The sequence below is a fragment of the Aliiroseovarius sp. S1123 genome (assembly GCF_023015885.1).
Taxonomy (GTDB): Bacteria; Pseudomonadota; Alphaproteobacteria; order Rhodobacterales; family Rhodobacteraceae; genus Aliiroseovarius.
Genome location: NZ_JALKBE010000007.1, coordinates 1 through 181,793, shown reverse-complemented (window position 1 = coordinate 181,793; position 181,793 = coordinate 1). Strand labels below are relative to the sequence as shown.

Annotated in this window: 185 protein-coding genes, 1 tRNA gene, 1 other RNA gene and 3 pseudogenes; 75 read left to right on the top strand and 115 right to left on the bottom strand. The window is 59.1% G+C overall.

What is annotated here, in order from left to right; genetic code table 11:
* A partial coding sequence (locus tag MWU53_RS13570; RefSeq protein WP_247094194.1) for an integrase core domain-containing protein occupies window positions 1-100 on the top strand: 100 nt, incomplete at its 5' end.
* A gap of 269 nt (window positions 101-369) precedes the next feature.
* A complete protein-coding gene (locus MWU53_RS13565) occupies window positions 370-621 on the top strand; it encodes a hypothetical protein (protein ID WP_247094185.1) in 252 nt (83 codons plus the stop codon).
* A gap of 201 nt (window positions 622-822) precedes the next feature.
* Here the strand turns inward: MWU53_RS13565 and MWU53_RS13560 are convergent, their stop codons facing one another.
* The gene (locus tag MWU53_RS13560; RefSeq protein WP_247094184.1) at window positions 823-1,380 is read right to left on the bottom strand and encodes a CIA30 family protein; all 558 of its coding nucleotides are present in this window, start codon (window positions 1,378-1,380) and stop codon (window positions 823-825) included.
* Window positions 1,381-1,677: 297 nt separating this feature from the next.
* Between MWU53_RS13560 and MWU53_RS13555 the strand changes: the two genes are divergently transcribed.
* From MWU53_RS13555 to MWU53_RS13540, 4 genes are read left to right on the top strand one after another with little or no spacing between them, the layout of a single operon-like run.
* Entirely contained in the window at window positions 1,678-2,085 is a 408-nt protein-coding gene (locus tag MWU53_RS13555) for a DUF393 domain-containing protein (RefSeq protein ID WP_247094183.1), read from the top strand.
* Complete coding sequence (locus MWU53_RS13550) at window positions 2,082-2,534, top strand: TspO/MBR family protein (RefSeq protein ID WP_247094182.1); 453 nt, start codon at window positions 2,082-2,084, stop codon at window positions 2,532-2,534. The genes MWU53_RS13555 and MWU53_RS13550 overlap by 4 nt, the downstream gene beginning before the upstream one ends.
* A gap of 14 nt (window positions 2,535-2,548) precedes the next feature.
* Window positions 2,549-3,211 (top strand): SDR family NAD(P)-dependent oxidoreductase, encoded by a 663-nt coding sequence (locus MWU53_RS13545; protein ID WP_247094181.1) that lies wholly within the window; start codon window positions 2,549-2,551, stop codon window positions 3,209-3,211.
* The gene (locus MWU53_RS13540; RefSeq protein ID WP_348647043.1) at window positions 3,208-4,764 is read left to right on the top strand and encodes a cryptochrome/photolyase family protein; all 1,557 of its coding nucleotides are present in this window, start codon (window positions 3,208-3,210) and stop codon (window positions 4,762-4,764) included. Before MWU53_RS13545 ends, MWU53_RS13540 begins: the two co-directional genes overlap by 4 nt.
* Window positions 4,765-5,634: 870 nt before the next feature.
* Here the strand turns inward: MWU53_RS13540 and MWU53_RS13535 are convergent.
* Window positions 5,635-7,056 (bottom strand): class I adenylate-forming enzyme family protein, encoded by a 1,422-nt coding sequence (locus tag MWU53_RS13535; protein WP_247094180.1) that lies wholly within the window; start codon window positions 7,054-7,056, stop codon window positions 5,635-5,637.
* A gap of 122 nt (window positions 7,057-7,178) precedes the next feature.
* Here MWU53_RS13535 and MWU53_RS13530 point away from each other — a divergent pair, with 122 nt between their 5' ends.
* Complete coding sequence (locus MWU53_RS13530) at window positions 7,179-8,618, top strand: class I adenylate-forming enzyme family protein (RefSeq protein ID WP_247094179.1); 1,440 nt, start codon at window positions 7,179-7,181, stop codon at window positions 8,616-8,618.
* Between the two features lie 66 nt (window positions 8,619-8,684).
* Here MWU53_RS13530 and MWU53_RS13525 read toward each other — a convergent pair whose 3' ends face one another.
* Together MWU53_RS13525 and MWU53_RS13520 are read right to left on the bottom strand one after the other, a co-directional pair.
* Window positions 8,685-9,290: an outer membrane beta-barrel protein gene (locus MWU53_RS13525; protein ID WP_247094178.1), complete on the bottom strand. Its 606-nt coding sequence runs from the start codon at window positions 9,288-9,290 to the stop codon at window positions 8,685-8,687.
* A gap of 223 nt (window positions 9,291-9,513) precedes the next feature.
* Window positions 9,514-10,977, bottom strand: coding sequence for a class I adenylate-forming enzyme family protein (locus MWU53_RS13520; protein ID WP_247094177.1), 1,464 nt, complete (start codon window positions 10,975-10,977; stop codon window positions 9,514-9,516).
* Between the two features lie 257 nt (window positions 10,978-11,234).
* Here MWU53_RS13520 and MWU53_RS13515 point away from each other — a divergent pair, with 257 nt between their 5' ends.
* Window positions 11,235-12,680 (top strand): aldehyde dehydrogenase family protein, encoded by a 1,446-nt coding sequence (locus MWU53_RS13515; RefSeq protein ID WP_247094176.1) that lies wholly within the window; start codon window positions 11,235-11,237, stop codon window positions 12,678-12,680.
* 15 nt (window positions 12,681-12,695) lie between these two features.
* Here the strand turns inward: MWU53_RS13515 and MWU53_RS13510 are convergent, their stop codons facing one another.
* The 4 genes and pseudogenes from MWU53_RS13510 to MWU53_RS13495 form a co-directional block, all read right to left on the bottom strand.
* The gene (locus tag MWU53_RS13510; RefSeq protein ID WP_247094175.1) at window positions 12,696-14,000 is read right to left on the bottom strand and encodes a TRAP transporter large permease; all 1,305 of its coding nucleotides are present in this window, start codon (window positions 13,998-14,000) and stop codon (window positions 12,696-12,698) included.
* Window positions 14,000-14,518, bottom strand: coding sequence for a TRAP transporter small permease subunit (locus MWU53_RS13505; protein ID WP_247094174.1), 519 nt, complete (start codon window positions 14,516-14,518; stop codon window positions 14,000-14,002). Before MWU53_RS13505 ends, MWU53_RS13510 begins: the two co-directional genes overlap by 1 nt.
* A 3-nt stretch (window positions 14,519-14,521) precedes the next feature.
* Window positions 14,522-15,415: a TRAP transporter substrate-binding protein gene (locus tag MWU53_RS13500; protein ID WP_281501424.1), complete on the bottom strand. Its 894-nt coding sequence runs from the start codon at window positions 15,413-15,415 to the stop codon at window positions 14,522-14,524.
* A gap of 802 nt (window positions 15,416-16,217) precedes the next feature.
* A pseudogene (locus MWU53_RS13495) lies at window positions 16,218-16,298 on the bottom strand (IS6 family transposase); the annotation flags it as partial.
* A 135-nt stretch (window positions 16,299-16,433) separates the two neighbouring features.
* Between MWU53_RS13495 and MWU53_RS13490 the strand changes: the two are divergent.
* Window positions 16,434-17,456, top strand: coding sequence for an IS110 family transposase (locus tag MWU53_RS13490; protein WP_247094172.1), 1,023 nt, complete (start codon window positions 16,434-16,436; stop codon window positions 17,454-17,456).
* 339 nt (window positions 17,457-17,795) lie between these two features.
* On the opposite strand, the gene dapE is transcribed toward MWU53_RS13490, so the two are convergent.
* The 10 genes and pseudogenes from dapE to MWU53_RS13440 form a co-directional block, all read right to left on the bottom strand.
* Window positions 17,796-18,938, bottom strand: coding sequence for a succinyl-diaminopimelate desuccinylase (dapE, locus tag MWU53_RS13485; protein WP_166636187.1), 1,143 nt, complete (start codon window positions 18,936-18,938; stop codon window positions 17,796-17,798).
* Between the two features lie 107 nt (window positions 18,939-19,045).
* Window positions 19,046-19,213 (bottom strand): annotated as a pseudogene (locus tag MWU53_RS13480) (IS5/IS1182 family transposase); the annotation flags it as partial.
* A gap of 215 nt (window positions 19,214-19,428) precedes the next feature.
* The gene (locus MWU53_RS13475; RefSeq protein ID WP_133484771.1) at window positions 19,429-20,160 is read right to left on the bottom strand and encodes a GNAT family N-acetyltransferase; all 732 of its coding nucleotides are present in this window, start codon (window positions 20,158-20,160) and stop codon (window positions 19,429-19,431) included.
* Window positions 20,157-21,290, bottom strand: coding sequence for an o-succinylbenzoate synthase (gene menC, locus MWU53_RS13470; RefSeq protein WP_133484772.1), 1,134 nt, complete (start codon window positions 21,288-21,290; stop codon window positions 20,157-20,159). The genes MWU53_RS13475 and menC overlap by 4 nt, the downstream gene beginning before the upstream one ends.
* 45 nt (window positions 21,291-21,335) lie before the next feature.
* Window positions 21,336-22,094, bottom strand: a complete 759-nt coding sequence (locus tag MWU53_RS13465) for an amino acid ABC transporter ATP-binding protein (protein WP_247094171.1) — start codon at window positions 22,092-22,094, stop codon at window positions 21,336-21,338.
* Window positions 22,091-22,825 (bottom strand): ABC transporter permease, encoded by a 735-nt coding sequence (locus MWU53_RS13460; protein WP_133485515.1) that lies wholly within the window; start codon window positions 22,823-22,825, stop codon window positions 22,091-22,093. Before MWU53_RS13460 ends, MWU53_RS13465 begins: the two co-directional genes overlap by 4 nt.
* Window positions 22,826-22,827: 2 nt before the next feature.
* Window positions 22,828-23,535, bottom strand: a complete 708-nt coding sequence (locus tag MWU53_RS13455; protein WP_133484774.1) for an ABC transporter permease subunit — start codon at window positions 23,533-23,535, stop codon at window positions 22,828-22,830.
* Between the two features lie 33 nt (window positions 23,536-23,568).
* Complete coding sequence (locus MWU53_RS13450; RefSeq protein ID WP_133484775.1) at window positions 23,569-24,345, bottom strand: ABC transporter substrate-binding protein; 777 nt, start codon at window positions 24,343-24,345, stop codon at window positions 23,569-23,571.
* A 31-nt stretch (window positions 24,346-24,376) separates the two neighbouring features.
* Complete coding sequence (locus tag MWU53_RS13445) at window positions 24,377-25,333, bottom strand: MurR/RpiR family transcriptional regulator (protein WP_133484776.1); 957 nt, start codon at window positions 25,331-25,333, stop codon at window positions 24,377-24,379.
* A gap of 78 nt (window positions 25,334-25,411) precedes the next feature.
* Window positions 25,412-25,651: pseudogene (locus tag MWU53_RS13440) on the bottom strand (IS6 family transposase); the annotation flags it as partial.
* Window positions 25,652-26,004: 353 nt separating this feature from the next.
* Here MWU53_RS13440 and MWU53_RS13435 point away from each other — a divergent pair.
* The 5 genes from MWU53_RS13435 to MWU53_RS13415 all read left to right on the top strand — a co-directional run bounded on the left by MWU53_RS13435 (window position 26,005) and on the right by MWU53_RS13415 (window position 33,917).
* On the top strand, window positions 26,005-26,760 hold the full coding sequence (locus tag MWU53_RS13435; protein ID WP_247094170.1) for a hypothetical protein: 756 nt from the start codon (window positions 26,005-26,007) through the stop codon (window positions 26,758-26,760).
* Window positions 26,761-27,036: 276 nt separating this feature from the next.
* Window positions 27,037-29,223 carry a VapE domain-containing protein gene (locus tag MWU53_RS13430; RefSeq protein WP_247094169.1) on the top strand — a complete coding sequence of 729 codons (2,187 nt, stop codon included), beginning with the start codon at window positions 27,037-27,039 and terminating at the stop codon, window positions 29,221-29,223.
* Between the two features lie 67 nt (window positions 29,224-29,290).
* Entirely contained in the window at window positions 29,291-29,623 is a 333-nt protein-coding gene (locus MWU53_RS13425; protein WP_247094168.1) for a hypothetical protein, read from the top strand.
* 438 nt (window positions 29,624-30,061) lie between these two features.
* The gene (locus tag MWU53_RS13420; protein WP_247094167.1) at window positions 30,062-31,312 is read left to right on the top strand and encodes a site-specific integrase; all 1,251 of its coding nucleotides are present in this window, start codon (window positions 30,062-30,064) and stop codon (window positions 31,310-31,312) included.
* 793 nt (window positions 31,313-32,105) lie between these two features.
* Window positions 32,106-33,917, top strand: coding sequence for an AAA family ATPase (locus tag MWU53_RS13415; RefSeq protein ID WP_247094166.1), 1,812 nt, complete (start codon window positions 32,106-32,108; stop codon window positions 33,915-33,917).
* 379 nt (window positions 33,918-34,296) lie between these two features.
* Here MWU53_RS13415 and MWU53_RS13410 read toward each other — a convergent pair.
* Window positions 34,297-34,372: transfer RNA gene (locus MWU53_RS13410), tRNA-Ala, on the bottom strand.
* A 98-nt stretch (window positions 34,373-34,470) separates the two neighbouring features.
* Window positions 34,471-34,791: a TIGR02300 family protein gene (locus tag MWU53_RS13405; protein WP_247094165.1), complete on the bottom strand. Its 321-nt coding sequence runs from the start codon at window positions 34,789-34,791 to the stop codon at window positions 34,471-34,473.
* Window positions 34,792-34,917: 126 nt separating this feature from the next.
* On the opposite strand from MWU53_RS13405, the gene MWU53_RS13400 reads away from it, so the two are divergent.
* Window positions 34,918-35,649, top strand: coding sequence for a SprT family zinc-dependent metalloprotease (locus tag MWU53_RS13400; RefSeq protein ID WP_247094164.1), 732 nt, complete (start codon window positions 34,918-34,920; stop codon window positions 35,647-35,649).
* A gap of 32 nt (window positions 35,650-35,681) precedes the next feature.
* Window positions 35,682-36,332 carry a GntR family transcriptional regulator gene (locus MWU53_RS13395; protein ID WP_247094163.1) on the top strand — a complete coding sequence of 217 codons (651 nt, stop codon included), beginning with the start codon at window positions 35,682-35,684 and terminating at the stop codon, window positions 36,330-36,332.
* Here MWU53_RS13395 and nhaA read toward each other — a convergent pair.
* From nhaA to MWU53_RS13355, 8 genes are all read right to left on the bottom strand, one after another.
* Window positions 36,313-37,488: a Na+/H+ antiporter NhaA gene (gene nhaA / locus MWU53_RS13390; protein WP_247094162.1), complete on the bottom strand. Its 1,176-nt coding sequence runs from the start codon at window positions 37,486-37,488 to the stop codon at window positions 36,313-36,315. The genes MWU53_RS13395 and nhaA overlap by 20 nt on opposite strands.
* 143 nt (window positions 37,489-37,631) lie before the next feature.
* Window positions 37,632-39,017 carry a dihydrolipoyl dehydrogenase gene (gene lpdA, locus MWU53_RS13385; RefSeq protein ID WP_247094161.1) on the bottom strand — a complete coding sequence of 462 codons (1,386 nt, stop codon included), beginning with the start codon at window positions 39,015-39,017 and terminating at the stop codon, window positions 37,632-37,634.
* Between the two features lie 100 nt (window positions 39,018-39,117).
* On the bottom strand, window positions 39,118-39,387 hold the full coding sequence (locus MWU53_RS13380) for a hypothetical protein (protein WP_247094159.1): 270 nt from the start codon (window positions 39,385-39,387) through the stop codon (window positions 39,118-39,120).
* Between the two features lie 127 nt (window positions 39,388-39,514).
* Entirely contained in the window at window positions 39,515-41,005 is a 1,491-nt protein-coding gene (gene odhB, locus MWU53_RS13375; protein ID WP_247094157.1) for a 2-oxoglutarate dehydrogenase complex dihydrolipoyllysine-residue succinyltransferase, read from the bottom strand.
* A gap of 3 nt (window positions 41,006-41,008) precedes the next feature.
* Entirely contained in the window at window positions 41,009-43,987 is a 2,979-nt protein-coding gene (locus MWU53_RS13370; RefSeq protein ID WP_247094155.1) for a 2-oxoglutarate dehydrogenase E1 component, read from the bottom strand.
* A gap of 60 nt (window positions 43,988-44,047) precedes the next feature.
* Complete coding sequence (gene sucD / locus MWU53_RS13365) at window positions 44,048-44,932, bottom strand: succinate--CoA ligase subunit alpha (protein WP_108857213.1); 885 nt, start codon at window positions 44,930-44,932, stop codon at window positions 44,048-44,050.
* A 4-nt stretch (window positions 44,933-44,936) separates the two neighbouring features.
* Entirely contained in the window at window positions 44,937-46,130 is a 1,194-nt protein-coding gene (sucC, locus tag MWU53_RS13360; protein WP_247094153.1) for an ADP-forming succinate--CoA ligase subunit beta, read from the bottom strand.
* A 186-nt stretch (window positions 46,131-46,316) separates the two neighbouring features.
* On the bottom strand, window positions 46,317-47,174 hold the full coding sequence (locus MWU53_RS13355) for a putative nucleotide-diphospho-sugar transferase (RefSeq protein ID WP_247094151.1): 858 nt from the start codon (window positions 47,172-47,174) through the stop codon (window positions 46,317-46,319).
* Window positions 47,175-47,324: 150 nt separating this feature from the next.
* Between MWU53_RS13355 and MWU53_RS13350 the strand changes: the two genes are divergently transcribed.
* Window positions 47,325-48,314 (top strand): glycosyltransferase family 2 protein, encoded by a 990-nt coding sequence (locus MWU53_RS13350; protein WP_247094149.1) that lies wholly within the window; start codon window positions 47,325-47,327, stop codon window positions 48,312-48,314.
* Window positions 48,315-48,388: 74 nt separating this feature from the next.
* Here MWU53_RS13350 and mdh read toward each other — a convergent pair whose 3' ends face one another.
* A complete protein-coding gene (mdh, locus tag MWU53_RS13345; RefSeq protein WP_247094147.1) occupies window positions 48,389-49,351 on the bottom strand; it encodes a malate dehydrogenase in 963 nt (320 codons plus the stop codon).
* Between the two features lie 158 nt (window positions 49,352-49,509).
* Here mdh and MWU53_RS13340 point away from each other — a divergent pair, with 158 nt between their 5' ends.
* Window positions 49,510-50,268, top strand: coding sequence for a sulfite exporter TauE/SafE family protein (locus MWU53_RS13340; protein WP_247094144.1), 759 nt, complete (start codon window positions 49,510-49,512; stop codon window positions 50,266-50,268).
* Here the strand turns inward: MWU53_RS13340 and MWU53_RS13335 are convergent.
* On the bottom strand, window positions 50,265-50,588 hold the full coding sequence (locus MWU53_RS13335) for a hypothetical protein (RefSeq protein ID WP_247094142.1): 324 nt from the start codon (window positions 50,586-50,588) through the stop codon (window positions 50,265-50,267). The genes MWU53_RS13340 and MWU53_RS13335 overlap by 4 nt on opposite strands.
* A gap of 304 nt (window positions 50,589-50,892) precedes the next feature.
* Between MWU53_RS13335 and MWU53_RS13330 the strand changes: the two genes are divergently transcribed.
* From MWU53_RS13330 to MWU53_RS13295, 8 genes are all read left to right on the top strand, one after another.
* Window positions 50,893-51,741, top strand: a complete 849-nt coding sequence (locus MWU53_RS13330; protein WP_247094140.1) for a CoA ester lyase — start codon at window positions 50,893-50,895, stop codon at window positions 51,739-51,741.
* Window positions 51,742-51,764: 23 nt separating this feature from the next.
* Window positions 51,765-52,313, top strand: coding sequence for an NnrU family protein (locus MWU53_RS13325; protein WP_247094138.1), 549 nt, complete (start codon window positions 51,765-51,767; stop codon window positions 52,311-52,313).
* Window positions 52,314-52,383: 70 nt separating this feature from the next.
* Complete coding sequence (locus MWU53_RS13320; RefSeq protein ID WP_247094136.1) at window positions 52,384-53,418, top strand: MaoC family dehydratase; 1,035 nt, start codon at window positions 52,384-52,386, stop codon at window positions 53,416-53,418.
* 291 nt (window positions 53,419-53,709) lie between these two features.
* On the top strand, window positions 53,710-54,093 hold the full coding sequence (gene sdhC / locus MWU53_RS13315; RefSeq protein ID WP_247094134.1) for a succinate dehydrogenase, cytochrome b556 subunit: 384 nt from the start codon (window positions 53,710-53,712) through the stop codon (window positions 54,091-54,093).
* A 10-nt stretch (window positions 54,094-54,103) separates the two neighbouring features.
* The gene (gene sdhD / locus MWU53_RS13310; protein WP_247094132.1) at window positions 54,104-54,475 is read left to right on the top strand and encodes a succinate dehydrogenase, hydrophobic membrane anchor protein; all 372 of its coding nucleotides are present in this window, start codon (window positions 54,104-54,106) and stop codon (window positions 54,473-54,475) included.
* Window positions 54,476-54,493: 18 nt separating this feature from the next.
* Complete coding sequence (gene sdhA, locus MWU53_RS13305) at window positions 54,494-56,299, top strand: succinate dehydrogenase flavoprotein subunit (RefSeq protein WP_247094131.1); 1,806 nt, start codon at window positions 54,494-54,496, stop codon at window positions 56,297-56,299.
* Window positions 56,300-56,311: 12 nt separating this feature from the next.
* On the top strand, window positions 56,312-57,091 hold the full coding sequence (locus tag MWU53_RS13300; RefSeq protein WP_247094129.1) for a succinate dehydrogenase iron-sulfur subunit: 780 nt from the start codon (window positions 56,312-56,314) through the stop codon (window positions 57,089-57,091).
* 61 nt (window positions 57,092-57,152) lie between these two features.
* Window positions 57,153-57,590: a hypothetical protein gene (locus MWU53_RS13295; protein ID WP_247094127.1), complete on the top strand. Its 438-nt coding sequence runs from the start codon at window positions 57,153-57,155 to the stop codon at window positions 57,588-57,590.
* Here MWU53_RS13295 and panC read toward each other — a convergent pair.
* Complete coding sequence (gene panC / locus MWU53_RS13290) at window positions 57,587-58,423, bottom strand: pantoate--beta-alanine ligase (protein WP_247094125.1); 837 nt, start codon at window positions 58,421-58,423, stop codon at window positions 57,587-57,589. The two genes, MWU53_RS13295 and panC, sit on opposite strands and share 4 nt — an antisense overlap.
* Window positions 58,420-59,247 (bottom strand): 3-methyl-2-oxobutanoate hydroxymethyltransferase, encoded by an 828-nt coding sequence (gene panB / locus MWU53_RS13285; protein WP_247094123.1) that lies wholly within the window; start codon window positions 59,245-59,247, stop codon window positions 58,420-58,422. The genes panC and panB overlap by 4 nt, the downstream gene beginning before the upstream one ends.
* 151 nt (window positions 59,248-59,398) lie before the next feature.
* Between panB and MWU53_RS13280 the strand changes: the two genes are divergently transcribed.
* Complete coding sequence (locus MWU53_RS13280) at window positions 59,399-60,868, top strand: ABC transporter substrate-binding protein (protein ID WP_247094121.1); 1,470 nt, start codon at window positions 59,399-59,401, stop codon at window positions 60,866-60,868.
* Window positions 60,869-60,913: 45 nt separating this feature from the next.
* On the opposite strand, the gene MWU53_RS13275 is transcribed toward MWU53_RS13280, so the two are convergent.
* From MWU53_RS13275 to MWU53_RS13260, 4 genes are all read right to left on the bottom strand, one after another.
* Window positions 60,914-61,819: a DMT family transporter gene (locus tag MWU53_RS13275; RefSeq protein WP_247094119.1), complete on the bottom strand. Its 906-nt coding sequence runs from the start codon at window positions 61,817-61,819 to the stop codon at window positions 60,914-60,916.
* A 90-nt stretch (window positions 61,820-61,909) separates the two neighbouring features.
* Window positions 61,910-62,650 carry a YebC/PmpR family DNA-binding transcriptional regulator gene (locus tag MWU53_RS13270; protein WP_247094117.1) on the bottom strand — a complete coding sequence of 247 codons (741 nt, stop codon included), beginning with the start codon at window positions 62,648-62,650 and terminating at the stop codon, window positions 61,910-61,912.
* 69 nt (window positions 62,651-62,719) lie between these two features.
* Window positions 62,720-63,136 (bottom strand): rhodanese-like domain-containing protein, encoded by a 417-nt coding sequence (locus MWU53_RS13265; RefSeq protein WP_247094115.1) that lies wholly within the window; start codon window positions 63,134-63,136, stop codon window positions 62,720-62,722.
* Window positions 63,137-63,212: 76 nt separating this feature from the next.
* The gene (locus MWU53_RS13260; RefSeq protein ID WP_247094113.1) at window positions 63,213-63,665 is read right to left on the bottom strand and encodes an Lrp/AsnC family transcriptional regulator; all 453 of its coding nucleotides are present in this window, start codon (window positions 63,663-63,665) and stop codon (window positions 63,213-63,215) included.
* Window positions 63,666-63,738: 73 nt separating this feature from the next.
* On the opposite strand from MWU53_RS13260, the gene MWU53_RS13255 reads away from it, so the two are divergent.
* On the top strand, window positions 63,739-64,332 hold the full coding sequence (locus MWU53_RS13255) for a LysE family translocator (RefSeq protein WP_247094111.1): 594 nt from the start codon (window positions 63,739-63,741) through the stop codon (window positions 64,330-64,332).
* Window positions 64,333-64,363: 31 nt separating this feature from the next.
* On the top strand, window positions 64,364-66,145 hold the full coding sequence (locus tag MWU53_RS13250; RefSeq protein ID WP_247094192.1) for an SLC13 family permease: 1,782 nt from the start codon (window positions 64,364-64,366) through the stop codon (window positions 66,143-66,145).
* Here the strand turns inward: MWU53_RS13250 and MWU53_RS13245 are convergent.
* The 5 genes from MWU53_RS13245 to mgtE form a co-directional block, all read right to left on the bottom strand.
* Window positions 66,140-66,703, bottom strand: coding sequence for a hypothetical protein (locus MWU53_RS13245; protein WP_247094109.1), 564 nt, complete (start codon window positions 66,701-66,703; stop codon window positions 66,140-66,142). The two genes, MWU53_RS13250 and MWU53_RS13245, sit on opposite strands and share 6 nt — an antisense overlap.
* Window positions 66,704-68,482, bottom strand: coding sequence for an SLC13 family permease (locus tag MWU53_RS13240; protein ID WP_247094107.1), 1,779 nt, complete (start codon window positions 68,480-68,482; stop codon window positions 66,704-66,706). It abuts the gene before it with no gap.
* A 95-nt stretch (window positions 68,483-68,577) separates the two neighbouring features.
* Window positions 68,578-69,402: a TIGR00282 family metallophosphoesterase gene (locus MWU53_RS13235; protein WP_247094105.1), complete on the bottom strand. Its 825-nt coding sequence runs from the start codon at window positions 69,400-69,402 to the stop codon at window positions 68,578-68,580.
* 72 nt (window positions 69,403-69,474) lie between these two features.
* Window positions 69,475-70,035, bottom strand: coding sequence for a 5-formyltetrahydrofolate cyclo-ligase (locus MWU53_RS13230; protein WP_247094103.1), 561 nt, complete (start codon window positions 70,033-70,035; stop codon window positions 69,475-69,477).
* A 21-nt stretch (window positions 70,036-70,056) separates the two neighbouring features.
* Complete coding sequence (gene mgtE, locus MWU53_RS13225) at window positions 70,057-71,442, bottom strand: magnesium transporter (RefSeq protein WP_247094101.1); 1,386 nt, start codon at window positions 71,440-71,442, stop codon at window positions 70,057-70,059.
* A gap of 127 nt (window positions 71,443-71,569) precedes the next feature.
* Here mgtE and guaD point away from each other — a divergent pair, with 127 nt between their 5' ends.
* Entirely contained in the window at window positions 71,570-72,853 is a 1,284-nt protein-coding gene (gene guaD, locus MWU53_RS13220) for a guanine deaminase (protein WP_247094099.1), read from the top strand.
* 3 nt (window positions 72,854-72,856) lie between these two features.
* Here the strand turns inward: guaD and hisN are convergent, their stop codons facing one another.
* Entirely contained in the window at window positions 72,857-73,660 is an 804-nt protein-coding gene (gene hisN / locus MWU53_RS13215) for a histidinol-phosphatase (RefSeq protein WP_247094097.1), read from the bottom strand.
* A 60-nt stretch (window positions 73,661-73,720) separates the two neighbouring features.
* Window positions 73,721-74,089: a helix-turn-helix transcriptional regulator gene (locus MWU53_RS13210; protein WP_247094095.1), complete on the bottom strand. Its 369-nt coding sequence runs from the start codon at window positions 74,087-74,089 to the stop codon at window positions 73,721-73,723.
* A 298-nt stretch (window positions 74,090-74,387) separates the two neighbouring features.
* On the opposite strand from MWU53_RS13210, the gene MWU53_RS13205 reads away from it, so the two are divergent.
* Window positions 74,388-75,359: an NADPH:quinone oxidoreductase family protein gene (locus tag MWU53_RS13205; RefSeq protein WP_247094093.1), complete on the top strand. Its 972-nt coding sequence runs from the start codon at window positions 74,388-74,390 to the stop codon at window positions 75,357-75,359.
* Between the two features lie 15 nt (window positions 75,360-75,374).
* Here the strand turns inward: MWU53_RS13205 and MWU53_RS13200 are convergent, their stop codons facing one another.
* A complete protein-coding gene (locus tag MWU53_RS13200) occupies window positions 75,375-76,226 on the bottom strand; it encodes a LysR family transcriptional regulator (RefSeq protein WP_247094092.1) in 852 nt (283 codons plus the stop codon).
* 123 nt (window positions 76,227-76,349) lie between these two features.
* Between MWU53_RS13200 and MWU53_RS13195 the strand changes: the two genes are divergently transcribed.
* The 3 genes from MWU53_RS13195 (at window position 76,350) to MWU53_RS13185 (ending at window position 78,171) form a co-directional block, all read left to right on the top strand.
* Window positions 76,350-76,562 (top strand): DUF1127 domain-containing protein, encoded by a 213-nt coding sequence (locus tag MWU53_RS13195; RefSeq protein ID WP_247094090.1) that lies wholly within the window; start codon window positions 76,350-76,352, stop codon window positions 76,560-76,562.
* 109 nt (window positions 76,563-76,671) lie between these two features.
* A complete protein-coding gene (locus MWU53_RS13190; RefSeq protein ID WP_247094088.1) occupies window positions 76,672-77,388 on the top strand; it encodes a Bax inhibitor-1/YccA family protein in 717 nt (238 codons plus the stop codon).
* A 72-nt stretch (window positions 77,389-77,460) separates the two neighbouring features.
* Window positions 77,461-78,171 carry an SGNH/GDSL hydrolase family protein gene (locus MWU53_RS13185; RefSeq protein WP_247094086.1) on the top strand — a complete coding sequence of 237 codons (711 nt, stop codon included), beginning with the start codon at window positions 77,461-77,463 and terminating at the stop codon, window positions 78,169-78,171.
* A gap of 51 nt (window positions 78,172-78,222) precedes the next feature.
* Here MWU53_RS13185 and rpmG read toward each other — a convergent pair whose 3' ends face one another.
* The 6 genes from rpmG to gatC form a co-directional block, all read right to left on the bottom strand.
* Window positions 78,223-78,390 carry a 50S ribosomal protein L33 gene (rpmG, locus tag MWU53_RS13180; protein ID WP_008034579.1) on the bottom strand — a complete coding sequence of 56 codons (168 nt, stop codon included), beginning with the start codon at window positions 78,388-78,390 and terminating at the stop codon, window positions 78,223-78,225.
* A gap of 177 nt (window positions 78,391-78,567) precedes the next feature.
* An RNA gene (rnpB, locus tag MWU53_RS13175) (RNase P RNA component class A) lies at window positions 78,568-78,958 on the bottom strand.
* A gap of 81 nt (window positions 78,959-79,039) precedes the next feature.
* Window positions 79,040-79,723 (bottom strand): N-acetylmuramoyl-L-alanine amidase, encoded by a 684-nt coding sequence (locus tag MWU53_RS13170; RefSeq protein WP_247094085.1) that lies wholly within the window; start codon window positions 79,721-79,723, stop codon window positions 79,040-79,042.
* Entirely contained in the window at window positions 79,723-80,409 is a 687-nt protein-coding gene (locus tag MWU53_RS13165) for a hypothetical protein (protein WP_247094083.1), read from the bottom strand. The genes MWU53_RS13170 and MWU53_RS13165 overlap by 1 nt, the downstream gene beginning before the upstream one ends.
* Before the next feature lie 41 nt (window positions 80,410-80,450).
* On the bottom strand, window positions 80,451-81,932 hold the full coding sequence (gatA, locus tag MWU53_RS13160; RefSeq protein WP_247094081.1) for an Asp-tRNA(Asn)/Glu-tRNA(Gln) amidotransferase subunit GatA: 1,482 nt from the start codon (window positions 81,930-81,932) through the stop codon (window positions 80,451-80,453).
* A gap of 12 nt (window positions 81,933-81,944) precedes the next feature.
* The gene (gatC, locus tag MWU53_RS13155; RefSeq protein ID WP_108857251.1) at window positions 81,945-82,232 is read right to left on the bottom strand and encodes an Asp-tRNA(Asn)/Glu-tRNA(Gln) amidotransferase subunit GatC; all 288 of its coding nucleotides are present in this window, start codon (window positions 82,230-82,232) and stop codon (window positions 81,945-81,947) included.
* 163 nt (window positions 82,233-82,395) lie between these two features.
* Here gatC and MWU53_RS13150 point away from each other — a divergent pair, with 163 nt between their 5' ends.
* A complete protein-coding gene (locus MWU53_RS13150; protein WP_247094079.1) occupies window positions 82,396-83,094 on the top strand; it encodes a metal-dependent hydrolase in 699 nt (232 codons plus the stop codon).
* Window positions 83,095-83,097: 3 nt separating this feature from the next.
* Here MWU53_RS13150 and MWU53_RS13145 read toward each other — a convergent pair whose 3' ends face one another.
* Window positions 83,098-83,550 (bottom strand): nucleoside deaminase, encoded by a 453-nt coding sequence (locus MWU53_RS13145; protein ID WP_247094077.1) that lies wholly within the window; start codon window positions 83,548-83,550, stop codon window positions 83,098-83,100.
* 71 nt (window positions 83,551-83,621) lie between these two features.
* Here MWU53_RS13145 and MWU53_RS13140 point away from each other — a divergent pair, with 71 nt between their 5' ends.
* On the top strand, window positions 83,622-84,578 hold the full coding sequence (locus MWU53_RS13140; protein WP_247094075.1) for a pseudouridine synthase: 957 nt from the start codon (window positions 83,622-83,624) through the stop codon (window positions 84,576-84,578).
* Between the two features lie 10 nt (window positions 84,579-84,588).
* Here the strand turns inward: MWU53_RS13140 and xseA are convergent, their stop codons facing one another.
* Window positions 84,589-86,169, bottom strand: coding sequence for an exodeoxyribonuclease VII large subunit (gene xseA, locus MWU53_RS13135; protein ID WP_247094073.1), 1,581 nt, complete (start codon window positions 86,167-86,169; stop codon window positions 84,589-84,591).
* A 1-nt stretch (window position 86,170) separates the two neighbouring features.
* The gene (locus tag MWU53_RS13130; RefSeq protein ID WP_247094071.1) at window positions 86,171-86,803 is read right to left on the bottom strand and encodes a hypothetical protein; all 633 of its coding nucleotides are present in this window, start codon (window positions 86,801-86,803) and stop codon (window positions 86,171-86,173) included.
* A 59-nt stretch (window positions 86,804-86,862) separates the two neighbouring features.
* Between MWU53_RS13130 and purD the strand changes: the two genes are divergently transcribed.
* Entirely contained in the window at window positions 86,863-88,125 is a 1,263-nt protein-coding gene (purD, locus tag MWU53_RS13125) for a phosphoribosylamine--glycine ligase (protein WP_247094069.1), read from the top strand.
* A 107-nt stretch (window positions 88,126-88,232) separates the two neighbouring features.
* Here purD and MWU53_RS13120 read toward each other — a convergent pair whose 3' ends face one another.
* From MWU53_RS13120 to MWU53_RS13095, 6 genes are all read right to left on the bottom strand, one after another.
* Complete coding sequence (locus MWU53_RS13120) at window positions 88,233-88,949, bottom strand: VCBS repeat-containing protein (protein WP_247094068.1); 717 nt, start codon at window positions 88,947-88,949, stop codon at window positions 88,233-88,235.
* Complete coding sequence (locus tag MWU53_RS13115; RefSeq protein WP_247094065.1) at window positions 88,949-89,272, bottom strand: 2Fe-2S iron-sulfur cluster-binding protein; 324 nt, start codon at window positions 89,270-89,272, stop codon at window positions 88,949-88,951. Before MWU53_RS13115 ends, MWU53_RS13120 begins: the two co-directional genes overlap by 1 nt.
* A 240-nt stretch (window positions 89,273-89,512) precedes the next feature.
* Window positions 89,513-89,866 (bottom strand): hypothetical protein, encoded by a 354-nt coding sequence (locus tag MWU53_RS13110; protein WP_247094063.1) that lies wholly within the window; start codon window positions 89,864-89,866, stop codon window positions 89,513-89,515.
* 103 nt (window positions 89,867-89,969) lie between these two features.
* Window positions 89,970-90,839, bottom strand: coding sequence for a 50S ribosomal protein L11 methyltransferase (locus tag MWU53_RS13105; RefSeq protein ID WP_247094061.1), 870 nt, complete (start codon window positions 90,837-90,839; stop codon window positions 89,970-89,972).
* A 52-nt stretch (window positions 90,840-90,891) separates the two neighbouring features.
* Entirely contained in the window at window positions 90,892-91,437 is a 546-nt protein-coding gene (locus MWU53_RS13100; protein WP_247094059.1) for a hypothetical protein, read from the bottom strand.
* Between the two features lie 132 nt (window positions 91,438-91,569).
* Entirely contained in the window at window positions 91,570-92,805 is a 1,236-nt protein-coding gene (locus MWU53_RS13095) for an MFS transporter (RefSeq protein ID WP_247094057.1), read from the bottom strand.
* A gap of 133 nt (window positions 92,806-92,938) precedes the next feature.
* On the opposite strand from MWU53_RS13095, the gene MWU53_RS13090 reads away from it, so the two are divergent.
* Entirely contained in the window at window positions 92,939-94,006 is a 1,068-nt protein-coding gene (locus MWU53_RS13090; protein WP_247094055.1) for a YeeE/YedE family protein, read from the top strand.
* 67 nt (window positions 94,007-94,073) lie between these two features.
* Here MWU53_RS13090 and MWU53_RS13085 read toward each other — a convergent pair whose 3' ends face one another.
* Together MWU53_RS13085 and MWU53_RS13080 are read right to left on the bottom strand one after the other, a co-directional pair.
* Window positions 94,074-94,589 (bottom strand): GNAT family N-acetyltransferase, encoded by a 516-nt coding sequence (locus MWU53_RS13085; RefSeq protein WP_247094053.1) that lies wholly within the window; start codon window positions 94,587-94,589, stop codon window positions 94,074-94,076.
* Between the two features lie 129 nt (window positions 94,590-94,718).
* Window positions 94,719-96,914, bottom strand: a complete 2,196-nt coding sequence (locus MWU53_RS13080; protein ID WP_247094051.1) for a primosomal protein N' — start codon at window positions 96,912-96,914, stop codon at window positions 94,719-94,721.
* 101 nt (window positions 96,915-97,015) lie between these two features.
* Between MWU53_RS13080 and fsa the strand changes: the two genes are divergently transcribed.
* The 4 genes from fsa (at window position 97,016) to MWU53_RS13060 (ending at window position 100,214) form a co-directional block, all read left to right on the top strand.
* Window positions 97,016-97,669: a fructose-6-phosphate aldolase gene (gene fsa / locus MWU53_RS13075; RefSeq protein ID WP_247094049.1), complete on the top strand. Its 654-nt coding sequence runs from the start codon at window positions 97,016-97,018 to the stop codon at window positions 97,667-97,669.
* A gap of 134 nt (window positions 97,670-97,803) precedes the next feature.
* Complete coding sequence (locus MWU53_RS13070) at window positions 97,804-98,511, top strand: DUF484 family protein (RefSeq protein ID WP_247094047.1); 708 nt, start codon at window positions 97,804-97,806, stop codon at window positions 98,509-98,511.
* A complete protein-coding gene (locus tag MWU53_RS13065) occupies window positions 98,508-99,443 on the top strand; it encodes a tyrosine recombinase XerC (RefSeq protein WP_247094045.1) in 936 nt (311 codons plus the stop codon). Before MWU53_RS13070 ends, MWU53_RS13065 begins: the two co-directional genes overlap by 4 nt.
* 78 nt (window positions 99,444-99,521) lie before the next feature.
* On the top strand, window positions 99,522-100,214 hold the full coding sequence (locus MWU53_RS13060; protein WP_247094043.1) for a CDP-alcohol phosphatidyltransferase family protein: 693 nt from the start codon (window positions 99,522-99,524) through the stop codon (window positions 100,212-100,214).
* A 37-nt stretch (window positions 100,215-100,251) separates the two neighbouring features.
* Here MWU53_RS13060 and MWU53_RS13055 read toward each other — a convergent pair whose 3' ends face one another.
* From MWU53_RS13055 to ileS, 11 genes are all read right to left on the bottom strand, one after another.
* Window positions 100,252-100,701 (bottom strand): molybdenum cofactor biosynthesis protein MoaE, encoded by a 450-nt coding sequence (locus MWU53_RS13055; protein WP_247094041.1) that lies wholly within the window; start codon window positions 100,699-100,701, stop codon window positions 100,252-100,254.
* Window position 100,702: 1 nt separating this feature from the next.
* Window positions 100,703-100,951, bottom strand: a complete 249-nt coding sequence (moaD, locus tag MWU53_RS13050) for a molybdopterin converting factor subunit 1 (protein WP_247094040.1) — start codon at window positions 100,949-100,951, stop codon at window positions 100,703-100,705.
* Window positions 100,948-101,622: a CDP-diacylglycerol--glycerol-3-phosphate 3-phosphatidyltransferase gene (gene pgsA, locus MWU53_RS13045; RefSeq protein WP_247094038.1), complete on the bottom strand. Its 675-nt coding sequence runs from the start codon at window positions 101,620-101,622 to the stop codon at window positions 100,948-100,950. The genes moaD and pgsA overlap by 4 nt, the downstream gene beginning before the upstream one ends.
* Before the next feature lie 18 nt (window positions 101,623-101,640).
* A complete protein-coding gene (gene uvrC / locus MWU53_RS13040; protein WP_247094036.1) occupies window positions 101,641-103,524 on the bottom strand; it encodes an excinuclease ABC subunit UvrC in 1,884 nt (627 codons plus the stop codon).
* A gap of 317 nt (window positions 103,525-103,841) precedes the next feature.
* Window positions 103,842-104,633 (bottom strand): SDR family oxidoreductase, encoded by a 792-nt coding sequence (locus tag MWU53_RS13035; protein WP_247094034.1) that lies wholly within the window; start codon window positions 104,631-104,633, stop codon window positions 103,842-103,844.
* Window positions 104,630-105,598: a calcium/sodium antiporter gene (locus MWU53_RS13030; RefSeq protein WP_247094032.1), complete on the bottom strand. Its 969-nt coding sequence runs from the start codon at window positions 105,596-105,598 to the stop codon at window positions 104,630-104,632. The genes MWU53_RS13035 and MWU53_RS13030 overlap by 4 nt, the downstream gene beginning before the upstream one ends.
* Before the next feature lie 168 nt (window positions 105,599-105,766).
* Window positions 105,767-106,564, bottom strand: a complete 798-nt coding sequence (locus MWU53_RS13025) for a S49 family peptidase (RefSeq protein WP_247094191.1) — start codon at window positions 106,562-106,564, stop codon at window positions 105,767-105,769.
* An 80-nt stretch (window positions 106,565-106,644) separates the two neighbouring features.
* Window positions 106,645-107,406 carry an ABC transporter permease gene (locus tag MWU53_RS13020; RefSeq protein WP_247094029.1) on the bottom strand — a complete coding sequence of 254 codons (762 nt, stop codon included), beginning with the start codon at window positions 107,404-107,406 and terminating at the stop codon, window positions 106,645-106,647.
* Window positions 107,403-108,329 carry an ABC transporter ATP-binding protein gene (locus tag MWU53_RS13015; RefSeq protein ID WP_247094027.1) on the bottom strand — a complete coding sequence of 309 codons (927 nt, stop codon included), beginning with the start codon at window positions 108,327-108,329 and terminating at the stop codon, window positions 107,403-107,405. Before MWU53_RS13015 ends, MWU53_RS13020 begins: the two co-directional genes overlap by 4 nt.
* A 65-nt stretch (window positions 108,330-108,394) precedes the next feature.
* Complete coding sequence (locus MWU53_RS13010; RefSeq protein ID WP_247094190.1) at window positions 108,395-108,853, bottom strand: methylated-DNA--[protein]-cysteine S-methyltransferase; 459 nt, start codon at window positions 108,851-108,853, stop codon at window positions 108,395-108,397.
* 151 nt (window positions 108,854-109,004) lie between these two features.
* A complete protein-coding gene (gene ileS, locus MWU53_RS13005) occupies window positions 109,005-111,908 on the bottom strand; it encodes an isoleucine--tRNA ligase (RefSeq protein ID WP_247094025.1) in 2,904 nt (967 codons plus the stop codon).
* Between the two features lie 269 nt (window positions 111,909-112,177).
* On the opposite strand from ileS, the gene MWU53_RS13000 reads away from it, so the two are divergent.
* Window positions 112,178-112,606 carry a group III truncated hemoglobin gene (locus MWU53_RS13000; RefSeq protein ID WP_247094023.1) on the top strand — a complete coding sequence of 143 codons (429 nt, stop codon included), beginning with the start codon at window positions 112,178-112,180 and terminating at the stop codon, window positions 112,604-112,606.
* A 3-nt stretch (window positions 112,607-112,609) separates the two neighbouring features.
* Here MWU53_RS13000 and MWU53_RS12995 read toward each other — a convergent pair whose 3' ends face one another.
* Window positions 112,610-113,623 carry a TIGR01620 family protein gene (locus MWU53_RS12995; RefSeq protein ID WP_247094021.1) on the bottom strand — a complete coding sequence of 338 codons (1,014 nt, stop codon included), beginning with the start codon at window positions 113,621-113,623 and terminating at the stop codon, window positions 112,610-112,612.
* 27 nt (window positions 113,624-113,650) lie between these two features.
* Window positions 113,651-115,066 (bottom strand): YcjX family protein, encoded by a 1,416-nt coding sequence (locus MWU53_RS12990; protein WP_247094019.1) that lies wholly within the window; start codon window positions 115,064-115,066, stop codon window positions 113,651-113,653.
* A gap of 193 nt (window positions 115,067-115,259) precedes the next feature.
* Here MWU53_RS12990 and truA point away from each other — a divergent pair, with 193 nt between their 5' ends.
* Window positions 115,260-116,030, top strand: coding sequence for a tRNA pseudouridine(38-40) synthase TruA (truA, locus tag MWU53_RS12985; protein WP_247094017.1), 771 nt, complete (start codon window positions 115,260-115,262; stop codon window positions 116,028-116,030).
* On the opposite strand, the gene MWU53_RS12980 is transcribed toward truA, so the two are convergent.
* The gene (locus tag MWU53_RS12980) at window positions 116,003-117,418 is read right to left on the bottom strand and encodes a pyridoxal-dependent decarboxylase (protein WP_247094015.1); all 1,416 of its coding nucleotides are present in this window, start codon (window positions 117,416-117,418) and stop codon (window positions 116,003-116,005) included. The genes truA and MWU53_RS12980 overlap by 28 nt on opposite strands.
* Before the next feature lie 137 nt (window positions 117,419-117,555).
* Between MWU53_RS12980 and parE the strand changes: the two genes are divergently transcribed.
* Entirely contained in the window at window positions 117,556-119,526 is a 1,971-nt protein-coding gene (gene parE / locus MWU53_RS12975) for a DNA topoisomerase IV subunit B (RefSeq protein WP_247094013.1), read from the top strand.
* Window positions 119,519-119,956 (top strand): hypothetical protein, encoded by a 438-nt coding sequence (locus MWU53_RS12970; protein WP_247094011.1) that lies wholly within the window; start codon window positions 119,519-119,521, stop codon window positions 119,954-119,956. The genes parE and MWU53_RS12970 overlap by 8 nt, the downstream gene beginning before the upstream one ends.
* A 226-nt stretch (window positions 119,957-120,182) precedes the next feature.
* Here the strand turns inward: MWU53_RS12970 and MWU53_RS12965 are convergent, their stop codons facing one another.
* The 4 genes from MWU53_RS12965 to MWU53_RS12950 form a co-directional block, all read right to left on the bottom strand.
* Window positions 120,183-120,593: a cytochrome c gene (locus MWU53_RS12965; RefSeq protein WP_247094009.1), complete on the bottom strand. Its 411-nt coding sequence runs from the start codon at window positions 120,591-120,593 to the stop codon at window positions 120,183-120,185.
* Between the two features lie 76 nt (window positions 120,594-120,669).
* Window positions 120,670-121,311, bottom strand: a complete 642-nt coding sequence (locus MWU53_RS12960) for a DUF3047 domain-containing protein (protein ID WP_247094007.1) — start codon at window positions 121,309-121,311, stop codon at window positions 120,670-120,672.
* A gap of 156 nt (window positions 121,312-121,467) precedes the next feature.
* Window positions 121,468-122,145, bottom strand: coding sequence for an ABC transporter ATP-binding protein (locus tag MWU53_RS12955; RefSeq protein WP_247094005.1), 678 nt, complete (start codon window positions 122,143-122,145; stop codon window positions 121,468-121,470).
* Complete coding sequence (locus MWU53_RS12950; protein WP_247094003.1) at window positions 122,138-123,424, bottom strand: lipoprotein-releasing ABC transporter permease subunit; 1,287 nt, start codon at window positions 123,422-123,424, stop codon at window positions 122,138-122,140. Before MWU53_RS12950 ends, MWU53_RS12955 begins: the two co-directional genes overlap by 8 nt.
* A gap of 315 nt (window positions 123,425-123,739) precedes the next feature.
* Here MWU53_RS12950 and MWU53_RS12945 point away from each other — a divergent pair, with 315 nt between their 5' ends.
* From MWU53_RS12945 to MWU53_RS12930, 4 genes are all read left to right on the top strand, one after another.
* Window positions 123,740-124,243: a YbjN domain-containing protein gene (locus MWU53_RS12945; protein WP_247094001.1), complete on the top strand. Its 504-nt coding sequence runs from the start codon at window positions 123,740-123,742 to the stop codon at window positions 124,241-124,243.
* A 119-nt stretch (window positions 124,244-124,362) separates the two neighbouring features.
* Entirely contained in the window at window positions 124,363-125,178 is an 816-nt protein-coding gene (gene proC / locus MWU53_RS12940; RefSeq protein ID WP_247093999.1) for a pyrroline-5-carboxylate reductase, read from the top strand.
* Window positions 125,171-125,509, top strand: coding sequence for a tRNA-binding protein (locus MWU53_RS12935; protein WP_247093997.1), 339 nt, complete (start codon window positions 125,171-125,173; stop codon window positions 125,507-125,509). Before proC ends, MWU53_RS12935 begins: the two co-directional genes overlap by 8 nt.
* Window positions 125,506-126,456: a D-glycerate dehydrogenase gene (locus MWU53_RS12930; protein ID WP_247094189.1), complete on the top strand. Its 951-nt coding sequence runs from the start codon at window positions 125,506-125,508 to the stop codon at window positions 126,454-126,456. The genes MWU53_RS12935 and MWU53_RS12930 overlap by 4 nt, the downstream gene beginning before the upstream one ends.
* A gap of 92 nt (window positions 126,457-126,548) precedes the next feature.
* Here MWU53_RS12930 and MWU53_RS12925 read toward each other — a convergent pair whose 3' ends face one another.
* Complete coding sequence (locus MWU53_RS12925) at window positions 126,549-127,127, bottom strand: thymidine kinase (protein ID WP_247093995.1); 579 nt, start codon at window positions 127,125-127,127, stop codon at window positions 126,549-126,551.
* A gap of 374 nt (window positions 127,128-127,501) precedes the next feature.
* Here MWU53_RS12925 and MWU53_RS12920 point away from each other — a divergent pair, with 374 nt between their 5' ends.
* Entirely contained in the window at window positions 127,502-127,969 is a 468-nt protein-coding gene (locus MWU53_RS12920; RefSeq protein ID WP_247093993.1) for a hypothetical protein, read from the top strand.
* Between the two features lie 28 nt (window positions 127,970-127,997).
* Here the strand turns inward: MWU53_RS12920 and MWU53_RS12915 are convergent, their stop codons facing one another.
* The gene (locus tag MWU53_RS12915; RefSeq protein ID WP_247093991.1) at window positions 127,998-128,351 is read right to left on the bottom strand and encodes a diacylglycerol kinase; all 354 of its coding nucleotides are present in this window, start codon (window positions 128,349-128,351) and stop codon (window positions 127,998-128,000) included.
* On the bottom strand, window positions 128,345-128,716 hold the full coding sequence (locus MWU53_RS12910) for a YigZ family protein (protein ID WP_247093990.1): 372 nt from the start codon (window positions 128,714-128,716) through the stop codon (window positions 128,345-128,347). The genes MWU53_RS12915 and MWU53_RS12910 overlap by 7 nt, the downstream gene beginning before the upstream one ends.
* Window positions 128,717-128,808: 92 nt before the next feature.
* Between MWU53_RS12910 and MWU53_RS12905 the strand changes: the two genes are divergently transcribed.
* The gene (locus tag MWU53_RS12905) at window positions 128,809-129,060 is read left to right on the top strand and encodes a hypothetical protein (RefSeq protein ID WP_247093987.1); all 252 of its coding nucleotides are present in this window, start codon (window positions 128,809-128,811) and stop codon (window positions 129,058-129,060) included.
* Here MWU53_RS12905 and glpK read toward each other — a convergent pair.
* Window positions 129,047-130,513: a glycerol kinase GlpK gene (gene glpK / locus MWU53_RS12900; RefSeq protein WP_247093985.1), complete on the bottom strand. Its 1,467-nt coding sequence runs from the start codon at window positions 130,511-130,513 to the stop codon at window positions 129,047-129,049. The two genes, MWU53_RS12905 and glpK, sit on opposite strands and share 14 nt — an antisense overlap.
* Before the next feature lie 95 nt (window positions 130,514-130,608).
* Between glpK and MWU53_RS12895 the strand changes: the two genes are divergently transcribed.
* Window positions 130,609-132,015, top strand: a complete 1,407-nt coding sequence (locus MWU53_RS12895) for an FAD-binding oxidoreductase (RefSeq protein WP_247093983.1) — start codon at window positions 130,609-130,611, stop codon at window positions 132,013-132,015.
* 84 nt (window positions 132,016-132,099) lie between these two features.
* On the opposite strand, the gene MWU53_RS12890 is transcribed toward MWU53_RS12895, so the two are convergent.
* On the bottom strand, window positions 132,100-132,624 hold the full coding sequence (locus MWU53_RS12890) for a hypothetical protein (protein ID WP_247093981.1): 525 nt from the start codon (window positions 132,622-132,624) through the stop codon (window positions 132,100-132,102).
* Between the two features lie 15 nt (window positions 132,625-132,639).
* Between MWU53_RS12890 and MWU53_RS12885 the strand changes: the two genes are divergently transcribed.
* Window positions 132,640-133,260, top strand: a complete 621-nt coding sequence (locus tag MWU53_RS12885) for a TetR/AcrR family transcriptional regulator (RefSeq protein WP_281501412.1) — start codon at window positions 132,640-132,642, stop codon at window positions 133,258-133,260.
* Window positions 133,261-133,310: 50 nt separating this feature from the next.
* Here the strand turns inward: MWU53_RS12885 and MWU53_RS12880 are convergent, their stop codons facing one another.
* The 3 genes from MWU53_RS12880 to MWU53_RS12870 all read right to left on the bottom strand — a co-directional run bounded on the left by MWU53_RS12880 (window position 133,311) and on the right by MWU53_RS12870 (window position 135,972).
* Window positions 133,311-134,681 carry a glutamate--cysteine ligase gene (locus MWU53_RS12880; protein WP_247093979.1) on the bottom strand — a complete coding sequence of 457 codons (1,371 nt, stop codon included), beginning with the start codon at window positions 134,679-134,681 and terminating at the stop codon, window positions 133,311-133,313.
* 62 nt (window positions 134,682-134,743) lie between these two features.
* Window positions 134,744-135,250 carry a hypothetical protein gene (locus MWU53_RS12875; RefSeq protein ID WP_247093977.1) on the bottom strand — a complete coding sequence of 169 codons (507 nt, stop codon included), beginning with the start codon at window positions 135,248-135,250 and terminating at the stop codon, window positions 134,744-134,746.
* The gene (locus tag MWU53_RS12870; protein ID WP_163039428.1) at window positions 135,247-135,972 is read right to left on the bottom strand and encodes a 16S rRNA (uracil(1498)-N(3))-methyltransferase; all 726 of its coding nucleotides are present in this window, start codon (window positions 135,970-135,972) and stop codon (window positions 135,247-135,249) included. Before MWU53_RS12870 ends, MWU53_RS12875 begins: the two co-directional genes overlap by 4 nt.
* 11 nt (window positions 135,973-135,983) lie before the next feature.
* Here MWU53_RS12870 and ubiA point away from each other — a divergent pair, with 11 nt between their 5' ends.
* The 3 genes from ubiA (at window position 135,984) to MWU53_RS12855 (ending at window position 139,408) form a co-directional block, all read left to right on the top strand.
* Entirely contained in the window at window positions 135,984-136,952 is a 969-nt protein-coding gene (gene ubiA / locus MWU53_RS12865; protein ID WP_247093975.1) for a 4-hydroxybenzoate octaprenyltransferase, read from the top strand.
* Between the two features lie 64 nt (window positions 136,953-137,016).
* Window positions 137,017-139,059, top strand: a complete 2,043-nt coding sequence (locus tag MWU53_RS12860; RefSeq protein WP_247093973.1) for an OmpA family protein — start codon at window positions 137,017-137,019, stop codon at window positions 139,057-139,059.
* A 22-nt stretch (window positions 139,060-139,081) separates the two neighbouring features.
* Entirely contained in the window at window positions 139,082-139,408 is a 327-nt protein-coding gene (locus tag MWU53_RS12855; RefSeq protein ID WP_247093970.1) for a hypothetical protein, read from the top strand.
* A 2-nt stretch (window positions 139,409-139,410) separates the two neighbouring features.
* On the opposite strand, the gene MWU53_RS12850 is transcribed toward MWU53_RS12855, so the two are convergent.
* On the bottom strand, window positions 139,411-141,453 hold the full coding sequence (locus MWU53_RS12850; RefSeq protein ID WP_247093968.1) for an NADH:flavin oxidoreductase: 2,043 nt from the start codon (window positions 141,451-141,453) through the stop codon (window positions 139,411-139,413).
* Between the two features lie 100 nt (window positions 141,454-141,553).
* A complete protein-coding gene (locus tag MWU53_RS12845; protein WP_247093966.1) occupies window positions 141,554-143,113 on the bottom strand; it encodes a trimethylamine methyltransferase family protein in 1,560 nt (519 codons plus the stop codon).
* 86 nt (window positions 143,114-143,199) lie between these two features.
* On the opposite strand from MWU53_RS12845, the gene MWU53_RS12840 reads away from it, so the two are divergent.
* The 3 genes from MWU53_RS12840 to MWU53_RS12830 all read left to right on the top strand — a co-directional run bounded on the left by MWU53_RS12840 (window position 143,200) and on the right by MWU53_RS12830 (window position 147,700).
* Window positions 143,200-143,817, top strand: a complete 618-nt coding sequence (locus MWU53_RS12840) for a TetR/AcrR family transcriptional regulator (protein ID WP_247093965.1) — start codon at window positions 143,200-143,202, stop codon at window positions 143,815-143,817.
* Between the two features lie 106 nt (window positions 143,818-143,923).
* Window positions 143,924-147,121 carry a reductive dehalogenase gene (locus MWU53_RS12835; protein ID WP_247093962.1) on the top strand — a complete coding sequence of 1,066 codons (3,198 nt, stop codon included), beginning with the start codon at window positions 143,924-143,926 and terminating at the stop codon, window positions 147,119-147,121.
* Window positions 147,122-147,214: 93 nt separating this feature from the next.
* Window positions 147,215-147,700: a fasciclin domain-containing protein gene (locus MWU53_RS12830; protein ID WP_247093960.1), complete on the top strand. Its 486-nt coding sequence runs from the start codon at window positions 147,215-147,217 to the stop codon at window positions 147,698-147,700.
* 62 nt (window positions 147,701-147,762) lie between these two features.
* Here MWU53_RS12830 and MWU53_RS12825 read toward each other — a convergent pair whose 3' ends face one another.
* Genes MWU53_RS12825 through MWU53_RS12815 form a run of 3 tightly spaced genes read right to left on the bottom strand, consistent with a single transcriptional unit; the run spans window position 147,763 to window position 151,278 of the window.
* The gene (locus MWU53_RS12825; protein WP_247093958.1) at window positions 147,763-149,145 is read right to left on the bottom strand and encodes a HAMP domain-containing sensor histidine kinase; all 1,383 of its coding nucleotides are present in this window, start codon (window positions 149,143-149,145) and stop codon (window positions 147,763-147,765) included.
* 23 nt (window positions 149,146-149,168) lie between these two features.
* Window positions 149,169-150,539: an FAD-dependent oxidoreductase gene (locus MWU53_RS12820; protein WP_247093956.1), complete on the bottom strand. Its 1,371-nt coding sequence runs from the start codon at window positions 150,537-150,539 to the stop codon at window positions 149,169-149,171.
* A gap of 1 nt (window position 150,540) precedes the next feature.
* A complete protein-coding gene (locus MWU53_RS12815; RefSeq protein WP_247094187.1) occupies window positions 150,541-151,278 on the bottom strand; it encodes a TVP38/TMEM64 family protein in 738 nt (245 codons plus the stop codon).
* 262 nt (window positions 151,279-151,540) lie between these two features.
* Here MWU53_RS12815 and rpmH point away from each other — a divergent pair, with 262 nt between their 5' ends.
* The 10 genes from rpmH (at window position 151,541) to yihA (ending at window position 159,173) form a co-directional block, all read left to right on the top strand.
* Window positions 151,541-151,675 (top strand): 50S ribosomal protein L34, encoded by a 135-nt coding sequence (gene rpmH, locus MWU53_RS12810; protein ID WP_133484898.1) that lies wholly within the window; start codon window positions 151,541-151,543, stop codon window positions 151,673-151,675.
* Window positions 151,676-151,692: 17 nt separating this feature from the next.
* Window positions 151,693-152,133: a ribonuclease P protein component gene (gene rnpA / locus MWU53_RS12805; protein ID WP_247093954.1), complete on the top strand. Its 441-nt coding sequence runs from the start codon at window positions 151,693-151,695 to the stop codon at window positions 152,131-152,133.
* Window positions 152,130-152,378 carry a membrane protein insertion efficiency factor YidD gene (gene yidD / locus MWU53_RS12800; protein ID WP_247093952.1) on the top strand — a complete coding sequence of 83 codons (249 nt, stop codon included), beginning with the start codon at window positions 152,130-152,132 and terminating at the stop codon, window positions 152,376-152,378. The genes rnpA and yidD overlap by 4 nt, the downstream gene beginning before the upstream one ends.
* A 355-nt stretch (window positions 152,379-152,733) precedes the next feature.
* Window positions 152,734-152,958, top strand: coding sequence for a hypothetical protein (locus MWU53_RS12795; RefSeq protein ID WP_247093950.1), 225 nt, complete (start codon window positions 152,734-152,736; stop codon window positions 152,956-152,958).
* A 112-nt stretch (window positions 152,959-153,070) separates the two neighbouring features.
* Window positions 153,071-153,301: a hypothetical protein gene (locus MWU53_RS12790; protein WP_247093948.1), complete on the top strand. Its 231-nt coding sequence runs from the start codon at window positions 153,071-153,073 to the stop codon at window positions 153,299-153,301.
* 64 nt (window positions 153,302-153,365) lie between these two features.
* Window positions 153,366-154,196 (top strand): tRNA 2-thiocytidine(32) synthetase TtcA, encoded by an 831-nt coding sequence (ttcA, locus tag MWU53_RS12785; RefSeq protein WP_247093946.1) that lies wholly within the window; start codon window positions 153,366-153,368, stop codon window positions 154,194-154,196.
* 136 nt (window positions 154,197-154,332) lie between these two features.
* Entirely contained in the window at window positions 154,333-155,865 is a 1,533-nt protein-coding gene (locus MWU53_RS12780; RefSeq protein ID WP_247093945.1) for a bifunctional diguanylate cyclase/phosphodiesterase, read from the top strand.
* Window positions 155,866-155,971: 106 nt separating this feature from the next.
* Complete coding sequence (gene yidC, locus MWU53_RS12775) at window positions 155,972-157,771, top strand: membrane protein insertase YidC (RefSeq protein WP_247093942.1); 1,800 nt, start codon at window positions 155,972-155,974, stop codon at window positions 157,769-157,771.
* Window positions 157,768-158,523, top strand: a complete 756-nt coding sequence (locus MWU53_RS12770) for an MOSC domain-containing protein (protein ID WP_247093940.1) — start codon at window positions 157,768-157,770, stop codon at window positions 158,521-158,523. Before yidC ends, MWU53_RS12770 begins: the two co-directional genes overlap by 4 nt.
* Window positions 158,520-159,173: a ribosome biogenesis GTP-binding protein YihA/YsxC gene (gene yihA, locus MWU53_RS12765; protein ID WP_247093938.1), complete on the top strand. Its 654-nt coding sequence runs from the start codon at window positions 158,520-158,522 to the stop codon at window positions 159,171-159,173. Before MWU53_RS12770 ends, yihA begins: the two co-directional genes overlap by 4 nt.
* A 72-nt stretch (window positions 159,174-159,245) precedes the next feature.
* Here yihA and MWU53_RS12760 read toward each other — a convergent pair whose 3' ends face one another.
* Window positions 159,246-159,980, bottom strand: a complete 735-nt coding sequence (locus MWU53_RS12760; RefSeq protein ID WP_247093936.1) for an SDR family oxidoreductase — start codon at window positions 159,978-159,980, stop codon at window positions 159,246-159,248.
* 106 nt (window positions 159,981-160,086) lie between these two features.
* Here MWU53_RS12760 and argB point away from each other — a divergent pair, with 106 nt between their 5' ends.
* From argB to MWU53_RS12740, 4 genes are read left to right on the top strand one after another with little or no spacing between them, the layout of a single operon-like run.
* On the top strand, window positions 160,087-160,947 hold the full coding sequence (gene argB / locus MWU53_RS12755) for an acetylglutamate kinase (RefSeq protein WP_247093934.1): 861 nt from the start codon (window positions 160,087-160,089) through the stop codon (window positions 160,945-160,947).
* A gap of 52 nt (window positions 160,948-160,999) precedes the next feature.
* On the top strand, window positions 161,000-161,794 hold the full coding sequence (locus MWU53_RS12750; RefSeq protein WP_247093932.1) for a sterol desaturase family protein: 795 nt from the start codon (window positions 161,000-161,002) through the stop codon (window positions 161,792-161,794).
* On the top strand, window positions 161,731-162,408 hold the full coding sequence (locus MWU53_RS12745) for a ferredoxin (RefSeq protein ID WP_247093930.1): 678 nt from the start codon (window positions 161,731-161,733) through the stop codon (window positions 162,406-162,408). The genes MWU53_RS12750 and MWU53_RS12745 overlap by 64 nt, the downstream gene beginning before the upstream one ends.
* Entirely contained in the window at window positions 162,405-162,908 is a 504-nt protein-coding gene (locus tag MWU53_RS12740) for a histidine phosphatase family protein (RefSeq protein ID WP_247093928.1), read from the top strand. Before MWU53_RS12745 ends, MWU53_RS12740 begins: the two co-directional genes overlap by 4 nt.
* Window positions 162,909-162,923: 15 nt before the next feature.
* On the opposite strand, the gene MWU53_RS12735 is transcribed toward MWU53_RS12740, so the two are convergent.
* The 13 genes from MWU53_RS12735 to MWU53_RS12675 form a co-directional block, all read right to left on the bottom strand.
* The gene (locus MWU53_RS12735; RefSeq protein ID WP_247093926.1) at window positions 162,924-163,469 is read right to left on the bottom strand and encodes a hypothetical protein; all 546 of its coding nucleotides are present in this window, start codon (window positions 163,467-163,469) and stop codon (window positions 162,924-162,926) included.
* Between the two features lie 21 nt (window positions 163,470-163,490).
* Window positions 163,491-163,940 (bottom strand): ribose 5-phosphate isomerase B, encoded by a 450-nt coding sequence (rpiB, locus tag MWU53_RS12730; RefSeq protein WP_247093924.1) that lies wholly within the window; start codon window positions 163,938-163,940, stop codon window positions 163,491-163,493.
* A 112-nt stretch (window positions 163,941-164,052) separates the two neighbouring features.
* Complete coding sequence (locus MWU53_RS12725) at window positions 164,053-164,838, bottom strand: amino acid ABC transporter ATP-binding protein (RefSeq protein WP_281501411.1); 786 nt, start codon at window positions 164,836-164,838, stop codon at window positions 164,053-164,055.
* Between the two features lie 12 nt (window positions 164,839-164,850).
* Window positions 164,851-166,341 (bottom strand): amino acid ABC transporter permease, encoded by a 1,491-nt coding sequence (locus MWU53_RS12720; RefSeq protein ID WP_247093923.1) that lies wholly within the window; start codon window positions 166,339-166,341, stop codon window positions 164,851-164,853.
* A 1-nt stretch (window position 166,342) separates the two neighbouring features.
* Window positions 166,343-167,605: an ABC transporter permease subunit gene (locus tag MWU53_RS12715; RefSeq protein WP_247093921.1), complete on the bottom strand. Its 1,263-nt coding sequence runs from the start codon at window positions 167,603-167,605 to the stop codon at window positions 166,343-166,345.
* Between the two features lie 121 nt (window positions 167,606-167,726).
* Window positions 167,727-168,755 (bottom strand): amino acid ABC transporter substrate-binding protein, encoded by a 1,029-nt coding sequence (locus tag MWU53_RS12710; RefSeq protein ID WP_247093919.1) that lies wholly within the window; start codon window positions 168,753-168,755, stop codon window positions 167,727-167,729.
* A 207-nt stretch (window positions 168,756-168,962) separates the two neighbouring features.
* Window positions 168,963-169,679 (bottom strand): ATP12 family protein, encoded by a 717-nt coding sequence (locus MWU53_RS12705; protein WP_247093917.1) that lies wholly within the window; start codon window positions 169,677-169,679, stop codon window positions 168,963-168,965.
* Window positions 169,676-170,359 (bottom strand): HAD-IA family hydrolase, encoded by a 684-nt coding sequence (locus MWU53_RS12700; protein ID WP_247093915.1) that lies wholly within the window; start codon window positions 170,357-170,359, stop codon window positions 169,676-169,678. Before MWU53_RS12700 ends, MWU53_RS12705 begins: the two co-directional genes overlap by 4 nt.
* Window positions 170,360-171,400, bottom strand: coding sequence for an RluA family pseudouridine synthase (locus MWU53_RS12695; protein WP_247093913.1), 1,041 nt, complete (start codon window positions 171,398-171,400; stop codon window positions 170,360-170,362).
* Entirely contained in the window at window positions 171,397-171,774 is a 378-nt protein-coding gene (gene crcB / locus MWU53_RS12690) for a fluoride efflux transporter CrcB (protein WP_247093911.1), read from the bottom strand. Before crcB ends, MWU53_RS12695 begins: the two co-directional genes overlap by 4 nt.
* A gap of 43 nt (window positions 171,775-171,817) precedes the next feature.
* Window positions 171,818-172,423: a cytochrome b/b6 domain-containing protein gene (locus tag MWU53_RS12685; protein WP_247093909.1), complete on the bottom strand. Its 606-nt coding sequence runs from the start codon at window positions 172,421-172,423 to the stop codon at window positions 171,818-171,820.
* A gap of 123 nt (window positions 172,424-172,546) precedes the next feature.
* Window positions 172,547-173,863, bottom strand: a complete 1,317-nt coding sequence (locus MWU53_RS12680; protein ID WP_247093906.1) for a replication-associated recombination protein A — start codon at window positions 173,861-173,863, stop codon at window positions 172,547-172,549.
* Between the two features lie 52 nt (window positions 173,864-173,915).
* Window positions 173,916-174,497 carry an autoinducer binding domain-containing protein gene (locus MWU53_RS12675; protein WP_247093904.1) on the bottom strand — a complete coding sequence of 194 codons (582 nt, stop codon included), beginning with the start codon at window positions 174,495-174,497 and terminating at the stop codon, window positions 173,916-173,918.
* A gap of 73 nt (window positions 174,498-174,570) precedes the next feature.
* Between MWU53_RS12675 and MWU53_RS12670 the strand changes: the two genes are divergently transcribed.
* Window positions 174,571-174,729 (top strand): hypothetical protein, encoded by a 159-nt coding sequence (locus MWU53_RS12670; protein WP_247093902.1) that lies wholly within the window; start codon window positions 174,571-174,573, stop codon window positions 174,727-174,729.
* 6 nt (window positions 174,730-174,735) lie between these two features.
* Here the strand turns inward: MWU53_RS12670 and rplQ are convergent, their stop codons facing one another.
* The 9 genes from rplQ to MWU53_RS12625 form a co-directional block, all read right to left on the bottom strand.
* Entirely contained in the window at window positions 174,736-175,158 is a 423-nt protein-coding gene (gene rplQ, locus MWU53_RS12665; RefSeq protein ID WP_247093900.1) for a 50S ribosomal protein L17, read from the bottom strand.
* 156 nt (window positions 175,159-175,314) lie between these two features.
* Complete coding sequence (locus tag MWU53_RS12660) at window positions 175,315-176,331, bottom strand: DNA-directed RNA polymerase subunit alpha (protein ID WP_247093898.1); 1,017 nt, start codon at window positions 176,329-176,331, stop codon at window positions 175,315-175,317.
* Window positions 176,332-176,439: 108 nt separating this feature from the next.
* A complete protein-coding gene (gene rpsK / locus MWU53_RS12655; protein ID WP_133484925.1) occupies window positions 176,440-176,829 on the bottom strand; it encodes a 30S ribosomal protein S11 in 390 nt (129 codons plus the stop codon).
* Between the two features lie 15 nt (window positions 176,830-176,844).
* A complete protein-coding gene (gene rpsM, locus MWU53_RS12650; protein ID WP_247093896.1) occupies window positions 176,845-177,213 on the bottom strand; it encodes a 30S ribosomal protein S13 in 369 nt (122 codons plus the stop codon).
* 290 nt (window positions 177,214-177,503) lie between these two features.
* On the bottom strand, window positions 177,504-178,082 hold the full coding sequence (locus MWU53_RS12645; RefSeq protein ID WP_133484926.1) for an adenylate kinase: 579 nt from the start codon (window positions 178,080-178,082) through the stop codon (window positions 177,504-177,506).
* Complete coding sequence (secY, locus tag MWU53_RS12640; RefSeq protein ID WP_247093893.1) at window positions 178,079-179,434, bottom strand: preprotein translocase subunit SecY; 1,356 nt, start codon at window positions 179,432-179,434, stop codon at window positions 178,079-178,081. Before secY ends, MWU53_RS12645 begins: the two co-directional genes overlap by 4 nt.
* Before the next feature lie 106 nt (window positions 179,435-179,540).
* A complete protein-coding gene (gene rplO, locus MWU53_RS12635) occupies window positions 179,541-180,011 on the bottom strand; it encodes a 50S ribosomal protein L15 (RefSeq protein ID WP_133484928.1) in 471 nt (156 codons plus the stop codon).
* A gap of 136 nt (window positions 180,012-180,147) precedes the next feature.
* Window positions 180,148-180,984, bottom strand: coding sequence for a DMT family transporter (locus tag MWU53_RS12630; protein ID WP_247093891.1), 837 nt, complete (start codon window positions 180,982-180,984; stop codon window positions 180,148-180,150).
* A 181-nt stretch (window positions 180,985-181,165) separates the two neighbouring features.
* Entirely contained in the window at window positions 181,166-181,468 is a 303-nt protein-coding gene (locus MWU53_RS12625) for a hypothetical protein (protein WP_247093889.1), read from the bottom strand.
* Between the last annotated feature and the right edge of the window lie 325 nt (window positions 181,469-181,793).

Genomic DNA, 181,793 nt, shown 5'->3' with positions numbered 1-181,793 from the left:
AAAACACTACAACACCAAACGACCGCATAGTGCTCTGGGCTACCGCCCACCGGCCCCTGAAACCATCGTCCCGATGGAACAAACGCCAATCATGCACTAACATTCAAACTGGACCATTTAGGTGGGGCTGATCAACCAAACGTTTCTGGAATGCAGCACGTAGTTGAAGCGGTGACGCTCGAGTTGTCTGTGTCGGCCCAGACACACACCTTAGACCATGTAATAATTTCTGGATCGGTATGCGTTACTCAAACCGTAGTGCACCAACTCAAACGAGTTAAAACCTTTAAGTTCACAATGTGGAAAGGGTTGTCCAAATGATCCAAAGCACTGAGTCTCGCGTATTTTACTTATAGGAGGAGAAAAACAATGACTATAAGTGCTTTCATCAAAGGTTCTTGGGACGCTGTAATGGACGAGTCACAGAACCCCTTAAGAAACTACTCGTTGCCTACTGCTCACATGCTAATGCAAGTGCTGGCTTGGATGTGGAGTGCAGTGTTTTCTATTTCGGTTGGCAGCTATTTTGTGTTTGGCGTTACAGCCATAGGGCATGTACTTTTGATCGCGGGTGTTTTCATCACGCTCATGGTTTTCCGAAAGGCTAATACAAAAAACTGATCTGATTAGGATGCTTATCCCAATCTCTTTTGCTCAAAAATTGCGCCACTTCTTCGGGGTAAGTAGAAAGCGAGGTTTGGATATGAATCGAACCTCAAGCAAGGAAACTCATAGCGGGCGCATCGAGGCCGGGTATGCAAAACTACGGCCAGAATACAATTTGTGTGTGATCAGGCGAAACTGGAAAAGCGGCATTGACGATCAATAGAAGCCAATTTCCTGAACATCGACTTGGGCTTGGTGGTCTCGACCATAAGCCACGACTCCTAGTAACTTTATCGAACCTGCGCGTGGTTCCGATCTGAGCATCCGGCCAGATGCCTTGAAGGCAGAAAATGGGATGCGCACTTCCGTCCACTGTGACGTGACTTCGAAGCTTGCTTGGTAATACTGCCACGGCAGCACCGTTCCGCCAGTGCGAAGATGTATGAAATACGTTTGATCGTTCCCGCGGGTGATGAGCCTTACACCCTTTGTATCGTTTGAAAGCTTCGTGCTGAGTTCTGTTCGGAACTGAATGAAGCCACCACGATTTTCAGTACTGACATTACCTGTCATTCGCGCATACCCAGCCCCATTCTCCTTCTGAAAGCGGACTTGACCTGTTGAGACGCCGCCCATAACAGTGTCGGCAAAAAACTCCCAACGGCTTTGGGGGGCATTGTCAAAAGTTTCCAGCATCACTTGTTCTCCGAAAGCGGATGTCGCGAAACAACCGAATGAAAGGCAAAAGCCCAGAGCCGCCGCAAGTGTTTTCATTGACCTTCATCCCAATTCAATAGCGCTACAATGAAATTGTGTTTGGTCGCTCAATGTTTCAAGGACTTGCCAGCGAAAGCGTTCGACTGCCCCTCGACCACTCTGGAAAAGACTCTGGGAAATCCCGTCATGCTTCGAACCTCGAGTGGTCCAAAGGCCCCTTTGAGCCGTAATAGAAGAAATAGGAGACGCTGAAATGATCCGATTAGCAATGTTGCACGCGCTCGCTTTGGCAGCCTTTGGCGCGAAAACACTGAAATTGACCGCGTCCTGCGGGTCTATCGGGGATGTTCTGATTTGAAACTTGCGCGCAACGTTACCCCCTCTAAACTGACCCTTTTCTACGACGGCTCATGCCCGCTGTGTGTGTCGGAAATCGGATACTACAAACGGTCTGATCGTGAAAAGGCATTGGAGTTCATCGACGTTTCATCCGAGCGATTTTCAGGGGATGGAAGGATCAACAGAACCGAAGCGATGGCACGGTTCCATGTTCGATTGGCTGACGGTCGGCAAGTTTCTGGCGCGCAGGCGTTCGTCGAGGTTTGGCGTCTCGTCCCAGGCTGGCGCTGGCTGGCAAGGCTGGCAGGCCTTCCAGGCGCAGTGCGCGTTTTGGAAGTGTTTTACAGTCTGTTCTTAAGAGCTCGTCCCGTAATCGTGAGCGGTTTTACGAAAATGCAGAAGGTAACCGGCAGGTCCTCATGAAAAACGTCGGTTCGTTTCTTCTTTTCCTAGTTTTGGTCATGGGAGGTGGAATCGTTATTGGAACGCTCACCGCGCCGGGCGAATGGTATCAGAACCTGCAAAAACCCTTCTTCAATCCACCGAACTGGTTATTTGGACCAGTGTGGTCGGTGTTGTACTTGGCAATCGCCTTCGTTGGCTGGCGCGTATGGCGGCACAAATATCTCGCTAATTTGCAGCGCCTCTGGATAATTCAGATGGCCTTGAACTTCTCTTGGTCGCCGGTGTTTTTTGCCGCTCAGAAGCCCGCGTTGGCGCTTGTCATCATCCTCTGCCTGCTACTGACCATAGCGGTCTTTATTCGGGCAGCGTGGCAATCAGATCGACCGTCCGCTTTGCTTTTCGCTCCATACATCGCTTGGGTGGGTTTTGCCTCAGCCCTGAATGCCGCGATCGTTTCTCTCAACTAATCAGGAGATCGGCTTTGGAAGAACATGCACTCGTCATTGGTGCCTCAGGTGGCATCGGTCAGGCCTTGGCAAATGAACTGAAGGCGAGGGGAACGCATGTGACATGCCTTTCTCGCTCGCGGGACGGTCTGGACATTACCAGCGAAGATGCTGTGTCTACGACCCTTGGACGCCTTCAGCCCCAGTTTGACAGGATCATCGTGGCGACCGGCATCTTGTCGGGCGAAAAAGGACCGGAAAAGTCGCTGTTTGCCTTGTCCGCAGATGAGATGGAAAATCTGTTCGCGGTGAACACGATTGGGCCTGCTTTGGTTCTGAAACATGCCAAGCGCTTGTTGCCAAAAGATAAGAGAACCGTTTTTGCGGCACTCTCCGCGCGTGTTGGATCGATCGGGGACAATGGCCTTGGCGGCTGGTATTCTTACCGCGCCTCAAAAGCTGCCCTCAACCAGGTGATCAGAACGGCGTCGATCGAATTGAAACGCACGCATAAGCATCTGGTTTGCTCTGCCTTACACCCCGGTACAGTAGAGACGGAGTTCACACGGAACTACCCGCAACATAAGACGGTTCCCCCACAAGACGCGGCGAGCAACCTGCTGAATGTCATCGACAACCTTACGCCTGACGACAGCGGACAGTTTTTCGACTGGGCCGGGAAAAGGGTTCCATGGTGAGCGCGCCCTCTGAACCGAGTACCACCAGCGACCGCCCACGTATCGTTCTGATCCTAGGGGATCAGCTTTCACCCGACATGGATGCATTGAGGAACGCGAACCCGGATAAAGACATTGTTCTGATGGCAGAGGTTCTCGATGAAGCCACCTATGTCCCGCATCACAAAAAGAAAATTGCGTTCATATTCTCGGCCATGCGCCATTTTGCCCAGGAGCTTAGGGCAGCCGGGTGGCAAGTCAGTTATACGCGCCTGACCGATCCTGAAAACACTGGATCGCTACGCGGCGAGGTTCAGCGTGCCGTCACCCAGCACCGCGCCGGCGGTGTAATCGTGACCGAACCGGGCAAGTATCGGTTGAAAGCCGACATGCAGGCCTGGCCTGATGAACTGCACGTGGACGTTCACTACTTGGAAGACACTCGGTTCCTGGCCAGCCATGCAGAGTTTCAACGCTGGACCAAGGGACGCAAACAGCTTCGAATGGAATTTTTCTATCGCGAGATGCGCCGGAAGACCGGCTTGCTGATGCAGGACGATCAGCCCGAGGGCGGCAGGTGGAACTACGATGCAGAGAACCGCAAACCCGCCAAACGCGACTTGTTCATGCCCCAGCCGTTTCAGATCAGTCCGGACGCCATTACAAACGAGGTCCTTGATTTGGTCGAGGCCGAGTTTGCCGACAATTTCGGCACGCTTCGCCCGTTCTGGTACGCCGTCACACGGGACGGCGCGCATGATGCTCTCAGCCATTTCATCGAACACTCACTACCCCATTTCGGGGACTATCAGGATGCGATGCTGGACGGAGAACCATTTCTGTATCACGCGGTTCTGTCGCTCTACATTAATGTCGGCCTGCTAGACCCACTAGAAGTATGCCGCCACGTCGAAAAGGCGTATCTTGATGGCGACGCACCACTCAACGCCGCCGAAGGATTCATTCGGCAAATTATCGGCTGGCGCGAATTCGTTCGCGGTGTCTATTGGTTGAAGATGCCCGGTTATACTGATGAGAATTTCTTCTCTGCAGAGCGTGATTTGCCCGCGTTCTTTTGGACCGGCGAAACCGATATGGCCTGCTTGTCGGCAGCAATCGGCCAGACCCGTGAATACGCCTACGCACATCATATCCAACGGTTAATGGTGACCGGAAACTTTGCCTTGCTGGCCGGCGTGGATCCCAAGCAAGTTCATGAATGGTACCTGGCCGTTTATTTGGACGCCTACGAATGGGTCGAGGCGCCAAACGTCATCGGGATGAGCCAGTTTGCCGATGGTGGCCTGCTCGGATCCAAGCCGTATGCGGCGAGCGGTAATTATATAGACAAAATGTCTGATTACTGCGGCCAATGCAGATTTGACGTGAAGAAGAAAACCGGCGAGTCCGCCTGCCCGTTCAATGCACTCTATTGGGATTTCCTTATCCGAAACCAAGCCAAGTTGCGGTCCAATCCACGTCTGGGACATGTCTTTCGGAATTGGGACAGGATGGACGAGGACAAAAAATCCGCCTACCTTGCCCATGCAAACACAATGAAAGAAGCTCTTTAACCAACAAGCAAAGCCTGTGCTGGACATAGGGCTCGTCAGCCCAAGCGTTTCACGATGTTAGCGGCACTATTTCATCATCTTCTGTCTCGCAGTTCTTAGCGATGCAGTACTAAACAACGATTCCGTGATACCCGATTAAACTGAAGATCGAATAATTCAGATTGACCTCTTCCAACTTGGTTCAGTCCTCGTTTTTCCATTGCCTGCGTCGAAACTACCGCAACATTCGTCACTTGTGCTCCGAAGCCGCAGTACGCTGCGATAGTTCCACAGGTTGCTTCGGCGTGTTCACCACATCTCTCACCCAAATCGAGTGACACAGAGGTGACACAGGACTGCATGCAAACTGGTGACACGATGTGCGAACGGTAGACGGATACCGCCTAACCTGTTCAAACTATTATCTAATCTGGGAAAGAGATTTGGTGGAGCCTAGCGGGGTCGAACCGCTGACCTCTTGCATGCCATGAGAGAGATCAGTCAGTCAGGTCAGTCGAGGTGATTGAACGGAAATGGGTGGAAGTGAACCTAACTGACGGCTCGCTGGAACTGCGGCAATCCAAGTTAAAAGTGCACTTTCGTGCAAACTGGTAGAAATTCGTTAAGTTTGGTTTTGGTGACCAGAGGGTGACAAGGAACGAGGTCCCGCAGATCGCAAGTATCTTCAAAGGGCAGCCTAGAAACTGGGCCGCTCAATGCAGGACTTATGCCCTATGAGATTGGACGAAATCACGAGTTAGCGCTGTTTCAGGATCGCGCGATTTCAGGGGGCCTAATTGGTTCCCTCAGCGTGCGCGGCCTAAGGTCAGTTACCTTGAGTTCGGTCAATCAGCCTTCCTGCGCCCTCTCCACGTCATATGGGGATTTGTATCATCCCGCCGAATACTCTGCGGTGAGTGCATCCCGTTTCACTTTACCTGTTTCCCCATAGGGCAGCCTGTCTCTCAGGAAGACTCTATACTCGTACAAGGCGTTGAAGCCGCTTTTCAAACACCGCTCAAGCGCTTCAACGTCAAATTCCGCCCCCCCGGAGACAGCGACCCCAACAGCGTCAATTCCAGTCTCAGTGGGCAGGCGGAACACCGCGACCTCCGACACCATACCCATCTTCAGGATGGCTTGTTCGACCACCATTGGGGACACCTTGTTCCCGCCTGTGTTGATCAGGTCTGACTTTCGGCCAACCAGAACAAGCTCCCCACTTTTTTGCAAATGCCCTATGTCCCCGGTCGAGACCCAGCCGTCTTGATCCGCCAGCGCTTCGTCGCCAGGATAGTTCTGGGTCTGCAAATTCCGAGGGGGCTTCATAAACAGCTCCCCTCCTGTTTCTGTGGGGGAAAGCGCGCCATCTTCAGTGACGAATTTGAAGTCGAACCCCGGCCAGATACGTCCGACCAATCCCGGGGTCGCCTCGGTGTTACGCGCCCGCGCACAGGCGATAGTGTCAGTCTCGGTACTGCCGTAGTCGGTAAAAACCTCGGCACCGAAGATGCGTTCGCAATCCTGCGCAAAGCTGGCCGACAGCGCACCGCCTCCAACATTGATGCGCTCAAGCAACGGCGTTTGGATGTCGGCATCCGCAGCGAACTCTGCCAAGCGTTTCAGGTGGATAGGTGGCACAAACGCATGGGTAACCTTGCAATCCACCAACGTTGTCAGCGTTTGCTCGACAGACCACAGCATCGGCATCTGCATCTGCATCTGCAACAGCGCCGTGGCCACGGATTTAATACCGATCAAAGTTCCATAATTATGCGCAACCAGAACCGGCCCGTTCAGTTCGCCCCGTGCGACGAGGCCGTTGTTGATACGTGCCATGAACACCTCTTCGGTATCACGACGCAACTTGGGAAGCCCGGTGGTGCCCGATGTCGCGTGAATGATCCCGCCGCCCGGCGTAATCGGAGTGTAGGTTTCTGCAGGCCCCGCCCACGTAGCATCGAAAACGAGCGAATTGGGATGGTCAGTAAGCTTGCCATCCGAGGAAACGATAGACCAATCAACCCGGATTGGACCATTTTGCAGCATGGTCTCGGGCGTGACGGCGATCGGATAGGCACCAAGGCGCATGATCGCAAACTTCAGGGCGGCAAAGGCAACCGGTTCGCGATGGTCGACGACAACATGATGCCCCGGCTGCACCCCCGCTTGGGACATCCGTTCAGCAAACCGCAAGATCGCATCAAAGAAATCCTGAAAAGTGACCACGCCGCCGCTTGGCTCGATGAAGGCCGGTTGGCGACCGAACGCGGTGCAAACTCTCTCGATCCGCTCTGAAAATGTACTGCCCATCTGTGTCACCTTGCTGTTCGAACGTCCAAGGAACTATCTGAAGCCTCGCACCTTTTCTACTGTTGTGCTATCCGAAATACGCAATGGAAATGACCCCTTGCTTCAGACAGTGGAAGATATGAATGACCGCAAGTTTGTTTGATCTGTTTTCGCGTACAGCGAACACTTTCCCCGACCGAATTGCGCTGATTACGGAAAGCAGCCAGATGTCTTTTCAAGACATTCTCGATCTGGTTGGCGTTTTGGATATGCAGCTTCAGACCCGTGGCGTGCGCGAAGGTGACGTGGTGGTTCTTTCCACCGCGCGGGCCGAGATGGTGATCGCTTTTGCACTGCTTCTGTCAAAACGTTCCCTGAGTGTCATTTTCGCGCCGGTTGAACGTGCGATGGCCGCCGGAATCGACTTCGACAGGGTCATATCAACAAAAGCCCATCCGGACCTTCCTGAGGACAAACAGATCATCATCAGCCCAGAATGGTTTACCCTGATGGGGGCGGTTCCAGAGCTGGGCGCGCCAAGCAGCCGCGGCAACGGTACCTTCGTTTTCTCGACTTCAGGTACCACGGGCCAACCCCGGTTTGTAAACTTCCCCGAAGCCAGCCGACTGCATGATGTGTTGGCCATGCGTACGATCCCGGAAGACGACCTGCAGCGGATACGCTTTATGACCACTGCCGGGGCCAACACAGGCCTTGCCATGAACAACAACCTGTCAGTGATCTTGGCAGGTGGGTCAGTGGTTGCGCTGGACAAAGACAGCTCCAAAGCGCTCCAGTTTGCCAACCTTTGGCGGGTCTCGCATCTGATGACCATGCCTGCGGTCATTCAGCAGGCGCTGCAAATGCCAAACGCCACGCAGTATCTATCGACACTCGAAGAAATCGAGATCGGGGGGGCGCAGGCACCTGATCCATTGCTGGCAGAGCTTTCAACAGTTACACGCGCGTCGATCGTCACCTCGTTCGGCGCGACGGAAACCGGTGCCCTCTTTCGCAGACCTGTCGCCGAAGGCACTGCGCGCCAACCGGGCGAGATCGGATATCTGTTCCGCGATGATGTTGACATCATTTTTCTCGACGAGACCCTAAAGGTGCAACCAGACGCGGAAGAGGGGATCATTGGCATTCGGCTTCCCGTCGAGGCACCCCGCGCGTATTTGGGAGAGGATCAGTTGCAGGGCGGAACGGGCTTCAATGACGGCGTGTTTGTGTCCGGGGACTGGGGTAAACGAGACGGCGATGCGTATTTCGTCACCGGACGCATGAAACGCATTCTGAACCTTAACGGGTCAAAGTTCTCATTGGACGAAATTCACTTCTGGCTTGGCACACATCTTCCCGAAGGAGCGGAACTTGCTGTGGCTGCGACGAAGGATCCACACGGGATGGAGCAGTTGGAAATCTTCGTCGCGAACGCCAACAATGTCTCGCGTGCGGATCTGGATCGCGCCTTGTCGAAACGCTGGAAATACCTGAGCATCGGCCAATACCACGAAATCGAGAAGATGCCGTTGACCGACAGCGGCAAGATCGACTTCCGCGCCCTTACACAAATGGCGTAAGCGAACTGACCAAAGAAAAGGCCGCCCGAAGGCGGCCTTTCTTTTTATCGTGATCTCGTTCTTAGATCAGAACTGGAAACCAATCCGAACACCGGCAGTTACCAGAGGCGAACGGATCTTATCATCCGACCCACCGCCTTCTTCGTTGTAGTTCATGACCTGACGACCAGTCAGATCTGCACCAATGAACATGCCGTTATCAAGGTTGGTCTGGAAACCAACGCCCAGCGAAATACCGTTGGGGTTGCCATCAAGATCATCCTCGATGATCGACTGCGCGGTCCAGTAGCCAAGGCTTGCATAAAGCATGCTGCTTTCGCCGATGACCGTACCAACGCGAGCGCGCAGGTCGAACATGTTTGTCAGGCCGTAGGAGTAGCCGGGATCATTGTCGTAGCCGTTATAGGTGTGGCCTGGCGAATAGGCCAGTTCGACACCATAAACCAAGCTTTCGCCTGCCCAGTTGTGACCTGCGAAGATCGAAAAGTCCGGCTTGGCGCTCACACCGTAGTCATAGTCCAGATCTTGGAACTGACCAGCTGTCGTGCTGATCCCAAGACCGCCATAGAACCCGGCGAATTCCTGCGGATCGGCCTGTGCGGCCGTCGCCATTGCCATCGTGCTGACTGCGCCGCCAGCTACGACTGCAACGATTTCTCTATTTGCATTCATTGCATACTCCCCTCAAATGCTTGCTTTCCGAAACCTAATTCTGAAACTACTTAGTCCATTGCGTTTTTTCTACACAAAAGAGTATGGCTCGTTCAATTAAGCCATATTGTAATATTTTGTGTCACCGTCGCCACGATCCGCGTGTAATTCCACCCACTTCAATCTACTTTTGATTGCATCCTGTGTGCGCTATTCATGTTTACATGACCTACCAATGCGCACCTTACGTTGCTTTCTGCGAATCCCGAGCTGCTTTTGCCTGTTCGATACAGGCTTTGCGATCTGGCTTTCCGCTGGCAATCCGGGGAATAGCCTGCGTGAAAATGAACCGGTCAGGGACGACTTCCGAGGAGAACGCCGAGGCCAGCATAATTTTGGCTTCGAAGATGATGTCGGGCCTTACAGCCCCTTCATCCGCCTGAACAAGAGCCACCAGAAAGCCCTGCTTTCCTTCTTCCTCGAGCAAGAAAACGATCGCGTCATTTACGCCCGGAACCGCCTGCAGTGTGAACTCCAGCAGATTGATATTCACCTTGATTCCACCAAGGTTAAGTATGTCACTTTGTCGGCCGATCGTGGCAAAATCGCCTTCACGGCTAATGACCCCCTTGTCCCCGGGATAGAACCACCCATCGCGAAAAGCTTGACCTTCTGCCGAGGCATTCTTCAGATAGCCGGGCGCAAGATAGGCGTTACGGATTCGGACAAACCCCTCGGCCCCTGGCGCAACCCGCTGCCCCGCGTCATCCACAATCTCGACGTCTGAATCACGCCATAGCGTTTCGGTCCGCACGGTCCCATCGTCAACAAGGGTTTTTCGGTTTTGCAACACTATGCTGGTCTCGGTCGCCCCGTATGTGTTCACAACAACTTCGAAGTTCTGCAACAATGATGCCGCCAATGCCTCGGACATACCATCGCCTCCAATCAGCGCCTTGCGGAGCTTGCACGGAAGGGGCTCTTCAGGAAGCAATTCCTGAATTTGTCGCGGCGAGGCGAATACGTGCGACACCCCAAGCGTCAGCCAAACTGACGGGTCCAATCCATAGACCAAACTCCCCCCACTGATCAAAAGGCTAAGGGCGCGAAACAGCGTCGGAGGCGAATGCTGCGCAAACAGGAAAACGCATTTCTCATCCCCAGTCGGAAACTCGTCAAAACAAGCTTGAATACGCTTTACCATATTGGCATGGCCGAACTCCATGTACTTGGGCGTTCCCGTTGTACCTGAAGACGGCAAATACACCCAAACATCTTCGTCGCTTTGAAAACCTGGAAAGCGCGGAGGCTTGTCCGGCGCATACCCGGAAGGAGGACGCTGCCAGGTTTCGTCAATGCGGTTCCACCGATCACCTCTGGGCTTCTCGTCCTCATCCCACATAGCAAACTTATGGGTCACCTGGACGTCGCTCAACCGCTCAAAATCAGCATTCTCATAGACCCAGCCACAGCCATTCAGCGCAGATGCGAACAGCGATGCGATGATTATCTGCGGGTCATCTGTCTTGATCGAGATGACTGAACCGGGCTTGACGCCGTTGTATTCGAAATGTGCGGCAAAGACAGAAATCATACCCGCCAGCTCGACATAAGTGGTTCTTCCACTGTCGCTAAGAAGCGCGGGCTTCTCGGGGTGCCGCCTGACGGTTTCGAAGAACTGAATCGCTATGTTCTTTAGGTTTTCCATCGTCTTGCCAAACACCCTTGCAAATATCTTATGCGCTTTTCCTAGACCCATTTTGCCCCGAACGCGAGAGGATAGCTCTCCAGCGCGCGCTCCTGAAAAAACTGCTGAGTGTACCCTGAACGGTCTTCGCGACCCTTGCTTGCAGAAACGCCGTCGCAATGCCTGCCCAACGGAACTGTATTTTCCTTGGCCCCCAGCAACTCTGTGGGCATAAATACGCACATAGAGTAGGGCGGTTAGCGAAAGGTAATGTCGTGTTGAAAACAGGGGACCATTTCATCGGCGGAGAGTTCGTTTCACTAGCTCCACATGGTACTGAAGAGAGTCTGAACCCGGCGACCGGAGAGGTATTGGGGCACGCCCCCAAAGGCTCGCGTGCACTCGCCGTTCAGGCCGCCGAGGTCGCCCGAGACGTGTTCGAGACGACCGACTGGGCGTCGTCCCCGCGCATCCGCGCAGCCGCACTACTGGAATTCGCCGACCGACTGGAAGCACGCAAAGAGGAACTGGCCAAACTGCTGTGCATGGAAAGCGGGAAGCTCTTGCCGCAAGCGACGCATGAAATCGGCGCCGGGATCGGCGAGGCGCGCTATTACGCTGGCATCGCCCGCAACATCTTTGGCCGCACATTCGAAAGCGGGCCGGGCAACCTATCCCTGATGACTCGCGAGGCTGCCGGAGTGGTTTCGGTCATTGTGCCCTGGAATGCCCCGGTGACGCTGCTGGTGCGGTCTGTTGCCCCGGCCTTGGCCGCAGGGTGCACGGTCGTGGTGAAACCCGCGGTGCAAACACCACTGACAAATGCGCTCGTCATGCAGTGCTTTGCCGAAACGGAATTGCTGCCAAGGGGCGCGGTGAACTCAGTCAACGAAAATGGGACTGAAGTGGGCGAGGTTCTGTCCTCGCATGACGAGATCGACGTGATCTCGTTCACAGGATCGACACGTACCGGCGCTGTGATCATGGGCAACGCGTCACGCACGATCAAACAAGTGTCTCTGGAACTTGGTGGCAAGGCCCCTGCCCTTGTTTTCGACGACGCGGACATCGACGCATCAGTCGCCGAAATCGCCCGTGGGGCGATGGCCCTAAACGGGCAGATGTGCACCGCGATCAGTCGCGTCCTCGTTGACGCCCGCGTCTATGACAAAGTGAAATCCGCTTTGAAGCAAACCCTTGCATCCCTCAAGATTGGCAACCCGATGCAGCCCGGCATACAGCTTGGCCCCTTGATCGACCGGGCCAATCAGGAACGGGTGCTCGACGTAATTTCGAAGGCACAGGCCGAGGCGGCAGGCACGGTATTGCGCGGTGAAGCCCCAGGCGGCAACCTTTCTATGGGCGCGTTCGTCACCCCATCGATCTTCGAGGTTGAAGACCTAAACAGCTGGATTATTCAGGACGAGCTGTTCGCACCAATTGTCACCCTTGAACAGTTCGAAAGCGAAGATGACGCCATCGCCCGCGCGAATGCAACGCGGTTTGGACTGGCCTCAAGCGTCTATACCAAGGACCTGAACCGCTCGATGCGGGTCAGCCGGAAGTTGAAATTCGGGACTGTCTGGCTGAACTGCCACAACCGGCTGATGGCCGAAGTTGAAACGGGTGGCTACCGCACAAGCGGCGTCGGTCGGCTGCATGGCGTCGAAGCCATGAATGAGTTTCTGGAAACCAAACACATCTATCTGGAAGTTGGCGGATAACTCCACCAACGCGCGTCATCCAAACATGGAGTCGGGAAGCACCAAGGCGATGGCTGGGAACAGCAGGATCAGAATGACGGCTGCCAGCATCGCAAACCAGAACGGCCAAATGCCGCGGAAGATTTCCTCCAGCCCGACCCCTTTGGAAATGCTTTTCACCACGAAGACATTCACCCCCACCGGGGGCGAGATCAGACCCATTTCCAACACGATCACCATCAGCACGCCGAACCAGATCATGTCGATGCCCAAGGGCTCGATCACCGGCTGAATCAGCGGGACGGTCAAGACAAGGATCGCAAACCCGTCCATGAACATGCCAAGGATGATGAACAGGATAAGAAAGCCCACAACGACCTGCATTCCGGTAAAACCCTTAGCCTCGACCCAAAGTGTCAGGTCATGCGTCACGGCGGTGAAGCCGATAAACGTCTTGAAGACAAACGCGCCGAACAGGATCATGAAAACGGTACCGCTGGAACTGAGCGTGTTTTCGGCCGCTTCCCGCAGATTTTCCCAACTTGCCTTCTTGCGCAGTATCGTCACCCCCAGCGCCAGCACCGCACCGATGCCCGAGGCTTCGATCGCAGAAAAGACACCCGTGTAAATCCCGCCGATGGTCAAAACAATGATCCCGATGATCCAACCGGCCTTTCCAAGTGCCCGGAACCGATGCCCCATCGGGGTCGGTGCGGTGGATTTCGGGGCTTTGGAAGGATCGCGCCACACCACGATCCAGATCGCCAACAGAAACAGAACCGTCAAAAGAAGTCCGGGCAAAACTCCGGCCAAGAAAAGTCGGCCAATGCTTTCCTCGGTCAGGATGGCGTAGATGACGAACCCTGCAGATGGCGGGATGAGAATGCCAAGCGTGCCACCCGCGGCAATCGCCCCGGTCGCCAGACTGTTGTCATAGTTGTACCGCTGCATTTGAGGCAGCCCTACGCGGCCCATTGTCAATGCGGCGGCAAGTGACGAACCGGACAGGGCCGAGAACCCGGCGCACCCGACGATGGTCGCGCTTGCCAGCCCGCCTTTCTTATGGCCAAGCCACGCATGGGTCGCATCATAGAGGTCACGGCTCATCCCGGATATGCCCGCCAGATTTCCCATGAACACGAACAAAGGGATGATAATCAGCGGATAGTTGGACGCCTCGGCAAAAATCTCGCCCGCCAATTTCGGCATCGCAGCCTTTTCTCGGATCACCCATATCCCGCCGGTGCCCACCAAAAGCATGGCAACGCCAACGGGCATCCGCAGGAACAATAATGCAAACAGCGCAACAAACCCCGCCAGCGCGAGGACGGATCCGTCCATCAGTCGTCCCCCTCGTTCAGGTCGCGTCCGACCAACAGGGACACGCCGCGCAGGCTGAGGTGAAGGGCGTAGAAGACAAACGCGGCGGACAGAACCCAGAAGAACGGCCGATGTTCGATGGACAGGTTCGAGGTGATGCAGGCTTTCTCGATACCACAGGCTTTGGTGACAAGCGCGCCGGCGGCAACAAAGCATGTGGCGGCAGCTAGAAGATGAATGCCCGTGTCTGTCCAGCGCGTTACCCTTTTGTCCGCCACCTTGTCGATAAGGTTGATCGATACATGCGATCCACGGCGCGCCCCAAAACTGACGGCCCCAGCGGCCACAAGCGTTAACGAGACCACCGAGAGATCCTCGATCCCAAAAATTGGTGCGTTCAGAACATACCGCGAGACTACGGCCACAACGGTGATGCCCAACAAAGCCACCAAGCCAATCGATCCCACAATGGCAAAAAGCCCGGCACACTGGCCGAGCTTTCTGTCAATCCAATCGAGAAGTCCGATCAGCTTCGCCAAGTCTTATTCACCCTGCATCACGCTAAACACACCGCCAACTGTGCTGGCTCCTGCAGGCTGTTCCAGCACACCCGGAAGCGCCTCTTCGATGACAGCATTCCAGCGGGCTTTCTCAGCCGCGTCAATGTCGATCACTTCCAGACCAGCTTTGCGAACCAGATCAAGACCGCGCTTCGATGCGGCCGCAAATCCTTGCGCGCCGCTTTCGGCAAGAGACGCATCAGCGGCGGCATCGATCCAGGCACGCTGCTGGTCGCTCATACCCTCGTACACATCCTTGTTCATCAGCAGTACAAAGGCCGAGCCCGATCCTGGAAACCATGTCGTCACATAGTTTGCAACTTCGTGCAGCTTGAACGACCCGATGCCCGAAGGCGCGATTGCGATTGCGTCGATGACACCGTTTGCCAAATTCTGGTTCACAACGCTGACGGGCTGACCCACGGGGCTTGCGCCAAGCGCTTTCACAAACGGAACTTGACCTGCCGATGTCACGCGCACTTTAAGCCCCTGAAGATCTTCCAACGAGCGTACAGGCGCGTCTTTGGTCAGCAGAACTGGGGGTGAGTTCGCCCAAATCGACAGGACTTTTGCGTTATACTCTTCCTCGAGCAAACCACGCGCGCGTTGAAGTGCTGCCGTGCAGCTGGGCGCGTCCGAGCAGAGCCCCGGAAGGTTAATGACGTTGGTCATCGGGAATACATCGCTGGTATAACCCGGCAACGTGAAAACAATATCAGCAACTCCATCCAACAGGATCGAATACTGTTTGGGCGGAACCGAGTTCAGCGCACCCCCGGGGAACTGCTTCACGGTCAGTTCGCCGTTAGATTCCTCTGCAAGGCGTTCAGCGAACGGAATGAATACCGCTTTGTTCATAGGGTGTTTGGGGCCCATGAAATAGGCAAGGGACAGTTCATCTGCCTTCGCACCCCCCCCCACGCTCATCATAAAAGCACAGACTAAACCCAAGATTTTCCGCATTTCCATTCCCATCTTTGCAATTACTTTCAGAAAGCCATCAGCGTGAATTGCCGATGCTGATCGCAGCCAGCCCCAACCGTTCCGAGGAACAAAATTAACGTGTGCATCGAACCCAACTAGAACCAACTCACTCCTTTAACAACGGGTACGCTTAAATTTCAACAGAAGGCTGAATACTGGCTCGCCTCCACACTGCTAGAGATTGCGAATTCGGTGACTCTTGATCAGCCTCAGCGTAGCGTAACTAGGGCGATGGCGCCTTTGTCGGACGCCCTCTTTGGGCCGAATTCTGCAATATCACTAATTCGACCTAGACAACAATCTGGCCATGCTTGGGGCTTTCCTCACATCTCTCACCCCAATCGAGTGACACAGAGGTGACACAGAGGTGACACAGGACTGCATGCAAACTGGTGACAAGATATCCAACAGGTAGGCGGATACCATGCAACCGGTTCAAACCATTATCAAATCTGGGAAAGAAATTTGGTGGAGCCTAGCGGGGTCGAACCGCTGACCTCTTGCATGCCATGGGCGAGATTGGTTTGTTGGGCCAGTTGAGGTGAATGGAGGATAGTGAAGGGGAATGAGCCTAATTCGATATTTTGAGAATGTGCGCTGATCTGGGTGAAAGGTTCGATTTGGTCCAGTTTCGTGGGAACTCGTTGTGTTTGGCAGTGGTGACCGGACAGTCACAAAGGACCATTTGAGGGCGGAATCTGACGTACAACATCACCGCTAGGCGGATGATCTCAGGACTGGTTTTGAAATAGCGAAATGGGGAGCATTTGGACATGGCCGGACGCTAGTTCAGCGCCCTGCCCGCCTCAAGTTGGTTTCTTCTGATGGTGTGGACGGCTCCACCCGCACGGCATCTCAATGTGCCATGTTGGTGCTGTTAGAAAACCAACAAAAGATAGGAGCCATCCACATGGAGATTACAACACTGGGGATCGATTTAGCCAAGTCCGTCTTGCAACTTCACGGCGTTGATGAACGAGGCAGGATTGTCCTGCAAAAGAAATTGCGCAGAGGGGCGGTTCTGACCTTCCTGTCGAAACTGGATCCCTGCCTGATTGGCATGGAGGCCTGCGCAACATCACACTTCTGGGCACGCCAGATCGCAGCATTGGGCCATGACGTTCGCCTAATCCCGCCTTCTTACGTGAAGCCATATGTGAAGCGGCAGAAAAACGATGCAGCTGATGCAGAGGCAATCTGTGAGGCGGTCACTCGACCGAGCATGCGATTTGTTCCTATCAAGACTGAGGAACAGCAAAGCGTGCTGGTGCTTCATCGGTCACGCGACTTGCTGATGCGGCAACGCACGATGATCCTGAATGCGATCCGAGCCCACATGGCTGAATTTGGGATCGTTGCCCCACAGGGACCACGCAAAGTGATCGACCTTGTCATGCGCCTGCATAATGGAGACCATACCGAGTTGCCAGACTTTGCCCGATTTGCACTCTTGGCCCTAGGGAAGCAACTCGAGAACCTGGCAGATGAGATCCGCAAAATCGAACGCAAGCTGTTGGTCTGGCACCGGCAAACCCACGCCAGTCAGTGTCTCGAGACAATTCCGGGCGTGGGTTTCATCACCGCCACAGCGCTCGCGGCCAGCGTGCCGGACCCGTCGGTCTTCAAGTCCGGGCGGCAGTTCGCGGCCTGGTTAGGGTTGGTACCTCGGCAGAACTCCTCAGGTGGCAAGGATCGGCTGGGACGGATATCAAAGATGGGCAACGGGTATTTGAGGCGACTGCTTGTCGTCGGCGCCACCTCAGTGACCCGGCGCGCTGCCACCATCGACACCCGAACGGGCGTCTGGGTCAGATCTCTCTTAGAGCGTAAGCCAACCCGGCTCGTCACAGTAGCCATCGCCAATAAAACCGCCCGCACTGCATGGGCGCTGCTTGCAAAGAAAGAAAGCTACAACGCCCCATCGGTCAACTGAAAGAAGGAAAGAACACGTCTACGCGGTCTCACCGCGATGAGATGCAAGGGCAGATATGAATGATGATGATCGAATGGAACCGCTGCCGGGACACCCCGAGGCATTGTCTGGGCGTCAAAGCCCGTTCTTCTGATCAGGACCCGGCAAGCGGACTTCATCAGGGCCAGCGGTCAATTGCACCGCACACAAAGGCCGGACACATGACCGCAACCCAAAATAATCAAAGTCAGCTCAAATCAATCCTTGCAAAACAGGAGCCGTCCACACATGACACTGCCCAATTCCGCTCTGGTATAGTAGACGCGCATTTAAATCTGACAGGACCCGCGCGGGTGCCCGTTAACTGGCAAAATAATCCCGCATCACCCGCGTATAAATCGCCTTGAGCTGGCAAATCTGATCGACATTTATGCGCTCATCAACCTGATGCATCGTTTTGCCGACAAGCCCAAATTCCACCACCGGGCAATGGCTTTTAACAAACCGAGCATCCGACGTCCCACCAGATGTTGACAGTTCAGGGGTGCGGCCGGTTTCAGCTGCGACCGATGTCGCCACCAGATCGGATAGCGCGCCGGGAGGGGTGACAAAGCTCTCGCCTGATGCCTCCACTCGTATATCAACTTCGATCCCCGTTGCCGCCGCCACTCGATCCACCTCCGAGCGCAGCCAGCGGGTCAGGTCTTCTGATGTATGTGCATCATTGAAGCGGATGTTCACTGTCGCACGCGCTTCCGCCGGAATGACATTGGTCGCCGGATTGCCCACATCCATTGTGGTCACTGCCAGTGTCGATGCATCAAAATGATCGGTACCCTCATCCAGCACATACGCATCCAGATCCGCCACCAGCCGCGCCAGCGCGGGCACCGGGTTTTTGGCGCGATGCGGATAGGCCGAATGGCCCTGAATACCACTGGCGGTGAAATAGGCAGTCATCGAACCACGCCGCCCAATTTTTATCATCTCGCCCATCTCGTTTGGGCAGGTGGGTTCACCGACGATGCAATCCGTCATGGTTTCCCCCTGCGCATCCATCCAGTCGAGGATTGCCACGGTGCCGTCAGTGGCGTCCCCTTCTTCGTCGCCTGTAATCGTGATCACCAGTGACGCATCTTCGGGGGCCTCAGCTACGTAATCAATCGCTGCTGCGACCCAGGCGGCCACGCCAGATTTCATGTCCGTTGCGCCCCGCCCCCAGAGTAACCCATCCTTGATCTCGCCGCCAAAGGGATCCACCGTCCACGCTTTTTCATCGCCAACCGGCACCACATCGGTGTGCCCGTTGAAGCCTAGCGTGCGGGCACTTTTTGATCCCCAGCGGGCAAACAGGTTTGACGTGTCACCGCGATTGATGCGCGTGCAGGCAAACCCGGCTTCCGATAACATCTTTTCCAGCAGCACCAGCGCCCCCCCTTCTTCCGGCGTCACGGACGGGCATTGGATCAGGCGTTGGGTCAGAAGGACGGGATCGGTCCCGATTATGCTGACTTTGGACATGGTGCTCTCCTTTTTCTCATCCCTTACAGGGTTAAGCAGAAAATAAAAACCGAGCGAGGGAGGCTGTGGGGAATATGTGTCACCTTTGAGGATTGCGGCATTTCATTCAACGCCGCCCGTGCGCCGATATAGTCACTGTGCTGACTTGCCGTCAGGACCATCCGCAAAGGGCGATCCAGGGCATCCGTGACGGCATGCAACTTCGAGTTCATGCCGCCCTTCGTTCGGCCAATCAGGCGATCACGCCCCCCTTTTTCAACCTACCACTCAGCCCAGATCGCCTCAGGCCACTTGTGTCGCGCTCAAAGGCCGGAAACATGACCGCTCCCCGAAACGATCGCCATCAGCTTGAATTAACCCTTGCGCACACGGAGCCGTCCACACATGACACTACCGTTTCAAGAGGTAGGCAGAATGTGTAGCATCGAATGTAGCACCTGAATTCTTATCTTGGGGCGAAATGCGCTGCTCCTCAGGATTTGGACAAGAGGTAACAGCAGGTCTCGGCATCGAAGCCGGAAATCCGGTAGCCCTCGGCAAATGCCGAGGTCAGTTCTTCCCGCACACGGAGCCGTTCGGAGATGGCCAAGTCCAGATTAGAGGCAAGAAGCTCATCCAGATCCCGAGGAATTTCAACTGTAAGGGACTCGTCCCTCAGAAGGGATTGAGGCAAATCCATTCTCGTTGCCAGAGCTTCCACATGCGGAGAGTTTAGATCCCAGTCAATGACCAGACGATCTGATGGGACTCCGGCATTGATACCCACCATCTGACCATAATAATCCATGTGATAGGTGTTTGCGGTTCCGCCAAGACGGGAGACGTTCAGCCCCGCATTGATTCGGCGCAATGGGTCGTAAGTCCAGCGTACATGGGTAATACCGCGATCCAGACACCAGTTTCTCTGATACCATTTCAGTTTCACTCCCAAGCCCATGCCACGGCTGTCTGGATGGACGGCCAGCCGGTGCGAATGCTGGACATGGCATTGGCTGGTGGGGAAACCGAACAGGAAACCAAGCATCCGGTCATCAATGAACGCTCCCGCCACAAGGCCGCCTTCATGCTGGATTGCCAACAAGATGTCAGAATTGTCGGGGGGATCATCCTTGCCCCAGATCTCTTTCTGGAACAACTCTGCATTCTTGAGTTCCGCCACACCGTTCAGTTCGCGTAGCACCAGCCCCGTGTTCCGAATGTTCATGCTCTGATTTCCTCATGATGATCGATGACAGAGGCGAGGTAATCATGATCCAGCGTTACCCCGATGCCCGGCCCGTTTGCGGGGACGGGCATTTCGCCATTTGATGCTTCGAGTGCTTCATTGATGATGTCCCTTTCGAAATAGCGGCTGGCGCTGGATGTGTCGCCGGGTTTGGTGAAGTTGGCGAGCGTTGCCAAGTGGATGTTGTGTGCTCTCCCGATGCCGCTTTCCAGCATGCCGCCACACCAGACCGGTGCATCAAAGGCGGCGCTGGTGTCGTGGATGGCGCGGGCCGCTGCAAAGCCGCCGACACGGCCGACCTTGATGTTGATGACCCGGGCCGCGCCGATCTCCAGCGCCTTGCGTGCGTCAATGGCACTGCGGATGCTCTCGTCAAGGCAGATTGCGGTTTTCAGCGCCGCCTGCACCTTGGCATGATCGTGAATGTCATCAAAGGCCAGAGGCTGCTCGATATAGTCGAGATCAAACTCATCCAGCGCCTGCAACACTGGGAGATCAGCCAATCCGTAATCTGTGTTGGCGTCCACCGTCAGCTTGATGTCGGGGAACTGAGAGCGAACAGCCTCGACGATCTTGACGTCATGGCCCTGTGCGATTTTCAGCTTGGTGCGCTTGTAGCCCTGTGCCAGCGCATCGGCGACCCGTTCCAGCGTAGTGTCGATCGGAGCGATGCCAAGGCTCACCCCCACATCCACATGGTTCCCGGCGCCACCGAGCGCGGCTTTCAGCGGAATGCCGAGGCTCTTGGACCAGAGATCCCAGAACGCCATCTCGACCACCGCTTTAGCCATGCGGTTGCCGCGCCAGGGCGACAGGAGGGGTTGGAGCTCGTAGGGTGAGTCAAAGCGCTTTCCTACGATCTGGGGCAGGAGCACGTCGCGTAAAAACGCCATGGCACCGGGAATAGTTTCCTCCAGATAGTCAGGGGTGGGATCCATCACCGCCTCGGCCACGCCTTCTATCCCTTCGCCCTTGAGCACAAGCAGCGGAAAGGTTTTTGCGGTCATGGTGCCGGTTGAAATCACGAAAGGGGTCAGCAGCGGAAGGCTGACTATGCGCAACTCGGCGCTTTCGATGCGGATGCCGGGGTGCAGAAACCCGGTGGTCATATTCAAGTCATTGGGCATTTCAGAGAACCTGATTGAGGGCAAAGCTCACATCACCTTGGCAATGAAGCGGCGGAATTCGTCTGTTTTCGGATTGGTGAACATCTCGTCCGGCGGTCCCTGTTCGGCAACACGGCCTTCATGCAGGAAAACAACTTCGGACGAGACCTCGCGGGCAAAACCCATCTCGTGGGTGACGACAATCATCGTGCGACCCTCGGCGGCAAGATCCTGCATCACCTTCAACACCTCTCCCACCAGTTCGGGGTCAAGTGCCGATGTGGGTTCGTCAAAGAGGATCGCGTCCGGCTCCATCGCCAGCGCCCGGGCAATGGCCACGCGCTGCTGCTGGCCACCGGAAAGCTGTGAGGGATACATCTGCATCCGCTCCGCAAGCCCGACGCGATTGAGCAGAGCCTCGGCGCGGTCGCGCGCCTCTGCCTTGCTTTCGCGTTTGACCTGGATCGGGCCTTCCATCACGTTTTCCAGAACGGTGCGGTGGGTCCAGAGGTTGAACTGCTGGAACACCATACCCAGCCGGGCACGGATCTCTTCGATATGCCGTACATTCTGCGGCTTGCCGTTTTTCACCAGGATCTCTTCGCCGTGAACGGTCACCTTGCCCGAGGTAGGGGTTTCGAGAAAGTTCAGGCAGCGTAGAAAGGTCGATTTACCCGAGCCGGACGATCCCAGGATCGAAATCACGTCATGGTTTTTCGCTTCGAGCGAAATGCCTTTCAACACTTCGACATGGCCGAAGGATTTGTGGATGTCTTCGGCTTTCAGAATGATGTCCGGCTGTGTCATGCACGGGTCTCCTTTAGGGATTGGGCGGTGCTTTGGGCCTTGTACGGGGCGTAGATATGGCGGCTGAGGCGGCGTTCGGCTTGCCGCCAGAGCAGGACAAAGATCGCGGTGATGCAGAGATAGATCAGCGCCGCCCAAAGATAGACGGAGAAGTCGAAAGTCTTGGAAAAGACCTGCCGCGTTCGACCCATCACGTCAAAGACGGTGACCACGCTGGCCAATGCGCTGGCCTTCATCAAAAGGATCACCTCGTTGCCGAGTGCGGGCCATGCGATGCGGTAGGCATGTGGGAACACAACCCGGTAGAGGGATTTGATCCGGCTCATGCCGATCGCCTTTGCGGCTTCGATCTCACCCCGCGGGACCCCCATGATACCCCCGCGAAGGATCTCGGTCTGATAGGCGGTGGAGTTGAGGGCGAAGGCCAGAAGGGCGCAGTTGAACGGATCGCGGAAAAAACTCCATAGCCCCCAATCCTGAAGGAAGGGCCGGAACTGCCCCGATCCGTAGAAGATCAGAAAGAGCTGGGCGAGGATCGGTGTACCCCGCATGAACGAGACATAAAGGCGGAGAGGAGCCTGCGCCATGGGTGAGGCATGCACCCGGATCAGCGCAAAACCTGGTGACACCAGCGCAGCGATCAGCGCGCCCAGAACGGTGAGCTGAAGGGTCATCAGCAGGCCGTCGAACAAGCGCGGCCAGTATTGGATGAGGATTTCTACGGGATTCATTTTCAAGCCCTCAGGATGCCGCGGTTGGCGCGGTGTTCCATCTTCGCCAGTACCAATTCCGACAGAACGCACATCGCCCAGTAGATCAGGCAGGCCAGCAGATAGAAGGTGAAGGGTTGTTTGGTAACGCCCACGGCGACCTTGGTCATGCGCATAAGGTCATCCAGCGCAATGACCGACACCAATGCCGTGTCTTTGAGCATATTGATCCAGAGATTGCCCAATCCCGGCAAGGCAAAGCGCCAGAGCTGCGGCAACTGAATACGCAGGAAGATCTGGCGATCCGTCATGCCGATGGCCCGTCCGGACTCGACCTGACCATTGTCGAGCGACTGGAACGCGCCACGCAGCACTTCGCCCGCAAATGCGCCGAACACCATGCCAAGGGCCACGACCCCCGCTGCAAAGGGGCTGAAATCGGTGGGTGGGGCGTCTGGTGCCCACCAGCGCAGCACCGCATTCATGAGAAGGCCAACGCCGTTATAGACCACAAAGAGGGTCAGGATCTCGGGTAGGCCTCGCATGATCGTGGTATAGCCAAACCCCAATGAGCGCAGCGGCAGAAATTTCGACATGGAGGCGAAAGTCGCCAGAAAGCCGAGGAGCAACCCGACGGGCAGGGTGACGATCGCCAGTTGCACCGTGATCGCCAGCCCGCGCAGGATTTCGTCCCCCCAGCCGGCATCGCCATATGAAAGCAGTTCAAACATGGATTTCCTTTTCAGGCCGGAGGGACGTTTTTGTTACTTCATCGTATAGACGTCGATCTCGAAATACTTGTCGTTGATGGCTTTATAGGTGCCGTCGGCGCGGATCTCAGCCAGCGCAGCGTTCAGCTTTTCGCGCAGTTCGTCATCCTCCTGACGCACGGCAATGCCCACACCTTCGCCAACAAAGGCCGGATCGGTGATCGGCTCACCTGCCAACTCACAGCAGCTTCCGTCGTCGGATTTGGTGGTCCAGTCGAGCATCGGCAGCATGTCGCCCACCTGCAGGTCGATACGACCCGAGGCCATGTCGAGGTTCACTTCATCTTGTGTCGGATAGAGGCGGATGTCGGCATCCGGATAGGTTGCCTCGATGAAATCGGCCTGGGTGGTGCCGGATTGTGCACCGATCACCATGCCGGACAGTGCCTCATTGGTGAACTCGGTGATGTCCGAACCTTTCGGCACGACATGGGTCATGGCGGCCAGATAGTAGGGATCGGTGAAATCCACCCGTTTCTTGCGCTCTTCGGTGATAAACATCGAAGCGATGATGAAGTCATATTTGTTGGCCAGAAGACCGGGAATGATCCCATCCCAGTCCTGAGCGACAAGGTCACATTCCTCTCCGATGCGCTTGCACAGCTCCAGGCCGATCTCAACGTCGAAACCGGCAATCTTGCCGTCTGCTTCGATATAGTTGAACGGTGGGTACGCACCTTCGGTGCCAAGGCGCAGACTGCCTGCGGTTGCGGTCGAGGCAACCAGCGCGGTTGCGGTTGCGATGAAGGCAAGCTTGCTCTTCAATGTCATGGGGTATCCTCCTGTTTCTCCCAATGTTCCATCACTTTTCGATTTGACTAATCGGATCGCCCACATGACCTGTGAAACGTCCGTATAGCTTGGCGATCCGGCTCAGGCGGTCTTCGACGGGTTGACCCAATTCCATGAACACGCCGTTGATGATCAAATTGCACAGGCTGGCCATCTGCGCTGTAGAATCCCAGAACTGGTTGAACTGGGTAGGAACGGCAAAGACCTCATCGGCAACATCGCGTCCCCAGTCACAGAAAACATCGGTGATCAAGGTCACCGGAATGCCTGCCTCCTGAGCCTCTCGGGCCAGCACCTTTGCCATTCGCGAGTATCGACGCGCTTCGAAGATCACCAGACAGGCATCCTGATCCGAAGCCAGAGCCTCGGCAAAATTCCCACCCGCAAGATCAACCAAAGTGACCCGGTCGCGCAGATACTGCATTTGGTTGGCAAAATATTGGGCGATTCCGCGTTCGGTCTGAAACCCCGCCACGCAGACATGTTGTTTCATGGCCAGACGTTTCACGACTTCTTGCCATTCAGGCGTCCGGGCATATTCATAGATCCGAACCACCGCCGCGATTTCCAACTCCATGCCGCGGGTCAGGTGTGTCTCATCATCACGTGCATTTTTTTGTAGCTCGTTCAACCGGTCACTGACCAGCCAGGGATGTCCACCAAGATCGCCTTTCAGGTTTTCCTTGAGATCCTTGAAGCTTGTAAATCCGTTGGAACGGCAAAACCGTCCGACCGTGGCTTCGCTCACACCAACCTTGTCTGCGAGACTGGCAGCGGTCTCGAACGGAACCTCCTCCAGTGCACTCAGCATATAATTCGCAATCGCCTTGTCAGCCTTGGAGCCATTCTGGAGGGCTTTAGTGAGTGTGGAGCGGACTGGTGTGGACAATTCGGCAATCTTTGCGGTGGTTGATGAAACTGTTGCGCAAAGCTGCAAGATAACTTGCAATAAGTCAACAGAATACATAAAGCTGTCATTTCATTTGCTGGAGTGCGCTATCAGACCAATTCGAGCCAGTCTCACCCAGGCCAGCATGACTGCCCTTTATATCGCGCAGAGCCCGCGCCACTTGGAAAGATCAGCGGCGCGGTCAAGCTTGATATGGTTCCGTTTCGAAAGACTGCAATCATGGTTAAAGTGGTTGAAGACGGAGGAGTGGACGGAGACAAATTTCTGCAAACTTCGCATTCGTCGAAAGCGTGACATCGCTATTTCTCGTCGCCGGAATGGAAGATGTGAGTTCTTAATTCAGTTGTTCAGAAAGCGACCAGAATTCTGTTTCTCCGACTTTTCAACCCGGATCAAGATCACACAATACTGACCTTTTGCTTGGCGTGTATGAAGCTCTGACTATCTCCCCTGAAATCAGCGACCGCCCAGAAATACTCCCGGAGATTTCCGGAGCCATCTTCGAGGTAGCCGACTACCTCTTGAGGGCATTGTCACCCCTCGAACATGAAATCCGTTGTCATTCAGATGTCATTTCCCAAAGGCACTGAAAACGGTCGGAAAAATCGAACTGGGCTACCGAAGTGGCGAAATCGCCTACACTGCCTACATCGCCTACACTGCCGTTTCGGCTATTTGGCTTGGGCGGATCGCAGCTTCGATGCAAAGATGCAGACATGGAGGTGCCGATGTCGGACGCAGAAGAAGAAATGCCAGATTGGTTGAAAGCCATTCCTCCGCAAACCGATGATGAAACTTGGTCGCAAATTGAGAGGCGCTTCCACGATCTTCTCGACACACTCAATCAAGCCAAACTTGAGACCAAGGTGCAGGCCATTTCCCCACGTCTAGGGAACTCTAGCAAAGATCTGAGGGTATATTGGGAAGATCCTGAAGTGGGAACCAAGGTTCGTTCATGGCTTCAAATCCCATATGACCCAGATCGAGACGAAGAGCACCTCTTCTTCAAATGGAAAACGGCCCTCCACTTGGCCACCAAGTTGAAACCGAAGATAAAAACACGCGAACTGAGCATTTCATTTCTCGCGGAATGGGGTGCGTTTTCCGACCACGCCGGTGTGATTGAGCATGAATTCCTGCGCAACTCACCTAAGTTTCAGTACCTCAAAGGTGCAGAGGCACAGAGCCGCGAACAACATAAACGTTGGTATGCGAAAGTATTTGTCGCTCTTAAAAATCCAGGTGATAGGCGGGCGGACACTGACAGCAAAGTTATCGACTTCATACAAGAAATCTTGAGGAATGAGTTTTTTCCTTCCAAGCATCATCAGCGTGACTGGTTTCGAGAACTCCTGTCAGAAGATGAGATCCAAATGAGGGCATCGTTTCGGCAAAACAAACTCTCAGAAGCAAAAATTCGCGATCTGGCAGACACTGATGACAACACCTTGCCGCCAACTGACCGGACCTCTTACCACCTCTAGGGGGTAAGAAGTCATACACTCTGCAAGCTGCAAGTCTCCGTTCAGAACTTTAGTCTGAATAGGAGGCCAGTATGGCACATTCACATGAACCGGTAGCAGAAGGCTACCTCACCATCCCCAAAGCAGCAGACCGCTTGGGCATTCCCACCTCTACCCTTCGGCGCGCGGTAAACAAAGGGCTGGTCCCTTTCCACCGCCCCTTTAGCCAACGCGTCCGCGTGCGCCTCTCCGAAATCATAGCCGTCATTGAGGCCCAGAAAGCGGGAGGGCGGTACGATGGTTAAGAAGACCAACGAGACTCCCAATTTCAATCACGTCGACTACCGTGCAGCGGCTGGATTTGTCTGTGACTTTCGCCAACCGAAGACCGCAACCCTGGCAGCACTCAAAGGCAAGAAAGGACTGGAAGCACGCACTTTCGGCCTCAAAGACATCGAAAGCATGGCCAGTTGGATCGAGCAAAAGAACCGTGATGGCTACAACATCTACTTTCACGTCAACAATCTTCGCGATGAATGTAAAAACAAGAAGGCGAAGCGGGCCGATGTCACGTCCGTCCATGCATTCCATGTAGACCTAGACGATCCGTCCGAAGAAGCTTTAGAGCGTATTCTCGCTTTCCCGATCAAACCGTCCTGCATCTTGTTTTCAGGTGGTGGGTATCAAGTGTTTTGGCTGCTGAATGAACCTCTGGCTGACATCGACAAGGCCGAGCAGATCAATGCGGCATTAGCCAAAGCGCTCGGAGGAGATGCCTGCCAGAATGCAGATCGCATCATGCGTGCCCCGGAAACGGTCAACTGGCCGAATGCGAAAAAACGGAAAGCTGGTCGCGTGCCGACAAAGGCCTACCTGCTGCACGAACACACGGACTTTTCGAGGACACATCGCGTTGAGAGGTTTGAAGAGGCGCTGAGCACTTCCACGAAGGCCGTAGGACATACACCTTCGACTGAAGTCCCGGACTACCGTGACATCTCGATTGCCGACCTCAACATCACGGATTCCCGCTTGGTTGAGATCGTGACCAGTGGCGATGATCCTGATCACCCTCGCGGTACTGAAGGGGCGCGGTACCCCTCGCGGAGTGAGGCACGGTTTTCGGTCGCATGTGCGCTGGCACGCCTCGGTTTTAATGCAGAAATCATTGCAGGAGTGCTCGTAAACGCCAGCCACGGCATCGCTGAGTCCATTTTGGAAAAAGCAAAGCCACGGGAATACGCATATCGTGAAGCCGAGAAAGCAATTGCGCGGGCCACACATGATTGGCCCGATGTCTACAACAACGGTCGTCCGAAAGCTTCCTTCCACAACGCCCTAACCGGCCTGTATCGGCTAGAAGTCACCTTTGAGCATGACGCCTTCAAGAACCGCAAAAAGATCGGAGGGCACTTCCACAATGCATTTCATGGAGATGTAACCGACGACGCAGCCGCTATGCTGCGCAGGCACTTCCTTGAGACTTTTGGCTTTGATCCGGGTAAAGGCCATTTGTATGACGCGATCCAGGTTGTGTGTCTGGAACACACATTCCATCCAATTCGCGACTACCTCAAAAACCTCGAATGGGATGGCGTTCCCCGCCTAGACACTTGGCTCAGCAAATACCTTGGCGCCGAGGACAGTGCTTATGTTCGCGCTGTCGGCAAAATGATGTTGGTTGCAGCCGTCCGGCGTGTCCGCCAGCCAGGATGCAAGTTTGACTTCATGATTGTGCTCGAAGCCAAGCAGGGTGTCGGCAAGTCAACGGCAATCGCAATTCTAGCTGGGGAGGATAACTTCTCCGATCAGAACCTCATGGCCCTTGATGACAAAGCTCAAATGGAGGCCCTCGAAGGAGTATGGCTCTATGAGGTCGCAGAGCTCGACGGCATGTCGCGGGCGGAAGTGTCCAAAGTTAAGGCCTTCATCAGCCGCACTGAAGACCGCGGACGGCCTGCTTATGCCCGTTTCAAGGAAAGCTGGCCGAGGCAGTGCATTCTGATCGGGACCACCAATGAAGACTTCTACTTGAAGGACACCACTGGCAACCGTCGCTTCTTGCCAGTGAAGACCTACTCTATCGATCTGGATGCGCTTCGTCGTGACCGTGATCAATTGTGGGCTGAAGCCGCCGAGCAAGAGGCTTCCGGGGCGTCGATCTCGCTTGCAGAGGAACTCTGGCAAACGGCAGCCGAAATCCAGGCTGAACGCATGCAGGCTGACCCCTGGCTCGATACGCTTGCCCATGTTGAAGGCATTGTGCGCGACGGGATGGAACGCGTATCCACCGAGTTTCTCTTCAGCGATGCGCACCTTGGCATTCCGCCTGCACACCGCCAGGCCTTTCATCCCAAACGGATTGCTGCAGTGATGCGGGAACTTGGTTGGAATGGTCCGAAGAAGGTCCGCGTAAACGCCGGGGACAAGCCCGTGCGGGGCTACGAGCGCCCCTCCAACAAAGACGATGACATCGCGTATTGAATCCACCCTTCCTGCCGTCTCGAAAACACGCGTCAGGGCATTTCCCATCAGAGAAAGGAAACGAACCATGCCTAAGAAACCCGTAACGATCGCCAACACCACCTACCCCAGCAAGACTGCTGCCAAAGCGGACCTTCGTCGCTTGCTTGCAGAAGGTGGGCCCGACGACGAAATTACCAACCCTGAAGACACCTCAAAACTCGACGAACTGTTTCACGCGCGGCAGACCAAAATCGATGAACTGAAAGGCAGGAAAATTGTCGGCTGGGGACGTGAAAACACCACGGTGCACCCCTGCTTTGCGGCACTTCTCAACACCGGCGAGAAACTGCATTTTAGCTATCCTAAAAGCTTAGATGCCCTTCAAGAGGCGCAAGCGACCCAAAGCAGGCAGGAATGACCTTGCGCTTGGTGTCACTCAAAACACCTAATGCTTGTGGCCCGTTCCACATGTACCAGGTACAGCCATACGCTGCCCGCGCGCCCGCGACGGTGTTTACCGACACCACACTCTCTGCTGAGACCTCAGGGGGGACATGGAACACATGGTACGGTGGAACGGGGGCTGAATTTGTCTGTGCCTCTTACGTCCCCACCCAGCGAGACAGGTGGTCAGGTGGTCAGCACCCCATGCGGCCTCCAGCCTCCACCCGCTCTCACCTCCGTCCCGTCGGGCTCAGCCTCACCTCGCCACACAAGACCACCTCCATGACCATCTCCACCCTCTCGACCACCTCAGAGGTGGTCAGGGGCACCGCAACACTGTGTCACCGCGCAAAATTGTGCGTGAGTTCACCCTGTGTTTTTCTTGGGCTTTTTTCTTTCAAGGAGGGAGCCCATGGCTAAGTTCAATCCGACAATAGGCAGGTGGACCCGCCGCCGTCGCAATGCCGCAGGAAGGCGGATCACCGACAAGAAATGGGTCGTCAATTATCGCTGCCCCGAGACCGGGCGCAAACGGCGCATCTCGTTCCCTACCAAAGCCAAGGCTGAAGCGTATCGGGACGCATTGGTAGCCGAGGTCTCGGGCGAACGCTACTTCAATCCCAACACCAACCCGTCCGTCGCCGAGGTGGTGGAGCATTGGATGGAGACCAAGCGCGGCACTGTAAAGCCACAGACCATCGCGGGCTACCGCCCCCTGCTCAAGATCATTGTGGGGCCGCTGCTTCAGGGCACCCCACAGGAGCGGGTGCACTATGCCCTGACCGGCGAGAAGCCAAAGCATGACACCAAGCTCTTGGAGATGCTTGGGCCCTACAAGGTCAGCGAACTCACCACAGCGCAGTTGCGCCGCTGGCATAGCCTTGTGCGCGACGAAGTCGGCGCCCACACCGCCAACCGCGTCATGTCGATGTTTAAGGGTATCTTGGCGCTGGCGGAAGAGGACTTCGGGGTACGGGTCTGCTCGATGCCCACCAATTTGGCCAAGCGGAAAGCCAAGCCCAAGAAAGAGATCCTATCGCCTGAGGAAGTGGCCAAGCTCCTGGCCCATGCACAGACCGACAAGGACCGTGGCATCTTCTATGCCTTCCCCTTCCTAACGGGCGTGCGTGTCTCCGAGCAGTTGGGGCTACTGTGGGAAGATATCGATCTTGATCGCAACATCATCACCATTCGGCGCGTGCAGGAGCGCGATGGCTCCACCACCGACCGGACCAAGACGGAAGCGGGCGAGCGCGAGATCCCGATCTCGCCGATGCTGCGCGCGATGCTCCTAGAATGGCGGCTCACATGCCCGCGTCTGGAGGGCGCGCTCTACCGCGTGTTCCCAGGGCCCGGCGTCCCCCAACAATGGCCCCTGCCCCGCCAAGGCGGCGGTGGACCGGTGCTCTACTCAAACTTCCTCAAGCGCTACTGGCGCCCGGCCTTCAAGGCGGCAGACATCCGCTATGTGACCCACCATTCGGCACGGCACAGCTTTGTTTCCACCTTGCAGGCGCAAGGGGTCGAGGTGGGGCTGGTGGCCAAGCTCGCAGGACACGCCAACCCGGCGGTCACGCTGGGCCACTACACCCAAGCGGTGCGTGGTGGGGCCCAGGCGCTCGCCGTGCTGGATCGGGCTTATCAGGTCAAGAGCGGGTCCTGACGGGGAGAGCCCGGGGAGGCCGTGGGAGCCGCCCGAGTGGGTAGGTAGCTGAGACGCATCTCAGGGTGCTCCGTGGCACCTCCCGTGGGCGGAGAGAGGGTGGTGGGGCATCATACATACATGCGCATCGGCCACACGCGGAGAGCAGCCATTCGCAGCAATCTTCACCAAGGTCTGCTATGCGGGACAGAACGGTCCTTGCGTGTTTAGATCGAAGGTCAGCTACCAATGTATCGCGACTTGAAGGAACATCGCCTCGCGCGAAGGGTCGTACTTTGAACTACACACAGATTTGCCGTCGAGAGGTATCGAACCTGACCCCTAAAAAAACCGAGTGCCGGGATCGCAAAATATTCTCGACCCGGTGGTCCGAAAGGTTACCGCTCATCGGTCGTGAACGTTTCAGGCGGAGGGGCGAAATTGACGCTGGTATCGGGCATGGTGGGCGGGCATCGGAATGCCTCTCAACGCTCAGTCGGAGATTGCAATAAGGATATTGTCGGTTCCGCGATTTGCTGATTGCCATTTAGCCGTGAGAGCAAAAACCGTCGCAGCTTCGCCTTTTCTGCCAACTACTTGTGCCACTTACTGAGAAGTGACAAACTACTGAAAACGGGGGCTATTTGGCAGAATGACATTACGGGTATTGTCGGGGGCGCCCAATAGAGAAACGCGCAATGCAGAACGGTTGAGGGACGCACTCATAGCAAGCGAACCGCGCTTGGATCATCCAGACATCACCGCGGACATCTTGTGCGGCCTTCCCTTACCTGGGCGTGAGATAGACCTTGTGTTGCTCTATCACGACGCGCGGGATGAGAGACTTCAGCTCAAAACGCCCGAAGGTACTCCGATCCACTCTTTTGTGTTGGTGATCGAGGTAAAGCAGCATTCGCCTGACTTGATCCGCTTCGAAGGCCCCAGGGTTCTTGTGCGCAATGATCAACTGTGGAGTGATGCCACATACCAATGTGACGATCAAACTTGGGCCCTGAAGCGTTATCAGAAAGCCTCTTACAAAGGTAAAAATCGCCGCCAGCCCACATTTGTGCAGCGAGCGATCTGGCTTCCGCGCGCGCAAAACTCGGCCTTCGACGGCATCCCAGCCAAGAGCAGCGTGCCCGTGCATTTCGCCGACCTCAACTGGAACGGACTGGTCGATGGTTTCGTCACTAACAGGGGCAGTGTACGCACGCTGGTCGATCATTCCGATCATCCGACACATCATAGTATCGAGACGTTGCGCGCGCATTTGACACACAAGGTAAGTCCGACACGATTGGATCTACGGCGCGTCAACGCTCTTACGCAAACCCGCTTCGACGCAGATAAGACAGCCTATATCCAAAACCTGGGAAACGGGCTTTTAATCCTGCGCGGGCGTGGTGGAACAGGCAAGACCTTTGCATTAGTCCAGGTCGCATTGCACCTTGCCCGACAAGGCAAGCGCACCATGATGTTGACGTACAACCATGGGTTAATTTCCGACATCAATCGGGCTCTTCGCTTTATCAAAGAAAAAGACCCAACGTTTAAACCATTGCCTAAGTTGAAAACTCGCTATGCTTTTACGCAGGATATTTTCAAACAGACTTTTGGCATGGCGGCCGAGGAAGCTGTCAAAACGATACCGGATATTGGCGCACGCGAGGAGCGCCGTCTTTTCGAGCTAATGAACTATAAAAAGCCGATTCAGCACGAGTATGATTTTGTTTTGGTTGATGAAGGCCAAGATTGGGAGGACAAGCAGCGCGATCTCATGTTTCGCCTTTTCGGCCCCGAGCATGTAGTGGTCGCAGACGGGGTAGATCAGTTCGTGGGGCAGGATCGCTGCAATTGGGACCGAGGAGACATTCCCATAAACCGTCGCCACGGGTTGCGTGCATCACGCCGTACCAAGGCAGCGACCTGCCAAACTGTGGCCGAGATAGCGCGTGAATTAGGTCTTTCCGATTGGGATCTTGTACCAGACCCGGACACCCATGGCGGGCGATTCACGGTCGTAGTTGAACCAGACGCGCGGCGAGCTGTCGAGCGCGGACTAAATATACTGGAAAGCGATCAGCGGCAGGAAAGCACTGTAAAAGCCGTTGACAATCTAATTTGCCTACCCTCCGCAAAGATGGCGTCGGGGATTAATTTTTCTGCTCTCTTTGACGAAGCCATCGAGGTCAACGCGCGTGATAGTTGGCGTGGGTTTGAAGAGGAGGACCGGCGGACTTACCCGTTGAGAGACGGACAGCTACGCGCCGTCCAGTATAGTTCTTGCCGCGGCATGGAAGGCTGGACCACACTCTGTCTGGGACTTGATGTCTTTTTTGAATTTCAGGTCGGACATCCCCGCATTGACGTGAGCCGGCTGGAACAGTCGCTGCGCGAAAAAGAAGGCTTTCTATTTTCAAAGGAACTCATGGAGGAAGAGTTGGCGCGCGAGGCGCGACTATTTGCGATCTACTGGCTAATGATCCCACTGACTCGGAGCATAGATCACCTTGTGGTACACCTCTCGGACGAGAGGTCGCAACTGGGTAGAATCCTGCGCAACGTTAGCGACCGGCTCCCTGGCTCCATAGAATGGATGCATCCTGAGGGAATCGCTCAATGAGCCAGTGTCGCGAAGACAAAGATTGGGCAGTTTTAACGGTTTCGTGCAAGCTTCAGGCGGGCGATCCATATTGAAAGGCTAACTCAATTTCAGACACGATGATTGTGACGTCTTCTTCCTTGGACGGGTGAGTGGAAAGAACCTTGGCAATTGGGGCCACTCTTTTCGCCTCGAATACAACATCTGTTTCAAGCTTGCCACGCCGATGGAGCAGGAGCCATCCACCCCATCTGCTTTGGGTCCTTCTTCACATTTGTCACCCAAACCGAGTGACACAGCGATGACACAAGACTGCATGCAAACTGGTGACACAATGCGCGAACGGTAGACGGATACCATCTAACCGGTTCAAACAAATACCAAATCAGGGAAAGGAAATTGGTGGAGCCTAGCGGGGTCGAACCGCTGACCTCTTGCATGCCATGCAAGCGCTCTACCAACTGAGCTAAGGCCCCATCCATGACAGCCAAGTCGCTGCCTGTGCGCGGTATTTATGCAAAGGCGCGGAGGGGTTCAACCCAAAAAATGCGCCTTTGCAAAAATTCTTTGACGCTTATTCGTCGTCGTCCGCTGGCATGTCCGCGATTTCGTCCAGCGACACATCTTCATCATCGTCGTCGTCCAGAACATCATCGCCCAGATCAACATCCGCTGCATCGTCATCATCCAGAACCGCATCTGCGTCATCGACCAGATCGTCCTTCATGACTGCTTTGTCTTCTTTGTCGGCAACCATCGTGCGCGACCCTTTACCGGTGTCCAGATTAACGACGTCACCCGTATAGGGGCTGACCACCGGATCGGCGTTCAGGTCGTAAAAGCGTTTTCCGGTCGTCGGGCATACACGTTTGACGCCCCATTCAGCTTTGGGCATTTGAAACCCTTTCCGTTCATACTGACTCGTCTGAGATTTCAGGCAACTGCCACAATGCAGCATAGGTGTCAAAGCCTTTTGCCGCAAAGGGTTGACGTTGGACTGATTCAAGCCACATTGAGGGGCATGTTGTTTCGAAATTCACGCAATCGGCTGACCGAGAACACCACCCTGACGCTTGGGTCGGCCGATCCGGTTGTGATCGAATTGCGGGCCTCAAAGCGGGCGCGAAGGCTGTCACTGCGGGTGTCCCGGCTGGATGGGCGCGTAACGCTGACCGCGCCGCATGGGGCCAATACCGACGAAGCCATCACCTTCGCGACCGAGCGTCTGGACTGGATCCGGGGCCATTTGGCCCAGACGGCGCCCAACGCGGTACCGGCCATTGGCTCTACCCTTCCCTTTCGCGGGCAGAGCGTGACGCTGGTGCGCGGTCAGGCGCGCGTGGTCGAAGTTGCGGGCGATTGCATGTTGCTGCCCCCGCAATCCCCCGACCGCGATGCGATCCGGGCCGAGATGTTCCTGAAGGAAGCAGCCCGCGCGGCGCTTGTGGCCGCCAGCGACACCTATGCCGCACAGGTCGGGCGCGCCTATGGGCGCATCACCTTACGCGATACGCGGTCGCGCTGGGGCTCGTGCAGCTCGCGCGGCAATCTCAGTTACTCTTGGCGGCTGATCATGGCCCCACCCGAGGTTCTGGACTACGTGGCCGCCCACGAAGTCGCGCATCTGGTGCACATGGACCATTCACGCGCTTTCTGGGCTCAGGTCGAGGCGGTCTGTCCAAACTACAAAGCCCCAAGAAAATGGTTAAGGGAATACGGGGCGGAATTGCATAGATATCGCTTTCGCGATTGACGCCTTCTGATTTTGTGATCACAATTCCCCGCATGCAAAGCCAAATTCGCCCAACATCGGACAACACCAGCGCGCATGAGCGGGTCTATCGCCACCTGCGCACCCGCATCATGCACGGCGAGCTGGACCCGGGCGAAAGCCTTACCATTCGCGGGATCGGCGCGGAATACGATGTGTCGATGACCCCCGCGCGCGAAGCCGTGCGCAGGCTTGCAGCGGAAGGCGCGCTGACACTGTCCAGCTCGGGTCGCGTGACGGCGCCAGATCTGTCCGCTGAGCGGATTGAAGAGCTGACGGCCCTGCGTGCCCTTCTGGAGCCAGAGCTGGCCGCACGCGCCCTGCCCCGCGCTCACATGACCCTGATCGACCGCCTGCGCGCCATCAACGCCCGCGTGTCGGAATGCGTCGCCAATCAGGACGCCATCGGCTATCTGCGCACCAATCTGGAATTCCACCGCACCATCTATCTGCGCGCGCAGGCCCCCGCGATCCTTGCGATGGCCGAGACCGTCTGGCTGCAGCTGGGCCCGACCATGCGCGCGCTCTATGCCAGCGGACAGCGCACCGACCTACAACGCCACCACCGCATGATCCTATCCGCCCTTGCTGCCGGGGACGAACCGGCCTTGCGGCTGGCCGTCCGCACGGATGTGACACAGGGCCTTAAGATGCTTGTCGGGTAGCAGAACTAGTCGTCGCGCTGAACAACACAAACGCGCCATAGAGCGCCGACATCAACGAACCGCAGAGCACGCCCAGACGCACCATATTTTGCTGTTCAAGCGAGTCGAAGGCGAGCCCGCCAATAAAGAGCGACATGGTAAAGCCGATCCCCGCAAGGCAGGCCAGCCCATACACCATCGGCCACGTCACCCCGTCCGCGCGTTTTGAGAGGCCCGTGCGCTCGGCCAAAAAGACCATGCCCACGATGCCGATCTGATTGCCAAAAAACAGCCCCAGCGCGACCGCCAGCGTCAACGGCGCCATCAGCGTGTCCAGCGTCAGCCCGGCCAGCGGCACACCTGCATTACCGAACGCAAACAACGGCAGGATCGCGAAGCTCACAATGGGATGCAGATCATGCTCCAGCCCTTTCGCAAGGGACTTGCCTTTTGCGTTCGGCGCCAACGGAATTGCAAAGCCCAATGCCACGCCCGCCAACGTCGCATGTACGCCTGATTTCAGAACGGCCAACCACAAAACGAACCCCACCAGAAGGTAAGCCGTCAGGTTGAACACGCCGCGCAGATTCATGATGGCCAAAGCGCTTAGACAGAGCGCTGCGATGGACAGCGCAAAAAGCGACAGGTTCGTCGTGTAGAACAGCGCGATGATCACGATCGCCGCAAGGTCATCGACCACGGCCAAGGTCAGAAGAAAGGTCTTCAGATGGGCGGGAACGCGATCCCCGAACAGGCTAAGAACACCCAGCGCAAAGGCGATGTCCGTGGCTGCAGGGATGGCCCAACCTTTCGCCTCGATGCTATCAATCCCCACGACCCCCAGGAAAATCAACGCGGGCACCGTGATGCCGCCAATGGCGCCGTAAACGGGCAGCGATGCCTGTTGCCAGCTCGACAGGCTTCCTTCTTTGATCTCTCGCTTGATCTCGAGCGCAACAAGCAGGAAGAACACCGCCATAAGCCCGTCATTGATCCAAAGGATCAGTGGTTTTGAGACTGCAAGCTCTCCGATTGCCCATGTGGCTTTGGTTGTCAGCATCGAGTCGTAATACGGCCGAAGCGCTGGCGTGTTTTCGAAGACAAGCCCAGCCATGGCAGCGATGGCGAGCGTAATGCCCGCTGCAAGGGTTGGATCAAGACCTAAGACTTTTTTCATGTGATTTTCCTGTGATGATTGCGTTTCCCAATATAGGTACGCACTGCACAAACTTCAGGATCACTTTTCCGATTGTTTCTGTCGGAAAGAAAAAAAGCGCCCCGAAAAGAGCGCTTTCTTTAGTCGTTATAGGGCGGCGACCATTACGCGTGGATCGCGCCGTCTCCGCAGGCCAAGGCCGCTTCACGCACCGCTTCCGAGAACGTTGGGTGGGCGTGGCAGGTGCGGGCCAGATCTTCGGCAGATCCGCCGTATTCCATCAGCACGCAGGCTTCGTGGATCAGCTCGCCAGCCGCGGGGCCCATGATGTGGACGCCCAGCACACGGTCGGTGGCTTTATCGGCCAGGATCTTCACGAACCCGTCGCCCATGAACACGGCTTTTGCACGGCCATTGCCCATGAAGCTGAACTTGCCGACTTTATAGTCAACGCCAGCCGCTTTCAGCTCTTGCTCGGTCTTACCAACCGAAGCAACCTCGGGCGAGGTGTAGATCACGCCGGGGATCACGTCATAGTTCACGTGGCCCGCCTGACCGGCAATGCTTTCCGCAGCCGCCATGCCTTCGTCTTCGGCTTTGTGGGCCAGCATCGGACCTTCGGTTACGTCGCCAATCGCCCAGATGCCGGGAACCGAGGTTTTCCAGTGGTCGGTGGCGATCTGACCGCGCTCGGTCATCTTCACGCCAGCAGCCTCCAGACCCAAACCATCCACGAAGGGACGGCGGCCGGTTGCAACCAGCACCACATCAGCGTCGATCGCATGCTCGCTGTCATCCTTGCGCAGCTTGTAGTTCACGGTCGCCTTGGTCTTCTTGGCGTCCACGTTCTGAACGGCAGCGCCCATGATGAAGTTCAGGCCCTGCTTTTTCAGCGTGCGCTGGAAGGTCTTTTGAATGTCCTGATCCATACCCGGCGTAATGTCGTCAAGGAACTCGACCACAGTCACTTCCGATCCCAGACGTGCATAGACCGAGCCCATTTCCAGACCGATCACGCCCGCGCCAATGACAACCATCTTCCTCGGGATCTTCGGCAGCTCAAGCGCACCGGTCGAGGTCACGACGACTTTCTCGTCCACTTCGACACCCGGCAGGCTCGACGGCTCGGAACCGGACGCAATCACAATGTGCTTGGCGTTGTGCACTTCGTCACCAACCTTGACCTGGCCGGCCGCGGGGATCGACCCCCAGCCCTTCAGCCAGTCCACCTTGTTCTTCTTGAACAGGAACTCGATGCCCTTGGTGTTCTGACCAATGACGTCGTCCTTGTAGGCCAGCATCTCTTTCCAATCGACCGACGGGCTTTTGCCCTTCAGGCCCATCTTGGCGAAGTTGTGCTCGGCTTCGTGCAGGCTGTGCGACGCGTGCAGCAGTGCTTTCGAGGGGATACAGCCCACATTCAGGCAGGTGCCACCCAACGTCTCGCGACCTTCGACGCATGCGGTCTTCAGGCCCAGCTGAGCACAACGGATGGCGCATACATAGCCGCCCGGGCCTCCGCCGATTACGATTACGTCATAGTCTGCCATATCTCTTTATCCTTCTCTCTTCGCCATGCGCTGGCCGACTGCCGTATCTGCGCAACTTGCGTATTCGAATTGAAGCTGAAAGCCGCTGCGGCTCGGTCCCTTAGACCGGCGTCAGCAGCTTCACACTCACATTGATGACGCCGTCACGCTCCATATGCATGGCCAGTTCTTCGGACTCGAAGAAGGCGCGTGCCCGGTCGAGGTCCAGAACCTGAAAAAGCGCCACCGCGTGGTTGTCCTGATCGGGGTCACGCCAGACATGCAGCGCCTTGATCCCAACGGCTTTGCGGTTGAACCGATCCTGTTTGAAGACAGTGTACCAAGCGTCGAAATCCGCCACATCTGCCTGCCAGAGTACATGGGTTGCCATGATGAAAAACTCCCTCTGTGTGTGTGGCGACGTTAGCATGCGATAGCATGCGGGTCTTTGACCTGAGTCTTGCGCCAGAAACTGGAAGCTGGCGCGCTCGATCCAGTGCCGAGCGCGCCAAGGTTCTTTACAGGTCCATCAGCAGACGGCGCGGATCTTCCAGGGCTTCTTTCACGCGTACCAGGAAGGTCACAGCGCCTTTGCCGTCTACGATGCGGTGGTCATAGCTCAGCGCCAGATACATCATCGGGCGGATCACCACCTGACCATTGATCGCCATCGGGCGGTCCTGGATCTTGTGCATGCCAAGGATACCCGACTGCGGCGGGTTCAGGATCGGCGAGGACATCAGCGAACCATAGACACCACCGTTCGAGATGGTGAAGGTGCCGCCCTGCATCTCTTCCATCGACAGCTTGCCGTCACGGGCGCGGCGGCCTTTCTCGGCGATGGCTTTCTCGATCTCAGCGAAGGACATGGCGTCGGCATCGTTGATGACCGGAACCACAAGACCGGTGGGCGTGCCGGCGGCGATGCCCATGTTCACGTAGTTCTTGTAAACGATGTCGGTGCCGTCGATCTCGGCGTTCACTTCCGGCACTTCTTTCAGCGCGTGGCAGCAGGCCTTGGTGAAGAAGGACATGAAGCCCAGACGGACGCCGTGTTTCTTCTCGAACAGGTCTTTGTACTCTTTGCGCAAGGCCATCGTTTCCGTCATGTCCACCTCGTTATAGGTGGTCAGCATGGCGGCGGTGTTCTGGCTGTCTTTCAGACGGCGCGCGATGGTCTGACGCAGGCGCGTCATCTTCACGCGCTCTTCACGCGATGCATCGCCAGCGGCGCGCGGTGCGGCCGGGACCGGAGCGGGTGCCGCAGCTTTCGGCGCGGCCAGAGCGGCTGCAACGTCATGCTTCATCACACGGCCATCGCGACCAGTGCCCTGCACGTCAGCAGGGTTCAGGCCAGCTTCAGCCATGGCTTTCTTGGCCGAGGGCGCGTCTTCCACGTCCTTGCCAGCCGCCGCAGGTGCAGCAGCCGCGGCAGGAGCAGCAGCCGGAGCGGCGGCGACCGCACCGCCAGCCGACAGAACAGCCAGTTTGGCGGCTGCATCAACGGTGGTGCCTTCGGGGGCCAGGATCTCGGCCAGAACGCCAGCGGCAGGGGCCGGGACTTCAACCGATACCTTGTCGGTTTCCAGCTCGCACAGCATCTCGTCTTGCTGAACGGCGTCGCCAACCTGCTTGAACCAGGTCGAAACGGTAGCTTCCGAGACGCTTTCGCCCAGCGCGGGGACCATGACGTCCACAGCTTGACCTGCGTCGCCAGCAGGCGCTGCAGCCGGGGCGGCCTCGGCAGCGGCGGGTGCAGAAGCCGCCCCCGCGCCTTCACCGATCATGGCCAGCAGCGCGTCAACGCCAACGGTTTCACCTTCGGCGGCGACGATCTCGCCCAGCGTACCAGCGACAGGCGACGGCACTTCGACGGTTACCTTGTCGGTTTCCAGCTCGCACAGCATCTCGTCTACGGCAACGGCGTCGCCGGGTTTCTTGAACCATGTTGCGACCGTAGCTTCGGTCACGCTTTCGCCCAGCGTGGGGACACGTACTTCAATGCTCATGGTTTATTTCCCTTCAATGGTCAGCGCGGCATCAACCAGCGCTTCTTGTTGTGCTTTGTGGGTCGATGCCAGACCCGTTGCGGGCGAGGCCGCCGCCGGACGTCCGGCATAGACCGGGCGCGTATGTTTCGCGCCGATGCGGGTCAGCACCCATTCGATATTCGGTTCGACGAACGTCCACGAACCTTGGTTTTTCGGTTCTTCCTGACACCAGACGATCTCCGCCTCTTTGAAGCGCTCCAGTTCCTTGACGCAGGACATGGCCGGGAACGGATAGAACTGCTCAAGACGCAGGATATAGACGTCGTTGATGCCGCGTTTGTCGCGCTCTTCCAGCAGATCATAATAGACCTTGCCCGAGCACATGACGACGCGCTTGATCTTGTCGTCCTTGACCAGCTTGGCCTCGGAACGACCGGTTCCGTTGTCACGGTCGCCATCATCCCACAACACGCGGTGGAAGCTGGAACCTTCGGTGAAGTCCTTGGCATCCGACACGCAGAGCTTGTGGCGCAGAAGCGATTTCGGCGTCATCAGGATCAGCGGCTTGCGGTATCCGCGGTGCAGCTGACGGCGCAGGATGTGGAAATAGTTGGCCGGGGTCGAGCAGTTCGCCACGATCCAGTTGTCGCCACCACACATCTGCAGGAAACGCTCCAGACGGGCCGAGCTGTGCTCCGGACCCTGCCCTTCAAAGCCGTGCGGCAGAAGGACGGTCAGACCCGACATACGCAGCCATTTCGATTCACCCGACGAGATGAACTGGTCGAACATGATCTGCGCGCCGTTGGCGAAGTCGCCAAACTGGGCTTCCCACATCACCAGCGCGTTGGGTTCGGCCAGCGAATAGCCATACTCGAAACCCAGCACCGCGTATTCCGACAGCATCGAGTCGATGACCTCGTAATGGGCCTGACCCTCGCGGATGTTGTTCAGCGGATAGTAACGCTCTTCGTTTTCCTGGTTGATCAGTCCCGAGTGACGCTGCGAGAACGTGCCACGCGTACAGTCCTGACCGGCCAGACGGACCGGGAAACCTTCGGTTAGAAGCGAGCCGAAAGCCAGTGCTTCTGCGGTTGCCCAGTCAAAACCGGTGCCGGTTTCAAACATCTTCGCTTTGGTGTCCAAAAGACGCCCAACGGTCTTGTGCATCGGGAAGTTTTCCGGTGCGGTCGACAGCGCTTTACCAACCTCGGTGAAGGTTTCAGTCGAGATATCTGTCTTGCCGCGCTGATATTCTTCTTTCTCCCGATCCAGATGCGACCAGCGTCCATCCAGCCAGTCCGCCTTGTTGGGCTTGTATTCCTTACCGGCTTCGAACTCTTCATTCATGTGGGCCTGGAAGGCCGCTTTCATGTCTTCGATTTCGCCTTCCGGGATCAGGCCATCCTTGACCAGACGCTCGGTATACAGCTGCAGCGTGGTCTTATGCTTTTTGATGTTCTTGTACATCATCGGGTTGGTGAACATCGGCTCGTCGCCTTCGTTGTGACCAAACCGGCGATAGCAGAAGATGTCCAGAACCACATCTTTGTGGAACTTCTGACGGAACTCGGTCGCAACGCGGGCCGCGTGGACCACGGCCTCGGGATCGTCGCCGTTCACGTGGAAAATCGGCGCTTCCACCATCAGGGCGATATCCGTCGGATAAGGCGACGAACGGCTGAAATGCGGCGCAGTGGTAAAGCCGATTTGGTTGTTCACCACGATATGCATCGTGCCGCCAGTCTTGTGACCGACCAGACCCGACAGACCGAAGCCTTCTGCCACGACGCCCTGACCTGCAAAGGCCGCGTCACCGTGCAAAAGGATCGGCAGAACCTGATCGCGGTTCACGTCGTTCATCTGCTCTTGCTTGGCACGGACCTTCCCCAGAACGACTGGGTTTACGGCCTCAAGGTGCGAGGGGTTCGCGGTCAGCGACAGGTGGACCTTGTTGTCGTCGAACTCGCGGTCAGACGAGGCGCCAAGGTGGTATTTCACATCGCCCGAGCCATCGACTTCATCCGGTTTGAAGCTACCGCCTTGGAATTCGTTGAAGATTGCGCGGTAGGGCTTCTGCATCACGTTGGCCAGAACCGACAGGCGGCCACGGTGGGGCATGCCGATCACGATGTCTTTCAGGCCCAGCTGACCACCACGCTTGATGATCTGCTCCATCGCAGGGATCAGCGCTTCGCCGCCATCAAGGCCGAAACGCTTGGTACCCATGTATTTCACGTGCAGGAATTTCTCGAAGCCCTCGGCCTCGACCAGCTTGTTCAGGATCGCCTTACGGCCTTCCTGCGTAAAGCGGATTTCCTTGTCGAACCCTTCGATCCGTTCTTTCAGCCAACCGGCCTCTTCCGGGTTCGAGATGTGCATGTATTGCAGCGCAAAGGTGCCGCAATAGGTGCGCTTCACGATGTCCAGGATCTGGCGGATCGAGGCAACTTCCAGCCCCAGAACATTGTCGATAAAGATCGGGCGATCCATGTCAGCTTCGGTAAAGCCATAGGACGCGGGATCAAGCTCGGGATGGGGAACGCGTTCTTGCATGCCCAGCGGGTCCAGATCCGCAACAAGGTGACCACGAATTCGATAGGCGCGGATCAACATCAGGGCGCGGATCGAGTCCAGCACCGCGCGTTTCACCTGATCATCCGACAGAGACACGCCCTTTTCAGCGGCTTTCGCTTCGATCTTCTTGGCAGCCGCCTTGCCTTCTTCGGCAGGGGCTTCGGGCCATTGACCGTCCAGCGCATGCACCAGATCACCGTCCGGCGTGGGGGGCCAATCGCCGCGCGCCCAGCTGGGGCCGGCGGCTTCGGCGGTTACGTCACGGGCGTCGTCCCCAAGCTCTGCGAAAAACGCATGCCATGCGGCGTCAACTGCGTTGGGATCCTTCACATACTGGGCGTAAAGCTGCTCCAGATACTCGGCATTGTGCCCTTGCATGAAGCTGGACGCATGGAAGATGTCGTTGGGGCTCTGGTCGTTCATTGGGTCACCTGAGAATTTGAAAACGCGCGCCCCAAGGGATCGGGGCGCGCGAGGGTCGTTTTATTTGCCGATCGCTTCCAGCACGGCCTCGCCCAGCGTCGCGGGGCTGTCTGCCACCACAATGCCAGCAGCGCGCATGGCTTCGATCTTGTCTTCGGCACCGCCTTTACCACCGGCAACAATCGCGCCAGCGTGGCCCATGCGGCGGCCCGGAGGTGCCGTACGGCCAGCGATGAAGCCAGCAACCGGCTTCCAGCGGCCTTTTTTCTTCTGTTCGGCCAGGAATTCAGCAGCTTCTTCTTCTGCCGAACCACCGATTTCACCGATCATGATGATCGACTGAGTTTCATCGTCGTCCAGGAACATATCCAACACGTCGATGTGCTCGGTGCCCTTGATGGGGTCGCCGCCGATGCCAACTGCAGTCGACTGGCCCAGACCGATATCGGTGGTCTGTTTCACAGCTTCATAGGTCAGCGTACCCGAGCGCGACACAACGCCAACGCTGCCGCGCTGGTGGATGTGGCCGGGCATGATGCCGATTTTACAAGCGCCGGGGGTGATCACGCCGGGGCAGTTCGGGCCCACAAGACGCGAGGCCGAGCCCTCCAGAGCACGCTGAACGCGCATCATGTCCAGCACCGGAATGCCTTCGGTGATGCAGACGATCAGTTCCATCTCTGCGTCGATCGCTTCCAGGATCGAATCCGCTGCGAAGGGCGGCGGCACGTAGATTACAGAAGCGTTGGCTTCGGTGACGTGCTTGGCTTCGTGAACCGAGTTAAAGATCGGCAGATCCAGATGCGTCTGGCCACCTTTGCCCGGCGTGACACCGCCGACCATTTTGGTGCCATATGCAATGGCCTGTTCCGAGTGAAAGGTACCCTGCGAGCCGGTCAGACCCTGACAGATGACCTTGGTATTTTCGTCAATAAGAACTGCCATTGTCTTAACCCTTCACCGCTTTCACGATTTTCTCTGCGCCGTCCGACAGGTTGTCGGCTGCGATCACATCAACGTCCGAGTTGTTGATGATGTCTTTACCGGCTTCCACGTTGGTGCCTTCCAGACGCACGACCAGCGGAACCTGCAGGCCCACTTCTTTCACGGCTGCAACCACGCCCTCGGCGATGACGTCACAGCGCATGATGCCGCCGAAGATGTTCACAAGGATGCCCTTTACGTTCGGGTCCGAGGTGATGATCTTGAAGGCTTCGGTCACTTTCTCTTTGGTGGCGCCGCCACCTACGTCCAGGAAGTTGGCCGGTTCAGCGCCGTACAGCTTGATGATATCCATGGTGGCCATTGCCAGACCAGCACCGTTCACCATGCAGCCAATTTCACCGTCCAGAGCGATATAGTTCAGGTCGTATTTCGACGCTTCCAGCTCTTTGGGGTCTTCTTCGGTGGTGTCGCGCAGTTCGGCGATATCCGGGTGGCGATAGATGGCGTTTCCGTCGAAGCCAACTTTGGCGTCCAGAACCTTCAGATCGCCGCCTTCGGCCACGATCAGCGGGTTGATCTCCAGCATCTCCATGTCCTTCTCGGTGAAGGCTTTATAGAGCTTGCCCATCAGAGCAACACACTGCTTGACCTGTGCGCCTTCCAGGCCCAGCGCGAATGCGATGCGGCGGCCGTGGAAACCTTGGTAGCCCGTTGCCGGATCAACCGAGAAGCTCAGGATCTTTTCGGGGGTGGCGGCTGCCACTTCCTCGATGTCCATGCCGCCTTCGGTCGAGCAAACGAACGAAATGCGCGAGGTTTGGCGATCAACCAGCAGAGCCAGGTAAAGCTCACGCTCGATGCCGGAACCGGCTTCGATGTAGATACGGTTAACCTGCTTGCCGGCCGGGCCGGTCTGGTGGGTCACAAGGGTGCGGCCCAGCATCTTCTTGGCTTCTTCAGCGGCTTCCTCGACCGATTTGGTCAGGCGTACACCGCCTTTTTCGCCAGCGTCAGCTTCCTTGAAGGAGCCTTTGCCGCGGCCACCTGCGTGAATTTGGGCTTTGACCACCCAAAGCGGTCCGTCGAGTTCACCTGCGGCGGTTTTGGCATCTTCTGCTTTCAATACTACGCGGCCGTCCGAAACGGGGGCGCCGTAGGATTTCAGAAGGGCCTTCGCCTGGTATTCATGAATGTTCATGAAATCATCCTATCCAGTTGGTCCATTGGGTCTTGGACAAAATGCACAGGTGAAGCAGAAGGCCGAAATGTTTTTTGCATTTTTGGGCGAATTTCTATCGAAGTCGCCATTTTTGTGATCACACCTTAAAATGTGTGATCACAAATCATTAAGTTTCAGCAAATCAGCTCGATTGCGAATCTTATTTCACCGCAAGCGACGCCAAATCGACCGCGCGCGCTTTTCAACTTTCGGATAGCGGCGCAACAGGGCTCCGATCTGGTCGCGGACAGATGGCGCCGCCCCTAAGGACCGGTCCCGGCCAAGCAGATCATGCAGCATTGTCAGCGCCTCTTCCCCCAGAAAAGCGTCCGGTTCAAATGGCTGGTCGGTCTTTTCCGCAGCGCCAACCGCCTCGTGCAGAGATGTGATGTGAAACAGGCGCGGCGCGGCCATGGCCTTGCTCATCGCGGGCACATAGCTGGTGTGCATCAGGTTGTATTCCGGCGGCAGGATCCAGACGCGCAGATCGCTATCCCACAACAACTCGCGCAGGACAGGTTGGTCCCAACGCTCGCCTTCGTCAGCGATGCGTTGCTCCCATCGGCGCAGAAAGGACTGCGTTTTGTCGGACTTGCGGATCCCCATGACACCGCTATTGATCTGGCGAAATCCGGCGGGCAAATCCAGTGTCGGCTGGTGCATCGGAACGGTGGCATTGCCGTATTGGTCATGCGCCCCGATGCAGTCAAACTGCCTGAGCAACGCGAACATGTCCGAGCAATCCGCCACCGCGACCACGTCGCAATCCAGATAGACAGTGTGGGCAAACCGACTTTCGCGCAGCGCCTCCATCTTGGGGCGGGTGCCGACATAGTCCAGGATATGGATCTGATTGAACACGGGGTCATCCACTGCCACATCCGCAAACAGGTCGATCTGGATATCATCGCCCATTGCCGCCCGCAACGACCGCGCCGCCCTTTGCGCCAACCCGCGATACTGCGCACCCGTCGCAGCAAAGACAAAGCCGTCATCGGCGGTCATTGGGAAAACAAGGGTCACGCAAGGCTCCTAAGAAAAGCAGTAAGTGCTGTGCCATCGCTTTAGTCCAATCCAAGACCAGCGGCAATCACCGGCGCCTGTCGCTTTACAATTGTTGGCATCTCTGCCTCAGTAATGCCGTGGAATACCCTTTGCGCCGAGTGTCGTCGAATGCCTGATCACAGCTGGTCCGTTGTCTCAACCGTGCGCGAACCGCTTCCGCTTGTTCTGGCTTTTGCCTGTCATCACCTGAGCCTTGGCGCACAGACCGTGCATCTGTTCTTCGACGACCCCGATGATCCGGCCGCCCCTATCTTGGCGACGATCCCCGGCGTGGAGGTCACGCTTTGTGACGCGGCACATTGGAGGGCTTTCGACCTTGATAAACGCCCCGCGTGGCAAACACGGCGACAGACGTTGAACGCCAATCTGGTTGCCCAAAGACGGCAGACCGACTGGCTGTTGCATGTCGATGCGGACGAGTTTCTGTGGGCACCCGATGGCATTCAGGCCGACCTTTCTCGGGCCAAGACCTGGCTGCACATCCCCAATTTGGAACGTGTTTGGATCGCGCCAGAGGATGGGATTTTCGACGGTGCGTTCCGCGCACCGGGTCTGACGCGCTTGGCGCGAAAGCAGGTCTATGGCGCTTCCTATGCCTATCTGCAAAGCGGGGTGTCGGGACATGCCTCTGGTAAAGCGATGGCGCAGCTGTCCGAACGAAAATTCATTGCCATCCACGCCGTTAAAGAAAAGTTCCGGGGCGAGGTATCGCCAGGCAAAACCACCGCACAGGCGCGGATTTTGCACTTTGACGGGATGACAGCCCGCCATTGGCTGCTCAAGTCACTGCGTTATGCGGCGCAAGGCAAGGCATTGCTTCATTCGCTTCACACTCGGCGCAGGATCGGCATTGAGCGGGTCATGAACGCGGACGATCCCCTTGCAACGGGGCTTGCGCTTCATGGCGAGATTTTTCACCTGACGGACAAACAGCAAGAACTGCTTCGGGAGCATAACGCGCTGCTGACCTGCTCGCTTCATATCGAACAATCGGTCGCCTCTGTCGCACCGGGGCTTTCGGTTGATTTCTCGGCCAAGCAGTTTGACGCTCCCTTAGCCTCCGCGCTTGAAGAGATCATGCAGAAGATCCGCAAGTAATCGTGCAGCACAAAAAAATTGCGCCGCTCGGTCTGAGCGGCGCAACGTCTTAATCAGCAGTATCGAAACTGGGCTTATGCCAGCGAGCTGTCGATGCCCTTACAGGCTTCAACCAGACCCTTCACCGCATCAACCGACTTGTCGAACATGGCTTGTTCGTCTTTGTTCAGCTCGATGTCGATGACTTTTTCGATGCCGTTGGCGCCGATGATGGTCGGAACACCAACATAGAAGCCATCCAGGCCGTAAGCGCCATCGACGTAAGCGGCACAAGGCAGCAGACGCTTCTGGTCGTTCAGGTATGCCTGAGCCATTTCGATCGCCGAAGCAGCCGGGGCATAATAAGCCGAACCGGTTTTCAGCAGACCAACGATCTCGGCGCCACCATCACGGGTGCGCTGGACGATGGCGTCCAGTTTTTCTTGGCTGGTCCAGCCCATTTTCACCAGATCCGGCAGCGGGATGCCGCCAACGGTCGAATAGCGGGTCAGCGGAACCATGGTGTCACCGTGGCCGCCCAGAACGAAGGCGGTGACGTCGCGCATGGATACGTCGAATTCGACCGACAGGAAGTGACGGAAGCGTGCCGAATCCAGAACGCCAGCCATGCCGACCACTTTGTTGTGCGGCAGGCCCGAGAACTCGCGCAGCGCCCAAACCATGGCGTCCAGCGGGTTGGTGATGCAGATCACGAATGCGTTCGGGGCGTGCTCTTTGATGCCTTCGCCGACCGACTTCATGACTTTCAGGTTGATGCCCAGCAGGTCATCGCGGCTCATGCCCGGCTTACGCGGGACACCGGCGGTGACGATGCAGACGTCGGCGCCAGCAATATCTTCGTAGGACGTGGTGCCCGACAAAGCTGCGTCGAACCCTTCAACGGGGCCGCTTTCTGCGATGTCGAGTGCTTTACCCTGGGGGATGCCGTCCGCGATATCAAAGAGGACAACGTCGCCCATTTCTTTCAGTGCAGCAAGGTGAGCAAGGGTGCCACCGATCATGCCGCTACCGATAAGCGCAATCTTGGGTCTGGCCATGAGTGTGATCTCCGATCAGTTGTTTTCGGGCGCATGCCTAGTCGGAAAGTGCCTTTCGCGCAAGGGCGCTGCGCTGCGGCGTCAGGGATGACTTGCAACCGAATGCGACACGCGATAGCGCTAAAGCGCCCATTTTCCAGACTTTTGAAGGATATCTCATGCCCGAGGTTCTGGACCTCACTTTCTTTACCTTTGCCATCCCAGCCGTGATTTTTGCAGGGATTTCCAAGGGTGGCTTCGGGTCGGGGGCCGCATTTGCGGCAACCCCTTTGCTTGCGCTGATTCTGGAACCGGGTGCCGCGATTGGCCTGATGCTGCCCCTTCTGATGCTGATGGATGTAACGGCGCTGAAACCCTATTGGCGAAAGTGGGATACACCCTCGGCCTGGGCCTTGGTGTTGGGGGCTGTGCCCGGCGTGGCACTGGGGGCGGTACTCTATTCCGTTGCCAATCCGGATCTGTTTCGACTGCTGATCGGCCTGATCGCCGTGGGGTTTGTCGCATTCCAGCTGGCACGCGCAAATGGGCTCATCGCACCGGCCCCGCGCCCTATGTCAGGCAAGCTCGGCGCGTTTTGGGGCGTGATCGCCGGCTTCACCAGCTTCATAAGCCATGCGGGCGGCCCGCCTGCCGCAGTCTATCTTCTATCGCGTAAGCTGGACAAAACCACGTTCCAGTCTACGACCGTTATCGTGTTCTGGGCCATCAACCTTATGAAGTTCGTTCCCTATTTCGCCTTGGGGATCTTCACTTGGCAAACGGCAAAGGCTGATCTTTTGCTGATCCCCTTTGCCGTGCTGGGCGTTTGGATCGGGGTGCATCTGCACCACAAAATGTCCGAGCGCCTGTTTTTCGGCTTCACCTATCTGTTCCTCATCCTGACCGGAACGAAACTGATCTGGGAAGGGCTGACCTAGACCGGGCTGCCCAACCGTGCAGGGGTCAGGTCTTCATCCAGCTGCTCGTATCCCTGCCCCGCAGCAACCAGACAGGTCATGCCATTGGGCATCGTGACCGTGATCGTCCATGTGCCGGTTTCATCCGAGGCGAAGACCTCGACCACCTGCCGGTCGCCTGCCAGCCCGATGGATTGCCGTGTTTCGCCATAGCTTTCGGCCAAGCGTTGCATCACTTGGGCACGCTCGGCGCATTTGGCGGCGCCCTGCGCCTGCAATTGTCCGGCTGACAGAAGGATCGCGCCGACACCAAGTCCAAGGGCCAGAATGTCCTGTTTCATGGATCTGTCCTTTCAGTTGGGCCGCTCTGCCGGGCCAACCGGCGCACCGGCGGCATCAGGGCCGTGTTCTCTCTGGTGCCGATCTGCATCCCATTGCATCAGTGGCCAACCGTGGGCCCTCCCGTCATTCGGCATCTCTGTGAAAAGCCTGCGCCCATGGGCCAAAGAACTGGTTAACGCGCCGCGCATAGGTCGGCGCAACCATGAACCCTACGTAAATTTTCTGCATTGCGGCAAAGTTTGCCTTGCGAATTGGTGCGCAAATGTGATCCCTTGCGCAACAATATTGCGGAGACACAGAATCATGACCACACGCCCCTATCGTTCCGTCCTCTACATCCCCGGCTCGAAAGAGCGTGCGCTGGAGAAAGCCCGCGGCCTTGCCGCCGACGCGATCATTTTCGACCTTGAAGATGCCGTCGCCCCCGACGCCAAGGTCGAGGCACGCGCGATCCTGAAAGCCGAGTTGAACAAAGGAGGCTATGGCAACCGCGCCAAGATCGTCCGCATCAACGGGTTCGACACCGAATGGGGCAAAGACGACGTAGCGGCCTTCGTAGGTGCAGACATCGACGCGATCCTGATGCCGAAGGTGGGCTCGGCTGCCCAATTGGACGAGCTGGCCGCGCTGATCCCCGATGTTGACCTCTGGGCGATGATGGAGACCCCGATTGGCATGCTGAACGCCGCCGAGATCGCCGCCCACCCGCGCCTGAAGGGCTTCGTCATGGGCACCAACGATCTGGCGAAGGAACTCAACACCCGCTTCCGCGCCGACCGTCTGCCGATGATGGGCGGGCTGCACATGTGCCTGATCGCGGCCAAGGCCCACGGTGTTGTGATCGTCGATGGCGTCTACAACGCGTTCAAGGACGAAGAGGGTCTGAAAGCCGAATGCGATCAGGGCCGCGACATGGGCATGGACGGCAAAACGCTGATCCACCCCGCCCAACTTGACATCGCCAACGCCGCCTTTGCCCCGTCCGAGGCCGAGATTGATCTGGCCAAACGCCAGATCGCAGCGTTCGAGGAAGCCGAGGCTTCGGGCCAAGGCGTCGCAGTTGTGGATGGTAAGATCGTCGAAAACCTGCATGTTGAGACGGCAAAATCCATTCTCGCCAAAGCCGACGCCATCGCCGCGATGGGGGGCTAAGGCCCCTCTAAAGGAAACTCGCCATGACGTTGCTGATCGCCGGACTTGCCCTGTGGTATGTCGGACATTTCTGGAAACGCGCCCTGCCCGGCGCCCATGAAAACATGGGGCAGCGGGCCAAGGGGATATCCGCACTTGTGATCCTGATCAGCGTGGTCTTCATGGTGATCGGGTATCGCGCGACGGAAAGCTTCGACGTGCACACCTATCCGCCCGCGTTGCGGCATGTGAACAACCTCATGGTGCTGTTCGCGCTCTACTTCATGAGCCCCGGCCCGTCGAAAGGCGCGCTATTTTACAGAATGCGCCACCCGATGCTGACCGGTTTCATCCTGTGGGCGGTGGCGCATATCATCGTCAACCCGGATCTGGCCTCGATGGTGCTATTCGGGGCGCTGACAGTTTGGGCAGTTCTAGAGATCCTCGTGATCAACCGCGCGGAACCCGACTGGCGGCCAAACCCGAAAGGCACCATCGCCAAGGATGCCATGTTCTTTGTCGCCTCGATCATCCTGCTGGCGATCATCGGATATATTCACGGGCTGATTGGCCCGACCCCGTTCGGCGCGTAGCCCCGCTTACGCGCACAAAATAACACCGGCGGGCCACCTCTGCGCCCGCCCCGACATTTGGAGAGCTTTGATGGCCAAAACCAATCCCGGACGCTTCTTTGAAGACTACAAGCTGGGCGACGTGATCGACCACGCCGTGCCGCGCACCGTGGCCGAAGGCGAACGCGCGCTGTATCACGCACTCTACCCTGCCCGTCATGCGCTTTACTCCTCGGACGAGTTTGCCGGGGCCTGCGGGCTGGAAGGCTCGCCCATCGACGACTTGATCGCCTTCCACGTGGTGTTTGGCAAAACCGTGCCTGACATCTCGCTGAACGCCGTCGCCAACCTTGGCTATGCCGAGGGTCGTTGGCTGAAGCCCGTCTATCCCGGCGACACGCTGCGCTCGCAATCCGAGGTGATCGGGCTAAAGCAGAACTCGAACGGCAAATCGGGTGTTGTTTGGGTCCGCACCCGCGGGTTCAACCAGATGGACGAGCCGGTGATGGAATATGTCCGCTGGGTCATGGTGCGCAAAGGTGATCTGGACGCCCCCGCGCCCGAAACCGTGATCCCCGAGTTGAAAGGCGTTTTGGATGCTTCTGACCTGTCGATCCCCGAAGGTCTGACATTTGAGGATTACGACTTCACGCTGGCCGGCGAACCGCATCGCTGGGGTGACTATGAGGTGGGCGAGAAAATCGACCACGTTGACGGCGTCACGGTCGAGGAAGCCGAGCACATGATGGCAACCCGTCTGTGGCAGAACACCGCGAAGGTCCATTTCGACGCCACTTTCCGCCCAGATGGTCAGCGCCTGATCTATGGCGGACACGTGATCTCGATGGCGCGCGCACTGTCGTTCAACGGCTTGGCCAACGCGCAGATGATCGTCGGCCTGAACGGTGGGGCGCACGCGAACCCCTGCTTCTCGGGCGATACGATCCGCGCATGGTCCGAAGTTCTGGACAAGGCCGACACCGGCGCCCCCGGTGTGGGCGCCGTGCGTCTGCGTCTGGTTGCCGTCAAACACGGCGCGCCGGAATTTGCGCTGAAGGGCGAAGATGGCAAATACCTGCCCGAGGTCATGCTGGACCTCGACTATTGGGCGCTGATGCCGAAGTAAGACATATGGTGGCGGTGGGGCGCTCTACGCGCGTCCCGCCCCTCTCAGTATGTGCCCTGACGTCAATTTCTAGTTGGATTCTGACTTTCGCTGCACATTTCCCGACTATTAAAGTCGGGATGCAATGGCATACATATCTGTGATCACATTTCCGAAAACTGTGATCACAAGCCTCCAAAAACACCCCCGTTAGCGCAAAATTCCCGACTTTCAGGTCGCTTCTTGCGTGACTCGGTGCCGCAAAAGGCGCTATTCCTGTCGCAAAGTCGAAACAGACAGAAGGAGGCCGCCATGGCCGACGTGAACAGAGGCAACCGTCCTCTTTCTCCGCATCTGCAAGTATACCGCCCGCAGCTGACCTCCATCACCTCGATCTTCGCCCGGATCACCGGGGTAGCCCTGCTGGGTGCTGCGATCTTGGTCGCTTGGTGGTTCTTTGCCGCGTCGCTGGGTGCAGGATATTATGATGTTGTGAACGGTCTGATGACCTCGTTCGTTGGGGACGTGATCATGTTCCTGGCACTTTGGGCGCTCTGCTATCACGCGCTGTCCGGCCTGCGCCACCTGATCTGGGACATCGGTATCGGCCTGAACGTCGAAACCGCCGAGAAAATGGGCATTGGCGTCATCGTCGGGTCCGTCGTTCTGGCGATCATCGTCGCCCTGATCGTGTAAGGAGCCCGCTATGCACTATATGACTGACCGCAAACGCGCCGTGGGCAAAGGCTCTTCTGGTTCGGGTACAGAGCACTTCTGGGGACAGGCCATTTCGGCCGTTGGTCTTCTGATCCTAATGCCGCTGTTTGCATTGACCTTCGGCTGCGCCCTTGGCCTGCCCTATGAAGAAGCAATCGCCTATTACCAGCGCCCCTTCCCCGCGATTGTCGCCGCAATGACCTTCGTTGTCTCGATGATCCACTTCCGTCACGGTATTCAGGTCGTGATCGAGGATTATTCGCGCGGCGTTACCAAGAAGGTTCTGGTAATCGGTTGCACCGCACTGGCCTACACAGTTTTGGCATTTGGCCTTTATGGCCTTGGCCGCATCGCCTTTTAAGACCGGAGAGCACCCAAAATGGCAGCTTACGAATACGAAACACACGAATATGACGTGGTCGTGGTCGGCGCCGGTGGCGCTGGTCTGCGGGCCACGCTTGGCATGGCCGAACAGGGTCTGCGCACCGCTTGTGTGACCAAAGTTTTCCCGACCCGCTCGCACACCGTTGCAGCACAGGGCGGCATCGCCGCGTCCCTGTCCAACATGGGTCCGGACAACTGGCAATGGCACATGTACGACACCGTGAAAGGGTCGGACTGGCTGGGCGACACGGATGCGATGGAATACCTGGCCCGCGAGGCGCCCAAAGCGGTGTACGAGCTGGAGCACTACGGCGTTCCGTTCTCACGGACCGAAGAAGGCAAGATCTATCAGCGCCCATTCGGCGGCCACACCACCGAATTCGGTGAAGGCCCCGCAGTACAGCGGACCTGTGCCGCCGCTGACCGTACTGGTCACGCGATCCTGCACACGCTTTACGGCCAGTCGCTGAAGAACAACGCGGAATTCTACGTTGAATACTTTGCCATCGACCTGATCATGTCGGAAGACGGTCAGTGTCAGGGTGTTGTCTGCTGGAAGCTGGATGACGGCACGTTCCACGTGTTCAACGCGAAGATGGTTGTGCTGGCCACGGGCGGCTATGGCCGCGCCTACTTCTCGGCCACCTCGGCCCACACCTGCACCGGTGACGGTGGCGGCATGGTGGCCCGTGCGGGTCTGGCTCTGCAGGACATGGAATTTGTTCAGTTCCACCCGACCGGCATCTACGGTTCGGGCTGCCTGATCACCGAAGGCGCACGTGGCGAGGGTGGCTATCTGGTCAACTCGGAAGGCGAGCGTTTCATGGAGCGTTATGCGCCCCAGTATAAAGACCTTGCCCCGCGTGACTATGTCTCGCGTTCGATGACGATGGAAATTCGCGAAGGCCGCGGTGTGGGTGCCGAAGGCGACCACATCTTCCTGCATCTGGATCACCTGCCTTCCGAAGCACTGGCTGAACGCCTGCCCGGCATCTCGGAAAGCGCCAAGATCTTTGCCGGTGTTGACGTGACCAAGGAACCGATCCCGGTTCTGCCGACAGTTCACTACAACATGGGCGGCATCCCGACCAACTACTGGGGTGAAGTGTTGAACCCAACCAAGGATGATCCGACTGGCGTTGTTCCCGGCCTGATGGCCGTAGGTGAAGCTGGTTGTGCATCGGTGCACGGTGCAAACCGTCTGGGCTCGAACTCGCTGATCGACCTTGTGGTCTTCGGCCGCGCCGCCGCGATCCGCGCTGGCAAGGTTGTAGACGCTGACAGCGCCAACCCAGTTCTAAACCAAGCGTCTGTCGATGCAGCCTTTGATCGCTTCGACGGTCTGCGCAACGCAAGCGGTGCGGTTCCGACTGCCGACCTGCGTCTGGAAATGCAGAAGACGATGCAAGCTGACGCTGCCGTGTTCCGCACCGCCAAGACCATGAAAGAAGGCGTCGAGAAGATGACCGCTGTGGCCGCCAAGATGGACGACCTGGCAGTGACGGATCGCTCGCTGATCTGGAACTCGGACCTGATGGAAACGCTGGAACTGGCCAACCTGATGCCGAACGCTCTGGCGACGATCCACGGTGCAGAAGCCCGCGAAGAAAGCCGCGGCGCCCACGCGCACGAGGACTTCCCGGAACGCGACGACAAGAAGTGGCGCGTCCACACTGTCAGCCGCGTGGATGGCAACAAGGTTGATCTGTCCTATCGTCCGGTCGTCGTTGATCCGCTGACCACCGAAGCCGAAGGCGGCATCGCTTTGAAGAAAATCGCGCCCAAAGCGCGTACGTTCTAAGGAGGACGCCAGATGGTACAATTCAAGCTCCCCAAGAACTCGACCGTTCGCGTCGGTAAGACATGGCCAAAACCCGAGGGTGCCAGCAATGTCCGCAAGTTCCAGATCTATCGCTGGAACCCGGATGATGGCGAAAACCCCCGTGTGGACACCTATTTCCTGGACATGGACAAGTGTGGTCCGATGGTTCTGGACGCGCTGATCAAAATCAAGAACGAGATTGATCCGACCCTGACCTTCCGCCGGTCCTGCCGTGAAGGCATCTGTGGATCGTGCGCGATGAACATCGACGGGATCAACACGCTGGCCTGTATTTACGGGATGGACGAGATCAAGGGCGACGTGAAGATCTATCCGCTGCCGCACATGCCGGTGGTGAAAGACCTGATCCCGGACCTGACGCATTTCTACGCGCAGCACGCCTCGATCATGCCGTGGCTGGAAACCAAGACCAACCGCCCCGCGAAAGAGTGGAAGCAGTCCATTGAGGACCGCAAGAAGCTTGATGGTCTCTATGAATGCGTCATGTGCGCCAGCTGCTCGACCTCGTGCCCGAGCTATTGGTGGAACGGTGACCGCTATCTTGGACCGGCCGCGCTGCTGCACGCTTATCGCTGGATCATCGACAGCCGCGATGAAGCCACCGGCGAGCGTCTGGACCAGCTGGAAGACCCCTTCAAGCTGTATCGCTGCCACACAATCATGAACTGCTCGAAGACTTGCCCGAAAGGCCTGAACCCGGCCAAGGCAATCGCCTCGATCAAGAAAATGATGGTCGAGCGCCACCTTTGATCTTTTCAAAATTCATGCAAAATGGGCGGCCAATTGGTCGCCCTTTTCGTTTGAGGATCAGATGTCGGGATACTCTGGAACACCGCTAGAAAAGAAGCTGGGCCTAAAAGATGGGCAGCGCGTAGTGTGGATCGGTCGCCCGGCTGCACAAGATTACCTCGCCTCAAGCCGCGCCTTCATTTTGGTCGAGGATACGTCAGCCGATCAACTCTCTGGCCCCTACGACGTGATCCAAATGTTCACCGACGACCGCGCCACCTTCGACGCCGCCCTGCCTAAGCTTCTCGCCGCGCTAGATTGCGATGGCATGATTTGGGTATCTTGGCCGAAGAAGACCTCGAAAGTTCCCACTGACATGACCGAGGATGTCATCCGCGACACTGCCCTGAAGACCACATTGGTCGACGTGAAGGTCTGCGCCGTGGACGAGATCTGGTCCGGCCTGAAGCTGGTGATCCGGAAAGAGCACCGCGCCTCACATGTGCAGACGAGCTCTTAGACCGCGATGTTGTCGATCAGCCGCACATCACCCAGCATCGCTGCTGCCAGCAGGCGCGTGGGGCGCGACAGGTCTTTCACAGGCTGCAAGGTCTCGGCGTCGCGCAGTTCCAGATATTCGACCGTGCGATAGCCCGCGCGCTCGATCTGCGCCTTGGCGCTGTCCAGCACCACGCGTGGCTCTGCACCACGGCGGATGGCCTCGGCAGCGCGGTCCATCTCGGCTTTCAACGCGGGCGCGATGGCGCGCTCTTCCGCGGTCAGGCGCACGTTGCGCGACGACATTGCCAGCCCGTCATCCTCGCGCACTGTGGGGCAGGCGATCACTTCGGTCTCGATGTCCAAATCCTCGGACAGGCGACGGACCAGAAGCATCTGCTGATAGTCCTTCTGGCCGAAACAGGCCACATCGGCGCGGGACTGCAGGAACAGCTTGGACACCACGGTTGCGACACCATCGAAATGGCCGGGGCGGTGCGCGCCCTCTAGGTCTTCGGTCAGACCCGTCACACGCACATTGGTGGCGAAACCATCAGGATAGATCTGATCCGGCGTCGGCACATAGAGCGCATCAATCCCGTAAGGTGCCAGCTTCGCGGCGTCGTCCTCTTCCGTGCGGGGATACTTGTCCAGATCATCCGGATTGTTGAACTGCTTGGGGTTCACGAAGATCGTGACGATCACGCGGTCTGCATGTTTCTTCGCCTCGTCCACCAAAGACAAGTGGCCCGCATGCAGCGCACCCATCGTGGGCACCACGGCCACACGCTCGCCCTTGAAAATCCAGCTACGACGAAGGGTGCGCAGATCGTCCTTGGAACGAATGATCTTCATTTCTTTTTGACCTCATCTGCAAAGACGTGCTCTGGCGCCGGGAAGCTGCGGTCTCGCACCTCTTGGGCATATTTGGCAATGGCTTTTTCACCATCCACGCCCAAAGTTGCATAGCGTTTGGCGAATTTCGGTTTGAAGGCCGTGAACAGGCCCAGCATGTCGTCCACCACTAGAACCTGCCCGTCACATTGTGCCGAGGCGCCGATGCCAATGGTCGGGATGGACACGGCTTCGGTGATTTCGTTGGCCAGGCTTTCCGGCACTTTTTCCAGCACGACCGAAAACGCACCCGCCGCTTCCACCGCCTTGGCGTCTGCCATCACGCGCGCGCGATCCTCGCCACGGCCTTGCACAGCATAGCCGCCCAGCGTGTTGATCGCTTGCGGGGTCAGGCCCACATGGGCCATCACAGGGATCGAGCGGCTGGTCAGGAAGCGGATGGTTTCTTCCATCGACACGCCACCTTCCAGTTTCACCGCAGCCGCGCCGGTTTCGCGCATCAGGCGGGCGGCGTTGCGGAAGGCTTGCTGCGGGCTTTCTTCGTAAGAGCCGAACGGCATGTCGACGACCATCATGGCCTGCGACAGACCGCGCTTCACAGCGGCCCCATGCAGGCACATCATCTCCATCGTGACGCCCAGCGTGTCGGGAAGCCCGTGGATCACCATACCCACGCTGTCGCCCACCAGAACGATGTCGCAATGTGCGTCCATCATCTGGGCGGTCGGGGTCGCATATGCAGTCAGCACGACTAAGGGCGTATCCCCTTTGCGGGCGCGGATGTCCGACGGGGTCGGTGCTTTAATCTTGGCCGAGGCGCTCATGGTTCTCCTCCCTGATCCTCTTCGCTGGCGGGGACTATAATGCTGCATCGCAGAATTTCAAAGGGGAATGACGGGACGTCTTTCCCTTGCCTTGGCCCAAAATCCCGCGTTTCATATGGTATATCCCGCAGAACGGGTAAGGAGGATCAAGATGACCAACCTGAAACTTACAGCAGGCGCATGGGCGCTGATGGCAACGACCGCTTTAGCCGGCAATGACGCGATCACATTGGGCATGGTGCTTGAGCCGCCAAATCTGGATCCCACCGCAGGCGCTGCCGCCGCGATTGATGAAGTCGTCTATGCCAATATCTACGAGGGCCTGACCCGCTTTGGCCCGGATGGCGCGGTGCTGCCTGGTCTGGCCAGCGCGTGGGAGGTCAGCGAGGACGGCTTGACCTATACCTTCACCCTACGCGAAGGCGTCACCTTCCATGATGGCACCACGATGGATGCCGATGACGTTGTCTTCTCGCTGGATCGCGCGCGGGCGGAAGATTCGACCAACGCGCAGAAAGCGCTGTTCAAGGATATCGAAAGCGTGACGGCGGTCAGCCCGACCTCGGTCGCGGTGAAACTGTCTGCCCCCAACGGCAATTTCGCCTTCAACATGGCTTGGGGCGATGCCGTGATCGTCGCGCCGGAAAGCATCGACACTGCAGCGACCTCCCCCGTAGGCACCGGCCCGTTTTCCTTTGTGGAATGGGCCAAGGGCGATCATGTGACCATCGCACGCAATGACGCCTATTGGGGCGACGCACCTGCACTGGCCAAAGCCACGTTCAAGTTCATCTCGGACCCGAACGCCGCCTTTGCTGCGATGATGGCTGGCGACGTCGACGCTTTCCCGAACTTCCCTGCGCCCGAAACGCTGGCCCAGTTCCAAGCGGATCCACGTTTCAACGTGATCGTGGGCTCGACCGAGGGTGAGACCATCCTATCCACCAACAACAAGTCCGGCCCGCTGGCCGATGTCCGCGTGCGTAAGGCGATTGCTCATGCGATCAACCGACAGGACATTATCGACGGCGCGATGCATGGTTTTGGGACACCCATCGGCACCCACTTTGCTCCGCACAACCCGGATTATGTGGATCTGACCGGCCAATCCGGTTTTGACCCCGAGATGTCAAAATCGCTGCTGGTCGAGGCTGGAGCCGAGAACCTAACCCTGCGGCTGATGCTGCCGCCCCCCGCCTATGCCCGCCGCGGAGGCGAGATCATCGCCGCCCAACTGCGCAATGTCGGCATCAACACCGAGATCAGCAATCTGGAATGGGCGCAGTGGATCGAGCAGGTGTTCAAAGGCAAGGATTATGACCTGACCATCGTCAGCCATACCGAACCCGCAGATATCAACATCTACGCCCGCCCGGAATACTATTTCCAGTATGACAACGCCGACTTCCAAGCGCTGATCGAGAAGCTGTCGGTGACCTCGGACCCGGCCATGCGCGCCGAGCTAAACAAACAGGCCCAGCAAATCATCGCGGATGACTATGTAAACGGCTATCTGTTCCAACTGGCGAAAACTGGCGTGGCGAATGCCAAGATCAACGGGCTGTGGGAAAACGCGCCCACGCAGGCGAATGACCTAACGGGCGTTAGCTGGTCGGATTGATCGCCCCAGAAACCATGCAAAAGGGCGTCCCAAGCGGGCGCCCTTTTACGTTTTCGGCTCGTTCGGGTTGGGGGTCACACGGCGTTTCAAAACGGTCTCGCGCCACGTGATGTATGTAACCGCGGCCATGATCACGCCTGCGCCAACGACCACCCAAAAATCGACCGGTTCGGCAAAGAAGATTGCGCCTGTCGCAGCGGCCCAAATGATTTGCAGAAAGGTAACAGGCTGGGTGACCGATACAGGGGCCTCGGCAAACGCACGGGACATGGAATAGTGGCCAGCTGTCGCAAAAAACGCGACCACGGCCAGCCATGCCATCTGCACCAAACTAGGTGGCACCCAGACCATAACAGCGGCGGGCACCAGACCGATGGTTGCCGTGATTGACATCATTGCCACCACCACACCCGCTGATGCGTCTTGCGCCAACCGTTTGGCAATCAAATACGAAATCCCCAGAAAGATCGCTGTGAACACCATCGAGATATGCCCGGCGCCCAGTTCGCGCAGACCCGGACGTAAGATGATCAGCACCCCAAGAAAGGCCGCTGCGACCGCCAGCATCCGACGAGTCGAGAAACTTTCACCCAGAAAAACCGCGGCCCCCAGCATCACATAGATCGGGGTGAGGTAGTTCATCGCCACGACCTCGGCCACCGTGATTTGGGTCATCGCATAAAACCAGCACAACACGGCCCCGGTGTGCACCACACCGCGCGCAACGAAAAGCTGCCAAACCCGTGCCGAGAACCGCGCCTTAGCAAGTTGACCAAGCGCAGGCAGAACAAAGACCAGCCCGAAAACATAACGCAAAAACGCGGCTTGCGAGGACGGCAGCTCCTGCCCGACATATTTTACCAGCGCGTTCATCATCACGAAAAACAGGCCTGCCGACAGCATCCATGCGATCCCATGCGCGGGGCGGTGTAAGGTCAGTGTGCTGCTCATCCCGCGACATGACACCGGATTGGATCCAAAAACAAGAGACCCCGACGCAGAGAAACCGCGCCGGGGCCTGAATTCTTTCTGACGTCGTGCTTACAGCTGCGCCATCACCTCGTCTGAGGCTTCGAAATTGGTGGTGACGCGCTGCACGTCGTCATCATCCTCAAGCGCATCCACCAGCTTCATCAGCTTTTGCATGTTCTCGAGGTCCAGCTCGGTCGTGATGTTCGGTTGCCAGATCAGCTTTGTCGATTCCGACTCGCCCAGTGCGGCTTCCAGCGCGGTCGACACTTCGTTCAGGTCGGTATCGGCGCAGGTGATGCGGTGGCCGTTCTCGTCGCTTTCGCAATCCTCGGCACCCGCTTCAATGGCGGCTTCCATCACGGTGTCTGCATCGCCCGCGTCGGCACCATAGATCACTTCGCCCTTCCGGTCGAACATAAAGCCCACCGAACCGGTTTCGCCCAAGTTGCCGCCGTTCTTAGTGAAGGTCGAGCGCACGGTCGACGCAGTCCGGTTCTTGTTATCGGTCATGGTTTCGACGATGACGGCGACACCATTGGGGCCATAGCCCTCATACCGGATCTCGTCATAGTTTTCCGCATCACCGCCCTGCGATTTCTTGATCGCGCGTTCGATCACGTCCTTCGGGACCGAGCTTGACTTGGCCTCTTTCACGGCCAGACGCAGACGCGGGTTCTTCTCGGGATCCGGGTCGCCCATTTTGGCGGCCACGGTGATCTCTTTTGCGAGTTTCGAAAACAGTTTCGAGCGCAGCTTGTCCTGGCGACCTTTGCGGTGCTGGATGTTTGCCCATTTTGAGTGGCCAGCCATGGCGACCTCCGACTAAATTCTTCGTTCGAGGCTCAATAGCCCATGGGGCGGACAAGGGGCAAGGGGGGCCTAGGGCTTGTAGGCCGCGTTTTCCTGCCAGCCTCGATGCCCAGTCTGCAAAACGGACACGTTTTCGCGCCCGGCCACCCGCAGGGCGAACATCGCCTGAGACGAGATGGTGCCGGTGTTGCAATAGACGATCACCTTGCGGTCGGTTGGAATCTCGTCGATCCGATCCAGCACTTCGCGCCACTCGATATTGATCGCGCTGGGGATATGGGCCTCGGCAAATTGCTCTGCGTCACGGACATCAATGAACAGGACCGCGTTGAATACACCTTCGTCGATCTGCTGGGGCAGAATGATCCCGGCTTCGTATTCCGTGAACATCATGTAATCCTGCATGCCCTCGATCGCGGCGTCATTGGCACGCGCAGGCAAGGCCATCAGGGCAAGCACGGCGGTCAGGGCTAAGAGTCGGGTCATGGGGGGGCTCCGTCAGGCATTCGCGTTTCGAAATATATACCCTATCGCACCGGACAGCGCCAGCCGCGGCACCCGATTACGCGCGTTCATCCTTGGGCGAACCCATCACCACATGGGTCACCAACTGATGCACCTGTGGCAGCGTGCCCAGCTTGTCGGTGTGAAAGCGCTTGTAGGCGATCAGGTCTTCGGCCTCGACCCGCAGCAGATATTCGACGGTGCCCGTGATGTTGTGACACTCGCGCACCTCGTCATACAGCGCCACGGCCCGTTCGAACCCTTCCTGCGCCTCTTTAGTGTGGTCGTTCAGGCCAACCGTGACATAGGCCACAAAGCCCACGCCCATCGCGACCGGGTCGAGCACTGCCCGATAGCCGGTGATCACGCCGCTGCGTTCCAGCTCTTGCACGCGCCGTAGACAGGCAGAGGGCGACAGGCCCACGCGATCCGCCAGTTCGGTATTGGGCAAGCGGCCGTCTTTCGACAAATCGCGCAATATTCGTTGATTTATGTGATCATTCTTCACCATTAGTTGTGCTTTTATCCGATATCTGTGCAACTTTGCAATCTCACGGCGCAAATGTTGCGCAACAATCCCTTCCATGACTTATGACCTCCTCTTCGCGCTTGTCGCCTTTGCTTTTGTGTCGTCCATTACGCCGGGACCAAACAACCTGATGCTTATGGCGTCGGGAGCGAATTTCGGCTTTGCCCGCACCATCCCGCATATGCTGGGTGTGGCGCTGGGATTCACACTGATGGTCGTGCTGGTTGGCGCGGGGCTGATGCAGCTTTTCGACCTTTACCCGGTCAGCTACACGGTGCTGAAGGCGGGCAGCGTGGCCTACCTTTTATGGCTCGCGTGGAAAATCGCCCGCGCCTCCGAACCCGGCACGGGCACGGCGGGCGGCACACCGATGACCTTTCTGCAAGCTTCGGCCTTTCAATGGGTGAACCCGAAGGCCTGGGCGATGGCGCTGACTGCGATCAGTGCCTATGCGCCGTCGCGCGATATGGGGGCCGTTCTTCTGGTGGCCGTGATCTTTGGTACGGTGAACTTGCCGTCGGTGTCCACTTGGACCGTTCTGGGGCAGAAAATCCGCGTGATCCTGACCAACCCCGCACGGCTGCGCGCTTTTAACATCACCATGGCCCTGCTGCTTGTTGCCACGCTTTTCCCCGTAATCTACGGGTGACGTGCACGCGCCCACGGGTTACTTCTTGGGCATGACGACAGACCAGATCATTCTCTTTTCGCTTTTCGGTGCCGTATTCGGCCTGCTGCTCTGGGGCCGCTTCCGCTATGATATCGTAGCCTTTTCCGCACTTATGCTGGGGGTCGCCCTTGGCGTCGTCCCCACGAAAGAGGCGTTTTCCGGCTTCGGCCACCCCGCCACACTGGTCGTCGCGCTGGTGTTGGTGGTGTCGGCGGGACTGGTGCGATCCGGAGCCGTGTTTCTGATCACCCGCACGCTGGTCGATGCCTCGCGATCCTTGGGCGCGCATATCGCCCTGATGGGCGCCATCGGCGGCGTGCTGTCAGCCTTCATGAACAACGTCGCGGCCCTTGCCCTTCTGATGCCCGTCGACATCCAGACCGCCCGAAAAGCCGCCCGCCCCGTGGGGCTCAGCCTCATGCCCCTGTCCTTCGCCACAATCCTTGGTGGCATGGTCACACTGATCGGCACGCCCCCCAACATCATCATTGCCTCGATCCGCGAGGACGCCTTGGGCGAACCCTTCAAGATGTTCGACTTCGCCCCCGTGGGCGGCGTCACCGCCATCGCGGGCCTGATCTTCGTGGCGCTGATTGGTTGGCGACTGATCCCTCAACCGGACGCGGATAAAAACGGATCCAACCCAATGGACGAGTTCAGCCAGTATGTGGCCGAACTGACCGTGCCCGAGGATTCAAAGCATATTGGAAAGCGCCTGAAAGAGCTGTTGAACGATGCCGAGAAGAATGATGTCGCGATCCTTGGTCTGGTACGTGACGGTTCGCGCCGCTATGGCACCCAGCGCGGCACCATGCTTCGGGCACATGACGCGTTGGTGCTGGAAGCCACGCCCGAGGCTTTGGACGAATTCCGCGCGGCCCTTGGGCTGGCCTTTGCCGAAACCCACCGCGAAGAGAAGCTGAAAGCCGAGGGCGAGGGTCTATCGAAGATCGAGGTCGTCGTCCCCGAGAACGCCCGGATTGCCGGCAGGACCGCGCAATCGATTGGTTTGAACTGGCGTCAAAGCTCGGTCCTGATGGGTATTTCGCGGGCGGGCAAGAAGATCACCAAGCAGGTCCGCAAAACCGAGGTTCATCCGGGTGACATCCTATTGCTTCTAGTCCCGCAAGGCAGAGAAGCAGATGTGACCGAATGGCTGGGCTGCCTTCCGCTGGCGGAACGCGGGCTAACGGTCACACGGGACGAAAAGGTCTGGCTGGCCATCGGCCTGTTCGCGGCTGCCGTTGCTGCCGCAAGCTTTGGCCTGATCTATCTACCGGTGGCCTTGGGGCTTGTCGTGATCGGATACGTGCTGGCCAAGATCATCCCCCTGTCCGAACTCTACACCCATATCGAATGGCCCGTCGTGGTGCTGCTCGGCTCGATGATCCCCTTGGGGGCCGCGCTTGAGGCCTCTGGCGGGACCGAGCTGATCGCCGGTACGTTGGTCGGGATAACCGAAGGCCTGCCTGCATGGGCGGTTCTGACCGTGTTGATGATCGTCACCATGACGCTGTCGGACGTTTTGAACAACACCGCGACCACCATCGTCGCCGCGCCCGTGGGAATCCAGATGGCACATGCGTTGGACAAGAACCCCGACCCGTTCCTAATGGCCGTGGCCATTGCGGCCTCCTGCGCGTTCCTGACCCCCATTGGGCACAAGAACAACACGCTGATCCTTGGCCCCGGTGGCTATAAGTTCGGGGATTACTGGCGTATGGGACTGCCACTAGAGATCCTCGTCGTCGCGGTGTCGATCCCCGCGATTCTGGTGTTCTGGCCGCTATAGCAGATCGGGCGCCGGGGTCTGCTCCATCCACTCATTGATGGCCGCGACCAAATCGCCCTGCCAACTGTCCCGCGTCAGACCGGGGATATGCGCCTGCTGCCCGTCCCGCGTCACGTCCCGGATCGCGTGTTTGAACAGATAGAACTGATGCAGATCGGGCGTCTCGTGATCAAACCAAAGGCGCGAGACCTTCTTTAGCGCGTCGAAGTCGTCACCCCTGGCGGCGAGAATATCCCCCAGATGCATCCGCGCCAGCCACCGCGTGGCGCTGTCGGGGGTGTCGGGTGTGGATAGACACAAATTTCGCACGGCATCGCGGATCAAGTCGGACAACTCGCCCCAATGCGCCGGGCTTGGCAGGTCTGCCAGTGTGTAAAGCGCGCCGCTTTCAATTGCGCGTGCGGCGACCTCTTGATGAGGATCCCCTGCCTCAACGCCCGCCGCCCATGACAAGACGTCGTCCGCCCAATCCTGCGCCGGGCCATCTACATCGAAATTCAGCGCCCAACGCCCCAGCAGCAGCAGGGACGCGCGTTCGGGAAAGATGGGCGGCGCCACTTACAGCGGCCAGATGAACGGGATCAAGGCCGAGGCCAGAATGCCCACCGACAGGTTCAGCGGGATCCCCACCTTCAGGAAGTCCGAGAACTTGTAGCCCCCCGGTCCATACACCAGCGTGTTGGTCTGATAGCCAATCGGCGTCGCAAAACTGGCCGAGGCTGCGACCATCACCGCCACCACCAGCGGGCGCGGATCCAAGCCCAGCGCCGTTGCCAGCCCGATGGCGATGGGGGTCACCACCACCGCCACAGCATTGTTCGATACAAGCTCGGTCAGGACCGAAGTCAGCAGATAAATCGCCCAGACGATCAAGAAGGGTGGCAGCTTGCCCAGAAGCGGCGCAATTCCTTCGGCAATCAGCGCCACCGCGCCTGAGTTCTCCAGCGCGGCCCCGATACCCAGCATCGAGAAGATCAGCACCAGAAGGCGGCCATCTACCGCCCCGAATGCCTCGTCCGCATCGATGCAGCGCGTCAGCAGCACCACGGCCACGGCCAGGACGGCCAACAGGAAAATCGGCGCAACGCCAAAACCGGCCAAAGCAACGAGACCAAACAGGACGGCCACGGCGATCGGCGCATGGCCTCGACGATATTCACGGTCCGACGGCGCGGTCACATCGACCAAATCCATATCTTGCGCCAGACGCTGGATGTCTTCAGGCGCCCCTTCCAGCAAAAGCGTATCGCCCACACGCACCACCAGTTCATCCAACTGGCGGCCGATATTCTGGTTCTTGCGGTGCACGGCCAGCGGATAGACACCATATCGACGACGCAGGCGCATCCGGCCCAGCTGCTTGCCGACCATCTTACAGCCCGGAGAAATCAGCACTTCAACCGTGGTCGTCTCCACCGCCGAAACCTGATCCACGCGCTTCAAGCTTTTGGTGCGCTGAAGGCTCAGAAGCTCGGTCATCGCAGTCCGCAGAACGACCCGGTCACCAAGCTGAAGCGTCACGCCTTCCAGATTGCGCCGAAGCGAGGTATCGCCGCGCACCACGTCCACCAGCCGTACGCCTTCGCGCTTGAACAGTTGAACCCCGTTCACTTCGCGTCCGATCAGGTTGGATTCCGGTGGGATCACCGCCTCTGTAAAGAATTTCTTACGGGATCTGTCGGACAGAAGCGTGGCCATGCTGTCACGATCCGGCAGGATCTTTGGGGCAATGAAACGCAGGTAAATCATGCCCCAGGCGACCAGAACGATGCCTAAAGGGGTGACTTCAAAAATCGTAAACGGCTCAAGCCCGCCCTCTCGTGCGACACCATCGACCAGAAGGTTGGTGGACGTCCCGATCAGCGTCAGCGTGCCCCCCAAAATGGCCCCATAACTCAGCGGGATCAGCAATTTCGAGGCCGATTGGCCGATCTTCTTGGCCAGCTGGATAAAGACCGGGATCATCACGACAACCACCGGCGTGTTGGACACCACCGCGGACGAGATCACGACAAAGCCCATCAAAGCGGCCAGAGCCATCATCGGACTGTGTTCAGCCTTTTTCTCGGCAATTTGCGTGAACCACTGAAGCGCGCCCGTGCGCACCAGCGATCCCATCACGATGAACATCGCTGCAATCGTCCACGGGGCCGGGTTCGACAGAACCTCGAGCGCGCTTTCATAGTCCAAAATGCCCATGACCAGCATGATCGAGACACCGCCAATGGCGACGACTTCAGTCGGGAAGCTTTCGCGCAGGAACAGGACGAACATCCCGCCCACTGTCATCAGGGCAATCACCGCCTGTGTGGTGGCGCTGAACTCGAATAAACCCATGCAATATCCCCGTTTAAACGCTTGGACCAGTTTTGCCCTGCGCATCTGTCATGGGCAAGCACGGTTTTGCGATTGGACGGATTTTGGCAGATGCCTCAGCCTGCATCCAAGGGCGAGGATTGTGCCAACCGCCCCCCATTGCGCACCATTTGCACCCGCGTGGCCTTGCCGGTGCGATCATCGGTTTCGATATACAAACCCGACAGCGTCGCCTCGCCTTCGGCCGGGGTAAAGCGGCCCTTTGCCATGCCGGTCACGAAGCGGCGCATGGGCTCTTCCTTCTGCATACCGATCACACTGTTGTAATCGCCACACATCCCGGCATCCGCCATGAACGCGGTGCCTTTGGTCAGAATTTGCGCGTCACCCGTCGGGATATGGGTATGCGTCCCGACGACCACGCTTGCACGTCCATCGCACCAATGGCCGATTGCCATCTTCTCGGATGTGGCTTCACAGTGGATGTCGACAAGCGACGCCTGCACGGCTCCACCAAGCGTATGCCGCTTCAGCACCAGATCCACGGCCGAGAACGGATCATCATAGGCGCGTTTCATAAAGACCTGACCCAGCACCTGCGTGACCAAAATCTTGCGCCCACGCGTATCCGCAAAGACACGTGCTCCCACTCCAGGGCATTCCTTGGCATAGTTCAGGGGGCGAATGATGCGCTTCTCCTGTTCGCAGAAGCTTAGCATATCGCGCTGATCGAACGCATGATCGCCAAGGGTGATCACGTCCACACCTGCCTCCAGCAGCGTCTTCGCATGACCCGCATTCAGCCCATGACCGCTGGTGGCGTTCTCGCCATTGGCTACGACGAAGTCGAGCTTCCAGTCGTTGCGTAGCGCTTTCAGCCGCTCGGTTACCGCACGCCGTCCGGCGCGCCCCATGATGTCACCAAGAAAGAGTATTTTCATGGGACTAGCCCTAGGCGGCTTTCGCACCAAGGGCAAGAGGGGCAAAGCCCCTACTGGCTCACATCGTGAGTCCTAGAACCAAGTCACCCCTTCGTCGGTCACGATCGCATCCAAAGGCTGATCGGTGGGTTCCAGCGGCAACCCCTCGGCCTCTTGTGCAGAATATGCATAACCAATGGCCAAGGTCGGTCGTTCAGCCCGCAGCCCTTCCAGCGTGCGGTCATAGAAACCGCCGCCATAGCCAAGACGCCCGCCCTTGCGGTCAAAAGCCACCAGCGGGACAACCACCACCTCGGGCGTGATGAACTCTAGCGTGGCTGGCACTTGCGCACCGAAAGGCCCATCCACCATGTCGCTGTCCGGGCGCCAGTTGGCGAATTTCAGAGGCTTCCCCGCGCCCGTAATATACGGAACGCCAATCGTTGACCACGCCGCCATCGCGGCCATCGCGGGCAGCGGATTGATCTCGGTCCGGATGGGCATATAGCCCGCCATCGCCTTACCCTTATCGTCATTCAAAACGGAAATCAGATGCGCCACGCCCAGCGACGAGCGTGCTTCGGAATGCGCCTCTTTGCGGCGGGCAAAGGCAGCTTTACGGGCGGCCGCTTTCACGGCAGTCAGGTCGGTCATGTCGGGATCCAGTCAGGGTCGTCAGATCAGCAATACGGCGGCAAGGCCAAGGAAGGCGAAGAACCCCACGACATCCGTCACCGTGGTCACGAACGCACCCGAGGCCAATGCCGGGTCAATATCCATTCGGTCCAGCACCACCGGGATGATAACGCCTGCAAGACCTGCGATCACAAGGTTCACGACCATCGCCACGCTGATCACGACACCCAGCAGCGGCGTGCCGAACCAGATGACGCCTACGATGCCCATGACCACCGCAAAGACGATCCCATTGACCAGCCCAACGGCCGCTTCACGCCAGATCACACGCCACAGGTTCGCGGATGTAAGGTCTTTTGTGGCAATGGCTCGCACGGCCACAGTCAGGGATTGGGTGCCCGCATTACCCCCCATCGAAGCAACGATGGGCATAAGCACCGCCAGCGCGACGAACTGGGTGATCACTTCGTCAAATTGCGCAATCACCAGCGACGCAAGAATCGAGGTCACAAGGTTCACCGCCAGCCACGGAAAGCGGCGCTTTGTGGTTTCCACAATCTTATCGGACAGCGAGCTTTCCTCGCCCACACCAGCCAGACGAAGGATGTCTTCTTCGTGTTCTTCATCCAGAATGACCATCGCGTCATCAATGGTGATGACACCGACCAGACGGTCATCCGCGTCCACGACGGGGGCGGAAATCAGGTGGTACTGGTTGAACGCATAGGCGACCTCGCCCTCGTCCTGCAAGACGGGGATGGTGCGGAAACTGTCTTCAGTCAGCGAGGTCATGGGCACCTCGCGTGCGCTGCCCATCAAGCGGCCCAAGGTGACATAGCCGGTCGGGCGCATACGCGGATCGACCAAAATCACGTGATAGAACTGTTCGGGCAGATCATCCTGAGCGCGTAGGAAATCAATCGTCTGCCCCACGTTCCAATGATCCGGCGCCACGACCAGCTCGCGTTGCATCAGACGACCTGCGGACTCCTCGGGGTAAGACAGAGACTGCTCGACCACCACCCGGTCATCGTCGTCCAGAGCCTCCAGAACGGCTTCTGTCTGCGGATCGTCCAGATCCTCGATCAGGTCAACGACGTCATCCGTTTCCAGATCCCGCACGGCCACGGCCAGAACCTCTGGATCCATCGCGTGGACCACTTTTTCGCGCAGGCGTTCATCCAATTCAGACAGCACTTCGCCGTCGAATTCCGTACCATATAGGCGCACGAACGTGTCGCGCTCGTCTTCCGGCAACTGTTCAACAAGGTCAGCGATGTCTGCGGCATGCAGCGGCTCAAGCAAGGCCTGAAGCGCGGGGCCATCCTCTGCATCCAGTGCATCGCGCACAGGGCCAAATGTTTCGCGATCCAGCTCGTAGTCACCTTCTTCGGGCGTATCGTCGATATAGTGATCATCCAGCATCGCGCGCCCTCCGTCCGTTGGTTGGCCTGACCATAGGCCAAGCCATCCCACAAGTGAACCGGCAGAAAGACGTTGAACAGGTGAAATTCGCGGCCTACCGTGAACGACGGCGATAACGGAGGTCCTCATGGAACTGCTTCTGGGACAGGTTCTTCAATTCAACCACACCCCGTTCGAGGGGCGCCCCAAGGACTCGGCCACGCATATTCGGCGGGGTGCGATTCTGATGCAGGGCGGATTGATCGCCAATGTAGGCGAGGCAGATGCCCTACGTGCCCAGCACCCCGAGGCCCGCGTGATCGATATGGGGGACGCGCTGTTGTCCCCCGGCTTCGTCGACACGCATGTGCACTATCCCCAAACCGCCATTATTGCGTCGTGGGGTAAGCGGCTGATCGACTGGCTGAACAGCTATACTTTCCCCGAAGAAAGCCGGTTTGGAGACGCGGGCCACGCCACCCAGATCGCCGAGACCTATTTTGACCTCGTGACCGCGGCGGGCACCACCACAACGGTCAGCTATTGCACCATTCACCCGGAAAGCGTGGATGCGTATTTCACCGCAGCACAGTCGCGCGGACTTCGGGCGCTGGGCGGCAAGACCTGCATGGACCGGAACGCGCCGGACAATCTGCGCGACACGGCGCAATCCGCTTATGACGACAGCAAAGCCTTGCTAGAGCGCTGGCACGGCCAAGACCGCTTGTCCTACGTGATCACACCGCGCTTCGCCCCGACCTCGACCCCTGAACAGCTGGAAGCCTTGGGTGCGCTCTGGTCCGAGCACCCGGACCTGTTGATGCAGACCCATATCAGCGAGCAGCACGAGGAAATTGCGTGGGTCGCGGACCTTTTCCCCGACGCGCGCGACTATCTGGATGTGTACGAGAAGTTCGGCTTGGTGGGTAAAGGCGCCCTGCTGGGCCACGCGATCCACCTGACCGAACGCGAGCGCGACCGAATCCAAGAACTGGAAGCAAGTCTGATCCACTGCCCCACCTCGAACATGTTCATCGGCTCGGGCCTTTTTGACATGCAGGGCTTGATGGCACAGGGCCACCGGATCGGGTTGGCATCCGACACGGGCGGCGGGTCCAGCTTCTCGATGCTGCGCACCATGGCGGCGGCCTATGAGGTTGGGCAGCTGTCCGGCACAGCGCTGCACCCGGCACAGCTGTGGTGGCTGGCGACCGCAGGGTCCGCCGCGTCAATCCATCTGGATGACAAGATCGGGCGTCTGGCCCCGGGATACGAGGCCGACATCATCGCGGTCGATCTGGCATCAACCCCCGCCATCGCCCAGCGCGCGGCGCGGGCCGAAACCATTTGGGAAGCCATCTTTCCAACCATCATGATGGGGGATGATCGCGCGATTTCGGCTGTTTGGGCCAGAGGCCGGAAGATCAAATAACGGTCAGACCTTCGACAACACTTCCAGCGCCTGCGCGTGAAGCTCGGCATTGGCGGCAGCCACGACGCGGCCACCCTGATGGACCGGGTTGCCCTGCCAGTCGGTGACGATACCGCCCGCGGCCTCGATCACCGCGATCGGGGCCTGAACATCATAAGATTGCAGCCCCGCTTCGATCACCATGTCGACCTGCCCGGCAGCAACCAGACCATAGGCGTAGCAGTCCATCCCATAACGTGTCAGCTTGGCCTGGCGCGCCACGGCATGAAATGCCTCGGCTTCTTCGGCGGTTCCGACTTCCGGGAAGGTAGTGAACAGGATCGCGTCCGACAGATCACGGGTCGCGCGGGTTTTCAACGCGCGTCTCCCCTGCGGTCCTTCGACCCAAGCCTCGCCAAAGCCGCCAAGGAACCGTTCCTTGATGTAGGGTTGGTCGATAATGCCCAAAGCCGGACCGGTCTCTGGACCAACGGCAATCAGCACACCCCATGTCGGCGTGCCCGACAGGAAGCCGCGTGTGCCGTCAATCGGGTCCACCACCCATGTCAGGCCACTGGTGCCCTCCTTCGCGCCGAACTCTTCTCCAAAGATAGCATCCTCGGGGCGCAGCTCTGCCAGAAGTTCACGCATGACTTTTTCGGCCGCCCGATCCCCTTCGGTGACCGGATCAAAGCCTTCTACAAGCTTGTTGTCCGCCGTCAGATCTGATGATCGAAAGTAAGGAAGAACCGCCTCACGCGCCGCATCCGCCAAAGCGTTTGCCACGCGAATAAGGTCAGTCTGAGTGTTTGCGTCCAACGTCTGCATCGCCGATCCCTCTTGCTCGTACCAAGCGCGGTATCAGCGATGCCCAAGTCACGTCAAGCGTCAGGCGACGTCCGACAACACACGCGCCAGTTCGAACAGTCGGCGGCGCTGGTTTTCTGGAATGGCATAATAGCTGCGCACCAGATCCAGCGCTTCCTTATCTGCAAGGATATCTCCCGGCATCGATGCGCCGTTCATATCGTCCGCGTGGCTTTCCAATCCTTCGAAAAAGAAGCTGACTGGAACGGACAGAGCCGCAGCAATGTCCCAAAGTCGCGACGCCGAGACACGGTTCATGCCGGTTTCGTATTTCTGAATTTGTTGGAACTTGATTCCGACTTTCTCGGCCAATTGATGCTGAGTCATACCCACCATCCAACGCCGATGGCGTACTCGTTTGCCTACATGGACATCCACAGGATGCTTCATACAACAACTCCTCGTTAACACGCTGCTAAGCAGCCCTACATACTTCCTACACATCAGTCGCCGCGTCAGCGAATGAACAAAGACTCAAAGTCAAGCACACGGACAAAAGCAAGCGGCGAGTACAAGAAGTCTCTCACCACCCTTGCGAGTAAGTCCTCGCATTACCTGCGCGCATAGGCTGCCTAACACATTCAACTAAGCATTGCAATTTAACCGGTAGATCGGCTTTGGAAGAAGATGGGCCGTGACCCCCTCGATTTTTTTTCATCACCACGTTACATCACGGGCAGGAGGCCCCATGAGAACATTTCGCGTTACAGAACTTGGCAAACGCCCTGCATTGACAGACCAGCAGCCCTTGCCCGTCGACCCCGGTCAGGCGCGCGTGGATATCCGCGCGTGCGGCTTGAACTTCGCCGACCTTCTGATGACCAAAGGCAGCTATCAGGACACGCCAGAGGTCCCGTTTTCCCTTGGGATGGAGCCCGCCGGCATCGTGACCGAACTTGGGCCAGAGACCGATGGCCCTGCCGTCGGCACGCGCGTTGTGGTGTTTTCCGGTAAGGACGGGCTGGCAGACGAAGGCGTGTTCCCGGCCGATCGCTGCCTTCCCCTGCCCGACAATATGAGCTTCGAGGACGCCGCGGCGTTCCAGATCGCCTATGGCACAAGCCACGTCGCGCTGGATTACAAAGCCCGCCTTCAACCCGGCGAGACCCTTCTGGTGCTCGGTGCGGCCGGCGGCGTTGGCCTGACGGCTGTCGAAATCGGCAAGGTGATGGGCGCGCGGGTCATCGCCTGCGCACGTGGGGCTGATAAGCTTGAGATCTGCAAACGTGCAGGCGCGGATCATGTGATCGACAGCACCACCCAAGACATCCGCGAGGTCGTGAAAGCGCTTGGTGGCGCAGACGTGGTCTATGATGCCGTCGGTGGTGAACAGGGCGAGGCCGCGTTCCGCGCCACCAACCCAGACGGGCGGTTCCTGTATATCGGCTTTGCCTCGGGCGACATGCCCAATCTGAAACCCAACCATATGCTGGTGAAGAACATCACAGCGATTGGGCTGTATTGGGGTGGCTATCTGAAGTTCAAACCCGAGGTTCTGACCGATAGCCTGCGTCAGCTTCTGGACTGGTATGCGGACGGCAAGATACAACCACATGTCAGCCACACCCTGCCGCTGGACCAAGCCGAGGACGCGCTGGAGCTTCTGCTCAGCCGCAAGTCCACGGGCAAGGTGGTGGTCACGATGGAGCCAAACAGCTAAGCCCCAGAACAGGCCTTACAGCTCGTCAAACGCGCGCCGGATCATGTCCAGAAGCTCGTCCATCGCCTGATTGCCGCTTTTGGCGGCATACATATTCACCTGCGTCACCGCGAGGTCCGGCAGCGCGCCGCCGTGATCAACCACGACCAAATCACTGCGCACCGTGCCTTCGATCACCGCATGAACGGCAAGATCCGCCGACAAGGATGCCTCGATGGTGCGCGTCGAATCGCTTTCGACGGCCATTTCCCACGGGATGCCTGCCTCGTCCAACGCCTGCTGCACCTCTTTGCGGAAGATGCAGTTATGCTCGAACGCCAAGCGCAAGGGGCGCTGCCGCCACGCCTGCCCACCCGGCGCGCCGACCCAGACCAAGGGAAGCGCGGTCAAGGTCTCGCCGCCCGCATCCATCTCTTCTTCCGTGGTCAGGATCGCATCACATTCCCCGCGCGCGAACATCGCCTTCAACCGGCTGGTATAGGACGAGATCAACTGAACCCGCATCCGCGGATAGGCCGCATGGAACTGGCGCAACACCTTGGGAATCGCCGGATAGACGACGTCAGCAGGCACACCCAAAACGACTTCGCCCTCGAAAGCTTGGTCGGTCAGGCGCGAATACACCTCGTCATTCAGACGCAGAATGCGGCGCGCATAGCCCAGCAGCTGCTCTCCGTCTGCGGTCAAGGACACGCCGCGCCCTGAACGATCCAAGAGCGGACGTCCGAGGCTCTCCTCAAGACGTTTCAACTGCATGGACACTGCGGATTGCGTCAGATGCAGAAGTCCAGCAGCGCGCGTAACTCCGCCCGCATCGGCGACGGTGGCAAAACTGCGCAGGGCAGTTAGATCAAGATTGCGCGGCATATCACTCCTCGTGATGATTCATTACAAAATCATTCATTTTACTTATCCATCGAGATCAAGCATAACAATCACGAAATTTGATGCAACACACATCATTCATCGCAAACACGAAGGAGAGACGAGATGACCGCCGTAACCTGCACCAATGCCCCCGCCGCAAAACGCAGCTTCTCGCTGCTGACATGGATTGCAACCGCTGTTGAAACCCGCCGCGAGCGCGTGGCCCTTTCTCAGTTGGACGCCCATCGCCTGAACGATCTGGGCCTATCTATTGAGCAGGCACAGCGCGAAGCCGACCGCCCGATCTGGGACGTGCCCTCGCACTGGCAATACTGACCAGTTCACGCCGTTAAGCTCTTGAAAAATGCGCCGCCCTTGCCAATATATCGGTCAAGGGCGGTTTTCTTTTGGGAAACCGCAACAATAAGTTTGCTTGGAGGTCTCAATGGCTGAGTTTGACACGATTCGCGCAGGTGCCGGCACGCGCGCCGCGATCGACGAAGGGCTGCGCGCCCACATGAACAAAGTATACGGCACCATGTCGATAGGTCTTCTTCTGACCTTCGCCGCCGCTTGGGCCGTTGGCAACAATGCCGCGATGATGGAGACGCTGTTCACCGGCTTCACCCGCTACATCGTGATGTTTGCCCCGCTGATCATGGTCTTTGCCTTTGGCGCAATGATCAACCGCCTGTCCGCCGCCGGCGCACAGCTGTTCTTCTACACCTTCTCGGCTGTGATGGGCATCTCGCTAGCCTATATCTTCGTGATCTTCACCGGTGTCTCCATCGCGCAGACCTTCTTGGTCACCGCCATCGCCTTCGCGGGTCTCAGCCTTTACGGCTATACGACCAAGCGCGACCTTGGACCGATGGGTGCTTTCCTGATCATGGGTCTGATCGGCATCATCGTCGCTTCGATCGTGAACATCTTCATCGGTTCGTCGATGATCCACTTCGCCATCTCGGTGATCGGCGTTCTGATCTTTGCTGGCCTGACCGCCTATGACACCCAGAAAATCAAGACCGACTACATCGCACACGCCCACGCTATGGACAGCGAATGGCTGGCGAAATCCGCAATCATGGGCGCGCTGAGCCTGTATCTGGACTTCATCAACCTGTTCATGTTCCTGCTGCAGTTCCTGGGCAACCGCGAGTGATCATAACACGTTGACGTGTTATAAGGGCCGGTCCTCGTGACCGGCCCTTTTTTGTTCCGCTAGAGTGATCCTATGAATCGGTTGTTCGAAAACATCGCGAAGCTCATCCTCAGCCCACTGCTGACCGCGCAGGCGTTGAAGGTGCGCAAGACGGCCACGCTGCTGCCTGAGCCCCCCGGGCATCGTTTCGGAGCGCAGGGCACCGGCCCCAACCTATCGCTCTTGATCGTGGGCGACAGCTCTGCTTCGGGGGTGGGTGCGCCGCATCAGTCCGAGGCACTGTCGGGGCAGCTCGTCAGTGCGCTTGGCACATCGTATCACGTTAGATGGCGCCTGTTGGCCCGCACTGGATCGACAACCCGCACAACCCTGCCCCTGCTGAAATCCCAGATGCCCGAGCAAACCGACATCGTGCTGGTGGTTCTGGGGGTAAATGACGTGACCAGCCAGACACCGCTCTATCGCCTGCTCGCGTGCCGGGCCGATCTCTACACGCTCTTGTTCGAGAAATGGGGCGCAAAACGCGTCATCGCCACCGGCATTCCTCCGATAGATCGTTTCCCGCTGCTGCCCAATCCCCTGCGCTGGTTTCTTGGGCTTCAAGCACGCCGTTTTGACCGCGCCCTTGCCGAGCAAGCGGCATCTATGGGGGTGGACTACTTGCCCTTCGATGTGCCGCTAACACGCGAGATGATGGCCACGGATGGATTCCATCCCGGACCCAATGCCTATTACCTGCTGGGACGTAAAGTGGCGGCACACATCCTGCACCGCGAAGCGTAAACGAAAAAAGCCGCCCCAAGGGGACGGCTCTTTACCCAAAGAATGGCGATCTTACTTGATCTTGCCTTCTTTGTATTCAACGTGCTTGCGCACAACCGGGTCGTACTTTTTGACAACCATCTTTTCGGTCATGGTGCGTGCGTTTTTCTTGGTCACATAGAAGTGGCCGGTATCCGCGGTCGAGTTCAGGCGGATTTTGATTGTGGTCGGCTTCGCCATAACAACAGCTCCTATCGGGCGGGCGCAAGCCGCCCGGCGTAAATCTCTGGAACCCGCCTTTTAGCGCCATTCCAACCCGAGTCAACCGCAAAGCAAAGGATTCCCCCGCCCTGCTGCCTTTTCTTGTCACAAATATCCCCGCCGGAGGCCTAAATCCTTGAAACCTGCAAGAATCATATGCGCGGACGGCCTGTAAGCCGGATTCTGTCCCGGTGTTGCCACCATGGATGACCATTCCTCTAGACCTGCTGTTACCAACAGGTTCAAGCTGCCAACCCGGATCTGCTCGGGGCAAGACACCCCTGGGGTTACCCCCGCGCGATCCCTATTAGGCATTGCTCCCGGTGGGGCTTGCCGTGCCGCCGCTGTTGCCAGAAGCGCGGTGGGCTCTTACTCCACCGTTTCACCATAACCCGCGCATGCGCAGGCTGTCTGTTCTCTGTGGCGCTTTCCCTCGGGTTTCCCCGGCCGGGCGTTACCCGGCACCGTTGCCTTGTGGAGTCCGGACTTTCCTCGCGTCACGAAGGGGCACGCCCCAACAGTCACCCGCGGTCATCCAGCCATCCGCGCAAGGCTGGACTTAGATATGCTTAGCCGTGGCGTCAAGGTGCGAGGGCGGAAGGGGCGCTGCCCCTCGCCTCTTCGAGGCTCACCCCGGGATATTTTTGGCAAGAAAAAGAGAAACGTCGGGAAGGGCCGCGACATCATCTTCGGACAGGGGTCCCTCGCCCCATGGGCGGTGGCGCAAGCGCACGGCGGCCAGCAGGGTGGCGTCATCAGCTTCGCTTGGGTAGCCAAGGCAGCTTGTGTAGGTTCGGAAGGCATCGACCGAAATATCTGATGAGTCACCCAGAGTTCCAGAGCGCACCGCAAGACCCTGTCGCGCCAACCGTGCCCAGTCAAAGCGCGGACCGGGGTCAGTTTTGCGCCCCGGCGCCATATCGCTATGGCCAATCACGCCTTCGGGACCGATACTCCAGCGCCGCATGACGCCTGGCAGCAGCGATTCCAGCGTGGCCATCTGCGGCTCGGAAAATGGCGAGGCCCCGTCATTGTCCATCTCGATGCCGATCGAGCGGGAGTTGATGTCATCCATCCCCCCCCAAGACCCCGCACCCGCATGCCACGCGCGCATTTCTTCTTCGACCAACTTAAACAGCCGTCCGTCGCGGTGGATCAGATAGTGTGCGGACACTTCGTATTCGGGGCTACAGAGACGCTCTAGCGCCTCGTCCGGGTCTGGCATGGCGGTGTAGTGCAGGACGATCAGCGACGGCACCAACCCATCCCGGCGCGGGCCGAAATTGGGGGATGGGTGCGAAATGGGCTGCATCACTCGGTCGAGATGTTCAGCGTCTCACCTGGCAGGGGCACAGGTTGCCCGGGGGCTGGTGCTGTTGGTTCGGTTGTGATGCCAATCTCTTCAAGCTCTTCCGAGCTTACCCCTTCAGTCGTCGCGGCTGGCACTTCGACGCCGCGCGCGGCGCGGAACGGGGCCGGATCCCAAGCGCAGGCGAAGCCGTCACCGTCCGGATCGATGCCATATTGGTCCCGCTTCGGGCCACCGCTTTCCAGGAACGCGATCTGGGCAAAATCTGCGGAAGTATAGCGCGAGCAGTTCCGACGTGCGCGGGCGTCACCCGACAGGGACGAGCGCTGATACAAGGGCTCTCCGACCGAGTTGGTTGTCGACAACGCGTACTGCACGATCGAGGTTGACGATCCAGAGGGTCGATTTGGCACGGCCTCGGGCTGCACCTGCTGGTAATTCGCACGATACCCTTCCAGACGCGCCGCATCGCTTTCGATGCTTTCGCGCGACGACACGGCGGCGAAGTCTTGTTCGTCGGAAATGGTCGCTGCCTCGGATGCGGCAGTGGGTGCCGCATCGACCGAGCTGTCTTCGCCCAGCGCCGACAAGGGCTGTCCAGACAGGTTTTCCGGAGACCGGCTGTCAGGCAGTGGCGCCACACATCCAGCCATCAGGCCAAGAAAGGCAAGTCCGAGGGTGATGCGCATCGCGGGCTCCTTACAGTACAGTCACGCCAATGGGGCGCGTTTTACCACCATTTCGAAGGCTTAGCTACAAAACCTGCACGGGCTTCGACTTCGTGGGCGATATTCAGCAGATCGCCTTCTTCCCATGGACGGCCGATTAGCTGCAGACCCAGCGGCAGACCCTGCGCATCCAAACCAGCGGGGATCGAAATTCCCGGCAGACCGGCCAAGTTCACGGTCACGGTGAAGACGTCGTTCAGGTACATCTTCACGGGATCGGCGTCCTTCATTTCACCCAGACCAAAGGCAGCCGACGGCGTGGCCGGGGTCAGGATCGCGTCCACACCGGCTGCAAAGACATCATCGAAGTCTTTCTTGATCAGCGCGCGTACGCGGCGGGCGCGGTTATAATAGGCGTCGTAGAAACCAGCGGACAGCACATAGGTGCCGACCATCACGCGGCGCTGCACTTCGGCCCCGAAGCCTTCGGCGCGGGTTTTCTCGTACATCTCGTTGATGCCGTCACCGGCTTCCAGCTTGGCACGGTGGCCGTATTTCACGCCGTCATAGCGGGCAAGGTTCGACGAGGCTTCCGCAGGCGCAATCACGTAATAGGCGGGCAGCGCGTATTTGGTGTGCGGCAGCGAGATGTCCACGATCTCGGCCCCTGCATCGCGCAGCATGTCCGTACCATCGGCCCAGAGCTTTTCGATCTCAGCCGGAATACCCTCCATGTGGTATTCTTTCGGGATCCCGATCTTCTTGCCTTTGATGTCGCCAGTCAGCATGGCCTCAAAATTCGGCACCGGAATATCAGCGCTGGTCGAGTCCTTCATGTCGTGGCCGCACATGGCTTCCAGCATGATCGCCGCGTCACGAACCGACTTGGTCATCGGACCGGCCTGATCCAGCGAGGATGCGAAGGCCACAATGCCCCAGCGCGAGCAACGCCCGTAGGTCGGCTTGATGCCGGTGATACCAGTAAAGGCAGCAGGCTGGCGGATCGAGCCACCGGTGTCGGTGCCGGTTGCGGCCAGACACAGGTCAGCCGCCACGGCAGACGCCGAACCACCCGACGAGCCACCCGGCGTCAGATCACGGTCATCCACTTTCCACGGGTTCACAGCGTTGCCATATGCAGAGGTCTCGTTCGACGAGCCCATGGCGAACTCGTCCATGTTCAGCTTGCCCAGCATGACGGTGCCCGCATCCAGCAGGTTCTGGCTGACGGTCGATTCGTATTCGGGTTTGAAGCCGTCGAGGATTTTCGATGCTGCTTGCGACGGCACACCCTTGGTGCAGAACAGGTCTTTAATGCCCAGCGGGATGCCGCACATGTCAGGGGCGTCGCCAGCCTGAATGCGCGCGTCAGCGGCTTTCGCCTGCTCGCGGGCCAGATCCGGGGTGTTGTGCACGAAAGCGCCCAGCGCACCGGCGCCTTCGATTTCGGTCAGGCAGGCCTCGGTGATCTCGGCCGAGGTCACATCGCCCTTACGCAGCGCGTCACGGGCATCGGCAATCGTCAGTTTGTTCAGCTCGGTCATATCCCTGCCCCCTTATTCGACAACTTTCGGAACCGCGAAAAAGCCTTCGCGGGCATCCGGTGCGTTGGACAGGATTTTTTCCGGCATACCGCCATCCGTCACCACATCTTCACGGCGCTTCAGACGCATCGGCGTGACCGAGGTCATCGGTTCGACACCTTCAACATCCACTTCGTTCAGCTGTTCGATGAACCCAAGGATCGCATTGAAATTCTCGGCCAGCTCCGGCAGGCGGTCGTCTTCGACCTTGATGCGGGCCAGATGCGCAACCTTGCGCGCGGTTTCGATATCAATCGACATGAAGGTGTCTCCGGATGTGTGTGCGCGTTGGCGCGTTGCCTCGTCATTTATCGCGCGGGACGGCGACCCGCAAGGCGTCTGCGCATCCTGCGACGCTGTCCCACGGGTGACATGGGCGAATTCACTGCTACTCTGGTCCCGAATGACCAATAAGGAGGCTCCCATGCAAATCATCTGGCTTGGACATGCCGGTTTCCGAATCGAGATCGAAGACGCCGTGTTGTTGATCGACCCGTGGCTGGACGGAAACCCGATGTTTCCCGAAGACCGGCGTGCTGACGCGCTGGACGGGGCGACCCATATCCTGATCACCCACGGACACGGGGATCACGCATCCTCGACCCTTGCGATTGCGAAAGAGCTGGGCATTCCGATTGCCGCCATTCACGAGCTTGCTTCGTTCTGGGGCGGAGAAGATGGTGTTGAAACGCTGGGTTTCGGCAAGGGCGGCACGGTCGATCTTGGCGGCGCGAAAGTCACCATGGTGAACGCCTCGCATTCCGCCAGCTTCGACTATCTGGGCGGGGATCGTCCGCTTTGTGCCGGGGCCGAGGTCGGCTTCATGATCGCAGGCGAGGGTCACGTGATCTATCTGTCCGGCGACACCGACATCATGGCGGATATGGAGTGGATGGGCGATCTGCACAAACCCGATATCGGCATTCTGTGCGCGGGTGGCCATTATACGATGGACATGGCGCGAGCAGCCTATGCGGCGAAGCGGTATTTTAACTTCAAGACCGTGATTCCCTGTCACTACAAGACATTCCCGATCCTGGCCCAATCCGCGCAGGAACTAATCGACGCCTTGCCGGACGTGAACGTTATCGAACCCGAGGTGCTGTCGCCGATCTCGGTCTAACGCTCACCGCCGCGCGGCAAAGAACTCTTTCAGGATCGCCTCGGCCTCGTCCGCGCCTATGCCATCATAGACCTCGGGGACATGGTGGCATTGGGGATGGGTGAAAATGCGCGGGCCATGGGCGACACCACCCGATTTGGGATCCGCAGCGCCATAGTAAATGCGCCGGATCCGCGCTGCCGACAGGGCGGTTGCGCACATCGGACAGGGCTCCAGCGTGACGTAGAGGTCATAGCCCGGCAGCCGTTCGGACCCCGCTTGGGCACAGCCCTCGCGGATCACAAGGATCTCGGCATGCGCCGTAGGATCGTTCAGCTCGCGGGTGCGATTGCCCGCCTGCGCCACCACCGAGCCGTCCGGCGCGACCAGCACGGCCCCCACCGGCACCTCGCCGCGATCTGCGGCGGCACGAGCCTCGGCCATGGCGGCCTCCATATGGCTTTTGAAACGGGTCATGCCCCTTCATGCCTGCCCTGCAAGCGATTGCCAAGGCTTCCCCTTTCGCGCGGCGCACGCTATGCGGGGGTATGACGGATAAACCCACCCCAGCTGGCGACCGGATCGCCAAAGTGCTGTCGCGCGCAGGCATTGCCAGCCGCCGCGAGGCCGAACGCATGATCGAAGCCGGGCGCGTCAGCGTCAACGGCACGGTGATCGACAGTCCAGCCCTGAACGTGACCCCCAAGGACAAGATCCTTGTGGATGACAAACCCGTGGCCGAGCCCGAGCCGCCGCGCATCTGGCTGTATCACAAGCCCACCGGGCTGGTGACCAGTGCAAAGGACGAAAAGGGCCGCGAGACCGTTTTCGACAAACTGCCCGAGGACATGCCGCGCGTGATGAGCGTGGGGCGCTTGGATTTGAACTCGGAAGGGCTGTTGCTTCTGACCAATGATGGCGGCGTAAAGCGCAAGCTGGAACTGCCTTCGACCGGGTGGACCCGCAAATACCGCGTGCGCGTGAAGGGCACCCCGACGGATGACATGCTGTCGCCCGTACGCAAGGGAATCACCGTTGATGGCGAGCGTTTCCAGCCCATGTCGATCTCGCTGGATCGGCAACAGGGCGCGAATGCGTGGCTGACCATCAGCATACGTGAAGGCAAGAACCGCGAGGTTCGCCGCGCGATGGAGGCGATCGGCCTGTCCGTGAACCGTCTGCTGCGCGTCAGCTATGGTCCGTTCCAATTGGGCGAACTGAAAGCAGGCGAGGTTGAGGAAATCCGCCAGCGCGTTGTGCGCGAGCAGTTGGGTATGGAAGCACCGCAAAAAACACCCGTTCGCAAGCGCGCTGATATCCCGCGTGGGAAACATGGCAGCAAACCGGGTGCCAAGCCCGCATTCAAGGGCACGGGGCGTCCTGGCGGAAAACCCGGCGGAAAACCGGGGCAACGTCCGACAGGCAAAAGCTTTGGCAGCAGCGGTTCGCGCGACAGGAACGCAGGCGGCAAACCGCAAGGCCGACCGGGATCACGCAAGAAATAAGGCTTGGTGCTTAGAAAAGTGACCCCTGATCCGGGGCGCCTTTCTTGGGTTTTGCTTTGCGGGCAGGTTTGGGTGTCGGAGCCGTCGTGACGGGGGCCGGCCCTGATCCATCCAGTGTCAAACGGCCATCTGCGAACTCGATCTCCAACGCCTTGGCCTTGCTGGCGGCATCCTGTGTTGTCACTACATCGCCGTCGCCACGCACCACCGCATAGCCGCGTTTCAGAGTTTCCGTATAGCCCAACGTCTGGCGCATCCGCTCAAGTGCTACCAGCCGGTCTTTCTGACGCGAGACTGCTGACAGATAGGCGTTGTCCAACCGGGCAGATGCATCCTGAAGCGCTTGATTTCGCTGCTGATTAGCTTGCGCAATGCGCCCAGCGTCCAATCGCGCGGCCAAGCGGTCGAGCTCGCGTCGGTGCTGCGCTGTGCCACGCGACAACCCCGGGCCAAGACGACTGGTCGCCATGCTCAACCGATCACGCAACGGGGCTAGACGTGCAGTCAGTGCGCGCGGGCGCAGGCCTGCCGAGGCCTCGCTCAGTTTCACCCGCCGCGCTTGCGTCATTTGGGTGAGCGCCACGGGCAGCTTTAGGCCCGCCGTGTCCAATCGCTGGCGCGGTCCATCCAGCAAACTATCCGCGCGGGGCAATGCGCGCGAGAGGTCGCGCAGGCGTTGGCTGCGCTGATTGACGCCCTGCTCTAACGCGCGAGTCAGTCGGGTACCTTGTTCTTCCGTCCACGCCATCAGCTCCAACCGCACCGGCACAGCGTGTTCAGCGGCGGCCGTCGGCGTCGGCGCGCGCAGATCGGACACGAAGTCGATCAGCGTCGTGTCGGTCTCGTGCCCCACCGCCGAGATCAGCGGAATGTCCGAAGCCGCAGTCGCGCGCGCGACGATCTCTTCGTTGAATCCCCACAGATCCTCGATCGAGCCGCCGCCGCGCGCAACGATCAGCAAATCGGGACGCGGAAGTGCGCCGCCCGGCGTCAGACGATTGAACCCTTCGATGGCCGCAGCCACTTGTGGGGCGCAGGCATCGCCCTGCACGGCAACGGGCCAGATCAGCACTTTGCGCGGGAAGCGGTCGCGCAATCGATGCAGGATATCGCGGATCACCGCGCCCGAGGGCGAGGTCACGACCCCGATCACCTCGGGCAAGAACGGGATCTTTTTCTTGCGCTCGGGCGCGAAAAGCCCCTCGGCCGCCAGCGCTTTCTTACGCTTTTCCAACATCGCCATCAGCGCGCCTTCGCCCGCAACCACGACGTCATCCACATTGATCTGGTATTTTGACTGGTTGCCAAAGGTGGTGATCTTGCCCGAAACGATGACCTCCATCCCCTCTTCCGGCATGATTGACAGACGACTGACCTGCCCTTTCCAACTGACCGCGGCGATCACCGACCGGTCATCTTTCACGTCGAAATACAGGTGACCCGAGCGCGCCAGCACCACGCGGCCAACTTCACCGCGCACACGCACGCGGCCAAAAGCGCCCTCGATGGTTTTCTTAACCGCTCCGGAAATCTCAGAAACGGTAAATTCAGGGGCATTTTGGCCGGGGGTCGGGTCGTCAATCAGGTCCATATCAGTCTCCTCCACATCCGCCGCCGCCGCAATCGGCACCGCAGCCACCAGCCGAACATCCCGCAGCATTGCTGTTGGACTTCGTTGACGCAGCAAATGGCATCCCAGAGAACAGGACCCAAATACCAATGGCTGCGAACACGCCCAGCGCCATATAATTGTGGTTACCCGTCGTCATCGTAGCGCCCACGACAAGCACGCAAACCAACAAGGTGATCGCGCGGCGCGTAGGAGTGTCTTTCTGTTCTTTGCGACCCCAATAGGCCTCGGGCGCAATTTCATCAAACACTGCAGCGTAAAGGGCACGCGTGTGGCGGAATTGTTCGCGATGCCGTTCGTCATCCGCCGGGGATGTGCCTGCGTCGTGATGCAACGGCTTGCCGAGCACCTTCGCGCAAAGCTCATCCCAGTAATTGCGCGTATCCGTCATGTGCTTGTGCCAAACCTTGTCCACCGTAACCGACGGAGTGACCGGCGTATCCGAGATTTGTGATAAAAACAGAAAGCGCCGGTATTCCTCGATTGCGCCTGCGGTAAACTCATCGCTCCACCGTTCTTCCTGCGCCAACCTGCCCGCGAATCCCTCGTCAAACTGGTGCTTCTGTATCGCGCGCCACAGCTTTTCATTCTGCATGCTTGTCGAGGCCCTGCTGCTTCTGTATTTCACCCACAACTTATACAGGGAGAGCATCCATGAACATCCTAATTCTGGGCAGCGGCGGGCGTGAACATGCGCTGGCATGGGCCGTGATGCAGAACCCGAAATGCGACCGGCTGATTGTTGCGCCGGGCAACGCGGGCATGGCGCAGATTGCGGAATGCGCGAAACTGGATATCGAGGACGGCGGCGCGGTAGCCACTTTTGTCCAAGAAAATACCATCGACTTCGTGATCGTCGGCCCCGAAGCGCCTTTGGCGAAAGGCGTAGCTGATCGCCTGCGCGAAGCGGGCATCAAGGTGTTTGGCCCCTCGGCCGAGGCAGCGAAGCTGGAAGCCTCGAAAAGCTTCACCAAAGAGATTTGCGACGCAGCGAATGCGCCGACGGCAGCCTACGGGCACTTCACCGATGCCGAGGCTGCCAAGGCTTACATCCGCAAACAGGGCGCGCCGATCGTTGTGAAGGCCGACGGTCTGGCCGCCGGTAAGGGCGTGATCGTTGCGATGGACGTTGAAACTGCGCTCGAGGCCATCGACGACATGTTCGGCGGAGCCTTTGGTGGCGCTGGGGCCGAGGTCGTCATTGAAGAGTTCATGGAAGGTGAAGAGGCCTCCTATTTCATCCTCTGCGACGGTAAGACCGCCCTGCCCATCGGCACCGCGCAAGACCACAAGCGCGTGGGCGACGGGGACACCGGCCTGAACACGGGCGGCATGGGCGCCTATTCGCCCGCCCCGGTTCTGACCGACGAGATCGCGGCCCGCGCCATGCGCGAGATTGTGCAGCCCACCGTAGACGAGATGGCCAAGCGCGGGACGCCCTATCAGGGGGTTCTCTATGCAGGCTTCATGATCAAGGACGGTCAGGCGCGACTGGTGGAATACAACGTGCGCTTTGGCGATCCGGAATGTCAGGTGCTGATGATGCGCCTTGGCGCGCAAGCACTGGATCTGATGCTGGCCTGCGCCGAGGAACGCCTGCATGAGGCCCAAGTGAACTGGGCGGATGACCACGCGATTACCGTGGTGATGGCGGCCAATGGCTATCCGGGGTCGTACGAGAAAGGTTCTGTGATCAACGGATTGGACGCGCTGCCAGAGGATTCGAAGAACATGGTGTTCCATGCGGGGACGACCGAAGTGGACGGCAAGATCACAGCAACCGGTGGGCGGGTTTTGAACGTCACCGCGCGAGGCAATAGCCTGCAAGAAGCCCGCGACCGAGCCTATGCGATGATCGAGGGGATTGATTGGCCCGAGGGCTTCAACCGCTCGGATATTGGTTGGCGCGCGCTCTAACTTCTCAGCTTCGGGAGCTCACTGCGTGAGCCTGTAGGGGGCTTTGCCCCCATGCGCCCCCTATTGGGGTCGCATTCCCCCAAGATATTTTTGGCAAGAAAATGAGGTCAGTCGCAGCGTAGCGCTGCGGTCAGGCTGCTTGGGCCGGTGTATTTGCCGATCGGGGCGATCTGGAATTCGCCATCCACAAGGCGCGCTTCCATCATGCGGGACCAGTTGGCGCTGGCGGTGACAACCACGGGCGGTTGGCCCTTGCAGATACGCACGCCTCCTTCGATGTCGGGGCTGCCATATTTGTGGTTGGTCAGCCCGCCGACCGAGACGATTTCTTTGAAGGTCAGTGACGATTGAGACGCATCCACTGTCACCAACCGCAAACGGCGGGCAAGGTGTGGGCGGTCGACATAGGCGATCTCGTCCAGCCCGTCGCCGTTGAAATCAGCAATTCCAGCCACGGCCAGCCAGCGGTGGCGGGTGCCGATGGGGGCGTTGTTACCCAGAGCTGTCAACGCACCGTCCTGCAGCCCAAAGATACGGATCATTGCGCCGGTCGTATCGCCACTGAAGACCGTGACGACCTCGGGCGCGCCGTCCCCGTCAAAATCATGCAGTCGCGGCGCAGTGTCTTCGAAGACGCCTCCTGTCACGCGCGCCAGAAGGCGGCTGCCATCGCTCAGCGTGACCTCGAGCGCACCGAATTCTCCGCCGGGTACAGCTCCGTGCCCATAACGGTCGGTCGGTTCGGCATAGCGCGCCGAGGCAATGTCGGCCGCCGCGGGGGCGGCCAGACACAGGGATAGAAATGCGGCTTTGACGCCGCGCATCAGATCTGTTTTTCGGGCATATGCACGACAAGGCCATCCAGATCTTCGGTCACTTTGATCTGGCAGGTCAGGCGCGAACGCGCTGCGTCGGGCTCGAACGCGAAGTCCAGCATGTCTTCTTCCATCGCGTCCTTTGCGGGGATCTTTTCGATCCAGGCGTTGTCTACATAGACGTGGCAGGTCGAACAGGCGCAGGCGCCACCACAATCGGCTTCGATGCCGGGGACGTTGTTGTCGCGCGCGCCTTCCATTACGGTCAGGCCCGGGGCAACGTCCACGACATGTTCGGTTCCGTTGTGCTCGATATAGGTAATCTTCGCCATGTGGCCTCTCCGTTAACTGGCGTGTCGCGTGCGGTTTGGCAGAGCATGGCTCTGACCACACGGCTACGTGTCATTTCGTTCGACAGACCAGATAGCAACGATAAGGCGCTATTTCGACCCCAAAAGCGGCGAAAATGTCGTACGGGCATCACAAGCGCGATGTTGAGGCGGGCACAAAGAAAACCCACCCAGAGCTTGCTGGATGGGTTTTGTCAAAATAGACGGTACAACAGGTGCTGTTCAGAAAAGGCCCGCGATGAACTCGGCCACGGCAAGCGTGAGCGGATCAATCTGCATCAGCCATGCGCCAGCTTGTTCGACGGCACCACCTTCAGCAAGGTTTTCAAGCCGTGACGCGTAGCTGGAAAGGCCAACCTGACTGACAATAATCGCTTTGAACAGGACAAACCCAATCAGGGCAAGCAGGATCGCACGCAGCGGAAAACCGCGACTTTTAAAGCTTGCTTCTTCTGGAACCAAAAGCCCGTCGCGTTCCACCAAGTGGACATAGCCCCGAGCCAATTTATTATGACGGCGATCAATCTGCCGTACGCGTTTTTCAAAATCTCTTATTTGTGCATCGGCCATGGTCAACTTTCCCTTAGCTGAGAGCCAGATTAATTTTTGGCAACGATCCCAGAATAAAGCAAATTTGTGGCAATTGCTAGAAAACCCTCCGCTTCTCGCCACAATTTTATCATTTTCTGCGCAAAATCAACGTTGTCCAATCTCCGATTTCATCGCGCTTGACCAATTCGAACCCGTTTTGCTGATAACTTTCAATCACATCCTCGGCCTGAGGATTGAGAATCCCCGACAGAATCGCAAAGCCATTTTCGCCAATATTCCGCCCCATTTCAGGCGCCAATCCGATCAACGGACCCTTCAAAATGTTGGCAAAAACAAGATCAAAAGGAGCCTTTGCTGCAATCCCCTCGGCTCCGAAGCCCGCCGCTTCGAGACAGACCACGCGATCCTTAAGCGCATTGGCGGCGACATTGGCGCGGGCGACGTCTACAGCGACCTCGTCGATGTCGCTGGCAATCACGGGGTTGGGCCAGATCTTGGCGGCGGCCATGGCAAGAACAGCCGTGCCGCATCCGATATCCGCCACGCTCTCGCCCACAAAACCGTCCTGTGCCAAGTGGTCCAGCGCCCGCAAACAGCCCAAGGTGGTGCCGTGATGCCCGGTGCCAAAGGCCATCGCCGCATCAATCAGCAACCCAATCTTGTCCTCTGGCAAAGACGCCGCATCGTGGCTGCCGTAGACGAAGAAGCGGCCTGCCTCGACCGGGGCCAGCTCGCGTTTCACATGCGCGACCCAGTCGACTTCGGGCAACTCGGACACGGTGAAATCCTTGGCGCCATGCATCGAGGCCAACAGCGCAAGCCCTGCCGCATCGGGCTCTTCGACGAAATAACCGCCCACTTCCCAGATGCCGCTGTCATCTTCGACCTCGAACACGCCGACGCCCGTGGGTTCCGGCACAAGGTTTTCCATCGCAGCCCCAAGGGCTTCGGCATCATCTTGTCCGTTTACGGTGGTCAGAGCGGTCCAGGTGGGCATGGTGTGTCCTTTCAAACAAGCCCCTGTGCCCTAGCGCCCCGTTCTGGGCGGGTCAAGCGTCTGGCAGAGGCGCGTCGGTGTCTGTTGCGCTGCGCCATGCCGCGATCTTGGCCGCGACCTCTTTCATGTGGGCGTCGCTGTTGAAGGTGGATTTCTCGACCGGGCAATAGTCATACGCGTCGATCAACAACAGTAGCCCCTGATCGGTTACCAGCACGCCTTCCATATGGCTCCACGAGATCAGCACCTCGTAGCCCGGATGCGTAATCCGCATCCCCAGCGGAGACAGCACAATCCGTGCCACCCCTTCGCGCATGCGCGACCGGCTGAGTGTTTTGATATGCGAAATCCGGCTCTGACGGACCACCAGCAGCCCCGCCCCCATCAGCAACATGAAGGGCAGAAAGGTCCACATGCTGGCATCACTAACAAACGCAACAATGGCCGAGACACATACGAAAGCGGCGATCAGAATGGTCGCTCGGACCTGCCGCCCCCACCCGTCTGCACGCCGCCGCCGTTCAGCGGCAAGCGCCCGCAGGGCATAGTCGACGTCGATCGCGTCAAAGCGCGAATAGAACTCTAGATTGGCACTCAAATCGGATCTCTTGAATAAATTCAGAATACACAGAAAGCGTCCACCATAGAGCGAACGCCCTCAGTGTGTCAGATTGCACATGATCCGGCGAGTATGGAAATTCCGACCCTGTCAGGTCACGCAGTTTCCCGCTTATCCCGTGGCGCGTGCGCGCATATATGTCAGGATCGTTTCATTGCCCTTTTCCGGGTGGCGTGGGATCAGCAGGGCCAAGCCCAAAGACACGCATGCCATGGCCGCCGCCAGACCGAATACAGCCCCCGGAGACACCACCCACAAATACCCAAGCAGCGCAGGCAGGAAGACAGCCGCGATGTGGTTGATGGTGAAGGCAACCGCTGCGGTGGGGGCAATATCCTGCGGATCCGCGATCTTCTGGAAATAGGTCTTCAACGCAAAGGCCAGCGCGAAGAACAGGTGATCCAGCACATAAAGCGTCGCGGCCAGAACCACGCCCCAGCCGAAATAGTAGATCCCGCCATAGGCCAGGAACACACAGATCAGGCCAGCATATTCGAAAGCAAGCGCGCGTCGTTCGCCCCACACCGACACAGCTTTACCCATCAAGGGCGCAAAGAAGATGTTTGCGACATAGTTGATCAGAAACAACGCCGTGACCTCGTGCACTTCAAAGCCAAAGCGCTCGACCATCATGAAGGCCGCAAAGACAGTGAAAATCTGACGCCGTGCGCCGGCCATGAATTGCAGCGCATAGTACAGCCAATACCGGCGACGCAGCACGAATTGCTTCAACTGAGGTTCGGGGCTTTCGAACTGCGGGTAAGCAAAATAGGCAAAGATCGCGATGGCAAGCGTCACGCCCCCTGCAATCATATAGACAAGGTTATAGCTTAGATCGAAGGTCTTCCATGTCAGCACCAAAAGGCCATAGCTGACCAGCGCGGCTGCCGACCCGATGGACATGATCCATCCCAGCATTTGTGGTGCCTTCTTCTTGTCGATCCACTGCAACTGAAGCGATTGGTTTACCGTCTCGAAATAGTGAAACCCGATCGAGCTGAGCATCGTGACGGTCAGGATCCCTCCAAAGCTGGGAAACCACGCGGTGATCGCCGTGGCCGCGCCCAGCAATGCCAGTGACACGATCCCCAACACCTGCTCGCGAAACAGCATCAGAAGGGCGATGACACCGATGGCCAAAAAGCCCGGGATCTCGCGCACGGTGTGCAGCCAGCCGATCTCGACCCCGGTGAAGTCCGCGGCCTCGATCACGAAGTTATTTAGAAGCGCCGACCACGTGAAGAACGCAATCGGCATCCCGGCTGCCATCAGCATCAACAGGAAGATGGGGCGGCGCCAGAAGGGCAGCGCGCGGGCGTCATCAAGGGTCAGGATCTGGTGTCTCATCCGCCTGCATTACGCCTGAACACCGCGCATTGCGAGCGTAAATCGCATTCACAAATGCAAATACGTTTCTGACATAGGTCAAGGTGGCGCGCAGCGATGTCGCTAAAACTGCGCCAACTTGAAGGAGCCCCCAATGGACATCGTCCCCCTGATCGACCGTATCGGAGAGAACCCGACCGCCGCCCTGTTCGGCCTGATCACCGGCATCGTCTTTGGCGTGTCGGCGCAACGCTCGCGCTTTTGCCTGCGCGCCGCTGCGGTCGAGTTCGCGCGGCGGATGATGGACGCCTCGGTCGCGGTGTGGCTTCTGACTTTCTCGACCGCTGTGGTCTGGGTGCAGGGCGCGACGTTGATGGGCCTGATGCGCCCCGAGGACGCCCGCATGATGGCCGTCACCGGCAGCTGGTCAGGCGCAATCATCGGCGGGCTGTTGTTCGGGGTCGGCATGGTGCTGGCGCGCGGCTGCTCTGGACGTCTGCTGGTGCTGGCCGCCACAGGGAACCTGCGGTCCGTAGTGTCGGGCCTGATCTTCGCGGTGGTCGCACAGATGAGCTTGCACGGATGGCTTGCCCCCACCCGCGACACCCTCGCCCGCCTGTGGATGACCGAGGGCGGCGTGAACGTAAACCTTCTGACGCTGATCGGCGTCCCGGAATGGGCGGGACTTGCACTGGGGCTGATGACCGCCGTTTTGGCTATCGTGATCGCCCGCAAGGCAGGCCTTGGTCCCCGCCGCTTGATCTTTGGCTCGGGCGTCGGCTTCGCCGTGGCGCTTGGCTGGGTGCTGACCTACCAATTGTCGCTTGCGGCGTTTGACCCTGTGTCCGTCACCTCGGCCACATTCTCGGGCCCGTCCGCCAACACGCTGATGTTCTTCCTCGTCTCGGACCCGGTGTTGGAGTTCGACGTGGGCCTTGTCCCCGGCGTCGTCATCGGGGCTTTCGTCGCCAGCTGGCTGACCGGCGAGTTCAAGTTCCAAGGGTTCGAGGGCGAGGCCAACATGCGCCGCTCGATGACCGGCGCGGTCCTGATGGGCTTCGGCGCCATGCTGGCTGGCGGCTGCGCCATCGGCGCTGGCGTCACGGGCGGCTCGATCTTCGTCGGCACCGCATGGCTTGCCCTTCTGTGCATGTGGATCGGCGCGATGGTAACGGACGCGCTGGTGGATCAGCGCGGGGCTGTTGGGGTCGCGGCGGAGTGACGATCAAAGCACAGGTCGGCTGTAAGCCCAATCTGATCAAGGCTACTGGCTAAACGAAGAGCTGTTTTCATTCCACGAGCGTACGTTCCATGAAGTAAACATAGGGACGCCATTGGTCGGGGAAATGCTCAGGATGGGGGATGTCAGTGAATCCAGCGGCCTCGTACATCGCTTTGGCATGTGTCAGGAAGTTTGCGGATGAGAAGATCACTTTTTGATAACCATCTTGGATCATTTGCTCGAACATATGCTCTAAGAGACGGCGCCCAACTCCGTACCCGCGGCCATTCTCGGACACAAACATTCGGTTGAACTCAGCGACACCGGCACTTGCTTTATTATACATAACGCATCCAACGGGTTGATCCTTGAGCGAAGCGACCAGAATACCGCCACTGGGCCTTGCGTGAAGCGAAGGGAGATCATCAAGTATTACTGCGAAACGCCCCGGGTCCATCGGGTTTCCTTCGGCTGGCCAGTCGGTCGGATAGTTCTTCCAATGCCAATCGAGCCACTGACGACATAGGTCGCGCGCTTGTTCATAATCGCTTTCGTCTGATGCTAGTCTGGTTGTAATTCTCATGGCTCCAGCTCGTTTACTGTCGATCCATTCGGATAGTGTGGGCATATCTCCACAAGGTCAAACTCGCGCGTTTGAGGTCATTTATTATATTCCGGGATGGATGGCTTTGTCCCACATACCCGCCACCTCTCAATAAAAACTCTGCGGATCAATATCCACGGACACCCGCATGTCCCCCTTAATCGGAAACTGAGCCAGCCAGCGTTTTAGGGCGGCTTGGATGGGGGCGGTTTTCTCGGCCTTCACCAGCAGGCGCACACGGTGGCGGCCGCGCACGCGGGCGATGGGTGCGGGCGCGGGGCCGAAAAGTTGCGCGCCAATTTGGGTCAGCGGCTCGGGCCGTCGGGCCATTTCCGCGCCCAGATCAAACACCGCTTGAATATCGGGCGAGGACAGGACGATGCCCGCCAGACGCCCATAGGGCGGCACGCCTGCGGCTTGGCGCTCGCCCGCTTCGGCTTTCCAGAACTGCTCTTCCTTGCCCGCCAAGATCGCGCGGATCACCGGGTGCTCTGGTTGGAAGGTTTGCAGCAAAGCCACGCCTGGCACCTCCGCCCGCCCTGCCCGTCCCGCGACTTGCCGGATCAGTTGGAACGTGCGCTCGGCGGCGCGCAGGTCAGAGCCTTGCAAGCCAAGATCCGCGTCGATCACGCCTACCAAAGTCAGTTTAGGGAAGTTGTGCCCCTTGGCGACCAGTTGCGTGCCGATGATGATGTCCGCCCCGCCCTCGGCAATCAGCTCGATCTGCGCTTTCAGGGCGCGGGCCGATCCAAACAGGTCCGAGGACAGCACCGCGATACGCGCATCGGGGAAGGCGGCTGTGACCTCCTCGGCAAGCCGTTCGACGCCGGGGCCGACGGGGGCAAGCTTGCCCTCGACCTCGCATTCCGGGCAGGCCTCGGGCATCGGTTTCGTCTCGCCGCATTGGTGGCAGACGAGGCGTTTTTGGAAGCGATGTTCAACCATCCGCGCATCGCAATGATCGCAGCCGATCTGGTGCCCGCAGGCGCGGCACGTGGTAACGGGTGCATAGCCACGGCGGTTGATGAACAGAAGCGATTGTTCGCCCCGCGCAATGCGCAACCGCACGGCGGCCTTCAGGGTGGGCGAGATCCAGCTTTGCGCGGGCAGGTCTTCCTGCCGCATATCAATCGCGCGCATCTCGGGCATGACGGCTGGGCCATAGCGGCTGGTCAGCTCAATCCGTTTGTACTTTCCTGCCTCGCAATTGGCCCATGTTTCCAGCGACGGCGTGGCCGAGGCCAGCACTACTTGCGCATCGCAAATGGAGGCCCGCATCACCGCCATGTCGCGGGCTGAATACAGCACCCCGTCTTCCTGTTTGTAGGAACTGTCGTGCTCCTCATCGACAATGATCAGCCCGAGGTCGCGGAAGGGCAAGTAAAGCGCGGATCGCGCACCGACCACCAGCTGCGCCTCGCCCTGCCCGACCATGCGCCAGCAGCGGCGACGTTCGGTCATTGTGACACCGGAATGCCATTCTGCGGGACGGGCGCCAAAGCGTTCCTCGACCCGTTTCAGGAACTCGGCGGTCAGGGCGATTTCCGGCAGCAGCACCAGCGCCTGACGCCCCTTGCGCAGACAGGCGGCGACGGCTTCCAGATAGACCTCGGTTTTGCCCGCGCCTGTGACGCCGCGCAGAAGGGTGGTGCCGTAGCGGCCAGAGCGCACGCCGTCGGTCAGTTGCTTGGCGGCAGCAGCCTGATCCTCGGTCAGTTCTTTTCCCGGCAGCGCAGGATCGAGCCTCGGGTACGGCATGTCGCGCGGCGTGTCCTCTTCGCGAATCGCGCCCAGCTTTACCAAGCCTTTCACAACGGACCCGCTGACGCCCGCCAGATCGGCCAGTTCTTTCTGCGTAAATCCGACACCCGGCTGATCCATCAGCACATCCATCACCTTGGCACGCGCATCGGTCAGGCGGTTGGGGCGATGGCCGGAAGCCTTCAGCACCTTGCGCATCGAGGGCGGATCAGACAGTCCCGGCGCGCGGGTAGCCAAGCGCAGCATCTGGGACATCGGGGTCAGGGTATAGTCGCCCACGCGGGTCAGGAACTCGGCCATCTCGGATCGCATGGGCGCCACGTCCAGCACCCGGATCACGGCGCGCAGTTTCGAGGCATCAAAGCCCCCCTCGCCCGGCCCCCAGACGACACCCAACACTTTGCGCGGACCAAGCGGCACCTCGACATAGTCGCCCTGCACGCAGCCCCCTTCGGGCGCGCGATATGTCAGGATTCGGTCCAGCGGTTGGGCGGTCAGAACGCCGACCCTTGCACCTGCTGGAAACTGCTCGATGTCACTCATAAGGTCAGATTCCCAGTCGTCGGACTTAGCATAAGGGCTTTCTGCCCGCGCGCCCATGGGGTAAGAGAGCGCAAACGCAAACTTCCGCAGGATACGCGCACATGAAATTCTTTGCAGATACCGCCGACATCGACGCCATCAAGGAACTGAACGACCTTGGCATGGTGGACGGTGTGACCACCAACCCCTCGATCATCAAAAAGTCGGGCCGCGACATCATCGACGTCACGAAAGAGATCTGTGACATCGTGGACGGCCCCGTCTCGGCCGAGGTCACCGCCGTCGACGCCGACACCATGATCGCCGAAGGCCGCAAGCTGGCCAAGATCGCCGACAACATCGCGGTAAAAGTGCCGCTGACTTGGGACGGGCTGAAAGCCTGTAAGACCCTGTCGGACGAAGGCACCATGGTCAACGTGACGCTGTGCTTCTCGGCCAACCAAGCGCTGCTGGCAGCGAAAGCTGGCGCGACCTTCATCTCGCCCTTCATCGGTCGTCTGGACGACATCAACCTGGATGGAATGGAGCTGATCGAAGACATCCGCACCATCTATGACAACTACATGTTCGACACGCAGATCCTGGCTGCCTCGATCCGCAACGTGAACCACATGAAAGACGCTGCTTTGGTTGGCGCGGACGTTGCCACGGCTCCGCCCTCGGTCATTCAGGCGATGGCGAAACACGTTCTGACCGACAACGGTCTGGATGCGTTCCTGGCGGACATCAAAGCTGCTGACATCAAGATCCTGTAAGCAGGTCTTGTATAAAAGCATGTGACGAGGGGGCCACGGCCCCCTTTTCTATTTCAGGCACATGTCCGTTTTTTGGACATCAGCCGCCTGCTTGGTGTAGCATCTCGAAAACGACAAAAAACATCGAGGCAGCCATGAGCAGTTCCCCGGCACTGGATGACGATCTACGCGCGCACCTGATCGCGCAGCCAGAGACTATATTGAACGACCAAGATATTATGAATGCCTTGGTCAACGCGCATGAACGTCAGATGGGGACGAATATCGTCGACCTGCGCGGCGCTGCGATGGACCGGCTAAGCGATCGATTGGGGCGGCTGGAAAACACGCACCGTTCTGTTGTGGCAGCGGCCTATGAAAACGTCTCGGGCGTGGCGCTGATCCACCGCGCCGTGCTGCGCATGCTGGACCCCACCGATTTTGCCGCCTTCATGAAGGATTTGGATAGCGAGGTCACCGAGACGCTGAAAATCGACTGCATCCGCCTTGTTCTGGAGACCGAGCAGGACACCAAAGAGGCAGCGCTTGATCGTTTGGGGTCCGTGATTTCGACGACGCCCGCCGGGTTTATCGACGAGTATCTCGGGCAGGCCGCCGGACCGGATCGGCGCACCGTTTTCCTACGGCAGATGCATGAAAAAGATCCCGACATCTATGGCGACTGCGGGTTCTGGATACGCTCCGAGGCTTGCATCGTCTTGGATCTGGGCGAAGGGCGGCTTCCCGGCATGCTGGTTCTGGGTGCCGAAGACTTGTCCCAATTCCGCCCCGGACAGGGCACGGACCTGCTGGAATTCTTCGGGGGCGTCTTTGAACGCGTGATGCGCCGCTGGCTGTCATGAGCCGCGGGGGATCTCTCCAAATTCCACCCGGAACGCGGGACGCACTGGTGCTGTTTCTGGACCATAAGCGCGCGCTGGATGCTGCCTCTGAAAATACAATCAAAGCCTATCAGGCCGATATTGGCGGTTATCTGGCTTTCATGGCCACCCATCTGGGCGGCGAGGCCGGACGCGGCGCGCTGGCCCGTGTGACAATCAGCGACATGCGGGCATGGATGGCGTCCGAGCGCGCGCGCGGCATTGGCACGCGCAGCTTGGCGCGGGCACTGTCAGCGGTCAAAAGCTTTTACAGCTGGCTCAGCGAACAGGACGGATTTGACGCCACCGCTGTTCTGTCAACGCGCAGCCCGAAATTCGCCAAGAAACTCCCCCGCCCGCTGTCGCCCGATGCAGCGCAGGCTGTGCGTGACACCGCCCCGCTGCAATCGCGCCATGACTGGGTCGGTGCGCGGGATCTGGCGGTTGTGACACTTCTGTACGGCTGCGGTCTGCGCATCTCGGAAGCGCTTGGCCTGACTTGCGCCGATGCCCCGCTTGGCGAAGCTCTGCGCATTCGCGGCAAAGGCAACAAGGAACGGCTGGTTCCCGTCCTGCCTGCCGCACGCGACGCGGTCGAGGCCTATCGCGCCCTTTGCCCCCACCCCGAAGCCCCGGACCTTCCGCTGTTTCGCGGCGTGCGCGGTGGGGCGCTGGGGGCACGTCAGGTGCAAAAGATGATGCAGCAGGTGCGCCTGCAACTGGGCCTGCCGGCCACGGCCACGCCCCACGCGCTGCGCCACAGCTTTGCTACGCATCTTCTGGCCTCGGGCGGGGATCTGCGCGCCATACAAGAGCTTCTGGGCCATGCCAGCCTGTCGACGACGCAAGGCTATACCGCCCTTGATACGTCAAGGCTGGTCGACGTCTATAACGCCGCGCATCCCCGCGCCTGACGCCCGCGCGGGCCTCCGCTCAGACATGCCACAGCTTTTCGCCTTTCCACCTGAGCGGTTTTCCGGCACAAAGCGCGGATGAATATTCAGACCAAAGCCCTGCTCGTCCATCTGTTGACTGCAACCGGAGCCGTTTTTGCCATGCTGGCGATGCTTGCTGCCGTAGACGAGAAATGGGGGCTGATGTTCCTGTGGTTGGTGGTTGCCTTCATCGTGGACGGGATCGACGGACCTCTGGCGCGCCGCTATCAGGTCAAGGTCAATGCGCCGCAATATGATGGCGTGTTGATGGACCTGATCATCGACTATCTGACTTATGTGTTCATCCCAGCCTATGCGCTGTTCAAATCGGGTCTGATGCCCGGCTGGACCGGCTGGTTTGCAATCATCGTGATCACCTTTGCCAGCGTTGTGTACTTTGCAGATACGCGGATGAAGACCAAGGACAACAGCTTCTCGGGCTTCCCCGGCTGCTGGAACATGGTCATCTTGGTGCTGTTCGCGACCGAGCCAAATTTCTGGGTCATGACCGCGCTGGTGACCGCCATTGCATTCGCCATGTTCCTACCCCTGAAGTTCATTCACCCCGTACGCACCGAACGCTGGCGCCCGGTCAGCCTGCCAATGGCCTTGGCGTGGACCGGATTTGCGGCATGGGCCGCGTGGGTCGATTTCCACCCGGAAAGCTGGGCGCATTGGGGCCTTGTTGTGACCTCGATCTACCTGCTGGGTGCCGGTATCGCACAGCAGATCATCCCAGAAAAAGCCTAAGCGCCAAAGCAATACCCTGCCAGGCGCGAGCCAGGTTTCACTCTTCCCAGCGTTTCAGAGCGTCCTCGTCATTCACCTTGGCATCCACCCAATCGGTGTCTCCATCCTTGGTGAACTCTTTCTTCCAGAACGGCGCGCGGGACTTCAGATAGTCCATCAGAAACTCCGCTGCTTCAAACGCCGCCACACGGTGGGCCGAGGCCGTGGCCACCATCATGATCTGGTCGCCGGGCCGCAATGGGCCATGTCGGTGGATCACCAGACAATCCGCCAAGGACCAGCGGCGCGTCGCCTCGTCCACGATGGATGCAATCGCCTTTTCCGTCATGCCGGGATAGTGCTCGATCTCCATCCGATCCAGCGTGCCAGCTTCGTCCCGGACAATGCCCGTAAAACTGACAACCGCGCCCAGATCGCTGCGCCCTTGGGCAAAGCCAGAAAGCTCGGCCCCTTGATCGAAACTTTCGGTTTGAACACGAACCGTCATTTTAGCCGCCCGTCATCGGGGGGAAGAACGCCACCTCGCGCACGCCGTCCAGCGAGGCATCGAATTCTGATAACTCTTGATCCAATGCCACACGCAGCGCCGACAGGTCTTCAAACGCCGCCGCATAGCGCGGTTCGCGAGCACGCAGTTCATCGACCAGTTCAGCCACAGTCGCGGCCGAAGTCTCGATCCGCTCGCGCGGCTCGCCGATCCGTTCGCGGACCCAAGCGAAATACATCACGTCGATCATGCGTCATCCTCTTTCAAATGGGGCAAGGCCTTGCGGAAATAGTCCCATCCGGTGATCACGGTCAGAAGGCCGGCCAGCCACAATAGGAACAGCCCAACACGTCCAGACCAGATCATCCCGTGATAATAGCCGCGCAGACCGTTCACGTCCTCGACATCGCCAAGCATGATCTGATCAAACATGGTTTGGTCCATGCCGAACGACCCCATCACAAGATGATGCTCAAAGATACCACGGGAGAACAGGATCGCGATTGCGACCATCTGGGCGGTGGTTTTCCACTTGGCCAGCTTGGTCACTTTCAGCGTGCCCGCCGTGTCGCCCAAAAACTCGCGCAGGCCCGAAACAAAGACTTCGCGGAACAGGATCACCGTGGCGGGCAGTACCAGCCACGGGGTCCAATAGACATCCGAATAGCCCACGATCACCATCAGCGCGATCACAACCATCGCCTTGTCGGCAATGGGATCAAGCATCGCGCCCAACTTGCTTTCCTGCTTCCACTTGCGCGCCAGATAGCCATCCAGCCAATCCGTCGCCGCGGCCGTCAGGAACAGGATCAGCGCCAGCCAATCCGCCAGCGGGCGGGCAAAATACAGGAACATGATCGCCACGGCCGGGGCTGCAGTCAACCGCGACAGTGTCAGGATATTAGGCAAGGTCCATTTCATAAGCTTTTCAATACCGTGTCAGGTCCTGTCATGGAAGAAGCCATAGATGGTTTCTGCAAGAGTTTCTGAAATACCATCCACTGCCTTCAGATCCTCAAGCCCGGCACGGCTGACCGCCTTGGCCGATCCGAAATGCTGCAGAAGCGCGCGCTTGCGGGTGGCGCCGACGCCTGGAACCTCGTCCAGAGGGGTCGCACCCTGCGCTTTGGCACGTTTCGCGCGGTGAGTGCCGATGGCAAAGCGATGCGCTTCATCCCGTAGGCGCTGAATGAAATAGAGCACCGGATCATTGCGTTTTAGCGCAAAGGGACGTTCGCCACGGCGGTGGAACTCTTCCTTGCCGTGATCGCGGTCCACGCCTTTGGCGACACCGATCATCGGGATGTCGGTCACGCCCAATTCCTCCATGATCTCGTGCACCGCGCTGACCTGTCCGGCCCCGCCGTCGATCAGCAAAAGCCCCGGCCACCCTTCGCCCTCGCGGTCGGGATCTTCCTTCAACAGACGTTTGAAGCGGCGGGTCAGAACCTCTTTCATCATGCCAAAGTCATCGCCCGGAGTCAGATCATCGCCCTTGATGTTGAACTTGCGGTACTGGCTTTTCATATAGCCTTCCGGCCCCGCCACGATCATCGCGCCGACCGCATGTGCGCCTTGGATATGCGAGTTATCATAGACCTCAACCCGGTGGGGCGGGCCGTCCAGACCAAACGCCTCGGCCATACCGTCCAACAGCTTGGCCTGCGTTGCGGTCTCGGCCATTTTGCGGCCCAGACTTTCGCGTGCATTGCGTTGGGCATTGGCGACCAGCTCGGACTTCTCGCCACGTTGCGGGACCGACAGTTCGACCTTCCGCCCCAGTTTCTCGGTCAGCGCCTCGGCCATCAGATCCAATTCATCCAACGGGTCCGACAAAAGGATCAAACGCGGAGGGTCCTTCTGGTCATAGAACTGTCCGACAAAGGCCTGCAGCACCTCGCCCGGCCCTGCGCCCGCGCCGGTGCGCGGATAAAAGTCGCGGTTGCCCCAGTTCTGGTTGGCCCGGATGAAGAAGACCTGCACACAAGCCTGTCCGCCCTCCATATGAAGCGCAATCACGTCAGCCTCGGCCACACCACGCGGGTTGATCCCCTGCGACTGCTGCACCTGCGTCAGCGCGCGGATCCGGTCGCGCAGCACGGCGGCCTTTTCGAACTCCATCGCTTCGGATGCCGCCTCCATATCGGCAGCCAAGCTTTCCTGCATCTTGGTCGTGCGCCCCGACAGGAAATCCACGGCGTCCCGCACCAACGTCGCATAGCCTTCGGCATCGACCTTGCCCACACACGGCCCAGCACAGCGTTTGATCTGATATTGCAAACACGGGCGCGAGCGCGCGTCGAATGTGGCATCCGTACAGTTGCGCAGCAGGAACACCTTCTGCAGCTGGTTCAAAGTCCGGTTCACCGCATCCGCGCTGGCGAAAGGACCGAAATACTGGCCCTTTTCTTTGCGCGCCCCGCGATGCTTCTTGATCTGCGGGAATTCGTGACCCGTCAGCAGAATGTTCGGAAAGCTTTTATCATCCCGCAACAGCACGTTGAAATGCGGCTTCAGCTGCTTGATCAGGTTCTGCTCCAGCAGCAGCGCCTCGGTTTCCGTTCGCGTAGTCAGAAACATCATCGAGGCCGTCTGGCTAATCATCCGCGCAATCCGCGCGCTATGCCCCGTCGGCTTGGCATAATTCGACACGCGTTTTTTCAGACTGCGCGCCTTTCCGACATACAGAACCCGCCCCTTAGCATCGAGCATGCGATACACGCCGGGCGAATTATCTAGCGTTTTCAGGTAGGACTGGATCACCTCGTGGCCGGTTTGAACCGGCACCTCAACCTCAGATGTGTCCTGCTTATCGCGCGTCATGGGGCATCTTTCTTGATTCTTTTTCCCGCTGCAATCTTATCGTCTTAGGTTCAAGAGAAAACATGCCCACAGTTTCTGTGGATAAGTCTGAGGACATGTTGTCTGCTCACTGGATTTTCCGTTGTTTTTCGCCGCTTTCGTTGGAGTGCCTAATTTTTAAGCACTCCCGTAACGCCTTGTTTTTTAAAGAAAGAAATATGTAGTTTCTGTAAACACGTGAAATCATTGCGAAAAACAAGGTTCCGGGGTGGGGAATTGCTTCACAGGTGCACAACTTCCGCTAGGGCATGTCGGGGTCCCTCGCCAAAAGGTCAGTATTAGCTGGGTTTTCCAACAACATCAGGGGTCTGCCACCCAAGGTGCTGGCCACCATCCACGGCAATCATCTGACCCGTCACAGCAGGTGCCGTCAGCAAATAGGACAGCGCCGCCGTGATGTCTTCCGGGTTCGGGCCGCGCTGCAGGATCGATCCCGACCGCTGCGCGTCAAAGTGCTCTTGCGATTGGCGTGCGCCGATCATCGTCGAACCCGGTGCAATCCCGTTGACCCGAACCTGCGGGGCCAGAGCCTGCGCCGCTGTCCGTGTAAGCGTCCACAGCCCGTGCTTGGCTAAGCTGTAGGTCATGAACTCAGGCGTCAGCTTTTGCACGCGTTGGTCCAACATGTTGATGACAAGGGCTTGCGCCAGTTGCTCGCCCTTATCATCCAAGGAGGGCTGAGGCGCTTGCACAGCGAATTCCTGCGTCAGGAATAGCGGTGCGCGTAGGTTCGACGCCATATGGCGATCCCAACTGTTCGCCGACACCGTGCCGATGCGGTCATATTCAAAAATCGAGGCGTTGTTCACCAGTACAGATAGCGGGCCACCCAAGGCCTCGGCCGCGCGCGGCACCAGCGCTTGCACCTCGTCCAGACTCAGGAAATCTGCCTGCAGGGCAACGGCGCACCGACCCAAAGCCTCAACTTCGGCCACTGTCTTCGCAGCCCCGTCAGCCGAGCTGCTATAGTGTACGGCAACGTCAAATCCATGACGCGCAAGCTCGACCGCCATCGCGCGCCCCAGTCGCGCCCCTGCCCCGGTCACCAATGCACGCTTCACCTGCATCATGCGCCCCCCAACACCATCAGCACATAGGCAATATAAAGCGCCGACAACAAGATGCCCCAAACGCGGCCCATATGCCACTTCCAGAAGACGAACGGGGCCAGCATCAGCGATGCGCCCAACATGACCCACAGATCAAACTGCAGGATACCCGGATCGACCGGGATCGGGCCAACCAGAGATGCGATGCCGATAATGGCCAAAAGGTTAAACATGTTCGAGCCGATCACGTTACCCAAGGCCACATCGGCCTGCCTGCGCAGCGCGGCCATTACGGTGGTCGCAAGCTCGGGCAGCGAGGTGCCCAGCGCGACAAGCGTCAAGCCAATCACGGTTTCAGAGATGCCATAGTGGCGGGCAATGTTGGTCGAGGAATCCACAAGAAGGTCCGCGCCCAGCGGCAGGCCAATCAGCCCCAGCAGCAGGAACATGATGACCTTCCACCACGGCATATCGGGGTCGGCACCCTCGACATCCTCGTCATCTTCGCATTCTTCTTCCAGCCCGGCCTTGACCGCACACCGATGGCGCATCGCCTCTTTGAACGCGGATCCAAGGATCAGCGCCAAGGCCGCCAACAATGCCAAGCCCTGCGGCCATGCAATTTCGCCCCCAAAGGCAAGAACCATGAACAGAAGCGTGGCCCCGATCATTTGCAGATAGCTTTTGCGGCTGTCACAGGTTTTGGTGGAAAGCCCCGCAATAAAAGCAGGAACGCCCAGCACCAACAGGATATTGGCCGTGTTCGAGCCCACCACGTTGCCCATCGCCAGACCAGGCACGCCTTCCGCGATCGACTGGACCGAGATCAGCAACTCAGGCGCGGAGGTGCCAAAAGCCACAATGGTCAGGGACACGATCATCGCGGGCACACCTAGGCGCAGCGACATGTTCACAGCCCCACGCACAAGGCTGTCGCCTGCAAGCAAAAGGATCACCAGGCCAAGCGAGGCAAAAATCAGATCCAAGGCTCAGCCCTTTCCCTTGCAGTCACACGGGGATTTCCCCAGCTTAAAGCGCCCGCAACGGGGGCATTTCATCGTTTCGATACGCTGCTGGCCGGGATAGCGCAACTTGCCGAACATGGCCAGCACAGCCATCCCAACCAGAAAGAGGACAACGATCTTGATAACCATTTACAGGCCAAAACGGGCGTATTCCGCGCGCTCCTCGATGGTAAGCAGAGTGTCCGAGACAAGGCGCATCCCGAACCGTCCAAGTAGCCCGCGCCGTGGGCCATAGACGCGAAAGCGTACCTTGTCGCCGTATTTCTCTTTCATGGTCGGCACCAGATGGCCAATCCCGTCGGCCAAGCCTTTTTCGATGGCGGCGCGGCCCAGCCAGATATCTCCGGTGAACAGGTCTTCGCCCTCGGCCAGTTTGCCTGCACGCCGGGTTTCCACCTGCGTTTTGAACGCGGTGTGGATGTCTTCCTGCAACGCCTTCAGCCGCTTCACATCAGAGGGTTTTTCGGGCTGGAACGGGTCCATCATGGATTTCGACTTGCCTGCCGTATGCACGCGACGCTCGACCCCGATCTTCTCCATCAACCCAGTCAAGCCGAACCCGGCCGAGATCACACCGATCGACCCAAGGATCGAGCTTTCGTCCGCATAGATTTCATCCGCAGCCGTCGCCAGCCAATAGCCGCCCGACGCCGCCACGTCTTCGACAAACGCATAAACGGGGATCTCTTTCTCAGCCGCCAACCTGCGAATGCGCGCGGTAATCAGGCTGGATTGCACCGGGCTGCCACCGGGCGAGTTTATCACAAGGGCCACAGCCGCAGGCTTCCCTTTGCGAAAGGCACGCTCGATCGCCGGGGCCATCGCTGCATCATTCAACTGACCACGGGTGCCCGTGGCAATCACGCCCGACAGGCGGACAACCGCAACTGTAGGGGACTTTTTCACAAAAGGAAGACGTTCGATCATGGCTGACATTTAGATGGCCCACCCGCGTCTAACAAGGGTGAGCCCATCACGCTTTTTCCCATATGTGGCATACCCGCACGTCAAGAGCGCAGCTTGTACCCGGTGCGGAAGATCCACCCGATGGTGAACAAACACGCCGCCATGAAGACAACAATTGCCGCGACCGACCAGCCCAACGCCACATCCGCCTGCCCGAAAAACGCCCAGCGGAAGCCCGAGATCAGATAAACCACCGGGTTGAACAGCGTGATCGTCTGCCACACCGGCGGCAGCATCGAGATCGAGTAGAACGAGCCACCAAGGAACACGAGCGGCGTAATCACCAGCATGGGCACCAGTTGCAGCTGCTCGAAATTACCTGCCCAGATCCCGATGATGAACCCCAGAAGGGCGAAGCTGATGCAGGTTAGGACAAGGAACAGCAGCATCCAGACCGGGTGCGCAATGGTCAGATCGACGAAGAAATGCGCTGTGATCAGGATGATTATCCCAATCATGAACGCCTTCGTTGCCGCCGCCCCGACATAACCGATCACGATCTCGAAGAACGAGATGGGGGCCGAGAGGAGTTCATACACCGTGCCGATGAATTTCGGGAAATAGATCCCGAATGACGCGTTCGAGGTGCTCTGCGTCAAGACCGTCAACATGATCAGGCCGGGCACGATAAACGCGCCATAGCTAACGCCCTCGACCTGATCGATGCGCGAGCCGATCGCCGCGCCGAAGACGATAAAGTAAAGCGATGTGGACAAAACGGGCGAGATGACAGACTGCACCAACGTGCGGAAGGTGCGTGCCATTTCAAAACGATAGATGGCCGCGATGGCGTTCCAGTTCATGCCGCGTCCTCCTTCACCAGATCGACGAAGATATCTTCAAGCGAGCTTTGGCGCGTTGACAGATCCGCCAGATGAAGCCCCGCCTCGCGCAGATCCGACAAGAGCCCGGTAATCCCGGTATGGCCTGCCTGCGCGTCATAGGAATAGATCAAGCCGCCCTCGTCCGAGAGGGTCAGCGGGTAGTGCGAAAGCGCCTCTGGCACCGCATCAATTGGCGCGTCCAGCTCGATCAGCAGTTCTTTCTGCCCAAGCCGCTTGATCAGCGCGTCCTTTTCCTCGACCAGCAGGATTTCCCCTTTCGAGATCACCCCGATCCGATCGGCCATCGCCTCGGCTTCTTCAATGTAGTGAGTGGTCAGGATCACGGTCACACCGGTCTCTTTCAACCGCGCGACGATCTCCCACATGTCTTTGCGCAGCTCGACATCGACGCCCGCTGTGGGTTCATCCAGAAACAGGATTTTCGGATCGTGGCACAGCGCCTTGGCGATCAGCACGCGCCGCTTCATGCCACCCGACAGCGTCATGATCCTGTTGTCTTTCTTATCATGCAGACTAAGCAGCTTCAGGATTTCTTCGATCCGCGCATCATCGCGCGGCTTGCCAAACAACCCGCGCGAAAAACGAACCGAGTTCATCACCGTCTCAAACGGTTCCAGATTGATTTCCTGTGGCACCAGCCCGATCAGGTTGCGCGCTTCGCGGAAGTCTTTCATGTGATCGAAACCCGCGACAGTGATCGCGCCTGAGGTGAGCGTCGAAATCCCACAAATAATTGATATTAGTGTTGTTTTCCCAGCCCCGTTTGGACCCAGAAGGGCAAGGATCTCGCCCTCGTCGATCTCAAGATCGACGCCTTTCAGCGCTTGGTGCCCGCCTTCATAGGTCTTGGTCACGCCGCTGACGTTCAGGATGGTTGCCATGTTGTCCCCCAGTGTCGCTGCCTGTTTGCCCTGTTTTTCCAGCAATGACCAGCAGGCCGAACTTCTCAGATAAGCAAACCTGCAGCACCTTCAAGGCGCAACAGCTGAACTTTCGTCTCGACCCCACCCGCACCAGAGAATCCGACCAGTTTACCGCCTGCCCCCATCACCCGATGACAGGGGATAATGATTGGTATCGGGTTGGCACCACAAGCGTTGCCCACGGCCTGTGCCGAGTTTCCGGTCAGCTTGGCAATGTCGCCGTATGTCAGCGTTTCACCGAAGGGAATGGCAGACATGGCATCACATACCGCGCGCTGAAAATCGCTGCCCTCGACATGGGTGGGGAGATCGAACTTGGTCAGTGTGCCGTTAAAATAGGCGCGCAGTTGGGCTTGAGCCTCGGCCAGCACCGGAGTCAGCGCGCCAACCGGGTCAACATTCCAGCGAAGGCGCGTGATCTTGCCATCCTCGTCCACAATGCCCAAACGCCCAACCGGGCTATCCACCACCGCAATATTCATAACCGCACTCTGCCCGCGCCCAACGCGCCCTGCAATCCGGTTCATGACAAAAGGGGCACCGCAGCGCCCCTCTTCCTCTTGCTTAAAATACCTCGGGGTGAGGCCGCAGGCCGAGGGGCAGCGCCCCTCAGGCTCACACCGTGAGCCCCCTTCAGCTCAGCGCGTCGTCACAGCGTCCGCAAACACCCGCGTGATCGTGGCTGCCTACATCCGGCAGGATCTTCCAGCAGCGCTGACATTTCTCGCCCGAGGCCTTCTCGAACACCACACCCACGCCTTCGACTTCCGGCACGCGGAAGGCCTCGGCTGGCAGCGGGTCGCCCGTCAGAACAACCTGCGATGTGATCGACACATCCGCGAAGTTCACTGATTTCAGCGATCCCAACACGTCTTCATCCCGCACATGCACGACAGGCGCAGCTTCCAAAGACGCCCCGATCACCTTATCGCGACGCTGGATCTCCAACGCTGCGGTGACCACACGGCGCACCTGACGGATGCCCGCCCATTTCGCCGCCAGCGGCTCGTCTAGCCAATCGGCAGGGGTGTCGGGGAAGTCGACCAAATGGACCGAGCTGTCGTCACCCGGGAAGCGCTCCAGCCAGACGTCTTCCATGGTGAAGACCAGAACCGGCGCCAGCCATGTGGTCAGGCGGTGGAACAGGATGTCCAGAACAGTGCGCGCCGCGCGGCGGTTCAGGCTGTCGGCCCCGTCGCAGTAAAGCGCGTCCTTGCGGATGTCGAAATAGAAGCTCGACAGGTCAACGGTCGCGAAGTTGAACACGGCCGAGAACACGCCCTGGAAGTCAAACTTGCGATAACCGTCACGGACCACGTGATCCAGTTCGGCCAGACGGTGCAGCACCCAGCGCTCCAGCTCGGGCATGTCTGCCACGTCCACACGCTCGGCCTCGTCAAACTCATGCAAGTTGCCCAGCATGAAGCGCATCGTGTTGCGCAGACGGCGATAGCTGTCGGCCACGCCTTTCAGGATTTCCGGCCCGATCCGCTGATCGACCGTGTAATCCGTCTGGGCGACCCACAGGCGCAGAATGTCGGCGCCGTATTGCTTCACGACAGCTTCGGGCACGATGGTGTTGCCCAGCGACTTGGACATTTTCATGCCCTTCTCATCCAGCGTGAAACCGTGGGTTACGACGTTCTTGTAGGGCGCACGACCCTTGGTGCCACAGGCCTGCAACAGCGACGAGTGGAACCACCCGCGGTGCTGGTCGGTGCCTTCCATATAGACATCGGCGATGCCGTCCGGCGTGCCGTCTTCGCGATCACGCAGAACGAACGAGTGGGTGGACCCGGAGTCGAACCACACGTCGAGCACGTCGAAAACCTGCTCCCATTCGTCGGCGTTGTGATCCGCGCCCAAGAAGCGCTCTTTTGCTCCGTCGGCATACCACGCATCTGCGCCTTCAGCTTCGAATGCCTCTGCGATGCGCGCATTCACGGCGGGGTCACGCAGCAGGAAGCCTTCGTCCGTCGGCAGCAGACCTTTCTTGGTAAAGCAGGTCAGCGGCACACCCCACGCGCGTTGACGCGACAGAACCCAATCCGGGCGGGCCTCGATCATCGAATAGAGGCGGTTGCGACCGGTCTGCGGCCACCACTTCACCAGTTGGTCGATCGAGTTCAGGGCGCGTTCACGGATGGTCTTGCCCATCTCGTCTTGCCCGTCACCGACCTCGCGGTCCACAGACGCAAACCACTGCGGTGTGTTGCGGAACACGATCGGCGCTTTCGAGCGCCACGAGTGTGGATACGAGTGCGTCACGCGACCACGCGCGATGATGCCGCCGGCCTCGACCAGTTTGGCGATCACGGCGTTGTTGGCTTTGCCTTCCTTGCCCTTGCGGTCAAAGACCTGAAGGCCAGCGAAGAACGGCACGTGGGGCAGGAATTCTGATTCCTCGCCCACATTGTGGGTCATGCGGTCGATCCAGTTGCGGGCAACGAAGGCTTCATAGTCGTCGGCGCCGTGGCTTGGCGCGGTGTGGACAAAACCCGTCCCCGCGTCATCGGTCACGTGATCGCCGTCGATCATCGGAACGTCGTAATCCCAGAATCCGTCCGCGCCATCGGCACCGTTGAACGGGTGCTTACAGATCAACCCAGCCAGCTCGTCCGCGGCCACGTCGCGTACGCGGGTGAACTCGGTCACGCGGGATTTGCCCAGCGCGTCCGCGGCCAGTGCGTCGGCGAAGATGTAGAGCTGACCCGCTGCGGTCCAACTTTCTTCCTCGGTCGCATCTACGCGATAAAGGCCATAGGCAATCTTGTTGTTATACGCGACGGCTTTGTTCGACGGGATCGTCCACGGGGTGGTGGTCCAGATCACAACGCGTGCCTCGGCCAGATCGCCTTCGGCATTCGCGAAGCTGAACGGCACCCAGATCGTGTGCGACTTGTGGTCGTGATACTCGATCTCGGCCTCGGCCAGCGCGGTCTTCTCGACCGGCGACCACATCACGGGTTTCGAGCCCTGATATAGCGTGCCGTTCATCAGGAACTTCATGAATTCCTCGGCGATCACGCGCTCGGCATGGAAATCCATCGTCAAATAGGGATTTTCCCACTTGCCGGTGATGCCCAGACGCTTGAACTCGTCACGCTGAATGTCGATCCAGCCCTCGGCGAACTTGCGGCATTCCTGACGGAAATCCACAACGTCCACGTCGTCCTTGTTCTTGCCCTTCTTGCGATACTGCTCTTCGATCTTCCATTCGATGGGCAGACCGTGGCAGTCCCATCCGGGAACATAGCGTGCATCATGGCCCATCATCTGGTGCGAGCGCACGATCATGTCCTTGATGGTCTTGTTCAGCGCGTGGCCGATATGCAGGTGGCCGTTCGCATAGGGGGGGCCATCGTGCAGGATGAACGGTTCGCGGTCGCCAGCGGTTTCGCGCAGGCGGTCATAGACGCCGATCTTTTCCCACCGGGCCAGCCATTCGGGCTCGCGCTTGGGCAGGCCAGCGCGCATCGGGAAATCGGTTACGGGAAGGGTCAGCGTGTCTTTATATTCGGGTGTGTCGGCACACATGTGTCCGGTCCTTTTCAGGATAAGTCGTCAATGTCGAAGAAAGGGCGGCGCGTATGTCCATGCGCCTTGTCCCGGCGGCTCGTCTGGATCAGAGCGCCGGGCATATAATTCGAATAATGATCGCTTTGGCGTGCATCATGGGCGCGTTATAGGCCCGTGGGGGCGTGGCGTAAAGCCATGAAGGCTGGGCGGGCTGCGCTGAATTGTCCATGCGTTGGGGCTTGGCGGCGTTGGCGATACCGACTATTTCACTCGGGAAAGAGGTTCTCATGTCCCATACACCCAATCCGCTGCAGCTTTTCGACATTTCGCCCGACCAGATCGACACGGTTCTGGCGCGGTTTTATGCCCGCATTCGGGTCCACCCGCAGCTTGGGCCAATCTTCAACGGGCATGTGGGAACGACAGACGCGGAATGGGACAGACATATCGCCCTAATCACCCGCTTCTGGCGCGGCGCGATCCTGCGCGAGCCGGGTTACGAGGGCAATCCGATGCGGGCCCATATGCAGGCAGGCAATGTGCGGCCCGAGCATTTCGACCCGTGGATTGCTCTGTTTGAAGAGATCGCGACCGACGCCCTGCCCGCCGACACCGCCCGTGCCTGGATCGCGCTGGTGCATCGGATCGGACGCGGGCTGCGCATGGGGGTCGAGGACATCCAGCGCCCCACAAGCGCCGTGCCCAACTTGGGATAGCGCCTATTTTCCGAACAATCCCGCCAGCGCGCGTTTGACGATCCCCGTAACGCCGGGGCGCTTGCCCGCACCGAAGGGCAGCGGGCGGCAAACTTCCAGCGCGGCGACGCCGACGCGGGCGGTGAGCGCCCCGTTCACGACGCCTTCGCCAAAGCGGCGTGACAGTTTGGACAGCATCCCACCCCCAGCCAGAGATCCCAGCATGTCATCCCCCACGGCCACCGCGCCGGTGGCAACAAGATGCGTCATCACCGCGCGGGTCAAACGCCAGCTGCCTAAGGCACCGGAGCGCCCGCCATAGATCTCGGCCACGCGGCGGATCATACGGATGTTGGCGGTCAGGGCGGTCGCGACATCGGCCAGCGCAAGAGGGACGATGGCGGTGACGGTGGCGACCTGACGGGCGGCGGCTTCGACCTCTTTCAAGGCAGCTTGGTCCAAGGGGGCCATCAGCTCGGCCTCGGCCAAGGTGAACAGCGTGTCGGTATCGAACACCTCACCCTCGCGTTCACGGAACCGTTCCAACGCCCAGCGCATGTCGTCGCGTCCGTGATACAGACGTTTAAGGCGGGCCATGACATCCCGCGCCTCGGTCAGATCATCATGGGCGAGGGCCTGATCCGCCGCATGATGCAGCGCATCCACCCGACGCATCCGCGCAAAGGCGATCCATTCGCGCAGGGCGATGATCAGAAGCACGAACAGGAAGGCCCCGGTCAGGCCCAGCGCGGCGTATCCCAGATAGGTATTGCGGGTGATCAGCCCGGTGACGAAATCATAGGCCGCGACGGACAGCACGAAGCCAAGGATCGACAGAAGCAGCGACCAGAACCAGCGCGCCAACCGCGAGGGTCTGCGGCCCGCGATGGCAATCACCCCCTGCATGGCGGCACCGGAAGTCTCGGGCCCGGCCACATCAGGTACGGGCGGCGCCTCCGCCGGAGAGGTCGCTGGACTGTCGTCAAGCTCGATCAAGACGGGGCCTTGCTTGTTGTCACGTGTCACGCGCGTCTCCATTCAGGGCTGATGGCGGGAAGGACATGATCACAGCTTGTCCCCCAACAGAAATTCGGCGGCCTTGTCCAACCGGATATGCGGCGGGCCTTCGCCGGGCTTCAGCGAAATCGCCGCTGGGGCAAAGCGCATAATTTGATAATCCGCACCCAGCCACTTCATGTCCCCACTGCGCGCGGGTTTCAAAAGCTGCGCCGGATCTTCAGGCAGATCGCCGGGATAGAACGCCGCCGTCTTGCCACTGTCCAGAAGCTGCCCGCGCACACAATCGAGGCTTTGGCCATCATGGTCCAGCCGCTCTTCGGTCGTTGTGCGCAGGGCGGCCAGCGACATGGCCGCCGTCTTGGCTCCGGCAAATTCGGCACGGTCACGGGCGTCGCGCAAGAGCGCTTCGGTGATAGCCGTCAGACGGGGATGCTGGCTGTGATGCAGATGGTCCGCCTTGGTCGCGGCGAACAGGATGCGTTCGATCCGGCGTCCCAGAAAGAGGTTGCTGAGGAACCCGTTCGTACCGGGGCGAAAGGCGGTCAGGATCTCGGCCATGGCGCGGCGCAGATCTTCCAGCGCGGCAGGGCCGGAATGGATCGCGCCCAACACGTCCACCAGCACGACCTGCCGGTCGATGCGCGAGAAGTGATCGCGGAAGAAGGGTTTCACCACGCGGGATTTATAGGCCTCGAAGCGGCGCTCCATCTCGCGCCACAGGCTGCGGCGAGGGATCGTGTCGGGCTTGGGCAGGGGCGCAAAGGTCAAGGCCGGGCTACCTTCGAGGTCGCCGGGCAGCAGAAAGCGGCCGGGGGTGCAATCGCTATACCCATCCTCGCGCGCGGCCTTCAAATAGTCGGCGAAGGACGCGGCCAGATCCTTGGCCAGCACCTCGTCCAGTTTCTCGGTCGGGTCCACGGCGCGGGCTTTCTTCAGGAAATCCTGCGCTTGATCGCGGGTATCGATGCGGTCGAGCACCTGCGCGGCCCAGTCGGAATAGCTGAGATCCATCAGCCCCAAGTCCAGAAGCCACTCGCCCGGATAGTCCACGATGTCCAGATGCACGGTCCGCGCGGATCGCAACCCACCGAGCAGGCCCGATGGCTGGATGCGGAAAGACAGGCGCAGTTCCGAAATGGCGCGGGTGCTGTCAGGCCAGTGCGGCGCGGGACCGGTCATGGCGGACAGGTGCGTTTCATAGTCGAAGCGCGGAACGGTGTCGTCGGGTTGCGGTTGCAGGAACGCGCCTTGAATGCGCCCTTCCGAGGCCGCGACCACGCCGGGCATCCGCGCGCGGTCCATCAGGTTGGCCACGAGGGACGTGATAAAGACGGTCTTGCCCGCCCGCGACAGGCCCGTCACGCCCAGCCTGATCACCGGTTCAAATAGTGCCTCGCTTGTGGCGTCGCCGATCGCTTCGATCTGGCGGGTGACGCTGTCTGCAATATCGCCAAGCCCCACGGCTGTCTCCTTCACTGCTCGATTTAAAGATATGTGCGACAGGCGCATTTCGCCAGAGGGGAGGTTTGGATGGATTATCCCCGTGGAAAGGGGCGTTGCCCCTCGGCCTGCGGCCTCACCCCAGGATATTTGGGGCAAGAAAATGAGGGGATCAGGAACTTGTCTGCGCGAGAGCGGCGCGTTATGCGGGGGCATGCCCAGATATGCATTGAAAGTCGACTATCACGGAGCTGGCTTTGCCGGATGGCAGCGTCAGAAAGAACACCCGTCCGTTCAGGGCGCGATTGAGGCTGCTTTGGCCAAGCTTGAACCGGGTGAGCATACAATTGCCGCCGCCGGGCGCACCGATGCGGGGGTGCATGGTTTGGCGCAGGTGGCACATTGCGATCTGGTGAAGGAATGGGATCCGTTTCGCCTGTCCGAGGCGTTGAACTATCACCTGAAAGAGCGGCGCGTGGCGATTGTCGATTGCGCGACGGTGGATGACAATTTTCACGCCCGGTTTTCAGCAGTCGAGCGGCGCTACTTGTTTCGGTTGATCGCTCGGCGTGCGCCGCTGACCCATGACCGGGGGCTGGCGTGGCATGTGAAGCATCAGTTGGATGTGGACGCCATGCAGGCGGGGGCGGATCGGCTGATTGGGCGGCATGATTTCACAACGTTCCGATCGTCGATCTGTCAGGCGGATAGCCCGGTGCGGACGCTGGATGAACTGCGGGTCCAGGAACATCGTCGCGAGAACGAGGTCGAATACCGGTTCCACGTCCGTGCGCGGTCGTTCCTGCACAATCAGGTGCGCAGCTTCGTGGGCACGTTGGAACGTGTTGGCGCGGGGTCATGGACGCCTGACGACGTGACTCACGCGCTTGAGGCCCGCGACCGCGCAGCTTGTGGCCCGGTTTGCCCGCCCGAGGGGCTGTATCTGGCGGGGGTCGGTTACCCTAAAGATCCTTTCAACAGCTGAGCGGTTTTGGTGACATCGGCGATGGCCTCGGCGATGTGGCGGTCGCGGGTGCGATGATTGGTGATGGCCGCGCGTAGGCAGGTGATGCCGTTCACATCGGTGGTCGAGAACACCGTGGCGTTGTGCAGCTGCAGATGCGTTGCGATTTGCGCGTTCAAGGCGGATTGCTGATCGGCGGGCAGGTCCGGGGCAGCGGTAAAGACGCAGATGTTGGACACCACGGGCGCAGACAGGGTCATGCCGTGGGATTGCACGTGATCGGCCATGAAAGCAGCTTGTGCGCAGTTGCGGGTAATCGCGGCGGCGAACGCCTCTTCCCCGAACATTTCCAGCGCGCACCAGACCTTGAGCGCGCGGTTGCCGCGGGACAGGTCGATACCATAGTCACAGAACCACGGGTCCCCACCTGCCAGACCTTCGGTGGCGCCTTTCAGATAGGCCGGGCGTGCAGCGAAGGCGGCGCGGTGGGCGGATTCGTCGGCGATCAGGGCAAGGCCGCAATCATATCCAACATACATCCACTTATGGAAATCCAAGGCGATGCTGTCAGCGCGCTCGATCCCGTCGGTCAGTTTGCGCCACGGGGCGTCCGCCAACCGGGTCCATGCGCCAAACGCACCATCCACATGCAGCCAGATCCCTTCAGCGGCGGCAAGATCGGCCAGCGCGTTCAGGTCGTCATAGGCGCCCAGATCAACCGACCCAGCCGTGCCGACAATCGCGAGCGGGTTTAGCCCCCGTGCCCGGTCAGCTGAAATCGCCTGCTTAAGCGCCTGCAAATCCATCGCGCCGTTCCGCGTTTCGACCAAACGCAATTGGTCATGCCCCAGCCCCAGCAGCTCGACCGCCTTGCGGGTCGCGTTATGGACCCCATCGGCGGCATAGACTGTCAGGACTGCGTCTCCCCCAGCGGCCCGCACGTCAGGACAGGCCCGCACCCGTGCGGCCTGCAGTGAGATCACCGTCGCCTGAGATGTGCCTGCCACCAGAACGCCGCTCGCGCCCTCTCTGAAGCCCATCTTGCGGCGGGTCCAGTCGATGACCGCCCGCTCCATTTCATTGATGCCGTGGTTCCGCCCGCCGCCATTGGTGTTCATCGCAGCCGCCGCAATCCCCGCCACGAAATCCGAAGGCAGCCCGCTACCCTGCACCCAGCCCCAGAACTTCGGATGCGTGTTGCCTCCATGATAGGGCAGCACGTCGTCCATCACGCGTGCAATCACATCGCCACCCGCCCCAATCGCATAATGATCCGCCAGATCAGCCGGCGGGGCTTGCCACGGGTGATCCTCGGCATCGCGCATTTGGTCCACGCAGCGATCCAGTAGGCGGTGCAGATCCTCTCGCAAACCTTCCCAATCAGCAGGGTTCAGCGGGGATGTCGTCATGGTGCGGTCCTTCTGTCGTCGCGCACACCCTATCCAAATCCATCCGAATGGAAAGCGTGCTCTTCCCCCTTCCCGACGGCTCTGACATAATGCCCGAACAAAAAGAAATCCGAGCAGCGTTCAAGGCGACCGAATACATGAGCAACGACCTTCTGGCCGGCCACACCCCATCACAGGGCCCCGACGACTATGACGCCTCCTCGATTGAGGTGCTGGAAGGGCTGGAGCCCGTGCGTCAGCGTCCCGGCATGTATATCGGCGGCACGGATGAACGCGCGCTGCACCATATGGTGGCCGAGATCCTGGACAACTCGATGGACGAGGCTGTCGCCGGTCACGCCAACCGGATCGAGGTCACGCTGAATGCTGATTACTCGGTCTCGATTACCGATAACGGGCGCGGCATTCCGATCGATCCGCACCCCAAATTCCCCGACAAATCCGCGCTCGAGGTCATTCTGTGTACGCTTCATGCGGGCGGCAAGTTCTCGGGCAAGGCGTATCAGACCTCGGGCGGCCTGCACGGCGTTGGCTCATCGGTGGTGAACGCGCTGTCGGATTCGATGGTGGTGCGTGTCGCCAAGAACAAGGAACTGTTCGAACAAAGCTTTTCGCGCGGCATCCCGCTGGGACCGGTCGCGAAAATCGGCGCTGCACCGAACCGCCGCGGCACTGAAGTCACTTTCCACGCGGACGAACAGATTTTCGGCAAGCACCGCTTCAAGCCCAAGCGCCTGTTTACGCTGGTGCGGTCAAAAGCTTATCTTTTCTCGGGCGTGGAAATCCGCTGGAAATCCGCCATCGAAGACGGCGAAACCCCGACCGAAGCCACGTTCCATTTCCCCGGCGGTCTGTCCGACTACCTAAAGGAAACGCTGGGCAAAGCATCTGTCTATGCCGACCAGCCCTTCGCGGGAAAAGTCACCTTCCAGGAACGCTTTGGCGAGCCGGGCTATGTCGAATGGGCGATCAACTGGACGCCCTCGCGCGATGGCTACATCCAGTCCTATTGTAACACTGTACCGACCCCCGAAGGCGGCACCCATGTCACCGGTTTCTGGGCCGCGATCCTGAAGGGCATCAAGGCCTATGGCGAGCTGGTGGGCAACAAGAAGGCCGCCAACATCACCCGAGACGACCTGCTGACGGGCGGTTGTGCGCTGGTATCCTGCTTCATCGCCGACCCTGCGTTCGTGGGCCAAACCAAGGACCGCCTGTCGACCGAAGCCGCCGCCAAAATGGTCGAGCAATCGGTGCGCGATCACTTTGACAACTGGTTGGCGGCGGATACGAAATCCGCCGGTGCGATCCTCGATTTCCTTGTCCTGCGCGCAGAAGAGCGCCTGCGCCGCCGTCAGGAAAAAGAGACACAGCGCAAGACCGCCACCAAGAAGCTGCGCCTGCCCGGCAAGCTGGTCGATTGTTCGGCCACCAACCGCGAGGGCACCGAGCTTTTCATCGTCGAGGGTGACTCGGCGGGTGGCTCGGCCAAGATGGCGCGTAACCGCAAAACGCAGGCGCTGCTGCCCCTGCGCGGCAAAATCCTGAACGTGCTGGGCGCGGCCAGTTCCAAGATCGGTACGAACGCCGAGATCAACGACCTGACCCAAGCCCTTGGCGTCGGGCTGGGCACCAAGTTCAACGTCGATGATTTGCGCTATGACAAGATCATCATCATGACCGATGCGGACGTGGACGGGGCGCACATCGCCTCGCTTCTGATGACGTTCTTCTTCACCCAGATGCGGCCGATGATCGACGCGGGCCACCTGTACCTTGCCTGCCCGCCGCTGTTTAGGCTGACCCAAGGGGCCAAACGCGTATATTGCATCGACGAAGCCGAGCGTGACGTGCATCTGGAAAAAGGTCTGGGCGGCAAAGGCAAAATCGACGTCAGCCGCTTTAAAGGTCTGGGCGAGATGGACGCGAAAGACCTGAAAGAAACCACGATGGACCCGGCATCCCGCACCTTGATCCGCGTGACGATTGACGAAGACGAGCCCGGCGAAACCGCCGCCTTGGTCGAGCAGCTGATGGGCAAAAAACCCGAACTTCGCTTCCAATATATTCAGGAGAACGCGAAGTTCGTGGAGGAGTTGGATGTTTGAGGCTGCCTCGTCGGTGAACTTCAAAGCACTTTTGTTTGCCACTATCGCACCATTTCTTCTAGCAAACTGTGAACAGCAGCCAGCCAGTGGCTCTCTGAATTCTCAGTACCCACGCTGCAAAGGCGCATTGGAACTCAGCAAGAGACTGCTCAATACGCCAGTAAACAAAACTGAGTGGGAAACGCTTCTCTCTGGAGTACGCAGTGAAATTAATCCGTGGAAAGAACCGTTTCTCGAGGATCTACGCGATGGTGACAGGATCAACTACATTAGTCACCACGATTGCTTTGCTACGGAAGATGGGCGGCAAACCATTAGCATTATAGCTGCGACAGCGCGCCTAGGAGAGATTCAGTTTAATATGAACCTCCACGATGCGGATGCCTCAATTACCCAACTCCTGATCAGGCGGTATGTCAGCACGATGTAAACAGGTTATCGCCGAAACTTGTTCATAGCCCGTGCACCGCACGGGCCACGCCCGACCCTCCCCCCGGGAGGGCGTATTGCGACGGATCGCCAAACGACACGCCGCGGATATGGTGAAGGCTTAACAAACTGAGATGCCGACGACGCCCACCCAGGGTCGGGCGTGGCCCTCTATTTCACATGACATGCGGGAGAAAGTTGTGTCGTGGGGCTAAGCCACGCGCAGATCAGTCCTGCACAGACTCCAAATACTCTGCCAGCCTTACCAGCGCAGCTGGCGTCGGGGTCATCACGCCTTTTTCGTCCACCCAGACCTCCATCTCGCTATCCAGAAGCGCGCCGAATTCGGGCATGGGGCCGCGTTGGGTGCCTTTGGCATAGCCATCGATGGTCGACATGACATAGCGGGTCGGGAAGGTGCCGCCGTGTTTGGCGGTCAATTTGGTCAGGCCCGGCGCGCTGGGATAAACGCCGCCCTTGGCGTCATCACCGTGGCAGGCGGCGCAGTTTTCGGCATAGATCTCGGCCCCAGTCAGGTCGGACACGTCCTGAACCCTGGGCTTGGCATTGGTGCGGAAGATGTCCTGTGGCTGACAGGCAGCAAGAAGGATCAGAAGAAGAGGTGCTGCGCGGCGCATTGGGGAACCCTGTTGCCTTTCTAAGGGCTTGCTTTGGCGTGATTCTACCACGCCTGCGTCTACGTGCAACCCTAGGTCATTGCAAACGCAAATTACTGACCTGCCCCTGCATGACCACATCCGTGTCGTCGCTGTCTGCCGACAGGGCCAGCGCGACCAGTGCCTCGGGGGCGTCCCCGAAAGCGCGGCGATAATCGGTGGCCAGATCGACAGTTTCCGCATGTGATCCGATGCCCGACGGGCGCAGCACGATGGTCTTGCCGCGCGGCCCCAGATAGGGCGATCCCAGCACCGCCCCGCGTTTGTGATCGCCGCCCCAAACATAGACCAGCACGCGGCCCTCGGGATGGTTCAGAAGCTTGCGCAGGCTGCGGGTGCTTTGCAGACGTTCGGCCTCGGCCTTCGGCAGGAAGGCGAAATAGAGCGCAAGGTTGCGGTCATCCCCGCCCTTCTGGCGCAGATCCGTTGCCGGGACCGAACTGTCCACCGCCCAACGCCAACTGGCCCTGCGTGCGTCCCAATCCTTGGGGGCCAGTCGGTCATAGGTGATCGACACCGATCCATCCGCCGTCACTCCAATCGCGCCCTCGGACGCTGCGAATGTGACTTTCGAAAAGAAGGCAAACCAATGCGTGCGCCACGCGTTGAAGTTCACCGGGCCCGCCGTGGCCATCGAGGCCGACAGGGTCAGGGCAAGGGTCGCGGTCAGGATACGCATCGGAAGCTCCGGCAGAGATTTATGCCTGCCAGATTGCCGATCCCGCGCGGACGCGCAATCAGGGTTCACGCGAATGTCAGAGATTGCGAGGGCGCGCGTACGCATTTTCTTGTCACAAATATCCTCGCCGAAGGCATGAAATCCGCGACAGGCGCCTCACAAGATCTCGCCGCCATCAAGACGCAAGGTGCGATCCATACGCGCGGCCAGCTCCAGATTGTGCGTGGCGATCAGTGCCGACAGGCCCGTGTCGCGCACAAGCTCCATCAGAGCCGCAAACACTGTGTCGGCGGTGCCTGGGTCAAGATTCCCCGTCGGCTCATCCGCCAAAAGCAGCGCAGGCCGGTTGGCCAGTGCCCGGCAAAACGCAACGCGCTGCTGCTCGCCGCCGGACAGTTCCGCCGGGCGATGAGTTGCGCGACTGTCAACACCCACGCGGGCCATCAACTCCATCGCGTGATCGCGCGCGACACGTTCGCCCACGCCGTTCGCCAGCTGCGGCAGAACAATGTTCTCCAGCGCGGTAAATTCCGGAAGCAGGTGGTGGAACTGATAGACAAAGCCCACCTCGTTGCGCCGGGTGGCGGTGCGGCGGCGATCAGACTGGCCATCCATCTTTTGTCCGTTGATCGACACTTCACCCGCATCAGCCGCGTCCAGAAGCCCCGCGATATGCAGAAGCGTCGACTTGCCGGATCCCGAGGGCGCAACCAGCGCCACAACCTCGCCCTTGGCTATCGACAGGTTTGCGCCGCGCAGCACACGGATTTCGCCCGGCGTGCCCTCGTTATAGGTCTTGGTGATACCCGAGAGGGTCAGAACCGTGTCACTCATAGCGCAGTGCCTCCACCGGGTTCATCCGCGCGGCCTTTCGCGCCGGGAACAGGGTCACAACGAAGGACAGTGTCAGCGACAGGCCAACGGCCGAGGCGACATCCCAGAACTCAAGCTTTGCAGGCAAGTGATAGATGCCCCGGATCGACGGATCCCAGACGCCTCCGCCCGAGAAATAGTTCACCACCGCAAACACAGTGTCGATGTTCAATGCGAACAGGCAGCCAAGGATCACGCCAGCAATCGTCCCGACAATCCCCGTCAGCGACCCGCACAGGAAGAACACCCGCAGAATGGATCCTTCGGTCAGACCCATCGTGCGCAGGATGCCGATATCGCGCCCCTTGTTCTTCACCAGCATGATCAGGCCAGAGGTGATGTTCATCGACGCGATCAGCACAAGCACGGACAGGATGATGAACATGACGTTGTCTTCCATATCCAAGGCCCGCAGAAACGCGCCCGAACGGTCGCGCCATGTCCAGACACCACTGGGGTCTTCGACGGCCTCCATGATCGGCATGAGCAGTTTGTCGATGCCTTCCGGATCCTCGACCATCACCTCGATCTCATCGGCCAACCCTTCGCGATTGAAAAAGCTCTGGGCCTCGGCGATGGGCAGGTAGACGCGGGTGCGGTCGATGTCCCAGCGGCCGGCGGTGAAGATATAGGTGACTTCGTAGGCATTCACCCGCGGGCTGGTGCCAAACGCCGTCTTCACCCCGTTGGGCGAGATGATTTTGATCTTGTCCCCGATCCCGACATTCAATTCCGCCGCCACGCCCGAACCAATAGCCACGCCACTTTCGAAATCAGACAACGCACCGGCCGAGCTTTCGGGTTCGACAATGCGCGGGATGGTTAAGATGTCTTCATAGGCGATCCCGAAGACCTCGACCCCGGCATTATACTGCCCCCGGTTTGCCATGACCTGCCCTTTGACCAAAGGCGCCGCGCGGACGACCCCCGGCACGGTCATGATCCGATCCGCCCAGTCTTCATAGTTCGAGATCGTGCGATCCAACCCGCCATTCGCGGTGACGCGGCTGTGTGCGAAAACCTCGACATGGGCATTGGCGCCAAGAATGGTATCGACGAATTCATCCCGGAACCCGGTACGCACCGCCAGCGTGATGATCAGGGCAGCCACCGCCAAGGTGATGCCGATCAAGCTGATCCACGTCATGGTGCTGACGCCACCTTCAGCACGACGCGCGCGCAGATACCGCCACGCAATCTGCCATTCGAAACGGGAAAACGGGGCTGTTCGCTTGGGCAACTGGGGCTCCTGACGGATTAATATTTGCGCCAAACTGGGGGTTCTGGGCGGCAAGGTCAAGCACCAGACCCGATTGCGGCCTGAAACCGCCACTCCACCAAGAATCCGTTAACCTGTGGAGAAACAAAAGTTTTCTGTGGACAACTCGCTTAACGCGCAAAGTTTCACTTTACAGAGAGAAATCTGGGTGACACCATATCTAGTAAGGCAAGGCGCAAAGAACGCCGAACCTTGTACAGGCATCAAGCATTTGTGGCCATTAGCGGTCGCTGCCACGACCCCGTCACAAATGTTGAAACCAATGGGGGGCATATCATGGCCGCAACCGAGCAGTACATCGAAAGCGAAGATCTTCACCCAATCGACATCGTCGAAACCATCGCGGAACACCACGCGTGGGAGTTCGACCGCGTCGCCGAGGATCAGATTGCCATGGCGGTTGAAGGCCAGTGGCGCACCTATTCGATCACGTTGGCCTGGTCGCCCTATGACGAAACCCTGCGCCTGATCTGCACTTTCGAAATGGAACCGCCCGAAGACAGCCTGCCACGCGTCTATGATGCCCTGAATCGCATCAACGACCAGTGCTGGACTGGCGCCTTCACCTATTGGGAAGAGCAGCGCTTGATGGTCTGGCGTTACGGCCTACCTCTGACGGGCGGACAGTTTGCAGCGCCCGAGCAGATCGACCGCCTGATCGCCTCGGCCGTGTCCGCATCGGAACGTTTCTACCCCGCGTTCCAGCTGGTCGCATGGACCGACCGCAGCGTCGAAGACGCACTTCAGGTCGCCATCGCCGAGGCCTACGGGCGCGCCTAACCCCACCATTAACCACCACTCACTAAAGCCAGCCGCGCCTTCGGGCGCGGTTTCAGCTTGCGCCGCCCGCACTGCGCTCTAATCTCGCACGTCAAATGAACACGGGATGGGGCAACATCATGATGGAACAGGTAAGATCACGCGGACTGGTGCTTCTGGGTTGCGGCAAGATGGGGTCGGCCATGCTGGAAGGCTGGCTGTCCGACGGGTTGCCGACAAGCTCGGTCTGGGTGAACGACCCCTACCCGTCGGACTGGCTGCAATCGCTGGACGGGCTGAACCTGAATACGACGCTGCCCGAAAACCCCGCCATCGTGCTGATCGCCGTGAAACCGCAAATGATGGCCGAGGCGCTGCCGACCCTGAAAGCGCTCGGCAATGGCACGACCCTGTTCCTGTCGGTAGCGGCAGGCACCCCGATCTCGACTTATGAGGACATGCTGGGCGACCAGACCCCGATCATCCGTGCCATGCCCAACACCCCTGCGGCCATCGGGCGCGGGATTACGGCGATTTGCGGCAATGATCATGCCAGCGTTGCGGACATGGATCTGGCCCAAGCGCTTTTGTCCGCCGTCGGTCAGGTCGTCCGGCTGGACGGGGAACACCAGATGGACGCCGTCACCGCCGTCTCGGGCTCTGGCCCCGCCTATGTGTTCCACTTGATCGAAACGCTGGCCGCCGCAGGCGTCAAGCAAGGTCTATCGGAAGAGCTTTCCATGCAACTGGCCAAAGCCACCGTGGGTGGCGCGGGTGCACTGGCGGAAGAGGCCGACGACGACCCTGCTCAACTGCGCATCAACGTCACCAGCCCCGGCGGCACCACCGCCGCCGCTCTGTCCGTCCTGATGAATGAGGACACTGGTTTCCCCGACCTTCTGACCCGCGCGGTGAAAGCCGCCGCCGACCGCTCCAAGGAGCTTGCCAATGGCTGAAATCAATTTCGACGACTTCCTGAAGATCGACATCCGCAAGGGCACCATCGTGCGCGCCGAACCCTTCCCCGAAGCCCGCAAGCCCGCCATCAAGCTGTGGGTCGATTTCGGCCCAGAGATTGGCGAACGCAAAAGCTCGGCCCAGATCACGCAGCATTACGCGCCCGAAGATCTGGTGGGCAAATCCGTGCTGGGCGTGGTGAACTTCCCACCGCGCCAAATTGGGCCAATGCGGTCGGAAGTTCTCATCCTTGGCCTCTACGACGCAGACGGGAATGTCGGCCTGATCACACCAGACAAAGACACCCCGGACGGAGCACGCTTGTGCTGAGCCTTTTCATTTCGCGCCCTCTGCCCGACGCCGTCCTGACCCGCGCCCGCGCGGCCTTCGACACGACTGTGCGCGACATCACCACCCCCATGACGCGGGACGAGATGATCGCGAGCCTGCGCGACTACGACATTGTCCTGCCGACGCTGGGCGACCTCTATACCGCCGACATTTTCAAAGACGCAGGCCCCATCCGCTCCAAACTGCTGGCGAATTTCGGCGTGGGTTACAACCATATCGACGTGATTGCTGCCAAGGCTCACGGACTTCTGGTGACAAACACCCCCGGCGCGGTCACTGATGCTACTGCCGACACGGCCATGACCCTGATCCTGATGACCGCCCGCCGGGCCGGAGAAGGCGAACGCATGCTACGCAAGGGCGCGTGGGAAGGCTGGCACCCAACACAGCTTCTGGGCATGCATGTGTCCGGGAAAACCGTCGGCATCATCGGCATGGGTCGCATTGGCGAGGCAATCGCCAAACGCTGTCATTTCGGTTTCGGCATGAAGGTGGTCTTCTACAATCGCTCGCCCAAAACGCCTGACCTGCCTGCACAGCAACTGCCCAGCATTGAAGACGTCGCCCGCGAAGCAGACATCCTTGTCATCGCCGTTCCGGGCGGGGCCGAGACACAACACCTGATCGACAAAGACACGTTCGCCGCCATGCTGCCCCATGCGCTTCTGATCAACATCGCCCGCGGAGAAGTCGTCCGCGAAGCCGCCCTGATCGACGCTCTGGAACACGGCCAGATCGCAGGCGCGGGTCTGGATGTCTACGAGTTCGAACCCAAAGTACCCAAGGCCCTCACTGACCGCGAGGACGTGACCCTGCTGCCCCATCTGGGGACCGCAACGTTGGAAGTGCGGACCGATATGGGCATGCTGGCAATGGACAATGTCGAGGCGTTCGCACGTGGCGAGCCCCCGCTCACCCCCGTCTAACTTTCCTCTTGCCCAAAATACCTCTGCCGGAGGCACCGCCTGTCGCACTGCGACAGGCCATCAAGCGCGCCGCAGGCGCTCCTTTGGGAACCTTAGCTTCCGGTGGCCTCGCGCCAGTGGCGGCGGCAGAGCGAGACATAGGTCTCGTTCCCACCAATCTGCACCTGATCGCCATCGGTCAGCACGCGCCCCTGATCGTCCTGCCGCACCACCATCGTGGCCTTCTTTCCGCAGTGACAGATCGTGCGTACTTCGCGCATCTCATCCGCCAGCGCCAACAGCGCGGCCGAGCCCGGGAACAGGTTGCCTTGAAAGTCCACCCGCAACCCGTAGCACATCACCGGCACACCCAGATCATCCACCGCACGCGCCAGCTGCCAGACCTGATCGCGGCTTAGGAACTGCGCTTCGTCAATGAACACACAGGCACAGGGACCCGCCGCCCGCCTACGTGCAATCTTGTCATAAAGATCCTCGCCTACGGCAAAGGTATCTGCTTCCGCGCCGATCCCAATCCGGCTGCCGATCCGCGCCTCGCCCGCGCGATTATCGAATTGCGCCGTGATCAGATAGGTCTGCATCCCGCGTTCATGATAGTTATAGCTGGCCTGCAGCAGCAGGGTCGATTTCCCCGCGTTCATGGTCGAATAGTGAAAATAGAGCTTTGCCATACCCCTGAATTACGCGGCCTGCGCGGACGGTTCAACCCGTCTCGGGGCGTGCCGAAAAGGAGAAAGCGGATGCGCACACAAATCCGGTCGATGGGCAAAGCCCGGGGATGGAAATGACCGTTGTACTGGGAAACAATTCGCATCCCGCTTTCTCATGCAGGCCTTCACCCACACCCCCAACGGAATACTGACCGCGGGGCCTTTCTTGCCGACGCTGGTGGCGCCGGGCACTTGTCACGAAACTCTCTCACTCGCAAACAGCAAAAAAGAACTCGCTACACCTCAGAAATAAGCCATTCCATTACCGTCAAAATAATGGGAAAAGAGATATGGAATTCCCCACACGCATATGGGGACGACAGGGGAATATGAGTATGGCTGGTGTTGGAAGCTATCTGAAAAAACATACAGAGGCGCTGGGGAAGGACGTGGGCTTGGAAGCGGCCTGTTCTGTCACTGGTAAATCCAAGGCGACTCTGGGACGTTACTATTCCGATAGCGAAGAACACGCCGACCGTTTCATGCCCATCGACGCCGTTGCCGCACTGGAAGAGGCCTCGCGTTACCCCCATGTGACCAGCGCCTTGGCCGAACTTCAGGGGATCACGATTTCCTATGATGCCGAGCGCAAGAACTCCCCCGAAGGCGGGATAAACAGCGACGTGATTGCCCTGTCGCAGCGCTTTGCGATGCTGATGGCAGAATACCAACAGTCCATCGAAGACGGGATCATCACGATCAACGAAGCCAAGCGCCTTCTGCGCGAGACGCTGGCGCTTCAGCATGTGCTGATCGACATGAAGCTGCATCTGGAAGAAGAGGCCGGGAACGGCCAAGCCTGATTATCTGGCCCCGATTATCTGGGCCGGATCAGCCGAACAGGATCACCAACCAAGCAACGCCCCCGGCAATCGCCGTCAGCGCGACAAACGCGCTGGCTGTGTCCTTGGCCTCGCGCGCAAGATCGTGTTGTTCGCGGGTGACCAGATCAACGGTGCGCTCAATTGCGGTGTTGATCAGCTCGGACGCGACCACCAGCACGCTCAGCGCCAGAAGCAGCGCGGTTTCCCCGCGGGTCAGGTCCATCCACAGCGCCGCCGCACAGGAAATTACGCAGACGACGGTCCATTGCCACAGGGACGCTTCGGTACGCCACGCGGCGCGCCATCCGGCCCAGGACCAGATGCATCTTTGCCAGAACCGACGCAGGAAAGCCTTCAGCATGTGTCCCCCTTCAGCGTTGCATGTTCGAAATAGTGCTGCACCGCATCCTGCACCCGGCGGAACCGATCGCCGCCCAGCTTGGTACCGCCAAACCAGCGGGTCACAACGATGATGTGGCCCGTGACGCCCTCGCGTTCCAGCATCCGCAGAATGACCATGCCCGCACCCGCCTCGCCATCATCGCCTTTCGTGCCGCCCTCGTCAGGCAGGATCGCCGCCCAGGTGTTGTGCGTGGCCTTGGCATAGCGTTTGTCGCGGGTCAGGGTTTTCAAGAACGCTTTCACATCTGCGCGACTGCTGACCGGCCCGCCCGAGACCGCATATTTCGATCCCCGGTCGGTCAGAAACCCGCTGAATTGCTGCATATCTGTCTTGCCCATAGGAAATGTATAGCCGCCGCACCGGCGCTTCGCCAGATCACTCTGGCCTTTGTCGCCCAAGCGACTAGACTTGGATCATGTTTACCATCGAACACGAATTTGACTCGACCGTCGTCACCCTTGTGGACGAGGGCGATGATGCCGACGGCCCCTATCTGAACGAGGACGTGACCATCAACGCCTTTGCCGATTGCGTGACGCTTGAGCAATGGGATCCGCGGACCGATCAGGTGCACAAGATCACTCTGTCGCCTGCGCAGCTGCGCGACCTAACAGCGGCGCTGAACCTGCCCGAAGGGATCTATCGGTCCGAGATCAAGCGCGGCTAAGCGTCCGCGAGACTGCGTCTTTCCACCCTGCATAGCGACGCGTACGGGTGTCGTCGTTCATCTGCGGCGCAAAGCTACGCTCAAGCGCCCATGTGTCCGCAAACCCGGCTTGATCTGGATAGATCCCGGCCTTCATGCCCGCAAGCCACGCGGCACCCAGCGCGGTGGTTTCCAAAACCGTTGGACGGTCCACAGCGGCCCCGTTGATGTCTGCCAAGAACTGCATCGCCCAATCGGACGCCGCCATGCCCCCATCCACACGCAGCACCGTTTCGCCCACGTCGCCCAAATCTGCTTGCATCGCTTCAAGCAGATCGCGTGTCTGGAAGCCTACCGCTTCCAGCGCGGCCCGGGCGAGTTCCTTCGGGCCTGACCCGCGGGTCAGGCCAAACACCGCACCCCGACATTCCGCATCCCAATAGGGCGCGCCCATGCCGGTGAAGGCGGGCACAAGGATCACCTCTTGTTCAGGGTCAGCGGCATCGGCCAGCGCCGTGGTTTCAGCCGCATTGTCGATGATCCCCAGCCCGTCGCGCAGCCACTGCACCGCAGCACCCGCGATAAAGATCGAGCCCTCCAACGCATAAGTCGGCTTGCCGTCCAGCTGAAAAGCAATCGTGGTCAGCAGGCGATTTTTTGACGCAACTGGCGCATCGCCAGTGTTCAGCAGCGCAAAACACCCGGTGCCATAGGTGGATTTCAGCATCCCCGGCTGGAAACACGCCTGCCCGATGGTTGCCGCCTGCTGATCCCCCGCCACGCCCAGAATGGGCACTGGCGCACCCAATAGGTCGGTCACACCGAAATGCGACGCGCAATCGCGCACCTCGGGCAGCAAGTTCATCGGGATATTCAGCAGCGCGCAGATATCCGCATCCCACGCGCCGCGCTTGATGTCATACAGCATCGTGCGTGCGGCATTGGTAGCGTCGGTCACATGCGCGGCGCCATCGGTCAGCCGCCAGATCAGGAAGGTGTCCACCGTCCCGAACGCCAGCTCCCCTGCCTCGGCCTTGGCGCGCGCGCCGTCCACGTTGTCCAAGATCCACGCCAGCTTCGTGGCCGAGAAATACGGGTCCAGCAAAAGACCCGTTCGGTCCGCCACCATCGCTTCATGCCCGGCGGCTTTCAAACCGGCACAGGTCTGCGCCGTCCGACGATCCTGCCAGACAATCGCGTTATAAATCGGAGCCCCCGTCACACGGTCCCAGACCAACGTGGTCTCGCGCTGGTTGGTGATGCCAATGGCCGCAACCTCTTGCCCCTCGGCGGCTTCCAAACAGGTCGCACACACGGTCTCCCAGATTTCTTCCGGGTCATGCTCGACCCAGCCCGAGGCCGGGAAATGCTGGTTGAATTCCTTTTGCGCAACGGCACTTGGCCGCATATCCCCATCAAACAGGATCGCACGCGAGGATGTGGTGCCCTGATCAATGGCAAGGATATGGGTCATGGGGCTCTCCTTCTTGGCATCGCGCGCGGAACTTTCTAGAAGTTATCGCTAGCACCTTGCCAAATCCAAGTCACGTACATCCCGAAGGACCCGAAATGGATATTCTGAACGCCCTGCGCAGCATCACCGGACCGGACCATGTTTTAACCGGACCAGACATGGCGGGGTTTGCGACGGATTGGATCGGGAAGTACCAGAACACGCCCTTGGCGGTCGTGCGTCCCGGATCAGTCGAGGACGTCTCGCAGATCATGAAACTGGCAAATGACACGCAAACGCCCGTCGTGCCGGTCTCAGGCCACACCGGACTTGCAGGTGGCGCCCACGCGCCCGAAGGCAGCCTGATGCTGTCGCTGGCGCGGCTGAACACGATCCGCGAAATCAAGCCAGACGCCCGCCTTGCCATCGTGGACGGTGGCGTGGTGTTGGAGACCCTGCACAACGCGGTCGCCGAACACGGGCTGCGCTTTCCCATGACCTTCGGCGCGCAAGGCTCGTGCCAGATTGCCGGGATGCTGGCGACCAATGCGGGCGGGTCCAATGTCCTGAAATTCGGCAACACCCGCGCGCTGTGCATCGGGATCGAGGCCGTGTTGCCCGATGGCCGCGTTCTGGACTTGATGAGCCAGCTGCACAAGGACAATTCCGGCTATGATCTGCGCGATCTGCTGATTGGCTCGGAAGGCACGTTGGGTGTGATTACCGGCGCGGTGCTGAAGCTGGTCCCTGCCCCCGCCGCGCGGGCGACGGCAATGCTGGCGCTGGACAATCTGACCGATGCGCTGTCCGTTCTAAACCGCCTGCAAGAGGCCACCGGCGGCGCGGTTGAGGCATTCGAATACATGCCCGTGCATTACCTGTCTGCCGTGCACACCCACTTCCCCGACCTGACCCCCGTTTTCGACGCCGACCATCCGGTGATTGTCTTGGCCGAGATCGCATCGACCGCGCCAAAAGATGCCCAGCCCGACCCGGATGGCAGCCTGCCGCTGGTCAGCATGTTCGAAGCGTTGCTGGCCGACGCGATTGAAGCCGGGCACATCAATGATGCTGTCATCGCCCAGAACGACACCCAGCGCAGCCAGCTCTGGGCCCGCCGCGAAGCCGCCGCCGAGGTCTGCCTTGCCCGCAGCCCGTTGGTGAACAACGACATCGCCCTGCCGCTGGATCAAGTCGAACCCTTCCTGACCCGCATGACAGATGAGCTTGCCACTCTGGACCCGAAGGCCGATGTGTTGGAGGTCGCGCATCTGGGCGATGGCAATATTCACTATGCGGTATTCCCAAGCGATACTGTGCTGTGTGACCCGATCATGGAACGGGTCGAAGACGTGGTGCGCGAAATGGGCGGCAGCTTCTCCGCCGAACACGGGATCGGCCTGTCCAAACTGCCTTCGATGCAGCGCCACAAGGATCCTGTTGCGTTGGAGGTGATGCGCCAGATCAAACAGGCGCTGGACCCGAAGGGGATCATGAACCCGGGGAAGGTATTGCCGGGGTGAAATATTGTGGTTCGTCCGCAGGTCCGCTTTGAGCCCAACTTGCCCACTGGTCAGGGCGCAGCGAACGGAAACTTTCGGTGTCGCTTAGCTTCTTCGCAATCGCTGGATGCCCCATCGAACGAACCCAAAAAGCAAAGGCAGCACTCCCAAGATCAGCAGCCCGTTCTTTATCAGACTCAGTGTCGAACTCACGGAAACCAAACCGTCAGAGACTTGGGGATATCCTCGCGCGAGAAAAAACAAGGTCACATTCTCGGCATAGTCCCCAATCCCACCAAGTAGTGGTGTGAGGCAAAGCCAATCAACGCCTCGCCCTTTCCATAGTAGGTAGGTCAACACAGAGGCGATCAGCGAGTAAAGAGCGGGGTTCAAGACATCCAGAAGCTGGATTCGGCGGTATAACGAGAACCCATACTCTCCATAGCTTCCGAAGACTTCCCTCACCCTGTCTTTGGAATAGCTCTGGTCGAAATCCAGAATTCCAAATCCGCCGCTGACCTCCATAAGTTGCCCAAGCGTCGTCAGGATTGCGCCAAATACTACGAGATAGGTGATGATGAGTACGGTTAATCCGCGTCTTGTCCCCAGCCGGGCAATTAATGAAATCATGGCTTCCCCCTAAAAATGACAGTTGTGTCAGTTAAAAATGACGGATATGTCATTAAGGGATATTTTGCAAGGCTTTGGGCGAACGTGAGCATTAGAGACCTTACACCAAAGGCGAGGCGGACAAGGTCGGCATTGTTGGCAGCCGCAAGGGTGGAACTCGGGCATCGGGGAGTCGCCGGTTTGAACGTGATGGCGGTTTGCGAGCGGGCAGGCGTAGGACGAACATCCTTTTATAACTACTTCGAAGATGTCGATGCCCTAGTTTCGACTGTGGCGCATGAAACCGCGATTGAAATCAAGGAACGGTTTGCTTCTCTGCATACGGAGATTCCGAGAGGGTTTGCACGGCTGGAAGCTTGTTTAAGCATGATTCTGGAAACAGCGGTGGTCGACCCCGAGGCCATTCTTCTCGTGGCTTCGTTGGCAAGCTCGGTTCCAGAAATCATGGAATTGCTACAGATTGAGATTTCAGCGGAACTGGCGGCCTTCGCTCCGGTACCGGAAGAAGATCTACCTGTCTTGGGCAATCATTTGGCCCAAACGGTCGTTGCACTGGCACACCAAATGGCACTGGGTAACCTCGCCAAGAATAGCATTGATAAGCACGTTGAATTCATGATGCGCGCCTGCGGCTGACCCCCACAGGAGACATTCGTGCAAGGACAGCGAAGTCCGCGCAGCAGCTCTCAGTAACTATATTCCGCATAAATCCGGCTGAGATCCCCATCCCATTCGCCGTGATACTTGCCCAGAAGTTCACAGGCGGGCGAGCGGCCTTCTTCGACGCTTTCTTGCAGCGCGTTCAGGAAGTGTGTCTCGTCCGGCACCATGCCGCCGCTGCCCACACGGGCGCGGGATTTCAGGCCACCTTCGGCAATTTTCACCACATCGCGGGCGAGGTCGATCATACGGATGCCGTTCACCTCGGCCTGTAGCCCTTCGACGGAAGCCGCAACGCGCAGCGCCTCGCGGGTTTCCGCGTCCCAGCCTTTCGCCAGATCCCATGCCGCATCAAGGCTGGTCTGGTCATACATCAGGCCAACCCACAGAGCGGGCAGTGCACAGAGGCGACGCCACGGGCCACCATCGGCGCCGCGCATTTCCATGTATTGTTTGATCCGTGCCTCGGGGAAGATCGTGGTCAGGTGATCGGCCCAGTCGCTCAGCGTCGGCGTCTCGCCCGGCAGTGCGGGCAGTTTGCCCTGCATGAAGTCGCGGAAAGATTGGCCCAGCGCGTCGATATATTGCCCGTCGCGATAGACGAAGTACATTGGCACATCGAGCGCATATTGCACGTAGCGTTCAAACCCCATGCCGTCTTCAAACACGAAGGGCAGCATCCCGGTACGTGCGCCATCAAGGTCACGCCAGATGCGCGAGCGCCATGATTTGTGCCCGTTGGGCTTGCCCTCGAAGAAGGGCGAGTTCGCAAAGAGCGCAGTCGCAACGGGCTGCAGCGCCAGCGCAACGCGGAACTTCTGAACCATGTCGGCCTCGGATGCGAAGTCGAGGTTCACCTGCACGGTGCAGGTCCGATACATCATCTGTTTTCCGTGGGTGCCGACCTTGTCCATATAGTCGGTCATCAGCTTGTAACGCCCCTTGGGCATCACCGGCATCTGTTCGTGGGTCCATTCTGGTGCCGCGCCCAGACCGATGAAGCGTGCGCCGATCTCGTCTGCAATCTCGTGCACTTCGCGCAGGTGTTCGTTCACTTCGTCGCAAGTTTGATGGATGTTATCCAAGGGCGCACCGGACAGTTCGAACTGCCCGCCCGGTTCCAGCGAGATGTTCGCGCCTTCGCGCTGCAACCCGATCAGGTTGCCCGCCTCGCGCACCTCGGTCCAGTTATAGCGGTCGCGCAACCCTTCCAGCATTTTCAGGATAGAACGCGGGCCGTCATAGGGCAGCGGCTTCAGCGTATCTTTGCAATAGCCGAACTTCTCGTGCTCAGTGCCGATTTTCCATGTGTCACGCGGTTTACAACCGTCTTCCAGAAACTGGGCCAGCTGGTCGTGATGGGTGATCGGACCACCACCGGACTGAGGAATGGACATGTTCGGCTCCTATAGAAAACGCCCCTAGGGGGCTCCAGTCGTGGGGCAAGCGGCTGCCAGTGTCAATGCAGCTTTGCGACGCCGCGCGTCCAGATCACGACAGTGTCATTGGGGGGCGTATTCACGGCGCGGATGGCCGCGTCGATATTGGCGCCGGATAGCGCGGTCAGCGCATCAAAGATCGCCTCGGCCCCTTCGGCACGGGCGGGGATCGTCAGGACTGCGCCCAACTGCTGGAACCGCCAGACAGGCAGACCAGCCAGATCGCGCCCAATCTCGATCCGCACCACATCGTCAAGCGAAGCAAAGCCCCCTCCGATGGGCGCCAGATAGGTCACTTGGCGCTCGTCAATCTGTACGACGCCCACCCCGCCATGCGCCGAGCGAATGCGCGCACGACGCAGACCGGACCACAGGATTACCGCACCAAACGCAGCCAAGGCCAGCCCCAACCATGTGATCAGTCCCAGCGCGCCCCATGCCCACCAAAGGCCGAGAAGCAAGATGGCCGCTCCGAAAAGCGCCTCGCGATACCGCAGAAGCTGTGCCTGAAGCTCGGGACGGATCACCCCCAATCCCCCAGCACTTGCTGCCACATGGTCATGGCGGCGACGGCGGCGGTGTCGGCGCGCAGGATGCGGGGGCCGAGGCTGACGGGGTGGGCATTTTCCATTGCGTGGAGGCGCGCGCGTTCGCGGTCCGAGAAGCCGCCTTCGGGGCCGATGAAGATGGCCCAGCGGTGACCACTGGCGGCGGACAGCGTCTCGGCCGCGCCGACCAGCGCCTCGTCACAGAACATGATCTGGCGGTCGTCGGGCCAGGCGTCCAGCAGCTTGTCCATGCGCATCAAGTCGACGACCTCGGGCACGTAAGTGCCGCCGCATTGCTCGGCAGCTTCAACAGCGTGGGCCTGCAGGCGGTCGCGGCGGATGCGTTCAGAGTTCGTGAACTCGGTCGACATGGGCTGGATCAGGGCGGCGCCCATCTCGGCGGCTTTCTCGACAATAAAATCGGTGCGCGCCTTCTTGATCGGCGCAAAGCACAGCCACAGGTCTGGGGGCATGTGCAGCGGGCGGGATTGCTCAAGGCACTCCAGCACGCCCTTGCGTTTACCGGCCTCAATCACGCGGGCAGGATATTCGCCGTCGCGCCCGTTAAATAGCGCCACATGATCGCCTTCGCCCAGCCGCATCACCCCAAAAAGGTAATGCGCCTGATCGCGATCCAGCGAAACGGTTTGCCCCTGACCCAAGGGGTGATCTACATAGAGCCGAGTTTTTGCCTGTTTCATGAGGGAAATCTATGACCCCGAACGCCGATTTGCCAGACCCGAATGGACAGGTTTCTGATGCCTATACAGGTAATTGGGTGGATCACCGCGCGCCGGCATGGTCGCGGCCCTATCTGCGCCTCAGCCGCGCAGATCGCCCCATTGGTACGTGGCTTCTGCTGATCCCCTGCTGGTGGAGCCTGCTTCTGGCGACTGCAAGCACCGGGCGTTTTGGTTGGTATGAGGCATGGATCATGCTGGGCTGCGCGATTGGATCCTTCCTGATGCGCGGCGCGGGCTGTACGTGGAATGACATCACGGACCGCGATTTCGACGGCAAGGTCGAGCGCACGAAAAGCCGTCCAATCCCCTCGGGGCAGGTGACGGTGAAACAGGCTCTGATCTGGATGGGGCTACAGGCGCTGATTTCCTTTGGCATCCTTCTGACCTTCAACTGGGCTACGATCCTTCTGGGCGTCGCGGCCCTGTTGCCCGTGGCAATCTATCCCTTCGCCAAACGCTTCACATGGTGGCCGCAGGTCTTCCTTGGCGTCGCGTTCAACTGGGGGGCGCTGGTAGGCTGGGTTGCACATACCGGATCGCTTGGCTTCGCCCCCGTTGCGCTTTACGCGGCCGGGATCGCGTGGACGCTATTCTACGATACCATCTATGCCTATCAGGACACCGAGGATGATGCGCTGATCGGCGTGAAATCCACCGCGCGCCTGTTTGGCGACAACAGCCGCACGTGGCTGCGGATGTTCCTGATCGCGACCGTCGCGCTGACCGCCCTTGCGATCATTCTGGCGCTTGCCCCCAGCGCGAATGTCCTGTCGTTGGTCATCGCGCTGGGCGGCGCGTGGTTCATGGGCTGGCATCTGGCGTGGCAGCTGCGGTCTTTGGACACGGACAGCCCGGAAAACTGCCTGAAACTGTTTAGGTCCAATCGCGACACGGGTCTAATTCTTGTGCTGTTTCTTGCCGCAAGCCAAATCGTATGATTGCACCCTGCCCCAACACCCCATAATAAACTTAAAACCAAAGAAATCACGGACCTGAATACGTATGCGCCCCTCGCAATTTCTCATGGCCTCGGCCTCGCTTGTTGTTGGCGCTTTTCTGGCCCTGTTTGCGGCCATTCTTTCGGTCAACGCCATCGAAAGCTTTTCAGAAGATGCGGTGCGGGATGCGCTGACTCTGCGCGGTCACGAATGGGCGCAGGTTCAGTCTGACGGTCTGCAGGTCGTTCTGTCGGGCGATGCGCCCAGCGAAGCCATGCGGTTTCGCGCGCTGTCCATCGCTGGAAGCGAAGTCGACGCGACCCGCGTGATTGACAACATGACCATACCAGATGCCGAGATCGTGGCCCCCCCGCGCTTCTCGATCGAGGTGCTGCGTAACAATTCAGGTATCTCGATGATCGGCCTGATCCCCACACAATCGGACCGCGAAGGTCTGGTAGACGAAGTGGGTCGCATCGCCGGCAAAGCCGAAGTCACCGATTTGCTCGAGGTCGCCGACTATCCCGTGCCCGCCAACTGGGACACAACGCTTGAGTTCGCGCTTTATGCCCTGAAGCAGCTGCCGCGCTCGAAAATCTCGATGGATGCCGACAAGGTATCGATTACGGCGGTGGCGGATAGCGTGGAAGAGCAGCAAGAGTGGGCGCGCCGTCTGAAACGCAAGGCCCCGCGTTCAATCCTTTTGTCCATCGACATCTCGGCCCCGCGCCCGGTCATCACGCCGTTCACCCTGCGCTTCCTGATCGACGAGAACGGAGCACGGTTTGACGCCTGTTCGGCCTATAACGCCATCGGACGCGCCAAGATCATTTCTGCCGCGACCGAAGCCGGGCTTGAAGGCGTGACCAACTGCATCATCGGTTTGGGCGTGCCATCGCCCGATTGGGCCGATGCAGCGGAAATGGGCATCAACGCGGTCGCTGCCCTTGGCGGCGGATCGGTCACATTCTCGGATGCCGACGTCACGCTGGTCGCGCTGGACACCACGCCGCAAGCCAATTTTGACCGCGTGGTGGGCGAGCTGGAAAGCAACCTGCCTGACCTCTATTCGCTGCACTCGGTCCTGCCTGAACCCGTCAAGATTGACGGCACAGGCCAAGGCGAGGCAACGCCCGAGTTCGTCGCGACCCTCAGCCCCGAAGGTCTTGTACAACTGCGCGGCCGCCTGTCGGACGAAGCCTTGCGCAGCGCGGCAGAAAGCTTTGCCCGCGCCAAGTTCGGGTCGAATGCCGTCTATCCGGCCACCCGCCTTGACCCCAATCTACCCGCCAATTGGCCCACCCGCGTTCTGGCTAGTCTTGAAGCTTTGTCTCTGGTGCACAGCGGTGTGATCGTTGTGCAGCCCGACATCGTGGACATTCGCGGGCGCACCGGAGATCCGGAAGTCGCGTCCGAAATTTCGCGCTTGTTGGGGGAAAAGTTGGGGGCATCCGAGAACTTTCAGGTCAATGTGACCTACGAAGAAAGCTTGAACCCGACCCTAAACCTGCCCAGCCCGGAAGAATGTGCGGCAGGTATCAACGCGGTTCTGGCCGAGAAGAAAATCACCTTCGCGCCCAGCTCGGCCAATATCGAAGCCTCGGCTGCGGATACCGTCGATAAGATTGCCGAGATCATGCGCGAGTGTGCGGATGTGCGGATGGAGATCGCGGGCTATACCGACAGCCAGGGCCGCGAAGAAATGAACCTTGCCCTGTCGCAAAGCCGCGCGCAGGCCGTGCTGTCCGCGCTTCTGTCACGCCGCATCCTGACCTCGAACCTATCGGCCGTCGGCTATGGCGAAGAAAACCCGATCGCCGACAACGGAACCGAGGATGGTCGTGAGGCAAACCGCCGGATCGAATTCCGACTGCTGGAAGGTGTGTCGGACGACGCAGACGAAGCCAGCGACGCCGAGGCAACTCCTGAAACCGCAGATGCGTCTACTGAAGAAACTCCTGCGGCAGGCGAAGCCACCGAAGGTGACGCACCGGACGTGACCAGCACAGAATCAAGTGAAGCTCCCGCCGCGCCGCCCTATAGTGGCCCCGAAATCTTCGCCCCCGATGCAGACGACCCTCGTCCGGCCCCGCGCCCGGAACGCTGATTGACACGGAAGGACCGCCCCGATGAACAGAACCGAGTTTATCATCGTTACCGCCATTATTCTTTTCGTGGCCTTTGTGCTGGGTTGGTTTGCCCACTGGCTGATCCATCGCTTCGTGCAGGTGCAGGGCAGCGAAATGAGCGAGCTGGACAAGATGGCGCAGGCGCTTCACGACGCGGAAGAAACCCGCGACGAGGCGATCACCTATCTGCAATCGCGCGAGGCCGAGATGGCCAACCAGCTGTATCAGACCGAGGCGGAGCTGCGCGCCGCGATGGACGGTCTACGCGACGCCCGCCACGAAGCTGAAGAGCTGCGCGCGTATATCGAACGCACGCAGCAGGCTTAAGCTTACAGGTCTTTCACCAACCGAAGCGCGTCATAGATGGCGGCATGCGTATTGCGTGCCGACACCGCGTCGCCGATCCGGAAAAGCTGGAAATGCCCGTCGGGATTGGTGTTGATGGCCTGCGGACGTCCCTCGATCAGGGCGTTGTGGTCCACTTCACCCCGGTTGGATGAGAGCTCTTTCAGGTCGAAATACAGATCATCCATCGGCATCGTGCCATAGTTCACAACGACCTGATCATAGGTCGCTTGACGCGTGAACTCGGAATAATCCGTGCCCAGTGTGACCCTCAGGCGGTTACCGTCGCGCTTAATGTCTTTCAGGCGTTCGGTCACAGTGAACCGCACACCCTTAGGCTGCAGCGACCGCATATAGGGCACAAGGTTCATCGCCATGATATCGGGGGCGAAGACGCGGTCCGGGGTCATCACCTCGACATTCGCACCGGCTTCAGAAGCGATCTCGGCGGCTTGCAGCGCCGGATGGTCGCCGCTTTCGTCATAGATCAGCACATCACCCGCGCATTTCACGTCGCCCGCGATCACGTCCCACGCGCTGACCGCCAAATCCTGCTCGCCCTTGGTCTCGAACAGTTCAAGGTTCGGCAAACCACCGGTGGCAACGATCACCACATCGGGGTTCAGGGCGGTCACGTCATGGGCCTCGGCCCATGTGTTGAAATGGAAGGTGACATCGCGGGCCGCACATTGCGCCATGCGCCAGTCGACGATACCGATCATCTCGCGCCGACGCGGCGTCTGCGCGGTCAGACGCACCTGTCCACCGGGATCAGGCTGTGCTTCAAAGACGGTCACATCGTGACCACGCTCGGCGGCTACCCGCGCGGCCTCAAGCCCCGCAGGCCCCGCGCCCACGATCACCACTTTGCGGGGGGTGTCTGCAGCGGCAATCTCGTGCGGCATGGTCAGCTCGCGCCCCGTGGCCGCGTTGTGCACGCAGAGCGCATCGCCGGCCTGATAAATCCGGTCCAGACAGTAGGTGGCACCGACGCAAGGGCGAATATCCTCTTCCCGCCCTTCAATGATCTTCTTCACGATATGCGGATCAGCCATATGCGCGCGCGTCATACCGACCATGTCTAACTGGCCAGAGGCCACCGCGTGACGCGCGGTCGCGACATCCGGTATGCGCGCGGCGTGGAAGGTGGGCATCCCGACCTCTTTGCGGACCCGCCCCGCGAAATCCAAATGCGGAGACGCAGGCGCACCCTGAATGGGGATCATGTCGGTCATCGCGGGATCCGTATGAATGCGGCCCCGGTTGATGTTCAGATAATCCACATGCCCGCAGTCGCGCAGCATCCGCGCGATCTCCAGCCCCATATCGGGATCAATTCCGCCGGATTCAACCTCGTCAGGCGCAAAGCGGACGCCCACGATGAACTCACGTCCCACGCGGGTGCGCACGGCTTCAATGATATCCATCGTCAGCTTCATCCGCCCGGCAAGATCGCCGCCATAGGGGCCGTCCAAGCGGTTGGTCAGGGGCGAGATGAACTGGTCCAGCAAATGCCCGTGGGTCATCACCTCAACCCCATCCATGCCACCTTCTTTCATCCGTTCGGCCGCATCCGCGAAGTCGGAAATAATCCGCGATATATCCCAGTCCTCGGCCATTTTCGGGAAGGCGCGGTGGGCAGGTTCGCGATGCGGCGTTGAACAGACGGGCGGCAACCACTCGCCCTTGTTCCACCCCGTCCGCCGCCCCAAATGGGTCAGCTGAATCATGCAAGCCGCGCCATGTTCGTGCACCGCATCAGTCAGATTACGGATCCACGGCACAACCTCGTCCTTATAGGCGAGGATGTTGTTGAAAACGGGCGGACTGTCCTTCGAAACGGCCGCTGACCCCGCCGTCATGGTCATCGCCACACCTGCCTTGGCCCGTTCAGCATGATATGCCGCATAGCGCGCTTTCGGCATCCCATCCTCGGGATAGGCCGGTTCATGGCTGGTGGTCATGATCCGGTTTCTCAGGGTCAGATGCCCCAATTGATACGGCTGCAAAAGTGGATCGTTCGACATCATCCATCCTTCTCGGCTTGGGGCTTTCTTACCCGCATTTTCTTGTCACAAATATCCTGGGGGAGCGTCGCAGACGCGGGGGCAAAGCCCCCTTCCCACGTTAATACCAAGCATCTTCCATCGAGGCCTTCTTGCGTGCGACAAAGTCCTTCAGCGCCTCGTCCGTTGCTGGATCCATCGCGGGCGCCTCATAGGCCGCAAGCTGCGCCTTCCAGCGTTGGTTCGCACGGGTCGCCATGTCAATCTCTCCCTGTTCGTCCCATGTCTCCCACGGCTGATTGTCGTCCAGCGCGCTGTCGTAATAGGCGGTTTTGTAGTGCCGCAAAGTATGGGCGGTTGAGAACAAATGCTCACCCGGTCCTTTTTCGGCCAACGCGTCAAAGCCCAGCGTATCCTCGTTCACCACGACCCCATCGTAATAGGAATGCAGCGCGCCACACAGGTCCAGATCCAGCATGAATTTTTCGTAGGACATGGACAGAAGCCCATCCAAGAAGCCCGCCGAGTGCAGCAGATAATTCGCCCCACACTGCACCGCCGACATCATCGACATCATCGCCTGCTGCATCGCCTGTGCATCGGGAAGTTTCGAGGTCGAGAAGTTGCCCGCACAGCGAAGTGGCAGGTTCAAGCGGCGTGCCAGCTGGCCATAGACCAGACTGCCCACCGCGGGCTCTGCCGTCCCGAATGTCGGTGAACCCGAGCGCAACGACATCGAGCTGAGAAAGCTTGCCAGAACCACCGGTGCGCCCGGACGTTCCAGCTGTGCCACCGCGCAGGACACCATGCTTTCCGCCAGACATTGCGCGATGGACCCAGCCATCGTCAGAGGCGACACCGCCCCGCCCAGCAAAAACGGCAAATGAATCGAGCCCTGCCCCGCCTTGGCATACTCGCGAATGCCCTGCGTCGTGATCCCGTCCATAACCAAGGGGCTGGTGGTGTTGAAGTTCCCCATGATGACGCAGTTCTGGTCGACGAAATCCGCGCCGAACAGCACGCGGCACATCTCGACACTGTCGGCGGCGCGTTCTGGCGCGGTGACCGAGCCAAGAAACGGCCGGTCGGAATAGCGCATATGTGCATAGACCATATCCAGATGGCGTTTGTTCACCGGCACATCGGTCGGTTCGCACACCGTGCCGCCGGAGTGGTGCAGCCACGGGCTCATCTGACCCAGCTTCACAAAGTTCTGGAAATCCTCAAGCGTGCCATAGCGGCGACCCTTGTCCAGATCCATCACGAAAGGGCTGCCATACGAGGGCGCAAAGACCACATTGTCCCCGCCGATTTCGACATTGTTGGCAGGGTTGCGGGCGTGCTGAGTAAAGACCGCCGGTGCTGTCTTCAGGATCTCGCGGATCATGCCGGGCGCGAACTTGATATTCCACCGCGTGTCGTCCAGCTGCGTGACCTCACCGCCGGCCTTGCGAAACATCTCGACCGTATCGGGATCATCGCGAAACTCGATACCGATCTCGGCCATAATGCGGTCGGCTGTTGCCTCGATCTGCTGCAACGCGTCTTCACCAAGGATGTCGTAAGTAGGGATGCCGCGCTTGATATACGGACGCTCCAGATGCGGGTTCTGCCCTGGCGCACCATCGCGTGCCTCCCGCTTTCCACGGCTGCGCCGCCGTCCTGTGCTGGGTTCGCTCATCACGTCCTCCCTTGTCATGAGTCGCATAGTTGACACAGGTGACATCTGATTTGACACATGTGTCAAGTCACCTATGATGCGAGACTATGGCTAAAAACGACATACCCCGCCCGCGCGCCTCGGAACGCATGTGGCTTGATGCAGCGCTTGACCTGCTGCTTGAAGCCGGAGTGGACGGTGTGAAGATCCTCCCGTTGGCAAAACGCCTGGGCCTGACGCGCACCGGATTTTACCACCACTTCCGCGACCGCGAGGCGCTGCTGGACGCTATGATTAAACGGTGGGAGGACAAGAACACCGGCAATCTGGTCGCCCAATGCGCGCTCTATGCCGAGACGATCTGTGAGGCGATGTTCAACCTGCAAGATTGCTGGTTCCAAAATGACCTGTTCGACGCACAGCTTGATCGCGCCATTCGAAATTGGGCCGACCATGATCCGGAGCTGAAGCGACGGGTGGAAGCCGCTGACGCCCTGCGCAAAGCTGCCATTAAGTCCATGTTCGAGCGCTACGGCTATACCCCGGATGATGCCGAGGTCAGGACCATGACCATTCTGTACACGCAAGTCGGCTATATCGCGATGGAGATCAAAGAGGACCCTACCGGCCGGATCGACCGCGTCCCGCGTTATGTCCAGCTTTTCACCGGTCAAACCCCGTCGAACAGCGAGATCCGGCGTTTTCGCACACGGAACGGATATTGAATCCAATTTTCTTCTAGCGTCTGTTTTCCATCCATGCTTTGGGTATTCTAGCACCTTAAAGACCTGACCGGGCCAGCCGATCTGCCCGGTAAAATGGACGACCGACATGCGCTTGTTTTCGACCCGCAATCGGCCCGTGGATCTGGGCCCCTACCCGCTTGAACGCTTGCACCGTTGCGATACGGCGGCAGGACTGGATCAACTTGCCCCGGACCCGCACCTGTCCTTTGACCGGCCCGACCGCCCCGAAAGCCTTGTCAACGCAATGGCCCCCTATCAGGCGGCGCTGGACGCGATCCGGGACGGAGAGGTCAATCCAACCCGCTCGACCATTCCCGATGATCCAGACGCGCGCGCCCGTCACCTGAAAGCCTTTGGCTATTTCGCGGACGCGTCGATGGTTGGCATCACGCGGCTGGACGCGGACGCGCTGCGCGACACGCCCGCCGAGAACCCCGGCATTCAAGAGCTGGTCACCGCCTTAGAGACGCGCGAGGTCCGGACGCTGGCCGCTGGCATCGACACGCTGATGGCCGAGCTGAAGGAAAGCCTGTCTGCCGGCATCCGCCCCGTGTCGGGTCACAGCCATGCGATAGTCTTTCTGTACGAACACCACCGCGAGCCCCGCCCGGACGAGCCGGGCGCGGATTGGATCATGGACGCGCAGGATCACCGCGCCTGTCTTCTGTCCTCGGAAACCGCCATCGTCATTGCGAATTATCTGCGGCTTCTGGGGTTCGACGCGAAGGCCCACACGGGTGCGGCCAGCGATGTCTGGATGTCTCGACTGTCCGTGCAAGCCGGGCTGACATGGGCAACGCCGGACGGCCCACGTGCCCCGTGGATCGGGGACCATTTCGGCATTGCCGTCGTCACCACCGATCTTGAGAACACGGCCGACCGCCCCCTTGCCCCCGAGGCGGAACAGTCGAACATGACTGGTTTGCGGTGGACGCTGGGCATGGACAGCGCGAAATCTGGCCTGAACCGTGATCCCTATGCGCGGCGCGACTACGCTCAAGGCCCGCTACCCTTCGAGCGGTTGAAGCGTGTCGACCAGCCCACATCCTATATCGACGAAGAAAACGTTGCCCGCGTGCCAAAACGCTCTGACATGTTCGCCCGCGCACAGTTTGGCGACATGGGTAAGCACCTGCACGAGAGCTCCTCGGGCGGGATGTATGTGCGCAAAGCTGCCCCCAGCTATGCCCAGCGCCGCGCGCTTGGGGTCTTTACGCCACTGCAAGACGGCCCCGTGGCCGACGGCGCACGCCCAACGGATGCGGAACAGAACGCCGCCGCGCTGCGTGCCGCCAGCTATTTCCTTGGGATCGACGCGGCGGGCACCAGCCGCTGCCCCGACTGGGTCTGGTACAGCCACGACGCGACGGGGGCCGAGATCGTGCCGCCCCACAACAACGCGATTTCCATGATCGTGGATCAGGGATTTGAAACGATGGAGGGCGCGTCCGGCGATGACTGGATCGCGGTCAGCCAATCCATGCGCGCCTATCTGCGGTTTTCCTTGATTGGCGGCGTCATCGCCCAGCAGATCCGCAATCTTGGCTACTCGGCCAAGGCGCATACAGTGATGGACGGCACGGTGCTGCAACCGCCGCTTCTGCTTCTTGCCGGATTGGGCGAGATCAGCCGGATAGGCGAGGTTATTCTGCATCCCCTACTTGGCCCCCGCCTGAAATCCGGCGCGGTGACAACCGACATGCCGCTGGCCCATGACAAGCCGATTGATTTCGGCCTGCAGCGCTTCTGCGAGGCTTGCAACAAATGCGCGCGGGAATGCCCCTCGGGCGCGATTACCGCCGGGCCGAAGAAGATGTTCAACGGCTATGAGATTTGGAAATCCGACAGCCAAAAATGCACCACCTATCGCGTGACCCAGCCGGGCGGCGCGATGTGTGGGCGCTGTATGAAGACCTGCCCGTGGAACCTTGAAGGGCTGTTTTCTCAGACACCGTTCCGCTGGGCGGCCTCGAACCTTCCCGGCGCGGCGCCTGTTTTGGCGAAGCTCGATGATGCGGTTGGCAATGGCGGGCTGAACGAGGTCAAGAAATGGTGGTGGGATTTGGAGCTTGGCGAGGATGGCGGATACCACGCGCCTGTGCAACCTACGAACCGCCGTGACCTTCAGCGCGAGATTGACCTGAAGCCCGAGGACCAAACCCTCGCCACCTATCCCGCGCCGCTGGCCCCGCCGCCCTATCCCTACCCGTTCCCGATGGATCGCGAGGCGGGGATTGCTGCCTATGACGCGCTGATCTCGGCCAAGGAGTACCGCGAGCGAAAGGCGCGCGGGGACATGTCGATGGTCCACCGCTATGTGGTGCCGGACGACAGCCCGGTCCTGCAACTGACCCTATCGAAGATCGAGCAGATGACGCCGGGCGTCACGAAATACGAGCTGTCCACGTTGGACGGATCCGACCTGCCCGCATGGACCGCCGGGGCGCATCTGGACGTGCTCGTCTCGCCGGATTTCTTGCGGCAGTATTCGATGTCCGGCGATCCGGCTGACCGCAGCCGCTATCAGATCGGCGTCCTGCGCGAAGACGAGGGGCGTGGCGGTTCGGCCCTTTTGCACCGCATCTTCACCGAGGGCCGCAAGGTCTTCGTCTCGCACCCCATCAATCATTTTGAACTGGTCGAGGATGCGCCCAAGACCTTCCTGATGGGCGGCGGCATTGGCATCACCCCGATGATTGCCTTCGCGCACCGCCTGCACGCGCTTGGTGCCGATTTCACGCTGCATTACTCGGCCAGCAGCCGGAAGGATGCGGGGTATCTGGATGATCTGGCGGCGATGCCGTGGGCGGACAAGGTGCATCTGCATTTCTCGGACGAAGGCAGCCGAGCGGATTTTGATACTGTGTTCACAGACGCCCCAGAAGGCGCGCATGTTTATGCCTGTGGGGCAGATCGCTATATGGACGCGGTGATGCAGGCTGCGGAACGCCAAGGCATCCCCGAGGACGCGCGGCATCTGGAATATTTCAGCGTGCCCGAACAACCGGATTATGAAAACCATCCCTTCACTCTGCGTCTGAAGGATGGCCGCACGATCGCGGTTTCGGAAGACCAGACGGCGGCGGACGCCTTGAACGACGCCGGGTTCCATGTCGACGTCAAATGCTCGGACGGGATCTGCGGTGTGTGTAAATGCGGCGTGCTGGCGGGCGATGTCGAGCACCGCGACTTCGTCCTGTCCAACGCCCAGCGCGAGGGTGCGATGATCCTGTGCCAAAGCCGTGCGAAAGACCCGGGCGGAGAGATTGCGCTGGATCTGTAGCCTCACGCGCCCCTCACAGAAACGTCATCTGAACCGGTGATCCGAACCCGAAAGCCCCCCGTACTCCTTGTATCTGACAACAAGGAGATCAACATGCTTCGTCGTACTTTCATTGCCGTCACCGCTGCCGCAGCCTTTGCCGCCCCGGCCTTCGCAGATGACCATTCTAAAGACATCGTCGATACTGCGGTCGGCGCAGGCAGCTTCACCACCTTGGTCGCCGCCGTACAGGCCGCCGGTCTGGTTGACACTTTGAAGGGCGACGGCCCCTTCACCGTCTTCGCCCCCACCGATGACGCGTTTGCCGCCCTGCCCGAAGGCACCGTCGAAACGCTTCTGATGCCGGAAAACAAGGACAAGCTGGTGTCGATCCTGACCTACCACGTGGTCCCCGGCAAAGTGATGTCCGGCGATCTGTCGGACGGCATGATGGCCGCCACAGTTCAAGGCGCTGAAGTTAAAATCGGCACCATGTCGGGCGTGACCGTTCAGGGCGCAAACGTCATTGCAGCAGATATCGAAGCCTCGAACGGTGTGATCCATGTGATCGACAGCGTGATCCTGCCCCCAGAAAGCTAAAGCTTTCCCCCCTCACGGCAGGCAAGGGGTCGCCCAGGCGGCCCCTTTTCTTTGCCTGCGGTTCACTCTGCGATATTGCGCGGCAGGGTGATCAGGAAGGCAGTGCCAGTTTCGTCGGTGCGCTCTAGCGTAAGCGTGCCGCCATGCCCACGCACCAGTTCGGCCGAGATTGCCATGCCCAGTCCGGACCCACCTTTGCGATTGGTGCCGGCAAAGGGCTGGAACAGCGTGTCTTGCGAAGATTTGGGCAGCCCCGGCCCGGTATCCACCACGCGGATTTGCCAATTGGTTTCGGTTTCGCTGGCTTGCAGAGCAATCTCGCCCGGTTTGCCCGAGGCCACGATGGCCTGACGCGCGTTGCGCACCAGGTTTGAGAGCACCCGATACAGTTGCTCGGGATCGGCCCGCAAAGTCAGCCCGGCGGGGATATCCTCGGCAAAGGACAGGTCGTGATCGCCTGCCGACAGGCGCTCGCTTTCGATGATGTCCGCGGTCAACGCAGCCAGATTGAAGCGGTTCATGGTCGGCGCAGGTTCTTCTGCCTTTCCGAAGGCCAGAGTGTTTTCACACAGACTAACCGCACGGCTGATCGAGTTCATCAGCTTAGGACCAACCCGTTTCACCAAGGGATCCTCGCTGCTTTCCATCCGGTCGGCAAACAGCTGGGCCGTGGTCAGAACATTGCGCAGGTCATGGCTGATCCGGGCGACTGCACCGCCCAGTTGCGCCAGCCGCTCTTTCTGTCTCAGCGCGCTCGTCAAATCCGTTTGCAGACTGCGCAAGGTGACTTCTGCCTCGCGCAGTTCCGTTACACTGGTCGCCGGAGAAATGATGCGCCGCGCGTCCTCGGGATCGGCGGCATAGGCTTTCATGTTGCCCACAACGCCCTTGATCGGGCGCACGATCAGGCGCTGAACTGCAAGGAATAGCAAAAGCGCCGTGATGACCGAGATCACCGCGGAGAGCAGAAGAATATTCAGACCATAATCGATCATTGCAGCCCGCAGCTTGGCGGTCCACATGGTGACCTCGATCACCAGACCGCCCTCGCGGACCGGGTCTCCGATGACGCGGATCACCTCGGGTTCGGGATTGAATAGACGCATCATCGCGTCGCGGATCAGGGTCATCGCGGATGCGTCGCGCAGATCATAATCGTGGGTGACCGCTCCGGGCAGGGTCGACGACAACATCAGTTCGCGCATCTCATCGCGGCGCAGAACGACGTTATAGACCTCGGCGTTTTCCAGAAGCTCGGCTTCCAGTTCCGGCGCGATCATGTCATCGGCAAGCAACGCCAAGGACGCGATCTGCGCCCGCTCCAGCCGGTCTTGCAGGTAATCCGCCCGAAAGCGCGCGACCGAGGGCACGAAGATCAAAATCTCGGCCAGCATGACGAACAGAGTCGTCAGGATCAGGAAACGGCCGGAAAGAGTGTTGAACACCTGCGCGCCCTCTTTGGTTCGGGTTACGGGATGAATTTCTGCACGAAACCTACCACCCGTTTGACCGTAGGGTTATCAAAAAGTCGAGGCGAGAAATAGGCCCCCGCCGCCCGCTTGCTGATTTCCGCCATGGTGGGATAGGGGGCGACCATGGCCGCGATCTGCCCCATTTTCAAACGGTTGGCGATAGCCAGCGCCCACAGCGTAATCATCTCGCCCGCGCCGGGGCCGACGATCGAGACACCGACCGGGCGGCCTTTGACGATCATCACCTTGATCAGCCCCTTGGCCTGCTGGGTCGCGATGGCGCGGTCGTTTCCGGCGAAGTCGAACCGCGCGACTTCCAGTTTGTCGCCGTGGGTCTTTCGCGCTTCCGCTTCGGTCAGACCGATCTGAGCCAATTCCGGCGCGGTATAGGTTGCCCAAGGGATATGATCCGTGCGCTGCTTCGACGGCAGCCCAAACAGCATCGAGCGGATGATCACGCCCGCGTGGTAGCCCGCCACGTGGGTGAATTGCAGCCCGCCCGCGATATCTCCGATCGCATAGACCTTTTTGTTGGTGGTGCGCAGGCTGGCGTCGACCTTGATGCCCGCGCGGGTGGGTTCGATCCCGGCTGCTGCAAGGTTCAGCTTGTCGGTGTTCGGCTTGCGCCCGACAGCCATCAGCAGATGCGTGCCCTTGAAGACGCGGCCATCCTTGATCTCGACTTCAATCGCGCCAGCTTCGCCACGGATTTCGGCCGCGAGCGCATCTTCTTCGATGGCAATTCCTTCGTCACGCAAGGCTTCCAGCACATGCGCGGCCATTTCTGGATCGTCCCGGCCCAGCGCTTTGGCACCTTCGATTACGGTGACCTCGCAACCTAGTCGGCGATGCGCCTGCGCCATCTCCAGCCCGATGGGGCCACCACCAATGATCAGCAGGTGGTCGGGTTTGTCTTTCAGATCGAAAATCGTCTCGTTCGTCTCGTAGGGTACGTTCTCGACGCCCGGAATGGGCGGCACAAAAGGCGACGAGCCGGTCGAGATCACAAAGCGTCGTGCTTCGATGATGTGGTCACCGGCCTGCACTTCTTTGGGCGAGATGAACTGGCCGTATTCCGTGATGACGCGCACGCCGAGCCCTTCGAACCGCTCGACCGAATCGTGGGGTTCGATGGTGGCGATGGTTTGGCGCACGTGGTCATGCGCTTCATCCCAGCCCATCGCAGTCTTGCCTGCATGCAGCAAAGCCTTCGAGGGCACACAGCCATAGTTCAGGCAGTCTCCGCCCATCTTGTGGCCTTCCAGAAGCACCACGGATGCCCCCATCTGCACGGCCCCCGCTGCCACTGACAGCCCGCCCGATCCCGCACCGATGATGCAGACATCCGTCTTGATACGTTCAGCCATGTCAGGCGTCCTTCTTGAAAAGTTTCAGCACCATCGGAAGGGCGGCCAGCGCGGCCAAGCCCAGCATGGGCAGCAGGATGTGGGGTTCAAAGATGATGCCCAGATCCGGGTTTTCGCCGCGGGCAAAGACCTCGCCCAGCCCAGCGCCGACCGAGGTATAGACCAGCCCGCCGGGGATGATGCCAAGGAAGGTCGAGATGACAAAGCGGTGCAGTGGCACGCCGACAAGCGCGGGGATCAGGTTCGCCACAAAGAAGGGCACAGCGGGCACCAATCGGATCAGGAACAGGACGGACCACTGGTTTTCGTCGATCCCGTCTTTGATGTTCTTCACCGCACCCTCGCTGCCTTCCATCTTGGCGGCCAGTTTCTCGCCCAGTCCCCAGCGCGCGGCCAGAAAGATCACCGTCGCGCCAATCGTGGCACCTGTCACGTTGAACAGGACACCCGGAAAGGTCGCGAACAGAAAGCCCCCGGTCAGGGTCGCAATGGTCGCGCCGGGCAACGAAAAGCCGACGATCACCACATAGGCAGCGATGAACACGCCGACGGTCAGCAGATAATTGGCATCCCGAAACGCCAAAAGCGCCTCGCGATTCTGCGCCAAGGTCTCGAAGCTGAGGTAATCGCGCAGGGTAAACGCGCCAATCACAGCCACGCTGAGGATCGCAATCAAGGGCAAACGGCGCAGCAGCGCGTTCGGTTGGGGCTTCGACATATTCGTGTCGGGGTCGGTCATCATCATCGGTCTTTCCGGTCAATGCAGCAGGGTGGCGACTGTGCCGCGGTGGTTGTCTGCAACATGAGCGCAATTGCCGGACTTGCCCACCCACCTCACGCTTGCTTGAACAGGGGTGAAGAAATCGCGTACGGATGTAACAAAAGGGGCGAAAATATTTCATCAGGCATTTGACTTGCCCCCAATTGCCCCCTATAGACCGGGCTTCGAATGACACACGCTCCGAATCCACCGGGATTGGGGGCCTAAACGGAGACGGGCGATGAAACGCACTTACCAACCTTCGAACCTGGTTCGCAAACGCCGCCACGGCTTTCGCTCGCGCATGGCTACCAAAGCCGGTCGCAAGATCCTGAACGCCCGCCGCGTACGTGGCCGGAAGTCGCTGAGCGCATAAGCGCTCGGGTCGCAGGCATGTCTGCGCCCAAAGCTGACAAAACGAAGACCGCCGAGGCCGATGGGTCTGCGGCGGTTTCCGTTTGCGTGGATGATCCCAAACTGATCACCCTGACCGAGCGGCGTGACTTTCTGGCCGCCGCCCGCGCCCGCCGCGCACCTGCGCCTGCGTTTTTGTTACAGGCCCGCAAACGGCGTGAGGGCGAGAAAGCCCTTCCCCACCAAACCCGCATCGGGTTCACCTGCTCAAAGAAAGTCGGCAACGCCGTGGTCCGCAACCGCGCCAAGCGCCGCCTGCGCGCCATCGCGCGCGAGGTTCTGCCCGGTCTGGGCAAACCCGGCTGGGACTATGTGCTCATCGGTCGCGCTGAAAAAACCGTGTCGCGTGACTATATTGATCTGAAAGCGGACCTAGCCCGCGCCATCGACCAGATCCACGCCCCGCGAAAGAAATCATGAGCCCCGCAGCTTTCATTCTGTCTTTACCGATCCGGGCCTATCGCCTGATCTTCAGCCCCTGGGTTGGATTCAACTGTCGCTATCAACCCACCTGCAGCGCCTATGCGCTGGAAGCCCTGCAAAAGCACGGCGCCTTTAAGGGCGGTTGGATTGCAGCCAAACGGATTGCCCGCTGCAACCCGTGGGGATCGTGCGGCTATGACCCGGTGCCGGGCACCAAACACGATTGTAGCACCCACGATTGATACAATCGTGCCCCAGCGGCCACAGGTCACTACAACCCTCACTTGAAACTTGAGTTAAAGCCCGTTTGCGCTAAACAGGCGCCAACCGCAACGCTCAAGCAGAAGGAGGCGTTACATGACGAATATCACCGCTCTCCGCCAAACCTGTGTTGCGGCCAATTGGGGCACCCACGCCTCGTGATCTACGCGTCACGCGCCTGACCGCCCCCGCTCGCCCGTATTCCGGGCTTCCTGATAGCTGACATGTAACACAAGACCACGGCCGCACTGCGTCCGTCGTTTCGTGACTTTTCAGCGCTCACTGCAACCAATCCAAACTTCAAAAGAAGGGCCGGCACATGCCGGTAACCAACCCATGATGGACTCGAATTTTCATTCTGAACCCGTCCGGCTGAACGACCTGCTGGATGACCTAATTGCCGATCACGGCGCGATGCGTGTGCTGCGCGCGCTGGCGATGCGGCTTGTATCGCGGCACGTACGCCGACCGCAGGCGGACCATCTGTCCGAGCATCTGCGCCGGGACGTCGGGCTTCCGCCCGGCCACCCTCCGCCAACATTCCGTGAACCGCGACTGTAATCCGCGCTTTCAAACGGTCCGCCCCGGCATTTTGGGGCGGACCAGAAAGTGCTTGACCTAAAGTTGACTTGAGGTCCGACAACGCAGTCACCCCCGATCAAGGAGACCGATTATGACCTATACATTGACCCTTCCGCCACGCCGGACTCGCAACCGCCGCTTCGAGGCAAAGCTGCTAAACCTGATCGAAGCTTATGGCCGCTGGCATGTGATCCGCGCCAGCCTGTTCGCCAAACGCCGCAGGCCAGAGCGCCTTGAGGATCTGCCACCGTCCCTTTTGCGGGATTTGGACCTGCCGTCGCAGGACATAACCCTCCCCTCGCAGCGCCAGCACTGGCTGTAAGCTGCGGGGGAAGCAGCGCAGACCGACTCTTGCCCACAAAGGCGTTTTCGCCTATGCCGCGCCCATGAAAGATCAGCTCGACGACATCCACCCGCTGTTTCACGGCGCCCCCTCGACCACCGAGTTCAAAAAGCTGCGTAAGCGCATCATGCGTAATGTGCGCGAGGCCTTGGACCAATACGGTATGGTCGAACGCGGCGCCAAGTGGCTGGTATGCCTGTCGGGCGGCAAAGACAGCTATACAATGCTAGCAGCACTCTATGAGTTGCAGTGGCGTGGCGTGCTGCCGGTCGAAATCCTTGCCTGCAATCTGGATCAGGGCCAGCCGGGTTTTCCCGCGACTGTCCTGCCCAAGTTCCTTGAAGACATGCAGGTCCCGCACCGGATCGAATACGAAGACACCTACTCGATCGTGATGGACAAGATCCCGCAGGGCCGCACCTTCTGTTCGCTGTGTTCGCGCCTGCGTCGCGGCAACCTGTATCGCATCGCCCGCGAGGAAGGCTGCTCGGCCGTGGTTCTGGGCCACCACCGCGACGACATCCTTGAAACTTTCTTCATGAACCTGTTCCACGGCGGTCGTCTGGCCACGATGCCGCCCAAGCTGGTGAACGAAGAAGGCGACCTGTTCGTCTATCGACCGTTGGCCCATGTGGCCGAGGCAGATTGCGAGAAATTCGCGACTCAGATGAACTATCCCATCATTCCCTGTGACCTTTGCGGATCGCAGGACGGGTTGCAGCGCCAGCAGGTGAAAAAGATCATCGATGGGTGGGAATCGAACTTTCCGGGGCGCCGCCAGATCATGTTCAAGGCCCTTATGAACACGCGTCCGAGCCACCTTCTGGACCCGCAACTCTTTGATTTTGCAGGATTATCACGCGATCCGTCGTGAAGTGACGAAAACATTTCATCAATTTCTAGTAGATTTGTGAGTGCCCGTTAACACCTGATTGACCTCGCGTTCCTAGTTTGTCCTTAGCACCCCGGGAATCCGGACCGTGTTTGGAGTGTTAGCTTAGGAATTCGTCATGGCTGTCCGTTTTGGCCCATCCCCTGCGAAGAGCGCTGTTCGGCATCTTCTGACCAGCCCCCAGTTCACCGCGATTCTGCCCGCAGCACTGCTGCTGGCCTTTTGGGCGGGGGGGGAGAAGGCTCTAGTGATCTCGGCGATCGTTTTTCCTGGACTATTCGCGCTTGGCGGCATGCTGACACGCACGTCTTTAAAGGACAGATGGTCCGAAGATCCGGTGACGGGTCTGCCTCTGCGTGAGCGGCTTGTTAAAATGCTGGATGCGGGCTTTCACGATCCTGATATGAAAGAAAAATGCTGCTTGGCGGTCGAGGTGGACGCCTTCCCGCAACTGGCCGAACACTATGGGTTAGATGCACAGGACAAGATCGAGGCGCAACTTGGCGAAACCCTGCGATCGATGCTCCGCGCGACAGACTTGATCTGTTCGCTGGGGCGCGGACGGTTCGGAATTGCGATCGACAGGACAACCCGCGCCGATCTGGAAGTCGTGCTGCAGATTTCCACGCGCTTGCAATCGGCCATTTCGACCCCCATCGAACTGGATGAAACACGCCTGCACCTGACCGCCAGCGTGGGCTTTGCTCTTCCCCGGCGCGCGCCTGAAGCAACGGGAGAATCGCTTTTGCAGGCCGCAGAAAGCGCCCTTCAGAATGCGCAGGTCGCAGGACCAGGATCAATTCGCGCCTTCTCCAACGGTATGGCCCCAAGGGCGGCACCCTCCGAACATTCCGAGGCCGAGCTGTCCGAGGCGCTGGAAACCGGTCAGATGATCCCCTGGTTCCAACCGCAGGTCTGCCTGCGCACGGGGCGCCTGACTGGGATGGAGGCCCTTGTGCGCTGGAACCATCCTGATCTGGGCCTGATTGCTCCGGCCGCCTTTCTGCCCGCACTGACACAGGCAGGGCTTCTTGAACGCCTCAGCGAGGTGATGCTGTACGAATGCCTAGCAAGCATCTGCAAATGGGACCAGATGGGGCTTGAGGTACCTACTGTATCGCTCAACATGACAGCCGAAGAACTGTCCAACCCCAAGCTTTTCGAAAAAATCCGCTGGGACTTGGACCGGTTCGACGTCTCGCCCGAACGGTTGACGTTGGAAATTCTTGAGAGCGTGATCGCGCAGGGAGAAGACGATGTGATCGCCCGCAACATCAACGCGTTGGCGCGCATGGGGTGCAATATCGATCTGGATGACTTTGGTACGGGCCACGCATCAATCGCCCACATCCGGCGCTTCAACCTGAATCGAATCAAGATTGATCGCTCATTCGTCACTCATGTGGACACAGATAAGAACCAGCAAAACATGGTCTCAGCCATTCTAACGATGGCACGGCAGCTCGAGATTGGCGTGCTGGCCGAAGGGGTCGAAACCCACGGCGAGTACACCAAATTGGGCGAGCTAGGGTGCACGGATGTTCAAGGCTATGCGGTGGCAAAACCCATGCCGATGGATGCAACCAGTCTGTGGATCAAGAACCACAGATCCACCTCGGATCGCATCCACCACATCCCAAAGCACGCCTAATGCGCCCGCAGACCCGCAATTCATGGCACATCGGGATAAACTGCTTGACCTTTCGGCCCTTGCCCTGTTGAACCACTCTGACCGAAAACTATGAGTGGTAGGCACGATGGACGACCAGAATAAGAACCTGATCTTCGCAACGGTTCTCAGCTTTATTGTCATCACTGGCTGGTTGATCATGTTTCCACCGGCAGAGCCACCGCTGCCTGCCGAGCCAGCCACGCAAACGACACAAGATACCGCTGCGGCTGCCCCCGCTGCGACGGCCCCTGCAGATGCCGCCCCTGCCGATATCGCCACACAACAGGCCGAAGCTGGCCGCGTGGACATCGACACGCCCGAACTGGCCGGGTCGATCTCGCTTCTGGGTGGGCGCATTGATGATCTGAAGCTGAGGGAATACCATGTCGAGCTGTCGAAAGAGAGCGACATTGTTACCCTGCTGCGCCCTGCCGGCGAACAAGAGGCCTATTACACACTTTACGGATGGGCACCCGGCGGCACCACCGCCCTGGAAGATGTTCCGGGCCCGACTACCGTTTGGACGGTTGAAAATGGCAGCAAGCTGACCTCGTCCACACCCGTGACGCTCCGTTGGGACAGCCCCGCGGGTCTGATTTTCCGTCGCACCATTTCGGTTGATGAAAACTTCATGTTCTCGATCGAACAGGCCATCGAAAACACCAGTGACACCACACAGCGCATGGCCCCCTATGGTGTGATCGCTCGTCACGGCGAACCGCAGGATCAAAAGGGCTTCTTCATCCTCCACGAAGGTCTGATCCGTGAAGTGGATGGCGAACTGGAAGAAAGCGATTACTCGGACATCGCCGACCTGAGCTATGACGAGCGCGAAGCCTCGTTGGCCGACGTACAGCAAGTTGAAGAAAACGGCTGGATTGGTTTCACCGACCACTACTGGATGACGACACTGATCCCCGAACCCGGAGAGCCGTTTACCTCGGTCGTGCGCTATGCGGACAAAGCTGACATCTATCAGGCCCAGTTCCGCCTGCGCGCGCAAGACGTTGCCCCCGGCGCGACCGCCAGCGCGACAACTTATTTCTTTGCGGGCGCCAAGGAGTGGGAAACCATCCGCGCCTATCAAAATGACATGGGCATCGACAAGTTCATCGACTCGATCGACTGGGGCTGGTTCTTCTTCCTGACCAAGCCGATCTTCGCCGTGCTGCACTGGCTGAATGCACTGATCGGCAACATGGGCTGGGCGATCATCGGCCTGACCCTCGTGATCAAGGCAGTCCTGTTCCCGTTGGCCTATAAATCCTATGTCTCGATGGCGAAGATGAAAGAGCTTCAGCCCGAGATGGAAAAGATTAAGGAACGCGCTGGCGACGACCGCCAAAAGGTCCAGCAAGAGATGATGGAGCTTTACAAGAAGGAAAAGGTGAACCCGGCCTCGGGCTGTTTGCCGATCCTTCTGCAGATCCCGATCTTCTTCTCGCTCTACAAGGTGATTTTCGTCACGCTTGAGCTTCGCCACGCCCCGTGGATTGGCTGGATCAAAGACCTTTCGGCCCCGGATCCCAGCTCGATCCTGAACCTGTTCGGCCTGCTGCCCTACGCAACGCCGGGCCCGGAAAGCATTCTTGCCATCATCTCGCTTGGTGTACTGCCGATCATCCTGGGTATCTCGATGTGGCTGCAGCAGAAACTGAATCCGGCACCCACCGACGCGACGCAGGCGATGATCTTTGCCTGGATGCCGTGGGTGTTCATGTTCATGCTGGGCGGGTTTGCCTCGGGTCTTGTGGTCTACTGGATCGCGAACAACACCATCACGTTCATTCAGCAATATACGATCATGCGCAGCCACGGGCACAAGCCCGATGTGTTGGGCAACGTATTGAAAGGCTTTAAGAAACGCCCGAAAGACGCGAAATGACCGGGGTTGTCGCTGGCATCTGGCGGCACCCGATCAAGTCGCATGGGCGCGAAGAGCTGCTGCGCGTACCGGTGACCGAGGGGCATTGTTTGCCCTTCGATCGCAAATGGGCGGTCGCCCATGAAGCCGCCAAGCTGGAAGATGGGAAAAGCTGGGTGCCCTGCACGAATTTTTCGCGCGGATCCAAGGCGCCCAAGCTGATGGCCATATCGGCGGTGACCGACGAGCTGACGAACACGATCACGCTGACACACCCTTCGCAACCGGGTATCACGATCAACCCGGATCGCGCCGAGGATCAAGAGAAGTTCCTGAACTGGGTCAAACCGTTGTCTCCGACAGACCGAGCGCTGCCAGAGCATCTGGTAACGGTTGGCCGCGGAATGACCGACACGGATTATAAAAGCGTTTCCTTCATCAACCTCGCCTCTCACCGCGCGGTGGAAGAGAAGCTGGGCCGCGAAATCTCGCCGCAGCGCTGGCGTGGAAACGTCCTTCTGGAAGGCTTTGAGCCGTGGGAAGAACGCAACTGGATTGGCAAACGCATTCGCATCGGCGAAGCTGAGTTTGAGGTCCGCGAGCACATCACCCGCTGCATGGCAACGACGGCCAGCACCCGCACAGGCGAACGCGATGCGGATACGCTGGGCGTGTTGAACCAGAACTGGAGGCACCAGGATTGCGGCGTCTATGCCGTGGTAATCAAGCCCGGTGTGATCGTACGCGAAGAACCGGTAGAGGTAATCGGATGACCATGCTTCCCTTTCCAATGGCCGAAGAGCCGGATCAGGCATCGAAGGAAAAAGGCCGCCTGCTGTTCGCGGGCGCAACCGACTTTCTGAAAGGCGTCGTCGCGATGGACGGCCTGCCCGCGCCGGACCGGATCGAGGTCTGCTTTGCCGGACGATCAAACGTTGGAAAGTCCAGCCTGATCAACGCGCTGACTGGGCGCGTCAAGCTTGCCCGCGCATCGAACACGCCCGGCCGCACGCAGGAAATAAACTTCTTCACCACGACCGGCGGGCCCTATTTGGTCGACCTTCCGGGCTATGGCTATGCGAATGCTCCGTTGCAGATTGTCGAGAAATGGCAGCGTCTTCTGAAGAACTATCTGTCGGGTCGTCAGAACCTGCGCCGGGCCTTCGTTCTGGTCGACTCGCGACATGGCGTAAAGAAGGTCGATGAAGAGATCATGTCCCTTCTGGACAAGTCCGCCGTGACCTTTCAGGTGGTGATGACCAAGGCCGACAAGGTCAAGGAAAAGGACCGCGAGAAGGTGCTGGCACAGGTGCGCAAAGCGCTGTCCAAACACCCTGCGGCCTATCCGGAACTGGTGCTGACCTCGTCCGAAAAGGGCGATGGGATCGAGACCCTGCGGGCGATCATCGCCGGGCTGGATTAACTCGGCGCGCGGGTATAGCCGTTTTCTTGTAAGAAAACGGGACGGAGTTTTGCAAAACTCCGCCTTCAAGTGTCATACGTGCTGCGCGCCGTTCACCTCGATCTCGGCACCTGAGATATACGAGCTTTCATCAGAACATAGGAAATAGATCGCCGAGGCGACCTCTTCTGGCTGGCCGAGACGTTGCAGGGGTAGTTTCTCGACAATCTTATCAGTGCCGGGGGACAGGATCGCGGTTTCGACTTCACCCGGAGCAATGGCATTGACGCGCACGCCCATCGGGCCAAAGTCATGTGCCATCTCGCGAGTTAGCGCCGCCAGCGCCGCCTTCGAGGTCGCATAGGCCGCGCCCGCAAACGGGTGCACGCGCACGCCCGCAATTGAGGTCACGTTCACAACGGCCCCCTTCGCAGCGGCCAGTTCCTCGCGCAGGCCACGGGCCAACACGACAGAGGCAAAAAAGTTCACATGGAACACCTTGCCCCAATCCATCAGATCGGTGTTGAGCGTGTTTAGACGCCCCCCGCCCGGGCCCTTGGGCGAAATACCGGCATTGTTGACCAGCGCATCCAGACGCCCGTTCAGACGTTCTTGAATGACGCCAACTGCGTTGATCGTGTCGGCGGGGTCGGACAGATCCAGCTGCACGTGATTTTCTGCGCCCCCGCCCCAAGGGCATTCGTCGGGAAACGGGTGGCGAGAACACGTGATCACGCGCCAGCCCTCACGGTTGAACTTGCGCACAGTGGCGTGTCCGATACCCCGGCTTGCGCCGGTCAGAAGTAGGGTTTTGCGGTCGTCACTCATGGGGCACCTCTTGTCACCGGCACAGTAACAGGCACGGCTGCGGCTGCAATGCCCCTTGGCAGGAAGCAGTCAAGCGCGTAACACGGTCGGAACGAAGGACCATCAGATGAAGACCCAGAATATGAACCGCGATTGGATCGCCACCGCCCGCACCCTATCCCAAGCCCTGCCCTATCTTCAGCGCTATACCGGCGCGACTGTTGTCATCAAGTTCGGCGGAAACGCCATGGGCGATGACGAAGAGATGGCAAGCTTTGCCCGCGACATCGTTCTGATGCGCCAAGTGGGTGTAAAGCCTGTGGTCGTGCATGGCGGCGGGCCGATGATCAACGCGATGCTGGACAAGCTTCAGATCGAAAGCCACTTCGTGAACGGAAAACGTGTGACCGATGAAGCCACAGTAGAAGTGGTCGAGATGGTGCTGTCGGGTCGGGTGAACAAGCGAATCGTGCAAGCGATCAACGCCGAGGGTGGCAAGGCCGTGGGACTGTCAGGCAAGGATGCCGGGCTTGTAACCTGCGACCAGACCAACCCCGATCTGGGCTTTGTGGGCACTCCGTCTGACGTAGACGTGTCTGTGCTGCATGACTTGGCAGCCGCCGAGGCCATTCCGGTCATCGCCCCCTTGGGCGCGGGTCGCAACGGCGAGACGTTCAACATCAATGGCGACACGATGGCGGGCGCGATCGCTGCAGCGCTGAAGGCGGATCGCCTGCTTCTGCTGACCGATGTGGAAGGCGTGAAGGGCGCAGATGGAGAGGTTCTGACCGAGCTGACACCGACTCAGATCCGCGAAATGACGGAATCGGGCGTGATTGCTGGTGGGATGATTCCCAAAACCGAAACCGCCCTAGACGCGATCGAAGGCGGCGTACGCGCTGTGGTCATTCTGGACGGGCGCGCACCCAACGCCTGTCTGTTAGAGCTCTATACCGACCACGGTGCCGGGTCTCTGATCCGCGCATAACGCTCGCTTCTTCGTGAGTTGAAGTTCTGGTGGATCAATTTATATTCCCCTTATGGAATATGAAATCTTGATCCGTCTGGGCAGCTTTCTGGTGCTCTTTGTCATCTTCGCACTAGCCGAAACGCTTGCACCACGTCGCGCGCGCGTGCAGCCGCGCACGGGCCGTTGGTTCACGAACCTGACGCTCGTCGCCATCGACAGCCTGACTTTGCGATTGATGAGCTTGCTTCTACCACTTCTGGCGGTCGGAGCCGCGCTTGATGCGGCACGCGCTGGCTGGGGTTTGTTCAACGTCATCGGCCTGCCCACCTGGATAGAGGTCCTAGCCGCGTTCCTGATCCTCGATTTCGCAATCTGGGCGCAACACCTGTTATTCCACAAAGTCCCTGCGCTGTGGCGGTTGCACCGAGTACACCACGCGGATCGTGACTTTGACGTCTCGACTGCGCTCAGGTTCCACCCGATTGAAATCGCCGCGTCCATGCTGATCAAGATCGGGTTGGTCTATCTGATTGGTGCACCGGCGATTGCGGTGATCCTGTTCGAGGTCGTGCTGAACGGCTCGGCCATGTTCAACCACGCCAACTGGCGGCTTCCATTGCCGCTGGACCGCGTCATAAGGCTTGTCCTTGTGACACCCGACATGCATCGTGTGCATCACTCGGTGCACCGCCACGAAACGGACAGCAACTATGGTTTCTGCCTGTCGATCTGGGATCGGTGGTTTGGCACCTACACCGCCCAACCGCAGGACGGGCATGACGACATGGTGATAGGACTGGAATGGCAGGACGACAAACCGATGAAGTTGGGCTGGAGCCTAATGCTGCCGTTTCGGCGCAAATAGACCACTCGGCCGAGGCACGCGCGGCCCATCTGGACGTCTTCGGCATGTTGCAGGAAGGGGACGAGACCATTCTGCTTCTGGGCCCGCACGAGCCGGGGTTTTGGGCGGCATTTTCTGACACACCCGAAGCACGCGACGGCACGGCGGATCCAATAGACCGCTGGTCGAAACGGGTGATCGGCGCGCTGGCCCAGCGCTGGGGCGGCAGTGCAGTGTTTCCGTCGGATGGGCCACCATACCCTCCGTTTCAAGCGTGGGCGCGAGCCTCAAACCGGGCGTGGGATAGCCCGGTGGGGATGTTGGTGCATGACACGGCAGGGCTGTGGGTCAGCTATCGTGGGGCAATCCGCCTGCCTTACCTACTAAGCCTGCCAGACACGGGCACGAAACCCTGTCTGACCTGCGATTCCCCCTGCCTGACCGCCTGCCCAGTAAACGCCCTTGGCCCCGATGGTTACGACGTTCCCGCCTGTAAAACCCACCTCAACGCCGAGGATCGGGCCGACTGCATGACGCAAGGTTGTGCGATGCGGCGCACTTGTCCTGTCAGCCAAACCTATGGCAGGTTGCCCAAGCAATCAGCATTTCACATGAAAGCGTTTAATCCCACATGACCCTAACCTTGATCCTGACCCGACACGCGAAATCCAGTTGGAGCGATGCGGACCTTGATGACCATTCCCGCCCGCTGAACAAGCGGGGGCGTGCCTCGGCCAAGGCCATCGGGCGTTGGTTGGCTGATCGTGGGCACACGCCGGGCGAGGTTCTGTGTTCAGATGCGGCCCGCACGCGCGAGACTTGGGCGCTGATCGCCGACAAGCTGGTGGGCGTACCGCAGGCAAGCTATCAGTCTGAACTGTATCTGGCAGATCCCGAGACCATGCTGGACAAGCTGCGCGGCGCTTCGGCCAACACCGTGATGATGGTCGCCCATAATCCGGGGTCGGCCTATATGGCGCGGCGATTGGCTGTCGAATCCCACCCACACGAGAAATTCCACCACTATCCGACCGCGGCGACGTCCGTGATCGAGTTTGATGCGGAAAGCTGGGCGGATGTGACATGGGGAACCGGCCGGGTGATCGACTTCGTGGTCCCGCGTGAGCTGATCTGATCGGCCCGACAGGGTTCAATCCCCAAGCAACGTCCGCTCGAACGGAACGCCCGCCTGATGGATTTGGTCCATCAAGGCCCGGATGGAATAGCCGGCATATTCGCGCAGCTGGATCGACGGGTGATCGTGGAAATGTACCCAGTATTGATCCTCGCCTGGGCCTTCTGACCGGTAGTATGTGATGTGCTCGAGCTGCTTGATAGCAGCGAGCGGTACATGAAACCCCTGTTCCGGGCCATGGGCATGATCGGGCACCTGCCAGAGCAGATCCTCCGCCGTCAGTCGAAACCGCCATTCCCCGGTCGCACCTGCGGCGCGGCGCACGAAGAAGATCAGTTTCGTCAGATGATACAGCGCTGTGAGGATCAGGAAGAGGCCGAAGAAACCCCACAGGCCCCACGTCTCAAGCGCCTCGAAAGACAGGGCCCAAACCGCATCATCGGGCACAAGCCACAGCCCCGCGACAATGAACAGAGCAACAACAACCGGCATGATGATCATGTATTCCAGATTGCGTCTGGAAACTGATTTGCGGATGTCGAAAATCGGTTTTGCGGTCATGGGCGCCCTGCCCTTTGTTGCTTAGCCTTCGATGGCTTCCATCATGTCCACGCGGGTGGCGTGACGTCCACCCTCGAATTCGGCGTCCAGGAAGGCGTCAACGATGTGCAGCGCCAGATCCTGACCGACAACGCGTGCCCCGATGGACAGCATGTTGGCGTTGTTGTGCTCGCGGATCATACGGGCCGAGAACGCTTCCGAGCAGACGCCGCAGCGGATACCGTCAACGCGGTTGGCGGACATCATGATGCCCTGACCGGTGCCGCACAGAATGATGCCCAGCGCACAATCGCCCGAGGCCACCTTGCGGGCCGCAGCTTCGCCATGCTTGGGATAATGGGTGCTTTCCGGGGTCATCGGCCCGATGTCGACGGGTTCATAGCCTTTGGCGGCAATGTGGTCGGCGATGATCTTGCGCAGCTCAATGGCGGCGTGGTCGCTGGAAAGGACGATGCGTTTGTTGGCAGTCATGGGTGCGTTCCCTATCTGTCGCAGTTTGGCCGGGTTCTGGCCCAGTTCTAGCAGAGTGGCAACAAAAAAGCCCCACCAGATGGTGGGGCTTTTGAAGTTCGTGTCAGAAAGATCAGAGGATCTGGCTGAGGAACAGCTTGGTGCGTTCCGATTGCGGGTTGTTGAAGAACTCTTCCGGTTCGTTCTGTTCCACAATCTGGCCAGCATCCATGAAGATCACGCGGTTGGCGACCTCTTTCGCGAAGCCCATCTCGTGGGTTACGCAAAGCATGGTCATGCCCTCTTCGGCCAGTTCCACCATGGTCTCCAGCACTTCCTTGATCATCTCAGGGTCAAGCGCCGAGGTGGGTTCGTCGAACAGCATGATGCGCGGCATCATGCACAGCGAGCGGGCAATCGCCACACGCTGCTGCTGACCACCCGACAACATGCCCGGATACTTGTGGGCCTGTTCCGGGATCTTCACCTTCTCAAGGAAATGCATCGCGCGCTCTTCGGCCTCTTTACGGGGCTCTTTGCGCACCCAGATGGGCGCCAGCGTGCAGTTTTCCAGAATGGTCAGATGCGGGAAGAGGTTGAAGTGCTGGAACACCATCCCCACTTCCGAGCGCACCTTGTCGACGTTTTTCAGGTCCGAGGTCAGCTCGGTCCCATCAACGATGATCTGACCTTCCTGGTGCTCTTCCAGACGGTTGATACAACGGATCAAGGTGGATTTACCCGAGCCCGACGGTCCCGCGATAACGATCCGTTCGCCCTGATAGACGGTCAGATCAATGTCGCGAAGCACGTGGAACGAGCCGTACCACTTGTTCATGTTGCGGATTTCAATTGCCACCTCGTCCGAGACGGCCAACTTGCTGCGATCAATTTGGTGATCGAGAGTAATCGAAGACATTTTGTCTCTCCTTTAGCGGTGGTCCGTACGAAGTCGGCGCTCTAGATACATCGAGTAGCGCGACATCGAGAAACAGAAGACGAAGAACAGAAGGGCGATGAAGCCGTAAAGCTCCCACACCAGACCGTTCCATGCCTGATCTGCACGGATGGCATTTGACAGACCCAGCGGGTCGAGCAGGCCAATGATCGACACCAGCGTCGTGTCCTTGAACACGCCGATGAAGTTCGACACGATGCCCGGGATCGAAATCTTCAATGCCTGCGGCATGATGATCAGACGCTGTGCTTTCCAATAGTCCAGACCCAGCGCATCAGCTGCTTCGTACTGTCCACGTGGAAGCGCGGCCAGACCGCCTCGGATCGTCTCGGCCATATAGGCAGAGGCGAAGAGCGTCACCATGATCAGCACCCGAAGGATGATGTCAAAGTTCGTGCCCGGCGGCATGAAGATGTTCAGAAGCGTCGAGGCCACGAACAAAAGCGTGATCAGCGGCACACCGCGGATGAACTCGATAAAGCCCACGCACAGCGCCTTGACAATCATCAGGTCCGACTGGCGTCCCAGTGCCAGAACGATGCCGATCGGCAACGAACAGGCAATGGCAACGACACCGATGGTGATCGACAGCATGAAGCCCCCGAACTTCCGGCTTTCCACGGCCTCAAGGCTAATGGGCAGGATGCTGTCCATCAGATTGGCAAAGCCAGATGTCAGGAATAGCCACCAGACAATCGCTATAACTACGGCCCCGATAATCCCAACCAGACTTCCCAACGCCCGCGCGATGAAGACGAAGGCATAGTAACCGATCACGAAACCAAGGGCCGCGGCGATGGGCAACCAGACGGTTCCCCCCCACAAAAGCCATGGAGCTATGAAGGGATAGATGGCCGAGAAGATCAGCGGGTTAGGCAGTCGCTTGGCGCCAGCCTCGATTTCCGCGGCACGGGCTTCTTTGTCGGTAGACAAAGCCTTGAAGCCGACAAAAGCGGCTGCGCCCAGAAGGGCCAGACCAAGGATCAACCCAACGGCTCCACCCAGATACAGACCAGTCAGACCAAGTACAGCCAGAAGCAGCACCCAGTTCATGCGGCGCGAGATCATGCTGAACAGAACTGGCGTCACCGCCACGAACAACAGCGCAAAGGCCACAATCGGGCGCCAGCGTTGGTCTGCTCCGCCTTCGCTGCCATTCGGATAGAAGCCGAACAGAAGCTGTTCCCAGCGGTCATTGATCACCCCCCAACAGGCGGCGTGATGGCCCGAACCGACGATCTCGCGGCATTCGTTTTGCGATGTGCCGTTCCATGTGGGCGAGAAGATCCAAGGCAGGATTGCAGCAAGGACCATGTAAATCAGTACCAGCGACGCGATGGTCAGGATCGAGTTTACAGCCCCACTAAACAGGTTTGCTCGCATCCACCCGACAAGCCCCACCGACGATGCGGGTGGTGCGCGTTCAGGCAGCATTTCAGAGCGGACATAAGACATATCAGACATATCAGCGCTCCTTCAGCTTCACGGATTCGTTGTACCAGTTCATCACGCCCGAAATGGTCAGCGAGATCACCAGATAGACGGCCATCAGCATTAGAACCGTCTCAAGCTCGCGCCCGGTCTGGTTCATGGTGATGCCCCCCAACGTTCCTGTGATGTCCATATAGCCCACGGCAATCGCCAGAGAGCTGTTCTTGGTCAGGTTCAGATAGTTCGAGATCAGCGGCGGAATGATAACCCGCAGCGCCTGTGGCAAGATCACAAGGCTCATGATCCGGTTCGACCGAAGGCCCAGCGCGCCAGCAGCTTCGCTCTGCCCCTTCGACACGGCCAAGATGCCCGCACGGACGATCTCGGCGATGAAGGCGCCTGTATAAATAGACAAGGCCAGCCACAGGGCGATCAGCGAGTTACGCATATGCGTCCCGCCTTTGAAGTTGAATCCCTTCAGCTCGGGATAGCCCAAGTGCAGGCCCAGAAGGGTCAGCACGATCGTGGTCGGAACGACCACGACGCCAAGACGCCAGTACCACGTTGTCGGACGTTCGCCGGTAGCTTCCTGCGTGACATCCGCGCGACGCTTGATGATACGCGAGATGAAAAGCCCGCCTAAGAAGACAAAGGCGATCGCCAGAAGGTCTAGGCTGATGTCAAAGCGCAGGCTGGACTGGCCAAACAGGTGAATGTTGCCCAAGCTGTTCGAAAACAGCGGCTCCGGGATATAGATACCGCGATTGGTGACCGCGACCGTGTCCCAAAGCGACATTGCCGCCTCGCCTTTTCTAAAGGCACTCGGGGCAGGCAGAGTTTCGATCAAGATCGCCATTGTGAACACGATCCACAGAAGAACCGGTACGTTGCGGAACAACTCGACATACACCGCAGCAAGGCGCGAAACGATCCAGTTGGGCGACAGGCGCAAAATGCCCACGAAAACCCCGATGAACGTCGCCGCAATACAGCCCATAGCAGCCACAAGCAGCGTGTTGAGAAGCCCCATCAACGACGCGCGCAGGTGCGTATCCTGAGAGGTATATTCAAGCAGGCGCTGGTTGATGTCATAGCCTGCAGGTTCGCTCATAAAGCCAAAGCTGGGCTGTTTACCCAAGTCGGCGAGGTTCTGAGCAGTGTTAGAAAGCAGCCAGAAGACCAAGATCAAGAAGCCAATCAAGGCAATGATCTGAATGGTCATCGAGCGGTACCGGCTGTCATACAACAGCATGGATAGCCGGAACTGGCCCTGGTGAGGGTCGGTCATAGATGTCATGTGATACATCCCCGTTGCCCTTGGCTTTTTATTGGATAAGGCGGCTTGGGCCGCGGTGCCAAGGTGCGTTCAGATGGAAAGAAAAAGGGCGTGGATCAACCACGCCCTTTTCATGAGTTTCTTAACGGAAGGGCGGCGAGTACAGCAGGCCGCCGTCGGTCCACTGTGCGTTCAAACCACGTGCCAGACCAATCGGAGTAGCTTCACCAATGGTCTTGGCAAAGATTTCACCGTAGTTGCCGTTCGCCATGATGGCGCGCTTAGCCCATTCGGCGTCCAGACCCAGCATTTCACCCAGATTGCCTTCGGTACCCAGCAAGCGGTTGATTTCCGGGTTGTCACCGGCAGCCGCCGACATCTCGCCCACGTTGGTCGAAGTGATGTCAAGTTCTTCAGAGCTGATCAGAGCGTTCAGAGTCCAGCGTACGACGTCACCCCAGTTGTTGTCACCGTGACGGACCAGCGGGCCCAGCGGCTCTTTCGAGATGATTTCGGGCAAGATGACCGACGACGACGGATCTTCGAAGGTCGAGCGCGTGGCGGCCAGACCCGAAGCGTCCGTGGTGTATACGTCACAAGCGCCAGCCAAGTACTGCTGCTGAGCTTCTGCGTTGGTTTCGATTGGAACCGGCTCATAGCTCATGTCGTTGGCACGGAAGAAGTCGGCCAGGTTCAGTTCGGTGGTGGTGCCGGTCTGAATACAAACGGTCGCGCCGTCCAGTTCCTTGGCCGAGGTTACACCCATTTCTTTCGGAACCATGAAGCCTTGGCCGTCATAGTAGTTCACACCAACGAATTCGAACTTCAGGTCGACATCGCGCGAGAAGGTCCAAGTGGTGTTACGGGCCAGCATGTCGATCTCGCCCGAAGCAAGCGCGGTGAAGCGCGTTTTACCCGTGGTCGGAATGAACTCGACGGCGTCGGAATCCCCCAGTACTGCGGCAGCAACTGCGCGGCAGACACTTACGTCGAAACCTTCCCAACGGCCATTTGCATCTGGAGCAGCAAAGCCTGGAACACCGGTGGCAACACCACAGTTCAGCTTGCCGCGTTCTTTAACCTGATCAAGGGTCGAAGCGTCCTGAGCAACAGCGGCGCTTGCAGCGATGCTGGCAACAGTCAGTGCGCCAAGAAAAGCGGATTTCTTCATATTTACCTCTTCCTGAATTTGCCCAGTTTTTAGGGCTTTATATGCGAACAATTGTCCGCTGTGAGTGATGCAAAAAGGGTTTTCCCCCTTCAACTGTGACAGATTTTGAAAGGATTGATCATATTTCGTCAAGGGCAACATCGCGAATTGCGATGCTTAACCTAGGGGAAAGTAAGAATATTAGGCACACCTAACACTTTGGTTGCGTTAAGTTTCGTCGCCGATTGCGGCAAAGAACCATGCTGCAAGGGCAAAATCCTTGCCCTTCCTTTCAACCATTTCCTGTGCTTCTTCGTCTTTACCCCACAATTCTTCCTGCCAAAGCTCGTCCAGACGCGACAATTGCCATGCTGCATCTGCATCCAAACGCCTTTGTGTTATGGCGAAGGACAAGATCAGCGAGCCGGACATTGACACAAGATCGTGAAACGCGGTCAATTGGAAAGGAGCAAAACTGTGGACCAAATCCGTCAGTTTCCGAACAGAATGCGCATCCTGCGCCTGATGCATCACACCCGCGACCGGTTTCAGACGCACATTTAGAGAATCGACCGCCCAGTCAAGAATCGGATCCCATTTCTCGGCCTGCCGCTCGACCAGCTCGCGGGGGTCGGTGGCGCGGTAACACAGAAGATCGCTGTCTCCATAGGCGGCCAGCATGTCTGCAACAGCGGCATGTTGCACTGACACCTTATCAATGGCCGAGTTCGACATACGCGTCACCGGCATGGTGTTGGGGTTCACCGCGTCCTCTTGCGCGTCCCATTCGGTAGCCATGGCATCAGCCAATGCGCGCGATGGAACGATCAGAGGCGACTTGGCGGGCGTCTTGACCGCGCGCCCGTCGAGAAGCACCTGAAAGCCTCCGTCAGCCTCGCCGACCGAGGTTTCTTTCCAGAACCGTTTTGCTGCCCAACCGCTCATACTGTCCCCCAAAGTTCGTCCAGCGCTGCGGGCAGATCCGCAAACGCATCAATCAAAATATCTGCGCCGGCCGCGATCAGCCGTTCGCGCGGATGATAGCCCCACGTAACACCGATGGTGCGAAATCCCGCGGCTTTGCCCATGTCCATATCAAAGCTCGTGTCGCCAATCATCACCGCGTTGGCCGCCTCGGCTCCGGTTTCGGATAGCGCGCGCTGCAGCATTGACGGATGCGGCTTGGACGGGTGATCGTCTGCCGTTTGATGCGTCACAAAAAACTTGCGCAGATCATGCGCGTCATAGGCGTGATCCAATCCGCGTCGCGCTTTTCCTGTGGCCACGCCCAACAACACCTCGTCACGCGGGTGCAGGGCCTCAAGCGCTTCGCGGGCGCCGGGATACATCGGCGCGGCGGCCTCGCCGCCTTTTTCGGCGCGCAGCTTGATGAACATATCCTTGTACTGCTGGGCCGCGATGTCGACGTCCTTGTCGGACATCTCGGGCACCAGCCGCGCGATGGCGTCGTGCAGGGATAGCCCAACGATCGACAGCACCTGTTCGCGCGTTGGCAAGGCCACGCCCATCTCACCGAAGGCGCGGTTCATCGCCTCGACGATGAAATCCTGGCTGTCGATAAGCGTCCCATCAACATCGAACACAGCAAGCTTCAGGGTGGTCATTCAGAGCGCCTCGAACGGGTCATCAGCGGCCAGATCAGGCGTCCAGCCGAAGGTTTCAAACGTATCCGCCATGTGGGGCGGCAGGTCTGCGGTGACGGTAATCGGTTTCTTCGTCATGGGATGCTCGAAGGTCATCGAGCGCGCGTGAAGGTGCAGTTTGCGCGAAATCTCTCCGCCAATCATCGCGCCCCAACCGTCGCCCATATTGTCCTGAGACGAGCCTCCATATTTGCCGTCGCCAATGATCGGGTGTCCGATCTCGGCCATGTGGGCGCGCAGCTGGTGGGTGCGGCCGGTAATCGGCTCCATCGCGACCCAAGATGCGCGGCTTGCTACGCGATAGAGCGTTGCGTAAAGCGTGTGCGCGCGCTTGGCGTCCGGATATTCATGCATTGCGCGGGGATGCACGCAGATCATCTTTTCACCCGCACCGCGTCCGCCACCCGCTGCCTTGAACAGGCCATAGCGGATCTCGCCCAGATAGGGGGTCGGAACGCCTGCCACCACAGCCCAGTAAATCTTCCGGGTTTCCTTGTGACGCATCGCAGCCGTCAGGGCCGAGGCCACAGCCTGCGTACGCGCCAGCAGCAGAACGCCAGACGTGTCTTTGTCCAGTCGGTGCACAAGGCGGGGTTTTTCCTCGCGGTCATATTTCAGAGCCTCGGCCAGACCATCCACATGCTTAAGCTGTTTGGATCCACCCTGCGTGGGCAGTCCCGGCGGTTTGTTCAGGGCGATCACGTAGTCATCTTTATAGATGACGCAGGATTGGATCATCTTAGCGTCCGCGTCCGACACGCGCGCATTAGGTTTCGACGCGGGGCGTTCGTCCTTGGTGGTCGGAAGGGGTGGGATGCGCACTTCGTCCCCCGGCCCAACGCGGGTCGAGGTTTTGACCTTGGCGCCATTCACGCGGAACTCGCCCTTGCGGCAGCCTTTTTCGATCCGGCCCTGCCCCACATGCGGAAACATGCGTTTAACCCAGCGATCCAGCCGCTGCTCGGCCTCATCCGGGCCAAGAGTAATAAGTTGAACGCTCATGCCAATACCATTCGGGTCAGCCAAAGACCCGCCATCAATGCGGCAATCGAAATCAGGACGGACCCAAGGATATAGCCGATCGCCGCGGTGCTCTGACCGCGCTCGAACAGCGTTACTGCATCCAAAGAAAAGGCCGAGAAGGTCGTGAACCCGCCCAGCACTCCGGTCATCAAGAAAGGCGCTGCCGCTTGCCCGCCTTTCTTGGCCAGGATGACAACCAATGCGCCCATCAGAAACGACCCGACCACATTCACCACCATGGTCCCGGCTGGAAAGCCGTGGCCCAACAGGCGGGTCACCGTGGTACCGGTCAGATAGCGGGCCGAGGCGCCAAGCGCGCCGCCCAAGGCAACTTGCAAAAGGGGTGTCATCATGGCGTCTGACTGAGGCCAAGCGCCTTTATTGTCAAGCGCCCTGTCACATATCAGGGTGGTCTTTACGCACCTCTTTCCACCCTGTGACCATCGGTTTCACAAGGTTTTCGCGCTTCCAAAAGCGGTAAAACAGGATCGCGCCCAGATGCAGCACGATCAGCGCCAGAAGCAGAAGCGACAGGCGATAGTGCAGCCCCGCCGCCGCGCGCGCGGTGTCATAGCTGACCCAGTCAACCAGCGGGCCCGTGTTGATAAAATCATCCGCGTCGATGAACAGCCCGGTCCCGACTTGCAAGATCAGAACACCCAGAAGCGCAAAGACCGACAACGCGCCCACCGGGTTATGGCCGGGCCAATAGCTCGGGCGGCGTTTGGGCAGGGTCGCGACGTAGGCCAGCGTTTTCTTCGGGCCAAACAGGAAGTGGCTGAACCGCGCGGGGCGCGAGCCAACAAAACCCCACAGGATGCGGAAGGCCAAAAGGCCAATCACCGCATAGCCCGCATAGAAATGTAGGGTCATGATCTTGGGCCCGAACTTGCCCAGCATCCAGCCGGTCACAACACAGACAACCAGCGTCCAGTGGAACAGGCGCAACGGCAGATCCCAGATGCAGCGCGTTTCGATTGGCGGTTGATCCTGCAATGGCATAGAAATCCTCTTTGTTGGAACCAGATTGCCATGTTTGATCCGATCTGGCGAGAGGGGGCTTTGCCCCCATGCGTCTTGTTCCAAGACGCATTCCCCCAGGATATTTGGGACAAGAAAAACGGATCAGGTTCGGCGTTTCGTGCGCAGTTTTGCGAAATAGTCCGTGCGTTTCTTCAGCTCGCGCTCAAACCCGCGTTCGACCGGCACATAGTAGACGCCACGCTTCATGTCATCGGGGAAGTAATTCTGCCCCGAGAACCCGTCCGGCGCGTCGTGATCATAGGCATAGCCTTCGCCATAGCCCTGCTCTTCCATCAGCCGTGTCGGCGCGTTCAGGATATGCTTGGGAGGCGGTGCAGATCCCGTTTTCTTTGCCGCCTGCATTGCCGCCTTGAAGGCCACATAGTTGGCGTTGGATTTGGGCGCGAGCGCCAGATAGATCACCGCCTGCGAGAGGGCCAGTTCACCTTCCGGGCTGCCGAGACGTTCATAGGTCTCCCATGCGTCCAGACAGACCCGCTGGGCCTGAGGATCGCCCAGTCCGATGTCTTCGACCGCCATGCGCGTCAAGCGGCGGGACAAAAAGCGAGGATCCTCGCCACCGTTTAGCATCCGGGCGAACCAATACAGCGCGGCGTCCGGATCGGACCCGCGGATGGATTTGTGTAGGGCGGAAATCAGGTTGTAATGCTCGTCGCCGGACTTGTCATAGACCGCCGCGCGTTTCATCAGGCGCGAAGACAGGCCTTCAACATCCAGCTTGCCGTCGATCTTCCATGCGTTGACTTGTTCCACCAAGTTCAACAGCGCCCGCCCGTCGCCATCGGCCATTTCCAAAAGTGCCTCGCGCGCTTCGCCAGTCAAAGGCAACGCCTTGCCCAATTCTTGCTCGGCGCGTTGCACCAGTCGCTCCAGATCGACCAATGACAGGCGCGTCAGCACCAGAACCTGAGAGCGCGACAGCACAGCGGCGTTCAGCTCGAACGAGGGGTTCTCGGTCGTGGCGCCAACCAGCAGGATCGTGCCGTCTTCCATGTACGGCAGGAATCCGTCCTGCTGGGCTTTGTTGAAGCGGTGGATTTCGTCCACGAACAGAAGCGTGCCCTGCCCATTGGCGCGGCGGTGCTTGGCAGCTTCGAACACCTTGCGCAGCTCGGGCACCCCAGAAAAAATCGCGCTGATCTGGACGAAATGCAGATCCGTTTCGCGGGCCAGAAGGCGCGCGATGGTGGTCTTGCCCACGCCGGGCGGCCCCCACAGGATCAGTGATCCAAGACTGCCCGCCGCTAACATCGTACCTAGCGGCGCCTCGGATCCAAGAACCTGCTCTTGCCCGATCACTTCGGGCAAAGATTGCGGGCGCAGCCGATCCGCCAAAGGGCGCGGCGCATCATGACCGCGATCCGGGCGGTCGGTGGAACTGTCGAATAGGTCAGCCATGGGCCGAAACTATGCGCCCAAGTGAACGGGGAAAAGAAGAAAACGTCCTGCGTTAGATAAGACGGTTTTCCTGCGCACGCTGAAGCGCCTCGGACGTGGTGCGCGCTGACAGGCGATCACGGGCACTTCGCAGCCGCGCCTTGAGCGCGCTTTCTGAGACCCCCAATCGCGCGGCGGCTTCCGCATGGCGAAATCCTTTGGCGACCAACTGCAGCGCCGCACGCTGTGCTTGGGTCAGGCTATCGGGTGGCCGCGTGTTAAAATGCAGCTTGGTCACCACGTTAAGCAGGTGCTGAACTTCAGTGTCCGTGTATTCCCGATCAGACCGCGAAAATCCTCCGATGCTTCGAGACGAGATTGGGCCGATTGAAATTGCCACTCCGTATTTGGCACCGTAGGTGGCTGCCTGCATAAGAACATGGTGCGGATCTGGAACCTCCAATTCGCTCCACCGAACAGCGCCTTCGTTCTGAACCCCCCAGAACACCAGCGGATCGACCATCATATAGCCTTCATCGATGTATCTTGCAGACCATTCGGGGTCGTATGTGCGCAGCAACATATACGGCGTGCCGTTTCGAATATGCAGCCCCAACCCGTAACCAGACGGCGCAAGCTTATCTAAATGTGACAAACTTTCGCTTAGATCGGTCTTGCGTTGCATGTTTGGCTGGATACCCTGCTTCTTTTCTTAAGAAATCATCAAGATGATGAAAACTATCTATTTAGACAAGCTGCCAGAGAGTCAAACAACCGCAGCTTGCAATTTTGGTGCCGAGTATTGGGTGGCCCTGCTGCGCCCAGAAAATGAACACAAAAACAAAAAAAACCCCGCACAAGGCGGGGCTTCTTCAAGTCGGTTTTGACCGGCTTCATTCTTCGGCAGCAACTTCTTCTGCTTCCAGACGGGCGCGGTCAGCGGCGCCTTTGGCATCGGTATCGCGATCTACGAATTCGATGATCGCCATCGGAGCCATGTCGCCATAGCGGAAGCCAGCTTTCAGAACGCGGACGTATCCACCCTGACGCTCAGCGTAGCGCGGGCCCAGAACGTCGAACAGTTTAGCAACCAGAGCTTCTTGCTTCAGACGGGCCGAAGCCTGACGACGTGCGTGCAGGTCGCCACGTTTGGCCAGCGTGATCATCTTTTCGATGATCGGGCGCAGTTCTTTGGCCTTGGGCAGGGTGGTCTTGATCTGTTCGTGTTCGATCAGCGATCCAGCCATGTTAGCGAACATGGCTTTACGGTGTTCATGGGTGCGGTTCAGGCGGCGGTAACCACGAGCGTGACGCATTTTCTTAATCCTTCTTTGGTGCTCTTAGGTGAGCGGTGCTTTGTCTGAGAACCGATGCGTGTCGGTCCCTCTCCTTGGGGCAGGATTGCCCAGATGTTCCCCACTACTGTGGGCATTTCGGGGGCCGCTCTACGCCGCCCCCGGAAACTTGTCAAATCAGAACTGGTCTTCGAATTTCTTCGCCAGCTCTTCGATGTTCTCAGGCGGCCATTCCTCGACATCCATGCCAAGGTGCAGACCCATGCCCGAAAGCACTTCTTTGATCTCGTTCAGCGACTTGCGGCCGAAGTTCGGGGTGCGCAGCATCTCGGCTTCGGTTTTCTGGATCAGATCGCCAATGTAAACGATGTTGTCGTTCTTCAGGCAGTTTGCCGAACGGACAGACAGTTCCAGCTCGTCCACTTTCTTCAGCAGAAGCGGGTTGAACTCGAGACCATCGTCTTCGTCCTGACGGCCAGCTGCTTCCGGCTCGTCGAAGTTCACGAAGATCGACAGCTGGTCCTGCAGAATGCGCGCAGCGTATGCCACTGCATCTTCCGGCGTAACCGAACCATCGGTTTCCAGTTTCAGGGTCAGCTTGTCATAGTCCAGAACTTGACCTTCACGGGTCGGCTGAACGTCATACGACACTTTCTTGACCGGCGAATAGATCGCATCAACCGGGATCAGGCCAATCGGCGCATCTTCCGGCTTGTTCTTGTCAGCTGCAACATAGCCTTTGCCAGTGTTGACGGTCAGTTCCATGAACAGGTCCGCGCCGTCATCCAGGTGACAGATCACGTGATCTTTGTTCAGGATCTCAATGCCAGCCGATTCCGAGATCGCACCAGCGGTCACAACCATCGGGCCTTTGGCCGAAATCGACAGGCGCTTGGGGCCTTCGACTTCCATGTTGATCGCAACACCTTTGAGGTTCAGAACGATGTCGGTGACGTCTTCACGTACACCAGCAACCGAGCTGAACTCGTGCAGAACGTTGTCGATCTGAACCGACGTGATGGCGGCACCTTGCAGCGAGCTCATCAGCACGCGGCGCAGGGCGTTGCCCAAGGTCAGACCAAAGCCACGCTCCAGCGGTTCAGCAACAACAGTCGCCTGACGTGCGGGATCATTGCCCGGCTTTACGTCCAGCTGTGTCGGCTTGATCAATTCTGCCCAGTTCTTGTGGATCATGCGTCCCTCCATACTTGTCCTGTCCCCATGTCCAAAGGGCAGGACGCCCGAGGTTAAAATGACGGAAACCGGGCCTCGCTTCGTGCGGGGCCCGGCCGTAAAATGTTCTTATACGCGGCGGCGCTTCGGCGGACGGCAGCCGTTGTGTGCGATCGGGGTTACATCACGGATCGAGGTGATGTTGAAACCGATAGCAGCCAGCGCACGCAGAGCCGATTCACGACCCGAACCGGGGCCCTGAACTTCAACTTCCAGCGTCTTAACACCGTGTTCCTGAGCTTTCTTGCCAGCGTCTTCCGCAGCCATCTGAGCAGCATACGGGGTCGACTTGCGCGAGCCTTTGAAACCCATGGTGCCAGCCGACGACCACGAGATGGCGTTGCCTTGCACGTCCGAGATCAGGATCTTGGTGTTGTTGAACGACGAGTTAACGTGAGCAACACCGGATGCGATGTTCTTACGCTCTTTACGCTTCATGCGGGTCTTATCGCGAGCCATTGTTCACTACTCCCCTTATTTCTTCTTACCAGCAATGGCCTTTGCGGGGCCTTTGCGAGTACGTGCGTTGGTCGAGGTACGCTGACCACGAACAGGGAGGTTACGACGGTGACGCAGACCGCGGTAGCAGCCCAGATCCATCAGACGTTTGATGTTCATCTGAGTTTCACGGCGCAGGTCACCTTCAACGGTGTAGGTTGCGTCGATGTGCTCGCGAATTGCCAGAACTTCAGCGTCCGACAGTTCGTTCACGCGACGGGTAACGTCGATGTTCACAGCTTCGCAGATAGCAGCAGCCGAAGTATGGCCGATACCGGTAATGTAGGTCAGGGCGATCGGGACCCGTTTGTGGGTCGGGATGTTTACGCCAGCAATACGTGCCACGTAGTCTTTCCTTTTCGTTGCGGTTCCGTAGCTCCGGAACCTTTTTTCACAACGTAAGCCCGCCGGATCATTCCTGCGGGCCGCGCTGAATTCTCTAGTCTGGTGTGGTTCAGGGAGCGACCCCGCAGACACACCGATTCCCGTAAGGGATGGGGTGAGTTACTCGGGTTTGAACAGTTCGTCAACCCATCATAGTGCCAAGCATTTTGAACACCCCGGCCCGGCCCTAAAAAAACCCAAAGCGCCGCGATAGTGCCGCGGCGCTTGGAAACTCATCTATGGCGTCTGGATCAGGCGCCCAGAACCTCGGCGATTTCGCCCTGTACTTCGTCGATGGTGCCCAGACCGTTGACCGACTTCAGGTCGCCTTTGGCCCAGTAGTAGCCAATCAGCGGCGAGGTTTTCTTGTAGTACTCCATCAGACGGATCTTCAGGCTTTCCTCGTTGTCATCGGCGCGCACAGGCTGACCTGCTTTGCGGGCTTCCTCGGCGCGGCCGACGATACGGCCAACCAGCACCTCGTCATCCACGCGCATTTCGACAACAGCGTCCAGCGTCTGATTATGCTTCTCAAGCAGCGCACCCAGAGCATCCGCCTGAGGCAGCGTGCGGGGGAAGCCGTCGAAGATGAAGCCGCCTCCGGTGTCGCCTTCCAGCTTTTCCTCGATCAGGCCGATGACGATCTCGTCTGTGACCAGCTCGCCCGCGTCCATGATGGCGGCAACTTTCTTGCCCATCTCAGTGCCCGAGGCTTTGGCTTCCCGCAGCATGTCACCGGTCGACAGCTGGATCATGCCACGCTCTTCCACCAGCTTGGCGGCTTGGGTTCCTTTGCCGGCGCCCGGCGGTCCAAGAAGAATAATGTTCATCGACGTGCAGGCCCCTTCTTGCCACGTTTCTTACCGCGCAGCTGCGACTTCTCGATCAGGCCCTCATACTGGTGGGCCAGAAGATGCGACTGCACTTGCTGGATGGTGTCCATGGTGACCGACACAACGATCAGAACCGAGGTGCCGCCGAAGTAGAACGGGATGGCCAGCTGTGCGCGCAGGATCTCCGGCATCAAGCAGACCGCGGCCAGATAGACCGAGCCCAGAGCCAGCAGGCGCGTCACGACATAGTCTAGATACTCGGCGGTTTTCTTGCCGGGGCGAATGCCGGGCACAAAGCCGTTCTGGTTTTTCAGGTTGTCCGCAACCTCGTCCGTCTTGAACGCAACTTCCTTGGTGTAGAAGAAGGTGAAGAAGATGATCATGGCCGAGAAGAACAGCAAATAGAGTGGCTGACCGGGGCCAAAATAGGCAAGGATGGTCGACATGACCGGACCGGCCTGACCCGACGAGAAGGTCGAGATCGTTGTCGGCAGCAGCAGCAGCGCCGAGGCAAAGATCGCCGGGATAACGCCCGCGGGGTTCACCTTGATCGGCAGGTGGGACGAGCCACCGTCATACACCTTCATGCCAACCTGACGACGCGGATACTGGATGTGCACCTTACGCAGCGCGCGTTCCATGAACACGACGAAGGCAATTACGGCGATCATCATGACGATAACACCGATGATCACAGCAGGGCTGATCGCACCCGAACGACCCGAGGCCAGGAATTGCGCCAGTGCGGCGGGGATCTCGGCCACGATGCCGACGAAGATGATCAGCGAAATACCGTTTCCGATGCCGCGCGCGGTGATCTGCTCACCCAGCCACATCAGGAACATGGTGCCGCCAACCAGCGTAATCACACAGGCTGCGATGAAGAACGAACCAGGGTTGGTGACCAGATCGCCAGCTTGCAACGAGTTCGCCAATGCGAAGGCCTGCCCCGTGGCCAGCAGAACGGTGCCATAGCGGGTGTACTGGTTGATCTTCTTGCGGCCTTGCTCGCCCTCTTTCTTCAGCTGCTTCAGCGGCTCCCACATGGAAGACAGAAGCTGCACAATGATCGAGGCCGAGATGTACGGCATGATACCAAGGGCAAATACGCCCATCCGGCTTAGCGCACCGCCGGTGAACATACCCAAGACGCCGGCGATGCCGGATTGTGCCTGGTCCATGAACTCGCGCAGGGCGTTCGCGTCGATCCCCGGAACGGGAATGAACGTGCCAAGACGATAGATGATCAGAAGCCCGATCGTGAAGAAGATGCGCTGGCGAAGCTCGGTCGCCTTGCCGAAGGCGCTCCAGCTCATGTTCGACGCCATTTGTTCTGCTGCAGATGCCATAAGGCCCCCTTGGATCAAGAAAAACGCCGCCGGACCGTTCCCGGCTCCGGCGGCGCTTGAAAACGTGATTAGACATGTAAGGCGCTGGGGCGCGCCTCACAAGGTCTTATTCAGCCGCAGCCGGAGCAGCGACGGTCAACTTACCGCCAGCTTTTTCGACAGCTTCAACAGCCGATTTCGACGCACCGGTTACGGTGATGTTGGCTTTGGCGGTCAGTTCGCCTTTGGCCAGAACGCGAACACCGTCCAGCTTGCGACGGACCAGGCCCGAAGCAACCAGAGTGTCTTCGGTGATGTCACCAGCGTCCAGTTTCTTCTCGTCGATGAACTTCTGGATCAGGCCCAGGTTGATCACAGCGAACTTCTTGCGGTTCGGCTTGTTGAAGCCACGCTTGGGAAGACGCTGGTAGAGGGGCATTTGGCCGCCTTCGTAGCCGTTGATGGCTACACCCGAACGCGACTTCTGACCTTTGATACCACGGCCACCGGTTTTACCAGTGCCCGAACCGGGACCACGACCAACGCGTTTGCGGGGTTTCGTTGCGCCAGGATTGTCGCGCAGTTCATGCAATTTCATATCGCTTCTCCTTTGCCGGAACTGACCCCAGAAGCGATACGGGGCCAAACACGGCTTTTTTTGGTTTTGATTCTGCAGCCCAAAAGGCCACCGGGGGCGTATAGACGAGCCTTCTGCCCAACGCAAGCCTTCGTGGCTATTTGCGTGCCATCAACCCAACCGCGATGCCGCCCAACACAAGGGTCGAGGCCGTGACCTCGCGCACTCCGACGGTTTCACCCAGCAGGATGACCCCCGCCCCCATGGCGATCACCGGAACCGAAAGCTGGACGAGCGCGCCGGTGCTGGCGCCCAGCTTTGGCAACACGCGATACCACAGCGCATAGCCAAGGCCCGATGTGATGGCACCTGATGTGATGGCCAGAAGGATGCCGGGGGTGGACAACGCCTCGCCCCAGATGAATGGCAGCGTGGCGATCAGCACGATGGGCGTGGCAAAGATGAAATTCCACCCGGTCGCTTGAAGCGGTTCAACCGCGCGACGGCCAATCAAGGAATAGATGCCCCACCCGATTGCCGCGGCAGTCATCAAGATCAAGGGGAGCGCAGGGAGCTGCACAGTCTCGGACGGCCAAACCAGATAGGCGAGCCCAAGCATGGACACTGCCATGCCGCCCCACCGTAGCGCCGGGATCCCATCCCCCGCCCGCACCGCGCCCGCAAACATCGTGACCTGCACGATGGCAAACAGCACAAGCGCACCCAGCCCTGCATCCAACGCCACATAGGCGAAAGAGAAGCCCAGAAGATAGGTCGCCAACGCCCCGGCCGAGATCCAATCAGGCGCAGGGCGTTTGGGCGCAACCTTCTGTCCCAACACCATCAACACCCACAACATAACCGCACCCGAGATCACGCGGATTGCGGCAAATCCGGCAGGACCAATGGCGCCCTCCGCCAGCCCTGCACGGTTGAGCAGGGAGTTTGCCGCGAAGGCGGTCATGGTGAGGAGGGTGAGAAGGAAGAGTCGCATGGTAGGTTTTGAAGTTGTTTAAGAGTTAGCTAGCAGCATTTGCAGATTAACGCACTTCACGTACGAGTGTACGGACATGCCCCCCGTCGCTCCCTCATTCATTGCGAAAGTCTTCAGGTCTTGTTCTCGTGGTCTTTTCTTTCAGTGGCTCGAATGCCGTTGTCATTCGGCAACACTAAATTTAGCACTCGACCGCGGCCTGTAGGTAAGACGGCTGCAGACTGCTTTGCTGATATTCAGCTTCAACAACCCTACAGCGAGATACTTGTTCAATGGCGCGTACCTGAAGAGGTTTAAGGGTGCTCAGTGCCGGAATGATCGAAACGGCCTTATCGGAAATCCACCACGCCGCCCAGTGATCACTGTTAGGAACGACACCAATTTTCTCACCATCAATTACTACATCTACTCTTTGTGGGTGACTTACGTTTGCTGCAACGCTGCCCTCGCATCCGGCCAAAAGCGACAAGGCAAGAGCTGCCATTCCTACTCTCTTCATTATTTCCCCTATACTTAAATTCCAGTCCCAAGTTCGCAACAATGGCCATAGTTCTCTGCTCAGATCAATTAATAATAGAAATACACTCGTCAGGTTCTTGGGTTGTCGATGCATCCCTTTCAACTATATCGCTCCCTCGGCAACAATCAGCAACGAAGCAGACAACTAAGCCCCCCCTTCACGCAGAACGCCGCGCTCATTTCTGAGCGCGGCGTTTTGTTTTGTTCTGATCATCGAATTGAGAGGATACGTTATTTGGTTCTTTATTAGGTTTGGCGGTGACCTACTCTCCCACGCCTTAAGACGCAGT

Excerpts from the sequence above, each read along its gene's own strand:
- MWU53_RS13565 (WP_247094185.1), top strand. The coding sequence starts at position 370 with ATGACTATAAGTGCTTTCATCAAAGGTTCTTGGGACGCTGTAATGGAC.
- MWU53_RS13560 (WP_247094184.1), bottom strand. The coding sequence starts at position 1,380 with ATGAAAACACTTGCGGCGGCTCTGGGCTTTTGCCTTTCATTCGGTTGT.
- MWU53_RS13550 (WP_247094182.1), top strand. The coding sequence starts at position 2,082 with ATGAAAAACGTCGGTTCGTTTCTTCTTTTCCTAGTTTTGGTCATGGGA.
- MWU53_RS13535 (WP_247094180.1), bottom strand. The coding sequence starts at position 7,056 with ATGGGCAGTACATTTTCAGAGCGGATCGAGAGAGTTTGCACCGCGTTC.
- MWU53_RS13530 (WP_247094179.1), top strand. The coding sequence starts at position 7,179 with ATGACCGCAAGTTTGTTTGATCTGTTTTCGCGTACAGCGAACACTTTC.
- MWU53_RS13525 (WP_247094178.1), bottom strand. The coding sequence starts at position 9,290 with ATGAATGCAAATAGAGAAATCGTTGCAGTCGTAGCTGGCGGCGCAGTC.
- MWU53_RS13520 (WP_247094177.1), bottom strand. The coding sequence starts at position 10,977 with ATGGAAAACCTAAAGAACATAGCGATTCAGTTCTTCGAAACCGTCAGG.
- MWU53_RS13510 (WP_247094175.1), bottom strand. The coding sequence starts at position 14,000 with ATGGACGGATCCGTCCTCGCGCTGGCGGGGTTTGTTGCGCTGTTTGCA.
- MWU53_RS13500 (WP_281501424.1), bottom strand. The coding sequence starts at position 15,415 with ATGGGCCCCAAACACCCTATGAACAAAGCGGTATTCATTCCGTTCGCT.
- MWU53_RS13490 (WP_247094172.1), top strand. The coding sequence starts at position 16,434 with ATGGAGATTACAACACTGGGGATCGATTTAGCCAAGTCCGTCTTGCAA.
- MWU53_RS13475 (WP_133484771.1), bottom strand. The coding sequence starts at position 20,160 with ATGAACATTCGGAACACGGGGCTGGTGCTACGCGAACTGAACGGTGTG.
- menC (WP_133484772.1), bottom strand. The coding sequence starts at position 21,290 with ATGACCACCGGGTTTCTGCACCCCGGCATCCGCATCGAAAGCGCCGAG.
- MWU53_RS13465 (WP_247094171.1), bottom strand. The coding sequence starts at position 22,094 with ATGACACAGCCGGACATCATTCTGAAAGCCGAAGACATCCACAAATCC.
- MWU53_RS13460 (WP_133485515.1), bottom strand. The coding sequence starts at position 22,825 with ATGAATCCCGTAGAAATCCTCATCCAATACTGGCCGCGCTTGTTCGAC.
- MWU53_RS13455 (WP_133484774.1), bottom strand. The coding sequence starts at position 23,535 with ATGTTTGAACTGCTTTCATATGGCGATGCCGGCTGGGGGGACGAAATC.
- MWU53_RS13450 (WP_133484775.1), bottom strand. The coding sequence starts at position 24,345 with ATGACATTGAAGAGCAAGCTTGCCTTCATCGCAACCGCAACCGCGCTG.
- MWU53_RS13445 (WP_133484776.1), bottom strand. The coding sequence starts at position 25,333 with ATGTATTCTGTTGACTTATTGCAAGTTATCTTGCAGCTTTGCGCAACA.
- MWU53_RS13435 (WP_247094170.1), top strand. The coding sequence starts at position 26,005 with ATGTCGGACGCAGAAGAAGAAATGCCAGATTGGTTGAAAGCCATTCCT.
- MWU53_RS13430 (WP_247094169.1), top strand. The coding sequence starts at position 27,037 with ATGGTTAAGAAGACCAACGAGACTCCCAATTTCAATCACGTCGACTAC.
- MWU53_RS13425 (WP_247094168.1), top strand. The coding sequence starts at position 29,291 with ATGCCTAAGAAACCCGTAACGATCGCCAACACCACCTACCCCAGCAAG.
- MWU53_RS13420 (WP_247094167.1), top strand. The coding sequence starts at position 30,062 with ATGGCTAAGTTCAATCCGACAATAGGCAGGTGGACCCGCCGCCGTCGC.
- MWU53_RS13405 (WP_247094165.1), bottom strand. The coding sequence starts at position 34,791 with ATGCCCAAAGCTGAATGGGGCGTCAAACGTGTATGCCCGACGACCGGA.
- MWU53_RS13400 (WP_247094164.1), top strand. The coding sequence starts at position 34,918 with ATGTTGTTTCGAAATTCACGCAATCGGCTGACCGAGAACACCACCCTG.
- MWU53_RS13395 (WP_247094163.1), top strand. The coding sequence starts at position 35,682 with ATGCAAAGCCAAATTCGCCCAACATCGGACAACACCAGCGCGCATGAG.
- nhaA (WP_247094162.1), bottom strand. The coding sequence starts at position 37,488 with ATGAAAAAAGTCTTAGGTCTTGATCCAACCCTTGCAGCGGGCATTACG.
- lpdA (WP_247094161.1), bottom strand. The coding sequence starts at position 39,017 with ATGGCAGACTATGACGTAATCGTAATCGGCGGAGGCCCGGGCGGCTAT.
- MWU53_RS13380 (WP_247094159.1), bottom strand. The coding sequence starts at position 39,387 with ATGGCAACCCATGTACTCTGGCAGGCAGATGTGGCGGATTTCGACGCT.
- odhB (WP_247094157.1), bottom strand. The coding sequence starts at position 41,005 with ATGAGCATTGAAGTACGTGTCCCCACGCTGGGCGAAAGCGTGACCGAA.
- MWU53_RS13370 (WP_247094155.1), bottom strand. The coding sequence starts at position 43,987 with ATGAACGACCAGAGCCCCAACGACATCTTCCATGCGTCCAGCTTCATG.
- sucD (WP_108857213.1), bottom strand. The coding sequence starts at position 44,932 with ATGGCAGTTCTTATTGACGAAAATACCAAGGTCATCTGTCAGGGTCTG.
- sucC (WP_247094153.1), bottom strand. The coding sequence starts at position 46,130 with ATGAACATTCATGAATACCAGGCGAAGGCCCTTCTGAAATCCTACGGC.
- MWU53_RS13350 (WP_247094149.1), top strand. The coding sequence starts at position 47,325 with ATGCCTGATCACAGCTGGTCCGTTGTCTCAACCGTGCGCGAACCGCTT.
- mdh (WP_247094147.1), bottom strand. The coding sequence starts at position 49,351 with ATGGCCAGACCCAAGATTGCGCTTATCGGTAGCGGCATGATCGGTGGC.
- MWU53_RS13340 (WP_247094144.1), top strand. The coding sequence starts at position 49,510 with ATGCCCGAGGTTCTGGACCTCACTTTCTTTACCTTTGCCATCCCAGCC.
- MWU53_RS13335 (WP_247094142.1), bottom strand. The coding sequence starts at position 50,588 with ATGAAACAGGACATTCTGGCCCTTGGACTTGGTGTCGGCGCGATCCTT.
- MWU53_RS13330 (WP_247094140.1), top strand. The coding sequence starts at position 50,893 with ATGACCACACGCCCCTATCGTTCCGTCCTCTACATCCCCGGCTCGAAA.
- MWU53_RS13325 (WP_247094138.1), top strand. The coding sequence starts at position 51,765 with ATGACGTTGCTGATCGCCGGACTTGCCCTGTGGTATGTCGGACATTTC.
- MWU53_RS13320 (WP_247094136.1), top strand. The coding sequence starts at position 52,384 with ATGGCCAAAACCAATCCCGGACGCTTCTTTGAAGACTACAAGCTGGGC.
- sdhC (WP_247094134.1), top strand. The coding sequence starts at position 53,710 with ATGGCCGACGTGAACAGAGGCAACCGTCCTCTTTCTCCGCATCTGCAA.
- sdhD (WP_247094132.1), top strand. The coding sequence starts at position 54,104 with ATGCACTATATGACTGACCGCAAACGCGCCGTGGGCAAAGGCTCTTCT.
- sdhA (WP_247094131.1), top strand. The coding sequence starts at position 54,494 with ATGGCAGCTTACGAATACGAAACACACGAATATGACGTGGTCGTGGTC.
- MWU53_RS13300 (WP_247094129.1), top strand. The coding sequence starts at position 56,312 with ATGGTACAATTCAAGCTCCCCAAGAACTCGACCGTTCGCGTCGGTAAG.
- MWU53_RS13295 (WP_247094127.1), top strand. The coding sequence starts at position 57,153 with ATGTCGGGATACTCTGGAACACCGCTAGAAAAGAAGCTGGGCCTAAAA.
- panC (WP_247094125.1), bottom strand. The coding sequence starts at position 58,423 with ATGAAGATCATTCGTTCCAAGGACGATCTGCGCACCCTTCGTCGTAGC.
- panB (WP_247094123.1), bottom strand. The coding sequence starts at position 59,247 with ATGAGCGCCTCGGCCAAGATTAAAGCACCGACCCCGTCGGACATCCGC.
- MWU53_RS13280 (WP_247094121.1), top strand. The coding sequence starts at position 59,399 with ATGACCAACCTGAAACTTACAGCAGGCGCATGGGCGCTGATGGCAACG.
- MWU53_RS13275 (WP_247094119.1), bottom strand. The coding sequence starts at position 61,819 with ATGAGCAGCACACTGACCTTACACCGCCCCGCGCATGGGATCGCATGG.
- MWU53_RS13270 (WP_247094117.1), bottom strand. The coding sequence starts at position 62,650 with ATGGCTGGCCACTCAAAATGGGCAAACATCCAGCACCGCAAAGGTCGC.
- MWU53_RS13265 (WP_247094115.1), bottom strand. The coding sequence starts at position 63,136 with ATGACCCGACTCTTAGCCCTGACCGCCGTGCTTGCCCTGATGGCCTTG.
- MWU53_RS13260 (WP_247094113.1), bottom strand. The coding sequence starts at position 63,665 with ATGGTGAAGAATGATCACATAAATCAACGAATATTGCGCGATTTGTCG.
- MWU53_RS13255 (WP_247094111.1), top strand. The coding sequence starts at position 63,739 with ATGACTTATGACCTCCTCTTCGCGCTTGTCGCCTTTGCTTTTGTGTCG.
- MWU53_RS13250 (WP_247094192.1), top strand. The coding sequence starts at position 64,364 with ATGACGACAGACCAGATCATTCTCTTTTCGCTTTTCGGTGCCGTATTC.
- MWU53_RS13240 (WP_247094107.1), bottom strand. The coding sequence starts at position 68,482 with ATGGGTTTATTCGAGTTCAGCGCCACCACACAGGCGGTGATTGCCCTG.
- MWU53_RS13235 (WP_247094105.1), bottom strand. The coding sequence starts at position 69,402 with ATGAAAATACTCTTTCTTGGTGACATCATGGGGCGCGCCGGACGGCGT.
- MWU53_RS13230 (WP_247094103.1), bottom strand. The coding sequence starts at position 70,035 with ATGACCGACCTGACTGCCGTGAAAGCGGCCGCCCGTAAAGCTGCCTTT.
- mgtE (WP_247094101.1), bottom strand. The coding sequence starts at position 71,442 with ATGCTGGATGATCACTATATCGACGATACGCCCGAAGAAGGTGACTAC.
- guaD (WP_247094099.1), top strand. The coding sequence starts at position 71,570 with ATGGAACTGCTTCTGGGACAGGTTCTTCAATTCAACCACACCCCGTTC.
- hisN (WP_247094097.1), bottom strand. The coding sequence starts at position 73,660 with ATGCAGACGTTGGACGCAAACACTCAGACTGACCTTATTCGCGTGGCA.
- MWU53_RS13210 (WP_247094095.1), bottom strand. The coding sequence starts at position 74,089 with ATGAAGCATCCTGTGGATGTCCATGTAGGCAAACGAGTACGCCATCGG.
- MWU53_RS13205 (WP_247094093.1), top strand. The coding sequence starts at position 74,388 with ATGAGAACATTTCGCGTTACAGAACTTGGCAAACGCCCTGCATTGACA.
- MWU53_RS13200 (WP_247094092.1), bottom strand. The coding sequence starts at position 76,226 with ATGCCGCGCAATCTTGATCTAACTGCCCTGCGCAGTTTTGCCACCGTC.
- MWU53_RS13195 (WP_247094090.1), top strand. The coding sequence starts at position 76,350 with ATGACCGCCGTAACCTGCACCAATGCCCCCGCCGCAAAACGCAGCTTC.
- MWU53_RS13190 (WP_247094088.1), top strand. The coding sequence starts at position 76,672 with ATGGCTGAGTTTGACACGATTCGCGCAGGTGCCGGCACGCGCGCCGCG.
- MWU53_RS13185 (WP_247094086.1), top strand. The coding sequence starts at position 77,461 with ATGAATCGGTTGTTCGAAAACATCGCGAAGCTCATCCTCAGCCCACTG.
- rpmG (WP_008034579.1), bottom strand. The coding sequence starts at position 78,390 with ATGGCGAAGCCGACCACAATCAAAATCCGCCTGAACTCGACCGCGGAT.
- MWU53_RS13170 (WP_247094085.1), bottom strand. The coding sequence starts at position 79,723 with ATGCAGCCCATTTCGCACCCATCCCCCAATTTCGGCCCGCGCCGGGAT.
- MWU53_RS13165 (WP_247094083.1), bottom strand. The coding sequence starts at position 80,409 with ATGCGCATCACCCTCGGACTTGCCTTTCTTGGCCTGATGGCTGGATGT.
- gatA (WP_247094081.1), bottom strand. The coding sequence starts at position 81,932 with ATGACCGAGCTGAACAAACTGACGATTGCCGATGCCCGTGACGCGCTG.
- gatC (WP_108857251.1), bottom strand. The coding sequence starts at position 82,232 with ATGTCGATTGATATCGAAACCGCGCGCAAGGTTGCGCATCTGGCCCGC.
- MWU53_RS13150 (WP_247094079.1), top strand. The coding sequence starts at position 82,396 with ATGCAAATCATCTGGCTTGGACATGCCGGTTTCCGAATCGAGATCGAA.
- MWU53_RS13145 (WP_247094077.1), bottom strand. The coding sequence starts at position 83,550 with ATGACCCGTTTCAAAAGCCATATGGAGGCCGCCATGGCCGAGGCTCGT.
- MWU53_RS13140 (WP_247094075.1), top strand. The coding sequence starts at position 83,622 with ATGACGGATAAACCCACCCCAGCTGGCGACCGGATCGCCAAAGTGCTG.
- xseA (WP_247094073.1), bottom strand. The coding sequence starts at position 86,169 with ATGGACCTGATTGACGACCCGACCCCCGGCCAAAATGCCCCTGAATTT.
- MWU53_RS13130 (WP_247094071.1), bottom strand. The coding sequence starts at position 86,803 with ATGCAGAATGAAAAGCTGTGGCGCGCGATACAGAAGCACCAGTTTGAC.
- purD (WP_247094069.1), top strand. The coding sequence starts at position 86,863 with ATGAACATCCTAATTCTGGGCAGCGGCGGGCGTGAACATGCGCTGGCA.
- MWU53_RS13120 (WP_247094068.1), bottom strand. The coding sequence starts at position 88,949 with ATGCGCGGCGTCAAAGCCGCATTTCTATCCCTGTGTCTGGCCGCCCCC.
- MWU53_RS13115 (WP_247094065.1), bottom strand. The coding sequence starts at position 89,272 with ATGGCGAAGATTACCTATATCGAGCACAACGGAACCGAACATGTCGTG.
- MWU53_RS13105 (WP_247094061.1), bottom strand. The coding sequence starts at position 90,839 with ATGCCCACCTGGACCGCTCTGACCACCGTAAACGGACAAGATGATGCC.
- MWU53_RS13095 (WP_247094057.1), bottom strand. The coding sequence starts at position 92,805 with ATGAGACACCAGATCCTGACCCTTGATGACGCCCGCGCGCTGCCCTTC.
- MWU53_RS13090 (WP_247094055.1), top strand. The coding sequence starts at position 92,939 with ATGGACATCGTCCCCCTGATCGACCGTATCGGAGAGAACCCGACCGCC.
- MWU53_RS13085 (WP_247094053.1), bottom strand. The coding sequence starts at position 94,589 with ATGAGAATTACAACCAGACTAGCATCAGACGAAAGCGATTATGAACAA.
- MWU53_RS13080 (WP_247094051.1), bottom strand. The coding sequence starts at position 96,914 with ATGAGTGACATCGAGCAGTTTCCAGCAGGTGCAAGGGTCGGCGTTCTG.
- fsa (WP_247094049.1), top strand. The coding sequence starts at position 97,016 with ATGAAATTCTTTGCAGATACCGCCGACATCGACGCCATCAAGGAACTG.
- MWU53_RS13070 (WP_247094047.1), top strand. The coding sequence starts at position 97,804 with ATGAGCAGTTCCCCGGCACTGGATGACGATCTACGCGCGCACCTGATC.
- MWU53_RS13065 (WP_247094045.1), top strand. The coding sequence starts at position 98,508 with ATGAGCCGCGGGGGATCTCTCCAAATTCCACCCGGAACGCGGGACGCA.
- MWU53_RS13060 (WP_247094043.1), top strand. The coding sequence starts at position 99,522 with ATGAATATTCAGACCAAAGCCCTGCTCGTCCATCTGTTGACTGCAACC.
- MWU53_RS13055 (WP_247094041.1), bottom strand. The coding sequence starts at position 100,701 with ATGACGGTTCGTGTTCAAACCGAAAGTTTCGATCAAGGGGCCGAGCTT.
- moaD (WP_247094040.1), bottom strand. The coding sequence starts at position 100,951 with ATGATCGACGTGATGTATTTCGCTTGGGTCCGCGAACGGATCGGCGAG.
- pgsA (WP_247094038.1), bottom strand. The coding sequence starts at position 101,622 with ATGAAATGGACCTTGCCTAATATCCTGACACTGTCGCGGTTGACTGCA.
- uvrC (WP_247094036.1), bottom strand. The coding sequence starts at position 103,524 with ATGACGCGCGATAAGCAGGACACATCTGAGGTTGAGGTGCCGGTTCAA.
- MWU53_RS13035 (WP_247094034.1), bottom strand. The coding sequence starts at position 104,633 with ATGATGCAGGTGAAGCGTGCATTGGTGACCGGGGCAGGGGCGCGACTG.
- MWU53_RS13025 (WP_247094191.1), bottom strand. The coding sequence starts at position 106,564 with ATGATCGAACGTCTTCCTTTTGTGAAAAAGTCCCCTACAGTTGCGGTT.
- MWU53_RS13020 (WP_247094029.1), bottom strand. The coding sequence starts at position 107,406 with ATGAACTGGAACGCCATCGCGGCCATCTATCGTTTTGAAATGGCACGC.
- MWU53_RS13015 (WP_247094027.1), bottom strand. The coding sequence starts at position 108,329 with ATGGCAACCATCCTGAACGTCAGCGGCGTGACCAAGACCTATGAAGGC.
- MWU53_RS13010 (WP_247094190.1), bottom strand. The coding sequence starts at position 108,853 with ATGAATATTGCGGTGGTGGATAGCCCGGTTGGGCGTTTGGGCATTGTG.
- ileS (WP_247094025.1), bottom strand. The coding sequence starts at position 111,908 with ATGTGTGCCGACACACCCGAATATAAAGACACGCTGACCCTTCCCGTA.
- MWU53_RS13000 (WP_247094023.1), top strand. The coding sequence starts at position 112,178 with ATGTCCCATACACCCAATCCGCTGCAGCTTTTCGACATTTCGCCCGAC.
- MWU53_RS12995 (WP_247094021.1), bottom strand. The coding sequence starts at position 113,623 with ATGGAGACGCGCGTGACACGTGACAACAAGCAAGGCCCCGTCTTGATC.
- truA (WP_247094017.1), top strand. The coding sequence starts at position 115,260 with ATGCCCAGATATGCATTGAAAGTCGACTATCACGGAGCTGGCTTTGCC.
- MWU53_RS12980 (WP_247094015.1), bottom strand. The coding sequence starts at position 117,418 with ATGACGACATCCCCGCTGAACCCTGCTGATTGGGAAGGTTTGCGAGAG.
- parE (WP_247094013.1), top strand. The coding sequence starts at position 117,556 with ATGAGCAACGACCTTCTGGCCGGCCACACCCCATCACAGGGCCCCGAC.
- MWU53_RS12970 (WP_247094011.1), top strand. The coding sequence starts at position 119,519 with ATGTTTGAGGCTGCCTCGTCGGTGAACTTCAAAGCACTTTTGTTTGCC.
- MWU53_RS12965 (WP_247094009.1), bottom strand. The coding sequence starts at position 120,593 with ATGCGCCGCGCAGCACCTCTTCTTCTGATCCTTCTTGCTGCCTGTCAG.
- MWU53_RS12960 (WP_247094007.1), bottom strand. The coding sequence starts at position 121,311 with ATGCGTATCCTGACCGCGACCCTTGCCCTGACCCTGTCGGCCTCGATG.
- MWU53_RS12955 (WP_247094005.1), bottom strand. The coding sequence starts at position 122,145 with ATGAGTGACACGGTTCTGACCCTCTCGGGTATCACCAAGACCTATAAC.
- MWU53_RS12945 (WP_247094001.1), top strand. The coding sequence starts at position 123,740 with ATGGCCGCAACCGAGCAGTACATCGAAAGCGAAGATCTTCACCCAATC.
- proC (WP_247093999.1), top strand. The coding sequence starts at position 124,363 with ATGATGGAACAGGTAAGATCACGCGGACTGGTGCTTCTGGGTTGCGGC.
- MWU53_RS12935 (WP_247093997.1), top strand. The coding sequence starts at position 125,171 with ATGGCTGAAATCAATTTCGACGACTTCCTGAAGATCGACATCCGCAAG.
- MWU53_RS12925 (WP_247093995.1), bottom strand. The coding sequence starts at position 127,127 with ATGGCAAAGCTCTATTTTCACTATTCGACCATGAACGCGGGGAAATCG.
- MWU53_RS12920 (WP_247093993.1), top strand. The coding sequence starts at position 127,502 with ATGGCTGGTGTTGGAAGCTATCTGAAAAAACATACAGAGGCGCTGGGG.
- MWU53_RS12915 (WP_247093991.1), bottom strand. The coding sequence starts at position 128,351 with ATGCTGAAGGCTTTCCTGCGTCGGTTCTGGCAAAGATGCATCTGGTCC.
- MWU53_RS12910 (WP_247093990.1), bottom strand. The coding sequence starts at position 128,716 with ATGCAGCAATTCAGCGGGTTTCTGACCGACCGGGGATCGAAATATGCG.
- MWU53_RS12905 (WP_247093987.1), top strand. The coding sequence starts at position 128,809 with ATGTTTACCATCGAACACGAATTTGACTCGACCGTCGTCACCCTTGTG.
- glpK (WP_247093985.1), bottom strand. The coding sequence starts at position 130,513 with ATGACCCATATCCTTGCCATTGATCAGGGCACCACATCCTCGCGTGCG.
- MWU53_RS12895 (WP_247093983.1), top strand. The coding sequence starts at position 130,609 with ATGGATATTCTGAACGCCCTGCGCAGCATCACCGGACCGGACCATGTT.
- MWU53_RS12890 (WP_247093981.1), bottom strand. The coding sequence starts at position 132,624 with ATGATTTCATTAATTGCCCGGCTGGGGACAAGACGCGGATTAACCGTA.
- MWU53_RS12885 (WP_281501412.1), top strand. The coding sequence starts at position 132,640 with ATGACAGTTGTGTCAGTTAAAAATGACGGATATGTCATTAAGGGATAT.
- MWU53_RS12880 (WP_247093979.1), bottom strand. The coding sequence starts at position 134,681 with ATGTCCATTCCTCAGTCCGGTGGTGGTCCGATCACCCATCACGACCAG.
- MWU53_RS12870 (WP_163039428.1), bottom strand. The coding sequence starts at position 135,972 with ATGAAACAGGCAAAAACTCGGCTCTATGTAGATCACCCCTTGGGTCAG.
- ubiA (WP_247093975.1), top strand. The coding sequence starts at position 135,984 with ATGACCCCGAACGCCGATTTGCCAGACCCGAATGGACAGGTTTCTGAT.
- MWU53_RS12860 (WP_247093973.1), top strand. The coding sequence starts at position 137,017 with ATGCGCCCCTCGCAATTTCTCATGGCCTCGGCCTCGCTTGTTGTTGGC.
- MWU53_RS12855 (WP_247093970.1), top strand. The coding sequence starts at position 139,082 with ATGAACAGAACCGAGTTTATCATCGTTACCGCCATTATTCTTTTCGTG.
- MWU53_RS12850 (WP_247093968.1), bottom strand. The coding sequence starts at position 141,453 with ATGTCGAACGATCCACTTTTGCAGCCGTATCAATTGGGGCATCTGACC.
- MWU53_RS12845 (WP_247093966.1), bottom strand. The coding sequence starts at position 143,113 with ATGAGCGAACCCAGCACAGGACGGCGGCGCAGCCGTGGAAAGCGGGAG.
- MWU53_RS12840 (WP_247093965.1), top strand. The coding sequence starts at position 143,200 with ATGGCTAAAAACGACATACCCCGCCCGCGCGCCTCGGAACGCATGTGG.
- MWU53_RS12835 (WP_247093962.1), top strand. The coding sequence starts at position 143,924 with ATGCGCTTGTTTTCGACCCGCAATCGGCCCGTGGATCTGGGCCCCTAC.
- MWU53_RS12830 (WP_247093960.1), top strand. The coding sequence starts at position 147,215 with ATGCTTCGTCGTACTTTCATTGCCGTCACCGCTGCCGCAGCCTTTGCC.
- MWU53_RS12820 (WP_247093956.1), bottom strand. The coding sequence starts at position 150,539 with ATGGCTGAACGTATCAAGACGGATGTCTGCATCATCGGTGCGGGATCG.
- MWU53_RS12815 (WP_247094187.1), bottom strand. The coding sequence starts at position 151,278 with ATGACCGACCCCGACACGAATATGTCGAAGCCCCAACCGAACGCGCTG.
- rpmH (WP_133484898.1), top strand. The coding sequence starts at position 151,541 with ATGAAACGCACTTACCAACCTTCGAACCTGGTTCGCAAACGCCGCCAC.
- rnpA (WP_247093954.1), top strand. The coding sequence starts at position 151,693 with ATGTCTGCGCCCAAAGCTGACAAAACGAAGACCGCCGAGGCCGATGGG.
- yidD (WP_247093952.1), top strand. The coding sequence starts at position 152,130 with ATGAGCCCCGCAGCTTTCATTCTGTCTTTACCGATCCGGGCCTATCGC.
- MWU53_RS12795 (WP_247093950.1), top strand. The coding sequence starts at position 152,734 with ATGATGGACTCGAATTTTCATTCTGAACCCGTCCGGCTGAACGACCTG.
- MWU53_RS12790 (WP_247093948.1), top strand. The coding sequence starts at position 153,071 with ATGACCTATACATTGACCCTTCCGCCACGCCGGACTCGCAACCGCCGC.
- ttcA (WP_247093946.1), top strand. The coding sequence starts at position 153,366 with ATGAAAGATCAGCTCGACGACATCCACCCGCTGTTTCACGGCGCCCCC.
- MWU53_RS12780 (WP_247093945.1), top strand. The coding sequence starts at position 154,333 with ATGGCTGTCCGTTTTGGCCCATCCCCTGCGAAGAGCGCTGTTCGGCAT.
- yidC (WP_247093942.1), top strand. The coding sequence starts at position 155,972 with ATGGACGACCAGAATAAGAACCTGATCTTCGCAACGGTTCTCAGCTTT.
- MWU53_RS12770 (WP_247093940.1), top strand. The coding sequence starts at position 157,768 with ATGACCGGGGTTGTCGCTGGCATCTGGCGGCACCCGATCAAGTCGCAT.
- yihA (WP_247093938.1), top strand. The coding sequence starts at position 158,520 with ATGACCATGCTTCCCTTTCCAATGGCCGAAGAGCCGGATCAGGCATCG.
- MWU53_RS12760 (WP_247093936.1), bottom strand. The coding sequence starts at position 159,980 with ATGAGTGACGACCGCAAAACCCTACTTCTGACCGGCGCAAGCCGGGGT.
- argB (WP_247093934.1), top strand. The coding sequence starts at position 160,087 with ATGAAGACCCAGAATATGAACCGCGATTGGATCGCCACCGCCCGCACC.
- MWU53_RS12750 (WP_247093932.1), top strand. The coding sequence starts at position 161,000 with ATGGAATATGAAATCTTGATCCGTCTGGGCAGCTTTCTGGTGCTCTTT.
- MWU53_RS12745 (WP_247093930.1), top strand. The coding sequence starts at position 161,731 with ATGGCAGGACGACAAACCGATGAAGTTGGGCTGGAGCCTAATGCTGCC.
- MWU53_RS12740 (WP_247093928.1), top strand. The coding sequence starts at position 162,405 with ATGACCCTAACCTTGATCCTGACCCGACACGCGAAATCCAGTTGGAGC.
- MWU53_RS12735 (WP_247093926.1), bottom strand. The coding sequence starts at position 163,469 with ATGACCGCAAAACCGATTTTCGACATCCGCAAATCAGTTTCCAGACGC.
- rpiB (WP_247093924.1), bottom strand. The coding sequence starts at position 163,940 with ATGACTGCCAACAAACGCATCGTCCTTTCCAGCGACCACGCCGCCATT.
- MWU53_RS12725 (WP_281501411.1), bottom strand. The coding sequence starts at position 164,838 with ATGTCTTCGATTACTCTCGATCACCAAATTGATCGCAGCAAGTTGGCC.
- MWU53_RS12720 (WP_247093923.1), bottom strand. The coding sequence starts at position 166,341 with ATGTCTGATATGTCTTATGTCCGCTCTGAAATGCTGCCTGAACGCGCA.
- MWU53_RS12715 (WP_247093921.1), bottom strand. The coding sequence starts at position 167,605 with ATGACATCTATGACCGACCCTCACCAGGGCCAGTTCCGGCTATCCATG.
- MWU53_RS12710 (WP_247093919.1), bottom strand. The coding sequence starts at position 168,755 with ATGAAGAAATCCGCTTTTCTTGGCGCACTGACTGTTGCCAGCATCGCT.
- MWU53_RS12705 (WP_247093917.1), bottom strand. The coding sequence starts at position 169,679 with ATGAGCGGTTGGGCAGCAAAACGGTTCTGGAAAGAAACCTCGGTCGGC.
- MWU53_RS12700 (WP_247093915.1), bottom strand. The coding sequence starts at position 170,359 with ATGACCACCCTGAAGCTTGCTGTGTTCGATGTTGATGGGACGCTTATC.
- MWU53_RS12695 (WP_247093913.1), bottom strand. The coding sequence starts at position 171,400 with ATGAGCGTTCAACTTATTACTCTTGGCCCGGATGAGGCCGAGCAGCGG.
- crcB (WP_247093911.1), bottom strand. The coding sequence starts at position 171,774 with ATGATGACACCCCTTTTGCAAGTTGCCTTGGGCGGCGCGCTTGGCGCC.
- MWU53_RS12685 (WP_247093909.1), bottom strand. The coding sequence starts at position 172,423 with ATGCCATTGCAGGATCAACCGCCAATCGAAACGCGCTGCATCTGGGAT.
- MWU53_RS12680 (WP_247093906.1), bottom strand. The coding sequence starts at position 173,863 with ATGGCTGACCTATTCGACAGTTCCACCGACCGCCCGGATCGCGGTCAT.
- MWU53_RS12670 (WP_247093902.1), top strand. The coding sequence starts at position 174,571 with ATGATGAAAACTATCTATTTAGACAAGCTGCCAGAGAGTCAAACAACC.
- rplQ (WP_247093900.1), bottom strand. The coding sequence starts at position 175,158 with ATGCGTCACGCTCGTGGTTACCGCCGCCTGAACCGCACCCATGAACAC.
- MWU53_RS12660 (WP_247093898.1), bottom strand. The coding sequence starts at position 176,331 with ATGATCCACAAGAACTGGGCAGAATTGATCAAGCCGACACAGCTGGAC.
- rpsK (WP_133484925.1), bottom strand. The coding sequence starts at position 176,829 with ATGGCTCGCGATAAGACCCGCATGAAGCGTAAAGAGCGTAAGAACATC.
- MWU53_RS12645 (WP_133484926.1), bottom strand. The coding sequence starts at position 178,082 with ATGAACATTATTCTTCTTGGACCGCCGGGCGCCGGCAAAGGAACCCAA.
- secY (WP_247093893.1), bottom strand. The coding sequence starts at position 179,434 with ATGGCATCTGCAGCAGAACAAATGGCGTCGAACATGAGCTGGAGCGCC.
- rplO (WP_133484928.1), bottom strand. The coding sequence starts at position 180,011 with ATGAAATTGCATGAACTGCGCGACAATCCTGGCGCAACGAAACCCCGC.
- MWU53_RS12630 (WP_247093891.1), bottom strand. The coding sequence starts at position 180,984 with ATGCGACTCTTCCTTCTCACCCTCCTCACCATGACCGCCTTCGCGGCA.
- MWU53_RS12625 (WP_247093889.1), bottom strand. The coding sequence starts at position 181,468 with ATGGCAGCTCTTGCCTTGTCGCTTTTGGCCGGATGCGAGGGCAGCGTT.